At 73.3% G+C, this 229,645-nt stretch carries 193 protein-coding genes, 3 tRNA genes and 3 pseudogenes (1 of these 199 cut by a window edge); 108 read left to right on the forward strand and 91 right to left on the reverse strand.

The features are described 5' to 3' along the window. The first annotated feature begins 207 nt into the window (after positions 1-207). A complete protein-coding gene (locus tag IH54_RS48070; RefSeq protein ID WP_420711722.1) occupies positions 208-327 on the forward strand; it encodes an LPXTG cell wall anchor domain-containing protein in 120 nt (39 codons plus the stop codon). Positions 328-727: 400 nt separating this feature from the next. Beyond that, positions 728-1,270 (forward strand): VanZ family protein, encoded by a 543-nt coding sequence (locus IH54_RS39430; RefSeq protein ID WP_234343396.1) that lies wholly within the window; start codon positions 728-730, stop codon positions 1,268-1,270. A gap of 4 nt (positions 1,271-1,274) precedes the next feature. On the opposite strand, the gene IH54_RS0107365 is transcribed toward IH54_RS39430, so the two are convergent. Next, positions 1,275-3,824, reverse strand: a complete 2,550-nt coding sequence (locus tag IH54_RS0107365; protein WP_031514039.1) for a helicase-associated domain-containing protein — start codon at positions 3,822-3,824, stop codon at positions 1,275-1,277. Between the two features lie 154 nt (positions 3,825-3,978). Between IH54_RS0107365 and IH54_RS0107370 the strand changes: the two genes are divergently transcribed. Next, positions 3,979-4,968: a hypothetical protein gene (locus IH54_RS0107370; RefSeq protein ID WP_031514041.1), complete on the forward strand. Its 990-nt coding sequence runs from the start codon at positions 3,979-3,981 to the stop codon at positions 4,966-4,968. Between the two features lie 12 nt (positions 4,969-4,980). Here IH54_RS0107370 and IH54_RS0107375 read toward each other — a convergent pair whose 3' ends face one another. The 4 genes from IH54_RS0107375 to IH54_RS0107390 form a co-directional block, all read right to left on the reverse strand. Beyond that, on the reverse strand, positions 4,981-5,994 hold the full coding sequence (locus IH54_RS0107375; protein WP_052397174.1) for an ABC transporter substrate-binding protein: 1,014 nt from the start codon (positions 5,992-5,994) through the stop codon (positions 4,981-4,983). Positions 5,995-6,021: 27 nt separating this feature from the next. After that, complete coding sequence (locus IH54_RS0107380; RefSeq protein ID WP_078862006.1) at positions 6,022-6,960, reverse strand: ABC transporter ATP-binding protein; 939 nt, start codon at positions 6,958-6,960, stop codon at positions 6,022-6,024. Continuing rightward, on the reverse strand, positions 6,957-8,003 hold the full coding sequence (locus IH54_RS0107385; RefSeq protein WP_031514047.1) for a FecCD family ABC transporter permease: 1,047 nt from the start codon (positions 8,001-8,003) through the stop codon (positions 6,957-6,959). Before IH54_RS0107385 ends, IH54_RS0107380 begins: the two co-directional genes overlap by 4 nt. 86 nt (positions 8,004-8,089) lie before the next feature. Next, positions 8,090-9,088: a FecCD family ABC transporter permease gene (locus IH54_RS0107390; protein WP_031514049.1), complete on the reverse strand. Its 999-nt coding sequence runs from the start codon at positions 9,086-9,088 to the stop codon at positions 8,090-8,092. A gap of 130 nt (positions 9,089-9,218) precedes the next feature. Here IH54_RS0107390 and IH54_RS0107395 point away from each other — a divergent pair, with 130 nt between their 5' ends. Next, positions 9,219-9,866, forward strand: coding sequence for an HAD family hydrolase (locus IH54_RS0107395; protein ID WP_420711718.1), 648 nt, complete (start codon positions 9,219-9,221; stop codon positions 9,864-9,866). Positions 9,867-9,896: 30 nt separating this feature from the next. Here the strand turns inward: IH54_RS0107395 and IH54_RS0107400 are convergent, their stop codons facing one another. Then, on the reverse strand, positions 9,897-10,136 hold the full coding sequence (locus IH54_RS0107400; RefSeq protein ID WP_031514053.1) for a hypothetical protein: 240 nt from the start codon (positions 10,134-10,136) through the stop codon (positions 9,897-9,899). A gap of 167 nt (positions 10,137-10,303) precedes the next feature. Between IH54_RS0107400 and IH54_RS47885 the strand changes: the two genes are divergently transcribed. Beyond that, on the forward strand, positions 10,304-10,687 hold the full coding sequence (locus tag IH54_RS47885) for a cold-shock protein (RefSeq protein WP_043180173.1): 384 nt from the start codon (positions 10,304-10,306) through the stop codon (positions 10,685-10,687). A gap of 72 nt (positions 10,688-10,759) precedes the next feature. On the opposite strand, the pseudogene IH54_RS0107405 reads toward IH54_RS47885, so the two are convergent. From IH54_RS0107405 to IH54_RS0107420, 4 genes and pseudogenes are all read right to left on the reverse strand, one after another. Continuing rightward, a pseudogene (locus tag IH54_RS0107405) lies at positions 10,760-11,671 on the reverse strand (1,4-dihydroxy-6-naphthoate synthase); the annotation flags it as partial. Next, entirely contained in the window at positions 11,658-12,347 is a 690-nt protein-coding gene (locus tag IH54_RS0107410) for a futalosine hydrolase (protein WP_031514057.1), read from the reverse strand. The pseudogene IH54_RS0107405 and the gene IH54_RS0107410, both read right to left, overlap by 14 nt. A gap of 4 nt (positions 12,348-12,351) precedes the next feature. Next, positions 12,352-12,843 carry a hypothetical protein gene (locus tag IH54_RS0107415; RefSeq protein WP_052397175.1) on the reverse strand — a complete coding sequence of 164 codons (492 nt, stop codon included), beginning with the start codon at positions 12,841-12,843 and terminating at the stop codon, positions 12,352-12,354. Positions 12,844-13,117: 274 nt separating this feature from the next. Further along, positions 13,118-14,494: an MFS transporter gene (locus IH54_RS0107420; protein WP_031514061.1), complete on the reverse strand. Its 1,377-nt coding sequence runs from the start codon at positions 14,492-14,494 to the stop codon at positions 13,118-13,120. 268 nt (positions 14,495-14,762) lie between these two features. On the opposite strand from IH54_RS0107420, the gene IH54_RS0107425 reads away from it, so the two are divergent. Together IH54_RS0107425 and IH54_RS0107435 are read left to right on the forward strand one after the other, a co-directional pair. Next, positions 14,763-15,719, forward strand: a complete 957-nt coding sequence (locus IH54_RS0107425) for a DUF3027 domain-containing protein (protein WP_078862008.1) — start codon at positions 14,763-14,765, stop codon at positions 15,717-15,719. 243 nt (positions 15,720-15,962) lie between these two features. Next, a complete protein-coding gene (locus tag IH54_RS0107435; RefSeq protein WP_043180131.1) occupies positions 15,963-19,190 on the forward strand; it encodes a sacsin N-terminal ATP-binding-like domain-containing protein in 3,228 nt (1,075 codons plus the stop codon). A gap of 76 nt (positions 19,191-19,266) precedes the next feature. Here IH54_RS0107435 and IH54_RS42915 read toward each other — a convergent pair whose 3' ends face one another. Further along, a complete protein-coding gene (locus IH54_RS42915) occupies positions 19,267-21,768 on the reverse strand; it encodes an HAD-IC family P-type ATPase (protein ID WP_052397204.1) in 2,502 nt (833 codons plus the stop codon). Between the two features lie 48 nt (positions 21,769-21,816). Further along, positions 21,817-22,113 (reverse strand): DUF2530 domain-containing protein, encoded by a 297-nt coding sequence (locus tag IH54_RS0107445; protein ID WP_420711719.1) that lies wholly within the window; start codon positions 22,111-22,113, stop codon positions 21,817-21,819. Positions 22,114-22,303: 190 nt separating this feature from the next. Between IH54_RS0107445 and IH54_RS0107450 the strand changes: the two genes are divergently transcribed. Continuing rightward, positions 22,304-23,758, forward strand: a complete 1,455-nt coding sequence (locus tag IH54_RS0107450; RefSeq protein ID WP_031514073.1) for an NCS2 family permease — start codon at positions 22,304-22,306, stop codon at positions 23,756-23,758. On the opposite strand, the gene IH54_RS39445 is transcribed toward IH54_RS0107450, so the two are convergent. Further along, on the reverse strand, positions 23,728-23,961 hold the full coding sequence (locus IH54_RS39445) for a hypothetical protein (protein ID WP_107060126.1): 234 nt from the start codon (positions 23,959-23,961) through the stop codon (positions 23,728-23,730). The genes IH54_RS0107450 and IH54_RS39445 overlap by 31 nt on opposite strands. Positions 23,962-24,235: 274 nt before the next feature. Here IH54_RS39445 and IH54_RS0107460 point away from each other — a divergent pair, with 274 nt between their 5' ends. From IH54_RS0107460 to thpR, 3 genes are all read left to right on the forward strand, one after another. Further along, the gene (locus IH54_RS0107460) at positions 24,236-24,613 is read left to right on the forward strand and encodes a MarR family transcriptional regulator (protein ID WP_078862029.1); all 378 of its coding nucleotides are present in this window, start codon (positions 24,236-24,238) and stop codon (positions 24,611-24,613) included. A 90-nt stretch (positions 24,614-24,703) separates the two neighbouring features. Then, on the forward strand, positions 24,704-26,191 hold the full coding sequence (locus tag IH54_RS0107465; protein WP_234343397.1) for an MFS transporter: 1,488 nt from the start codon (positions 24,704-24,706) through the stop codon (positions 26,189-26,191). Then, on the forward strand, positions 26,188-26,802 hold the full coding sequence (gene thpR / locus IH54_RS0107470; RefSeq protein ID WP_052397176.1) for an RNA 2',3'-cyclic phosphodiesterase: 615 nt from the start codon (positions 26,188-26,190) through the stop codon (positions 26,800-26,802). Before IH54_RS0107465 ends, thpR begins: the two co-directional genes overlap by 4 nt. A gap of 135 nt (positions 26,803-26,937) precedes the next feature. Here the strand turns inward: thpR and IH54_RS0107480 are convergent, their stop codons facing one another. Together IH54_RS0107480 and IH54_RS0107485 are read right to left on the reverse strand one after the other, a co-directional pair. Then, complete coding sequence (locus IH54_RS0107480) at positions 26,938-27,933, reverse strand: aldo/keto reductase (protein WP_031514081.1); 996 nt, start codon at positions 27,931-27,933, stop codon at positions 26,938-26,940. Positions 27,934-28,057: 124 nt separating this feature from the next. Next, entirely contained in the window at positions 28,058-28,738 is a 681-nt protein-coding gene (locus IH54_RS0107485; RefSeq protein ID WP_031514084.1) for a GDSL-type esterase/lipase family protein, read from the reverse strand. Between the two features lie 47 nt (positions 28,739-28,785). Here IH54_RS0107485 and IH54_RS0107490 point away from each other — a divergent pair, with 47 nt between their 5' ends. Further along, positions 28,786-29,841 (forward strand): hypothetical protein, encoded by a 1,056-nt coding sequence (locus IH54_RS0107490; protein ID WP_031514085.1) that lies wholly within the window; start codon positions 28,786-28,788, stop codon positions 29,839-29,841. A gap of 33 nt (positions 29,842-29,874) precedes the next feature. Here IH54_RS0107490 and serC read toward each other — a convergent pair whose 3' ends face one another. Then, complete coding sequence (gene serC / locus IH54_RS0107495; protein ID WP_031514087.1) at positions 29,875-30,993, reverse strand: phosphoserine transaminase; 1,119 nt, start codon at positions 30,991-30,993, stop codon at positions 29,875-29,877. Between the two features lie 143 nt (positions 30,994-31,136). Here serC and IH54_RS0107500 point away from each other — a divergent pair, with 143 nt between their 5' ends. Further along, positions 31,137-34,037, forward strand: coding sequence for an FAD-binding and (Fe-S)-binding domain-containing protein (locus IH54_RS0107500; RefSeq protein ID WP_031514089.1), 2,901 nt, complete (start codon positions 31,137-31,139; stop codon positions 34,035-34,037). A gap of 22 nt (positions 34,038-34,059) precedes the next feature. On the opposite strand, the gene IH54_RS0107505 is transcribed toward IH54_RS0107500, so the two are convergent. Next, a complete protein-coding gene (locus IH54_RS0107505; protein WP_031514091.1) occupies positions 34,060-35,160 on the reverse strand; it encodes a citrate synthase 2 in 1,101 nt (366 codons plus the stop codon). A 246-nt stretch (positions 35,161-35,406) separates the two neighbouring features. Here IH54_RS0107505 and pdxH point away from each other — a divergent pair, with 246 nt between their 5' ends. Together pdxH and IH54_RS0107515 are read left to right on the forward strand one after the other, a co-directional pair. Then, a complete protein-coding gene (gene pdxH / locus IH54_RS0107510; RefSeq protein ID WP_234343413.1) occupies positions 35,407-36,045 on the forward strand; it encodes a pyridoxamine 5'-phosphate oxidase in 639 nt (212 codons plus the stop codon). A 399-nt stretch (positions 36,046-36,444) separates the two neighbouring features. Beyond that, entirely contained in the window at positions 36,445-37,902 is a 1,458-nt protein-coding gene (locus IH54_RS0107515) for a PAS domain-containing protein (RefSeq protein WP_420711720.1), read from the forward strand. Positions 37,903-37,957: 55 nt separating this feature from the next. Here the strand turns inward: IH54_RS0107515 and IH54_RS0107520 are convergent, their stop codons facing one another. After that, entirely contained in the window at positions 37,958-38,719 is a 762-nt protein-coding gene (locus IH54_RS0107520) for an SIS domain-containing protein (RefSeq protein ID WP_031514098.1), read from the reverse strand. A gap of 137 nt (positions 38,720-38,856) precedes the next feature. On the opposite strand from IH54_RS0107520, the gene IH54_RS0107525 reads away from it, so the two are divergent. The 4 genes from IH54_RS0107525 to IH54_RS0107540 all read left to right on the forward strand — a co-directional run bounded on the left by IH54_RS0107525 (position 38,857) and on the right by IH54_RS0107540 (position 42,272). Further along, the gene (locus IH54_RS0107525) at positions 38,857-39,549 is read left to right on the forward strand and encodes a metal-dependent transcriptional regulator (RefSeq protein WP_031514101.1); all 693 of its coding nucleotides are present in this window, start codon (positions 38,857-38,859) and stop codon (positions 39,547-39,549) included. 427 nt (positions 39,550-39,976) lie between these two features. Continuing rightward, positions 39,977-41,041: an alpha/beta fold hydrolase gene (locus tag IH54_RS39450; protein ID WP_063762243.1), complete on the forward strand. Its 1,065-nt coding sequence runs from the start codon at positions 39,977-39,979 to the stop codon at positions 41,039-41,041. 235 nt (positions 41,042-41,276) lie between these two features. Next, a complete protein-coding gene (locus IH54_RS41425) occupies positions 41,277-41,780 on the forward strand; it encodes a hypothetical protein (protein ID WP_052397178.1) in 504 nt (167 codons plus the stop codon). A 225-nt stretch (positions 41,781-42,005) separates the two neighbouring features. After that, the gene (locus IH54_RS0107540) at positions 42,006-42,272 is read left to right on the forward strand and encodes a WXG100 family type VII secretion target (protein WP_031514107.1); all 267 of its coding nucleotides are present in this window, start codon (positions 42,006-42,008) and stop codon (positions 42,270-42,272) included. 108 nt (positions 42,273-42,380) lie between these two features. Here the strand turns inward: IH54_RS0107540 and IH54_RS0107545 are convergent, their stop codons facing one another. Further along, complete coding sequence (locus IH54_RS0107545) at positions 42,381-46,877, reverse strand: FtsK/SpoIIIE domain-containing protein (RefSeq protein WP_031514109.1); 4,497 nt, start codon at positions 46,875-46,877, stop codon at positions 42,381-42,383. A gap of 432 nt (positions 46,878-47,309) precedes the next feature. Here IH54_RS0107545 and IH54_RS0107550 point away from each other — a divergent pair, with 432 nt between their 5' ends. The 10 genes from IH54_RS0107550 (at position 47,310) to IH54_RS0107595 (ending at position 57,098) form a co-directional block, all read left to right on the forward strand. Next, positions 47,310-48,074, forward strand: coding sequence for a hypothetical protein (locus tag IH54_RS0107550; protein ID WP_031514111.1), 765 nt, complete (start codon positions 47,310-47,312; stop codon positions 48,072-48,074). Positions 48,075-48,095: 21 nt separating this feature from the next. Next, positions 48,096-48,896 carry a hypothetical protein gene (locus tag IH54_RS0107555; protein ID WP_031514112.1) on the forward strand — a complete coding sequence of 267 codons (801 nt, stop codon included), beginning with the start codon at positions 48,096-48,098 and terminating at the stop codon, positions 48,894-48,896. After that, complete coding sequence (locus IH54_RS0107560) at positions 48,893-50,200, forward strand: CpaF family protein (RefSeq protein WP_031514114.1); 1,308 nt, start codon at positions 48,893-48,895, stop codon at positions 50,198-50,200. Before IH54_RS0107555 ends, IH54_RS0107560 begins: the two co-directional genes overlap by 4 nt. Further along, positions 50,200-51,105, forward strand: coding sequence for a type II secretion system F family protein (locus IH54_RS0107565; protein WP_052397179.1), 906 nt, complete (start codon positions 50,200-50,202; stop codon positions 51,103-51,105). Before IH54_RS0107560 ends, IH54_RS0107565 begins: the two co-directional genes overlap by 1 nt. A 2-nt stretch (positions 51,106-51,107) precedes the next feature. Next, positions 51,108-52,007: a type II secretion system F family protein gene (locus tag IH54_RS0107570; RefSeq protein WP_031514118.1), complete on the forward strand. Its 900-nt coding sequence runs from the start codon at positions 51,108-51,110 to the stop codon at positions 52,005-52,007. Positions 52,008-52,150: 143 nt separating this feature from the next. Continuing rightward, positions 52,151-52,396 carry a hypothetical protein gene (locus IH54_RS0107575; RefSeq protein ID WP_031514120.1) on the forward strand — a complete coding sequence of 82 codons (246 nt, stop codon included), beginning with the start codon at positions 52,151-52,153 and terminating at the stop codon, positions 52,394-52,396. A 61-nt stretch (positions 52,397-52,457) separates the two neighbouring features. Beyond that, on the forward strand, positions 52,458-52,925 hold the full coding sequence (locus tag IH54_RS0107580; RefSeq protein ID WP_052397180.1) for a TadE/TadG family type IV pilus assembly protein: 468 nt from the start codon (positions 52,458-52,460) through the stop codon (positions 52,923-52,925). 211 nt (positions 52,926-53,136) lie between these two features. Further along, positions 53,137-53,514, forward strand: coding sequence for a TadE/TadG family type IV pilus assembly protein (locus tag IH54_RS0107585; protein WP_420711723.1), 378 nt, complete (start codon positions 53,137-53,139; stop codon positions 53,512-53,514). Further along, positions 53,511-53,984: a pilus assembly protein TadG-related protein gene (locus tag IH54_RS0107590; RefSeq protein ID WP_031514126.1), complete on the forward strand. Its 474-nt coding sequence runs from the start codon at positions 53,511-53,513 to the stop codon at positions 53,982-53,984. Before IH54_RS0107585 ends, IH54_RS0107590 begins: the two co-directional genes overlap by 4 nt. Positions 53,985-54,095: 111 nt before the next feature. Then, positions 54,096-57,098: a BTAD domain-containing putative transcriptional regulator gene (locus IH54_RS0107595; RefSeq protein ID WP_031514128.1), complete on the forward strand. Its 3,003-nt coding sequence runs from the start codon at positions 54,096-54,098 to the stop codon at positions 57,096-57,098. 498 nt (positions 57,099-57,596) lie between these two features. Here the strand turns inward: IH54_RS0107595 and IH54_RS0107600 are convergent, their stop codons facing one another. Continuing rightward, positions 57,597-58,181, reverse strand: coding sequence for a CGNR zinc finger domain-containing protein (locus IH54_RS0107600; protein WP_031514129.1), 585 nt, complete (start codon positions 58,179-58,181; stop codon positions 57,597-57,599). A 90-nt stretch (positions 58,182-58,271) separates the two neighbouring features. Here IH54_RS0107600 and IH54_RS0107605 point away from each other — a divergent pair, with 90 nt between their 5' ends. After that, on the forward strand, positions 58,272-59,507 hold the full coding sequence (locus IH54_RS0107605) for an MFS transporter (RefSeq protein WP_078862013.1): 1,236 nt from the start codon (positions 58,272-58,274) through the stop codon (positions 59,505-59,507). 95 nt (positions 59,508-59,602) lie between these two features. Here the strand turns inward: IH54_RS0107605 and IH54_RS0107610 are convergent, their stop codons facing one another. From IH54_RS0107610 to IH54_RS0107620, 3 genes are all read right to left on the reverse strand, one after another. Continuing rightward, positions 59,603-61,237, reverse strand: a complete 1,635-nt coding sequence (locus tag IH54_RS0107610; RefSeq protein ID WP_031514133.1) for a hypothetical protein — start codon at positions 61,235-61,237, stop codon at positions 59,603-59,605. Next, entirely contained in the window at positions 61,234-62,091 is an 858-nt protein-coding gene (locus IH54_RS0107615) for an ABC transporter ATP-binding protein (RefSeq protein ID WP_078862014.1), read from the reverse strand. Before IH54_RS0107615 ends, IH54_RS0107610 begins: the two co-directional genes overlap by 4 nt. 198 nt (positions 62,092-62,289) lie before the next feature. Further along, positions 62,290-63,024, reverse strand: coding sequence for a bifunctional DNA primase/polymerase (locus tag IH54_RS0107620; protein WP_234343398.1), 735 nt, complete (start codon positions 63,022-63,024; stop codon positions 62,290-62,292). Positions 63,025-63,378: 354 nt separating this feature from the next. Between IH54_RS0107620 and IH54_RS0107625 the strand changes: the two genes are divergently transcribed. Together IH54_RS0107625 and IH54_RS39455 are read left to right on the forward strand one after the other, a co-directional pair. Beyond that, complete coding sequence (locus IH54_RS0107625; RefSeq protein WP_031514139.1) at positions 63,379-64,758, forward strand: hypothetical protein; 1,380 nt, start codon at positions 63,379-63,381, stop codon at positions 64,756-64,758. Positions 64,759-65,042: 284 nt separating this feature from the next. Then, positions 65,043-66,575, forward strand: a complete 1,533-nt coding sequence (locus tag IH54_RS39455) for a hypothetical protein (RefSeq protein ID WP_052397181.1) — start codon at positions 65,043-65,045, stop codon at positions 66,573-66,575. 56 nt (positions 66,576-66,631) lie between these two features. Here IH54_RS39455 and IH54_RS0107635 read toward each other — a convergent pair whose 3' ends face one another. Next, on the reverse strand, positions 66,632-67,891 hold the full coding sequence (locus IH54_RS0107635; RefSeq protein WP_043180138.1) for an ABC transporter substrate-binding protein: 1,260 nt from the start codon (positions 67,889-67,891) through the stop codon (positions 66,632-66,634). A gap of 160 nt (positions 67,892-68,051) precedes the next feature. Between IH54_RS0107635 and IH54_RS0107640 the strand changes: the two genes are divergently transcribed. Next, positions 68,052-68,498 carry an SCO4402 family protein gene (locus IH54_RS0107640; protein WP_031514145.1) on the forward strand — a complete coding sequence of 149 codons (447 nt, stop codon included), beginning with the start codon at positions 68,052-68,054 and terminating at the stop codon, positions 68,496-68,498. A 45-nt stretch (positions 68,499-68,543) separates the two neighbouring features. Further along, positions 68,544-69,419 (forward strand): formyltetrahydrofolate deformylase, encoded by an 876-nt coding sequence (gene purU / locus IH54_RS0107645; RefSeq protein ID WP_031514147.1) that lies wholly within the window; start codon positions 68,544-68,546, stop codon positions 69,417-69,419. A 105-nt stretch (positions 69,420-69,524) separates the two neighbouring features. On the opposite strand, the gene IH54_RS0107650 is transcribed toward purU, so the two are convergent. Together IH54_RS0107650 and IH54_RS0107655 are read right to left on the reverse strand one after the other, a co-directional pair. Then, positions 69,525-70,883: a hypothetical protein gene (locus IH54_RS0107650; protein ID WP_031514149.1), complete on the reverse strand. Its 1,359-nt coding sequence runs from the start codon at positions 70,881-70,883 to the stop codon at positions 69,525-69,527. Beyond that, entirely contained in the window at positions 70,880-71,461 is a 582-nt protein-coding gene (locus IH54_RS0107655) for a sigma-70 family RNA polymerase sigma factor (protein WP_052397182.1), read from the reverse strand. The genes IH54_RS0107650 and IH54_RS0107655 overlap by 4 nt, the downstream gene beginning before the upstream one ends. A gap of 300 nt (positions 71,462-71,761) precedes the next feature. Here IH54_RS0107655 and IH54_RS0107660 point away from each other — a divergent pair, with 300 nt between their 5' ends. Together IH54_RS0107660 and IH54_RS0107665 are read left to right on the forward strand one after the other, a co-directional pair. Further along, a complete protein-coding gene (locus tag IH54_RS0107660) occupies positions 71,762-72,130 on the forward strand; it encodes an STAS domain-containing protein (protein WP_031514152.1) in 369 nt (122 codons plus the stop codon). Between the two features lie 356 nt (positions 72,131-72,486). Next, positions 72,487-72,948: an ATP-binding protein gene (locus tag IH54_RS0107665; RefSeq protein ID WP_078862032.1), complete on the forward strand. Its 462-nt coding sequence runs from the start codon at positions 72,487-72,489 to the stop codon at positions 72,946-72,948. Positions 72,949-73,019: 71 nt separating this feature from the next. Here the strand turns inward: IH54_RS0107665 and IH54_RS0107670 are convergent, their stop codons facing one another. Then, positions 73,020-73,967 (reverse strand): helix-turn-helix domain-containing protein, encoded by a 948-nt coding sequence (locus IH54_RS0107670; protein ID WP_043180203.1) that lies wholly within the window; start codon positions 73,965-73,967, stop codon positions 73,020-73,022. Between the two features lie 178 nt (positions 73,968-74,145). On the opposite strand from IH54_RS0107670, the gene IH54_RS0107675 reads away from it, so the two are divergent. Continuing rightward, positions 74,146-75,474 (forward strand): MFS transporter, encoded by a 1,329-nt coding sequence (locus IH54_RS0107675; protein WP_031514159.1) that lies wholly within the window; start codon positions 74,146-74,148, stop codon positions 75,472-75,474. Positions 75,475-75,552: 78 nt separating this feature from the next. Here IH54_RS0107675 and IH54_RS0107680 read toward each other — a convergent pair whose 3' ends face one another. The 3 genes from IH54_RS0107680 to IH54_RS0107690 form a co-directional block, all read right to left on the reverse strand. After that, positions 75,553-76,734 (reverse strand): flavin-containing monooxygenase, encoded by a 1,182-nt coding sequence (locus IH54_RS0107680; RefSeq protein ID WP_031514161.1) that lies wholly within the window; start codon positions 76,732-76,734, stop codon positions 75,553-75,555. Between the two features lie 111 nt (positions 76,735-76,845). Then, positions 76,846-77,748 (reverse strand): trypsin-like serine peptidase, encoded by a 903-nt coding sequence (locus tag IH54_RS0107685; protein WP_078862016.1) that lies wholly within the window; start codon positions 77,746-77,748, stop codon positions 76,846-76,848. Positions 77,749-77,779: 31 nt separating this feature from the next. Further along, entirely contained in the window at positions 77,780-78,427 is a 648-nt protein-coding gene (locus tag IH54_RS0107690) for a TetR family transcriptional regulator (protein ID WP_031514165.1), read from the reverse strand. A gap of 302 nt (positions 78,428-78,729) precedes the next feature. Here IH54_RS0107690 and IH54_RS0107695 point away from each other — a divergent pair, with 302 nt between their 5' ends. Then, entirely contained in the window at positions 78,730-79,524 is a 795-nt protein-coding gene (locus IH54_RS0107695) for a VOC family protein (protein ID WP_031514175.1), read from the forward strand. Positions 79,525-79,764: 240 nt separating this feature from the next. Next, positions 79,765-82,140: pseudogene (locus IH54_RS39460) on the forward strand (serine/threonine-protein kinase). 53 nt (positions 82,141-82,193) lie between these two features. Here IH54_RS39460 and IH54_RS41430 read toward each other — a convergent pair. The 3 genes from IH54_RS41430 to IH54_RS0107715 form a co-directional block, all read right to left on the reverse strand. After that, positions 82,194-82,901 (reverse strand): hypothetical protein, encoded by a 708-nt coding sequence (locus IH54_RS41430; protein WP_052397184.1) that lies wholly within the window; start codon positions 82,899-82,901, stop codon positions 82,194-82,196. A gap of 407 nt (positions 82,902-83,308) precedes the next feature. Next, a complete protein-coding gene (locus IH54_RS45370) occupies positions 83,309-83,473 on the reverse strand; it encodes a hypothetical protein (protein WP_159011707.1) in 165 nt (54 codons plus the stop codon). A gap of 398 nt (positions 83,474-83,871) precedes the next feature. Next, on the reverse strand, positions 83,872-86,886 hold the full coding sequence (locus IH54_RS0107715; protein WP_063762250.1) for an AfsR/SARP family transcriptional regulator: 3,015 nt from the start codon (positions 86,884-86,886) through the stop codon (positions 83,872-83,874). A gap of 557 nt (positions 86,887-87,443) precedes the next feature. Here IH54_RS0107715 and IH54_RS0107720 point away from each other — a divergent pair. Then, a complete protein-coding gene (locus tag IH54_RS0107720; protein WP_234343400.1) occupies positions 87,444-88,334 on the forward strand; it encodes an AMP-binding protein in 891 nt (296 codons plus the stop codon). Positions 88,335-88,707: 373 nt separating this feature from the next. On the opposite strand, the gene IH54_RS0107725 is transcribed toward IH54_RS0107720, so the two are convergent. Continuing rightward, positions 88,708-89,499, reverse strand: coding sequence for a class I SAM-dependent methyltransferase (locus tag IH54_RS0107725; protein WP_078862017.1), 792 nt, complete (start codon positions 89,497-89,499; stop codon positions 88,708-88,710). Between the two features lie 130 nt (positions 89,500-89,629). Here IH54_RS0107725 and IH54_RS0107730 point away from each other — a divergent pair, with 130 nt between their 5' ends. After that, positions 89,630-90,163, forward strand: coding sequence for a pyridoxamine 5'-phosphate oxidase family protein (locus tag IH54_RS0107730; protein ID WP_031514186.1), 534 nt, complete (start codon positions 89,630-89,632; stop codon positions 90,161-90,163). A gap of 179 nt (positions 90,164-90,342) precedes the next feature. Beyond that, positions 90,343-90,900, forward strand: coding sequence for a GNAT family N-acetyltransferase (locus IH54_RS0107735; RefSeq protein ID WP_031514187.1), 558 nt, complete (start codon positions 90,343-90,345; stop codon positions 90,898-90,900). 119 nt (positions 90,901-91,019) lie between these two features. Here IH54_RS0107735 and IH54_RS0107740 read toward each other — a convergent pair whose 3' ends face one another. Beyond that, complete coding sequence (locus tag IH54_RS0107740; protein WP_031514190.1) at positions 91,020-92,528, reverse strand: CehA/McbA family metallohydrolase; 1,509 nt, start codon at positions 92,526-92,528, stop codon at positions 91,020-91,022. Positions 92,529-92,608: 80 nt separating this feature from the next. Continuing rightward, on the reverse strand, positions 92,609-92,899 hold the full coding sequence (locus IH54_RS46100) for a DUF397 domain-containing protein (protein ID WP_199923351.1): 291 nt from the start codon (positions 92,897-92,899) through the stop codon (positions 92,609-92,611). On the opposite strand from IH54_RS46100, the gene IH54_RS0107745 reads away from it, so the two are divergent. Continuing rightward, positions 92,893-93,327, forward strand: a complete 435-nt coding sequence (locus IH54_RS0107745; RefSeq protein WP_031514192.1) for a VOC family protein — start codon at positions 92,893-92,895, stop codon at positions 93,325-93,327. The two genes, IH54_RS46100 and IH54_RS0107745, sit on opposite strands and share 7 nt — an antisense overlap. Before the next feature lie 103 nt (positions 93,328-93,430). Here the strand turns inward: IH54_RS0107745 and IH54_RS0107750 are convergent, their stop codons facing one another. Further along, on the reverse strand, positions 93,431-94,177 hold the full coding sequence (locus IH54_RS0107750) for a TMEM175 family protein (RefSeq protein WP_234343401.1): 747 nt from the start codon (positions 94,175-94,177) through the stop codon (positions 93,431-93,433). 464 nt (positions 94,178-94,641) lie between these two features. Between IH54_RS0107750 and IH54_RS0107755 the strand changes: the two genes are divergently transcribed. The 3 genes from IH54_RS0107755 to IH54_RS0107770 all read left to right on the forward strand — a co-directional run bounded on the left by IH54_RS0107755 (position 94,642) and on the right by IH54_RS0107770 (position 100,965). After that, complete coding sequence (locus IH54_RS0107755; RefSeq protein ID WP_078862018.1) at positions 94,642-97,257, forward strand: bifunctional FO biosynthesis protein CofGH; 2,616 nt, start codon at positions 94,642-94,644, stop codon at positions 97,255-97,257. An 88-nt stretch (positions 97,258-97,345) separates the two neighbouring features. Next, positions 97,346-99,622 (forward strand): tetratricopeptide repeat protein, encoded by a 2,277-nt coding sequence (locus IH54_RS0107760; protein ID WP_052397185.1) that lies wholly within the window; start codon positions 97,346-97,348, stop codon positions 99,620-99,622. A gap of 239 nt (positions 99,623-99,861) precedes the next feature. Continuing rightward, the gene (locus IH54_RS0107770; protein WP_107060124.1) at positions 99,862-100,965 is read left to right on the forward strand and encodes an ADP-ribosylglycohydrolase family protein; all 1,104 of its coding nucleotides are present in this window, start codon (positions 99,862-99,864) and stop codon (positions 100,963-100,965) included. 31 nt (positions 100,966-100,996) lie between these two features. On the opposite strand, the gene IH54_RS0107775 is transcribed toward IH54_RS0107770, so the two are convergent. From IH54_RS0107775 to IH54_RS0107795, 5 genes are all read right to left on the reverse strand, one after another. After that, positions 100,997-102,577 (reverse strand): sodium:solute symporter family protein, encoded by a 1,581-nt coding sequence (locus tag IH54_RS0107775; protein ID WP_031514199.1) that lies wholly within the window; start codon positions 102,575-102,577, stop codon positions 100,997-100,999. 332 nt (positions 102,578-102,909) lie between these two features. Then, the gene (locus IH54_RS0107780) at positions 102,910-104,106 is read right to left on the reverse strand and encodes a PLP-dependent aminotransferase family protein (RefSeq protein ID WP_031514201.1); all 1,197 of its coding nucleotides are present in this window, start codon (positions 104,104-104,106) and stop codon (positions 102,910-102,912) included. A gap of 156 nt (positions 104,107-104,262) precedes the next feature. Then, positions 104,263-104,472, reverse strand: coding sequence for a DUF397 domain-containing protein (locus IH54_RS0107785; protein WP_031514202.1), 210 nt, complete (start codon positions 104,470-104,472; stop codon positions 104,263-104,265). A gap of 237 nt (positions 104,473-104,709) precedes the next feature. Further along, a complete protein-coding gene (locus IH54_RS0107790; RefSeq protein ID WP_031514204.1) occupies positions 104,710-105,564 on the reverse strand; it encodes a helix-turn-helix domain-containing protein in 855 nt (284 codons plus the stop codon). Between the two features lie 623 nt (positions 105,565-106,187). Continuing rightward, a complete protein-coding gene (locus tag IH54_RS0107795; protein WP_031514206.1) occupies positions 106,188-106,889 on the reverse strand; it encodes a GOLPH3/VPS74 family protein in 702 nt (233 codons plus the stop codon). A 1,014-nt stretch (positions 106,890-107,903) separates the two neighbouring features. Here IH54_RS0107795 and IH54_RS0107800 point away from each other — a divergent pair. Then, positions 107,904-109,583 (forward strand): D-alanyl-D-alanine carboxypeptidase family protein, encoded by a 1,680-nt coding sequence (locus tag IH54_RS0107800; protein WP_052397186.1) that lies wholly within the window; start codon positions 107,904-107,906, stop codon positions 109,581-109,583. A 445-nt stretch (positions 109,584-110,028) separates the two neighbouring features. Here the strand turns inward: IH54_RS0107800 and IH54_RS0107805 are convergent, their stop codons facing one another. The 5 genes from IH54_RS0107805 to IH54_RS45375 form a co-directional block, all read right to left on the reverse strand. Then, positions 110,029-111,108, reverse strand: a complete 1,080-nt coding sequence (locus IH54_RS0107805) for a winged helix DNA-binding domain-containing protein (RefSeq protein WP_031514211.1) — start codon at positions 111,106-111,108, stop codon at positions 110,029-110,031. 124 nt (positions 111,109-111,232) lie between these two features. Beyond that, entirely contained in the window at positions 111,233-113,455 is a 2,223-nt protein-coding gene (locus IH54_RS0107810) for a heavy metal translocating P-type ATPase (protein WP_052397210.1), read from the reverse strand. 105 nt (positions 113,456-113,560) lie between these two features. Next, the gene (locus IH54_RS0107815) at positions 113,561-113,773 is read right to left on the reverse strand and encodes a heavy-metal-associated domain-containing protein (protein WP_031514215.1); all 213 of its coding nucleotides are present in this window, start codon (positions 113,771-113,773) and stop codon (positions 113,561-113,563) included. 119 nt (positions 113,774-113,892) lie between these two features. Continuing rightward, positions 113,893-114,153: a hypothetical protein gene (locus IH54_RS0107820; RefSeq protein WP_031514218.1), complete on the reverse strand. Its 261-nt coding sequence runs from the start codon at positions 114,151-114,153 to the stop codon at positions 113,893-113,895. Beyond that, positions 114,128-114,283, reverse strand: coding sequence for a hypothetical protein (locus IH54_RS45375; protein ID WP_159011709.1), 156 nt, complete (start codon positions 114,281-114,283; stop codon positions 114,128-114,130). The genes IH54_RS0107820 and IH54_RS45375 overlap by 26 nt, the downstream gene beginning before the upstream one ends. A gap of 209 nt (positions 114,284-114,492) precedes the next feature. On the opposite strand from IH54_RS45375, the gene panD reads away from it, so the two are divergent. Further along, positions 114,493-114,927, forward strand: coding sequence for an aspartate 1-decarboxylase (gene panD, locus IH54_RS0107830; protein WP_031514220.1), 435 nt, complete (start codon positions 114,493-114,495; stop codon positions 114,925-114,927). A 68-nt stretch (positions 114,928-114,995) separates the two neighbouring features. Here the strand turns inward: panD and IH54_RS0107835 are convergent, their stop codons facing one another. Further along, positions 114,996-115,199: a hypothetical protein gene (locus tag IH54_RS0107835; protein WP_031514222.1), complete on the reverse strand. Its 204-nt coding sequence runs from the start codon at positions 115,197-115,199 to the stop codon at positions 114,996-114,998. A 270-nt stretch (positions 115,200-115,469) separates the two neighbouring features. Between IH54_RS0107835 and IH54_RS0107840 the strand changes: the two genes are divergently transcribed. Next, positions 115,470-116,273: a VOC family protein gene (locus IH54_RS0107840; protein WP_031514224.1), complete on the forward strand. Its 804-nt coding sequence runs from the start codon at positions 115,470-115,472 to the stop codon at positions 116,271-116,273. Between the two features lie 15 nt (positions 116,274-116,288). Here the strand turns inward: IH54_RS0107840 and IH54_RS0107845 are convergent, their stop codons facing one another. After that, positions 116,289-117,266 carry a pseudouridine synthase gene (locus IH54_RS0107845; RefSeq protein ID WP_031514226.1) on the reverse strand — a complete coding sequence of 326 codons (978 nt, stop codon included), beginning with the start codon at positions 117,264-117,266 and terminating at the stop codon, positions 116,289-116,291. A 95-nt stretch (positions 117,267-117,361) separates the two neighbouring features. Next, the gene (locus IH54_RS0107850) at positions 117,362-117,901 is read right to left on the reverse strand and encodes an RBBP9/YdeN family alpha/beta hydrolase (RefSeq protein ID WP_324607751.1); all 540 of its coding nucleotides are present in this window, start codon (positions 117,899-117,901) and stop codon (positions 117,362-117,364) included. Between the two features lie 119 nt (positions 117,902-118,020). Between IH54_RS0107850 and IH54_RS0107855 the strand changes: the two genes are divergently transcribed. Next, positions 118,021-118,473, forward strand: coding sequence for an Lrp/AsnC family transcriptional regulator (locus IH54_RS0107855; RefSeq protein WP_234343402.1), 453 nt, complete (start codon positions 118,021-118,023; stop codon positions 118,471-118,473). A 653-nt stretch (positions 118,474-119,126) separates the two neighbouring features. Here IH54_RS0107855 and IH54_RS0107860 read toward each other — a convergent pair. The 4 genes from IH54_RS0107860 to IH54_RS0107875 all read right to left on the reverse strand — a co-directional run bounded on the left by IH54_RS0107860 (position 119,127) and on the right by IH54_RS0107875 (position 123,534). Continuing rightward, positions 119,127-120,047 (reverse strand): UTP--glucose-1-phosphate uridylyltransferase, encoded by a 921-nt coding sequence (locus IH54_RS0107860; protein ID WP_078862021.1) that lies wholly within the window; start codon positions 120,045-120,047, stop codon positions 119,127-119,129. Positions 120,048-120,058: 11 nt separating this feature from the next. After that, complete coding sequence (locus IH54_RS41435; RefSeq protein ID WP_031514230.1) at positions 120,059-120,967, reverse strand: hypothetical protein; 909 nt, start codon at positions 120,965-120,967, stop codon at positions 120,059-120,061. 117 nt (positions 120,968-121,084) lie between these two features. After that, positions 121,085-122,122, reverse strand: a complete 1,038-nt coding sequence (locus IH54_RS0107870; RefSeq protein ID WP_052397187.1) for a glycoside hydrolase family 26 protein — start codon at positions 122,120-122,122, stop codon at positions 121,085-121,087. Positions 122,123-122,214: 92 nt separating this feature from the next. Further along, a complete protein-coding gene (locus tag IH54_RS0107875) occupies positions 122,215-123,534 on the reverse strand; it encodes a UDP-glucose dehydrogenase family protein (RefSeq protein ID WP_031514233.1) in 1,320 nt (439 codons plus the stop codon). Between the two features lie 304 nt (positions 123,535-123,838). On the opposite strand from IH54_RS0107875, the gene IH54_RS0107880 reads away from it, so the two are divergent. From IH54_RS0107880 to IH54_RS0107895, 4 genes are read left to right on the forward strand one after another with little or no spacing between them, the layout of a single operon-like run. Beyond that, the gene (locus IH54_RS0107880) at positions 123,839-125,158 is read left to right on the forward strand and encodes a glycosyltransferase family 2 protein (RefSeq protein WP_031514235.1); all 1,320 of its coding nucleotides are present in this window, start codon (positions 123,839-123,841) and stop codon (positions 125,156-125,158) included. After that, on the forward strand, positions 125,151-126,359 hold the full coding sequence (locus IH54_RS41440) for a glycoside hydrolase family 26 protein (RefSeq protein WP_031514237.1): 1,209 nt from the start codon (positions 125,151-125,153) through the stop codon (positions 126,357-126,359). Before IH54_RS0107880 ends, IH54_RS41440 begins: the two co-directional genes overlap by 8 nt. Continuing rightward, entirely contained in the window at positions 126,356-127,987 is a 1,632-nt protein-coding gene (locus tag IH54_RS0107890; RefSeq protein WP_159011711.1) for a glycosyltransferase family 39 protein, read from the forward strand. The genes IH54_RS41440 and IH54_RS0107890 overlap by 4 nt, the downstream gene beginning before the upstream one ends. Continuing rightward, complete coding sequence (locus IH54_RS0107895) at positions 127,980-129,110, forward strand: glycoside hydrolase family 26 protein (RefSeq protein WP_078862023.1); 1,131 nt, start codon at positions 127,980-127,982, stop codon at positions 129,108-129,110. The genes IH54_RS0107890 and IH54_RS0107895 overlap by 8 nt, the downstream gene beginning before the upstream one ends. A 223-nt stretch (positions 129,111-129,333) precedes the next feature. Here the strand turns inward: IH54_RS0107895 and IH54_RS0107900 are convergent. Then, positions 129,334-129,406: transfer RNA gene (locus tag IH54_RS0107900), tRNA-Arg, on the reverse strand. Between the two features lie 344 nt (positions 129,407-129,750). Between IH54_RS0107900 and IH54_RS0107905 the strand changes: the two genes are divergently transcribed. From IH54_RS0107905 to IH54_RS0107915, 3 genes are all read left to right on the forward strand, one after another. After that, on the forward strand, positions 129,751-130,245 hold the full coding sequence (locus tag IH54_RS0107905) for a hypothetical protein (RefSeq protein WP_063762252.1): 495 nt from the start codon (positions 129,751-129,753) through the stop codon (positions 130,243-130,245). A 73-nt stretch (positions 130,246-130,318) separates the two neighbouring features. Then, the gene (locus IH54_RS0107910) at positions 130,319-131,461 is read left to right on the forward strand and encodes an LLM class flavin-dependent oxidoreductase (RefSeq protein ID WP_031514245.1); all 1,143 of its coding nucleotides are present in this window, start codon (positions 130,319-130,321) and stop codon (positions 131,459-131,461) included. Next, entirely contained in the window at positions 131,458-132,120 is a 663-nt protein-coding gene (locus tag IH54_RS0107915) for an FMN reductase (protein WP_031514247.1), read from the forward strand. The genes IH54_RS0107910 and IH54_RS0107915 overlap by 4 nt, the downstream gene beginning before the upstream one ends. Positions 132,121-132,156: 36 nt before the next feature. Here the strand turns inward: IH54_RS0107915 and IH54_RS0107920 are convergent, their stop codons facing one another. Next, positions 132,157-133,476 carry a hypothetical protein gene (locus IH54_RS0107920; RefSeq protein WP_052397191.1) on the reverse strand — a complete coding sequence of 440 codons (1,320 nt, stop codon included), beginning with the start codon at positions 133,474-133,476 and terminating at the stop codon, positions 132,157-132,159. Positions 133,477-133,954: 478 nt separating this feature from the next. Between IH54_RS0107920 and IH54_RS0107930 the strand changes: the two genes are divergently transcribed. Both IH54_RS0107930 and IH54_RS0107935 read left to right on the forward strand, forming a co-directional pair. Next, positions 133,955-135,493 carry an MFS transporter gene (locus IH54_RS0107930; RefSeq protein WP_031514251.1) on the forward strand — a complete coding sequence of 513 codons (1,539 nt, stop codon included), beginning with the start codon at positions 133,955-133,957 and terminating at the stop codon, positions 135,491-135,493. A gap of 78 nt (positions 135,494-135,571) precedes the next feature. Continuing rightward, a complete protein-coding gene (locus IH54_RS0107935; protein ID WP_031514253.1) occupies positions 135,572-136,411 on the forward strand; it encodes an ABC transporter ATP-binding protein in 840 nt (279 codons plus the stop codon). A 43-nt stretch (positions 136,412-136,454) separates the two neighbouring features. Here IH54_RS0107935 and IH54_RS0107940 read toward each other — a convergent pair whose 3' ends face one another. Continuing rightward, the gene (locus IH54_RS0107940; protein WP_031514256.1) at positions 136,455-136,931 is read right to left on the reverse strand and encodes a MarR family winged helix-turn-helix transcriptional regulator; all 477 of its coding nucleotides are present in this window, start codon (positions 136,929-136,931) and stop codon (positions 136,455-136,457) included. A gap of 263 nt (positions 136,932-137,194) precedes the next feature. On the opposite strand from IH54_RS0107940, the gene IH54_RS0107945 reads away from it, so the two are divergent. Together IH54_RS0107945 and IH54_RS0107950 are read left to right on the forward strand one after the other, a co-directional pair. Continuing rightward, positions 137,195-137,839: a TetR/AcrR family transcriptional regulator gene (locus IH54_RS0107945; protein ID WP_031514258.1), complete on the forward strand. Its 645-nt coding sequence runs from the start codon at positions 137,195-137,197 to the stop codon at positions 137,837-137,839. Between the two features lie 229 nt (positions 137,840-138,068). After that, the gene (locus IH54_RS0107950; RefSeq protein WP_031514260.1) at positions 138,069-139,577 is read left to right on the forward strand and encodes an MFS transporter; all 1,509 of its coding nucleotides are present in this window, start codon (positions 138,069-138,071) and stop codon (positions 139,575-139,577) included. Positions 139,578-139,751: 174 nt separating this feature from the next. Here IH54_RS0107950 and IH54_RS0107955 read toward each other — a convergent pair whose 3' ends face one another. The 3 genes from IH54_RS0107955 to IH54_RS0107965 all read right to left on the reverse strand — a co-directional run bounded on the left by IH54_RS0107955 (position 139,752) and on the right by IH54_RS0107965 (position 141,872). Further along, positions 139,752-140,408 (reverse strand): hypothetical protein, encoded by a 657-nt coding sequence (locus IH54_RS0107955; RefSeq protein ID WP_031514262.1) that lies wholly within the window; start codon positions 140,406-140,408, stop codon positions 139,752-139,754. Between the two features lie 17 nt (positions 140,409-140,425). Then, entirely contained in the window at positions 140,426-141,211 is a 786-nt protein-coding gene (locus IH54_RS0107960; protein ID WP_031514264.1) for a dioxygenase, read from the reverse strand. Positions 141,212-141,353: 142 nt separating this feature from the next. Continuing rightward, entirely contained in the window at positions 141,354-141,872 is a 519-nt protein-coding gene (locus tag IH54_RS0107965; RefSeq protein WP_031514266.1) for a GNAT family N-acetyltransferase, read from the reverse strand. A gap of 237 nt (positions 141,873-142,109) precedes the next feature. Here IH54_RS0107965 and IH54_RS0107970 point away from each other — a divergent pair, with 237 nt between their 5' ends. Next, positions 142,110-143,105 carry a sigma-70 family RNA polymerase sigma factor gene (locus tag IH54_RS0107970; protein ID WP_031514268.1) on the forward strand — a complete coding sequence of 332 codons (996 nt, stop codon included), beginning with the start codon at positions 142,110-142,112 and terminating at the stop codon, positions 143,103-143,105. Between the two features lie 173 nt (positions 143,106-143,278). Further along, positions 143,279-144,025 carry a VIT1/CCC1 transporter family protein gene (locus tag IH54_RS0107975; protein WP_031514269.1) on the forward strand — a complete coding sequence of 249 codons (747 nt, stop codon included), beginning with the start codon at positions 143,279-143,281 and terminating at the stop codon, positions 144,023-144,025. A 58-nt stretch (positions 144,026-144,083) separates the two neighbouring features. Here IH54_RS0107975 and IH54_RS0107980 read toward each other — a convergent pair whose 3' ends face one another. Then, the gene (locus IH54_RS0107980; RefSeq protein ID WP_031514271.1) at positions 144,084-145,253 is read right to left on the reverse strand and encodes a PLP-dependent cysteine synthase family protein; all 1,170 of its coding nucleotides are present in this window, start codon (positions 145,251-145,253) and stop codon (positions 144,084-144,086) included. A 113-nt stretch (positions 145,254-145,366) separates the two neighbouring features. On the opposite strand from IH54_RS0107980, the gene IH54_RS0107985 reads away from it, so the two are divergent. Further along, a complete protein-coding gene (locus tag IH54_RS0107985; protein WP_234343403.1) occupies positions 145,367-145,621 on the forward strand; it encodes a hypothetical protein in 255 nt (84 codons plus the stop codon). A 19-nt stretch (positions 145,622-145,640) separates the two neighbouring features. On the opposite strand, the gene IH54_RS0107990 is transcribed toward IH54_RS0107985, so the two are convergent. The 6 genes from IH54_RS0107990 to IH54_RS0108015 form a co-directional block, all read right to left on the reverse strand. Further along, positions 145,641-146,132 (reverse strand): MscL family protein, encoded by a 492-nt coding sequence (locus IH54_RS0107990; RefSeq protein WP_031514274.1) that lies wholly within the window; start codon positions 146,130-146,132, stop codon positions 145,641-145,643. Between the two features lie 102 nt (positions 146,133-146,234). Beyond that, on the reverse strand, positions 146,235-146,531 hold the full coding sequence (locus tag IH54_RS46630) for a hypothetical protein (protein WP_234343404.1): 297 nt from the start codon (positions 146,529-146,531) through the stop codon (positions 146,235-146,237). Between the two features lie 564 nt (positions 146,532-147,095). Continuing rightward, complete coding sequence (locus IH54_RS0108000; protein WP_031514278.1) at positions 147,096-147,953, reverse strand: S-methyl-5'-thioadenosine phosphorylase; 858 nt, start codon at positions 147,951-147,953, stop codon at positions 147,096-147,098. A gap of 98 nt (positions 147,954-148,051) precedes the next feature. Beyond that, positions 148,052-148,366, reverse strand: a complete 315-nt coding sequence (locus IH54_RS42925; RefSeq protein WP_031514281.1) for an FmdB family zinc ribbon protein — start codon at positions 148,364-148,366, stop codon at positions 148,052-148,054. Between the two features lie 66 nt (positions 148,367-148,432). Continuing rightward, positions 148,433-149,608 carry an MFS transporter gene (locus tag IH54_RS0108010; RefSeq protein WP_078862034.1) on the reverse strand — a complete coding sequence of 392 codons (1,176 nt, stop codon included), beginning with the start codon at positions 149,606-149,608 and terminating at the stop codon, positions 148,433-148,435. Positions 149,609-149,918: 310 nt separating this feature from the next. Next, positions 149,919-151,424, reverse strand: coding sequence for a potassium/proton antiporter (locus tag IH54_RS0108015; protein WP_031514285.1), 1,506 nt, complete (start codon positions 151,422-151,424; stop codon positions 149,919-149,921). Between the two features lie 179 nt (positions 151,425-151,603). On the opposite strand from IH54_RS0108015, the gene IH54_RS0108020 reads away from it, so the two are divergent. Then, a complete protein-coding gene (locus IH54_RS0108020) occupies positions 151,604-154,333 on the forward strand; it encodes a penicillin acylase family protein (protein ID WP_031514287.1) in 2,730 nt (909 codons plus the stop codon). Positions 154,334-154,399: 66 nt separating this feature from the next. Here the strand turns inward: IH54_RS0108020 and IH54_RS0108025 are convergent, their stop codons facing one another. After that, the gene (locus tag IH54_RS0108025; RefSeq protein WP_031514288.1) at positions 154,400-154,993 is read right to left on the reverse strand and encodes a 5-formyltetrahydrofolate cyclo-ligase; all 594 of its coding nucleotides are present in this window, start codon (positions 154,991-154,993) and stop codon (positions 154,400-154,402) included. An 81-nt stretch (positions 154,994-155,074) separates the two neighbouring features. Between IH54_RS0108025 and galU the strand changes: the two genes are divergently transcribed. From galU to IH54_RS0108080, 11 genes are all read left to right on the forward strand, one after another. After that, positions 155,075-155,983, forward strand: coding sequence for a UTP--glucose-1-phosphate uridylyltransferase GalU (gene galU / locus IH54_RS0108030; RefSeq protein ID WP_031514290.1), 909 nt, complete (start codon positions 155,075-155,077; stop codon positions 155,981-155,983). After that, on the forward strand, positions 155,980-157,311 hold the full coding sequence (glp, locus tag IH54_RS0108035; protein WP_031514293.1) for a gephyrin-like molybdotransferase Glp: 1,332 nt from the start codon (positions 155,980-155,982) through the stop codon (positions 157,309-157,311). The genes galU and glp overlap by 4 nt, the downstream gene beginning before the upstream one ends. An 87-nt stretch (positions 157,312-157,398) precedes the next feature. Then, entirely contained in the window at positions 157,399-157,881 is a 483-nt protein-coding gene (gene moaC, locus IH54_RS0108040; protein WP_031514295.1) for a cyclic pyranopterin monophosphate synthase MoaC, read from the forward strand. Further along, a complete protein-coding gene (locus IH54_RS0108045; protein WP_031514296.1) occupies positions 157,878-158,411 on the forward strand; it encodes a MogA/MoaB family molybdenum cofactor biosynthesis protein in 534 nt (177 codons plus the stop codon). Before moaC ends, IH54_RS0108045 begins: the two co-directional genes overlap by 4 nt. Beyond that, positions 158,408-159,028 carry a GNAT family N-acetyltransferase gene (locus tag IH54_RS0108050; RefSeq protein ID WP_031514297.1) on the forward strand — a complete coding sequence of 207 codons (621 nt, stop codon included), beginning with the start codon at positions 158,408-158,410 and terminating at the stop codon, positions 159,026-159,028. Before IH54_RS0108045 ends, IH54_RS0108050 begins: the two co-directional genes overlap by 4 nt. Positions 159,029-159,145: 117 nt before the next feature. Continuing rightward, the gene (locus IH54_RS0108055; protein ID WP_031514298.1) at positions 159,146-160,159 is read left to right on the forward strand and encodes a hypothetical protein; all 1,014 of its coding nucleotides are present in this window, start codon (positions 159,146-159,148) and stop codon (positions 160,157-160,159) included. Positions 160,160-160,228: 69 nt separating this feature from the next. Continuing rightward, positions 160,229-160,302 (forward strand) — tRNA-Ala (locus tag IH54_RS0108060). Between the two features lie 171 nt (positions 160,303-160,473). Next, positions 160,474-161,010, forward strand: coding sequence for a DUF4240 domain-containing protein (locus IH54_RS0108065; RefSeq protein WP_031514299.1), 537 nt, complete (start codon positions 160,474-160,476; stop codon positions 161,008-161,010). Positions 161,011-161,250: 240 nt separating this feature from the next. After that, entirely contained in the window at positions 161,251-161,907 is a 657-nt protein-coding gene (locus IH54_RS0108070) for a GTP cyclohydrolase II (RefSeq protein WP_052397195.1), read from the forward strand. A 298-nt stretch (positions 161,908-162,205) separates the two neighbouring features. Next, positions 162,206-162,811 (forward strand): TetR/AcrR family transcriptional regulator, encoded by a 606-nt coding sequence (locus IH54_RS0108075; protein WP_031514301.1) that lies wholly within the window; start codon positions 162,206-162,208, stop codon positions 162,809-162,811. Between the two features lie 199 nt (positions 162,812-163,010). Beyond that, positions 163,011-165,218 (forward strand): MMPL family transporter, encoded by a 2,208-nt coding sequence (locus IH54_RS0108080; RefSeq protein WP_031514306.1) that lies wholly within the window; start codon positions 163,011-163,013, stop codon positions 165,216-165,218. A gap of 127 nt (positions 165,219-165,345) precedes the next feature. On the opposite strand, the gene IH54_RS0108085 is transcribed toward IH54_RS0108080, so the two are convergent. The 5 genes from IH54_RS0108085 to IH54_RS0108105 all read right to left on the reverse strand — a co-directional run bounded on the left by IH54_RS0108085 (position 165,346) and on the right by IH54_RS0108105 (position 169,049). Beyond that, on the reverse strand, positions 165,346-165,882 hold the full coding sequence (locus IH54_RS0108085) for a methylated-DNA--[protein]-cysteine S-methyltransferase (RefSeq protein WP_043180149.1): 537 nt from the start codon (positions 165,880-165,882) through the stop codon (positions 165,346-165,348). Beyond that, positions 165,879-167,378: an AlkA N-terminal domain-containing protein gene (locus tag IH54_RS0108090; RefSeq protein WP_031514308.1), complete on the reverse strand. Its 1,500-nt coding sequence runs from the start codon at positions 167,376-167,378 to the stop codon at positions 165,879-165,881. Before IH54_RS0108090 ends, IH54_RS0108085 begins: the two co-directional genes overlap by 4 nt. 109 nt (positions 167,379-167,487) lie before the next feature. Then, on the reverse strand, positions 167,488-167,820 hold the full coding sequence (locus IH54_RS0108095; RefSeq protein WP_031514309.1) for a GNAT family N-acetyltransferase: 333 nt from the start codon (positions 167,818-167,820) through the stop codon (positions 167,488-167,490). Then, positions 167,817-168,083 carry a DUF2630 family protein gene (locus IH54_RS0108100; protein ID WP_031514313.1) on the reverse strand — a complete coding sequence of 89 codons (267 nt, stop codon included), beginning with the start codon at positions 168,081-168,083 and terminating at the stop codon, positions 167,817-167,819. Before IH54_RS0108100 ends, IH54_RS0108095 begins: the two co-directional genes overlap by 4 nt. 87 nt (positions 168,084-168,170) lie before the next feature. Further along, on the reverse strand, positions 168,171-169,049 hold the full coding sequence (locus IH54_RS0108105) for a MerR family transcriptional regulator (RefSeq protein WP_063762256.1): 879 nt from the start codon (positions 169,047-169,049) through the stop codon (positions 168,171-168,173). A 208-nt stretch (positions 169,050-169,257) separates the two neighbouring features. On the opposite strand from IH54_RS0108105, the gene IH54_RS0108110 reads away from it, so the two are divergent. The 4 genes from IH54_RS0108110 to IH54_RS0108125 all read left to right on the forward strand — a co-directional run bounded on the left by IH54_RS0108110 (position 169,258) and on the right by IH54_RS0108125 (position 172,994). After that, complete coding sequence (locus IH54_RS0108110; protein ID WP_043180152.1) at positions 169,258-170,790, forward strand: flavin-containing monooxygenase; 1,533 nt, start codon at positions 169,258-169,260, stop codon at positions 170,788-170,790. Next, positions 170,787-171,746, forward strand: coding sequence for an alpha/beta fold hydrolase (locus tag IH54_RS0108115; protein WP_063762258.1), 960 nt, complete (start codon positions 170,787-170,789; stop codon positions 171,744-171,746). Before IH54_RS0108110 ends, IH54_RS0108115 begins: the two co-directional genes overlap by 4 nt. Further along, entirely contained in the window at positions 171,743-172,645 is a 903-nt protein-coding gene (locus tag IH54_RS0108120) for an SDR family oxidoreductase (RefSeq protein ID WP_031514318.1), read from the forward strand. Before IH54_RS0108115 ends, IH54_RS0108120 begins: the two co-directional genes overlap by 4 nt. A gap of 118 nt (positions 172,646-172,763) precedes the next feature. After that, positions 172,764-172,994, forward strand: a complete 231-nt coding sequence (locus IH54_RS0108125) for an antitoxin (protein WP_031514320.1) — start codon at positions 172,764-172,766, stop codon at positions 172,992-172,994. A gap of 168 nt (positions 172,995-173,162) precedes the next feature. Here the strand turns inward: IH54_RS0108125 and IH54_RS0108130 are convergent, their stop codons facing one another. Both IH54_RS0108130 and IH54_RS0108135 read right to left on the reverse strand, forming a co-directional pair. Continuing rightward, entirely contained in the window at positions 173,163-173,870 is a 708-nt protein-coding gene (locus tag IH54_RS0108130; protein WP_031514322.1) for an endonuclease V, read from the reverse strand. Between the two features lie 111 nt (positions 173,871-173,981). Next, positions 173,982-177,533 (reverse strand): S41 family peptidase, encoded by a 3,552-nt coding sequence (locus tag IH54_RS0108135; protein WP_078862036.1) that lies wholly within the window; start codon positions 177,531-177,533, stop codon positions 173,982-173,984. 228 nt (positions 177,534-177,761) lie between these two features. Here IH54_RS0108135 and IH54_RS0108140 point away from each other — a divergent pair, with 228 nt between their 5' ends. The 7 genes and pseudogenes from IH54_RS0108140 (at position 177,762) to IH54_RS0108170 (ending at position 186,569) form a co-directional block, all read left to right on the forward strand. Next, the gene (locus IH54_RS0108140) at positions 177,762-178,256 is read left to right on the forward strand and encodes a GNAT family N-acetyltransferase (protein WP_234343407.1); all 495 of its coding nucleotides are present in this window, start codon (positions 177,762-177,764) and stop codon (positions 178,254-178,256) included. 291 nt (positions 178,257-178,547) lie between these two features. Next, the gene (locus tag IH54_RS0108145) at positions 178,548-180,248 is read left to right on the forward strand and encodes an FAD-binding dehydrogenase (protein WP_031514328.1); all 1,701 of its coding nucleotides are present in this window, start codon (positions 178,548-178,550) and stop codon (positions 180,246-180,248) included. A 478-nt stretch (positions 180,249-180,726) separates the two neighbouring features. Beyond that, complete coding sequence (locus IH54_RS0108150) at positions 180,727-182,523, forward strand: glycoside hydrolase family 6 protein (protein ID WP_107060125.1); 1,797 nt, start codon at positions 180,727-180,729, stop codon at positions 182,521-182,523. 238 nt (positions 182,524-182,761) lie between these two features. Then, entirely contained in the window at positions 182,762-183,937 is a 1,176-nt protein-coding gene (locus IH54_RS0108155) for a serine hydrolase domain-containing protein (protein WP_031514332.1), read from the forward strand. 4 nt (positions 183,938-183,941) lie between these two features. Continuing rightward, a pseudogene (locus tag IH54_RS39475) lies at positions 183,942-184,825 on the forward strand (SDR family NAD(P)-dependent oxidoreductase). 49 nt (positions 184,826-184,874) lie between these two features. Then, positions 184,875-185,282: a pyridoxamine 5'-phosphate oxidase family protein gene (locus IH54_RS39480; RefSeq protein ID WP_234343409.1), complete on the forward strand. Its 408-nt coding sequence runs from the start codon at positions 184,875-184,877 to the stop codon at positions 185,280-185,282. Positions 185,283-185,453: 171 nt separating this feature from the next. Next, entirely contained in the window at positions 185,454-186,569 is a 1,116-nt protein-coding gene (locus tag IH54_RS0108170; RefSeq protein ID WP_031514335.1) for an NAD(P)/FAD-dependent oxidoreductase, read from the forward strand. A gap of 71 nt (positions 186,570-186,640) precedes the next feature. Here IH54_RS0108170 and IH54_RS0108175 read toward each other — a convergent pair whose 3' ends face one another. From IH54_RS0108175 to IH54_RS0108185, 3 genes are all read right to left on the reverse strand, one after another. Further along, positions 186,641-187,099 (reverse strand): MarR family winged helix-turn-helix transcriptional regulator, encoded by a 459-nt coding sequence (locus IH54_RS0108175; RefSeq protein WP_043180225.1) that lies wholly within the window; start codon positions 187,097-187,099, stop codon positions 186,641-186,643. A gap of 243 nt (positions 187,100-187,342) precedes the next feature. Further along, positions 187,343-188,971 carry a penicillin-binding transpeptidase domain-containing protein gene (locus IH54_RS0108180; protein WP_052397197.1) on the reverse strand — a complete coding sequence of 543 codons (1,629 nt, stop codon included), beginning with the start codon at positions 188,969-188,971 and terminating at the stop codon, positions 187,343-187,345. Between the two features lie 271 nt (positions 188,972-189,242). Beyond that, positions 189,243-190,964, reverse strand: coding sequence for a dolichyl-phosphate-mannose--protein mannosyltransferase (locus IH54_RS0108185; protein WP_052397198.1), 1,722 nt, complete (start codon positions 190,962-190,964; stop codon positions 189,243-189,245). Positions 190,965-191,189: 225 nt separating this feature from the next. Here IH54_RS0108185 and rsmI point away from each other — a divergent pair, with 225 nt between their 5' ends. The 13 genes from rsmI (at position 191,190) to IH54_RS0108250 (ending at position 206,437) form a co-directional block, all read left to right on the forward strand. Then, complete coding sequence (gene rsmI / locus IH54_RS0108190; protein WP_031514345.1) at positions 191,190-192,053, forward strand: 16S rRNA (cytidine(1402)-2'-O)-methyltransferase; 864 nt, start codon at positions 191,190-191,192, stop codon at positions 192,051-192,053. 344 nt (positions 192,054-192,397) lie between these two features. Further along, positions 192,398-192,739, forward strand: coding sequence for a hypothetical protein (locus tag IH54_RS41450; RefSeq protein WP_052397199.1), 342 nt, complete (start codon positions 192,398-192,400; stop codon positions 192,737-192,739). 48 nt (positions 192,740-192,787) lie between these two features. After that, entirely contained in the window at positions 192,788-193,660 is an 873-nt protein-coding gene (locus IH54_RS0108200; protein WP_031514349.1) for a TatD family hydrolase, read from the forward strand. Positions 193,661-193,771: 111 nt separating this feature from the next. Continuing rightward, a complete protein-coding gene (locus tag IH54_RS0108205; protein ID WP_234343410.1) occupies positions 193,772-194,905 on the forward strand; it encodes a resuscitation-promoting factor in 1,134 nt (377 codons plus the stop codon). A gap of 105 nt (positions 194,906-195,010) precedes the next feature. Then, positions 195,011-195,865 carry a 16S rRNA (adenine(1518)-N(6)/adenine(1519)-N(6))-dimethyltransferase RsmA gene (rsmA, locus tag IH54_RS0108210; RefSeq protein ID WP_031514354.1) on the forward strand — a complete coding sequence of 285 codons (855 nt, stop codon included), beginning with the start codon at positions 195,011-195,013 and terminating at the stop codon, positions 195,863-195,865. A 7-nt stretch (positions 195,866-195,872) separates the two neighbouring features. After that, the gene (locus IH54_RS0108215) at positions 195,873-196,793 is read left to right on the forward strand and encodes a 4-(cytidine 5'-diphospho)-2-C-methyl-D-erythritol kinase (protein WP_031514356.1); all 921 of its coding nucleotides are present in this window, start codon (positions 195,873-195,875) and stop codon (positions 196,791-196,793) included. A gap of 387 nt (positions 196,794-197,180) precedes the next feature. After that, on the forward strand, positions 197,181-198,989 hold the full coding sequence (locus IH54_RS0108220; protein WP_031514358.1) for an ABC-F family ATP-binding cassette domain-containing protein: 1,809 nt from the start codon (positions 197,181-197,183) through the stop codon (positions 198,987-198,989). A 180-nt stretch (positions 198,990-199,169) separates the two neighbouring features. Beyond that, positions 199,170-200,942, forward strand: coding sequence for a PQQ-binding-like beta-propeller repeat protein (locus tag IH54_RS47590; protein ID WP_031514359.1), 1,773 nt, complete (start codon positions 199,170-199,172; stop codon positions 200,940-200,942). A gap of 247 nt (positions 200,943-201,189) precedes the next feature. Then, entirely contained in the window at positions 201,190-201,867 is a 678-nt protein-coding gene (locus IH54_RS0108230; RefSeq protein ID WP_031514360.1) for a helix-turn-helix transcriptional regulator, read from the forward strand. Between the two features lie 228 nt (positions 201,868-202,095). Continuing rightward, on the forward strand, positions 202,096-203,169 hold the full coding sequence (gene galT / locus IH54_RS0108235) for a galactose-1-phosphate uridylyltransferase (protein WP_031514361.1): 1,074 nt from the start codon (positions 202,096-202,098) through the stop codon (positions 203,167-203,169). Continuing rightward, complete coding sequence (gene galE / locus IH54_RS0108240; RefSeq protein WP_031514362.1) at positions 203,166-204,194, forward strand: UDP-glucose 4-epimerase GalE; 1,029 nt, start codon at positions 203,166-203,168, stop codon at positions 204,192-204,194. Before galT ends, galE begins: the two co-directional genes overlap by 4 nt. Then, complete coding sequence (gene galK / locus IH54_RS0108245; protein ID WP_052397200.1) at positions 204,191-205,342, forward strand: galactokinase; 1,152 nt, start codon at positions 204,191-204,193, stop codon at positions 205,340-205,342. The genes galE and galK overlap by 4 nt, the downstream gene beginning before the upstream one ends. Before the next feature lie 297 nt (positions 205,343-205,639). Further along, positions 205,640-206,437: a response regulator transcription factor gene (locus IH54_RS0108250; protein ID WP_031514364.1), complete on the forward strand. Its 798-nt coding sequence runs from the start codon at positions 205,640-205,642 to the stop codon at positions 206,435-206,437. Here the strand turns inward: IH54_RS0108250 and IH54_RS0108255 are convergent. Next, complete coding sequence (locus IH54_RS0108255; RefSeq protein ID WP_031514365.1) at positions 206,396-206,893, reverse strand: MarR family winged helix-turn-helix transcriptional regulator; 498 nt, start codon at positions 206,891-206,893, stop codon at positions 206,396-206,398. The two genes, IH54_RS0108250 and IH54_RS0108255, sit on opposite strands and share 42 nt — an antisense overlap. A gap of 135 nt (positions 206,894-207,028) precedes the next feature. On the opposite strand from IH54_RS0108255, the gene IH54_RS0108260 reads away from it, so the two are divergent. After that, the gene (locus tag IH54_RS0108260) at positions 207,029-207,850 is read left to right on the forward strand and encodes a trans-aconitate 2-methyltransferase (RefSeq protein ID WP_031514366.1); all 822 of its coding nucleotides are present in this window, start codon (positions 207,029-207,031) and stop codon (positions 207,848-207,850) included. 57 nt (positions 207,851-207,907) lie between these two features. On the opposite strand, the gene IH54_RS0108265 is transcribed toward IH54_RS0108260, so the two are convergent. From IH54_RS0108265 to IH54_RS0108290, 6 genes are all read right to left on the reverse strand, one after another. Continuing rightward, entirely contained in the window at positions 207,908-208,402 is a 495-nt protein-coding gene (locus tag IH54_RS0108265) for a hypothetical protein (protein WP_031514367.1), read from the reverse strand. Positions 208,403-208,464: 62 nt separating this feature from the next. Beyond that, positions 208,465-209,058 (reverse strand): aminoacyl-tRNA hydrolase, encoded by a 594-nt coding sequence (pth, locus tag IH54_RS0108270; protein ID WP_031514369.1) that lies wholly within the window; start codon positions 209,056-209,058, stop codon positions 208,465-208,467. Positions 209,059-209,161: 103 nt separating this feature from the next. After that, positions 209,162-209,788 (reverse strand): 50S ribosomal protein L25/general stress protein Ctc, encoded by a 627-nt coding sequence (locus IH54_RS0108275; protein ID WP_031514371.1) that lies wholly within the window; start codon positions 209,786-209,788, stop codon positions 209,162-209,164. A gap of 339 nt (positions 209,789-210,127) precedes the next feature. Beyond that, positions 210,128-211,105: a ribose-phosphate diphosphokinase gene (locus IH54_RS0108280; RefSeq protein WP_031514373.1), complete on the reverse strand. Its 978-nt coding sequence runs from the start codon at positions 211,103-211,105 to the stop codon at positions 210,128-210,130. Positions 211,106-211,350: 245 nt separating this feature from the next. After that, entirely contained in the window at positions 211,351-212,805 is a 1,455-nt protein-coding gene (gene glmU, locus IH54_RS0108285) for a bifunctional UDP-N-acetylglucosamine diphosphorylase/glucosamine-1-phosphate N-acetyltransferase GlmU (protein ID WP_031514375.1), read from the reverse strand. Between the two features lie 111 nt (positions 212,806-212,916). Continuing rightward, positions 212,917-212,987, reverse strand: a tRNA-Gln gene (locus IH54_RS0108290). A gap of 221 nt (positions 212,988-213,208) precedes the next feature. Between IH54_RS0108290 and IH54_RS0108295 the strand changes: the two genes are divergently transcribed. Together IH54_RS0108295 and IH54_RS0108300 are read left to right on the forward strand one after the other, a co-directional pair. Then, a complete protein-coding gene (locus tag IH54_RS0108295) occupies positions 213,209-214,201 on the forward strand; it encodes an acyl-CoA desaturase (protein WP_031514378.1) in 993 nt (330 codons plus the stop codon). Between the two features lie 7 nt (positions 214,202-214,208). Beyond that, positions 214,209-214,934, forward strand: coding sequence for a TetR/AcrR family transcriptional regulator (locus tag IH54_RS0108300; RefSeq protein WP_234343411.1), 726 nt, complete (start codon positions 214,209-214,211; stop codon positions 214,932-214,934). Positions 214,935-215,015: 81 nt separating this feature from the next. Here the strand turns inward: IH54_RS0108300 and ppc are convergent, their stop codons facing one another. Then, on the reverse strand, positions 215,016-217,784 hold the full coding sequence (gene ppc, locus IH54_RS0108305) for a phosphoenolpyruvate carboxylase (protein WP_031514381.1): 2,769 nt from the start codon (positions 217,782-217,784) through the stop codon (positions 215,016-215,018). 305 nt (positions 217,785-218,089) lie between these two features. On the opposite strand from ppc, the gene IH54_RS0108310 reads away from it, so the two are divergent. Beyond that, a complete protein-coding gene (locus IH54_RS0108310) occupies positions 218,090-219,421 on the forward strand; it encodes a sensor histidine kinase (protein WP_031514383.1) in 1,332 nt (443 codons plus the stop codon). A 108-nt stretch (positions 219,422-219,529) separates the two neighbouring features. On the opposite strand, the gene IH54_RS0108315 is transcribed toward IH54_RS0108310, so the two are convergent. The 5 genes from IH54_RS0108315 to IH54_RS0108335 form a co-directional block, all read right to left on the reverse strand. Beyond that, positions 219,530-220,495, reverse strand: a complete 966-nt coding sequence (locus IH54_RS0108315; RefSeq protein WP_052397201.1) for a hypothetical protein — start codon at positions 220,493-220,495, stop codon at positions 219,530-219,532. A gap of 249 nt (positions 220,496-220,744) precedes the next feature. Then, positions 220,745-223,501 (reverse strand): SUKH-4 family immunity protein, encoded by a 2,757-nt coding sequence (locus IH54_RS0108320; RefSeq protein ID WP_031514387.1) that lies wholly within the window; start codon positions 223,499-223,501, stop codon positions 220,745-220,747. Positions 223,502-223,508: 7 nt separating this feature from the next. Next, positions 223,509-224,522, reverse strand: coding sequence for an HNH endonuclease (locus IH54_RS0108325; protein ID WP_031514388.1), 1,014 nt, complete (start codon positions 224,520-224,522; stop codon positions 223,509-223,511). Between the two features lie 152 nt (positions 224,523-224,674). After that, entirely contained in the window at positions 224,675-225,409 is a 735-nt protein-coding gene (locus tag IH54_RS0108330) for a hypothetical protein (protein ID WP_159011713.1), read from the reverse strand. Positions 225,410-225,641: 232 nt separating this feature from the next. Next, a complete protein-coding gene (locus IH54_RS0108335) occupies positions 225,642-226,367 on the reverse strand; it encodes a sensor domain-containing protein (protein WP_031514392.1) in 726 nt (241 codons plus the stop codon). Positions 226,368-226,790: 423 nt separating this feature from the next. On the opposite strand from IH54_RS0108335, the gene IH54_RS0108340 reads away from it, so the two are divergent. The 4 genes from IH54_RS0108340 to IH54_RS0108355 all read left to right on the forward strand — a co-directional run. Then, the gene (locus IH54_RS0108340; RefSeq protein ID WP_031514394.1) at positions 226,791-227,297 is read left to right on the forward strand and encodes a YwqJ-related putative deaminase; all 507 of its coding nucleotides are present in this window, start codon (positions 226,791-226,793) and stop codon (positions 227,295-227,297) included. Then, complete coding sequence (locus tag IH54_RS0108345; protein WP_078862025.1) at positions 227,294-227,878, forward strand: SUKH-3 domain-containing protein; 585 nt, start codon at positions 227,294-227,296, stop codon at positions 227,876-227,878. The genes IH54_RS0108340 and IH54_RS0108345 overlap by 4 nt, the downstream gene beginning before the upstream one ends. A 305-nt stretch (positions 227,879-228,183) precedes the next feature. Beyond that, positions 228,184-228,972 (forward strand): ABC transporter ATP-binding protein, encoded by a 789-nt coding sequence (locus IH54_RS0108350; protein WP_031514398.1) that lies wholly within the window; start codon positions 228,184-228,186, stop codon positions 228,970-228,972. Continuing rightward, positions 228,969-229,645 carry the start of an ABC transporter permease gene (locus IH54_RS0108355; RefSeq protein ID WP_031514400.1) on the forward strand. Its footprint extends 1,894 nt past the window's final position, so 677 of the gene's 2,571 nt are visible here — the first part of the coding sequence; its start codon is at positions 228,969-228,971; the stop codon falls past the right edge of the window. Before IH54_RS0108350 ends, IH54_RS0108355 begins: the two co-directional genes overlap by 4 nt.

Consider the following 229,645-nt stretch of genomic DNA (forward strand, 5'->3'; position numbering starts at 1 on the left):
AAGCAGAAGACGGCATACGAGATTTCTGCCTGTCTCGTGGGCTCGGAGATGTGTATAAGAGACAGCCCCACCACGCCGCCGACGACGCCACCCACGACGCCACCCACGACGCCTCCGACGTGGACGCCTCCGACGCATGAGCACCCGTCCCACCACCCGTCGCATCCGCCGACGCATCCGTCCCAGCCGCCGACCACGTCTCCGGGCCTGCCCCACACGGGCTCCGACGGGGTCGAGTGGATCGCGGCCTCCGCGGTCGCGGTGCTCGGAGCCGGCGGAACGCTGCTGGTGATGACGCGTCGCAGGCGCGGCGGCCAGCACCACTGAGCCCGCCGCACGACCGCGAACGACCGCCGCGCGAGCCACCCGCGGCGGTGAACGCGGACCGGCCGCCCCACGCCCTTCCCGGCGTGGGGCGGCCGGTCGCGGGTAGGCGGCCCGTCAAGAGGCCGCGTCTACCGGGAGGGTTGCCGTCGTGGCGATGCGAGGGGCATTCTTCGACCGCCTGCGCGGCGGGAGGTCCGCACCCCCGGCGGAGGCGGAGCCGGCGCCGCGCCCCAAGCCGAAGGCGAAGCCGAGGCCGACAGCGGCCTCCAAGCCGAAGCCCGGGCCCAAGCCCGCGTCCCAAGCGAAGCCCAAGCCCAAGGCGAAGGCCAGGTCCAGGTCCCCCCGCTCCCGCACGCGGAAGCCGCCGCCTCCCCTGTTGCAGCGGCGCAGCCCCGGCCCGATGCTCGCCCGCGCGGCGGTGCTGGCCGTGGCGGTGGTCTGCATGGTCGCCTTCGCGGTCGCGCTGGCGCGCGTCACCCTCGTCCCGTCGCCCGCGTCGGACTCGCTGACCCACACGAACCTGCGGCCGGGCGCGTCCATCCGCACATATCTCGACCAGCCGGACGTCCACGACACGGTCAAGCAGATCGGCGGCAACGTCGCGCTCGGCGTGCCCTTCGGGATCCTGCTCCCGACGCTCTTCCCGCGCGTCCGCGGTTTCCTGCGCGTGGCGCTGCTGACGGCCCTGACCATGGTCCTGGTGGAGACGGCGCAGGGCGCGATGGTGGAGGGCCGGGCGTTCGACGTCGACGACGTCATCCTCAACACCGTCGGTGCGCTGCTCGGGTATCTGCTGCTCGGCCACCGCCTGGCCGCCGCGCTCCACCCCGACCTGCCCCACTGGTGGCACCGCTATTTCCCCCGGCCCGCGAACCGGAAGCCGAAGCCGCGGCCCCGGCCGAAGCCCGGGTCCGGGCCGGGGTCCGAGCCCGGGAAGCCCTGACCGCTCAGGTGGGGTCGTCGGCGAGTTCGGAGACGCCCGTGATGCGGTGCAGGGCGAAGGTGCGGACCTCGTCCGTCGTGTGGTCGTACGCGGTGACGTGGCCGCCCTCGACGCGGACGGGGGCGATGACGCGCTGCGTGGCCGTGCCCTCCGCGTTGACGTAGCCGATCCACAGCGACTCGCCGGTCAGTACGGCGGCCTGCACCGTCGCGAGGGTCTCGGCGGAGGGGCTGCGGGGCAGGCCCGGCGGGGCGGTGTCGGCCGGGGCGCGGCGGACGGCGGTGGCCGCGCGGTCCCCGGCGCGGATGGCCTTGACGGCGAGCCCCAGCAGGTTGGCGTCCGGGACGGGCGGCCCGTCGGGTACGGGGACGGGGGCGCTGCGCGGCGGGGTGCGGCGGGCGTCGGGGCGGGTGATGAGGACGTCGCCGTCGGCGGACTCCGCCGCCGGGGCAAGGCCCATGTCGCGCAGCCGCTCCAGCAGCGTCGCCGGGTCGGTCTGCGAGGCCAGCACGGTCGGGGCCAGCCGGCGCAGGGCCAGGCCGGAGGCGCGGCGGTCGGCGAGCAGCTCCGTGAGCAGGGCGTCGTCGTCGCAGCGCAGGTACGCGGCGGCGGCGCCGACCCGCAGCGTGCCGTGCCGCCGGGCGACGTCGTCGATGAGGTAGGCCAGCGGCTGCGGCACGGGGGTGCGGGAGTGCTCGCTGAGGAAGGACTGCAGCTCGGCGGCCGTCCGCCCGGCGTCGAGGGCGCGGCGGACGGATTCGGGCGTGAAGCGGTAGACGGTCGCCCCGCCCTTGGACTCGATGTCGGCGAGCACGCCCAGCGTCTCGGCGAGCGGCGCGACCAGCGGGCCCGGCGCGACCGCCGTGAGGTCCGCCTGGAGCAGCACGTGGTCCAGCGGCTCCGGCAGCAGCGGCGCGAGCTTGGCGGCGGCGCGCCCCGCGGCGGCGTCCGGAGAGGCGGGCACGTCTGCCGCGGAGCCCGCGCCCGGCCCCGTCGCCGACGTGTCCCGCGGCGCCGCGTCCAGCAGCGGCCGGGCGTGCGCGGCCAGCGCCCCGCGCCCGGTGACGCCCAGCGTCTCCGCGTCCGCCAGCGTCCAGCCCACCAGCTCCGTGCGCAGCGCGTCCGCCCCCGCCCGCAGCGGCCGCTCCCAGCGCAGCCGGGCCAGCAGCTCGCCGGCCTCCGCCGCCGCCCCCGGCGGGAGGTCCGCCAGCAGCCGCAGCACCGCGACGCGTACGTGCGGGGCGAGCGAGCGGTCCAGGTCCGGGCCGAGGGCGGCGAGCGCGCGGCCCTTGGCGTCGCGTGTGCCGACCAGGCCGGGCGTGCGGGTCGCGGCCAGCCAGGCGGTGGCGAGCACGGCCCACTGCCGTTCGGCAGGCAGCAGCAGCCATTCGTCGGCGGCCGGGGTCGGTGCGTAGGCCTCGTCGACCTCGCCGTCGGCGGCGACGAGTCCGGCCGCGTACGCCAGCTCCAGCCAGAAGGCGGCCTGCGGCTCGGTGAGGTCGAGGGCGGCGGCGGTACGGCGCAGGTCGCGCACGCTCAGGCCGCCCGCGCGCAGCACCGGTGGCCCGCCCGACTGCCACTGCTTGAGCAGGTCGGTCACGGTGCGTACGGCGGTGAAGGCCTGGCCCGCGGCGGTGGCGTCCACCGTCCTCGCGGTCCGGGCCACCGGCGCGACCCGCGGCGGCAGCGGCTGCGGGGTGCGGTGCGCGCGGCCGGCCCGCAGCGCGAGCGCGGCCTCCCGGGGCAGGACGACGTTGTGCTGGCCCACCGGCAGCAGCAGCCCTCGGGCCAGCAGCCACTGCACCGGCGTCGCGGCCTCCTCGGCGCGTATGGCCACGGTCGCGTCCCGCACCTCGCCGTACGGCGGCCCCCACACCAGCCGGTCCAGCACCGCCCGTACGCCCTCGGGGGCCTGTGCGAGCAGCGCCGCGAAGGCGTCGGGGTCGGCGAAGAGGGCCGTCAGCGCGTCCACCGCGCTGGCCGGGTCGTGCGTCGCGCCCAGCCCCGCGTCGGCCAGCAGCTCCTGGAGCCGCGCGGGCGACATCCCGGCCGTCGACTCGGCCACGGTCGGGCCGAGGCCGGTCGAGGACGGCATCGACGCGGACGGCGCGAGCACGTCACGCGCGGTGCGCACCAGCCGCAGCCGGTCGTCGTCGCCCCACACCAGCCCGCAGTCCCGGAGCGCGCCGACCGCCCGCGGCAGCTCGGCCGCGACCGCCGCCGCCTCCGCCTCTTCCAGCGGCTCCCCGAGCCCCGGCCGCGCCTCCCGCGCCTGCAGCCCCGTCATGAGCCCGCTCAGCTCGTCGTACGGGCAGCCGTCCGGGGCGAGGGCGAGCGCCTCCGCGGTCTGCCGTGTGAATGCGTCCAGGTGGTCCAGGGCCCGCGCCACGGACGTACGGGTCGCCGCGCGCGTCGCGAGCTGCGTGACGTCGGTGGGCACCGGCGCGATGAGGTCGGGGCGTGCCCGCAGCAGCCGTACGAGCGCGTCGTCGTCCCGCGCGCGCAGATCCTCCGCAAGGGTGCGCGGCGCGCTGCTCTGGCCACCGATCGTCATCCGTCCCACATTAGGCCCTGCCCACCCCACCCGCTCCCCTCCGCTCCGCACCCGCGCCCGCGCGCGCCGCAACTCCTGCCGCGCCCGCGCGGGTTACGGCGACACGGAGGTGTCCGACCGGTACCGTCGGGCCAGGCGTGTGGAGGGAGCGGCGGTGGGGGTCGAGAGCGACCGGCTGGTGTTCGACTATCTGAGCCGGGTCGGCGACCTGGCGCAGACCGCCATGCCCGCCGCGCAGCGCATGCAGCTCGTCGCGCAGCTGCGCAGCGACATCGAGCGGGAGCGGCGCGGCGCGGAGTCCGACGCGGACGTGCGGCGCATCCTCGGGCGCATCGGCAGCCCCGACGAGGTGGTCGAGGCCGCCGCGGGCAAGCCCGCGGGGGAGCGGCGCACGGAGCCGCCGCCCGCGCAGGAGCCGCAGCCGGGGTCGTACGGGCCCTACACGGCCGGCCCCGGCGTACCGCGCCAGCCGCGGGGTGCGGCGGGCAAGGACAGCGGCGGGGAGGGGCGCGGGCCCCTGTGGTGGCAGGGCGGACCCGGCGGCGCGGGCGGGCGGCCCGGCGAGGAGCTGGACGGTCTGCCGGGCATGACCGGCGGCATCTTCATCCCGGACGACGACGAGGAGCTCGACCGGCTGGGCAGCGGGCGGCCCGCGGCTCCCAAGGAGGGCCCGGACGGCGCGGACGGCGAGGACGGGCCCGCCGAGGGCGAGGCCGCGCCGGCGGGGGCCCCCGCCGCCGAACCCGCCCCTGCCGGGCCCCGCAAGCGCCGCCTGCTCCCCCGGCTGCCCCGCGGCGGCGGCCCCCGCCGCTGGGGCAGCCCCATGCTGCTGATCGCGGCCGCGCTGCTGGTGGGCGGCGCGGTGGCCGGCTCCCTCATCCCGCTCGGCCTCGGCTGGCTGGCGGCCTGGCTGTCGCGCAAGCTCAGCCGCCCGCAGGCCAAGTTCGCGGTGCTGTTCATCCCCGGCGCCTTCGCGGCCGGGACGGTCGTGTGGATCTGGGGCCGCGACGTCGGGAAGTGGGGCAGCCCGATCGCCGAGGGGCAGGTGGGGCAGGCCTTCCAGGACGCCTACCCGCTCACCGTCCGGCTGGCGGCCGTCGGCACCGCGCTCTACCTGCTGTGGCGGAGCCGCCGGTCGGGGTGAGGACGGGCGGCCTCACTTCGCGGTCAGGTCCTGCTGCAGCTCGTCGAGCACCTTGTCCGCCGCCGTGTAGCCGATGCCCTGGTACCACAGCTCGTCGTCCACCCGATGGGCGCGGCCCGCGTCGACCGCCGCGAGCCGCTTCCACAGCGGCCCGGCCGTCACCTCCGTCTCCTTGGCTGCCTCGGGGTCGCCGTAGGTGGCGTAGAAGAGGGCGTCGCCGCCGGCCTTGTCGATCTGCTCGGGGCTGACGTCGACGCTGAGCCGGTCGACGTCCTGCGCCGCCGGCCGGCCGAGGCCGACGTCCTTCAGGACGGTGCCGATGTAGCTGGCGTTGCCGTACAGCCGGATGTCGGCGCCCTCGACGAAGCGCACCATGCTCACCTTGACCGCCGCCGCCTTCGTGCGGCCGCCGAGCGCCGCGGTGACCTGGGCGACGTGCTTGTCGTACGCGCTCACCGCGGCCGCTGCCTGCGCGGTACGGCCGAGGGCCGCGGCGTGCAGCTGGAAGTTGGCCTTCCAGGGCGCGCCGGTGGACTCGGTCAGCACGGTGGGGGCGATCTTCCTCAGGGCGTCGTAGTGCGCGCCGTCGCGCACCTTGCTGCTGAGGATGAGGTCGGGGTGCAGGGCGGCGACGGCCTCCAGGTTGGGGCTCGCGACGGCGCCGACGTTCTTTGTGCCGGCGACCTCGTCCTTCGGCAGGTAGTCGAGGAAGCCGCTGCTGGTGCCCGCGCCGGCCGCGCCGACCGGCTTGACGCCGAGGGTGATCGCCGAGTCCAGCTCGGCGGTGTCGAGCACGACGACACGTTCCGGGTGGTCGGGGACGGTCACCTTGCCCATGGCCGTGTCGACGGTGTGCGTGTTCTTGTCGCCGCCGGAGCCACCGGACGACGAGGGCGAGGACGACGAGCAGGCGGTCGCGGCGAGGGCGGTGCAGCACAGGACGGCGGCGAGGGCGGCGGCGGGCCTGCGTACGGGGCGGGCGGGGCGGGCAGGGCTGGTCGAACGGGCGCTGCTGGTACGGGACATGGCGGTTCTCCGTTCAGGCGTGCCGGGTCAGGGGTGCGGGGGCGCGGTGCCGTCCTTGCTCGTCGCCGAGGTCTCTCCCGGGTGGTGCCAGGGCGCGCCGGGCACCACGAGCGGGTCGCCCGTCACCGGGTCCGGCACGACGACGGACTCCAGCCCGAAGACCTCGCGGACCAGCGCGGCGGTGACCACCTCGGAGGGCGGGCCCTCGGCGACGATCCGGCCGGCCTTCATCGCGACCAGGTGGTCGGCATAGCGGGCGGCCTGGTTGAGGTCGTGCAGGACGGCGACGACCGTGCGGCCGCGCTCCCGGTTGAGCCGCCGCACCAGGTCCAGCACCTCGACCTGGTGGGCGATGTCCAGGAAGGTCGTGGGCTCGTCGAGCAGCAGCAGATCGGTGTCCTGGGCGAGCGCCATCGCGATCCAGGCCCGCTGGCGCTGTCCGCCGGACAGCTCGTCGACCAGCCGGTGGGCGAGGTCGGCGGTCGCGGTGCGCTCCATGGCCTCGGCGACCAGCCGCTCGTCCGACTCCGACCACTGCTGCCACCACTTCTGGTGCGGCTGCCGGCCGCGCGAGACGAGGTCGGCGACGGTGATGCCCTCGGGCGGCACCGGCGACTGCGGCAGCAGGCCCAGGGTGCGGGCGATCTGCCGGGTCGGTACGCGGGCCAGCTCGGCGCCGTCCAGCAGCACCGAGCCGTCGCGCGGCTTGAGCAGCCGGCCGAGCGCCCGCAGCAGCGTGGACTTGCCGCACGCGTTGGGGCCGACGATGACGGTGACCTGCCCGTCGGGGATCTCCAGGTCGAGCCCCTCGACGACGGTCCGCTCCTCGTACGACAGCGTGAGCGCACGGGCGGCGAGCCGGTTGCGCGGCGGCCCCGCCACCGCGGCGGGCGCGGCCGCGACCGCCGGCCGGGCGGCCGGCACGGCGGCGGAAGGAGCGGGGGCGGCGGGCTCAGGGGTCGTCATGACGGATCTCCGGAACGGCTGCGGCTGCGCACGATCAGCCACATCAGATAGGGGGCGCCGACCGCGGCGGTCATCACGCCGACCGGCAGCTCGGTGGGCGAGAAGAGCTTGCGGGCCAGCAGGTCGGCGACCACCACGACCAGCGCGCCGGTCAGCGCGGAGGCCGGCAGCGGGATCTGCGCGGAGCGGGTCAGGCGGCGGGCGATCTGCGGGGCGAGCAGCGCCACGAAGTCGACCGGGCCCGCCGCGCCGGTCGCGACCGAGGCGAGCACTACGCCCAGCGTGACCAGGCCGAGGCGGACCCGGCCCAGCCGCACGCCCAGCGCGGTCGCGGTGTCGTCGTCGAAGGACACGGTGCGCTGCGCCCGCGCCGCCCACAGGGCGCACGGCAGCGCGACGAGCAGGACGAGCGCGAGCGGGCGCGCCTCGTCGTAGCCGCGGCCGTTGAGCGAGCCGGTCAGCCACACCTTGGCCTGCTGGGCGACCAGGTAGTCGCCCTTGGTCATGAACAGCTGGGTGATCGACGACAGCGCGACCGAGAAGCCGATGCCGATCAGCACGAAGCGCGACGCGTGCAGGCCGCGCCGCCACGCGAAGAGGTAGACCAGTGCGGCGGCCCCGAGCCCGCCGGCGACCGACAGGTAGGGCAGCGCGGTGTACGAGGTCACGCCGTACGTCATCGCGGCGACCGTGAGGGCGCCCGCGCCGTGCGTGACGCCGATGACGTCGGGGCTGGCGAGCGGGTTGCGCGCGACGGTCTGGACGAGCGCGCCGGACACGCCGAACGCCGCGCCGACCAGCAGCCCGAGCACCAGCCGCGGCTCGCGCAGCTCGCCGACCACCAGCTCGTCGGGGCTGGGGCGGCCCAGCACGACCTTCAGCACCTCACCGGGCGCCACGAAGGACTCGCCGACGCACAGGTACGTCACGCACGCCGCCGCCAGCAGCAGCGCCAGCACGCCCGTGACGGCGAGCGAGCGCCGGTGCACCAGGAAGGACCCGCGCCCGGCCAGGCGTACGACGGCGTACCCGGCGGGGCGCACACCGGGGCGGCCCGTAGCGCTGCCCGTACCTGTGGCCGTTCCGCTGTCGGCATCGCTGCCCGTACCGCGGCCCGTGCTCGTCGCGCTCACGCCGCCACCACCGCCCGGCGCCGCACCAGCGCCACCAGGAACGGCACCCCGATGAGCGCCGTCATCACCGCCACCGGCACCTCGGACGGCGGGAAGACGATCCGCCCCACCACGTCCGAGACCAGGATCATCACCGGGCCCAGCAGCGCCGCCATGGGCAGCACCCAGCGGTGCGCGGTGCCGACCAGCGCGCGGGCCAGATGCGGAACGGCCAGCCCCACGAAGGCGATCGGTCCGGCGGCCGCGACCGCGGCGCCGGTCAGCACGGTCGCCCCCAGCGCGCCGAGCAGCCGCAGCAGCGCCACGTTCTGCCCCAGGCCCTTGGCGACGTCCTCGCCGAGCGCCAGCGCGTCGAGACCGCGGGCCATCGCCAGCACCAGCAGCAGCCCGGCCACCAGGAAGGGCCAGATCATCGAGATGATGTGGGTGTCCCGCCCGGACAGCGAACCCACCTGCCAGAAGCGGTACGTCTCCAGCGTCTGCGCGTCCGTCGTCAGCACCCCGGACACGATCGAGGTCAGGAACGCGTTCATGGCCGCCCCCGCGAGCGCCAGCTTCACCGGCGACGCCCCGCCCCGGCCGCGCGCGGCGATCGCGTAGACGGCCACGGCGGCGGCTCCGGCGCCCGCGAAGGCGAACCAGACGTACCCGCTGAGCGTGCCCACCCCGGCGTACGCGATGGCGCACACCACGCCGAGCGACGCGCCCTGGCTCACCCCGAGGATGCCGGGCTCGGCGATCGGGTTGCGGGTGACGCCCTGCATGACCACCCCGGCGACCGCGAGGGCCGCCCCGACCATGATCCCGATCACCGTACGCGGCACCCGCAGGCTGCGGACCACCTCGGCGTTCTGGCTCGTGCCGCCGTGCAGCAGCGCGTCCAGCACCTGGTCCGGGGGTATCGCGCGGCTCCCGACGGCCAGACTGAGCAGCACGGCGAGCAGCAGGGCCACCGCCGCCGCGGCCATCCAGCCGGTGCGGCGACGCAAGGGCATGACGAGCGGTCCTCCGGAAAGCGGCGACCGTCGGACGCCGGGCATTGATTAGCTTAGGCTGCGCTAACTATACGCCCAGGTCCCGGCCACCTCTGGGGTGAGGTTGACCCGCCAGGTGACAATGGGTGCCGTGACCACTGACCTCCTCTCCGTGCCTTCGACAACGCCGCCCCTCACGGTCGGCTTCGACCTCGACATGACCTTGATCGACTCCCGGCCCGGGATCAAGGCCGTGTACGACCGGCTCGCGGCGGAGACCGGCGTCTTCATCGACTCCGCCCTCGCCGTCACGCGGCTGGGACCGCCGCTGGACGACGAGCTGGCCAACTGGTTCCCGCCCGAGCGCGTACCGGAGATGGCCGACCGCTACCGCGAGCTGTACCCGCACCACGCCATCACCCCCACACCGGCGATGCCGGGCGCCGTGGAGGCGGTGGCGGCCGTTCGGGCGGCAGGCGGCCGTCCGGTGGTCGTGACCGCGAAGTACGGCCCCAACGCCGAGCTGCACCTCGCGCACGTGGGCATCGAGGCCGAGCTGCGCGGCTGGCTGTGGGCGGAAGCCAAGGCCGAGGCGCTGGTCGAGTGGGGCGCCACCGTCTACGTCGGCGACCACACCGGTGACGTGCGGGGAGCGCGCACGGCGGGTGCGCTCTCCGTGGCCGTGGCCACCGGGCCGTGCAGCGCGGCGGAGCTGCGGGCGGCGGGGGCCGACGTCGTACTCGCCGACCTCAGTGATTTTCCCGGCTGGCTGGCCGCCCACACCTCCGCGGCGGCCTGACCGCCGAATTCACGCCTGTGGGTGACGCCTTCACGCCTGCGGACTGCTCCCGGGCCGCCGCTGGGCCAGTGCCGACCGCAGCAGCCCCAGCAGGGACAGCGCCAGCCCCACCCCCATCAGCATCGAGACGAAGTACGCGGGCGTCGGCAGCCGGTGGGTGCCCAGCAGCAGCGGGGCGACCGTGGCGAGGGTGCCGACCGCCCCGACCATGAAGACGACGGCGCCGGTCCTGACGAGCAGGTCGCCCGCGCCCCTGGTTTGTTTGCTCACCGGACAAGGGTAGGTCCGTTGCGTGGGGCGCGGGGGAACGGCGCCTCGCCGTCTTGTCACACGGCATCTGGCCATTAGCCTTGGTGTCGGCGGGTCTCCGGTGGGCCCGCTGCTGTCTTATCCAGAGCAGTTTCGAGCAATATCGAGCAACGAGGACGAGGTCGGACGTGCCTACCGGCAAGGTCAAGTGGTTCAACAGCGAGAAGGGCTTCGGCTTTCTCTCCCGCGACGACGGCGGCGATGTCTTCGTGCACTCCTCGGTGCTGCCCGACGGGGTCGCCTCGCTCAAGCCCGGCCAGCGCGTGGAATTCGGCGTCGTCGCCGGCCAGCGCGGCGACCAGGCGCTGTCCGTGACGTTGCTGGACCCCACGCCCTCCGTCGCCGCGGCCCAGCGCCGCAAGCCCGACGAGCTCCTGCCCATCGTGCAGGACCTCACCACGCTGCTCGAAGACGTCGCCCGCTCCCTCCAGCGCGGCCGCTATCCCGACAAGGCGCACGGGCACAAGATCGCGTCCGTGCTGCGCGTCGTTGCCGACCAGCTGGACGTATAGCCGAAGGAAAGGCGGCGCCTTACCGGAGGGGCGAACTCCGGTAAGGCGCCGCCGCCGATTTCCGGCTATCCCGGCGAGCGCGTCCGCGCCGATCGCCGGCACGAGCCCTTCGGCGGCCGCGCGCGTCAGCAACCCGCGTACGGCGGCGTAACCGGGCTCGCCCAAATCCGCTGTGAATTCGTTCACATACAGCCCGATGTGCTGGTCCGCGACCGCCGGATCCATCTCCTGCGAATGCGCGAGCACATACTCGCGGGATGCCGCCGGGTCGTCCCACGCCATCCGCACCGACGTCCGGGCGGCCTCGGCGAGCGCGTGCAGCCGCTCCTTGCCCAGCGAGCGGCGCGCGATGATCGCGCCCAGCGGGATCGGCAGCCCGGTGGTGCCCTCCCAGTGCTCGCCCATGTCGGCGAGCTTGTGCAGCCCGTAGTTCCGGTACGTGAAGCGCGCCTCGTGGATCACCAGTCCCGCGTCCACCCGGCCGTCCCGCACCGCCGGCATGATCTCGTGGAAGGGCATCACCACGATCTCCCCGACACCGCCGGGCACCTCGGCCGCCGCCCACAGCCGGAAGAGCAGGTACGCCGTCGACTTCTCGCTCGGCACCGCCACGGTCTTCCCCGACAGGTCGGCGCCCGGCTCCCGGGTGAGCACCAGCGGCCCGCAGCCGCGGCCCAGCGCCCCGCCGCAGGGCAGCAGCGCCCAGTCGTCCAGCACCCACGGCAGCACCGCGTAGGAGACCTTCAGGACGTCCGACTCGCCGCGCTCGGCCATCCCGTTGGTGACGTCGATGTCCGCGAACGTCACGTCCAGCGGCGGCGCGTCCGGCACCAGGCCGTGCGCCCAGGCGTGGAAGACGAAGGTGTCGTTGGGGCACGGGGAGTAGGCGATCCGCAGGGCCCCGGGCGCGGGGTCGCCGCCGGAGCCGGGGGTCTGGCCGGGAAGGGGGGTGCGGTCGGCCGGGCCGCTGCTAGCTGTCGTCATGTCCTGCTTCAACCTCCAGTACGCCGGGGAGCATCCCGAACGCCGCCGTCAGCGCCGCCAGCGCGTCGCCGATCCGCCAGGCCGCGCGGTCCCGCGGGCCCACGGCGTTGGAGATCCCGCGGATCTCCAGCACGGGTATCTCCAGATACGCCGCCGCCTCCGCCACCCCGAAACCCTCCATGCCCTCGGCCACCGCACCCGGGTGACGGCCCGCCAGCTCGGCGGCGCGTTCACCCGTACCGGTGACCGTGGTCACCGTCAGCACCGGCCCGTAGGCGGCACCCAGCGCGGTGGCCACCGCCCGGCTCAGCCGCGCGGGCGGGCGGTGCTCGGAGCGGCCGAAGCCCAGTTCGGCGATCGGGACGAAGCCCTCGGGGGCTTGCGCGCCCAGATCCGCGGCCACGACCGACTCGGCCACCGCCAGCGAGCCGACCGGCGCGGCGGGCGCGAAACCGCCGCCGATGCCCGCGCTGACCACCAGGTCGAGCCGCCGGGAGGCGTCCTCCACCAGCAGGTGGTACATCGCGGCGGCCGCGGCCGCCGCGGGGCCCGCACCCACCGTGGCGACGTCGAAGCCGCGGGCGGCCTTCCCGGCGGTGGCCAGGCCCGCGAGCACGGCCTCCCGCTCGGCGTCGACCGCGGTCAGCACCAGGACGCGGCGGCTGCGCCGCGCCATCGGGCTACTGCCCCCGGATCAGGTTGATCTGGATCACCCGGTAGGAGTCCTCGCCGCTGGTGTCGGCCGACTCCACGATGTTCAGCGTGACCTGCTTGGCGGTGCTGGTGCCGCCGCTCGTCGGGTCCTGCTGGTTGAACAGCTGCTCGCTGTCCACCGACCAGTACGTCTTGTCCTTCAGCGGCTCCGGCGTCACCAGCGTCGTGCCCGACGCGATCAGCCAGCCCTTCTTCGCGATGGAGGGGTCCACGCCGATCCGGACCTTGTCGCCGACCGGCACCGTGATGTGGTGCTTCGGGGTGACCTGGAGGCACGCCAGGAAGACGTTCTGCTCGAGCTTCTTGCCGCCGTCGTAGCACTTGTCGGCGGCCTCCGCCTGCACGGTCTTGCCGCCCACCGTCACGGTCGCCATGGCGGTCGGCTTGTCGCAGGCGGTCAGGACGACGAGCCCGAGGGAGAGGGCACCAAGGGTGGTGGCAGTACGGCGAATGCTCATGGCAGGAGGCTACCGGGCGGTCGCCCCCAGCCCGCGCGGGGGTGCGCGTGTCCCCGGGTGTCCGCCGTACGGGTGCGCGCCCGGCAAGGCGCCGGTCAGACGTGCGGACCGGACCCCGGGCGGGCGCTGCCGAGGGGCCTGCCGGGACCGCTCGGGCCGTCCGGCCGGGGACCGCTCGGGCCACCCCGCCGGGACCGCTCGGGCCACCCGGGCGCGGGCCGTGCCGCCGGGACCGCTCGGGCCACCCGGGCGCGGGCCGTGCCGCCGGGACCGCTCAGGCCACCCGGGCGCGGGCCGTGCCGCCGCGGCGGGCACCGCCCAGCAGACCGCGGGCGGACACGCTGAACGCCAGCAGCACCAGCCCGGCCGCGCACCCCATGCCGAGCGGGCCGATCAGCGGCAGCAGTATGCCGAGCCCGCCGCCGACCACCCAGGACAGCTGGAGGGCGGTCTCGGAGCGGGCGAAGGCGGACGTGCGCACCGTTTCGGGCACGTCGCGCTGGATCAGCGCGTCCAGCGACAGCTTGGCCAGCGCCTGCGAGATGCCCGCCACGGCGGTGAGCGTGGCGACCGTGACCAGGCTGTACCAGCCGGCGGCGACCGTCGCCGCGGTCAGCGCGCACAGCAGCACCGTCGCGATGATCACCTCGGGCCCGCGCGCCTTGAGCCAGGCGCCGAGCGCGGTCCCGAACGCGTTTCCGACGCCCGCCGCCACGCCCACCACGCCCAGCGACATCGCGGGCGTCAGCCCGCCCAGCGGGTGCTCGCGCATCATGAACGCCAGGAACATCGTCAGGAAGCCGGACAGCGACCGCAGCCCCGCGTTGCCCTGCAGCGCGTGCAGCACCGACGAGCCGACGCCCAGCAGGCCGGGCTTGCGCCCGGGGATGCCCGCGGGCTCGGGAGAGGCCTCCTCGTCCGCCGACAGCCGCACCCGCTGCTCGCCGCGCGCCGAGTCGACCTTCGCCGGCAGCGACAGCGACAGGATCGCGCCGCACAGGAAGACCACGAAGGCGCCGTAGAGCGGCCACTGCGGCCCGATCGCGTTCAGCCCCGCGGCGACCGGGGCGGCCACCGCCGTGGCCAGCAGACCCGAGAGGGTGACCCGCGAGTTGGCCTTCACCAGCGTCGTACGGCCCGGCAAGAGCCGTGGCACCACCGCGCTGCGCACCACGCCGTACGCCTTGGACGCCACCAGCACGCCCAGCGCCGCCGGATACAGGCCCAGGCCCGCGGTCGAGATCACCCCGGCCATCGTCCAGGCCAGCACGGCGCGGGCCGTCATCGCCATCGCCATGGCGGCGCGGCGGCCGTGCTGGAGCCGGTCCAGCAGCGGGCCGATCACCGGGGCGAGCAGCGCGAACGGCGCCATCGTCACCAGCAGGTACAGCGCCACCCGGCCGCGCGCCTCGCCGCTGGGCACCGAGAAGAACACCGTGCTGGCGAGCGCGACGGTGATCATCATGTCGCCCGCGGAATTGACCGCGTGCAGCTCGATCAGTTTGGCCAGCCCCGACTCGCCCGCGCCGCCGGAGCGGGTCGCGCGCCGGATGCGACGGCCCAGCGCACCGAACGGTCCGCCCACGGCGCGGCCGAGGGCGCGACCGGTGCTGCGCACCGGCCCTCGGCCGGCGGTGACGGTTCGTGCCATGTCGCAATCCTGCCCCAATCGGAACAGTGCTCACCCCCTCCTTTGCGGGCGTGGTGCGCACAGGTACCGTGCGATCACGCAGAATGGGTGGTAACAGGTGCGCCCGAGGACGTTCGGGCAGGGCCGGATGAGGCAGGGAGACCAGGCGTCGAAGCGGTCCGCAGGTCCGCTCCGCTGCAACTCCCCGCATCTCCGTCAGGCTCCTTTCCGCCCGCGAGCGCACACGTGAGACGGCGTAGAGAGAGAAACGATTTCTGTGAGTGCAGCGATGCGAAGCCGTACCCCTGACCGCCTGTGCGCCGAGGCGGTCGAGCTGGCCAGGGCCGTCACGCTGGAGGCCGCCGGGCCGGAAGCGGTGGGCGAGCACCTGGGTGTCGCCGCGGAGGGCGACCGTGTCGTCACGCACTACTTCGCCTGCACCGAGGCGGCCTACCGCGGCTGGCGGTGGGCCACCACGCTGACCCGGGCCTCCCGCGCCAAGGCCGTCACCATCGACGAAACGGTGCTGCTTCCGGGCACCGACGCCGTCCTCGCGCCGGAGTGGGTGCCGTGGAGCGAGCGGCTGCGGCCCGGCGACATGGGGCCGGGCGACCTGCTGCCGACCGAGGCCGACGACCTGCGCCTGGAGCCGGGCTGGACGGGCGAGGACGAGCCGCGCGGGCCGCTCGCCGAGCAGGAGCAGCCGGAGGCCGAGGAGGACGTCGTCGTGCCGTCCGTGGCCACGATCGCCGCGCTTGCCGGGCAGCTCGGGCTGGGCCGCCCGCGCGTGCTGTCCCGCTACGGGCTGCACACCGCCGCCGACCGCTGGGACGAGCAGTTCGGGCCCAAGACGGCGATGGCCCAGGCCGCGCCCGCCCACTGCGCCAGCTGCGGCTTCCTGGTGCCGATCAGCGGCTCGCTGAGCCAGGCCTTCGGGGTGTGCGCCAACGAGTTCTCGCCGGCCGACGGCCGCCTGGTGTCCCTCGGCTACGGCTGCGGCGGCCACTCCGAGGCCGCGGTCATGCCCAAGCCGCCGCAGCCCGCGCCGATGGTCCTCGACGAATTCCACGACACCGACCCGCTGTCGCTGGGCGTGACGGAAGGGAACGGCGTGGCAGAGGGCGACGGCTCGGCACATGGCCACGGCTCGGCAACGGGCGACGGCTCCGCGGAGGGCGGCACCGGCACGGACGGCACCGCCGACGCGGACGGCGACGGGAGCGACGGGGTCGCGGCGCCCGCCTGAGGGCCTCTGCGGGCTCCCGGGCGGGGCTGACCCGGCCGGGAGGCGCCCGCAGCCCCGGCACCTCTCCCCGGGCCGCCTGCCGGGCCCGTACGGCGGTGCGGCGCCGGGCGGGGGAACGTCCCGCGCGGTCCCGCCGCCGCCCGCGCGGACCGCCGCGGACGCGGGATGAAGGGCACGCCGAATGGCGGTACGGTCACGGTGCACAGCCCCTGACGGGGCGACCCGGCGAGCGAAGGACCGTACGTGACCCGCGCAGGCGTAATCCGCACGCCCCTGGAAGGCCACCCCGACCCCTTCCGCACCGCGGACCTGCGCCGGGCGGTCCTGACCGCCTGGTCCGCCTCCGCCGCCCGCTTCCGCGAGGACGCCAACGCCGAGGAGGACCTCGCGCTCGGCGGCCACCGCGACCGGCTCGTCGTCGAGCTGGCCCAGAACGCCGCCGACGCCGCCACCCGCGCCGGTGTGCCGGGCCGGCTCCGGCTGACCTACCACGAGGCCACCGCCGACGCCCCCGCCGTCCTCGCCGCCGCCAACACCGGGGCCCCGCTGGACGCCGCCGCCGTCGAGTCGCTGTCCACGCTGCGCGCCTCCGCCAAGCGCGACGACGGGCCTGCCGCCGTCGGCCGTTTCGGCGTCGGCTTCGCCGCGGTGCTGGCCGTCAGCGACGAGCCGGCGGTCGTCGGGCGCGGCGGCGGGGTGCGCTGGTCGCTGGGCGAGGCGCGGGAGATGGCCGCCGCCGTCCCCGGCCTGGACGACGAGCTGCGCCGGCGGGAGGGGCACGTGCCGCTGCTGCGGCTGCCGATGCCCGCGGAGGGCAGCGCGCCCGACACGTACGACACCGTCGTGGTGCTGCCGCTGCGCGACGGCGCCGCCGAGGACCTGGCCGGGCGGCTGCTGGCCGCGGTCGACGACGCGCTGCTGCTGGCGCTGCCGGGCCTGGCCGAGGTCGTCGTCGACACCCCGGAGGGAGTGCGCACCCTGACCCGCGCCGCCGCGGACGACGGCGACGTGGTCGTCGAGGACAGCGCCGCGGCCGCGCCCACCCGCTGGCGGGTGGTGAGCGACGGCGGCGCCCTGGCCGCCGAGCTGCTCGCCGACCGCCCCGTCGAGGAGCGGCTGCGCCCGGTGTGGTCGGTGACCTGGGCGGTGCCCGTCGCCGCGGACGGCGCGCCCGCCGCGCCGCGCACCGCGGCCGTCGTGCACGCCCCGACGCCGACCGACGAGCCGCTCGGCCTCCCCGCCCTGCTGCTGGCCTCCCTGCCGCTCGACCCGACCCGGCGGCACGCCGCCCCCGGACCGCTCACCGACTTCCTGGTGGAGCGGGCCGCCGAGGCGTACGTGCGGCTGCTCGCCGCCTGGCGACCGGCCGGCACCGGCGTCGTCGACCTGGTGCCCGGCCCGCTCGGCAAGGGCGCGCTGGACGCCGAGCTGCGCCGCCGCGTCCTGGACCGGCTGCCGCGCACGGCCTTCCTGCCGCGCGCCGCGCCCGTTGCCCCCGACGAGGCCGCGGCGCCCGAGGCCCCCGCGGACGCGGACGGCTGGGACGGCGGCGGTCCGCTCGCCGGGGACGGCCAGGCGCTGCGCCCGGTCGAGGCCGAGGTCGTCGACGGCGCCACCGCCGAGGCGGTCCGGGTGCTGGCCGAGGTGCTGCCGACGCTGGTCCCCGCCGCGCTGGAGCGCCGCCCCGCGCTGCGGCAGCTCGGCGTGGCCCGGCTGTCGCTCGGCGAGGCCGTCGACCGGCTCGCGGGCACCGAGCGCCCCGCGCAGTGGTGGTGGCGGCTCTACGACGCGCTCGCCGGCACCGACGCCGACGTCCTCAGCGGCCTGCCCGTGCCGCTTGCCGACGGCCGGACCGTGGTCGGCCCGCGGCAGGTGCTGCTGCCGGTGCCGGGGGCCGTCGAGGGCCTCGCGGGAGCTGACGGCACCGACGCGCCCGACCCCGCGCTGCTGGCCCGCCTCGGGCTGCGCCTTGCCCACCCGGACGCCGCGCACCCGCTGCTGGAGAAGCTGGGCGCCGCGCCGGCCACCCCGCGGGCGGTCCTCACCTCGCCGCAGGTGCGTGCCGCCGTGGCCGCCTCGCTCGACGAGGACACCGCGTGGGACGTCGAGGAGTCCGGCCTGGACGCCGACGAGCTGGCCGACACGGTGCTGACGCTGGCCCGCGCCGCCGCGCTCGCCCCCGGCGACGAGCCGTGGCTCGCGGCCCTCGCGCTGCCCGACGACGAGGGCGAACTGACGCCGGCCGGCGAGCTGGTGCTGCCCGGCAGTGAGCTGGAGGCCGTGCTGCGCGAGGGCGAGCTGGGCACGCTCGACCCGGACCTGGCCGAGCGCTGGGGCGAGCAGCCGCTCACCGCGGTCGGGGTGCTCGCGACCTTCGCGCTGGTGCGCGCCGCCGACGTCGTCCTCGACCCGGACGACCTGGAGCCGCGCGACAGCGACTGGGCCGAGCCGGACGACGTCGGGCTGCTGGACGCCGTCGACGTGTGGTGCGAGGACGTCCTCGACCAGCTCCCGGAGACCGACGTGCCGCCGGTCGCCACCGAGGTCGTCGGCGTCCGCGACCTGGACCTCGTCGACGACGACGCCTGGCCGCAGGCCCTCGCGCTGCTCTCCCGCCCGCCGCTGCGGGACGCCGTGACCGCGCCCGTGCGGGTGCTGCTCCCGGACGGCACCACGCAGTCCGTCCGCCCCTACGCCGCCTGGTGGCTGCGCGACCACCCGGTCCTGGACGGCCGCACCCCGGTGGGCCTGCGGTCGGCGGGCGGCGACCGGCTGCTCGCCGGGCTCTACGACGAGGCCGAGACCGACTCCGGCGTCGACGAGCAGGTGCTGCGCGCGCTCGGGGTGCGCACCACGGCCGCCGCGCTGCTGGACGAGCCGGGCGGCGCCGCGGAGCTGCTGGCCCGTCTCGCCGACCCCGAGCTGCCCGTCACCCCCGCGCAGCTGCACGGCCTGTACGCGGCCCTCGCGCTCCTCGACCCGGACCAGGTCACGCTGCCGGACGAGCTGCGGGCGGTCGCCGACGGCGAGACGGTCGTGGTGGACGCCGCGGACGCGCTGGTCGCCGACGCCCCCGACCTGCTGCCGCTGGCCGCCGGGCTGCCGCTGCTGCCCGTACCGCCGCGGCTGGCCGCGGAACTGGCCGAGCTCCTCCAGGTCCGCAGGCTCAGCGAGGCCGTGGAGGCCTCCGTCGTCTCGCAGGGCGAGCCGCACGACGTGCTGCCCGCCGTCCACGACCTGCTGCCCGGCGCGCCCACCTCGTACGTCGAGCACGAGGAGCTGCTGCTGAACGGCGACGTCGAGGTGGACTGGCGGTACGCCGACGGCGTCCTGCACGCCGCCACCGTCGAGGGCGTCGCGGCCGGTCTGGCCTGGGCCGCGGGCCGCTGGGAGCGCCGCTTCGAGCTGGCCGCGCTGCTCGAGGACCCGTCGCGCACCGAGGAGCTGGCCCGCGACCGCTGGTTCGACTGACGCCTGCTGCGACGGTTCGGTACATTGCCGCGCCGTCGCAGTACGCCGGGCCGTGGCAGTACGCCGGGCCGCCCGGTCAGCCCTCCGCCTGCTCCCGGTGCCGCACCCACGCCCAGCTGACCTCCAGCAGCACCGCGCCCGCCGCCGCGATCCCGACCGCGGCCCAGGGCACCTCGTCGCCGACGAGCCGCAGCGCGAAGAAGTCCTGCAGCCACGGGACGGCGAGCACGACCGCGAAGCACAGCACCATGGCCAGCACCAGCAGGATCCGCCACCAGGTGTAGGGCCGGGCGATGACGGCCAGCACCCACAGCTCCAGCAGGAAGAGCGTCAGCGTCGCCGCGCTGGTCTCCGCGTCCAGCGCGCCGCTGCCGGTGTAGTGGTGACGGGCCACCAGATAGGCGACGAAGGACGCCACCCCGCAGATGATCCCGGCGGGCGTCGAATACCGCATGACCCGGCGGACGAAGTTCGGCCGGGCCCGCTCCTTGTTGGGTGCGAGAGCCAGGAAGAAGGCCGGCACCCCGATGGTCAGCGTAGCCAGCAGCGTCAGATGCCGCGGCAGGAACGGGTACGGCACCTGCCAGCAGACCACCAGCACCGCGAGCAGCACCGAATAGACCGTCTTGGTGAGGAAGAGCGTCGCGACCCGGGTGATGTTGCCGATCACCCTGCGACCCTCGGCCACCACCGAGGGCAGCGTCGCGAAGCTGTTGTCCAGCAGCACGATCTGCGCGACCGCCCGGGTGGCCTCCGAGCCCGAGCCCATCGACACGCCGATGTCGGCGTCCTTGAGGGCGAGCACGTCGTTGACCCCGTCGCCGGTCATCGCCACGTTGTGCCCGCGGGACTGGAGGGCGGCGACCATGTCCCGCTTCTGCTGCGGGGTGACCCGGCCGAAGACCGTGCCCTCGTCCAGCGCCTCGGCCATCGCGTCCCGCTCGGCCGGCAGCCGTCGCGCGTCGACCGGTGCCTGCGCGCCCGGCAGCCCGAGCTTCCCGGCGACCGCGCCCACGGAGACCGCGTTGTCCCCGGAGATCACCTTCACGTGCACGCCCTGCTCGGCGAAATACCGCAGGGTGTCGCCCGCCTCCGGCCGCAGCCGCTGCTCCAGGACGACGAGCGCGACGGGTGCGACGTCCCGCGCGACCTCCGGGTCGTCCAGCGGGCGCGTGGCGCGGGTCAGCAGCAGCACCCGCAGGCCCTGGTCGTTCAGCCGGTCGACCTCGCCGAGCGCCGGGTGCCCGGCCGGCAGCAGCACGTCGGGCGCGCCGAGCAGCCAGGCGCTGTCCGTGCCGTCCGGCTCGGTGAAGGCGGCGCCGCTGTACTTGCGGGCGGAGCTGAAGGGCAGCACGCCCCGGCCGCGCCAGTCGGCGGCGCCGGCCGGCGGGTAGGCGTCGACGATCGCCCGGAGGCTGGCGTTGGGCCGCGGGTCGGAGCCGCCGAGCGCGGCGAGCGCCCGGGCCGCGTACCCGGCGGCCGCGCTGCTCCCGCCGTCCCCGTGGCCCCCGCTGTTCCCGCCGTCCCTGTGGCTCACGTCGTTCCCGCCGCTCCCGTGGTCTTCGCGGCCGGTGCCGTGCGCGCCGTCCGTACCGCTGCCGCCGTCCAGCGGCCGCAGCTCGGTGACGTCCATGCCGCCCTCGGTGAGGGTGCCCGTCTTGTCCAGGCACACCACGTCGACCCGGGCCAGGCCCTCGATCGCGGGCAGTTCCTGCACCAGGCACTGCCTGCGGCCCAGCCGGACCACGCCGATCGCGAAGGCCACCGAGGTCAGCAGCACCAGGCCCTCGGGCACCATGGGCACGATGCCGCCGACCGTCCTGCGCACCGCCTCGCGCGCGTCACGGCTCTCCACCGTGAACTGGCTGATGACCAGTCCGACCGTGGTCGGCACCATCGCCCAGGTGATGTACTTCAGGATCCGGCTGATGCCGCCGCGCAGCTCGGAGTCGACCAGCGTGAAGCGCGAGGCCTCCTCCGCGAGCTGGGTGGCGTAGGCGTCGCGGCCCACCTTGGTGGCGGTGAAGGCGCCGCCGCCCGCGACGACGAAGCTGCCGGACATCACCGGGTCGCCGGGGTGCTTGAGCACGGGGTCGGCCTCGCCGGTCAGCAGCGACTCGTCGACCTCCAGACCGTCGGCCTCGGCCACCTCGCCGTCCACCACGACCTTGTCGCCCGGGCCCAGCTCGACCAGGTCGCCGAGCACGATCCCGGAGGTGCTGATCTCGACCGTCTCGCCGTTCCTGCGCACCTCCGGGCGGGCCTCGCCGATGACCGCGAGGCTGTCCAGGGTGTGCTTGGCCCGCAGTTCCTGGAAGATGCCGATCGCGGTGTTGGCGACGATGACGAAGCCGAACAGCCCGTCCTGGACCGGCCCGACCACCAGGATGACCAGGAAGAGCCCGCCGATGATCGCGTTGAAGCGGGTCAGGACGTTGGCCCGGACGATCTCCGTCACCGAGCGCGAGGACCGTACGGGGACGTCGTTGACCTGCCCCGCCGCCGTCCGCCGCGCCACCTCGGCGCCGCTCAGCCCCGGCAGCCGCGCCGCCACGCCCGTCAGGTTGCCTTCCGCCATGAGCAGACCGTACGTGCAGCGGGCGGCTTTCACCCGTTTCCGGGCGTTTTACGCGTCCTGCGTGCTCTCCCCGCCGGCTCCGGCAGCGGCGGCGCGGTGGCGGGCGATGGCGTCCCGCCGGGCCCGTACGTACTTCAGGCCCACCAGGCCGAGGCCGGCGCCCGCCGCGCAGGTCCAGATGAACCAGGTGTGCCCGTGGTCGGAGTACCAGCCGTAGAAGGGGAGCTGCACCACGAAGAGCGCGAACCAGACGATCGTCCCGACCGTGACGGTCATGACGTCGTCGGCCTCCAGGGGCTCGGGGGCCTCGCGCAGGGGTCCTGGCTGCTTGCTCATGGCGCCCATCGTATGCGGCCGGGGGCGGCCGGCCGTGGGTGGGCGGTGCGGGGACGGGGTGCGGGACCGTGGGGCATCTACGCGCGGAGATGGCTTTTTGGGTGGTTGTGTATTCATACTGAAACAAGTCAGTGTTGACTGAAATCATTCGTATGATCGCCCATATGAGGGCGAGCCCCCGCCCCCCATGAGGTTTCACATGCCCGCCTCGGCCCCCGCTCCGGTCGACATGGGCCGGTCGCCCGGTCACCCGTCCAGCAATCCGCTGGACCGCTATTTCCGCATCTCAGAGCGCGGTTCCACGATTCCGCGGGAGATCCGCGGCGGTCTCGCGACCTTCTTCGCGATGGCCTACATCATCGTGCTGAACCCGATCATCCTCGGCTCGGCAGTGGACAAGTTCGGCCATCACCTCAACGGTGGCCAGCTCGTCACCGCGACCGTGATCACGGCGGCCTTCACCACGCTGCTGATGGGGGTCATCGGCAACGTGCCGATCGCGCTCGCCGCCGGCCTCGGCGTCAACACCGTCGTCGCCCTGCAGCTCGCGCCGAAGATGAGCTGGCCGGACGCGATGGGCATGGTGGTGCTCGCCGGTATCGCGATCATGCTCATGGTCGCCACCGGCCTGCGCGAGCGCGTCATGACGGCCGTGCCGCTGGGCCTGCGCAAGGGCATCGCGATCGGCATCGGCCTGTTCATCCTGCTGATCGGCCTGGTCGACTCCGGCTTCGTGAGCCGCATCCCGGACGCCGCGCACACCACCGTCCCGCTGCAGCTCGGCGCTGACGGCCACCTCACCGGCTGGCCCGTGCTGATCTTCATCCTGGGTACGCTGCTCACGCTCGGGCTGATCATCCGCAAGGTCGGGGGCGCCATCCTGATCTCCATCGTCACCATGACGGTCCTCGCGGTGATCATCGACGCCGTCGCCGACGTCCCGGCGGCGAAGTGGGGCCTGACCGTTCCCAAGTGGCCCGGCAACCCGGTCGCCACTCCGGACTTCGGCCTGGTCGGCAAGGTCAGCCTCTTCGGCGGCTTCCACGAGGTCGGCATCCTCACCGGCGTGCTGTTCGTCTTCACCGTGCTGCTGTCGTGCTTCTTCGACGCGATGGGCACGATCCTGGGCGTGAGCGACGAGGCCGGGCTCCTGGACAAGAAGGGCGACCTGCCGGGCATCAACAAGGTCCTGATGATCGACGGTGTCGCCACCGCGGTCGGCGGCGCCACCTCGTCCTCGGCGAACACCTGCTTCGTCGAGTCCACCGCCGGTGTCGGCGAGGGCGCGCGGACCGGCCTCGCCAGCGTCGTCACCGGCCTGATGTTCGTGCTCGCGCTGTTCCTCACGCCGCTGGCCACCATGGTGCCGGCGCAGGCGGCCACGCCCGCCCTGATCGCGGTGGGCTTCCTGATCCTGGCCGGGTCGATCCGGGAGATCGACTGGAGCGACTTCACCATCGCCATCCCGGCCTTCCTGACGATGGTGCTGATGCCGTTCACGTACTCGATCACCAACGGCATCGGGATCGGCTTCCTGACCTTCTGCGTGCTGCGGGTCGTCGCCGGGCGCGGCAAGGAGGTCCCGATCGCCCTCTACGCGGTCTCGGCCGTCTTCGCCTTCTACTACCTGATGCCGGCGCTGGGACTGCTGTAGGGCGGTGGCTGCGGCGGGTCCTCCCGGCCGCCGTAGAAGCGGTCGGTTTCCTCGACCGCGGCCTTGAAGCGCTCGTCGAAGTCCTCGCGGACGAGGGTCGCGACGACGTAGTCCTGTGCGGTCATCCCGCGTCGGGCGGCATGATCGCGGATGCGGTCCCACAACTGCGCGTCGATGCGCAGGCTGAACACTCTCGATGCCATACGCCCACGGTCGCGGGCGGGGGCGGCCGCCGTGGCCGCTTTCGCCCGCGACCTCATCCGTTCGGGTGAGATGTGGGCGAGTGGTGCTCAAACGAACCGGGCGGGTCCGGTCGTGCGTGCCGGGTCCTCCGGCGGGTGCGGCACGGGCTCGCCCGTTCGCGTGGTCCATGTGCGTGCAGATTGTACTTAGGTTAACTAATGAGCTAACCTAAACAACGTGACCGAACTGTCCGAGGACGACCGCGCTGCTGTCAACGAACTGCGCGGCGCCGTGATGCGGCTGTCCCGCCGGCTGCGCAACCAGCGCGTCGACGAGACGCTGAGCCCTACCGAGATGTCGGTGCTGGGCACCCTCGCCCGCTGCGGCTCCGCCACACCCGGCGAGCTGGCCCGCAAGGAGCACGTCCAGCCGCCGTCGATGACCCGCATCGTGGCGATGCTGGAGGCCAAGGGGCTGGTGCGCAGGGAGCCGCACCCCGACGACCGCCGCCAGGTCGTGGTCAGCCGCACCGAGCAGGCCGACTCGATGCTGACCGAGAGCCGCAGCAAGCGCAACGCGTGGCTGGCCTCTCTCGCCGAGCGGCTGACCGAGGAGGAGCTGGCGATCATGCGCCAGGCCGCGCCCGTCCTGGAGAAGCTCGCTCACCTGTGACCGAACCGGAAGACCCGAAGAGGGGGAGGCGAGTACCGATTGAGTTCGGCAGCCGGACCACACACCGCAACCGAACCTGACCGTCCCGCGGTGAGGAAGACGGGCACCTTCAGCTCGCTCAGGATCCGCAACTACCGGCTTTTCGCGACCGGCGCCGTGGTGTCCAACACCGGCACCTGGATGTCGCGGATCGCCCAGGACTGGCTGGTGCTCAGCATCACCGGCTCCTCCTTCGCCGTCGGCATCACCACCGCGATGCAGTTCCTGCCGATGCTGCTCTTCGGCCTGTACGGCGGCGTGATCGCCGACCGCTACCCCAAGCGGAAGATCCTGCTGTGCACCCAGGCCGCGCTCGGCATCCTGGGCCTGCTGCTCGCCGGACTCACGCTGGGCGGTGTGGTCCAGGTCTGGCACGTCTACACCATCGCCTTCCTGCTGGGCATGGTGACCGTCGTCGACAACCCCACCCGGCAGACCTTCGTCGTCGAGATGGTCGGCCCCGACGTGGTCCGCAACGCCGTCTCGCTGAACGCCGCCAACTTCCAGGCCGCCCGACTCGTCGGCCCGGCCGTCGCCGGTGTGCTGATCACCGCGGTCGGCAGCGGCTGGGCCTTCCTGATCAACGGCCTGTCCTTCCTCGCCCCGCTCACCGGTCTGCTGCTGATGCGCACCTCCGAGCTGCACAAGATCGAGAAGGCGCCGCGCGGCCGCAAGGGGCAGCTGCGCGAGGGGCTGAGCTACGTCGCCGGGCGGCCCGAGCTGATCTGGCCGATCGTGCTGGTCGGCTTCATCGGCACCTTCGGCTTCAACTTCCCGATCTGGCTGTCGGCCTTCGCCAACAAGGTCTTCGACAGCGGCGCCGGCACCTACGGCATCCTCAACTCGCTGATGGCCGGCGGCTCCCTCATCGGCGCACTGCTCGCCGCCCGCCGCACCGGCACCCGGCTGCGGATGCTGGCGGCCGCCGCCGCGGTCTTCGGCGTGCTGGAGGCCGCGGCCTCGCTGTCCCCGACCTTCTGGGTCTTCGCGGTGCTGCTCGTGCCGATCGGCGCCTTCGGGCTCACGTTCAACACCACCGCCAACGCCAGCGTCCAGCTCGCCACCGACCCCGTCATGCGCGGCCGTGTGATGAGCCTGTACATGATGGTCTTCGTCGGCGGCACCCCCATCGGCGGCCCGGTCATGGGCTGGGTCACCGACACCTACGGCGCCCGCGTCGGCTTCCTGAGCGGCGGCCTGATCTCCGCGCTCGCCGCCGGCGGTGTGGGCCTTGCTCTCGCGCGCGCGGCGGGCCTGCGCCCCCAGATCGACCTGCGGCGCGGCAGCGGCCGCCCGCTGGTGGCCTTCGTGCCCCGCAACCCGGCCGCTGTGCCGCCCGCGCCGGCCGGTCCGGTCGCCCCCGCCGTTCCGTCGGCGAAGGCCGCACAGCCCGTGCCTGCCGTGCCTGGCCCGTCCGCCGCGATGCCCGCTGCGCCGGTCGCCCACGCCGCGCCCGCCGCCTGCGACGACGCGTCCGCGCCCGCGGGTGCGGACGGGCCCGGGCGGCGGACCGGCAACGCGCCGAGCCCGGCGCTGTGAGGCTCTTCGCGGCGCTGCTGCCGCCGCCCGCGGCCATGGCCGAGCTGACCGCGGGCCTCGGCCCGCTGTACCGGCTGCCGGGCGCCCGCGACCTGCGCTGGACGGCGCCGGAGGGCTGGCACTACACCCTGGCCTTCCTCGGCGAGGTGCCCGACACACTGCGCCCGGACCTCGACGAGCGCCTCGCCCGCGCCGCCCGCCGCCACGAGCCCTGCGCCCTGCGCATCTCGGGCGGCGGGCGTTTCGGCGACCGGGCGCTGTGGGCCGGGGCCGAGGGGGATGTGCGGGCCGCGGGCGCGCTCGCGGCCACCGTACGGGCCGCGGCGCGCAGGGCCGGTGCCCCGGTCGACGAGGAGCACGGCTTCCGCGCCCACCTCACGCTCGCCCGCACCTCCCGGGGCGCCCCCGTCGACCTCCGCCCCTTCGCCGCCGCGCTCGGCGGCTTCCGCGGCGCCCGGTGGACGGCGACCGACCTCAGCCTCGTCGCCAGCCTGCTGCCGCGCTCCGGCATCCCCGGCGAGCGCTCGCACTACACCGTCGTCGGCTCCTGGCCGCTCGGCGGGCCGGCCGACGCGGCGCCCGGGCGCGGGGCGGCCGGCGGGGCCGGTTAACCTCGAAGGGTGGACCCCAAGACCCGTACCCGCGTGATGACCGCCGCCCTCTTCCTGATGCTCGTGGTGGTCGCGGTCGCCGCCGCGGTGCGCTGACCGCGGCGGCGACCGGCGTACGGCCGGCGGCGCCGCCCGCTACCAGGCGAAGGCCTCCGGGGAGGGGCCCGGGCCGGGGAAGACCTCGTCCAGCGCCGCGAGGAACTCCGCGGACAGCTCCAGGTCCACCGCCCGCAGTGCCGACTCCAGCTGCTCCGCAGTGCGCGGGCCGACGATCGGCCCGGTGACGCCGGGGCGCGTCAGCAGCCAGGCCAGGCCCACGTCGCCCGGATTCAGGCCGTGCTTGCCGCACAGGTCCTCGTAGGCCTGGATCTGCGCGCGCTGCGCCGGGTCGGCCAGCGAGTCCGCCGCCCGCCCGCCGGTCGAGCGGGACGCGCCGCCCTCGGCCTGCTTGCGGAGCACCCCGCCGAGCAGCCCGCCGTGCAGCGGCGACCACGGGATCACGCCGAGGCCGTAGCCCTGGGCCGCCGGGATTACCTCCATCTCCGCGCGCCGCTCCATCAGGTTGTACAGGCACTGCTCGGAGGTCAGGCCGAGCGAGCCGCGCCGCCGGGCCGCCTCGTTGGCCTGCGCGATGTGCCAGCCGGCGAAGTTGCTCGACCCGGCGTAGAGGATCTTGCCCTGGGTCACCAGGACGTCGACGGCCTGCCAGATCTCGTCCCAGGGCGTGGCCCGGTCGACGTGGTGGAACTGGTAGATGTCGATGTGGTCCGTGCCCAGCCGCTTGAGGCTGGCGTCCACCGCACGGCGGATGTTCAGCGCCGACAGCTTGTCGTGGTTGGGCCAGGCCTCGCCGTCCGCGCCCATGTTGCCGTAGACCTTCGTGGCCAGCACCGTCTTGTCCCGGCGGCTGCCGCCCTTGGCGAACCAGGAGCCGACGATCTCCTCGGTCCTGCCCTTGTTCTCACCCCAGCCGTAGACGTTGGCGGTGTCGAAGAAGTTGACCCCGGCGTCGAGGGCCGCGTCCATGATCGTGTGGCTGTCCGCCTCGGTGGTCTGCGGACCGAAGTTCATGGTGCCGAGAACCAGGCGGCTGACCTTGAGACCGGTGCGTCCGAGCTGTGTGTACTCCATGGCCTCCAGCCAAGCCGTTGGAGTGCGCTCGAATCAAGGGGCCGTCCGGGAGCTGGACCGGACGGCGTAGGGCCAGGTGAGGGCACTGCCGGGCAGGCGGCCCGGCAGCCTGCCCGAGGTGGGTTCAGCCCTCGGCGTAGGGCGCTCCGAGGCCCCACGCCTGGTGCATGGCGTCGGCGAAGGCGGCCGCCAGCTTGTGCTCGCCGGCCGCGTTGGGGTGGGTGCCGTCGTAGGTGTCGAGCAGTATGTCGTAGCCGTCCGGGCGGGAGGCCAGCAGCAGCGGCGATGCGGGCGAGTCGTGCTCGGCGACGGCCTTGGCCAGCAGGGTGTTGAGCTCCGTGCACTGCCCGGCGAAGCCCGGGTCGAGGTCTGCGCGGGTGTTGGGTATCACCGGCAGCAGCACCATGCGGATCCCGGGGGCTGAGGCCCGCGCCTCGGCGATGAAGCGCTCGACGTTGGCGAGGGTCTGCCCGGCGTCGGTGTAGAAGCCGAGGTCGATCAGGCCGAGGGAGACCAGCAGGACGTCCGGCCGGTGCTCGCGGACGACGTCCCCTATCAGCGGCGCCAGGTGCAGCCAGCCCTCGCCCCAGCCCGCCAGGTGCCGCCGGGCGTGCGGCGGGAAGGCCGGGTCGGCGTAGTCGGCCGAGACCGCGGCGTCCGCCGCCCGGTCGTACAGCCCGTCGCGCGGCCCGACCACGGCGAAGGGCTCGCCCTGCGCGACCAGATGGCGCCACATGCGGTAGCGCCACGTGTAGTCGCCGGAGGCGCCGATGGTCATGGAGTCGCCGACGAAGAGGTAACGCATGCCGGGCATCATCCCCGACCTCTCCGCGACCGGGGACACTGGGGTGCATGCGCGCGTACATCCCGACGGCCGCCGCCGGCGCCGCCCTCGCCCTGGGGTGGGCGGTCACGCCCGCCGCGGCCCTCGGCACCGCCCCCACCGTGGCCTTCACGATCTCCGACCCGCGGATCGCGGAGGCCAGCGGCCTGGCGGCCAGCCGTCTGCACCCGGGGATCTACTGGACGCACAACGACAGCGGCGACGGCCCGTACGTCTACGCGGTCGACTCCGCCACCGGCAGGACCGTGGCGCGTGTGGCGATGCGCGGGATCCACCCCCGCGACGTCGAGGCGATATCGATCGGCCCGGACGGCGACGTCTACGTCGGCGACATCGGCGACAACCTCGACGGCGCCTGGAAGGAGGTGTGGATCTACCGCTTCCCCGAGCCGGAGAAGCTGCACGACCAGACCGTGGGCGTCACCCGCTACACCGTCCGCTACGACCAGGGCCCGCGCAACGCCGAGGCCATGATGGTGCAGCCGAGGACCGGCCGGGTGTACATCGCCAGCAAGAAGCAGTCCGGCGGCAGCCTCTACCAGGGCCCCGCCCACCTCACCGCCCATGGTGTGAACACCTTCCGGCGCATCGCCGGCGTGCCGTGGGTGACAGACGGGGCCTTCTCGCCCGACGGCAGCCGACTGGTGCTGCGCGGCTACTTCTCGGCAACGGAGTACCGCTGGACGGGCGGCGCCCCGAGCAGGCTCGCCGACCTCGACGTCCCCATGCAGCCGCAGGGCGAGGGGGTCACCTTCAGCGCCGACGGCCGGGCGCTGATGTACGGCAGCGAGGGGCGCGGCAGCCAGGTGTGGCGGGCGCCGCTGGCGGATTCCGAGCTGCCCGACAGCGTGCCCCCGCTGCCCCCGAGGGCGACGCCCGGAAGCGGGACGGCGGGCAGGGGCGTGACCGCGACCCCCGGGGCGGGCGCGGGCAGCGCCGGAACGGGCGCGGCCGGGCAGGGGTCCGGCAGTGCGGGCGGCAAGGCGGTGGGTCTCGGGGCGCTGGCCGCGGTGGTCGCGCTGGGCCTGGGCCTGCGCCGGGTACTGCGCCGCCGCCGGGGCTGAGCCCCGGCGGCGGGATGCCGTGAGGTCAGCCGGTCAGAGCTTGCCGATGACGTAGTCGATGCAGGCGGTGAGCGCCTCGACGTCGGAGGGCTCGACGGCCGGGAACATCGCGACGCGCAGCTGGTTGCGGCCCAGCTTGCGGTAGGGCTCGGTGTCGACGATGCCGTTGGCCCGGAGCACCTTGGCCACGGCCGCCGCGTCCACGCCGTCGGCGAAGTCGATGGTGCCGACGACCTGCGAGCGCTTCGCCGGGTCCGTGACGAACGGCGTGGCGTAGGAGGACTTCTCGGCCCATCCGTACAGCCGCGACGAGGAGTCGGCGGTGCGCTCGGTGGCCCACTTCAGGCCGCCCTGCCCGTTGATCCACTCCAGCTGCTCCTTGAGCAGGAAGAGCGTGCCGACCGCGGGGGTGTTGTACGTCTGGTTCTTCACCGAGTTGTCGATGGCCGTCGGCAGGTCGAAGAACGCCGGGATGTGCCGGTCGCCCGCGGCGATCGCGGCGGCGCGCTCCAGCGCGGCCGGCGAGAACGCCGCGATCCATAGGCCGCCGTCGGCGGCGAAGGACTTCTGCGGCGCGAAGTAGTAGACGTCCGTCTCGGTGATGTCGACCGGCAGGCCGCCGGCGCCGGAGGTGGCGTCCACCAGGACCAGCGCGCCCTCGTCCGCACCCGCGACGCGGCGGATCGGGGCCGCGACGCCCGTCGAGGTCTCGTTGTGGGTGAACGCGTAGACGTCCACACCGGACTCGGCGACCGGCTCGGGGTGGGTGCCGGGCTCGGACTTGACGATCGTCGGCTCGTCCAGCCACGGCGCCAGCTGCGCCGCCTTGGCGAACTTCGACGAGAACTCGCCGAAGGACAGGTGCTGGGACTTGGCCGTGATCAGGCCGTGCGTGGCGATGTCCCAGAACGCGGTGGACCCGCCGTTGCCGAGGATGACCTCGTAGCCGTCCGGCAGGGAGAAGAGCTGCTTGACGCCGTCGCGCACCTGGCCCACCAGGTTCTTCACCGGAGCCTGCCGGTGAGAGGTGCCGAGCAGGGACGTCCCGGTGGCGGCCAGGGCGTCGAGCGCCTGGGTGCGCACCTTGGAGGGGCCCGACCCGAATCGACCGTCGGCGGGCTTGATGTCAGCGGGAATCTCGATATCGGCCACGGACGCAGGGTAGCCCGTCGTGGGTCCGTTTCAGCGGGTGTCCCATCGGGTGAGACGGCCTTGTGGCGCATCCCCGCGACGCGTGCGCCTCCGCGCGCCCCTTGGATGCGCCGGGCCGCGGGGAGTCGGGCAAGGTGGTGGCCATGACGGGTGGTGACGGGGCGGGTGGGACCGGCGGGCTGGAGCGGGCACTGCGCGCGGCGGTGCGCGGGGACGTGGCCTGGGACGCCGGTGCGCGGGCGCTCGTGACGATGGACGCGTCCAACTACCGGCGGGTGCCGCTGGGGGTGGTGGCCCCTGCGGACGCGGCGGACGTGACGGCGGCGCTCGCGGTGTGCCGGGAGCACGGAGTGCCGGTGACCGCGCGCGGCGGCGGCACCTCGATCGCCGGCCAGGCCACCGGCACCGGCGTCGTCCTGGACTTCACCCGGCACATGAACCGGCTGCTGGAGATCGACCCCGGGACGCGGACCGCGCGCGTACAGCCCGGCCTCGTCCTGGACGACCTGCGGCGGGCCGCTGCCCGGCACGGCCTGACCTTCGGCCCCGATCCCTCCACGCACAGCCGCTGCACCCTCGGCGGCATGATCGGCAACAACGCGTGCGGCTCGCACTCGGTGGCCTGGGGCACTACCGCCGACAACGTCCGGGGACTGGACGCCGTCACCTACCGCGGCGAGGCGGTCCGGCTCGGCGCCGACGGACTGGCGGGCCTTCCCGCCCGGCTGCGCGACGGCATGACCGCGCTCGCCGACGGCAACCTGGCGCTGCTGCGCACCGGCTTCCCGCAACTGCCGCGCCGTATCTCCGGATACGCCCTCGACCGGCTGCTGCCCGAGCACGGCAGGGACGCGGCACGGGCCGTCACCGGCAGTGAGGGGACGCTCGCGGTGCTGACGGAGGCGACCGTGGCCCTGGTGCCCGCGCCGGCCGCGCGGGCGCTCGCGGTGCTCGGCTACGTGGACGAGAGCGCGGCGGCGCAGGCCGCGCACCTGCTGCTGCCGCTGCGGCCGCTGACGGTGGAGGGGATGGCGGCCGACCTGGTGGGGGAGGCCGCGGCGGCGGATCTTCCGCGTGGCGGTGCCTGGCTCTTCGTCGAGACCGGTGGCGACGGCCCCGACGAGGCAGAGGCACGCGCGCGGGAGATCTGCCGGGCGGCCGGCGGCGCGACCGGACACGCCGTCGTCGCCGATCCCGCCGGGCAGCGCGCCCTGTGGCGGATCCGGGAGGACGCGGCCGGAACCGCCACCCGCATGCCCGACGGCACCGAGGCGTGGCCGGGCTGGGAGGACTGCGCGGTGCCTCCCGCCGGGCTGGGCGGCTATCTGCGGGAATTCCGGGCCCTGCTGGCCGCTCACGGGCTGCGCGGTGCGCCCTACGGCCACTTCGGCGACGGATGCGTGCACGTCCGGATCGACTTCGACCTCGTCGACCCGGCCGGCGTCGCGCGCTTCCGCCGCTTCTCCGAGGACGCCGCCGACCTGGTGGTGGCGCACGGCGGCTCGCTGTCCGGCGAGCACGGCGACGGGCAGGCGCGCGCCGAGCTGCTGCCGAAGATGTACGGCCCGGAAATGATGGCACTCTTTTCAGATTTCAAGGATCTCTGGGACCCCGACGGCGGGTTGGGCCCGGGAACGCTTGTGCGACCCGACCCCATTGATAGCAACCTTCGCTTCGCCGCGCTGCCTTCCGGAAATGCAGGTTTGCTCCCGGTGGCCTTCACCTATCCGGGTGACGGCGGTGATTTCGTTGCCGCCGTCCGGCGCTGCGTCGGAGTGGCCAAATGTCGCTCCTCGGCCGCTGTTTCCGGTGGCGGTTCCGATGTCATGTGCCCGTCCTTCCGGGTCACCGGCGAGGAGCGGCATTCCACCCGCGGCCGGGCGCGGCTGCTGCACGAGATGCTCGCGGGCGAGGTCGTCACCGACGGCTGGAGGTCCGCGGAAGTCAAGGAGGCGCTGGATCTGTGCCTTTCCTGCAAGGGCTGCCGGTCGGACTGCCCGGTCGAGGTGGACATGGCGACCTACAAGGCGGAATTCCTGCACCAGCACTACCGCGGGCGGCTGCGGCCGCGCGCCCACTACGCGATGGGCTGGCTTCCGCTGTGGCTGAAAATCGCTCGCAGGTTCGCCCGGCTGCTCAATTTCCTCGGCAGGACGCGGTCAACCGCATGGCTGGCCAAACGATTCGCCGGGATCGCAAGAGAACGCGAACTGCCCGAACTGGCGACCGAGACATTCACCCGTTGGGCGCAGCGCGACACCCCGGACGGCGTAGCTCCGACTGAGCCGTCCGAGTGGTCTTCCCCCAGGCCGCGCACGGTCGTGCTGTGGCCCGACACCTTCACCGACCACCTCGCGCCCGCGGCCGGCCGCGCCGCCGTGCGGGTGCTGCGGGCTGCGGGACTGCGCGTCGTCCTGCCGCCGGCGGCCGTCTGCTGCGGGCTGACCTGGGTGTCCATCGGGCAGCTCGACCGGGCCCGGGCCGTGATGCGGCGCACCCTCGACCGGCTGGAGCCCGTCCTCGACGCCGGGCTGCCGCTGGTCGTGCTCGAACCGAGCTGCGCCGCCGCGCTGCGCGCCGACCTGCCGGAGCTGGTCGGCCCCGGCGAACCGCGGGCCGCCCGGCTGGCCGCAGCCGTACGGACCTTCGCCGAGGCGCTGGAGGACTTCGCGCCCGGCTGGCAGCCGCCGCGCCTGGACCGTACGGCCGTCGGCCAGACGCACTGCCACCAGCACGCCGTGCTCGGCGACGCCGCCGACCGTCGGCTGCGCGCCCGCGCGGGACTGGCCGGCGAACTGACCGGCGGCTGCTGCGGCCTGGCCGGCAACTTCGGCTTCGAGGACGGCCACTACGAGGTGTCCGCCGCCTGCGCCGAGGAGGCGCTGCTGCCCGCGCTGCGGGCGGCGGACGGCGACGCGGTCGTGCTGGCCGACGGCTTCTCCTGCCGTACCCAGATCGCCCAGCTCGCGCCCGGCACCACCGCCCGCCACCTCGCCGAGGTCCTGGCCGAGGCGCTGGAGCCGGGCGGCGCCGGCCCCGGCTGACCGGGCGGGAGCGGGCCGCGGCTCAGGACGTCGTCGTCGGGTCGCCCTCGATGGTGTGCAGGCTGCGGGCGCCCGGACCGGTGTAGCGCGCGGAGGGGCGGACCAGCCGACCGGTGCGCTTCTGCTCCAGGATGTGCGCCGACCACCCGGCGGTGCGCGCGCACGTGAACATCGACGTGAACATGTGCGCCGGGACCTCCGCAAAGTCCAGCACGATCGCGGCCCAGAACTCCACGTTGGTGGCCAGGACGCGGTCCGGGCGCCGCTCCTGCAGCTCGGCGAGCGCCGCCTTCTCCAGCGCCTCGGCCACCTCGTAGCGCGGTGCGCCCAGCTCGCGGGCGGTGCGCCGCAGGACGCGGGCCCGCGGGTCCTCGGCGCGGTAGACGCGGTGCCCGAAGCCCATGAGCCGCTCGCCCCTGTCGAGCGCGCCCCTCACGAAACCCGTCGCGTCGCCCGTGCGCTCGATCTCCTCGATCATGCCGAGGACGCGGGACGGGGCGCCGCCGTGCAGCGGCCCGGACATGGCGCCGACCGCACCGGACAGCGCGGCGGCCACGTCGGCGCCGGTCGAGGCGATGACGCGGGCGGTGAAGGTGGAGGCGTTCATGCCGTGCTCGGCCGCCGACGTCCAGTACGCGTCCACCGCCGCGACATGCCGCGGGTCCGGCTCGCCGCGCCAGCGGATCATGAACCGCTCGGTGATGGACCGCGCCTTGTCGATCTCATGCTGCGGCACCATCGGCTGGTGCCGGCCGCGCGCGGACTGGGCGACGTACGACAGCGCCATCACCGCGGCGCGGGCCAGGTCGTCGCGGGCCTGGCCGGCGTCGATGTCCAGCAGCGGGCGCAGCCCCCACACGGGCGCGAGCATGGCCAGCGCGGACTGGACGTCGACCCGTACGTCACCGGAGTGCACCGGGATCGGGAAGGGCTCGGCCGGCGGCAGCCCGGGGTCGAACCGCCCGTCGACCAGCAGGCCCCACACGTTGCCGAAGCCCACGTGCCCGACCAGCTCCTCGATGTCGACCCCGCGGTAGCGCAGCGACCCGCCCTCCCGGTCGGGCTCGGCGATCTCCGTCTCGAACGCGACGACTCCTTCGAGTCCGGGTACGAAGTCGGACATGCGGCGACTCCTTCGATGCTGTCGGCGGTCGGGCGGCGGTACGGCTCTCCGGTCATGCCCCGTCATGGGGGAGCCCATCCTGCTCCATTCGGACCAGCCATTCTTCCGGCATGTGGACATGTCAGAGCCCGTGAGATGCCGCACACCGTCCGATACCGGCCGCGGCGCGCGGGCGCCGGCCCCTGGGAGGATGTGCGGGTGCGAGAACCCCACGACCTCCTGCGGGACGGGCCCGACCCCGCCGCAATGCGCAAGCGCTACCGCTCCGTCGGCCTCACCGAGGACGAGCTGGCGCCCGAGCCGTACACGCAGTTCGCCCGCTGGTTCACCGACGCCGTGGCCGCGGCCGAGGACGGCCTGATCGTCGAACCCAACGCCATGGTGCTGTCCACCGCGGACGCCGAAGGCCTGCCCACCTCCCGCACGGTCCTGCTCAAGGGCTACGACCTGGGCGGCTTCGTCTTCTACAGCAACTACCGGTCGCGCAAGGCGCGGGCGCTCGCCGCCAACCCGCGCGCGTCGCTGCTCTTCCCGTGGCATCCGATCACCCGCCAGGTCATCGTCTCCGGCGCGGTCGCGCGGGTGGCGCCGGAGGAGACCGCCGCCTACTTCCACAGCCGCCCGCACGGCTCGCAGGTCGGCGCGTGGGCGAGCGAGCAGTCCAGCGTCGTCGCCTCGCGGGAGGTGCTGGAGAAGCGCTACGCCGAGCTGGCCGCGCGCTGGCCGGAGGGCACCGAGGTGCCCGTGCCGTCCTTCTGGGGCGGATTCCGCGTCGAGCCGGTGAGCGTCGAATTCTGGCAGGGCCGCGAGGACCGGCTGCACGACCGGCTGCGGTACGTCCGGGACGAGGCCGGCGGCTGGTCGGTGGAGCGGCTGGCGCCCTGACGCCCCGCCGGGCCCCCGGGAAGCAGCGGAAGGGCCGGAAGCCGGGAAGCGCCCGGCGTGGCCGAAAACCGACCGACAATATGCGCGCAGAAGCGCGGCAATATGCGGCGGGGAAAAGGAACGACCCGCGGGCTGCCCTCCGGAGCCTGGCGGCTCCGGACACCGGCCGGACAAGTCCGGCGAGCCCGCGGGTCGGGTGACTGCGTGGGATTGGCGCGCAACGCGCACGCCCAGTGCGCGGAGCTAGCCCGCAGCCACCTCACGTGTCCGACTGCAAACCATGCTTCAGACCACCTCCCTTCGTGTGTGCCGCCACATTAGGAAACCGCCCGGCGACCGCACAACTGATTTATGGAAAGTGCGTGTGACCCGCCCCACACGAGGGTTGAATGTGGTGACGTGCAGCCTTTCGACGCGCAACCGAAACCGCTGGGCAACGGCAGCGGCGATGACGACACCGGCGGTCCCGCGGGGACGGCGGATCCGGGCGGGGGCGGAGCGGACGCCACGGCCGGCGGCGAGGCGCACGGTGGCGGCGAGCGGCTGCTGGCCGCGCTGCTCGACGGCATGGAGGCGGGTTTCGCCGCCTTCGACGACGAGGGCGTGGTCACCCACTGGAACGCCGAGGCGACCCGGATCCTCGGCTGGACGGCCGACGACGCGATCGGGCGCCACGGCTTCTCCGGATGGGCGGCGCGCGCGGCCGACGCCGTGGAGACCGAGGAGCGGCTGCGCCGGGTGATGGGCTCGCCCGGCCGCCATGTGCACGAGTTCGCGCTGCTGACCAAGGACGGCCACCGGGTGCTGGTCCGCACCCAGTCCGTGGCCGTGCCCGGCCCGGACGGGCGGCCCGCGGGCGTCTACTGCGCCTTCTCCGAGGTGCACGCGCAGATCGAGCTGGAGCGCTCCATCGCGCTCAGCGAGGCGCTCTTCGCGGGCGCGTCCTGGGGTGTGGTGCTGATCGACGCCGACCTGCGGCCCGCGGTCGCCAACCCGACGGCCGCGCGCATGCTCAGGACCGGCCGTGACGAGGTGCTGGGGCGCCCGCTGGGGAATCTGCTCACCCAGGGCGTCGAAGAGCTGGAGAACGCGCTCCAGCACGTCCTGGCCGAGGGGGCGCCGCCGGCCACGACCGACCTGTGGGTGGCGCTGCGCGCCGACCCCGAGGGCAGGCGGCGCTGCTGGCGCTGCGGCTTCGTACGGCTCGGCTCACCGCTCGGCGAGGAGCCGGCGCCGCTGGGCGTGGGCTGGCTCTTCATCGACATCACCCGGCAGAAGACCGCGGAGACCGAGGGCGCGCAGGTCCGCTTCCGCTACCAGCAACTGCACCGCGCCGACCGGGCCGCGGCCGAGTGCGGCGGCGCCCTGGAAGCCGCGGCGCTGCACCTGGACTTCGCCCTTGCCGGTTTCGCCGACCACGCGCTGCTCGACCTCGCCGACGACGCCGAGCGGCTGATACGGATCGCCGCCACGCCCGCGGGCGAGCCCGGTCCCTGCCGGCTGCTGCCCGACTCGGCCGAGAGCGGCATCCCCGTCGGCTACCCCGCCGCCCACCCCGCCCTCCAGGCCCTGGAGCGGATCGGCACCGTACGCACCAGCTACGGGCCGGAGGGCCCAGAGGACCGGGCTGCCGGAGCCGGGCCGGACGCGTGGGCGGCGGCGCGGCGCTGGCCGTCCGGGACGGCGCACGGGCTGGTCACCGTCCTGCGCAGCCGGGGCCGTACGGTCGGGGCACTGACCTTCCTGCGCGGGCCCGGGCGCCGCCTCTTCGACCGCGCGGACGCCGCCTACGCCGAGGACGTGGCCGCGCGCGTGGCCATGGCCCTGGACCTGGCGGGGCTCGCCGGGGAGCGGTAGGACGGGCGCCGGTGCAGGAAAGCGGTAGGTCGGGCGCCGGTGCCGGAACCGGGCCTCAGTGCCGGAAGAAGATCCGGTCCCGGTACTGCTCGAAGATCTGCGCGTTCCAGTCGTGCCCGCCGTCCACGTTGCCCGAGCGGAGCATCGGCGGGACGACGCCGCGCGCGGCCAGGTCGGTTGCCGCGGTCGCGACGACGGCCTGCATCAGGGCACTGGTCACGACGGTCGAGGCCGGGGCGAACGGCGCGGGGATGGCGTCGTCGGACAGCTCGGCGTCGCCCACCGCGATCTTGGAGTCCAGGACGATGTCGCAGTGGTCCCGGAGGAAGGTGCCGGACACGTGCCGGGACGCGGTCTGCTCGGCGTAGGCGACCGAGGTGACGCCGACCACCGTCAGGCCGAGCGCCCGGGCGTTCCGGGCCATTTCCACCGGCAGGGCGTTGCGGCCGGACAGCGAGATCACGAACAGGACGTCGCCGCGCCGGACCGGGCTGGTGTCCAGGACCACCCCGGCGAGCCCGTCGACCTGCTCCAGCGCGCTGCCCAGCGTCGCCGGCCGCACGTCCACGCCCACGACGCCCGGCACCACCAGCAGGTTGATCAGGGCGAGGCCGCCCGCGCGGTAGACGACGTCCTGAGCGGGCAGCGAGGAATGGCCGGCGCCGAAGACGAAGACCCGGCCGCCTGCCTCGACGGCGTCGGCGACCGCGGCCGCCGCGGCCCTGATCGCCGGGCCCTCCTCGTCGCGCGCCCGGCGCAGCAGGCCGATGGCGGCGTCGAAATACCGGTCCGACAGGTCCTCGGCTGGCTCGCTCATGCGGATCACCGTGCTGCCCGGCGCCGCCGGTGTCAAGGAGAGCCGGTCGGGGCCGGCACTCCCACTTGGGGGCCGGTTGTCGGCGGCATGCGTCAGAATTGGTCCAGGGCCACGCACGATTCACCTGAGGGGCGCGCATGTCCGGACTCATCGACACGACGGAGATGTATCTCCGCACCATCCTGGAGCTGGAGGAGGAGGGCGTGGTCCCGATGCGCGCCCGAATCGCCGAGCGCCTCGACCAGAGCGGACCGACGGTCTCCCAGACGGTCGCACGCATGGAGCGGGACGGCCTGCTGCATGTCGCGGGCGACCGCCATCTGGAGCTGACCGCCGAGGGCCGCCGCACCGCGACCCGGGTGATGCGCAAGCACCGCATCGCCGAATGCCTGCTGGTCGACGTGATCGGCCTGGAGTGGGAGCAGGTGCACGCCGAGGCGTGCCGCTGGGAGCACGTGATGAGCGAAGCGGTGGAGCGGCGGGTGCTGGAGCTGCTGCGGCATCCCACCGAATCCCCGTACGGCAACCCGATCCCGGGCCTGGAGGAGCTGGGCGAGGAGCGGGAGACCGACCCCTTCCTGGAGGAGGGCATGGTCAGCCTGAACGACCTGCGGCCGGGCGACTCCGCGGCCAGCGTCGTCGTGCGGCGGATCGGCGAGCCGATCCAGACCGACTCCCAGGTGATGCACACGCTGCGGCGGGCCGGCGTCCAGCCCGGCGCCGTGGTCAGCGTGACCAGCTCCGCCGGGGGCGTCATGGTCGGCAGCGGCGGCGAGGCCGCGGAGCTGGACGCGGAGGTTGCCTCGCACGTCTTCGTCGCCAAGAGCTGACGGGGCGAAAAGGCAGGCCACTCGAGAACGCAGGGCCGCCCCGGCGTCGTGACGACGCCGGGGCGGCCTTTTCCCTCCCGGCCCCCACCCGCGCCCCTCCCTGCCCTCCCCGTCCCCCGCCCCTCCTGCTCCCGCTTCCCGCGCGGCTGCGCGCCGCACCCTCCCCGCGGGATCGAGCGGGACCCGCGGAGGCGCCGGGACCCCGAGCTTCCCGGTACCTCCCCGCGACCCGCTTCCCCTTCGCGCCGCGCCCCGCTCAGAGATCTCCCCTCGGCCCGTGCGGCCAATCCTTGAGCGTTGTCACTCGAAAGAGCGGTGTTGGGTGCGCGCGCTCTGTGTTCGAATAAAAGTTCGATAGCGTGGCCGGAGACGGATCCAGCGACAGCGCCGGGACGGACGACGACCGGGGAGGAGGGTGGTGAGGCGCATGGAGCAGCAGACGGAGCAGTACCGGCCGCGCCGCTACGAGGTCACGGGAGCGGACGGCGTCCGCCTCATGGCCTGGGATTACGCGGCGGCCGCCGCCATCGCGGCACCGCGCCGGACGCGGGAGTCCGGCCCCGCAACCGGGACCGCAACCGGCCCCGCAACCGGCCCCGCAACCGGCCCCGCAACCGGCCCCGCAACCGGCCCCGCAACCGGGGCCGTCCCAGGGGACGCGTACCCCGGGGACACACGGCCCGCGGTCCTGCTGCTGCACGGGCTGCTCGGCCGGGCCTCGCACTGGGCGGAGACCGCGCGCCGGCTCGCGCCGCGCTACCGCACCATCGCGCTCGACCAGCGCGGCCACGGCCACAGCGGCCGCCCGCAGGACCCCTCCGCGCCCGAGGCCTACGCCGCGGACGCCGCTGCGGTCGTCGAGCAGCTCGGCCTCGGGCCGGTGAGCGTCGTCGGCCACGGCACCGGCGCGCTGACGGCGTGGCAGCTCGCGGCGCACCGCCCGGACCTGGTCGCCGCCGTCGTCATCTGCGAGATGCGGGCGGCCGCGCCGGGGGAGGCGCTGCGGCGCGTCGCGGAGGAGTGGGCGCAGTCGTGGCCGGTGCCCTTCGCGACGCTCGCCGACGCCCGCCGCTGGTTCGCCGAGCAGGATCCGTTCGCCGATGTGCCGAGCCCGGCGCGCGGCGAGTTCTTCGCCGAGGTGATGGCGGAGGAGGACGACGGCTGGCGGCCGCGGTTCGCCGCGCGACTGCCGGGGCCGGGGCATCCGTGGATACGCGACGCGCACTGGGACGAGCTGGCCGGCGTGGGCTGCCCCGCCCTGGTGGTGCGCGGGCTCGACGGGCAGCTCGGGCGGGCCGAGGCGCACGAGATGGTCCGGGTGCTGCCGCAGGGCAGGTACGCCGAGGTCCCGGACGCCGGGCATCTGGTGCCGTGGGACCAGCCCGAGGCCTGGTGCGCCGTGGTCGAGGAATTCCTGCGCGAGGTGGCGCCGCGGCGTCCGGTGACCGGCCGCGGGTGCGGGACGTGCAACGCGGAGGTGAGAGTGGTGTGAGAGGTCGGTGATAAACCGCGGGCCCGCCGGGGTCGCCCGGGGCCGTGGCGGGCGGCCCCGCGGGGCAGGGCGGTCCGGCGGCGCGGCCGCGGGCTGCGGGGCGGTTCGGCGGTGGGTGCGCGGGCGGGTCGCGGGGGCCGTGATGCGAGCGCACACATCCTCATAACGCCTGCTGGTAGCTTGCGGTCGCCGGATTCGTATCGCGTCATGGGGGAGCAGAGTGCGTCATAGAGTGATGAGAGCGGGAATCGCCGCGGCGGCGGTCGCCGCCGCGCTGGCACTGGGCGGCTGCGGCAGCGGCGGCGGCAAGGACGACGCGACGGCCACCGCCACCGGGCAGCCGGACTCGCCCTCGGCGAGCCCGTCCGCGAGCGCCTCCGTCCAGCCGGCCACCTCGACGGCGCCCGCGCCCACCGCCTCCCCGACGAACTCCGCGCAGACGGCCGGTGCGGACGGCGGCGCCACGGACACCGTCGAGGGCGTATGGCTCGCGGCGGAGGGCGCGACGAAGGTCCAGCTCGTCCTCGGCGCCGGCAAGGCGGGCCTGACCAGCGCCCACCTCTGCGGCGGCGGCTACACCGGCAAGGAGGCCATCGCCCTCACGCTCACGTGCATGGACGGCGACACCGAACGCACCACGGGCCGTGGGCAGTTGGCGGCCGACGGCAAGACGCTCACCGTCACATGGACGAACGGGCCCACCGACGTCTTCGCCCGCACGGGTCTGCCCAGCGACTGACCGCACGTCAGAGGCCCTGTCCGGTCCCGAACGGGGCGAACGGGGCCCCTCAGGACCGCTCCGGCTCCCGTCCCCAGGTCGCGATCGTGTCTTCCCTTCGCAACAACTGTGTAGTTGGTGTCAGAGGATGGGGGTGATCTACTGCAATCGGGTGGCTGGTGCGCTAGCGTCCCGAGGGCGGGCGAGGGGCCCGTGAACGTCCTTGAGGTAACGGGGAGGCTAGATATGTCCATCCATGGTGCTGATATCCAGCAGTTGCGCGACCTGTCCGGCAAGTTCAGCACCGAGGCGGGCAACCTCGGCACGCTGATCGGTCACCTGCAGAGTGCCACCTCCAGCAGCGAGAGCTACTGGAAGGGCCCGGCGGCCGAGCGCTTCCGCAGCGAGTGGGCGCAGCTCAAGCCCACCTTCGACAAGTTCGTCGCCACGCTGCACGACGCCCAGAAGTCGGCCAGCACGAACGCGGACAACATCGAGGCCGCGACGCGCTGAGTGCGCGAGCGCCTGACCGCGTGACCACCCCCGGGGGGGAGCGCGACGCAGCGAGGGGCCGGACCGGGGTCACACCCCGGGACCGGCCCCTCTGCCGTGTCCGGCCCGCTACCCCAGGGCCACCCCCTGGACCTGCACCATCTCGCCGCCCCTGATGAGCAGCCCGCGCCCGACCGGCCCGCCGCCCACGTCCCGCGGCAGCCGCACGTTGAACAGATCGCCCTCGCTCGCCCCCTGCGGCGACAGCAGCAGCCCGCTGCGCGAGCGCCGCGCCTCGACGAGGAAGCCGCGGTACTGCGAGCCCATCTGGTCCGCCGACCCGGCGGCGATCAGCCCGTGCTCGCCGTCGAGACCTGACTTGACGACCGTCTCCAGCGCCGAGTCCAGCGGCGTGTCGTAGATCAGCTCGCCGTCGTCCACGACCACGACGTACGCCGCCCCGGCCCCCGCCAGATCCGTCAGCTCCCTGAGGTCCTCGCCCGTCGCCTCGCCCGTCAGCAGCCCCAGCACCCCCGGCTCCCCGGCCAGTTCGCGCAAGGGCGAGCGGCGCGGGCTCACCAGGACCACCGGCACCCCGGCCGCGGTCAGCGAGCGGGCCGCGGCGATGAGCGCGGTGGAGCGCCCCGACTTCGGCGGCCCGGCGATGACGAAGCCCGGCCCCGACTCGCGCAGGTCGATGCCCACCGGCTGCAGCTCGTCGCCGCCCACGCCGAGCAGCGCCCACAGCGGCGACGGCGGCGCGAACTCCGGGTCCAGCGCCAGGGCCTCGCTGACGGTGATGCGCGGCGGCAGCGCGTCCACCCGCATGGGCCGGTTGAAGCGCGGCGCCCCGCGGTGGCGTTCGGCGGCCTCCCGCCCGATCCGCTGCAGCGCCTCCACCTGGGCCTGCCCCGACGGCTCCTCGGCGAGCAGCGCGACCTGGCTCTCCTGCACGCCGTGGTCGGTGGGCCGCAGGGCCCGGCCGGACGGCATGGACTTGGGGACCTCGCGCACCGCGAGCCCGCCGGTGGTGTAGTCGTTGGGGTCGGCCATCCGCAGGATCAGCTTGTCGGCGAAGACCGACGAGATCTGCCCGGAGAAGCCGCTGCGGTCGGAGGTCATCACGATCTTGAGGCCGGCCGCGGCGCCCTCGCGGAAGAGCCGGTTGGCGGCCTCGACGAGCTTGCCGTAGTTGTACGACTCGAACGTCGAGACGTAGCCCTCCCAGCTGTCCAGCAGCAGCACCATCCACGGCAGCCGCTCCTCGGGCGTGGCGGCCATCGCGCGCTGCTCGGCGGCGCTGGAGGCGCCGCGCAGGGCGAGCAACTGCTGCCGCCTGGAGACCTCGGCGGCGAGCCGGTCCAGCAGCCGCTGGAGGCGTTCGGGCTGGTCACGGGTGACGATCGCGCCGCAGTGCGGCAGGCCCACGAGCGGCAGCAGCGCGTTGGCGCCACAGTCGATGCCGTAGAGGTGCACGTCCTGCGGCGAGGCCGTCTGCGCCAGCGAACCTGCGAAGGTGCGCAGCGCGGTGGAGCGGCCGGAGCGCGGGCCGCCGACGATGAGCACGTGCTCGCCGTGCACGATGTCGACGGCCAGCGGCGCCCGCGCCTGCTGCGCGGGCAGGTCGGTGAGGCCGTACGGGATCGGCGGCACGTCCTGCCAGCCGCCCGCCGCGGCGGGCCCGGCGCCGTGCCCGCCGCCGACCGCCGAGGCGGCCAGCTGCGCCACCGTCACGGACTCGGGCAGCGGGTCCAGCCAGGGCTTGCGCGGGGCGGGCAGCCCCATCAGGTCGGACGCCGCGGCGATGGCGTCGACCAGCACCGCGAGGTCGGTGACCATGGTGCCGTCGTCCTCGTCGCCGCCCGCGCCGCGCGGCAGCGGCCGGCCGAGCGCCGTCCAGCCCAGCGGCTGGACGCCCGCTTTGGCGCGCGTCCCGCCGACCGCCGGGCGGCGGCCGCCGATACGCGCGGACTGCACGCCGACCAGCGACTGGGCGCCGGAGCGCACGTACGCGCGGCCCGGCGTGGACTTGGCGATCGCGCCCGCGTCGGGGGCGTCGATGACGTCCCGCGACTCGTCGGCGTCGGTGACGCGCAGCGCGATGCGCAGGTTGGTGTTGGCGCGGATGTCGGCGCTGACCACACCGGCGGGCCGCTGCGTGGCGAGCACCAGGTGCACGCCGAGGGAGCGGCCGCGGCGGGCGATGTCGACGAGGCCGGCGACGAAGTCCGGGAGTTCGGCGACCAGCGACGCGAACTCGTCGATGATCAGCACCAGCCGGGGCATCGGCTCCAGCTCGGGCCGCAGCCGCCGCGCGTCGCCGTAGTCCTCGATGTCCTTGGTCGCGGCGTTGAAGAGGATCGTCTCGCGGTGGTGCAGCTCGGCGGCGAGCGAGGCCAGCGCCCGCTCGGTGAGGTGCGCGTCGAGGTCGGAGACCATGCCGACGGTGTGCGGCAGCCGGGAGCAGTCCAGGAAGGCGCTGCCGCCCTTGTAGTCGATGAGCACGAAGTTGAGCGCGTCGGGCCGGTTGACGACGGCGAGCGAGGTGATCACCGTCTGCAGCAGCTCCGACTTGCCCGCGCCGGTGGTGCCGGCGACCAGGGCGTGCGGGCCGTCGCGCCGGATGTCGAGCACGAAGGTGCCGTCCGCGCCGATGCCGATGGGCGCCGCGGTGCTGGAGCCGCCGCGCTGCCAGATCCCGGCGACGTCCTTGCCCGAGGGGTCGGGCATGCCCAGCAGGTCCAGCAGCCGGGCCGAGGTGGGCAGTGCGCTGTCGGCGTCGTCCCGGCTGACGTCCCGGACGGGCGCGAGCGAGCGGGCGACCAGTTGGCACCAGTCGCCGCCGACCTGGTCGGCCAGCACGTCGCCGAGCGCCTCCAGGCCGGCGCCGCGCAGGTGGACGCGGGCGTCGTCCTGCGGCGACCAGCACACCGCCGCCCGCACCTCCTCGGGCAGCAGCCGCTCGTCGGCGTCCAGGCACAGCGCGAGGATGCCGAACCGCGGGCCTTCCTGGAGCAGTTGCGGCACGCCCGGGGTGCGCCGCAGCAGCCGGGCGCCGTCGAGGACGACCAGCACGAACGGGTCGGGCCGCAGGCCGCCGCCACCGCCGGAGGAGAGCGCTTCCGCCTTGCGGCGCTCCAGCTCCTGGAGCAGCTCGTTGATCCGGCGGCCGGTCGTCTCGCCGTCGGTGCCGATGAGCGACACGCAGTCCTGGCCCTGCTGCGGCGCCAGGTGCGGCAGCCAGTGCGCCCAGCCCCACGCCTGCCCGGCGTCGGGCTCGGACGACAGCAGCACCATCGACAGGTCGCGCGGGCTGTGCAGCACGGCCGCCTGCGCCACGAGCCAGCGTGCGGTGGCCAGCGTCCGCTGCCGCAGCCCGGCGACGCCGACGACGCCCAGTTCGGGCAGCGGCAGCGGCACCGGCACGTCGTTGACCCTCGGCGGCACCGGCTGCGGCGCACCGTCCGGCAGATGGCCGCCCTTGGGCAGCAGTTCGATGTCGGCGAGCAGGTCGGCGACGCCGATGCGCAGCCGCAGCACGTCGGGGTCGGTGAGGCGGCGCTCCCACAGCCGCATCCGCGGGCCCGTGGCCCACAGCAGGATCTGCGCGGCGTCCGGGTACGCCGCCCGCCGCTCGGCGCGGTCGGTGAGCCGGGCGCTCTCCAGGGTCATCTCGTGCTGGGCCAGTTCGGCCTTGAACTGCTTGGCGGTGTTGCGGTCCTTGCGCTTGCCCTCGCGGGACTCGCTGAGCCACTGGCCGGCCAGCATCATGGGGCTCATCAGGCAGAAGAGCAGCATGTAGACCTGGTGCACCATGAAGAACATCGCGAGGCCGAAGACGAGCGGGACCAGCGCCGCGATCATCTGGAAGCGGGCGCCCTCGCCCTTCTGCGGCGGCTGCGGCACGTACAGCCGGGGGCGCGGCGGGAGCGACTTCAGCCGCGGCGGGCGGTTGTAGGCCAGGCCGCCCTCGCCCATCGGCGACAGGTGCGCGTCGGGCTCGCTCGGCACGTCCAGCACGACGACGGTGTCACCGGCGCGGATCTGCGCGCCCAGCGGCCATTCGCGCTCCCCGGTGACGGGCTCGCCCTCCAGGGTCAGCTCCGTGCCGGGCTCCACGGCCAGCGTGACCGTGCCGTCCGCGGCGACGGACACCCGGGCAGCGAGCTGCGGGAGCAGGGCGTCCGGCACCGAGACCGTGCAGTGCTGCCCCGAGCCGAGGGTGGCCTTGCCCAGGCCGAGCCGGGCGACCCGGCCCGCGCCGGGGCCGCCGCACACCCGCAGTTCGACGCGGCCGGAGGGCTCGCCGGTGCGCATGAAGGGGCCGATGGAGTCGTCGGTGGTGACGCGCATGCCGTCCCGCAGCACCGCGCCCGCCGGCGCCTGCGGGTCGCACAGCAGGCCGTCCGCCCACAGCTGCGCCGCCCCGGGGGGCGCGGCGCGCGTCCCGGGGAAGGCCAGCACCGTGCCGCCGCCGGCCGGCGCCGCGTTCATCTGCGGGACGCCGCCCGCCACGACCTGGGCCAGCGCCGCGGCCACGTCGCCGGCCGAGGCCCCGTCGTCCGCCGCGACGACGACGTCGCGCGCTTCCTCGCCTTGCTGTACGACCGTCACGGTCACCCGCATGGGATGTTCCCTCCCCCGCCGCGGCCGGCCGGCCCGAACCTCACGCTCCGGCCCCGGCCCGGGCGCACGTACCTGTCCCAGGAGGCTATCCGCCTCCGGAAACCTCACGTAACCCCCTCCCGGCCGGGCCGGTTGTGAGCAAACCGTGAACATCCCGCCGCCCGCCCCGGTACGGGCCCCGGTCCGCGGCGGCCAACGGTGCCCGTACGGTGGTGCGTTGTCAGGGCGTACACGCCGCGACCGGGGGTGACGCGGTGCGGAACTGTTGCACGCCTGTGGTCCGTCTGTCGCCCAACGTCCTTGAGGGGCTCTGACGGGCGCTGGTAGCGTCCCGGTGACTTGACATTGGAAAGCGGTTCGGCAGCCAGGCACTCCGGTGCCGGCCCGTCCGCGAACGACCGTAAGTCGCGTATGAGCGACGGGGGCAGTCACGTGAGGACCAGGGATCGTTCCAGCGGCGGCGGTGGCGGACACCGCCAGGCCGGCATGCCCGCACCGGCGATGGGTGTGCCGGGCGGCGAGCGGCTGCCGACGGCGCCGCGCGAGCGCAAACCGGCGCTCGCCGCACTCGCCGTCCTGCTCATCCTGCTCGGCGCGTTCGGCGCCGTGCTGACGGTGGTGCGGGCCGGCCACAAGGAGTCGTACGTCGAGATCACCCAGGCGGTCGCGGCGGGTGACCCGATACCCGAGTCCGCGATCCGCTCGGTCGACCTGTCCGACGACTCCGGGCTGGGCCTGATCCGCTGGGAGCAGCGCGACGACCTGCTGAAAAACTTCCGGGCCGCCGTCACGCTCGTGCCGGACTCGATCCTGTCCGACAAGATGATCACCAAGAAGGACAACGTGCTGACGCAGGGCAAGTCCCTGGTCGGGCTGTCCCTCCAGGACGGGCAGTTCCCCCGGAACTCGCTCAGCGTCGGCGACACGGTGGCCGCGTACTTCGTCGGCAACGACGCCGGCAAGAACAGCGACAGCAGCGACTCGTCCGACAGCAGCAGCAGCGGCAGCAGCCCGCAGAGCACCCTGATCAGCAACAAGCTGATCGTGAAGTCCATCGACGTGGACACCTCGGGCTCCGGCAGCGGCAATACGTACGTCACCGTCCTCGCCGACACCGCGGACGCCGGCCCGCTGACGATCGCGGCCTCGGCCAACGACGTCTCCCTGGTCCGCGTCCCGGCCGCCGGCGGGAACTGAGCGAGCGGCGGCACTCTACCCATGGCACTGATCGCCCTCGCGGCGGACAAGGGCTCGCCCGGCGTCACCACGACCGCGCTCGCGCTGGCCGCGGTGTGGCCGCGGCGCGCCCTGCTCGCCGAAACCGACCCGGCCGGCGGCGACCTCGTCTACCGCTCGCGCGCCGCCCACGGCGGCATGCTCGACCCCAACGTCGGCGTGCTCTCGCTCGCCGCGGCCGCCCGCCGCGGCCTGGCCGCCGAGCAGCTCTGGGAGCACGCCCAGCCGCTCGCCGGCGGCCTGGACGTCCTCGTCGGCCTCGGCGGCTCGGAGCAGGCCGCGGGCCTGACCGGGCTGTGGCCCGTCCTCGGCGAGGTCTTCTCGATGCTCGGGCAGGCGCCGAACGGCGCGGCCGACGTCATCGCCGACTGCGGCCGGATCAGCGGCGACTCGCCCTCCCTCGGCCTCTTCCAGCACGCCGCTCTGGTGCTGCTGGTGGCCAGGACCGAGGCCGAGCACCTGGCCCGGGTACGGGACCGGGCCGGCGCGCTGTCGGCCAAGCTGCACGGCTCGCAGCGCGGCGCCGGCGCCCTCGGCTACCCGCCGATCGGCGTGCTGCTGGTCGCCGACCCCGGGCAGAGCGCCCGGATCGCCGCGCAGGCCAACGAGATGCTGGTCGCCTCGCAGATATCCGCGCGGGTCGTCGGCACCGTCGCGCACGACCCGGCGGGCGCCGACATGCTCACCGGGCGGCGCCGCGGCCGGCTCGACAAGTCCCTGCTGATCCGCTCCGCGCGGCAGATCGCCGCCGACGTACCGAACCGGTACGGGGTCTTCCGATGAGCGAGATCGACCACCAGCTGGTCAAGCGCTTCCGGGAGGAGGCCGGCGACCGGATAGCCGAGCAGCGGCGGCTCGACCAGGTCGCCGGCGCGCTGGCGATGAGCGCGGAGGACGAGCGGCAGTTCGCCCGCGCGATCATCGCCCAGATCCTGGAGGACTACGCCCGCCGGGAGATCAACGCCGGCCGCACCCCGCTGGACGCGGTCGCCGAGGAGGCGTACGCGGCCGCCGTGCACGCGGCCCTCTTCGGCGTCGGGCGGCTCCAGCCGCTGCTGGACGACCCCGACGTCGAGAACATCGACATCAACGGCTGCGACCAGGTCTTCGTCGGCTACTCCGACGGCCGCGAACTCCAGGGCGACCCCGTCGCCGAGAGCGACGAGGAGCTGATCGAGCTCATACAGGTGCTGGGCGCCTACTCCGGCCTGTCCTCACGCCCCTTCGACTCCGCCAACCCGCAGCTCGACCTGCGGCTGCCGGACGGCTCCCGGCTCTCGGCCGTGATGGACGTGACGCGGCGGCCGGCGCTCTCCATCCGCCGCGCGCGGCTCGGCAAGGTCTTCCTCGCCGACCTGGTCGGCAACCGCACGATCACCCCGGAGCTGGCCAGCTTCCTGCACGCGGCCGTCATGGCCCGCAAGAACGTGATGATCGCCGGCGCCACCAACGCCGGCAAGACCACCCTGCTGCGGGCGCTGGCCAACGTCATCCCGGCGCACGAGCGGCTCATCACCGTCGAGCGCGCCCTCGAACTCGGCCTCGACCAGTTCCCCGAACTCCACCCCAACGTGGTGGCGTTCGAGGAGCGGCTGCCCAACTCCGAAGGCCTCGGCGCCATCTCGATGGCCGAACTGGTCCGCCGCTCGCTGCGCATGAACCCCTCACGGGTCATCGTCGGCGAGGTCCTCGGCGACGAGATCGTCACCATGCTCAACGCGATGTCGCAGGGCAACGACGGCTCGCTGTCGACGATCCACGCCAACAGCTCGGCCGAGGTCTTCAACCGCATCTCCACCTACGCGCTGCAGGCCGCCGAGCGGCTGCCGATCGAGGCCTCGCAGATGCTCGTCGCGGGCGCCATCGACTTCGTGGTCTTCATCCAGCGCCGCAACGACTTCCAGCAGGGCGGCACCCTGCGCCGTATGGTGACCTCGGTCCGCGAGGTCAACGGCGTGGACGGCAGGGTCCTTTCCAGCGAGGTCTTCGCCGAGGGCAGGACCGGCGCGGCGATGCCGCACGCGCCGATCTCCTGTCTCGACGAACTCCTCGCCAACGGCTACCAGCCCACGGGGGTGTGGCGGTAATGACCGGTGTCTTCTCGTTGACCGTGATGTACGGGCTACTGGCCGGCGCGGTCGTGGGCGGCGGTATCGCGCTGCTCGTGGTCGCGATCCGCGGCTGGGCGCCCAAACCCGTCGCCCCCGGCGAGGCGCCCGCCGACAAGGCGGCGGAGATGATGCGCTTCCTGTCGCAGCGCGGCTCGATCGCCGCCGTCGCCGGGATCGCCGTCATCGGGCTCACCCGCTGGGCGGTGCTCGGCATCGCCACCGCGCTGCTCGTCTTCACCTGGGACAAGCTCTTCGGCGGCGCCTCGGACGAGCGCGCCGCGATGAAGCGGGTGGAGGCGCTGGCCGGCTGGACGGAGTCGCTGCGCGACACCATCGCCGGTGCGGTCGGCCTGGAGCAGGCCATCCCCGCCTCGGCCCGCGCCGCCGCGCCCGCGCTGCGCACCCACCTGGAGGCGCTCGTCGACCGGCTGCGCGCCCGCACGCCGCTGCCGGACGCGCTCCAGCACCTCGCCGACGAGATCAACGACGCGTCCGCCGACATCATCATCGCCGCGCTGATCCTCAACTCCCGGCTGCGCGGCCCGGGTCTGCGCGAGGTCCTGGGCGCGCTGGCCAAGTCGGCGCGCGAGGAGGTCGACATGCGGCAGCGGGTGATGGCGCAGCGCGCCAGTACCCGGCGCAGCGTGCAGATCGTGGTCATCGTCTCGGTCGTCGTGGTGCTCGCGCTGGCCATCTTCAACCGCGGCTTCGTCAAGCCGTACGGAACGCTGCTGGGGCAGATGGTGCTGCTGGTGGTCTGCGCGCTGTTCGGCGCCGGCTTCTGGTGGCTGCGCAGCCTGTCGAAGGTCGAGACCCCGGCCCGCTTCCTCGTCCACTCGCCCGAACTCCACGCCCAACGGCAGGAGGTGCTGCACCGGTGAACATGCTCGCACTGGCAGGACTGCTCGGCGCCATCACCGGTATCGGCATCTACGCCCTCATCAGGGCGCTCGCCCCGAGCCGGCACAGCGCCGCGGCCACCGTCGCCCAGATCGACGCCCTGCGCGCCCAGGGCCCCGCCGCCGGACCCGCCCCGCGCGCGACCGACCTGCGGGGCCGGATCGGGCAGCGGGTCTCCGCCTTCTACCTCGAACAGGGCTGGGAGCTGCGCTCGATGCGCGCCGACCTGGCCGTGCTGGACCGCAGCTGGGAGGGCTTCCTCGCGACCAAGCTGCTGCTCGGTGCGACCGGTCTGGTCTTCGGGCCGTTCCTCTACGCCCTGGTCTGGCAGTTCGGCTTCGGCGTCAGCCCGATCATCCCGGTGTGGCTGGCGCTGGTCTGCGCGGGTCTGTTCTTCATGCTCCCGGACCTCGAGGTGCGCCGGGACGCCACCGAGAAGCGCAAGGACCTGCGCCGGGTGATCGGCGCGTACCTGGACCTGGTGTCGATGAACCTCGCCGGCGGGCGCGGCCTGCCGGAGGCGCTGATGGCCGCCGCGGACGTCAGCGACGGCTGGGCCCTGGTCCGTATCCGCAGCTGCCTCAACGACGCCCGGATCACCGGCGTCAGCCAGTGGGTCGCGCTCGGCCGGCTCGGCGCGGAGCTGGGCGTCGAGGAGCTGCAGGACCTGTCCGTCGCGCTCGGCCTGGTGGCCGACGACGGCGCCAAGATCCGTGAGTCCCTGGCCTCCCGCGCGGAAACCATGCGGCACCGCGAGCTCGCCGAGATCGAGGGTTCCGCCGGCGAGAACTCACAGTCCATGCTGGTGGCGCAGCTCATGCTCGCCGCAGGCTTCCTGGTCTTCCTGATGTTCCCGGCCGCGATGCGCGTCTTCCAGGCGTGAACCGGCACCACACCGAACGCGTTCCACCGACCGGGCGGCAACGGCGCCGCGAGCTCGACGCACGACGGACACCGCACGACGTACGGCACATGACATCGCGACACCTGAGACATGGGAGTCGTCACCCAGAAAGGACTCGGACCATGAACCGACCCAACCCCCTCGCCAAGGCGACCACCGCCGTCGTCGGCCTCGTCCGCCGCCGCATCGCCTGGGCCCGCAGCGAGGGCCGCACCATCGGTGCCTCCGCCGTGGAATGGGTGATCATCTCGGCCATCGTGGCCGCGCTGGTCGCCGGTATCGGCTTCACCATCAGCAAGGCGCTGAACGACAAGACCGACAGCGTCAAGAACTGCATCGACAAGGCGAGCAGCACCAGCCAGTGCTGATGCCGGTCGGCCGGGCCGGCCGGCGGCGGACAGCGGGGCAGCGGAAAGGACGGGGGAGACGATGAAGGCGGTGGGCCGCGCGCTGCGCGACCGGTTCGCGGCAGCGCGCGGCGACAGCGGCGTGGGCCGGCGCAGGGCGGACGACCGCGGGATGACCGCGATCGAGTTCGTCTTCCTGACGCCGGTCGTCTTCGGGGTCATCATCGTCACCGTGCAGTTCGCGATGTACTACTTCGCCACGCACGTCGCGATCGCCGCGGCCCGGGCAGGCGCCCGCGAGGCCCGTACGCAGGCGGCCGTGTCCGGCAGCGACTGGCAGGGCAAGGCGCAGAAGAAGGCCAACGGCTACATCGACGGGCTCGGCGGCAGCCTGCTGACCAGCCCGAAGGTGACCGCCCAGCGGGTCCCGGGGCACGGCGACCGGGTCAGCGTCCGGGTGAAGGGGCACGTGCCGTCGATCCTCGGGATCGGCATCACGGTGGACCGCACGTCCGAGGGCCCGATCGAGCAGTTCATGCCGAACGGGTGAGGGAGCGGCCCGACATGACGGCAGCGGGGACGACGGGGATCACGGGGGCGACTGTGACGGGGACAGTGAGGACGGCGGGGCGGTGACGTACACGACTGCGACTGCGACTGCAACTGCGACCGCGGCTGCGCGGGCCGCGGCCTCGGGGCTGCGGCGGCGGGCCGCGGCAGGGGAGCGCGCCGGGGGCCCACGGGGCTCGGGGGACGCCGGGATCTCGACGATCGAGGTCGTGATCATCGCACCGGTGCTGATCCTCTTCATCCTGGTGCTGGTCGCCTTCGGCCAACTGGCCGACGCCCGCGGCGAGCTGGACGGCGCCGCGCGCGACGCGGCACGCGCCGGTTCCCTGCACGGCAACCAGGGCAAGGCCAACAACGCCGCCCGGCAGACGGCCAGGGCGGACCTCCAGCACATCTGCTCCGGCCCGATCACCATCACCCACACCAACACCCGGTGGGCCCCCGGCGGGGTCTACACCGTCCAGGTCTCCTGCCGGGTCCGCGGCCTGGCGGATCTGGGCCTGCCCATCACCACGACCCTGAGCAGCGAGTTCGCCTCGCCCCTCGACCCCTACCGGAGGTTCGAGTGAAGCGCCTGCTGCGCGCCCGACTGCGGGCGGTGCGGGACGCGTACGGCCGCGGCGCGGACCGCGGTTCGGGGGCCATCGCGCTCCTGATCTTCGCGCTGCTCTTCGTCACGCTCGCCGCCTTCGTGGTCGACGGCGGCCGGGTCCTGGCGACCCGCGAGCGCGCCGCCGACCTCGCCGAGCAGGCCGCCCGCGCCGCCGCCCAGGACATCGACGTGGATGCCCTGCGCTCCGGTGCCGACCTGGGCAAGACCGCGCCGATCCGGTACGGCAACTGCCGGAGCGACATCACGAAGTTCCTGACCGCGGCGGGCCTCAGCGACGACGACGTCAGCCACTCGACCTGCAGCGGGAACCGCCGGCGGATCACCGTCACGGTCCGGATCACCTTCCAGCCGATGGTGACCAGCCTCTTCGCGGTCAAGGGCCACGCCGTGAAGGGGACGGCCACCGCCGAGGCGCTCACGCAGTAGCCGCGCCGTGCACCCGCAAGGCACCGCGGACACGTATCGCGCCACCGGGCGCGTCGCATAACGTCAGGACCGAACAGCACGCAACGGAGCAGAGGAAGCAGGGCAGCAGCGATGGCACGCTCCACCGCCACGGGACGCCACCAGCCGCAGGCGCGGCCGGGACCGGGGCAGAACCCGGGCCGGCCCCCGCGCAGGCAGCGTACGTTCGGCGACGTCCTCCGCGCGATCGGCGCCTTCGTGGTGCTCGCGGCGCTCGTGGTCGGCGTGCCCGGAGCGCTGCTGCACTACATCGGCTCGCCCTTCCCGCACCACTTCGACTCCGACGTGCTGCGCCAGCCCATCACCACCAAGACCTTCGTCAACTCCCTCGCGGTGCTGGTGTGGATCGCCTGGGCGCAGTTCACCGCGTGCGTGCTGGTCGAGGGCAAGGCGGCGTTCTCCGGCGTGGGCATGCCGCGGCACATCCCGGGGTCCGGCGGGAGCCAGCTGCTGGCCCGCCAGCTCGTCGCCGCGCTGCTGCTGCTCGGCGTCGGCGCGGCCACCCTGTCGCCCGTGCTGGGGCAGCAGGGCACGCACCACCAGGCCGAGCACCAGGCCCGTCCGGGAGCCGTCGCCTCGGCGCAGCAGACCCCGGGCGTCCCGCACCAGGGCGCCTCGAACGCCGTCACCTCGCCGGAGGGCGGCGCGGGCCACGCCGGGACGGTCCGCAGCGTCGAACACACGCAGCAGGACACGAAGTTCTACCGGATCCAGCCGCCCGAGGGCCGCCACCACGACTCCCTGTGGGACATAGCCCAGCGCCACCTCGGCGACGGGCGCCGCTACAAGGAGATCTACGCCCTCAACAAGGACCGTGTGCAGCCCGACGGTTCGAAGCTGTCGCAGGCCAGCCTCATCCGGCCCGGCTGGATCATGGAGATGCCCGGCGACGCGACCGGCGGCGAGATCGTCGACATGCCGGCCGCCGCGGTGCAGCAGGTCCAGCACGTCGCCCACGACATCCAGCACTACGCGGAGCACGGCGGCGCCAAGGACACCGCGGCCGAGGGCGCGGGCGGTGGGGCGCACCAGGCCCCGCACCAGACCCCGGCGCAGACCCCCGCGCCCGAGCAGCACCGGTCGCCCGCCACGCCCGCGCCCGCCCCGGCCCCCGAGCAGGCCGGCGCGCACGGCGCCGGGCACGTCCCCACCGTCCACGCCGCCGCGCACCACGGCGGGCTCTCCCAGCTGCCCGAGGCGCTCATCGCCGCCCCTCTGCTGGCCGCCGGCCTGCTCGCCGCGCTCGGCCGGCGCCGCCGCACCGAGCTGTGGCAGTCCGTCGCCGAGGGCATCCTGCGCATCCCGCGCACCCCGCAGGGTCCGGCGGCCGACGCCGACGACGCGCTGCGGATCGGCGCCGACCCCGAGACCGTCGCCTTCCTCGACCGGGGCCTGCGCGCGCTGTCCGCCCAGCTCGACGCCGAGGGGCGGCCGCTGCCGACCGTCTACGCCGCGTGGCTCACCACCGACGAGCTGCACCTCCAGCTCGCCTGGGCCGAGGGGGCCCCGCCCGCGCCCTGGGTGCTGGGCCAGGACGAGACCTTCTGGCGGCTCGCCCGCACCTCGCTGCCCGCGGACGCCGGCACCGCGGCCGCCGCGCCCTACCCGGGCCTGGTCACGCTCGGCACCCTCGACGAGGCGCGGCTGCTGCTCAACCTCGAAGCGGTGCCCGGCGTCGTGTCGCTCGCCGGCGCCAAGGCCGACCGCGACGCCGTCCTCGCCTCCGTCGCCGCCGAACTCGCCACCAACGGCTGGTCGGACCGTATGACCGTGACCCTCGTCGGCTTCGCCGAGGACCTCACCGCCCTCGCCCCGGCCCGGGTCCGGCACCTCGCCGACGTCTCCGAGGCCATCGAGGCCATGGCCGCCGAGACGGCCCAGCGCCGCGCCGCGCTCCAGGCCGCCGGCCAGGACAGCGTCCTGACCGGCCGCGCCGGGCGCGCGCAGCACAGCCAGTGGGCACCGCACCTGGTGATCGTCGCCGACCGGCCCGGCGACGAGCAGATCCAGCGGATCGCCGAACTCGCCGCCGACGCCGGGCGGCTCGGCCTCGGCTACCTCCTCGCCACCGACACCGCCGCCGTGCCGGGCGCCGCCTGGGAGCTGGAGATCAGCTCCACGGGCCGGCTCACCGCGCCGCTGCTCGGACTCGACCTCGCCGCGCAGCGGCTGCCCGCCGCGCAGTACGCCGCGGTGCTGCAGCTCTTCGCGCAGGTCGCGGCCGGCGGCAGCGACGACGGGCGCGACCCCGACCCCGGCGCCCCCGCCTTCCTCGTCGACCTCAGCGACCGCGGCCGCCCCGGCGTCTACGCCCGGCTCCTCGGCGCCTTCGAGGTCAACGGCGTCGATGCCCCCGAGGCCGACCGAGGCCCGCTGCTCCACGAGGCCCTCGCGCTGCTCCTGCTGCACCGCGAAGGCGTCCACCCGCGCGTCCTGGCCTCCGCGCTGTGGCCGCGCGGCGTCACCGAGGACGTCCGCGACGGGCTCGTCGACCGGCTCCGCGACTGGCTGGGCACCGACCCGGACGGCACGCCCCGGCTCTCCTACGACGAGACCGGCCGCATCGTGCTCGCCACCTCGATCGTCTCCGACTGGGACGTCCTCCAGACCCTCCACCACCAGGCCGAGCAGGGCGTCGGGGCGCACGACCCCGTGGCCCGCCGCCGGCTGCTCACCGACGCCCTCTCACTCGCCCGCGGCCGCCTCCTCGACGACCGCGCCGCCGGCCGCTACGGGTGGCTCTCGCACGAGATCGTCGAGGCCCAGCACCCGGTGCTGGTCGCCGAGATCGCCCTCGCGCTCGCCACGCTGCACCTCGACGCGGGCAAGCCGAAGGCGGCGGTCGCCGCGGTGGAGACGGGCATGGGGGTCGCCCCCCAGGACGAGCGCCTCTGGCTCGCCCTGCTGCGCGCGGCCCACGCCACCGGCGACCCGGCCCGCCTCGAATTCGCCGCCGCCTCGCTCCTGAGCAGGTCCGCTGCCGCTGGGCCTTCGCGGGGCCTGCCCCCGCGCGTCGAGGCCCTCCTCGACGACCTCCACCCCACCTGGCGGCAATCCCTCGCCGAACTGGCGTAAGCGGTCCCTGCCGCGCAGGGGGGGGCGAGCGTTTTGCGCTGCCGCGCGGGGAGGATGCGCTCTCCGCGCGGGGCGGGCGTTTTCGGGCTGCGTCTGCGTGGCCGGGTGCTCCGGGGGCGGGGAGGGTGCGCTTGCCGCGTGGGGTGGGCGTTTTCAGGGGCGCGTGGGGGTACCTCCCAGGCGAAGCTCTGGGGGAGAACTGCGCGAGCAACCCTCCCTCACAGCTTCGCCTGGGGGTACCCCCATCTCGCTTCGCTCGCGGCCGGTGGTCCGGTAGGAAACCGAACCGCCCCTTCGGGTCGGTGACGACCCGCGCCCCGGTGGGGGCTGGGGGTCCCCCCGCGCCCCTGGTGGTTGCCCGGCGGCGCAGTCGCAGCCCGGAAAACACCACCCACAGCCCAGCCGCAGGCTGAAAACGGGTGCCCCGCGGCGCAGCCGCAGCCTCGGAACGCGCCCCCGCGGAGGGGGGACCGGGGGCAGGCCCAGGAGATGCGCGGGTCAGTTACGCGCGCGATAAGCGGACTTCTTCGCGCGGTTGCCGCACACATCCATGGAGCACCAGCGGCGGGTCCCGGGACGGGAAGCGTCCAGGAAGACCGCCCCGCAGTCCGCGGCAGCGCATTCGTGGAGGCGCGCCAGGAGCGCGGGCGCGGCCGCGAGTTCGAGGGCGTCCCGCGCGACGAGGGCGAGGACAGCGGTGACGGGCTCGTCCGCCCGCCACCGCAGCTCACCCTCGGCGGTGAGCCGCGGTACGGGTACGGGCTGCGCGGCGGCGCGGTTGAGGCGGCCGCGGACGGCGGGCGCGGCGGCGGCCCCGTCCCCCGTGCGGGCGGCGGCGACGAGCGCGTACACCGCCTCCCGCAGGGCGCGGGCCTCGCGCACGACCGCGCCGGTGGGCTCCACCGGGGCGCGGGGCGCGTCGAGCGCGGGGCCGCACTGCCGAACCCACTCCGCGAGCGCGGCGCCGTCCGCCAACTCCTCCTGCGCGCGGGGCGTCCCGCGGTACCGCAGGGTGCGCACGTAGTCCAGGCACAGCCGCCCGGCCCCCTGCCGGAAGCGCGGCGGCGCGGTGATCTCCGTCATGCCGGCCAGCGTACCCCTGGAACCGGTATGACTGGTACCGTCGTCGCACCGGTTTGACCGGTGCCCTGAATTCCGCGCAGTGAGGTGACGATGTCCCAGCCGAACGGCCCCGCAGACCTCGCGAAGCCCGTCCGGGGGAGCGGGCTCCCGGCCCCCGCGGGAGCGCCGCAGGAAGGGCCGCCGCGCCGCCTCGTCGTGCTGCTCGCCGTCGCGTGCGGCCTGACCGTCGCGAACCTCTACTACGCCCAGCCTCTGCTCAGCGAGCTGCGCCGGTCCTTCCACATCGGCACGGTCACCGCGGGCAGCCTGGTGACGGCCGGCCAGCTCGGCTACGCGCTCGGGCTGCTCCTGGTCGTGCCGCTCGGCGACGTGCTGGAGAAGCGGCGGCTGGCCACGCTGCTGCTCACCCTCACCGTCGCCGCGCTCGCCCTGGCGGGCCTCGCGCCGGACTTCGGGGTGCTCCTCGCCGCGTCCCTCGTCCTGGGCTGCACGCTGACCGTCGCCCAGATCCTCGTGCCGTACGCCGCGGACCTCGCGCCCGACGCGAGCCGCGGGCGGGTCGTCGGGCAGGTGATGAGCGGGCTGCTCACCGGCATCCTGCTGTCCCGGACGGTGGGCAGCCTGATCGCCGACGCCACGAGCTGGCGCGTGGTCTACCTCGGCTCGGCGACGCTGATGACCGTCCTGACGCTGGTGCTGCGCTCCACACTGCCGCCGCGGCAGCCCGCGGCCGCGCTGCCGTACGGGGCGCTGCTGCGTTCGACGGTGCGGCTGCTGCGGGTCCACCCGGCACTGCGCCGCCGGGCGCTCTACCAGGCGGCGATGTTCGGGGCGTTCAGCGTCTTCTGGACGACGATCTCCTTCGTCCTCACCGCCGCGCCCTTCCGCTACAGCCAGTGGCAGGTCGGCCTGTTCGCCCTCGCGGGCGCCGGCGGCGCGCTCGTCGCCCCGCTGGCCGGGCGGTGGGCCGACCGCGGCCTCGTCCGCCCGATGACCGCCGCGGCCTTCGCCGCCGCCGCGGCCGCGTTCGGCCTCGCGGCGGCCGGGCGGCACAGCGTACTGGCGCTGGGCGCGGCGGCTGTGCTGCTGGACATGGCCGTCCAGACCACGCTCGTCCTGGGCCAGCACGTCGTCTACGCCCTCGACGGCGGCGCCCGGGCTCGCCTCAACAGCGCGTACATGGCGACGTTCTTCGTCGGCGGAGCGGTGGGCTCCCAGGCGGGTTCCGCCGCCTACCACCTCGGCGGCTGGCCGCTGACGACGGCCCTGGGCGCCGTCCTCCCCCTCCTGGCCCTGACGTCCACGGTGCGGCTGCGCCGCGGCTGAGCGGTTCTCTGCGGCGCCGGGCACGCCAGGTGCCCCCACGCGCCCCTGGAAACGCTCACCGCCCCGCGCGGCGGATCGCCCTCCCGGTCACAGCACTAGAGGCGGACCGCCGCGAGGATTTCGGGGAGGCGTCCGAGGAACCGGGGAGCGGCGAGGCGGAGGGCGAGGGCGGCGAGGGCGGCGCCGTAGGGGACGCCGACCGGGAGGGCGAGCCAGAGCAGGCCGTGGTGGCCGGTCGCGTGGAGGACGATGACGGGCACGAAGACGGGAAGGCACAGCACCGCCGCGGTGAGCATCCCGCCGAGCAGGTTGAGCGCCGCGAGGCTGCTCTGGCCGGGCGCGGCGGTGCCGAAGGGATTGTCGTGCGGGAGCGCGTACGGGTAGCGCACACTCGCCACGCACCCGGTGGCGACGAGCGCGCCCAGGAACGCGTACGACACCCCCAGCGTCTCGGCCAGCGAACCGGCCTGGCCGAGGACCACCGCCGCGCCGACGGTCACCACGGTGACGTAGGGCACGGCTATTGCGGCGACCGCGAGCGCCCGCCCGCGCAGCTCCAGCTCCGCGTCGCGGCGGTCGGCGACGGCGGCCGCGACCGTCCAGAAGGCGGATCCGTCCGTCCCGAACAGGTTGAACATCTGCACGCCGAGCAGCCCCGCGGCCCACAGGCACTGGTAGACGCTGCCGTGCTGGAAGACGGCGACGGCCGGCAGCAGCAGGCCGACCGCGAGACCGGTCACCAGCGACGCCTTGGCGCGCGGCTCGCGCCACATGTAGCGGAACTGCCGCTGCGCGACCGTGCCCGTCCGCCCCTCGGGCAGCCGCGGCCAGGGCAGCCGCCGGGTGCGTCCGGCGCCGTCCGCGCGGCTCCCGGACTCCTCCGGGGCCGCGGCGATCGTGGACGCGTCCGGGGAGACCATGAGCCGCACCAGGCTGCGGTGCCACCAGCGCAGCGCCGCCGCCACCGCCACGGCGGTCAGGGCGAGTTGCAGGACCGCCAGGGCATATGCGCCGCGGTCGGCGGAGCGGACGGCGTCGACCGCGGTGCCCGGCGGTATCCAGCGGACCACGGACAGCGCGGAGTCGGCGTGGTCCAGGCCGTCGCCGCCGGACAGCGAATCCGCGCCTATCCGGATCAGCTGCGCGCCTATGGCCACGAAGACGCCGCTGAGCACCGCGAGATCGCGGCCCTTGCGGCTGGTCAGCAGCCGGGTGTTGGCCGCGGCCACCGCCCGGGAGAGCGACACGCACAGGGCGAGGACCAGCAGCGCGGCCGGAACGGCGACGACGGCGGCCGCAGCCCCGTACGTGAGGGAGACGACCGCGCCGGTGACCAGCAGCGTGGTGAGCAGCGGGCCGACGCCGACCAGCGAGGAGACGAGCAGCGCGGTCAGCAGCGGCCGCGGCCGCAGCGGCAGCATCGTCAGCCGGGTGGGGTCCAGCGTCTCGTCGCCGCCGAAGAAGAAGAGCGGCACGACGGCCCATCCCACGGCGAGCACCACGGCGGCGGTGACGGCGACGGCCGGCGCGTGCTCGTTGTGCCGCATCGACAGCAGGGCCGCGGTGTTGGCGAGCGTGAAGATCAGGGCCACGCCGACACCGACGCACCAGCCGAACGTGCGCCCCGTGGACCGGCGCAGCCCGTTGCGCATCAGCGACAGCTTGAGCCGGACGAAGACGGCGGTCACCGACGCGGGGGCCGCGGGCGGGGGAGCGGTGGTGGCGGTCATCGCGCGCCGCCGCCCAGCCACTCCAGGCCCTCGCCGCCGGAGCGGTCGGCGCCGACCAGCGACAGGAAGGCGTCCTGCAGGCTGCCGGCCCCGCCGCGCACCTCGGCGAGGGTGCCGCGCGCCACGATCCGGCCCGCGGCCATGACCGCGACCCAGTCGCACAGGCTCTCCACGAGCTCCATCACGTGCGAGGAGAAGACCACCGTGCCGCCCCCGGCGGTGAAGCGCTCCAGCACCCCGCGGATGACCTGCGCGGACACCGGGTCGACGCCCTCGAACGGCTCGTCGAGGAAGAGGACGTCGGGGTTGTGCAGCAGGGCAGCGGCCAGGCCGATCTTCTTGCGCATGCCGGTCGAGTAGTCCACCACCAGCTTGTGCTGGGCGCCGGTCAGGTCCAGCACGTCCAGCAGTTGGGCGGCGCGCCGGTCGGTCTCCGCGCCGGGCAGGCCGCGCAGCCGGCCGGTGTACGCGAGCAGTTCGCGCCCGGACAGCCGCTCGAAGAGCCGAAGGCCCTCGGGGAGCACGCCGATCCTGGCCTTCACCGCGACCGGGTCCGTCCACACGTCGTGGCCGTGGATCTGCACCAGGCCGTCGTCCGGCCGCAGCAGTCCGGTGATCATGGACAGCGTCGTCGTCTTCCCCGCCCCGTTCGGCCCCACCAGGCCGACGAACAGGCCCGCGGGCAGGTCGAGATCGACGCCGGCCACGGCGGCCTGCGTGCCGAACTGCTTCCACAGCCCGCGCACCCGCACCGCCGGGACGGGCCCGTCCTCCTGCCCGCCGGCTCCCTCGGCGCGATTCCCGTAGTACGGCAGCGGCGCGCCCCGCTGTGCTTCCTGCTCCGACTCGGCCATAGCCCGCCGCCTCCCCCTGCCCCGTGCCCTGCTCCGCGGCTCCCCACGGACGGTCACACCCTAGTGCTGTGACCGGGAGGGTTCACCGGCTTGCGACGCCCGGCACGGCACCTCGCTGCGTTGCCGCATCGACCGAGCAGGCCCACTACGAGGCCGAGCGGCCGCGCCCGATGGCTCAGCGCCCCCGCGTCCGGCGGCTCAGCGCCCCCGCACCGGCGCCGCGGCGCGGCCGCGCCCGGCGCCCGCACGGGCCGCGGCCGGCCGCGCGGGGCGGGCGCCGGCGTCCAGTGCCTCCATCGCCTCGCGGGCGCACGCGTAGGCCAGGGCGCCGAGTGCCTCCGTCGCGTCCGGCAGCCAGCGGTTGGCGGGAGTGGGCCGCCGGGCCCACATGACCATCCCTGCAGGAACGGTTCTTGTGGGCGGAGCGACGACCCAGCCGCCGCGTCCCAGCACCGAGAGGTCCAGCGACGCGGGCCGGCAGCCGAAGCTGCGCAGCGTGTCGGGCACCTTGTCCCCGCTGCCCGGCAGGACGAAGAACATTATCCGGCGGCCGGGGGCGCCGAGCACCGGTCCGAGCGGCAGGTTTATCCGCTCGCTGCGGGCCAGCGCCAGGCAGCCGGCGTTCTCGGAGACCTCGAGGACGTCGAAGGAGCGCCCGGTGGGCAGCAGGACGGACGCGCGCGGCTGCTTCTGCCACATGTGCTGCACGGTCGGTACCGCGCCGCTCGCCTGCGTCACCCAGTCGGGGCGCGTGGGGTGCGCGCCGGGCGCCGGGCAGTCGGCCGCGCTGCAGGAGCAGCAGGGCGCACCGTCGGGGTCGGTCTCCAGCCAGGTGCCGGGCAGGACGTCCCACTGGCGTTCCTCGGCGTAGCGGACAGCCGCCTCGGCCGGATCACCGGCGAGCTGCGGCGGGGATGAGGTGCTTTTGTCCACGCGGAGCACAACAGCCCCTCGCCGCCCGGGGTTACGGGCGGGGGCCGGGCCGGGTCATAGCAGGCGCACGGATGCACTAACGGGGGCGCGTGCGGGCAGCGGGGCCCGGTGACGGGTAGTCAGTGGGAGGAGACATCGGCGCTTGCCGGTGAAATCCCGCAAAGCGGGGCATTTCCTGGTCAAGGACTGGGAAAGTATCGCCCAGCGGAGCCGCACAGTCATGCGGGACCGGGCCACCGGGCGATGCGAACGCCCGCCGGGCCCACCGCAGTCGGGCCGCGGCGCCGTCGCGCCGCGGAGCCGTACACGGACGTCGGTCACCGGGACGGGTCGACGAGGACGAGGGGGACAACCATGGCCGCACGACCACTTGTGGCGCGCCAGCCCAACGAGCGGCTCCAGTCGCTCATCCAGGAGGCCGGCTGCTCCAACGCCGGGCTCGCCCGCAGGGTCAACATGTGCGGGGCCGAGCACGGCCTCGATCTGCGCTACGACAAGACGTCGGTGGCGCGCTGGCTGCGCGGGCAGCAGCCGCGCGGCAGGGCGCCGGGCATCGTCGCCGAGGCGCTCGGCCGCAAGCTCGGCCGTGCCGTGTCGATCGAGGAGATCGGCATGGCGGACGGCAAGAACCTGGCGACGGGCATCGGCCTGCACTTCTCGCCCACCGTGCTCGGAGCGATCGAGCAGGTCTGCGAGCTGTGGCGCAGCGACGTCGGCCGCCGGGAGTTCCTGACCGGCTCCACGGTCGCCGCCTCCGCGCTGGTGGAGCCCAGCAGGGACTGGCTGATCACCCGCCCCGACCAGGGCGTGGCCCGCAACGGCGGGGCAAAGGTGGGCGCTTCGGACGTCGAGGCGGTCCGCGCGACCACCCAGGCGCTCACCGATCTGGACCACCGCTTCGGCAGCGGCCACGTCCGGCCGGTCGTCGTGCACTACCTCAACAGCGTGGTGTCCGGCCTGCTGGCGGGCAGTTACCGGGAGTCGGTCGGCCGCGAGCTGTTCTCCGCGGTGGCCCGGCTGACCGAACTGGCCGGGTACATGGCGGTGGACACCGGCCAACCCGGCCTGGCGCAGCGCTACTACATCCAGGCGCTGCGGCTCGCGCAGGCCGCCGGCGACCGCGGGTACGGCGGCTACATCCTGGCCGCCAGCATGAGCCACCTCGCAGCGGCCCTCGGCAATCCCCGGGAGATCGCCCAACTCGCCCGCGCCGCCCAGGAAGGCGCCAGGGGCCAGGTCGGGCACACCGCGGAGGCGATGTTCTACGCGGCCGAGGCGCGCGGCCACGCGCTGCTCGGCGACGCGCGGACCTTCGCGACGGTCGCCGGTCTCGCGGTCGGTGCCATGGAGCGCTCGCAGCCGGACCAGGACCCGGCGTGGATCGCGCACTTCGACCACGCCTACCTCGCGGACGAACTGGCCCACTGCCACCGCGACCTGGGCCAGGCAGCGCCCGCCGCCCGGCGCGCGGAGGAGGCGCTGGCCGCGCATCCGGTCAGCCGCACCAGGCGCCGCGCCATCGACATGCTGCTGCTGGCCGACGCGCAGGTGCAGCAGCGCGAGATCGAGCAGGCCTGCCACACCGGCACCCAGGCGGTGGCCCTGCTGTCCGGGCTGCGCTCGGACCGCGGCGCGGAGTACCTGGAGGATTTCCGCCGCCGTCTCGACCCCTTCTCCGCGGAGCCGTCGGTACGGGAGTTCGGCGCCCGGCTGGAGGCGCAGGAGGCCGCGTGAGAGCGGCGGCGGACGGTGCCGCGCGGGCCGTCGGCCCGTCGCGGAAAAGCCGCGTGAAACGGTGAACGGACAAGAGCACACCGAATCGTTACCGTACCGACACCGTTTTCACCGGCGCGCCCAAAGCGCTGGAAATCCCGGCGCCGCGGCCCTCCGCGGCGCCCCGGACCACCGGCCCGCCCCGCCCCCGGGCGCTCACGCGTTCGGGTCCATGGCCCCCTTCCGCGTTCACCGGGTAGCGTGTGCGCTCGTCCGACACTTGGTGAAGGCGGGAGTCAACGGCGATGCACAGCAGCGGACGCGGCGAGGAAACGCCCGAACCGTACTCAGGCGCCGTCCAGCCCACCGGGCAGCAGCAGGCCTACGGAGGGCACGCGCAGCCCGCTCCGGGCACTCCGTGGGGCGACCCGGCCGCTGCCCCGGGCATGCCGCCGCAGCTCCCGCAGCAGCCCGTGGAGGCCGCTGACGCCACCCAGATGCTGCCGCCCTACCCGGCCGCGGGTCCTGCCGCCGCACCGCCGCCCATACCCGCGGCCCCGCCGCAGGCCCCCGCCCAGCCCCCCGCGCCCTTCCCGGGCCAGGTCCCGCAGCCGCCCGCGCCGGGCCTCTTCCCCGGCCAGGCGCCGCAGCCGCCCGTACAGCCCGTGCCGCCCGCGGAGGCCACGCAGATGCTGCCGCCCTATCCGGCGGGCGGCCCCGGCGAGCCCGCGCCGCCCGCGGAGGCCACGCAGATGCTGCCGCCCTATCCGGCGGGCGGCCCCGGCGAGCCCGCGCCGGCCGAGGCCACCCAGCCGCTGGCGGTCTTCCGGGAGCAGCAGGGCTACGACGAGTACGGCAGCCCCGCAGCCGCCCCGCAGCAGTTCCCGGACCAGGCCCAGTACCCCGGCCAGGCGCTCTATCCGGACCAGCAGTCGTACGGCGGGCAGCAGCAGTACACCGACCCGGCCGCCTTCGAGCAGCCCGTGCAGCCGGACAGCGACTACGACCACCTCTTCCGCAGCGACGTCCCCGGCCCCGAGCCGATGCGCCCGCGCATCCTGCAGCCGCACGACAGCCGCTCGCAGCAGGGCGGCCACCCGGGCCGGCAGTGGCAGCAGGGCCAAGGCGACGGCGGCCACCAGGGCTACGACGGCTACGCGGACGACGGCGAGGACGACGGCGGCCGCCGGATCTCGCCCAAGGTGCTCATCGGCATCGTCGTGGCGGGCTGCGTGGTGGCCGGCCTCGTCGTCGGGGGCATGATGAGCGGCGGCGGGGGCAAGGCGAACGCCGACGCCGACCGGCCGTCCGCGACCGCCGCGAGCACCCCGAGCGGCACGGCCGGCGGCGACGGCAAGAAGGCCGGCGCGGGCGCCGACACGGCCGAGGCGCAGGCCCAGGCACTCGACGCGCTGCTGGCCTCCAGCGGTGCGAGCCGCAGTTCGGTGGTCAGCGCGGTCGAATCGATCAGGGGCTGCAAGAACCTCCCCGGCTCCGCCGCCGACCTGCGCGCCGCCGCGACCCAGCGCGACGGCCTGGTCACCCGGCTCGGCGCCCTCTCCGTCGACAAGCTCCCCAAGCACGACGAGCTGACCACGGCGCTGACCAAGGCCTGGAAGGCGTCCGCGTCCGCCGACAGCCACTACGCGGCATGGGCCGACCAGGCGGCGGGCAACGCCGATGTCTGCAAGGGCGGCCACGCTCGCAACACCGGGGAGTCGCAGGCAGGCGCCAAGGAAAGCGGCACGGCCACCACCCAGAAGAAGGCCGCCGTGAAGCTGTGGAATTCCATCGCCGACACGTACGGCCTCACCAAGCGCCAGTACAGCCAGCTCTGACCCCCGCAGGGGCCGGGCCGCCCCCGCGGTCCGGCCCGGTCCTGCCCGCCCGGCTGTCAGCCGATGCCGGTCGCCGTCCGCAGCGTCGGGGCGACGTCCACGAATCCGGCCTTCTGCGGCACCAGCCGGCCCCTGGTGATCACCTGGTAGGTCACCTTCGCGTTGCTCAGCCGGATGTGGTCGGGCAGGTTGAGCAGATCGTTCTCGGTCCAGCCGAGATCGGGGGTGAGCCCGCCGGTGGAGAGCCCCGTGGTGCCGTCGAAGGCCCGCTGGACGCTCCTTGAGGTCACCGCCGTGTCCTTGTCCATCGCCCTGATCACCTCGGTGAAGGCGGTGTAGGCGATCCAGGTGGTCTGCACGCCGGGGTCGGCGACGTCGATCCGGTCGTCGGAGAAGGCGTACTTGTCGACGACCGACTTCATCTCCGCCCACTTCGGGTCGGACGCCGGCGGGTACCAGTCGGTGACGAGCGCGCCCTCCAGCGGGCTGTTCGCGCCGCCGGTGGCGTTCACCAGGGACTGCTGCACGCTGCCGATGACCGACGAGAGCTGCACCTTGGGCTTCTCGTCGCCGAGCCGGCGCAGCGAGTCGAAGAAGGTGCTGGTGTGGTCGCCGAGCACCGCCGAGACGCAGCCGCTCGCCTTGTCGTCGTCCACCGCCTGCGCGGCGACGCCCGAGTATTCGGTGGCGTCGTCCTTGGCGAGCAGGTCGCGCGCGGGCGCGTGCCCGCCGGACTTCAGGCCCTGGTCGAGGAAGATCGGGAACTGGTCGCCGGTGATCGAGTCGGGGCGCACCAGCGCCACCTTCCTGCACTTCTCGGCGAGCTGCTCCCCGCTGCCCGCGAGCAGCGCCGGCAGCCCGCCGTTGACCGGGTACGACAGCGGGCTGAGGTACTCGTCCTGCGTGATGCCGTAGCCGCCGATGTACGGGATGTCGTTCGACGCGAGTGCGGAGGTGAAGGCCCGGCCCTGCTCGCTGTAGGAGCCGACGACGGCGACCGCGTGCGCGTCCGCGGCCTGCTGCACGCAGTTCGACACGGCGACGGCGTCGTTGCGCGCGTTGCACGTGAGCACCTTGAGCTTGCGGCCGTTCAGCCCGCCGTTGTCGTTGACGTACTTCTCGAACGCCTGGGCCATGGCCACCATGCCCGGCATGTTCGTGGCCCTCGTCCCCTGCGGTGCCCACGTCATCACCACGACGGGCCCCTGGGAGCCCCCCGAGCCGCCGGGAAGCACGCCGCACCCACTGAGCAGCGCACTTGTGGCCAGCAGCGGGACGACGGCGTGGCGAACCCTGCGTATGCGCCTTTCGGTCATGGTTACGGAAGATGGTGGTCCGCGCCCAACGTCAGGGTTATCGCGCGCGAACGGGCGGTCACTTTCAGGTGAATTACAGGTGGCGCAGTTCGACTGCGTACGATTGCCCGCCGTGCAAGGTTCCGAGAAGTCTTCCCGCCGCGGCCGTGTCTCCTCCACGATGGGAGGCATGCCTGTCAACGACATGCCGTGGTGGCGCTGGCGCAGCAATGTGCGCTCGGCGCTGCACATGATCAGCGATCCGGTCTTCCAGCGCGAGGTGTGGCAGGCCGGTCTGCCGGGCTACGGGGACGTCACCGACGCCGTCTACCGGTTGGTCGAGGACACCTGGCTCGACAACTGGTCGGCGGACAAGTACGTCGGCACCATATTCCGCGACGCCCAGGAGGCGGCGCTCGTCGACGTCGCGGTGCTGCGGGTGCTGAAGATCCTGCACCAGGTGGGTGCGGACGCGCCCGCGTCGGCGTATCTGGAACACGACGGCTGGCCCGACGCGGTCCGTGCCGCACGGGACGCCCATGCGCTCATGGCGCGGGCGGACGGGGAGGACCCGGACATCGCGCCGCGCTCGCTGGAAGTGCTCGCCATCTACACCAGGTCCGCGTGACGGACATGGCGGCGCGCCGGTGGCCGGGTGTGCGAGGCTGACCAAGTGACCGAACAGTCGCGGCAGCCCGCCGACCCGCAGTACGTCCTGACGCTGTCCTGCCCGGACAAACAGGGCATCGTGCACGCAGTGTCCAGCTACCTGTTCATGACCGGCTGCAACATCGTGGACAGCCAGCAGTTCGGCGACCGCGGCACCGGCCTGTTCTTCATGCGCGTGAGCTTCTCCGCCGAGCCGCCCGTCGACCTGGAGAAGCTGCGCGCCAGCTTCGCGGCGATCGCCGGCGCCTACCACATGGACTGGCAGATCCACCCGGCAGCGGAGCGCATGCGCGTCGTGCTCATGGTCAGCAAGTTCGGGCACTGCCTCAACGACCTGCTGTTCCGCGCGAGCATCGGCGCCCTGCCGGTGGAGATCGCCGCGGTGGTCTCCAACCACACCGACTTCCGTGAGCTCTCGGGCTCCTACGGGGTGCCCTTCCACCACATCCCGGTCACCCGTGAGACCAAGGCGGAGGCCGAGGCACGGGTGCTGGAGCTGGTGCGCGCGGAGGGCGTGGAGCTGGTCGTGCTCGCCCGCTACATGCAGGTGCTGTCCGACGGTTTGTGCCGGGAGCTGTCGGGGAAGATCATCAACATCCACCACTCGTTCCTGCCGAGCTTCAAGGGCGCCAAGCCGTACCACCAGGCGCACGACCGCGGTGTGAAGCTGATCGGTGCGACCGCGCACTACGTGACGGCCGACCTCGACGAGGGCCCGATCATCGAGCAGGAGGTCGAGCGGGTGGGCCACGCGGTCACCCCCGAGCAGCTGGTCGCCCTGGGGCGGGACGTGGAGTGCCAGGCGCTGGCCCGCGCGGTGAAATGGCACAGCGAGCGCCGGGTGCTGCTCAACGGAAGCCGCACGGTCGTCTTCGCCTGATGCGCCTCGCCTGAGGCCCGTCGCCCTGGAACCCGTTGCCCTGAGGCGCCTCGTGCGAGGTCCTTCGCCCGAGGGCTGCTCGCCCGAGGCCGGGGTGCCGCGCCCTCAGAGCCGGGAGAGCGACGCCGCTGCGTACAGCACGTCCCGTACGACATCGCGGTCGCCGTGCAGCCCGATCGCGATCCGCTCCGGGTCCAGATGGCCCGCCGCGAGCTGGCAGAACTCGACGCCGTCCATGGCCACCTCGGCGACGGCGTGGTCCTGCGAGGCGACCGCGCCCGGGGAGTCCAGCGGCAGGCACCACCGGCCGCCGCCCGCGCCGTCGATCTGCAGCAACAGCGAGCGCCCCGGCGCGCCCGCGTCGGCCAGCCGGGCCTGGGAGGCCGCGAGCCCCTGCCGCCGTCTGGAGGCCAGCGCGCCCGGCAGCATCCGCGCGGCCAGGTCGATGATCCGGTTCAGGTTGCGCGGCGCCGGAGGGTCGTACGGATACGCCACCGCCTCGGCGATGTCCGCGGCGTGGATCCAGCACTCGAAGGCCCGGTCCACGAAGGCGTCCTGGAGGGGCATCGAGACGGACCCGAAGTCGACGGCTATCCCCGCGGCCCCGGCGCCCGCGAAGGACACCGTGCGCAGCAGGGCGTGGCTCTGCCCGCGCCAGGTGTCGCGCAGCTCGGCGGAGCGCGCGGCGTGAGCGCCCGGGCTCTCGGCGGCCGCGGCCCGCTGCGCCGCCCACAGCGCCTCGGTCCGCCCGACCGCGTCGAGCGGCAACTCCGCGCTCTCGGCGTCCTCCTCGGCCCCGGTGCCGCCGGTGCCGCCCGTGCCGTCGGGCAGGCGCGCGTCGGACAGGTCGAGGGCGACGGCGACGAGGCCGTCCACCGACGTCAGATGGGCGATGACCTCGCCGACGGTGGCATTCCTGGTCACCGGGCCGTTGTCGTACCAGCGCAAGCTCACCGGCTCCTGCCAGGACGTCTCGCCCAGGTCGCGCAGCAGCGCGTCCAGCCGGGCCGCCTCGGCGTCGTAGGGGCCGGCCCACTCGGGCACCGGGATACGGGCCGGGCGGCGGCCCAGGCAGCCCTCCAGCACCCGGGCCCGCAGCAGCGGGTCGAGGTCGAGGGGCTCCTCGTGGTGCAGCAGGCCGACCGCGTCCCGCAGCCGGAGGGCCTCCTCCGCGCAGGCGGCGCAGTCGGTGAGGTGCACCTCGACCGCGAGGGCCTCGTCGCGCGAGCACGCGGTCAGCGCCCAGGCGCCGAGCAGCGACTTGAGGGTGCCGTGGTCGTAGAGCGGCAGCCGGGCCTCCGGCTCGGGCGCCGGCGCGGGGCCGTACGCGTCGTGGTCGTAGGGGCCGGGCGGCAACGGGCACGGGGCGCCCGGCTGGTCCCGCTGCTGCGGCACGCGGGGCAGGTCCTCGTCGCCGTCGCCGCCGTGCGGGCCGCCTCCGTTGCTGTAGGCCGCGCCGCTCACGGCTGCCCCCGGTGGTCCGGCGCGGCGGCCGGGAGCCGGGCCTGCCGGACCTCGCCGGGCTCCATGGCCGTGGACAGCAGTTGCAGGCCCAGCCGCAGCCGGCGGCGCGACTCGTCGGCGCTCACCCCCAGACCGGCGGCGGCGTCGCGGTAGTCGAGCCGCTCGCGGTAGGCGAGTTCGAGCGCGTCGCGCAGCGGGGCGGGCATGGAGGTCACGATGAAGTCGGCGCGGGCGGCGGTGTTGGCCTCGCGGACCCGCGCCTCGACCTCGTCGGAGGTGGAGTGGCCGCGGCTGGCGTACTGCCGCAGCCGGTGCACGGACTGGCGCTGGGTCAGGGCGGCGAGCCAGGAGCGCAGCGAGCTGTGCTTGGGGTCGTAGTCGTCGGGATTCTCCCAGACGTAGCCGAAGACCTCGCGGGTGATCTGGTCGGCCGCCTCGTCGTCGTCGAGCACCCGGTAGGCGAGGTTGTGCACCATCGAGGCGTAGCGGTCGTAGAGTTCGCCCAGCGCCGCTTCCTCGCCGCGCGCCAGCCGCTGCTGCATCTTGCGGTCCCAGCGCGGCGGTGCGGGTGTCGTCATCTGCCGCCCCCTTCGCCTCGCCCTTGCATCACAGCCACCGTGCCGGCCGGGTGGCCGTTCCTCCCGACCGTACCCGCCGGGTACCGCGGCATGCGTCCCTTTGCACCAACCTGGCCCCTCATGTGATCGCTTCTGTCGGTCTGTTATGCGGGTGTGACCGGAAGATTGCAGGGTTACGGCTGTGAACGGGCATAGGGTCCTTGTGATGACGAAGCTGATACCGACGCCGGCACCGGCGGTGAGGCCGGCAGCGAGGCCGGCGGTGGCGCCGACCGCGAGGCGAGGTGCGCTCTTGTGCTGGTGACCCGGGCCGAACGAGACGGCTGGGTGGTGGTGACGGTCACGGGCGAGATGGACCTGGTCTCGTCCCCCGCGGTACGCCAGCAGGTGCACGACGCGGTCGCGGACGGGCGGCGCAGCGTGGTGCTCGACCTGACCGAGGTGCGCTTCTGCGACTCCAGCGGGGTGGGCGTGCTGATCGGCGCCCGGCGGCTGATGCGGTCGTGCGCCGGACGGCTGCGCATCGTGCTGCCCGCCGGGGGCCCGGCGGCGGACGAGGGCGCGCACGTCAACCGGGTTCTCGCGGCCCTCGGCGTGCGCCGCCTGTTCGAGGTCTACCCCGATCTGGCCGCCGCGACCGACGATTCCGCCCAGCCGCTGAGCGCCTGACCGCCCCGCCGACTGCCCGTGACGTCCGATTACGGAGCGTCCGCTCGGAGTTGTGTCCGATGCGTGACTTGTTACACCGTGGAGTCGGCTCCTGCCTCGGGTACGCTCCATCGGGTGCGCGTACGTCCCTGGTCCCGGACTGCCGCCCGGTGCCGCCGGGTGGCGGTGAGCCCTGGTCGGCCGACCGGCGCGACGCGGGGCACAGTATGCATCACGCGTGCTCCGTTGCGCTGGAATATGACGGAAGCGCTTGTTGGGGTGACGGACGGTCGATCATGCTGTGGGGACCCGGAATCACGCACGGTGATTCCGTGGAGGCATGAAGTCCGGTGTCCGCCGGTTCGGATGGTGTGAACGTGCAGATGCTGCAGGTGCAACTGGAGGTGGGCGTCGACCCCGCGGAAGTGGGGCGGGCGCGCCGCTGGGCGAGGTCGCGGCTGGTCAGGTCGGGGATAGGCGCCGACGAGCCGGTGGCCGAGACGCTGATCCTGCTCATCTCGGAACTGGTCACCAACGCCGTTGTGCACACCGGCTGCCCCGCTGTGCTGCGGATGCTCTTCTCCTCCGCGCCCGCGGCCCCGGTACGCGTCGAGGTCGCGGACTCCAGCGACACCCCGCCCGCCCCGCGGCACGCCCGCAAGGACGACACCGGCGGCCGCGGTCTGGAACTCGTCGACGGGCTCGCCGACCGGTGGGGGTGGCAGCCGGAGGGCGCGGGCAAGCGGATCTGGTGCGAGGTCGACCGCGGCGCCGGTGCCGGCTGCACCGCGCAGGCCGGCCTCGGCGACCGGGCCCTGCGCGCGGCCGCCCTGACCTGACGCCGCCACCTCGGCCCCGGATGCCCGGCCCACGCGCCGGGGCCCCGTCCGAGGCTTTCGCCCCGGCCCGGTCAGCGCGGCGGCCCGGCCGGCTGGAAGGTGCGGCGGTACGCGGTCGGCGACACGCCCAGCGACAGCTGGAGGTGCTGCCGCATCGAGGCGGCGGTGCCGAAGCCGGCCTTCCCGGCGATCCGGTCCACGCTCAGGTCGGTCGACTCCAGCAGCTGCCGGGCCAGTTCGACCCGCTGCTGGGTCAGCCAGCGGCCCGCGCTCATGCCCACCTCCTCCCGGAAGCGCCGGGTGAAGGTGCGCACGCTCATCGACTCCCGCTCGGCCAACTGCCGCAGCGTGAGCGGCTGGTCGAGCCGGTCCAGGGCCCACGCCCGGGCCCGCTCGGTGCTCGCGAGCTGCGGCTCGGGCAGCGGCCTGCGGATGAACTGCGCCTGCCCGCCCTCGCGGTGCGGCGGCACCACGGTGCGGCGCGCGACGCTGTTCGCCACCGCCGTGCCCCAGTCGCGGCGCACGATGTGCAGGCACAGGTCGATGCCCGAGGCCACGCCCGCCGACGTGAGCACGTCCCCGTCGTCCACGTAGAGCACGTCGGGATCCACCGTGACCCGCGGGTAGAGCCGCTGGAAGTGGTCGGCGTGCATCCAGTGGGTCGTCGCCCGCCGCCCGTCCAGCAGTCCCGCGGCCGCCAGCAGGTAGGAGCCGGTGCAGATCGACACCACGCGTGCCCCCGGCCGTATCGCCGCGACGGCCCCGGCCAGCGGGGCGCTCAGCACCCCGCCCTCGTAGGCCGGGCCCACCTCGTGCGACGCGGGCACCACCACCGTGTCGGCCTGCGCCAGCGCCTCCGGGCCGTGCGCCACCACGATGGGGAAGTCGGCGTCCGTCCGCACCGGCCCCGGCGCGAGGCCGCACGTCACCGTCTCGTAGTACGGCACGCCCTCCGCGCTGCGGGCCGCGCCGAAGATCCGGTGCGGGATGCCCAGTTCGAACGGGATCACGCCGTCCATGGCGAACACCGCGACCCGGTGGCGTCCGGGCCGGCGGAAGACGCCGGTGCCGCTGCTCGTGCCGCTCGGGTCATTCGTGCTGCCGGCTCGGTCCTCGGTTCGGCTCATGGCCCGATCCTTGCACATCATGGCCATCGGGCCACTCGCTGCCCGGCGTGCGCCACCGGAGACTGGCCCGGTGACGCAGACAACCCCCGCAACCGCACCCGCGCCCGCCGTCGGCGGCGCGGCCGCTCCCGGCCGTCGACCGCGCCCGCACCGCGCCTGGGCGGTCGCCGCCGTCACCTTCCTCACCCTCATCGGCGCTGCCGCATTCGCCTCCCTCCCGGGCCTGCTGATCGACCCGCTCCATTCCGAATTCGGCTGGTCGCGCGGGATGATCGGGCTGGCCGTCTCGGTCAACCTCGCGCTCTACGGACTGACCGCCCCCTTCGCCGCCGCGCTCATGGACCGCTTCGGCATCCGCAAGGTGGTCGTCTGCGCCCTGCTGACCATCGCGCTCGGCGCGGCGCTGACGGTCTCCATGACGCAGGTGTGGCAACTCGTCCTGTGCTGGGGCGTCCTGGTCGGCCTCGGCAGCGGCTCGATGGCGCTGGCCTTCGCCGCCACCGTGACCAACCGGTGGTTCGTCGCCCGCCGCGGCCTGGTCACCGGCGTCCTCACCGCTGCGGGGGCGGCGGGGCAGCTGGTCTTCCTGCCGCTGCTGTCCTGGATCACCGAGAACCACGGCTGGCGGCCGGCCGCCGCGGCGGTCGCGTGCTCCGCGGTCGCCGTGGTCCCCTTCGTCTGGCTGCTGCTGCGCGACCACCCCGCCGACGTCGGCCTCGCCCCGTACGGTGCCGCGGACTTCGTCCCCAAGCCGCCGCCGGTCACCGGCGCCGCCGGCCGTGCGCTGCGCGCACTGCGCCAGGCCTCGGGCACCGGAACCTTCTGGCTGCTCGCGGGAGCGTTCGCGATCTGCGGGGCGTCCACCAACGGGCTGGTCAAGACGCACTTCGTACCGGCCGCGCACGACCACGGCATGCCCGTGACCGCTGCGGCGTCACTGCTCGCCGTGATCGGCGCCTTCGACATCGTCGGCACGGTGGCCTCCGGATGGTTCACCGACCGCCTGTCGCCGCGCCGCCTGCTGGCCGTCTACTACGGCCTGCGCGGGATCTCCCTCATGTTCCTCCCCATGCTGCTCGCCGACAGCGTCCATCCGCCGATGGTGCTGTTCATCGTCTTCTACGGTCTGGACTGGGTGGCCACCGTCCCGCCGACGATCACCCTGTGCCGCGAGCACTTCGGCGAGGACAGCGCGATCGTCTTCGGATGGGTGCTGGCAGCCCATCAGGTCGGCGCCGCGTTGGTCGCCTATCTCGGCGGTGTGGCCCGCGATGTCTTCGGTACGTACGATCCCGTCTGGTACACCTCCGGTGCGCTGTGCGCGCTGGCCGCGCTGATGTCGCTGGTGGTCCGCCGCGCTCCGGTCGCCGCTCCGGTCGCGGTGGCTGTCGGTGTGTGAACGGACCGCGGTGCGCCGCCCGTTCCCGATGCGCCGACGACCACTCGAACGGGCGAACGAATTCTGCGGGGTTGCAGGTCAGCCGGGCAGTGACACCAGCAGCCGGGCCGCCGCGCGGGCGATCTTGCGGGCGTCGATCGCCATCTCCCGGAACATCCCGCTGACGGGGTTGGTGAAGCCCGTGAAGAACAGGCCCGGCGCGCCCTCCGGCTGCCGCGCCCCGCGCACCAGCGGCCGCCCCCGCCCGTCCAGCACACCGAGGTGCCCGACCAGCGGTTCCAGCCCTCGCCGGTAGCCGGTCGCCGCGACGACCGCGTCGGGCGCGACGCGCGAACCGTCCGCGAGAAGCACCTCGCCGTCCTCGAACCGGTCGACGGCGGCCACGATCTCGACGCGTCCCGCCCGCAGCGCGTCGATCAGCCCGACGTCCTGGACCGGGATCGCGCCGTCCAGCACCCGCGCGTACAGCCCCTCCGCCGGGCGCGGCAGCCCGTACCGCGACAGGTCGGGCACGCTCATCCGCTCCACGTGCGGGGCCACCTTGTCCACCAGCCGCGGCGGAAGCCGCCGTACCAGGATCCCGCTCGCCTGGGCCGGCCAGCCCGCGGTCGAGCGGCGCATGATGTGCGGCGGGGTGCGCACCGCGAGCCGCACCCGGGCGGCGCCGCCCTCGACGAGGTCGACGGCGATCTCGGCGCCGGTGTTGCCGATCCCGACGACCAGCACGTCGCGGCCTGCGTACGGCCCGGCGTTGCGGTAGCGGGAGGCGTGCACCAACTCGCCGGGAAAGGCGTCGCGGCCGGGCCACTCGGGCACGTACGGCGTGTGGTTGTGGCCTGTGGCCACCACGACCACCGGCGAGGCCAGCACCCGGCCGCCGGTGGCCGGCAGGTCCCAGCCCTTCGCGCCCCGCTCGACGCGGTCCACGGCGATGCCGGTGGCGATGTCGAGCGCGTGGTGCTCGGCGTACCGCTCCAGGTAGCGCACGACGTCGTCGCGGCCCACCCAGCGGCCGTACGCCCGGGGTATCGCCATTCCCGGCAGGGCGGAGAGTCTTCGGGTGGTGTGCAGGTGCAGGCGGTCGTAATGGCCGCGCCAGGAGGCACCCAGTCGTTCGGAGCGCTCCAGGACCAGCGGGCGGACGCCCCGCTGGCGGAGCGCCGCGGCAGCGGCCAGGCCGCCGGGGCCCGCCCCGATCACGATCGCGTCCGGCGTCGCGGCCTGGCCCGCTGCCGTGGGGGGTGGAGTGGATGCGGACATGCGGAACTCCTGTGCTGCTGCGGCCTACTGGGTGCGACGTGAGCGTAACGGGTGCCGCCGCGCCGGCCGTCGTCTCCTTGCGCCTGCCGGCGCGGGGCGGTATCGGCCGCGTCAGGAGCGGGTGGCGGCGCGGTAGAGGGAGAGGACGGCGTCGCCGAAGAAAGGGCTGTAGGAGATACGGTCGTTGGGGCCGCCGCCGTCCAGCCCGCCGATCAGGCCGACCACGCTGCCCGTCCCGGTGCGGGGGTCGTAGCCGAGCAGCCACGGGCCGCCGGAGGTGCCGCCCGCGAAGCCGTCGCACTCGATGCGCAGTTGCCGCCGCCGGTCGAGGCGCTCGGTGCGGGTCGTGCAGATAACCGGCAGGTCGTGCGGGTCGCCGGCGCGGCTCGGATAGCCGACGACGGTGACGCGGGTGCGGTAGCCGGGGGTGCGGGCCAGCCGGTCGGCGCCGGTGACCTCCTCGATGCGCTGCCCTCGCGGTCCGGGCAGCACGCGGGCGAAGGCGACGTCGAGGTCGGAGGCCGCGTCGTCGTCCGGTTTCCAGCGCGGGTCGGTGAAGACCTCGTCCACCGCCCAGATCCCGTACGGCTGCCGGGCCGCGCCCGCACGGTAGTCGGGGACGAAGCCGATGTCCGCACCCGGCCTGCAGTGCGCGGCGGTGAGGACGAGGTCGCGGCCGGGGCTGTGCACGACGCTCGCCGTGCAGCGGTGCGCCGTCAGGTCGTGGCCGACCGAGAAGAGGACGCCCACGGTGGGCAGCCCCGCGAAGTAGACGGCGGCGTCCACGGCTTCGGCCGCCGCGGGACCCGCGGCGGCGCGCACGGCGGGCGGCAGCCGGTCCCGGCCGGCCGCCGGCATCGCGTCGGCCATCCGCTCGGGCGTCCAGAAGCGCACGGCGGCCTGCGCCGTCCACGGCCGGCCCGGCGGGGCGGCGGGGTGGTGCGCCGGCCACAGCAGGGCCGTCACGCACAGCAGCGCGGCGGACGCGATCGCCGGCAGCGTGCGGTGCGGCATGGGTGCCGGGACCCGCCGGGATCCGCCCGGCCTACTTGGGCGGCTTCTTGCCGGTCACCCCGAGGTGCACCAGCAGCGCCAGGTTCGGCTTGAGGTCGGCCTGTTTGACGCCGGTGCCCGTGAAGCCCTTCTGGTGGGCGGCGACCCCGGCGAGCATGGTGACCAGCGAGCCGGCGATGGCGGGTGCGCTGACCTCCTTGTCGACGCGGCCCTTGCCCTGGAGTTCCTTGATGGAGTCGGTGAGCGAGCCCGTCACCGAGTTCAGGACCTTGGTGCGGATTTTGGAGAAACGTTTATCCCCTTCCGCCGCCCCGAGATCGATGACCCTGAGAATCGCGTCGTTCTTCCGCCAGAAGGCCAGGAAGCCGTCGACCAGCTCGTCGGCCGCCTGTGCGCCCGACTTGCCCACCCACGAGCGGCCCGCGACCAGGTCGGTCAGGCCCGCGCCTTCCTTCGCCATCTCGTCGGCGAGCTCCAGGACGGCGCCCTCGACGTCGGGGAAGTACTGGTAGAAGGTGGCCGGTGACGTTCCGGCCATCCGTGCGACGTCGATCACCTTGACGTCCCGGTACGGCGACGTGCTGAGCATCTCGCTCAGGCAGTCGAGCAGCTTCTGCCGCGTCGCCTGCCCTCGGCGACCCGCGACACGTCCGTCGACGGTGCGAACTTGTCCTGTCATGCCGTCAGTTTACCGGCGGGCGGTCCGCGCGCGATCTGGCGGCGTGCAAATGGGGAGGGGGGGTCTGGTGGTACGGAAGACGCAGGTCAGTGCGGGTTTCTGAGGGCTAAGCGGAACGCGCCCGGGGTCGCCGGAGGCGCTTCCCGTGCACCTTTTTGCCCTGGTTTGCGGCGACTGGGTCGGCGGCCCGGGAAGAATTGACCATATGTTCGAATTGTGCCGCGTTCGTGTGGGCAAGATCACTGATGTCGGGTGAGGATGCCGACGGGACGCCAGGAACGGAAGAGAAGGGGGAGAGGACGATGCCCGCATTCGACGAGGGCGCGCCCTGCTGGGCCGATGTCGCGCTGCCGGATCTCGCGGCCGGGAAGCGCTTCTACGGGGAGCTGTTCGGCTGGGATTTCGAGGACCAGGGGGAGGATTTCGGCCACTACACGCTCGCCCTGCGGGACGGGAAGGCCGCGGCGGGGCTGATGCCCGCGCCCGATCCGGCCGCGGCCACCGGGTGGACGGTGTATCTCGCCTCGCCGGACGCGAAGGCGGCGGCCGCCCGCGTCGCGGAGGCCGGCGGGCGCCTCCTGTTCGGGCCGGACGGTGCGGGGGAGTCGGGGGTGATGGCCGGCGCCGCGGATCCGACGGGCGCCCTCTTCGGGGTGTGGCAGGCCGGCGGCCTCCAGGGCTTCGGTGTCACGGAGGTGCCCGGCTCCTTCTGCTGGGCGGAGACGTGGACGCGCGAGCCCGCGGAGGTCGACCGCTTCTACGGGGCGGTCTTCGGCTACCGGGCCGAGCAGGTCGGCGACGGGCAGCACTTCGACTACACGGTGTGGTCGCTGCCGTCCGACCCTGCGCGGAAGTTCGGCGGCCGGCTGGCCCTCGGCGCGGACACCCCCGGCGAGGTGCCCGAGGGCTTCCGGGTCTACTTCGCGGTGGCGGACTGCGACGCGGCGGTGGCGGCCGTGCGCCGGCTCGGGGGAAAGGTGCCGCGGGAGCCGCAGGACTCGCCCCAGGGCCGGGTCGCCTTCGTCACGGACGACCGGGGGACGCCCTTCACGATCATCGACCGGGAGCGCAAGGTCGGCTCCATGGAGGGGAGTTGACGGACTCCGGGCGGGCCGCGGTGTGTTGCGGTGCGCGCGGTGCCGCAGGAGGCGGATGATAACGAGTTCGCCCCGGGGGCGTGTCGTGGCGGCCCCGGGTTCGCAACGGACGCCCTTCCCAGGAAGAATCAGCTCCGTACCCTGGCGTGGGCGCGGGGGAACGGGCCGCGGAGGGCGAGGGCGTACGAACGCGGAGCGCGGCCGCAACAACGCGGGTACGGGGAGGTGGCAAGGGCAGTGATGGAGCAGCTGACGCAGCACGACCCGAGACGGATCGGCCCTTTCGAGGTGCTCGGACGGCTCGGCGCCGGCGGCATGGGGCTGGTCTATCTCGCCCGCTCGGCCTCCGGCCGCCGGGTGGCGATCAAGACCGTACGCGCCGAGCTGGCCGAGGACCAGCTCTTCCGGGTCCGCTTCACGCGTGAGGTCGAGGCAGCCCGGGCCGTCTCCGGCTTCTACACCGCGGCCGTGGTCGACGCCGACCCGCGCGCGGCCGTGCCGTGGCTCGCCACCGCGTACGTGCCCGCGCCGTCGCTGGAGGAGATCGTCAACGAGGCGGGGCCGATGCCCGCCCAGGCGGTGCGCTGGCTCGCCGCCGGGATCGCCGAGGCGCTGCAGTCGATCCACGCCGCCGGCCTGGTGCACCGCGACATGAAGCCGTCCAACGTGCTGGTGGTCGAGGACGGCCCGCGGGTCATCGACTTCGGCATCGCCTCCGGGGTGTCCAACACCCGGCTGACGATGACCAACGTCGCGGTCGGCACCCCCGCCTACATGTCGCCGGAGCAGGCCCGCGACTCCCGCAGCGTGCGCGGCGCCAGCGACATCTTCTCGCTCGGCTCCACGCTCGTCTTCGCCGCCACCGGGCACGCCCCCTTCCACGGCGCCAACCCGGTCGAGACCGTCTTCATGCTGCTGCGCGAGGGGCCCGACCTGACCGGGCTGCCGGACGAGCTGCGGCCGCTCATCGAGTCCTGCATGCGGATGGAGGCCGAGGCGCGGCCCACGCCGGCCGACCTCCAGGCGCAGCTGGCCCCGCATCTGTTCTCGACCGGCAACGACGACAACACGGGCACGGCCTCCGCCTGGCTGCCGGCGGGCGCGGTCGCGCTGATAGAACAGCGCCGGCTCGGCGGGCACCCCGTGAACGGCGGGCGGCCGCAGCAGCCCCCGCGCCCCGCCCCGGTCTCCGGGCCGCAGGTGCCGATCGACCACGGGCCGCCGCCGCGCCCGCCGCAGCCGCCGGTGCCCGCGCAGGCCGAGGAGCACCACGGGCGGCACAGCCGGGACCGCCCCGCCGAGCCCGTGCAGCTCGCCGGGTCGGCGCCGATCGGGCCCGGCCTGCGCGTCGCGGACGCCGCCGAGCGCAAGGCGGCGACCGGGGCCGCGCCCGGTACGGAGTGGGTGCGTCGCAGGGGTGGCACGCACCGCGTGGGCGATCCGGCCGTGCCGGCCCCGCAGGGGCAGACCGCGGCGGCGGCCCCCGCGGAGTGGCGCCCGTGGCGGTTCCGCATGTCGAACGACGTGTGGGGCACCCCGGTGGTGTCCGACGGGCTGCTGTACGTCACGTCGTTCGAGGTGCACGCGCTGGACGTGGCCACGGGGCGGCGCGAGTTCAAGACCAGGGACGTCGCCTGGACGATGGCCGTGGAAGGCGGGCGGATCCACGCCTCGGACGGGCCGAGTCTCTTCGCGCTGGACGCGAAGGACGGCTCCGACCGGTGGCGTACGCCCGTCGACGGCTGGGTCTACACGGTGCACGCCGACGCCGGGACGCTGGTGACGGGCACGCGCGGCGGCGGGGTCCAGGCGTGGGACGCCGCCCGCGGCATCCTGCGGTGGGAGCGCGGCGGGGCGCAGACGGAGTCCGAGACGCCCGAATCGGGCCCGGCGGTCGCCGGCCGGGCGGTCCTCTACCGCGGCGGCGGTCAGCTGCACGCGGTGGACGCGCTGACCGGCGCCGGGATGTGGTCCTGCCCCGTGGAGCGGCCGGGCCAGGGCGGCGCGGTGCCGACCCGTCCGGTGGTCGCGGACGGGACCGTCTTCCTGACCGCGGGCACCCGGGTGCTGGCCCTGGACGCCCGCAGCGGCGCCGAGCGCTGGCATTTCGACGCACCGGCCGTGATACTCGCGCCGCCCGCGCACGTACCGGGCCCCGCGGCGTCGGGCGGAGGTGTCTACGTCGTCGACCACCTGGGCACGGTGTACGCACTCGACCCGGCCGACGGGCGGCAGCGCTGGCGGGTGGCCACCGAGCCGCGGCAGTCGGTGGAGCCGGTCGTGGTGGCCGCGGGCGCGGTGCACCTGGGCGCGGGCAGCGCCCTCTACACGCTGGAGGCGGCCGGGGGCACCCCGCGGTGGCGGTTCGCCGCATAGGGCGACATCGTCGGCTCGCCCGCGGTGGCGGACGGCCGGGTGCACTTCGGCTCCACCGACCACTGCCTCTACACGGTGGACGCGCAGGGCGGCCAGCTGCGCTGGCGGCTGGAGACCGGCGGCGAGATCACCGGCTCCCCGGTGAGCGCGGACGGTGTCGTCTACGCCAGCTCGCGCGACCGCTGCGTCTACGCGCTGGACGCGGCGAAGGGTACGGGGGCGGCGGCCCGCCGCTCCTGACGGCCCTGTCCCTGAGCCTCCGTCCCTGAGGCTCTGCCCCGTGGACGGAAGGGCTATGGCTTCTCCGGCTCGGTTCCCGGTCCCAGCGGCAGACCCGGCGGCGGCAGCGTGAGGGTGTCGCCGTCCACCGGCGGCCCCGGCTCCACCGGCGGCCCGGCTGGTACGGGCGGCACCACCTCCGGCATCCCCACCCCCGGCGCGTACGCCGGCGGAGGCGGCCAGGCAGCGGTCGCGGCGTCACCGGCGAAGGCGTCACCGGCGAACGTATCCCCGGCGAAGACGCCCCCGGCGAACGTATCCCCGGCGACGGTGTCCCCCGCGAGGGAGCCACCGCCCCTCCGGGCGCGGGCCCGGCGGCGGGGGAAGGCCGCGGCGGCGAGCAGCAGGAGTGCCCCGGCGGAGACGGCCGCGGCCACGCCCACGTCCATGCCGTCACCCCCGGCGGTGAGCGATCCGGCGGTCTGGCCCTGCCGGACCATCCACAGCACCGTCACCCCCAGCACCAGCACCCCCGCCGCCCCCACCGTGAGCCGGGAGCGCGCGAGCACCCCCAGCAGGGCGAGCAGGGCGGCGAAGGACATCGGGAGGAAGAGGGAGCCGAGCAGAGCCGCGTCATCCGGTGTGACACCGGCCCCGGTGAAGAGGCCGTCCACCCGGATCCGGGACCCGAGGCGCCCGCCGTACCAGATACGGAAGGGGCTCCAGACGGCGAGCACCGCTCCGATGAGCGCGAGGAGCGAGCCGGAGATGTTGCGGAGCATCCGACGGCACCGCCTCTTGTGCGTACTCAGCCCCCTCGGGGCCGAGGCTACGCCGCACACCGCGCAGACGCCACGTGAGCCGCAGCCGTCCCACGAACACCATCCACCTCACGCGTCCTGCCCCGTGCGCAGAGACGGGCCGCGTCCCGCCCCGCACGCAGAAACGGGCAGACCGGCCGCAGCGTCCCCTCCGCGCTGTGGCCGGTCTGCCCCCTACGCCCGGGGCGAGCATCCTCGGTCCCCTGAACCGTGGACGCTTCCCCCTCCCGGGCGTTCCCCCCGTGGCTCTCCCCGTGGTCCTGCTGTTCCCCCTGATGTCCCTCGGGCCCCCAGCCCTCGGGCTCCCCCCTGGGAGATCCCCCGATCTCCCGTCCCCTCCGGGCACCGCCGTGCCCGGACGGCAGGTCTCAGGCCTTGGTGCCCTCGGCGTGGGCGTTGTTCGGCGTGACCGTGCCCGCGCCGTCGCTGACGGTCGGAGCGGTGGACTTCTCCGGCGTGCCCTCGGTGTAGAAGTTGTCGGGCTCGGCGGTGACGTCGTCGGTCACCGGGGTCTTCGGCTGCTCTGCGCTCATGGTGCTCTCCTGTGTGTGTCCTGCTTGGGGACTACTGACGTGACGCCCGCCCGGCAGCGACCCCCGTACACCGCCGGACGGGCAGCTCGTGCAGTGATGGAATCCTGGCAGCCGCCGATAATCAACTGATAAACGCCGCCAGTTGGGTGATACGGGCGCCCACCGGGCAGCCGAAGGCGCACGTCGGACGCGGCGGCGCGCGGGCCGTGCCCCCTGCGCCGCGAGCCGGTCGCCACCGCGGCACAGCCTTCGCTGAACGCCCGGGACCCCGGCCCGTACCGCGCGCCCGTACCGCCGCGCCCTCAGCCCGCTGCGCGCCCGTACCGCCGCGCCCTCAGCCCGGCGCGCGCCCGTACCGCCGCGCCCTCAGCCCGCCGCGCGTACGGCCCGCCGCGCCCTCAGCCCGCCGCGGCAGACCCCGCTGCCGCTCCCGTGCCCTCCGCGCCGCCGGCCCCCGGCCCGGAACCGGCCGCGGGCCCCACGCCTTTCCCCGCCCCCGCCTCCCCGTCCAGCAGCCGCCGCACCTGCGCCGCCTCCGGCGAGCCGAGCGCGGTGTACGTGGCGAGGGCGTCGTGCCAGCAGGCGTGCGCGCGGACCGGCTGGCCCATACCCGTGAGCGCCTGCCCCAGCACGGTGAGGGAGTTGGCCGTACGCCACTCGCCGCCGATCTCGCGCATGACGACCAGCGCCTGCTCGACGTGCGAGGCAGACAGCCGGTAGCTCCCGGCGGCCAGGTGGAGCCGGCCCAGCCGGTAGAGGGCCAGCCCCTCCCACAGCCGCTGGCGGACCGTCCGGAAGATCTCCAGCGCCTCCGTCAGGCAGGCGAGCGCCCGGTCGTAGGAGCCGGTCGCGGTGAGCGTGACGCCCATCGCGTAGAGCCCGTTGCCGAGCCGGAAGCCGGCGCCCATGTCCCGGTAGATCGCCACCACGCGCTCCGCGGCGGCCAGCGCCGAATCGGCCTCGCCCAGCTCCCCCTGCGCCCGCGCCAGGTTGCTGAGCGCGGCCGCCTCGCCGTGCCGGTTGCCGTCCGCCCGGAAGGCTTCGAGCGCGTTCTTCAGGTAGTCCTTGCTCTCGGCGAAACGCAGCCCGCGCAGTGCGAGGATGCCGCGCAGGTTCGCCGCGTAACCGCACGCCACCGGGTCCTCCGCGGACAGCCCGAGGATGAGGGAGCGCTTGGTCTCCTCCTCCGCCTCCTCGAAGCGCCCCGTGCAGCGCATCAGCATGCCCAGCCAGTAGTGCGCGCGCCCTTCCGCCAGCGCCTCACCGCAGTCCTGGGCCGCGCCGATCAGTGCCCGCGCGGCCTGCTCGTACTGCCGCACGTAGAAGCCGGACTCCACCAGTTCCTGGGCGGCCAGCAGCAGGTCGGCCGCGCGCCGCAGGAAGCCGCCGCAGCCGCCCTCCGCGGCCTGCTGGACGGCGGCCATCACCCCTTGCGCCTCGGTGAAGAGCCAGTTCAGCGACTCCTCCCGGGCGGTGAAGACGAGCCCGGGGTGGCTGGTCGGCGCCAGGTGGTCCAGGACGCGGTCGCCCGGATTCTCCAGCGCGTACGCGGAGGCCGTCGAGCCGAGGTAGAAGTCGAGCAGCCGGGAGAGCGCCGCGCAGCGCTCCTCCTGGCTCTCGTCGGCCTCGGCGCGCTCGCGCGCGTAGAGGCGCAGCAGGTCGTGGAAGCGGTAGCGGGCGGGCGCGGCGGACTCGATGAGGCTGATGTCGACGAGCGCTTCGAGGAGTTCCTCGGCCCCGTAGCGGTCCAGGTCGAGGACGGCGGCCGCGGCGTCCAGCGAGATGTCGGGGCCCTCGGGCAGCGACAGCAGCCGGAAGGCGCGGGCCTGCGCGGCGGAGAGGTGGTCGTAGCCGAGGTCGAAGGTGGCCTTGACGGCGAGGTCGCCGGCCCGCAGCTCGTCCAGCCGCCGCCGGTGGTCGGCGAGCTTGGCGGCGAGCACCGACACCGTCCAGGTGCGGCGGGCGGCGAGCCGGGCGGCGGCGATGCGGATCGCCAGCGGCAGGAAGCCGCACGCGGCGACGACGTCGAGGCTGGCCTGCCGCTCGCTGCGGGCCCGCTCCTCGCCGACGATGCGGGTGAACAGCAGCAGCGACTCCTCGGGCGACATCACGTCGAGGTCGACCAGGTGCGCGCCCTCCAGGTCCACCATCCGCACCCGGCTGGTGACGAGCGCGGCGCAGCCCGGGGTGCCGGGCAGCAGCTGCCGGATCTGGGCGGCGTCGTAGGCGTTGTCGAGCAGCGCCAGGACGCGGCGGCCGGACAGCGTGGAGCGGTAGAGGGCTGCGCGGTCGGCGAGCGAGTCGGGGATCGCCGCGTCGGGCAGGCCCAGCGAGCGCAGGAACGAGCCGAGCACCGCCTCGGGTTCCGACGGCACCGCGCTGGTGCCCTGGAGGTCGACGTAGAGCTGGCCGTCGGGGAAGTTCTCCCGGGCCTCGTGCGCGACCTGGACGGCCAGCGTCGTCTTGCCGACGCCGCCGATGCCCGCGACGGCCGAGACCGCCATCACGCCGCCGCTCCCCGACGCGCCGGCCAGCTGCTCGCCCAGCTCCCGCACGAAGGCGGTGCGGCCGGTGAAGTCCGGCACGGTGGCGGGCAGTTGCGCGGGCCGCAGGATCTCCGGGGCGCCGGGGGCGGACGCGCCCTGCGGCGGGGCGAGGCCGGCGTCGGCCTCCAGGATGCGCTGGTGCAGGTCGGTCAGCTCGGGCGACGGATCGATGCCCAGCTCGTCGGCGAGCAGCCGGCGGGTGTCCGCGTAGACGCCGAGGGCTTCGGCCTGCCGCCCGCTGCGGTAGAGGGCGAGCATGAGCAGGGCGCGCAGCCGCTCGCGCAGCGGGTGCTCGACGGTGACGGCGGTCAGCTCGGAGACGGCTTCGGCGTGGGCGCCCAGCTCCAGGTCGAGTTCGAGACGCACCTCGATGAGGCCGAGGTGCCACTCGGCGAGCCGCGACCGCTGGGTCTCGGCGTACGGTCCGGGCAGCCCGGCCAGCGGTTCGCCGCTCCACATGCCCAGGGCGCTGACGAGGAGTTCGCGGGCCTGGGCGGGGTCGGCCTGGCGTATCTTCTCCGCCTCGCCCACCAGTTGCTCGACCATGGTGGAGTCGAGCGCCTCGACGGGGATCCGGATGGCGTAGCCGCCGGAGTCGGTGACCAGCGTCTGCGAGCCGAGCGCCTTGCGTAGCCGGAAGGCGTACGAACGCAGGGCGGCGAGCGCGGTGTTGGGCGGCGAGTCGCCCCACAGGGCGTCGAGCAGCTCGGCCGCGGTGGCGGTGCGCCCGCCGCGCAGCAGCAGCACCGCCAGCAGCGCGCGCTGCTGGGGCGCGCCGGTGTTGATCTGCTCGCCGCCGCGCCAGGCGCGCACCGGCCCGAGGACCGTGAACCGCAGGCCGTCGCCCGGTTCGGACCCGCTTCCCATCCATGGCCCCCAAAGCCGCCGCGAGCCGCTCGGCGGGGCGGATGCCCCGGACCGGGTGGCTCTCCCACGCGTATATCAATCATTCATCGCCGGACGGAACAGTTGTCCGTGCCGCTCTCCTGGCGGAGCCGGTGGTTCGGCACCGTCCGTGCCAGTTTGCCGTGTCGGAAGCTCCGGGGTCACCCCATGCGGGTTCCCAACCGGCCGGGCGGCGCAAGTTCTGCCGAATATGGGATTCCGTCTGTGCGAATGCGGAGGCTGTGGTGTGTGGGGATGGTTCGTACCGTGGGGCTTTCCGCGCCGAGACGGGTAGTTGAGCCGCAATGTGTGCGAAATGTGCGGAGCGTGCGAGAGGTTCGTACGGGGCGGAGCCGGACACCGGAGGTGCCGGCGTCCTCCGCTTCCCCGGTCCCGGAGCCGGCGCGTACGAGCCCGGCGCGTACGAGCCCGGGGCGTCCGGCCGGCACGCGTCCGCGGGGTCCGTTCGCGGTGAGTACGGAGCCGGAGGCCGCGCGCCCGGTGGGTACGCGGCGGGGCGCCGGGTCCGCGACGAGTACGTGCCCGGCGCCGCCGTGCCCGGCGGTCACGCCACGGAGGGCGGCGCGCCGGACACCTACGGGCACCCGGCCTTCGCGGCGGCGCGGGAGAGCACGGCGGTGAGCGGCGGCAGGCACAGCAGACCGCGCCGGACGCGCCAGGGCGGCGGAGGCGGCGGTACGCGCCGCGCCGCGGCCGGGCTCCCCGGCCCGATGCTGCGGCTGCGCGCGGAACGGCACCCCACGCTCGTTCCCGCCCTGCCCTTCGCACCCCCGCCCGGTGACCGCCCCGGCGGCCCCGCGGCGGTCGCCTCGGGCACCGCCGGGATCAGCTTCGCCGAACTCGACCGCCGGGCCCGCTCCGTCGCCGCCCGACTGGGCGCGACGCTCAGCCCCGGCAGCAAGGTGCTGCTGGTCTACCCCGAGGGCCCGGACCTGGCCGGTGCGTTCTTCGGCTGCCTCTACGCGGGCATGGCCGCGATACCGCTCGTCCTGCCGGCCCCGGGCGCGACCCACGCCGTGCCCCGCGCCGTCGAGCGCTGCGCCCCCGACCTCGTCCTGACCGGCACCGACGGCTGGCACGCGCTCTCCGTCGACCGCGCCCGCACCCAGGTCGTCGAGGCCGACGGGGTGCGCGTCGCGGGCGAACCGGTGTGGCGGCTGGCCCAGCAGTGGCGGCCGGTGGGCGTCCTGCGCGGCGCGGCCGCGTACCACCGCTACCACGACGACGGCGCCGCGGGCGGCCGCCTGGAGGCGGCCATGGACCACGGCGACCTCGCCGAGGTCCTCACCGAACTCGCCCAGGCCGTACGGCTCGGCACGGACGAGGAGAACATCGGCTGGATCGCCGCCGTGCACGGCCTGGAGGAGGCCGTCTGGCGCATCCTCCTCCCGGTCCGCGTCACCACCTGATCCGCCCTCGGGGCACCACTTCGGGGAGGGTGCTCCGGGGGCGCCCGCCGCTCACCGCGTGGGCCGCGGCGGCCTGCGCGGACGGCGGCCGCCGGGGTCGCAGGGGCGACCTTGCTTCCGGCGCCGCGCGGGACCCGCACGGGCGCGGCCGACCGGCATGGTCGGGGGACAGCCGGAGGAGCTCTGCCCGCGCGGGGCCCGGGGTCTGCCCGTCCGTCGCGGACGGCGGGCGTCGGGGCCCCGCGCCGGGGCCGCAGGGGCGACCTTGTCTCCGGCGCCGCGCGGGCGCGGGGGCGTGCTCGGCCGACGCGCACTGCGGATTCGCGTACGGGAGCCGGGCGGTGCGGGCGTCGTGGCCGGGGTGTGGCACGGCTCAGGGGCGCAGGGCCACGAAGACGAACTCCTTGCCGGGCCGGTCCGGCGCGTCCCGCACCTCCTGCACGGTGAAGCCGTGGGCGGTCAGGTCCGCCGCCACCTCGTCGCGGCCGCGGAAACGCAGGGTCGAGTCCGACGTCAGTACCGCGCCGTCCGCGGCGAAGACGTACGTGCTGCGGAAGGTCACCAGGTCCGCGCGGACGGCGACCGGCTCCTGCCACGTCTCGACCGGGCCCGCCCCCGGGACGCGCACCACCCTGCGGGTCAGCTCCGGCGTCCACTCCTCCCACGCCCGCCGCGCCGGGTCGCGCGTCTCGAGGACCAGCCGCCCGCCGGGCCGCAGCGCCGCGTGCGCGCCGCGCAGCGTCCGCGTCCAGGCGTCCGGCGTGACGATGCCCTGGGCGACGTTGCCGGTCATCGTCGCGAGGCCGAAAACGCCCTCCGGCGGGACGTCCGCCGCGTCGCCGTGCAGCCACCGCACCCGCTCCGCGTCCGGCTTGGCCCTTGCCACGTCCAGCGACGCCCCGGCCGGGTCGACCCCGGTGACGTCGATGCCGCGGGCGGCCAGCAGCAGCGCGAACACGCCCGTCCCGCAGCCGATGTCCAGCACCCGGCGGGCGCCGAACTCCTCGGCCATGCGCAGGTAGGCGGTGAGGTCGCCGCGGTCGGCGTCGAGCGCGTCGTAGACGGCGGCGAGGCGCGGATGCGCGTAGCAGGGGTCGCCGGGGTTGCCGGGGTTGCCGGGGTTGCCGGAGTAGCGGGGGTCGCGGGGGTCGCGGGGGTCGCCCATCCGCGCGACGTTACGAGCCGGGCCGCGGCGGCCGCGAGCGGTTTTCCGCGGTGAGCGATGAGTTCCGGCCGCCGCAGGTGTCTGCACTCCCGACGGACGCGGATTCTGCGAGAGGTGAGGGTGAGGCGCGATGGCGGACGTGCAGCCGTACGAGACGGTCAGCCTGGACCGGGTCGGCTACGGGACGGAGGCGTTCGCCTGGGAGCGGGCACGCAGCCGGCTCGCGAAGCGGCCGGACCGCGTCGCGGGGGTGTCGTACTTCCTGGGCACGGTGGGCCCCGGCGGCATCCCGCACGTGGCGGGCGTCGGGGCGCTGTGGGACGACGGCGACTTCTACTTCACCAGCGGGCCCGGCACCCGCAAGTCCCGCAATCTCGCGGCGAATCCCGCGTGCACGCTCGCGGTGCGGCTGGCGGACCTGGACGTGACGCTGAGCGGGACGGCCCGCCGGGTGACGGATCCGGCGGTGCTGGAGCGGATCGCCGCCGCGTACGGCGAGCTGGGCTGGCCGGCGGAGGTCGCGGACGACGCGATCACCGCGCCGTTCAGCGCGCCGAGCGCGGGCCCGGGGCCGTGGCACCTCTACCGCTTCGTCTTCCACACGGCGGTGGGCCTGGGCATCGAGGCTCCCGAGGGCGCGACGCGCTGGCGCTTCGACCGCTGAGGCGCGGCGAGCGGGGGGCGGGGGCGAGGAGCGGGGGAGGCCGGCGAGCTGACGACCCGACGAGCCGATGGTCCGATCAGCCCGGGCCGCGCCCCCGGTCGCAAACGACTGGCCGCCCCGCGCGCCCGTGCGGTTGACTGCGCGGCGGCTCATGGACACGGCACGCACAAGGGGGCGGCATGGCACCGCAGTTCCGTTACGCAGGACCCGGCGACGCGGAGGCGGTGGCGCGGCTGCACGCCGACAGCTGGCGGCGCCACTACCGCGGGGCGTACTCCGACGCGTATCTGGACGGCGACGTGCTGGGCGACCGGCTCGCCGTCTGGTCAAGCCGCCTCGCCGCGCCCGAGGGGACGCGCACGGTGCTGGCCGAGGACGGCGCGAGCGGCGATTTCCTCGGCTTCGTCCACGTCGTCCTCGACGACGACCCCAAGTGGGGCAGCCTCGTCGACAACCTGCACGTCACGGCCGCCCGGCAGCGTACGGGAGTGGGCCGCGCGCTGCTGGCCCGCGCCGCGGCCGAGGCGGTCGCGCACGCGTCCTCCCCGGCCCTCCACCTCTGGGTGCTGGAGCAGAACGCGCCCGCGCAGGCCTTCTACGCGGCGATGGGCGCCGACCACGTCGAGACCCTGCTCGTCGGCCCGCCCGGCGGCGACCCGACGCGGCTGAACGGCACCCCCGCGAAGTACCGGATGGCGTGGCCGGAGGCGGCGGCCTGCGCGGCGCAGGCGCGGTAGCACGCCGGGCGGACGCGGGCCCCGCGCGGCAGCGGGCGAGCCCCGTCGCCCCCTCGTACGGGCGGGCCGCAGCACCGTGCCGTACCCCCGTGGCGGCGGGGGCAGGACAGCGCTACCGGCTACTTCTTCCCGAGCCAGATCGGGTTGGTGATCGCCGCGGCCGGGCCGGGGAGCCCCACCGGGGTGCCGGCCGGCGCCGGGTGGCGGACCTCGGCGCGTACGTACGCGGCCAGCGACGCGGTGGTCTGCCACGTCACTGTGCCGGACGCGGGCAGGGGCGCCGCGAAGACCTGGCCCTCGTCGGAGACCAGCCGCAGCAGCGCGTCCGCGGGCACGCCCGAGACGGTCAGGCTGACCGTCACCGCGTCCTGCGGCCCGACCGCGAGCCGCTCGCCGATTCCCGCGTGCTGGCCGCGCGGCCCGGAGGCGGTGAGGCCGAGCTGCACCTCGGCGTTCTCGGCGATCCAGGAGCGGCCGGCGCGGATGCCGTCCTGCAGCGCCTTGCGGCTCAGGCTCTCGGCGTGCACGACGGTCTGCGGCAGGCCGACGACGTCGGGGTCGCGGTGCGCGTCGGAGTTGCCCATCGCCGGGATCCACTGGCCGTCACCGCGGCGGGCGGCGCCGGTCAGCAGGTTGTCCCAGGTCAGCAGCGAGGCCTCGTCGTCCGTCGTCCAGGGGCCGTTCCAGACCTCGATGGCGTCGACGTTGTCGTAGCCGAACTTCCACTGGCTGGCCAGGCTCGTGCCGTAGGGGTGCGCGGGCACCACGATGCCGCCCGCGCGGCGGATCTGCCGGGCGAAGCCGTCGAAGGCCTCGTCGCGCGCGCGGTAGCGCCAGTCGACGAACGTGCCGCCGTCCAGGCCGATGGCCAGGTAGTGGCCGTTGCGCGTGGTGACCTCTTCGCCGGTGAGGATGAGCAGGTCGTCACCGGCGAGCGGGCCGAGGTGCGGGTGAGCCGAGGTGGTGTTGTGGTCGCTGGAGTTGATGAAGTCCAGCTTCGCGGCGCGGGCGAGCGCGGCGAGGTCCTCCAGGGTGCGCTTGCCGTCGGAGTGGACGGTGTGCAGGTGGCAGTCCCCGCGGTACCAGCCGCGCCCGCGTCCGCCGACCTGCTCCGGCGGGTAGTCCGGCTTCGGGGTGCGCCCCTGCTCGCCGGGCGTGAGCGTCACCGTGACCTCGTAGTTCAGCCCCTGCGGCGCGACCGTGTACGGCCCGAGGACGACGTACCACGTCCCCGCCTCGACGGGCCCGGCCAGATATCCGGGCGTCGCGTCCTCCGCGCTGATCGCGAACTCCGTGCGCGCCCCGCCCGACCATCCGCGGAAGCCCCGCCCGCCGAGCGCGGTGCCGTGCTGGTCGAAGATGCCGATGTCGCACGCGTTCCCGAGCGTCCCGGCGGGCACGGCCGGCCGGTCGTACGTGTAGCTGACCGCGATCTGCCGCACGCCGCGCGGCACCTCGACGGGCAGGTACACGAAGTCGGCGACCCCGGTGGGCAGATGCCCGGTGACGGTCCTCGTCAGTTCCCCGTCCCCGGGGCCGGCGGCAGCGGCGAAGTCCACGGGCGCCAGCGTAATCACACCGGCCGCACCTGCCACGGCAGAAAGCTTCAGTACATCGCGTCGGTCCATCCCCCGACCCTCCCCACCCCGGATGACGCCCGGGTGACGAATCTCTTGTCCCCGGTGGTCCGTCCCCCGAACCCCACCACTCACACGGGTGAGCCGAACTCCCCTGCTTTGACGGCCCGGACGAAGGCCTCCCACGCGGGGGGCTGAAGAACCGCGTTCCCCCGCCCGGGGTCCTTGTTGCCCCCCGTGGCTCGTCCGCCGTCTGCCGTCCCCGCGACCTCGATGCATCCGTTCGCCGAGCCGGAGCCGGAGCCGGAGCCGGAGCCGGAGCCGGAGCCGGAGCCGGAGCCGGAGCCGGACGGGGGGCCGGGCCGCGCGGAAAATGGGGCGGTGCGCCCCGAAGTCGCGCTGCTAAGGTGCGCCGATGTCAACGATCAGGAAAGTCCAGGTCACCTTCGACTGCGCCGACCCCGAGCGCGTGGCGCGTTTCTGGTGCGAGGTGCTGGGCTACGAGGTGCCGCCCGCGCCCGAGGGGTTCGACAGCTGGGCGGAGTACGAGCGGACGCTCCCGGCCGAGCGGCAGGGCGCCGGGTTCGTGTGCCAGGACCCCACCGGGGTGGGACCGCGGCTCTACTTCCAGCGGGTGCCCGAGGGCAAGGTCGTCAAGAACCGGGTGCACCTCGACGTGCGCGTGGCGACCGGCCTGGTGGGCGAGGAGCGGCTCGCCGCGCTGGAGGCGGAGACCGCCCGGCTGGTCGCGCTCGGCGCCACCCGGCTGGAGCTGCTGGTCGCCGACGAGTACAACGAGTCGTGCCAGGTGATGCAGGACATCGAGGGGAACGAGTTCTGCCTCGACTGACGTCCGGGAGGACGGGGAGGCGCGCAGGGCCTGCGCACGGGCCCTGCCGGGGCTGACGGCCGGGCACCTCCTGTAACCGCCGCTCACCGCCGCTCACCGCCGGTCAGACGGAGTGCGCCTCGGCGGCCGCGCGCGGCATGCCCTCGCTCGTCGCGAAGTAGAAGGCGGGCAGCAGGGCGAAGCCGGCCAGGGCGATCAGCGGGGTCAGCAGCCAGCCCAGCGCCCCGGCCAGGCAGTAGACGAGGGCACCGAGGACGGAGCGGACGATGCCCTGGCGGACGTAGCCGGGCTCGACGCCCGCCTCCAGGAGGCCCGGGCAGCGGTAGAGCCGGTGGTAGAGGGCGACCCAGCTCAGGCACAGGGCCGCGGCGATCCCGGCGTAGAGGGCGACGGCGGCCTTCGCGTCCGCGCCGGACACATCGGCCTGGACGGCGTCGGCCAGCACGTCGGTGGGGAAGGCGAGCGAGGCCGTGGTGAACAGGACGAGCAGATTCGCCGCGTGCAGGCCGCGGTTCATCGTCCGGACGCGGACGAAGGCCTGGTGGTGGTTGAGCCAGATCACCGCGATGTAGCTGAAGGACGCCACGTAGCCGACATACGCGGGCCATTGCCGGCCCAGCGCGTGCGCCAGACCGCCGGTGCGGTGCGGTGGGGCGACAAGGCCGATCACCAGGATCGTGGCGGCGATGGCGAAGACGCCGTCGCTGAAGGCCTCGGCCCGCGCCGTCTCGGACCGCTGGAAGCGGGACGGGGACGCGGGGGACATGGCGGACGCGCCCGCGGGCGCGGGCGGGCCGGGCCGCCCTGAGGGGCCGTCGCCCGGCCCGGACGCGGAGTGGGGCGTGGACACGGCAGCTGCTCCCGCCTTCCCGTTCTTCCCGTGCGCCACGGCCGTCCCGTCCGGCGCACCAGGACGATCTTCGCGGACCGGGCACGTACCTCCGCGCAAGGCGCGTGCCGATTCGTCCCGGCAATTGCGGGGCTGTTCGCCACGCTCGGCATATTGCGGGGTCGTTCGCCACGCCCGGCCTGTTGCGCCGCCGCCTCCTCCGCACCTGGCGCGTAGTGCGGGGTCGTTCGCCGCGCTCGGCGTATTGCGCCGCCGCCCCGCACCCGGCGCATACCGCGAAGCCGCGCGCCGCGTCCGGTGTCACGCGGCGCCCCGCAGCGGGCCGGGACACCGCGCGCCGCCTTCCGGCTGCACCGCCCCCCGCGGCTATTCCCGTCGCGGGGGCCCGCGCCGGGTGAGAATGCCGACAGCACCACGGCGTGACGCGTCCGCCCGTTGTCGGTGGGGCGACCTATGCTCGGGGGATGAGTTCGACGCCGCCCGGCCCCAGCGCGACGCCGCCCACCCCCAGCGCGCCGCCCACCGCGAGCGCCATGCGCCGCGCCCTGCACCGCGCGGAGCAGGGGGTCGCCCTCGACGCGGGGGAGGCCGCCGTGCTGCTCCAGGCGCGCGGCGCGGACCTGGAGCGGCTGTCGGCGACGGCCGCCCGCATCCGGGACGCCGGCCTTGAGGAGGCGGGCCGGCCCGGCGTCGTCACGTACTCCCGCAAGGTCTTCATACCGCTCACACGGCTGTGCCGGGACACCTGCCACTACTGCACCTTCGTCACCGTGCCCGGCAAACTGCGGCGCGAGGGCCACGGTATGTACCTCTCGCCGGACGAGGTCCTGGACATCGCCCGCCGCGGCGCCGAAATGGGCTGCAAGGAAGCGCTGTTCACGCTCGGCGACCGCCCCGAGGACCGCTGGCCCGAGGCCCGCGAGTGGCTGGACGCGCACGGCTACGACGACACGCTCGCGTACGTCCGTGCCATGGCGATCCGGGTACTGGAGGAAACCGGCCTGCTGCCGCACCTCAACCCCGGGGTGCTGAGCTGGACCGACCTGCAGCGGCTCAAGCCCGTCGCGCCCTCCATGGGCATGATGCTGGAGACGACCGCGACCCGGCTGTGGTCCGAGCGCGGCGGCCCGCACTTCGGCTCGCCCGACAAGGAGCCGGCCGTGCGGCTGCGCGTCCTGGAGGACGCCGGGCGCTCCAACGTGCCCTTCACCACCGGCATCCTCATCGGCATCGGCGAGACGTACGAGGAGCGCGCCGACTCGCTGTTCGCGATCCGCCGCACCGCCCGCCGCTACCACGGCGTGCAGGAGGTCATCGTCCAGAACTTCCGCGCCAAGCCGGACACGGCGATGCGCGGCATGCCGGACGCCGAGCTGGAGGAGCTGGCCGCGGCCATCGCGGTGGCCCGCGTCGTGCTGGGCCCCGCCGCCCGCATCCAGGCGCCGCCGAACCTGGTCGACGGCGAGTACGCCCGCTTCATCGCTGCCGGCATCGACGACTGGGGCGGCGTCTCCCCGCTGACCCCCGACCACGTCAACCCCGAGCGCCCCTGGCCGCACATCGACGACCTCGCCGCCCGCACCCGGGAGGCGGGCTTCGAGCTGCGCGAACGCCTCACCATCTACCCGGAGTTCGTCCGCCGCGGCGAACCCTGGCTCGACCCGCGGCTGCTCCCGCACGTCACCGCGCTCGCCGACCCGCGGACGGGCCTGGCCCGCGAGGACGCCCCCGTCGAGGGCCGCCCCTGGCAGGAGCCGGACGACGCCTTCCCCGCCGCCGGCGGCCGTACCGACCTGCACCGCACGATCGACACCGAGGGCCGCACGAGCGACCGCCGCGACGACTTCGACGAGGTCTACGGCGACTGGGCCGAGGTGCGCGAGCAGGCCGCCCCCGGCCTCGTCCCCGACCGTGTCGACGCCGACGTGCGCGCCGCGCTGTCCACCGCCGCCGACGACCCGACGCGGCTCACCGACGCCCAGGCACTCGCCCTGCTGCACGCCGAGGGCCCGGCCCTGGACGCGCTGTGCCGCATCGCCGACGACCTGCGCCGCGACACCGTCGGCGACGACGTCACGTACGTCGTCACGCGCAACATCAACTTCACCAACGTCTGCTACACCGGCTGCCGCTTCTGCGCCTTCGCGCAGCGCCGCACCGACGCCGACGCGTACACCCTGTCCCTGGACCAGGTCGCCGACCGGGTCGAGCAGGCGTGGCAGGTCGGCGCGACCGAGGTGTGCATGCAGGGCGGCATCCACCCGGATCTGCCCGGCACCGCCTACTTCGACATCGCGCGCGCCGTGAAGGCCCGCGTGCCCGGCATCCATCTGCACGCCTTCTCGCCGATGGAGGTCGTCAACGGCGCGACGCGCACGGGCATGCCGATCCGCGAGTGGCTGGCCGCCGCGAAGGAGGCGGGCCTGGACTCCATCCCCGGCACCGCCGCCGAGATCCTCGACGACGAGGTCCGCTGGGTCCTCACCAAGGGCAAGCTGCCGACCGCGACCTGGGTCGAGGTCGTCAGCACCGCCCACGAGCTGGGCATCCGCTCCTCCTCCACAATGATGTACGGGCACGTGGACCAGCCCCACCACTGGCTCGGCCATCTGCGGCTGCTCGCCGAGATCCAGCAGCGCACGGGCGGCTTCACCGAGTTCGTGACGCTGCCCTTCATCCACACCAACGCGCCCGTCTACCTGGCAGGCATCGCCCGCCCCGGGCCCACCGCCCGCGACAACCGGGCCGTCACCGCGACGGCCCGGCTGCTGCTGCACCCGCACATCACCAACATCCAGACCAGCTGGGTCAAGCTCGGGGCGGACGGCGCGGCCGAGATGCTCCGTTCGGGCGCCAACGATCTCGGCGGCACGCTCATGGAGGAGACCATCTCCCGCATGGCGGGCTCCGGTTACGGCTCCTACCGCTCCATCCGCGACCTGACCGCCATCGCCGCGGCGGCCGGGCGCCCCGCCCGGCAGCGCGGCACGCTGTACGGTGAAGTGCCCGCCGAGCGCATCGCGGCCGGAATCGCCTCCGACGGCCACCTGCCCGAACTGCTGCCCGTGCTGGGCGACTGACGGCGGCGCGGCCCACCGGGCGCCGCCGACCGCGGACGACGCAGCCGCTTCCCGTGCCCGCGGGCACGGGCGCGGGAAGGAGCCGGGCATGGCGGGCGCGGGCGAGGGCGAGCCGCTGTCGCTGCACGAACAGCTGGCGCGCCGCCGCCGCGGCGCCTTCGTCGGCCGGCATGCCGAGATGGCCGCCTTCACCGGCAACCTCGGCACCGACCCCGCCGACCCCGCGCACACCTTCCTCTTCCACGTCCACGGCCCCGGCGGCGTCGGCAAGACCACGCTCCTGGACCGGTGGGAGCGCGCCGCCCGCGAGCGCGGGGCGCTGACCGCGACGGTCGACGAGGCGGCCATGACCGTGCCCGCCGCCATGGACGCCGTCTGCGCCCGGCTCGCCGCGCAGGGCCGCCCGCTCAAGGCCACCGGCAAACTGCTGGCCCTGCACCGGCAGTTGCGCCAGGAGGCCGAATCGGTGGCCGCGGGCGACGCGGGCCCCTCCGTCGCGGGCACCCTCGCGGCGCACGCCGGTCTCGCCGGGCTCGGCCTGCTGCCCGGCATGGGGGCCCTTGCCGGGGCGATGGACCCGGCCCAGGTCGCGCAGGGCGTCGACCGGTTGCGCGGCCTGCTCGGCGCCCGCTTCCGCGACGAGCGCGAGCTGCGGCTCGTCCTCGACCCGGTCGCCGTCCTGAGCCCGGTCTTCACCGCCGACCTCGCCGCCGCCGCGGCCCACGCGCCCTGGCTCACCCTCTTCTTCGACACCTACGAGCGGACCGGGCCGGTCCTGGACCGCTGGGTGCGCGACCTGTTCGTCGAGGGGCGGCACGGCGCGCTGCCCGCGACCGTCGTCGTCACGCTCGCCGGGCAGCGCGCTCCCGACCCGGCCGTGTGGGCCGACCACCTCGACCTCGTCGCCGAACTGCCGCTCGCGCCCTTCACGGAGGACGAGTCGCGGCAGCTGCTCGCCGCCCGGGGCGTCACGGACGAGGCCGTCGTCGCGGCCGTGCTGCGGCTCACCGACGGGCTGCCGGTGCTGGTCGGAGCCCTCGCCGCGAGCCGCCCCGGCCACCCGGACGCCGTCGGCGACCCCGCCGACACCGCCGTCGAGCGCTTCCTGGCCTGGGAGCCCGACCCGGACGGCCGCGCCGCGGTGCTGGCCGCCGCACTGCCGCTGGAGCTGGACGAGGACGTCTTCCGCACGGCCGTCGCCGCCGACGCGCCGCAGGCCGCCGGCCGCTACGACTGGCTGCGCGGGCTGCCGTTCGTCACCGAGCACGGCGGCCGCGCCCGCTACCACGACGTCGTGCGCGCCCAGATGCTCCGGCTGCGCCGCACCCGCTCCCCGCAGCGCTGGCGCGAGCAGCACGAGCGGCTCGCCGCGGCCTACGGCGCCTGGCGCGCCCGCGAGGAGCGCGGCCGCGGCGTCGGCGAGCTGTGGGCCGACGAGGCCTGGCGCACCCAGCGGCTGCACGAGACCTACCACTGCCTGTGCGCCGACCCGCGTGCCGCGCTCCCCGACGCCCTCCTCGACCTCGCCCGTGCCTGCACCGCGGGCCCCGAGACCGCCCGCCGCTGGATCCGCGTGCTCACCGACGCCGCCGAGGACACCGCGGCCCCGGCCCTCGCCCGCTGGGCGGCCGCGCTCGGCGAGGTCTACGCGGAGGCGTACGGGCCCGGACCGGCGGGCGGCACGGACGCGGCAGCCGCCGGCGCGGGGCTCGCGGCGCGGGCGCTGACGGTGATCCTGGAGCGCGGCGGGCTGGACCGCGAGCGGCGCGCCGCCGTGCACGCCGTACGGGCCTGGGCCCGGCGGCAGGCGGGCCGGCCGCACGAGGCGCTCGCCGACTACGACCGCGCCGAGGAGCTGGGCATGCGCGGGTTCCTGCTGCACGCCGGGCGCGGCGACACCCGCTGGACGGTGGGCGACCCGGCCGGGGCCGTCCCCGACTACGCCGCCGCCCTGGCCGCCGAGCCGGGCCACCCGCGCGCCCCCTACGTCCGCACCCAGCTCGGTGGCGCGCTCATGCGCACCGGCCGGGCGGCGGAGGCGCTCGCCGAGCTGGACGCGGCGGTCGAGGCCGACCCCGCCGGCACCCTCGCCCGCGAGTACCGGGCCACGGTCCTGCTGAACCTGCACCGCCCCGCGGACGCCCTCGCCGACGCCGAGGCGTGCCTGGCCGACGCGGCGGCGCCCGACATCGGCCACGTCATCCTGCGCGCGGTCGCGAACCTGGAGTTGGGCCACCGCGAGCTCGCCGCCGCCGACCTGGACGCCCTGCTCGCCGACCCCGCCGCAGTCCGCCAGTGGGCCGACGAGCTGGGCCCCTACGTCCCCGTCCCGCGCACGGTCGATCCGGCCCCGCGCGAGCACTAGGGGGTGTCAGGCGCCGCCAGGCGGACGCGATTCGTCAGACACGGCCCAGCCGCCCCGCGGCAGCCCGTACGCCCGCGTGCGCCGGAGCGTGCGCCCGGGAGATTTCCCGCCATCCCGCCGGAGCCACCCCTTCCAGGACAACCCTCACCTACCCCTCGCGCCCCTTCCGCTCCTGGGTACGTCGGCTATCGTGCAGGGCCAGAACGGCAAGGATCGGGGGCAGACCGAAGGGGACCGCCTTGAACGCAGTCTGGGGACGCGCTCAGCAGCAGGACTTCCGCAGCCGCGTCCGCGGGTGCCTGCTCGGCGGGGCCATCGGCGACGCCCTGGGCGCGGGTATCGAGTTCGAGTCCCTGGAGGCGATCCAGGCCGCGCACGGCCCGGACGGCGTCGTGGACTACGTGCCCGCCTACGGGCGGCGCGGCGCGGTCACCGACGACACCCAGATGACGCTCTTCACCGTCGAGGGCCTGATACGCGCTCAGGTGCGCCGCGACACCGGCGCCTGGCACCCGCCCACCGACGTCCACCGCGCCTACCGCCGCTGGGCGGCCACGCAGAGCGAGTGGGGCCCCGACGAGCGCCGCAAGGACGCGGGCTGGCTCGCCCGCGAGGAGTGGCTCTACGCGCGCAGGGCGCCCGGCAACGCGTGCCTGAGCGGCCTGTCCGACGAGGTGATGGGCAGTCTGGAGGCCCCCAAGAACCCCGGCTCCAAGGGCTGCGGCACGGTCATGCGCTCGGCGCCCTTCGGTCTGCTCGTCGGGTGGGAGCCGCAGCTCGTCTTCCAGCTCGCGGTGGAATGCGCCGCGCAGACCCACGGCCACCCCACCGGACAGCTCGCCGCGGGCGCGTTCGCCGTCATCGTCCACGGCCTCGCACGCGGCGAGGCGCTCGACGGCTCCGTCCAGCACGCCCTGGCGCTGCTCGGCGCCCGCCCCGGCCACCAGGAGACCACCGACGCCCTGCAGAGCGCGCTGGGCGCCGTGCGGCAGGGGATGCCCTCCCCGCAGCGCGTCGAGGCCCTCGGCGAGGGCTGGACGGCTGAGGAGGCGCTCGCGATCGGCGTCTACTGCGCGCTGGTCGCCGAGGACGTCCGGCACGGGCTGCTGCTCGCCGTCAACCACTCCGGCGACAGCGACTCCACGGGATCGGTCTGCGGCAATCTGCTCGGCGTCCAGCACGGCGAGACCGCGCTGCCGCCCGCGTGGATCGCCGAGCTGGAGGGCCGCGCGACGATCCTCCAGCTCGCGGACGACTTCGCGATGGAGATGACCCAGGCCCCCGCCCTCCACGGCCCCTCCGGCGCCAGCCCCGCATGGCTCGACCGCTACCCCGCGGCCTGACCCGCCCGGTGGGCGTCCCGCCCGCGGCGTCCTACTCCGCGGGAGCCGGCCGCAACGGGCCTTCCTCCGGGCCGGAACCGGAGCCGGCGGGCGGCGCGCCCTCCTCCACCCCGTCCAGGTCGGGGGAGTTGATCGTGGCGATCAGGGCGTTGCGCTCGTCCGTCTCCTCGGGCCTGATCCATCCCACGACGATGTACAGCACCAGCGACACCACGAGGGGCAGCGCGATCTGGTACTCCAGGTTCACGCCCCCGGAGACCGCGTCGTTGATCGGGTAGTTGACGAGGTAGAAGGCCAGCAGACCGAGCGCCCAGCTGCTGAGCGCTGCCGTCGGGCCGGACTTCCGGAAGCGCGGCAGCAGCCCCAGCATGAACGGGATCGCGATCGGCCCCATGAGCCCGGCGACCCACTTGATCACGACCGTGATGATGTCCTTGAACGTCGGCGAGTTGACCTGCGTGGCGACGGCCATGCTGAGCCCGAGGAAGGCCAGGGTGGTGATGCGCGCCGCGATGAGCCCGATCCGCGCGGTCCACTCGCGGGCCCGCTGCGAGAAGGCGGGCGCGATGTCCCGGGTGACGACCGCGGCGATGGCGTTCGCGTCGGACGAGCACATGGCCATGGTGTGCGAGAAGAAGCCGACGACGATGAGCCCGAGCAGCCCGTGCGGCAGCAGGTCCTGCGCCAGCAGCCCGTAGGAGTCGGAGCCGTCCGGCTTCTTGGCGTGCACCAGCAGCGGCGAGATCCACATCGGGAAGAACAGCACGACCGGCCACACGAACCACAGCGCCGCCGAGAGCGCGGCCCCGCGGGTGGCCTCGCGCGGCGACGACGTGGCCATGTACCGCTGCGCCTGGTTCCACATGCCGCCGTTGTACTCGAACGTCTTGATGAAGAGGTAGGAGATCAGGAAGACGGTGGTGTAGGGCCCGGCGGTGGGGTGGTTGTGGTGGTGCAGCGCAGGCTCGTCCCAGACGTTCCAGACGCTGCTGATCCCGCCCAGCCTGTGCAGCGCGGCGACGAGCATCGCGAGCCCTGCGACGAGCTGGATGACGAACTGGCCCAGCTCGGTGAGCGCGTCCGCCCACAGCCCGCCCACCGTGCAGTAGACCGCGGTGATGGCGCCGGTGATGACGATGCCCTGGGTGATGGTCACACCGGTGAAGACGGACAGCAGGGTCGCGATGGCGGCCCACTTGGCGCCGACGTCCACGATCTTGAGCAGTACGCCGGACCAGGCGAGCGCCTGCTGCGTCGTCAGGTTGTAGCGGTTCTTGAGGTATTCCAGCGGCGAGGAGACGTGCAGCCTGGCCCGTACCCGGTTCAGCCGGGGAGCGAACGTCCTCGCGCCTATTGCCACGCCGATGGCAATGGGCAGCGCCCAGGTGACGTAGGAGGTGATGCCGTACTGGTAGGAGATGCCCGCGTACCCGGTGAACATCACGGCGCTGTAGCCCGACATGTGGTGCGAGATGCCGGACAGCCACCACGGCATCCTGCCGCCGGCCGTGAAGTAGTCGCTGACGTCGCCGACGCGCTTGTGCGACCACACGCCGATCGCGACCATCACGCCGAAGTAGGCGATGAGCACGGTCCAGTCGAGACTGTTCATAAGTCCCCTCCAGGGGGTCCGCCTTGTGAACGGTGGCGCACTTCGCTGGGACGCTCACCTGGGCGGGTCGCCCCCGCGCGGGAGTGGGGACTTCCGGGATTGAACCCTTGCTCCGGAGGGGTGGTCAAGGGATCTGACGTTCATGAGTCTGAATCCAGGTCAGCAAGTCGAACGATTTTACGTCCTCTTTACCTCCGAGGGCATTGTGATGCCCATGACCACCAACCCACCATGAGCGGGCACTTCGCTGGACGCGGGCAGGACCGAGCCGCCGTACGGGAGCGGGTCCCGTACGGCGCGGGAAGGGGGCCGGGCGCGCCTGACGGGGAAGGTCAGCCGAAGGCGGGCGCCAGCCGGCGCAGCCCCTCGGCGATCTCCCCGGGTGTGTGCGTGGTGAAGGACATCCGCAGCGTCGCCGGGTCGGGCGCGGCGGCGAAGAAGGGCGCGCCCGGCACATAGGCCACGTCGTACGTGATCGCCGTGCGCAGCCGCTCGGTCGCGTCGAAGCCCTCCGGCAGCCGCACCCACACGAACATGCCGCCCTCGGGGCGGTTCCACTCGCTGCCCTCGGGCAGCGCCGTGGGGAGTCCGGCCAGCAGCGCGTCGCGCCGCTCCCGGTAGGCGCCGCGCACCCGGGCCAGATGCGCGTCCAGGTCGCGGTCGGCCAGGTAGCGGGCGGCGGCCGCCTGGTCGACGCCCGACGTGTGCAGGTCGGCCGCCTGCTTGGCGATGACGCAGGCGCGCCGCAGCGCCTCCGGGGCCCGCATCCAGCCCAGCCGCATGCCGGGCGCCATGACCTTGGAGAAGCTGCCCAGCAGTACCGTGCGGTCCGCCGCGGCCTCGTGCGCGGCGATCCACCGCCCGCGCTCGCCCTCGTAGCGCAGCTCGCCGTACGGGTCGTCCTCGGCGATCCACAGCCCGTGCCGTTCGGCGGTCTCCGCGACCGCGAGGCGGCGCCCGGCAGGCATGGTCCGTCCCGTCGGATTCTGGAAGTCCGGTATCAGGTAGAGCAGTTTCGGCCGCTCGCGCAGCACCAACTCCTCCAGCGCATCCGGCAGCACACCGTCCTCGTCGGTCGGCACCGGCACCACCCGGGCGCCCGCGAAGCCGAAGCACTGCAGGGCCGCGAGATACGTCGGGTTCTCCACCAGGACGACGTCGCCCGGCTCCAGCAGTGTCGTCGCCAGCAGCGCGAGCCCCTGCTGCGAGCCGGCGGTCACCAGCAGGTCGTCGGGCCCGGTCGGCAGGCCGCGTGCCGCCAGCCGCCCCGCAACGGCCGCCCGCAGGGCCGGATCGCCCTCCGTCGTGGCATATTGCAGGGCCGTACGCGGCCGCTCGGCCATCACCGCGTCGAAGGCCGAGCGCAGTCCCTCGGTGTCGAAGAGCTCGGGGGCGGGCAGGCCGCCGGCGAAGGAGATGACCTCGGGGCGGGCGGTGAGCGCCAGGATCTCGCGCACCGGCGAGGCGCCGACATCCCGTGCGCGCGCGGCCAGTGGGGGCAGGGGAGCGGGAGCGGCGGTCGTCGTCATGGGCGGCAGCCTACAAACAGTCGGTGTAGTGCGCAGGTATTTTCCCGGATTCGCACGTCCGGTCCCGGAAACAGCAGCGAGCCCCCTCGGCCAGGACGGCGGCCGGTCGAGAGGGCTCTGTCGGTGGTGCTGTGGATCAGTGGTGCCGTGGAGGGCTCAGCGCAGGTCGAAAGCGCCGTGGTCCACGTCGGTGACGAATTCGGACCACGCCTCGGGGGAGAAGGTGAGGACGGGGCCCTGCGGGTCCTTGGAGTCGCGGACCACGACGGCCGCGACCGCCGGGGACTTGACCTCCACGCAGGCACCGTTGCCGGTGGACCGCGAGGACTTCCGCCACTCGGGAGTGCTGCCCAGCTTGATTGCCATCTCTGCTCCGGTCTGTGCTGGTGACGGCGGCGGGGTGTGTTCCGCTCCACGGCGGGGCCGGGGAACGGAGGCGTACACCACTGCCTGACTGCGCTCGACGCTACTCGTCAACATCACCAGCCCCGAGGGGCCTTCACTCGACCAGGTGGTAAATGGCCTACAACCCTTGCCGGTTGTACGGCTTCATCTGTAAAGTGCGCGCTTTTACATCTCGCCCCGCCGTGTCAAGCCGCACCCTCAGGCGTACCGCTGCGCCGCGTCGCGGATGAACTGCCGGGTGGCCTCAGCACTCAGCGCCTGCGCCCGCAGGTGCTCGTACATGACGCTGTACGCCTGCACGTCGGTGTCCTTCTCCAGGTACAGGTCGCTGTTGACGCCCTCCAGGTACACCACGGTGGCGTCCGTCGCGTCGGTGAACTCCAGCACCGCGAACTGCCCGCTCAGGCCCGGGTGCGCGCCCACCTCGAACGGCAGAACCTGCACGGTCACGTGCGGCAGGTGGCTCAGCTCCACCAGGTGCTCCAACTGCTGGTGCATGGTCTGCGCGTCGCCGACCTTCCGCCACAGCGCCGCCTCGTCCACCACCGCCCACATGCGCAGCGGCCCGTCCGCGTCGGTGATCCGCTCCTGCCGCCGCATCCGGACGCTGACCCGCTTCTCGACCTGCTCCGGGCTGGCCTCCGGCAGGTTGCCGGAGATGACCGCCGTCGCGTACTCCTTGGTCTGCAGCAGCCCCGGCACCACCTGGGGTTCGAAGACCCGCAGGCTCGCCGCCTCCGTCTCCAGGCCGATGTACACGCTGTACGGGATGTCCCCGAAGGCGTGCCACCAGCCCTGCTGGCGCGACTCCTTGGCCATCTGCATGAGCGAATCGACGATCCGCATGTCGTCCACGCCGTAGACCCCGCACAGATCCCGGACGTCGCGCTGGCTGATGCTGCGGCGGCCGTTCTCCAAGCGGCTGATCTTGGACTGGGAGACCAGGAGCCGGGCCGCGACCTCCTCGGCCGTCATCCCCTTCTCCTCGCGGAGCTTGCGCAGCTCCGACCCCAGCCGGCGGCGCCTGACGGTGGGGTTGACGTTGGCGACCACAGGAACTGCACCTCCACGCTGATCCGTACTGATGGTCAGCAGCCTGCCACTAGCGGTCATCACCGCGCTGGCGAATGGTCGTAACAAGCTTGCCCGGCCCTTGCGCCGGGGCGCGCGAATCGTCCGCGCACGCCCCGCAAAGGGCGTAAAACATGCCGCGCGGGGCACCGGGACCGGACAACTGTCCGGCTCCCGACACCCCGCGCGGCACTGCGGCTCCCGGTGGGGATCTCACCGCGGGCGGCTCCCGGCGCCACTGCTCCCACCGGCCTTCCGGTGGCTGCCGGGAATCCGTGGTGCCCGGTCCCTGCCTCGGGCACCACGGCCTGCCCTGCGTCGTTACGTGTTGCGTGGGCCTTGCGTGCGGTCCTGCCGCCTTGCTGGTGGTTCCGGTGCTGCCGTGGTGGGTGGGGTCCTGGTGCGTGGAACGGAGGTGCCCGGTGGACCCGGTGGAACGGACGTACTCGGCGGAGCGGAGATGCCCGGCGGTGCGCGGTGCGTCCCGCCGTTCGTGCGTCCGGACGTACTGCGCGTACCGGACGTACTGCATGCACTGCATATGTCGCATGTACCGCATGTACTGCCGTGTGCCGGCCGTGCGCGGTGCCGCTGGGCGCTGTGCGTCAGCGGGCTCCGGCCCTGGCCATCGAGCCGTGTCCGACCGCCCGCCGTTCCTGCGCGGCCGGCCTCTTGGGCTGCGCGGCCACACCGTTCTGCACGTCCATCACGGCGTGCGCCACGAGGCCGCCCATCGGGTCGTATCTGATCAGGTCCCGCAGGCGCGATCGCGACGACCGCCCCTCGTTGCCCGGATACAGGTGCTTGCCGAGCCCCACCGAGTGGGCGAGCGCGGCGAGCGCCGCGGTCCGCGGGTCCGGCGGCACGCCGGTGCGGATCGCACTGTCCAGCCGGGCTCTGATGTCCCGGCTGACGGCGCTGTCGGTCGCCTGGTAGCGAGTCGTCGGCAGCACCCCGCACATCTGACCCGGCACGGCGTGCACCATGCCGCACCGCTCCAGGTGCGCGAGATACGTCTGGCGCAGCCCCAGCCGGGGCCCGCCGATCCAGTGGACCGCCCGCACCGGGCTGCCGCGACGGCGCAGCAGTTCCAGCGCGGAGTCCAGAGTCGGATCTCCAGTCGGCCGTGGGTGCACCACGGCGATACGATCCCCGTCAGGGGCTATCCGTCCGGCCAGAGCCAGCTCGACGAGCTGTGCTCCGGCGAGGCCGAGGTCGAGTGATTGCGGCTGCGCCGTGGTCCCGGTCGTCGGGTCCAGGGCGAGCAGCAACAGCTCTTCCGGAATTGTTCTGCGGCTCTTGCCCATCCATGCCTCCCCGCGTGGATGAATGACAGGGTGACGCCTCTCACACCGGCCTGTCGAGAGCGCCTTTTCCATATCTGCGGGAACCGGCTGGTATGTCGTTCTCGTCTACGGGGGCGGCGGTGGTGTCGCAGACGGGTCGTGGGCCGGTCGCGGGGACCATGGCATGAGTGGGTCGTGAAGGGCCGGGGCGCCGCGGGGCGCCCGGGATGATGCGTCGAGGAGGTCTGCGTGGCGGGCGAGTCCCCCGGCAGGGAGAAGCAGCACGAAATGTCGGGGGAGGCGGCTGCGTCGCAGGCCGTGGATCCGAGGCTGGCGGTGTTCGGGACGCCTGCTGGGGTGCGTGAGGCTGCTGTGGCGGGCCCGGCGCCCGCCCGGCCGGACGCCGGGCCCGCCGAGGGCGGCTCCGCGTCCGGCGCCGATTCGCCCCAACTGCCCGCCTCCGACGCCGGGCCGCGCGCCGCCGCCGCGTCCACCGAGGACTCCGGCGCGGATACGCCGGGTGAGGTAGCCGTCCTGGACGCCGCTGACGCCGCCCTTACTCCCGAGGTCCCTTCCGTCCCTTCTGCGGGGGCCGAAGAGCCGTCGAAAACGGAACCAAATCGTGATCCTGCGCCTGGGGCCGATGGGGCGGAGGAGGCCGCTGATGCGGCTGATGTGAGTGAACGTTCAACTCAGGAGGCGGAGTCCGCGACTCCGCCGGTCGAGCCCGAAGCCCCGCACGATGCCCCGCCGGCCACCCCGCCGAGCACGCCGGAGCGCACTCCGGTGGAGGAAGCGGGCGCTCGTCCGGCCGCCGCCCGAGCGGGTGAGCTTGCGGGGGCAGCGGGGGAGGGGGCCCCGGTTGCCGGTGAGCCGGCGGGGGAGGGTGCTCCGGCCGCGGACGACGCCGGGGAGCCGGGCGCGGCTGCGGACGAGGTGCCCGAGAGTGCGGGCGGGCCTTCGGGCGAGGCGCCTGAGGGTGCGGGCGGGCCTTCGGGCGAGGTGCCCGAGGGTGCGGGCGGGCCTTCGGGCGAGGTGCCCGAGAGTGCGGAGGGGCCGCAGGACGCCGCGTCGGAGCCCGAGGACGCTGCTGGGGGCGCTGCCGGGGCCGAGGACGTACGGCCCGATGCCGCGCCCGCCGACGCGCCGGCTGACGCCTCCCAGCCCGAGGACACCGGCGTGCACCGCGCGGAAGTGCGCAGGTCGCTGCTCCGGCCCCTGGTGTCGGACCTGCCTGCCGAGCGCCCGGCCGCCCCGCCCGCCGCCCCGGCCACACCGGCTGCGGCACCCGCGCCCGGGTCCGCACCGCTGCCGCCCGCCGCGTCGCCGGACGGTGCCGACCCCGACGCCGAGGAGCCGCTGGGCCCCGACGGCACCAGGCTCATGCAGGCGCCCCAGCTCCTGCCGCCCGGGTCCGGCCACACCGGCTCCACGCCGCTGAAGCTGCTCGCCGCGCTGACCAACACCCCGCCGCCCGAGCCCACGCTGATGCGCAGCATCCGCCGCCGGTTCAAGATCTGGACCCCGGTCGTGGTGCTGCTCGCGGTGGTCTTCGTGATCGTCCAGGCGGTACGCCCGCTGCCGGCGCCCAGCCTCAGGACGGCCACCGCCTCCTCGTACGCCTTCCCGGGCACCGCCCTGCCGACGACGATGCCGTGGCCGGCGGAGGGCCAGTCCGTCGCCGAGGTCGAGGGCGTCGGCTCGCTCGGCGTGCACGGCGCGCAGACCCCCGTACCGATCGCCAGCCTCACCAAGGTGATGACGGCTTACATCGTGCTGCGCGACCACCCGATCAAGGGCGCCTCGCAGAACGGCCCGATGATTCCCGTCGACAAGCAGGCCGCCGAGGAGTCCGGCTCCGCGGACGAGTCGACCGCACACGTCACGGAGGGCCAGCAGTTCACCGAGCGGCAGATGCTGCAGCTGCTCCTCGTGCCGTCCGGCAACAACATCGCCCGCCTGCTGGCACGCTGGGACGCCGGAACGCAGGAGGCCTTCGTCGCGAAGATGACCGCGACGGCGAAGCAGCTCGGCATGAACCACACCACGTACACCGGTGCGAGCGGCTTCGAGGAGACCACCGTCAGCACCGCCGTGGACCAGCTCGCGCTGGCGCGCGAGGTCATGAAGAACGAGGCCTTCCGGTCGGTCGTCGCCCTCGCCAACGTCACGATCCCCGGCGTCGGCACGATCTACAACAACAACAACGACCTGGTGAAGCCCGGTGTCGTCGGCATCAAGACCGGCTCCAGCACTCCCGCGGGCGGCGCGCTGATGTGGGCGGCGCACAAGACCGTCGGCGGCAAGCAGCAGCTGATCCTGGGCGTCGTGCTCCAGCAGCACGGCGGCGTCACCGTCAACGACAGCCTCAACACGGCGCTGGCGCGCAGCCAGCAGCTCATCGAGTCCGTGCAGGGCGGGTTGACGTCGGCGACCGTCGTGAAGAAGGGCGAGGTCGTGGGCAGCGTCGACGACGGCCTGGGCGGTTCCACGCCGGTCGTCGCCGGGGCCGACCTCACCGCGCCGGGCTGGCCCGGCCTCCGCACCCCCGTGACCCTCACCCCCCTCCCGGGGGGCCTCCCGCACAGCGCGAAGGCGGGCACGGCCGTGGGCACCCTCACGATCGGCTCCGGCCCCGACGCGACGAAGGTCCCGGCCCTCCTGCAGTCCGACCTGGCGTCGCCGTCCTTCACGTCGAAGCTCACGCATTTCTGAGGGGGTGCGCTCGGGGGTGGGTGGTGCGGTTTGCTGCGCGACCTTGCCGTGGGTGGGGGGTTGCTCGCGCAGTTCCCCGCGCCCCTGGTGTACCCGGCGGGGCATCGGCGCACTCCGTGTGGGGGTTGGGTCGGGTGCCACTCCGGGGGTACCTCCTCGGAATGCGCGTTCGCCCTCTTCCGTAGCCGTTGAGGGACTGGGAAGCGCATTCCTGCGGGGGCACCCCCGGATCGTCCCCCTCCCGGGGTCTCGTGGGCGGCTGCCCGCCGGTGGGGGTGATGTCCAGGGACTGCGGTTCGCCCCCGGCGGCGGGTCACCCCCACAGGTGGACAGAAAGCCGACGTCCGAGTCGCACGGGTGGTGGGGGTGGGAAACACCCGCGCCGGCAGGCGCGGGAAACCCCCGCGGCGGGAGAGCCGCCCACCCGGCGGGGCAGGCGCACCCGCTATGCGGAGAGGGCGCGTTCGAGCGGGGTGCGGAAGCGGGGGGTCACCCGGGCGGAGCCGAGGGCGGGGGTGAGGCGGGCGGCGGCGCGCTCGACCTCTTCTGCGACCTCGACCCCGCGGTCGCAAAGGAGCCGCCAGGCAATGGAGCCGTCCGGGCGCTGGGCCCAGCCGCCGACGACCTCGCCGCCCCACCAGACCGTGGGCCCGATGTTCCCGGAGCGGTCGAAGAGCTGCTCGTGACCGTCGGGCAGGAACCATGCGCGGTCCCGCCAGGCCATGGCGAGCGGGTCGAGCGCGGGCAGGAGGACGGCGCCGTCCTGGTCCGCGGGGTCCGGGCCCGCGTCCGGGAGGACGTATCCGGTGGCGCCGTCGTCGAAGGCGACCGCCTCCGCCCCGACGGCGGCGAGCGCCTTGCGGGTCTCCCCGAGTCCCCAGCCCGTCCACCACTTGAGGTCGGCCTCGGTGCCGGGCCCGTACGCGGCGAGCCAGGCGCGGGCGAGGGCGGCCCGCGCGGGCTCCTCGGGGACGTCGGGCAGCGGCTCGGCGTTGGCCCAGCGGAACTGTCCGCTGATCCACGACCCCGCGGGCCGCCGCCGCTCGATGCGCCCCTCGGCGGCCATCATGCGGATGACGCGGCTGGCGATGTTCTGCGTCGCCTCGTACGGCTTGCCGCGGGCGACGACGACCTGCTCGCGCAACCGCGGTACGAGCCGGGAGAGTTCGGCCCCGCTGGTGTCGGGATGTGCGGCGAGGGTGGCGACGACCTCGGCCTCCAGGTCCGCGAGCCACGCGGCGTCCCAGCCGCCGCCCTCGGCGAGGAAGGCGAGCAGGTCCTTGCGCATCTTGACGGTGACCCGGCGCCCGGCGGCCGCGTACACCTGCGGGGCGAAGTCCCGGTCGACGACGAACATGGTGCGCCGCATCGCGAGCATCCGGGTGAGGGCGGGCGGCTCGCCGTACAGCGCGGCGTCCAGCCCGGCGAATGCGGTGCCGGGGTCGGCCATCCGCGCGGCGACGCTCAGATATACGGTGGCCGGATCCGTCGCGTGCAGGGCCACGACACCCCGCACCACGTCCATGACGTCATGAGCTCCCGCCCCTACCCGCGCCCGCCGCACATGTCCCATCTCCCCATCTTCCCCGAACGGCCGTGCGACGGCCCGGTACATTGCCACGCCTTGGCACATTGCGGCGCCCGGAGGGTCAGCGCGGGGTGAACGCCCGCAGCCGCAGGCTGTTCGCCACCACGAAGACCGACGAGAAGGCCATCGCGGCCCCGGCGATCATCGGGTTGAGCAGTCCCGCCGCGGCCAGCGGCAGGGCGGCCACGTTGTAGGCGAAGGCCCAGAAGAGGTTCGAGCGGATCGTCCGCAGCGTCCGCCGGGCGAGGCGGATCGCGTCGGCGGCGACCCTGAGGTCGCCCCGTACGAGGGTGAGGTCGCCCGCCTCGATCGCCGCGTCCGTGCCCGTGCCCATCGCGAGGCCGAGGTCCGCCTGCGCGAGTGCCGCCGCGTCGTTGACGCCGTCGCCGACCATCGCGACCGTACGGCCCTCGGCCTGGAGGGCGCGGACGACGGCGACCTTGTCCTCGGGGAGCACCTCCGCGTGGACGTCCTGCGCCGCGATGCCGACCTGCGCGGCGACGGCGGCCGCGACGGCGGCGTTGTCGCCGGTGAGCAGGACCGGACGCAGCCCGAGGCCGCGCAGCCGCCTCACGGCCTCCGCGCTGCCGTCCTTGACGGCGTCGGCGACGACGAGGACGGCCCGCGCGCGGCCGTCCCACGCGACGGCGACGGCCGTCCCGCCGTCCGCCTCCGCCGCGGCCTTGGCGCGCGCCAGCTCCTCCGGCAGCGGCATGTCCCGCTCGGCGAGCAGCCGTTCGCGCCCGGCGAGGACGGTGCGGCCGTCGACGGTGCCCTCCACGCCGAGGCCGGGCAGGTTGCGGAAGCCGTCGACGGCGGGCAGTACGCCGGTCCGTGCCGTCGCACCCGCGGCGACCGCCCGGGCGATGGGGTGCTCGGAGGCGTGCTCCAGCGCACCGGCGTACCGCAGCGCGTCCCGCTCCTCGACGCCCTCGGCGACCAGTACCGACCGCAGGGTCATCGAACCCGTCGTGACCGTGCCGGTCTTGTCGAGCACCACCGTGTCCACCGCTCGCGTGGACTCCAGCACCTCGGGCCCCTTGATGAGGATGCCGAGCTGCGCGCCGCGCCCGGTGCCGACCAGCAGCGCGGTGGGCGTCGCCAGGCCGAGCGCGCAGGGGCACGCGATGATCAGCACGGCGACCGCCGCGGTGAAGGCCGCCTGCGGCCCCTCGCCGAGCGCGAGCCACACCCCGAGGGTGCCGAGCGCGAGCAGGATCACGGCGGGCACGAAGACCGCGGAGATGCGGTCGGCGAGCCGCTGCGCCGCCGCCTTGCCGTTCTGCGCGTCCTCGACCAGGCGGGCCATCCGGGCGAGCTGGGTGTCGGCGCCGACCCGGGTCGCCTCGACGACCAGCCGGCCGCCTGCGTTGACGGTCGCGCCCGCGACCCGGTCGCCGGGCCCGACCTCGACGGGGACCGACTCGCCGGTGAGCATCGACGCGTCCACGGCCGACGTGCCCTCGCTCACCAGCCCGTCCGTGGCGATCTTCTCGCCGGGGCGTACGACGAAGTGGTCGCCGACGGCCAGCTCGCCGATCGGCACCCGCACCTCGGAGCCGTCGCGCAGCACCGCGACGTCCTTGGCGCCGAGTTCGAGCAGCGCGCGGAGCGCGGCTCCGGCGCGCCGCTTCGCGCGGGCCTCGAAGTAGCGGCCGGCGAGGATGAAGGCGGTGACGCCTGAGGCCGCCTCCAGGTAGATCTGGCTGCCGCCTGCCTGCCGGGAGACGGTGAGGCGGAAGGAGTCGGTCATTCCGGCCATCCCGGCGTCGCCGAAGAAGAGCGCCCACAGCGACCAGCCGAAGGCGGCGAGCGTGCCGACCGACACCAGGGTGTCCATGGTCGCGGCGCCGTGGCGCAGGTTCGTCCAGGCCGCGCGGTGGAAGGGCCAGCCGGCGTAGACGACGACGGGCGCGGCGAGTGTGAGCGACAGCCACTGCCAGTTGTCGAACTGCGCCGCGGGCACCATCGCCATCACGATCACCGGGACCGCGAGTACGACGGCGGTGAGCAGGCGCTGGCGCAGCGCCGTCAGCTCGCCGCCCTGCGCCTTCCCGTCCGCGACCTCGTGCCGGTCCTGCGGGTCGGCCGCCGGGGGAGCGGGGGGCGGGGGGAGCGCGGCGGTGTAGCCGGTGGCCTCGACGGTCGCGATCAGGTCCGCGACGGCGACGGGGCCCTCAAAGCCGACCTTCGCCTTCTCGGTCGCGTAGTTGACGGTCGCCGTCACGCCGTCCATCCGGTTGAGCTTCTTCTCGACCCTGGCCGCGCAGGACGCGCACGTCATGCCACCGATCTCCAGCTCGACCCAGTTGCCGGCCGCGTGCTCCCGTACGCCGCTGCCGTTCGTCGTCGTCACCGCTTCGCTCCCCTCACTCCCCCTCGGTTGCGGTCAGGCCCGGCCGACCAGCTCGTAGCCCGCCTCGTCCACGGCGGCGCGCACGGCCGCGTCGTCGACCGGCTGGTCGGAGTCGATCGTCACCAGTCCGGTCGAGGCGACCGCCTTGACGGACGTGACGCCGGGGATCGTGGTGACCTCGCGGGTGACCGCGGATTCGCAGTGGCCGCAGGTCATGCCGGACACCGTGTAGACCGCCTGGCTCATGCTGTGCTCCTCGTCGCGTGCGTGCGGGACGGCTCGTTCCGTCTCCACTCCTCCGAGGATATACCCCCTAGGGGTATTTGGCCAACACCCCCGGGGGGTATTCGCCGGAGTGCTCTCCGTCACCCGTCGCCTTCCCCGGTCCCGCCCTTGCCCTTGCCCTCACCTTCGTCCTCTTCCGCGTCCTCGTCCGCGGCCGGCCGGTCCGGCAGCGTGGCGGCGAGCCGCAGCACCTCGCGCTCGGTGGCGTTCGGCTCGGCATCGACACGTGCGCGCAGCCAGGCGTCCATGTGGTTGACGTCGCGCGCCGTCGCCGCGAAACCGCGCTCGGTCAGCGCCACGACCTGGCTGCGCCCGTCACCCGCCGCCCGGTTGCGGCTCACCGTCCCGTCCCGCGCCGTCCCGCGCGAGCGCGGCGAGCGTGCGGGTGAGCGACTGCGGCTGCACGTGCAGCGCCGCGGCCACCGCGCCGGGCGTCGAGGGCCTCGCGCGGCAGCGGAGCTGCGCGGGCACGCCGAGCCGCCAGCTGGGCAGCGCGTCCGGCGGGCGCCCGGCCCGCGTAACCTCCCGGCCGCACCGCCCGCCGGCGCCGCCCCGCCCGCCCTGAGATCTTGCGCACTCCCGCCACCACCCCCACCGGACCCAGGACGGGGGCTCTACCCTGGTCGGGTCGGCGCGTACCCCCGGAGGGACGCGACCTACTCACCTCAGGAGGCGGCACCGTGCTGCGCACCATGTTCAAGTCCAAGATCCACCGCGCGACCGTGACCCAGGCCGACCTGCACTACGTGGGCTCCGTGACGGTCGACGCCGATCTGATGGACGCCGCGGACCTGCTGCCCGGCGAACTCGTGCACATCGTCGACATCACCAACGGCGCCCGCCTGGAGACGTACGTCATCGAGGGTGAGCGCGGCTCCGGTGTCATCGGTATCAACGGCGCGGCGGCCCACCTCGTCCACCCCGGCGACCTGGTGATCCTCATCAGCTACGCCCAGGTCGACAACGCCGAGGCCCGTACGCTGCGGCCCGCGGTCGTGCATGTCGACGCCGGCAACCGGATCGTCGCCCTCGGCACGGACACCGCGGAACCCGCGCCCGGAAGCGACTCCGTGCGCCCCCCGCACGCCGTCGCGCCGGTGCACGCCACCGCCTGACGCCCCGCCAGGCCGGTGCCTCGGCCCCACCGGGCCGGGGCACCCCGGGACGGGGGCAGCCGCCGGTCCTACGCCGCGGTCATCACCGCGGCGCCCATGACCTGCCCGGACACCGTGCGTATCTCGACCCGCGCGCCGCGCGCGGCAGCGGTCCAGCGGGCACGCAACCGCGCGAGCTCCGCGAGCTCCTCGGCCGTCCACGGCCGGTCGCCGTGCTCCTGGACATAGGCCCGGAGCGCTGCGTTCGCCTGATCGAGACTTCCCCCGTACATGCGATCCACCCTAGACGGACCCACTGACAATCCCGAACCGGAAAAGCCACCGCGCGTGGCGGCCCCCGCACGCCCGGACGGGGCGGGGACGCCCCCTCCGGGCCGCGCTGACCAGCGGCGAATGCCGTTCGCCCGGTGCGGGATGACGGATTGTCAGTGCCGGCTGCCATGCTGAGTGTGAGAGAGGACACAGCGTCCAAATCCGGCAGATCGCCCCTCAGGCAGCCGGCCCGCGGCGGCCGCGGGGCCCAGCGCACACGGAGGTCCAGCATGCTCACCAACGACTACGTCCCCGGCGCACCCAACTGGGTCGACCTGGGAAGCCGCGACGTCCCGGCGGCCGCCTCCTTCTACGGCGAGCTGCTCGGCTGGCAGTTCGGCCCGGCGGGGCCGGAAGCGGGGGGATACGGCATGTTCACGTTCGACGGCGAGACGGTCGCCGCCCTCGGCCCGCTCCAGGACCCGGGCGCCCGCCCGGCGTGGACGGTGTATTTCCACACGGCCGACGCCGACGCGACGACGAAGGCCGTCGAGCAGGCCGGCGGCAGCGTCCGCTTTCCGCCCGTGCCCGTCGCCGAGCAGGGGCGGCTCGCGGGGTACACCGACCCGAGCGGCGCCGAGTTCGCCGTGTGGGAGCCCGGCGCGACCACCGGCCTGGACCGGGTAGGCGCACACGCCCTGTGCTGGACGGAGCTGTACACGACGGACGCGGCAAGGGCGAAGGCGTTCTACGGATCGGTCCTGGCATGGGACCACGAGGAGGTGCCGCTGCCCGGCGGCGCGGGCTCGTACGTGATCGCGTCCAGGAGCGGCGGCGGCCAGGAGGGGTCGCACAGCGGCATCATGCAGCTCGGTGCGGACCTGCTCCCGGAGGGCACGAGCTACTGGCAGCCGTACTTCTCGGTGGACGACGTCGACGCGACGGTGGCGAAGGCCGCCGAGCGCCACGCCGCGGTCCTGATGCCCGGCACGGACATGCCGGGCGTGGGCCGGCTCGCCCTGCTCAGGGACTCGGAGGGGGCGTTCTTCGCGCTGCTCCACCCGACGTCCCCGGCCCCGAACCCGGGGGCCTGACGCCCTCACGGCCGGTCAGACCCCGGCGCCGCCCGCGGTCTCCGTGCCGTCCGGCCAGGCGGCGAGCCTCCGCACGCTCTCGAAGCGCACCTCCCGCCCCGTCAGGGGGTCGGTGAATTCCAGCGCCCGGGCCAGCAGCTGCAGCGGCTTCGACCAGTCGTCAGCGGCGGCTTCCGGCAGCAGCCGCGGATAGAGCGGGTCGCCCAGCAGCGGCAGCCCCAGGCTGCTCATGTGCAGCCGCAATTGGTGGGTGCGGCCCGTCGCGGGCAGCAGCCGGTAGCGGGCCAGGGAGCCGCGCCGGTCGAGCAGTTCGACGCGGGTCTCGGCGTTCGGCGGGCCGTCCGCGCGCTCCTCGGCGGCCATCCGCCCGCGCTCCTTGACGATCCGGCTGCGCAGAACGCACGGCAGCCGCACCGCCGGGTCGTAGCCGGCCACGGCCTCGTATTCCTTGCGCACCCGCCGGTCGCGGAAGAGCGTCTGGTAGGCGCCGCGGTCCTCGGGCCGCACGACGAAGAGGACCAGGCCCGCCGTGAGCCGGTCGAGCCGGTGCGCGGGCGTGAGGTGGGGCAGGCCCAGGTCCCGCCGCAGCCGGGTCAGTGCCGTCTGGGCGACATGCCGGCCGCGCGGCGTGGTCGCCAGGAAGTGCGGCTTGTCGGCGACGACGGTGTGCTCGTCGCGGTGGACGACCCCGACCGGGTACGGCACCTCCGGCTCGGCCGGCTGCTCGCGGTGGAACCACACCCAGCCGCCCGGCACGTACGGGGTCGACGCCAGCACCGGCCCGTCGGCGGTGACGAAATCCCCCGCGGCGAGCATCGCCTCGACCCGCTCGGCACCCAGCGCGGGCCCGTACCGCCCGAGCAGATGCTCGCGTACGGTCGCCCAGCCGGCCGCACCCGCCCCGTCCCCCGGCAGCCGCAGCCGTACGGGGTCCACGCCGGCCCGCTGCGGCAGCGGCGACGGCGGCGGCCTGCGCCCTGCCCTGCGCGCCACGCCCAGCACCTCGCCCCGCTGCTCACCCGTACCGTCCGGTCATTCCCAGGCTACGCGGCACCCGCCCGGCGGCCCCTCGCCGCCGTAACCCGCCGCTACCCGGCGTCCGCCACGAGCGTGGCCAGCAACGCGCGCCCCGCGGGCCACTCGCCCAAGCCGCTCGCGGAGTTGAGGTGACCGTGCGTGCCCCCGGACTCCCACCGCGCGCCCCACTCCCGCGCGAAACCGGCCGACACCCCGGCGTCGCAGTACGGGTCGTCCTCGCCGGCCACCACCAGCGCCGGGCAGGGCAGCGCCCGCGCGGCACGCGCCGCGAAGGACGGCGCCGCCGCCCGCGGGAAGGCCGGCCCCCGCGGATCGGGCGGCGCGACGAGAAAGGCCGCCACACCGGCCGGCCGCACCGCCTCCAGCCAGCACGCCGCCGCCCAGCACCCCAGGCTGTGCGCCACCAGCACCACCGGTTCCCCCGCCACGCCCACCGCCTCGTAAGCGGCCTGGACGGCCGCCACCCAGTCCGCCAGCTCCGGCGCGGCCCACGACCCCGGCGCGATGCGCACGGCCGCGCCGCCCCACTCCTGCTGCCACCGGCTCTGCCAGTGGGCCTCGTCGGAACCGTCGATTCCTGGGATCACCACATATGCGACCATCGCCTATCGCCCCCTCTTCTGCCCTGCCCTGCACGCGCACTGCGGCCGATTATCGATGGGCGAAGCCGCCCCCGGGGGCACTGCAAGCGATCGATAGGACAGTGGACGTGACAACGAGGGAATCGCTTGACGATATCGATCGCGCGATCATCAGCCTGCTCCAGTCCGACGGCCGCCTCACCGGCGCCGAGGTCGGGCGCCGCGTCGGCCTCTCCCAGCCGGCCGCCGCCGCGCGCATCCAGCGGCTGGAGCGGAGCGGCGTCGTCACCGGTTACCGCGCCGTCGTCGCCCCCGCCGCGCTGGGCCTGGCCATCCACGCCGTCGTGCGCCTGCGCACCACCCACGCCCGCCTCGCCCAGGCCCTCGACCTGGCCGACGCCACCCCCGAGGTGGTCTCCACCCTCCGCCTGACCGGCGAGGACTGCCTCCTGTTCGACGTCCACTGCACCCACGCCGAACGCCTGGCAGAGATCGTCGACGCCCTCGCCCGCCACGGCGCGGTGACGACCTCCCTCGTCCTGCGCAGCTACCCGCCCAAACCCCTCCCGGCGCAGCCGTAGCCGGGCCCCGGACGCAGAACGGCCGGGCGCGGGGCAGATGCCCGGCCCGGCCGTGTGTCCGCGACGCGCGTGGACGGCGACCGTGCCCCAGGAGAGGTTCGCCCCCCATCCGCACCACCGCACTCACCCGCCGCACTGGTCATCTCCGCCACGGTCGAGCGGTGTCGCCCGCGGCGAACGTGGTGGCGGCGCCGCGCCTGGCCTGGCAGCCGGTCCTGGTGGCGGGGTGGCCGCCGGTGGCGCTGCTGCTCGCGGTGGAGCTTCTCGCGACGGGCCCGGCCGCAGCGAGAACGCCGGGACGGCGGGTGCGCCGGTGGCAACCGAGTCACCGAGTCACCGAGTCACCGAGTCACCGAGGCCCGAGACAGGGACCCCGGAGCGAGAGAGCCCCCTCGGTCTCGGGCGTTCCCGGGCCTCCCGAGAGAAGCGTGCCGCCGGCGTCCCGACCTGTCGGCCCGGGACGGTGTCCGCCGGATGACCGCAGGCGTCTGCAGGGGATCTTGTTCGTGCTGCCCAGCGGGATTCAGCGTGGGTCCATCGACGCGGTGGGGGCCGAGCCGGCCGCCGGCGCGGACGGCTCCGCGGTGGCCGGCTCGGCGGCCACCGCGGCAGAAGCTCCCAGGCCCGCCGCCGCAGCCGCGGCGGGGACCGGTTCAGCCGAGCTCGGCGCTGAACTCCTTCAGCCAGGCCCGGAAACCAGGTCCGATGTCCGCACGCTCGCAGGCCAACTGGACCGTCGCGCGCAGGTACGCGTCGCGGTCGCCGGTGTCGTAGCGCCGTCCGGTGAAGACAACGCCGTGCACGGGCCCGCCGTCGTCGTGGCGCTGGGCGAGCTCGCACAGCGCGTCCGTGAGCTGGATCTCGCCGCGCGGGTCGGCCCGGGTCCTGGCGAGCGCCGGGAAGATCGCGGGGCTGAGTACGTAGCGGCCGATGACAGCGAACGTGGAGGGTGCCTGGCCCGGCGGGGGCTTCTCGACCAGGCCCGTGACCTGGACCACGTCGTCGCCCTCGCCGGCGACCGGCTTGACGGCCGCGCACCCGTACAGGTGGATCTGTTCCGGGTCGACCTCCATGAGGGCGACGACGCTGCCGCCGTAACGTTTCTGTACATCCATCATGCGCGGTAGCAGCGGGTCGCGCGGGTCGATGAGGTCGTCGCCCAGCAGGACGGCGAAAGGCTGGTCGCCGACGTGCGGTTCGGCGCACAGCACCGCATGGCCCAGTCCCTTGGGATCTCCCTGGCGTACGTAGTGCACCATGGCCAGTTGGCTGGACGCACGCACCTTCTCCAGCCGTTCGAGGTCGCCGCGCCGGGAGAGGAGCTCCTCGAGCTCGTAGTTGCGGTCGAAGTGGTCCTCGAGTGCTCTCTTGTTGCGGCCGGTCACCAGGAGGACGTCCGTGAGGTCAGCGGCGACGGCTTCTTCGACCACGTATTGGATCGCCGGTTTGTCGACGACCGGGAGCATCTCCTTCGGCGTCGCCTTGGACGCCGGCAGGAACCGTGTCCCCAGACCTGCGGCGGGAATGACCGCCTTGGTGACGCGCCGCTCCCGCGGGGTACTTGTGTGTGCCATGTGGATTGTTCTCAGTGTATTTCCAGGAGTCGGGAAAGTGCGTAGCCCGAGAGTCCCTGTCCGGCAGCGATCGAATCGGCGTCCTTGTCCCCCTCCGCGCCGGAGTTGGGCCCGGCGATCGTGGTGTAGACGTAGCGGCCGTGCACGGCGTGGGTGACTGCGCAGGCAACCTTGTTGCAGAAGTCCGGGATGCCGTGCGTGCCGGCGAGCGGGGTCAGCCCGCCTTTGAAGTCGGTTGCCACCGCTTCGGCTTCGGCCGCTGTCGGGAGGACGATCACGCCCACGGTCACCGAGCTCTTGTCCGAGACGTAGGTGGCGAGAACGATCTGCGAACAGTGGTTGCGGTCCAGGATCGGGCCGAGGCCGCCCTGGGTCCCCTTCCAGCACGGTGTTTCGTGCGAGGTGGTCTTCCGGGTGAAAGTACGGCCGTTGATCGGAAGTTCCGTCGCCTTGAACAGGTCGCTGCCCTGCAGTGTGGGCGTCGCGGTGCCGCTCGGCTTGGGGGTGCTGCTCGTCGGGGCACTGGACGGTGGAGACGTCGTGTGCTGCTGCTTTTCGGTGGCCGTGGTGTGCTTGTCCTTCGAGCCGCCCATGGTCAGCGCGACCACGGTGCCGGCTGCGCCGAGGGCGATGACGACCACGCCGATGACGATGGTGAGCACCAGCCGCTTCTTGCGCTTTCGCTCCGCCTCCTGCCGGTCCGCCACCGCCGACCAGTCGGGTTGGTGCGGATTGGGCACGTAGGGGAAGGGCTGCTGGAAGCCCTGCCGTACGTCGTGCGGGTAACCGGGTTGGACCGGCGGCGGATACTGGCCCTGGGGGTAGCCGTAACCCGGTTGCGGCTGCTGCGGTTCGACCGGAGGCGTGGCGCCGCTCTGGTACGGGACACGGGGGTCCTGGGGGCCCTGCGGTGTGCTCATGGCCTGGGGAGTTCACCTTTCCGGTAACCCACTTGGGGGAATCCTCATCTTAAGGACGGACCGAGGGCAGATCCCTCGATTGCGCTGCAACTGTCGCGCTCGGCACACCTCGGCCCCCTACTGGGGCGCCTGCCGGGTGACGGGCCAGGGGCTCAGGGCCAGGGATTCCAGCCCTTGCCGGAACGCCGCCCTGGTGCGCGGGTCGATGTCGAACCGGTAGTCGTACTGGCCACCCTCGTCCTGGCTGTGCTGGAACCACACGAAGCCGATCACATTCGGCGTGCTCTTGATCCAGCGGAAGAGGTCGGCGGTCCATCCTGCCTGCTGCGGGCCGGGCGCGCTGCCGGTCTCGGTGAGCAGGATCGGCTTGCGGGAGAAGCGCCGGACGGTATCGACCGTCGGTTGCAGCACCTCGCCGGCCGTCTTCTCTCCGAAGCCGTACCCGTCGATGCCGATCCAGTCCACGTACTGGTCGCCCGGGTAGAGCGGCTCGAGAGCCACGTTCTTGGTACCGCGCAGCACGTTGGGGCTCCAGACCCAGATCACCTGGGTCGAGCCGACGGCCTGGAAGAGGTCGTGGACGTGGCGCCATGCCCTGACGTAGTCGCCGGGGGAGTTGCCGCTGTGCTGTTCGGACCAGGGATACCAGTCCCCGTTCATCTCGTGGGCGAAGCGGAGCACCACCGGCTGACCGGTGGCCTTGACCTGCCGGGCGAACGTGATGATGTAGGCGTCGAAGGCACCGGACGCGATCTTCTTCAGCGAGTACTGCGGCTGGTCGGCGGCCCGGGACCGGCCCTGCGGCTCCCATGTGACCAGAGGCAACGCGCCCTGTTCGTAGCTGAGTTCGGCGTCCTCGGCGGAGAACGGCTCGTCCCAGCCCTGGTAGTACTCCAGAATGCGTGGATGCCGGCCCGCCGCTGCCGCCGCCGCGTCCGTGGTCGCCCGGGCCGGGGCGTGGAACGTGGCGACGCCGAAGTAGCTCCCGTGCGGGAGCAGATAGGCGGCTTTGCTCAGCGTCGCGGTGCGGCCCGACGGCGAGGGCTTCGCCGTCGGGCCGGAAGCGGAGGCGGAGCCGTGGCCGGTGATGTCGTGGGCGTCCCCGGCCCCCGACGAGCAGGCGGCCAGCGTCAGCACCAGTCCGAGCGCCAGCACGTCTGCGAGGACGCGTCTGCGCCATGTCGGTGGTGTGGACGCGTACGTCCCTGGCCGAACTCTCCGTAGGGTCAGCATGTGGGGGCGACGACCTACTGCCGGCCGAGCGACCGGAAGGTCCAACCCGCGGCACGCCAGCCGTCCCGGTCCAGGATGTTCCGGCCGTCGATGATCTGCCGCCTGGAGACGACCGCGGCCACGGCGTCCGGGGCGAGTGCGCGGAACTCGGGCCATTCGGTCAGGTGCAGGATCAGGTCCGCGCCCTGTGCTGCTTCCAGCGCCCCGGTGGCGTAGTCCAGTTCGGGGTGCAGCTTGCGGGCGTTGTCCATGGCCTTGGGGTCGTAGACGCTGACCGACGCCCCCGCACGGTGGAGCCGGGCGGCCAGGTCGAGTGCCGGTGCGTCGCGGATGTCGTCCGAGTCGGGCTTGAACGCCGCTCCCCACACGGCTATGCGGCGCCCTGCCAGTCCGTCGGGACACAGTTCGCCGGCGAGGTCCAGAACGCGTTGCCTGCGGCGCAGGTTGATCGCGTCCACTTCGCGCAGGAACGACAGCGCCTGACCGACGCCGAGTTCCTCCGCCCGAGCTCCGAAGGCGCGGATGTCCTTGGGCAGGCAGCCTCCGCCGAAGCCGACGCCGGCGTGCAGGAAGCGCCCGCCGATGCGGGTGTCGTAAGCCAGCGAAGCCGACAGGTGCGCCACGTCCGCTCCGGCTGCCTCGCAGACCTCCGCCATGGCGTTGATGAAGGAGATCTTGGTGGCCAGGAAGGCATTGGCCGCCGTCTTGACCAGCTCGGCGGTCGGGAAGTCGGTCACCACCACGGGCACATCGGCCGCCGGCAGCGGGCGGTAGACCTCCCGCAGCACCTGCTCGGACTCGGCGTCGTCCCGGTCGATTCCGAAGACCAGCCGATCGGGCCGCAGGGTGTCCTCGACCGCGAAGCCCTCGCGCAGGAACTCGGGATTCCAGGCGAGCCGGGCGTGCTGGCCCGCCGGGGCAAGTGCCGCGAGCCGTGCCGCCAGCCGTGCCGCCGTGCCGACCGGCACCGTGGACTTGCCGACGACCAGGGCGGGCCGGTCCAGGTGCGGCGCCAGCGACTCGATGACGGCGTCGACGAACCGCAGGTCCGCGCTCTGGCCGCCGGCCTGTTGCGGCGTGCCGACACAGGAGAAGTGCACATCGCCGAATTCGGCTGCCTCGCGGTAGGAGGTGGTGAACCGCAGCAGCCCCGATGCCACGTGCTTCGCGAGCAGTTCGGCCAACCCCGGCTCGTAGAAGGGGACTCGGCCGGCCTGGAGGGCTGCGATCCGGTCCGGGTTCACGTCGACCCCGAGCACTTCGTGGCCGAGCTCTGCCATGCAGGCGGCATGGGTGGCGCCGAGGTATCCCGTGCCGATGACGGTGAGCCGCATGTTCCGATGCCCTTTCGGGTACGTGGGGGGCCGACTGCGAATTGGGTGAGAGTAGCCCCCACCACACAGGGTCCACACCACCGCTCTCCGGCCCGGTCCCAGGTCGCGGCACGGCGCAACGGGTGATGCGGCCGGCTGTTCGAACTCCTGGCGCGGGGGAGGAGAACGCACAGTGATGCTATGGCATGCGGAGGTCCAGTGAGGACCCAGTGCAGACAATATGGTAAACAGGCCGTTCGACATAGCATCTCTGCGGCACACCGCGTGTCAGCGGCCCGGGGGAAATCAGTGCGATGGGGAAGGCATGCTGGCGTTCTTGCTGGAGATCCGTGAGACCCGGATCTCGGGGGTGGTGTACCCATTCGCGGCTTTTATGGCCCTGATCTGGCTGCTGTGGCTGATCAAGGTCGTGCTCGCCCGCCGCTACAAGCCGTGGAAGCGACCATTCCAGGCCACGACCTCCGTCATCATCCCGGTGGTCGACGAGCCCGAGGACCTCTTCCGCGAGGTCGTCGGCCGCATCATCGAGCAGCAGCCGACCGAGATCATCGTAGTGATCAACGGCCGCCGCAACGAGGCGCTGGAGGGCATCTGCGACGACCTCGGCGTGCTCTGGTACTGGACCGAGATCCCCGGCAAGCGCAACGCGCTGAAGGTCGGGCTGGAAGCGTCCACCGGCGAGATCGCCGTGCTGGTCGACTCCGACACCATCTGGACCACCAACACCCTCAGTGAGCTCATCAAGCCGTTTCGCGATCCTCGGATCGGCGGCGTGACCACCCGCCAGCGCATCCTCCAGCCGAGCCGTACCGTGCTCACCCGCTGGGCCGACTGGCTGGAGAGCGTGCGCTGCCAGTACTCCATGCCGGCCATGAGCGTGCTCGGCACCGTAGGCTGCCTTCCCGGTCGCACCATCGCCTTCCGCAGCAAGATCCTCTTCGACTGCATGGACGACTTCCTCGGCGAGAAGTTCCTCGGGGTCTTCCTCGAGGTGAGCGACGACCGGACCCTGACCAACTACACCCTGAAGGCCGGGTACCGCACGGTCTACCAGTCGACGTCGCTGGTCTACACGGATGCTCCCCTGCAACTGAAGAAGCTCGCCAAGCAGCAGTACCGCTGGGCCCGCGGCTCGCAGTACAACACGCTCCGGATGATGCCGTGGATGCTGCGCAACGCCAAGATGCTGGCGCTGTTCTATTTCGCGGACGTCGCCGTGCCCTTCGTGCTCCTGGGTACCTTCGCCTCCTGGGCGGTGGCCGCCTTCCACAAGGGCCGCCCGGGCATCTACACCGATCTTCCGCTGCCCGCCGACCCCACCAAGTCCATGGTGCTGCTGGTGACTCTGGCCGCGGTGATGTCGCTGTTCTCGCTGATGGTCCGTTTCGGACGACACTTCGCGTACCGGCCGCAGGACCTGCTGTTCCTGCCGACGTTCATGGTCATCAACACCCTGCTGCTTCTTCCGGTACGGCTGCTCGGCTTCTTCCGGTGTGCGCACAACGCGAGTTGGGGAACGCGCGCGGACAGTTTCGCCGGTGAGAAGACGCGCAGCCCGCTCGTACTCGTGCCCTACCTGATCGGGGGGCTCATGCTGGGGGGCTCGGTGATGATGAGTGTCTGAGAGGACCAGCAGGCGGCGGCGCAAACCACTGCACTGGTGGAGCCGGGGCTCCGGCATCCGGCTCCGCATCTGGATGGCCGTCAACGCCGTGCTGCTCGCGTCGCTGTCCTACGGCGTCTACATGGCAGTGGTGTCCAACGCGCAGGGCACGGGGTACTCCGGTCTGGGCGACGACCCGAGGAATCCGGGCGTACTCGACCGGCTGAAGGGCAAGACGCAGTCGTCCGTTCCGAGCAAGGAGCAGTTCCTGCACCCCGACGGGATCTACTTCGGAGCGACCACCGTCAACGCGCCCTACGACGCCAAGGAACTCGACGGGCTGGCCACCGATGCCGGAGGCATCCGGCCGACCATCGCCTCGTACTTCCTGGCATGGGGCCAGAAGTTCAACCCGTACTCGATCACCGCGGCGTACTCGCACGGGACCCTGCCGTCGCTGACCTGGGAGCCGTGGCAGGGCGGTACCCAGAACCCGAAGCCCGACGTCATCCTCAAGTCCAACATCGACCAGCCCGATTACCGGCTCGCCAACATCATCGGCGGCCGCTACGACGCCTACATCACCCAGACGGCCAAGGCGATCGCCGCTGCCAAGTGGCCCCTGCTGCTGCGCTTCGCGCACGAGATGAACGGCGTCTGGTACCCGTGGTCGGAGGGGGTGAACGGCAACCACCCCGGCGAGTACGTCAAGGCGTGGCGGCACGTGCACGACCTGTTCGACGAGGCCGGGGCCACGAACGTGATCTGGACCTGGTCACCGAACATCATCCGCCCCGAGCCCGGTATCAAACTCAAGCCGCTCTATCCGGGTGACAGTTACGTCGACCTTGTCGGCATGACCGGCTACGGCGTGCACGAGAAGTCGCCGTCGATCACCTTCGGCGCGACGATGAAGCAGATCCAGGGAATCACCGGCAAGCCCATTATGATCATGGAAACCGGCGCGCAGATCGACGACCAGCAGCTGCAGTGGGTCAACAACTTCTTCCCCTGGCTGAAACGCCATCCCGAGGTCATCGGATTCATCTGGATGCAGAAGGACCGCGACACGGGCGCCCGGGCCAACTGGCGGTTCACCTCGAGTCCGGCGGAGAAACAGGCGTTCCAGGCCGGGCTGGCCACCCTGCACCTCACCACCGGGCGGACCGGCACCACGACGAGTGCCACCGCGAGCGCCTCCGCCTCGGGGAGTACACCGTGAGCGAGAGGGAACTTCTCGACGCGCCCGACACCATCCCGATCGAGATCATCCCGCAGCCGCGGAGTGAGCGGTCCGAACAGAGCGAGGGGCCAGGACCACGGTCCAGACGGCGGGAGGAGCGCGAGCGCCGGAGCGGCCTCAGCCGGGGGGCAACCATGCTGCCGCCCGCCCTGGTCACCCTCGCGCTGGGCGCCTACCAACTGGGAGGGCCACAGGTCCGGGAGGACGAGTCGGCCACCTGGTGGGCCTCGCATCTGTCGTGGAGCGATCTGGGGCGGCTGCTGGACAACACGGACGTCGTCCTCGCCCCCTACTACGTGCTGATGCACCTGTGGGTCTCCGTCGCCGGCGCCTCGCCGGCGATGCTGCGGCTCCCGTCGCTGCTGGCGATGTCCGCGACGGCAGCGGCGCTGGCACTGCTGGGCCGGCGGATGTTCGACGCACCGACGGGTCTGATCGGCGGGCTCGTCTTCGCCGTCCTCCCGGTCACCGTGCGCTACGCCCAGGACGCGCGCCCGTTCGCCATGGCTGCACTGGCCGTCGTGGTGGGCGCACTCCTGCTGTACCGGGCTCTCGACCACGAGGGCGCCGACCGGTGGGGCGCCTACGCCCTGGGCATGCTGTGCACCGGGCTGTTCCATCCGCTCGCCGCGACCGTCGTGGTCGCCTATCTGCTGATCGTTCTCGCCACGGAACGGCAGCGGGCCGGCGCCTGGTTCTCGGTGACCCTGGTGCCGGTCGTGCCCCTGTTCGCGGTGCTCATGCTGGCCCGGGGCCAGAACCACCAGCACCCCGACGGTGGCACCGGGGCCGACGCGCTGCTGCATCTGCCGCAGGACCTGCTGGGCTCCCCCCGCGTCGCACTGGCCGTCGGCATTCTGGCGGTGCTGGGCGTGGTGCTGGGCCGGAGGAACGGCGTCCCGCTCCTGGTGTGGGCGGTGCTGCCGCCGGTCGCCGTGTTCTGCCTGCGGTCGTACGGGAACCTCTTCACTCCTTCGTACTTCGTCTTCACCGTGCCCGCACTGGCACTGCTCGCGGGGGCGGGCGTGTGTGCTCTGGGCCGGGAACTGCCCGGCCGGGCCCAGGCAGCCGTGCCCCGGCAGATCGCGGCCGGACTGGTCGCCGCGTCCGCCGTAGCGGCCTTGTCGGTGATGGCCTTCCCGACGCTGCGCACCGATCCACGGCCGGGCGAGCCCGACTTCCGTGCGGCAGCGACGTACCTGGTGAGCCAGCAGAAGGCGGACGACGGCATCGTCTACAGCGGCGAACTGGACGTGGCGATGCGTGCCATGGCCTACCAGCTGCGCGACGTCCCGGACCAGCCGTCCGACGTGTACGTGATGGAGTCGCCGCAGGAGGACGGTACGTACACCGGACGGCCCTGCGCCGCACCGGTGGTGTGCACCAAGGGCGTCGACCGGATTTGGCTCGTGTCCACCGCGAGTGCCGCCGCGCCTTTCAGCGGCATGACCGAGGACGAGCGGACCTTCCTGCAGTCCGACTACAAGGCCGTGACCGCACGGGAGTTCGCCGGCGGACTGCGGGTCACACTCTTCAACCGGATACCGGAGAAGGCACCCGTGCAGCCGAAGGCCGCCGACAAGAAGAAGCAGGCCGACCATGACTGACGAGAGGGACGTCGAGAGGGACGACGAGAGGGACGTACGGGAACGTGCGGGCGGCGCGCGACGCATGAAGTTCGCTGCCCTCGCGGTCGTCGCCGCTCTTGCGGTGGGCGTGGGCGCCTTCACGTTGGGGGGCGGCAATGCCGCGAAGAGCCCCGGGAAGGACGACGCCGGCCGCAGTGTCGCGGTGCCCTCCTCGACCCCGACGGAAGCCGTCCCGGACAAGGCCCGATTCCTCGCGCCTGCCAACGGGGCCACGTACTTCGGGATCGCGGCGCCCGATGCCCCGTGGAAGTCGGCCGTTCTTGCCAAGGCCGGCAAGGACGCGGGGGGCACCGTCCCGAACATGGTCGAGTACTTCGTCAACTGGACCAAGGGCTTCGACCCCGGGGCCGTACGGTCCGCATACTCCCAGCACGCCTTGCCGGTGATCACCTGGGAGCCGTGGGCGGGCGCGGCCAAGGGAACCAAGCAGCCGTCGTACGCGCTGTCCACGATCATCGACGGTACTCACGACGCCTACATCACCTCGTTCGCCAAGGCCGTCAAGGCGAACGGGTGGCCCGTGGCCCTCCGCTTCGGCCACGAGATGAACGGTCACTGGTATCCCTGGGCCGAACGGAACGGCATCAACAAGCCGGGACAGTTCGCGGCTGCCTGGAAGCACGTGCACAAGATCTTCGACCAGGTCGGTGCGGACAACGTGATCTGGATCTGGGCCCCGAACGTACTGCGCGGCGCCGACCGGGTCAGTCTGAAGTCGCTGTACCCGGGCGACGCCTACGTCGACTGGATCGGCATGTCCGCGTACGACGTCTCCGAGCACACGGCGAGCCGGCTGCTGGACCCGACTCTGCACACCATCCGGGACTTCACCGCCCGCCCGCTGCTGATCACCGAGACCGGCTCGCAGCCGGGCAGCCAGAAAGCGCCCTGGATCGGCACCTTCTTCCCGTGGCTGAAGAAGCACCCTGACGTGATCGGCTTCGTCTGGTTCCAGTACACCCACGCCGACGGCGGTGGAGCGAACTGGACCTTCACCTCCAGCCCGGCCGCCGAGCAGGCGTTCCGCAAGGGCGCAGGCACCCTCAGGCTCGCCCCCGTACCTGCCCCCGCCGGATCCTGACACAGCTCCCCAGGAGCTTTTTCGGCGGCTCTTCGTCGCCACGCGGCTCAGCGTCCGCATGCACCCGGACCGGGAGGAGGCGTCGCCGGACGTCACGCTCCCGGCCGGGGAGATTTGGGAGATCACCCTCACGCCGGGAAGGACCGCCGACGCCGTGCCCCGCCATGTGCAGAGTCCCCGTGGCCACCGAAGTGGTCACGGGGACTGCTGTGGTGGTGGAACGTGCCCCAGGCAGGATTCGAACCTGCGACACCGGCTTTAGGAGAGCCGTGCTCTATCCCCTGAGCTACTGGGGCGGGGCGTCCGAAACCGAGCACGGAAGCCGATGATCGGACCGTGCCCAGGTCTCTCGGTCGTCAGGGTACCGGATCGGGGCCCGGCCCGAGCAGGCCGCCGTGCCCGGGGCGGGCACGGCGGGGCTCGTGCCGGCTGGTGCGCGGCGGCGGCCCGTTCGACCGCTCCGCCCGGGCGGTACGAACGGGGAGACGTCGAATTCGGATTTCCTGCGCACGGGCCGGAGGGCGGCCGCGGGTCCGTTCCGGCCGGTGCGCGGTAGCGCGGGACGCGGCCGGGGCCCCGGCCCTACCGTGGACGGGGACGCGGGCGGCAGGGGCCGTCCGGGTGACGTGAAGGGGGCGGCGTGGAGGCGGAGTTGGCGGGGCTCGCGGCGTCGGGCGCGACGACGGTGGTGGGGCTGATGGCCTCGGACGCCTGGGCGCAGGTCAGGGCGCGGCTGGCGCGGTTCCTCGCGCGGGGCGGGGCGGAGGGCGCGGAGGAGGCGGCGAGCGCCGACCTGGAGCGCTCCCGTGGCGAGCTGGTCGAGGCGCGGCAGGCCCGGGACGCGGGCACGGAGGACGACGTGCTGGCCGAGTGGCGGCTGCGGCTGCGGCGGACGCTCCAGGCGGATCCGGCTGCCGCGGAGGAGCTGCGGCGCATGCTGGCCGAGCTTGCCCCCGAGTCGCGGGCGGCGGGCGGCACCACGTACTACACGGCGAACACGACCCACGGCGGGGTGTACCACGAAGCCGTGATCCAGGCGGGCTCGATCACTTACCACGGCGTGCAGCCGCCCGGTCACGATACGCATTCCGGCGCCGCCGCGGCGGCCGACGCGGACCCGCCCGCGGGGTGCTGAGCAGGGCGGGAATAGTCGGGGAAGGTCATCCGTTCCTGTAGTTGAACAATCAACCAATGGGACGGTGGGCGAGATGCAGTTCGGGATCTTCACGGTCGGCGACGTCACCACGGACCCGACGAACGGTCGGACGCCGAGTGAGCACGACCGGATCAAGGCGATGGTGGCCATCGCGCAGAAGGCCGAAGAGGTCGGGCTCGACGTCTTCGCGACCGGCGAGCACCACAACCCGCCGTTCGTGCCGTCGTCGCCGACCACGATGCTCGGCTACATCGCCGCGCGGACCGATCGTCTGATCCTTTCCACGTCGACGACGCTCATCACCACGAACGACCCGGTCAAGATCGCCGAGGACTTCGCCATGCTCCAGCACCTCGCCGACGGCCGCGTCGACCTGATGCTGGGCCGCGGCAACACCGGCCCTGTCTACCCGTGGTTCGGCAAGGACATCCGCCAGGGCATACCGCTGGCCGTCGAGAACTACGCGCTGCTGCACAAGCTGTGGCGCGAGGACACCGTCGACTGGGCCGGCAAGTTCCGCACCCCGCTGCAGTCCTTCACCTCCACCCCGCGCCCGCTGGACGGCGTCCCGCCGTTCGTGTGGCACGGCTCCATCCGCAGCCCGGAGATCGCCGAGCAGGCCGCCTACTACGGCGACGGCTTCTTCGCCAACAACATCTTCTGGCCCAAGGAGCACTTCAAGCGCCTCATCGGCCTCTACCGAGAGCGCTGGGCGCACTACGGCCACGGAACCCCGGAGCAGGCGATCGTCGGACTGGGCGGTCAGGTGTTCATGCGGAAGAACTCCCAGGACGCGGTACGCGAGTTCCGCCCCTACTTCGACAACGCCCCGGTGTACGGGCACGGGCCGTCGCTGGAGGAGTTCACCGACCAGACGCCGCTGACCGTCGGGTCGCCTCAGGAGGTCATCGACAAGACGCTCACCTTCCGGGAATCGTTCGGCGATTATCAGCGGCAGCTGTTCCTGATGGACCACGCGGGTCTCCCGCTGAAGACCGTGCTGGAGCAGCTCGACATCCTCGGCGAGGAGGTCGTGCCCGTGCTGCGGCGTGAGTTCGCCGCGGGCCGCCCGGCCGGCGTGCCGGACGGGCCCACCCACCAGGCGCTCGTCGCCCGCGGCAACGGCGACATTATCGATAGCCGCGAGGACACCAGCCGCCATGACAGCCACGACAACGCGGAGGCGAACGCATGACCAGGCACCTCGTCGTGATCACCGCGGGCCTCGGCCGGCCGTCCTCCACCCGGCTGCTCGCCGACCGGCTGGCGGCCGCGACCCGGCAGCACGTCGCCGAGAACGCGGGCACCGGCCCGGGGCCCGAGCTGGACGTGCAGGTCGTCGAGCTGCGCGACCTGGCGAACGAGATCGCCCAGAACATGGTCACCGGCTTTCCCGGACCGCGGCTGCGCGCCGCCGTGGAGGCCGTGACGTCCGCCGACGGGCTGATCGCCGTGACACCGGTCTTCACCGGCTCCTACAGCGGCCTGTTCAAGTCTTTCTTCGATGTGATCGACAAGGACGCGCTCGCCGGCACCCCGGTGCTCATCGCGGCGACCGGCGGTACCGCGCGCCACTCCCTGGTCCTGGAACACGCCCTGCGGCCGCTGTTCTCGTACCTGCGGGCGGTCGTCATGCCCACCGCGGTGTACGCGGCGACGGAGGACTGGGGTGCGACGGGCACAGCGGGAGCGGCGGGCGCCGCGGGCGACGACCCCCTCGCCCTCCGCGTCGCCCGTGCCGCCGCCGAGCTCTCCCGGTACCTGGCGGGCGCCCCGTCCCCGCGCCCGCCGTCCCCCGACGAGACGTTCACCCCGTTCGCCCAGCAACTCGCGGCGCTGACCCCGAACGACTGACACCGGGCCCGCTAGGGTGAGCCCGCGCGTACGCGGCTACGCCGGACCCACCCTCGCGGCCCCGTCCCGACCCCCGTCGCCCCGACTCCCTTCGTCGAGGAATTCGACGACGGCCAGCACGCCCACCGCGACCAGCGCGATCCAGAAGACGACCAGGCCCGTCGGGTAGGACCACAGCAGCACCGCCAGCCCCGCCCCCACGACGACCGCCCACCGCAGCGCGTGCCGGTAGCGGTGCACCCACGGCCCCACCGGCCCGGTCCTCGACGGCCCCACCGCCTGCCGTACCGCGCCGATCCCGGTCTCCCACGCGCTCCTCACCCGCGTCGCCCACCGCCCCGCGCCGCTCAGCCACGCCCCGACGGCGACCAGCACCCCCAGGACGATCACCATACGCACGGTCATCCGCAGAAATCGGGTCATCTGGTCGTAGACCGCGCCGGCCGCCGCCTGGTTCGCGTCGGCAGGCAGATGATCCAGATAGACGATCCGGAAGACCGACAACCCGATCCCGAGCACCGCCACGCCCGCGGCCACCCCCAGCGCGGCCGCCACCAGGGCACGCCGCCGGTGCGCGGCGAGCAGCACCCCGGCGGCCGCCAGCACGACCGTGACCACCGGCAGCCAGTTCCCCGCGACCTGCAGCACCCGGAAACCCGTCTGCGCCCGCTGCACGTCCTTCGACCTCACCAGCGTGTAGTCGGTCCGTACCTCGGGAATCACCGACGCGACACTCAGCCCGCGGTCCAGCAGCCGCTGCTTCACCTGCGCCACCACCGGCTCCAGATTCAGCACCACCGCGTCCCCCTGCACCCGCACGGCCGTGTCGCCGCTTCCGGTCAGCGCACCGGTGAAGGCAGCGTGCGCCTGCCGGTTCAGCTGCTCCCAGATGCGGGCGAAGGCGTCGCTCGCGACGAAGCTCGCCACCGTCTGCCGGACGAAGTCCCGGATCCCGCTGGTGATGGGCCCCCGTAGACCGCCGAGCGCCTGCTCGAGCCGCGGGCGGTCGCTCGGGGCCGCGCGCGACAGCAGCGAATCGAAATCGATTCTCGCCATTGCCGCGTCCGTGACCCTGGCGGTCACCGCGGCCTGGACGTCCGGATGCCGGGCGAGCGGCGCGACGGTCGCCACGTAGCGGTCGGTGTCGGCCATCTCGTCGGCGATCCACACCGCCACGCCGGCGAGCGGAGCGAGCACTGCTGCCAGCGTGATCAGCAACGCGGACAGGGTCGTGCGCCACCACGGCCGCCCGGGCGCGCGCCTGCGGAGCTCCGCCAGCTCCGCGCGCTCGTCTGCGCCGAGCGGGCTGTCACCCGGTCCGACGACCCCGCCGGGTCCGTTCGCGCTCGTCGCCATGTGCGCACTCCCTCGCGGGTCCCGCGGGCGGCCCGCCACTTCCGGCCCGCCACTCCCGGCCCGTGCGATTCCTTCCCGCCAGCCAACGACTCCGCCGCCCCGCCCGCGCGCGCAACTGCTGCGTACGGGTGGCGGGGGCCGACCCCCGCGCCCGATCACCCCGCACGGATGACCCGCCGCCGTCGCCCACGGTCGCGCCTGGACCGATCGGGTCACGCCGAACGGGTGAGTGCGCGTTACCCGCCCCGTCGCGGCGGTTAGTCATCGTCGTGCAGCTGCCGCAACCCCACTTGCGTGGCCGTCATCACCACCAGGGACGGTCGTCCGATGGCGGTCGCGGTGGATTCCCGGGCCCACACGCCCGGGACCGCCGCCCACGCCCGCACGGGGCGGCACGCCCCGCATGGCGGGGTCGCTGAGCTGCGCCTAGCGTGGAAATTCCGGGGGGACGCGCGCAAGCGCAAAGGAGATCCACGCCATGGCACGAAGCTCCTCCGAGACGCCTGCGGCCCAGGACCGGGAGGGCGCCCCCGGATCGCCGCACGGGCAAGGCGTCCCCGACGGGCAGTCCGCCCGCCGCTGGTGGGTGCTCGTCGTCATCGGCATCGCTCAGCTGATGGTCATCCTGGACGCCACGATCGTGACCATCGCGCTGCCGTCCGCCCAGAAGGACCTCGGGTTCAGCGACGGCGACCGCCAGTGGGTCATCACCGCCTACGCCCTCGCCTTCGGCTCGCTGCTGCTGTTCGGCGGCCGGCTCGCCGACCTCATCGGGCGCAAGCGGATCTTCCTGATCGGCCTGGTCGGCTTCGCCGGCGCGTCGGCGATGGGCGGCGCGGCGGGAAGCTTCGAGATCCTCGTGGCGGCGCGCGCCCTCCAGGGCGCCTTCGCGGCCGTGCTCGCGCCCGCCGCACTGTCGCTGCTGACGACGACGTTCACCGACGCCAGGGAACGTGCCAAGGCCTTCGGCATCTACGGCGCCATCGCGGGCGCGGGAGCCGCCGTCGGGCTGCTCCTCGGCGGCCTGCTCACCGAGTACCTGGACTGGCGCTGGTGCCTGTACGTCAACCTGATCTTCGCCGTCATCGCCTTCGCCGGCGGCGCGCGCCTGCTCGCCCCCGGCACCCTGCCCGACCGCCCGTCCCTCGACATCCCGGGGACGCTCCTCGTCTCCAGCGGCCTGTTCTGCGTCGTGTACGGCTTCTCCGACGCCGAGCGGCACTCCTGGAGCGCCGTCAGCACCTGGGGCTTCCTGCTGGCCGGCGCGGTCCTCCTGGCGGCCTTCGTGTGGTGGCAGCGGCGTGCGAGGCATCCCCTGCTGCCGACGCGCGTCGTCGCCGACCGCGACCGCGGTGCGTCGTTCGTGGCGATGTTCCTGTCCGGCGCGGGAATGTTCGGCGTCTTCCTCTTCCTGACGTACTACATGCAGCGCACGCTGCTGTACTCGCCGGTGAAGACGGGCGTGGCCTTCCTGCCGATGGTTGCGGTGCTGGTGATCGCGTCCGTGACGACGACCAACGTGCTGGTGCCGAGGTTCGGCGCCAGGCCGATCGTGCCGACCGGCATGCTGCTGGCCGGTGGCGCCATGGCCTGGATGACGGCACTGGACGGCAGCAGCACCTATGCCGCCCATGTCATGCCGCCGCTGCTCCTGCTGGGCCTGGGCCTCGGGCTGATCTTCGCCACCGCGATGAACCTGGCGACCGCCGGTGTCCAGGCGCACGACGCGGGCGTCGCCTCGGCAATGGTCAACACCAGCCAGCAGGTCGGCGGCTCGGTCGGCACCTCGCTGCTGAACACCCTGGCCACGAGCGCGGCCACCAGCTACCTCTCCGGCCGCCGCCCGAGCCCGGCCGTGGTTGCCCAGGCGCAGCTGCACAGCTACACCGTCGCCTACTGGTGGTCCGCGGGCTTCTTCGCCTTCGGCTTCGTCATCACCTTCCTGCTGTTCCGACCGGGGCCGCCGCGTATTGCCGAGGCGACGGCCGAGGAGAGCCCGTCCCCGGCCGCGGCCTGACCCTGCGGCAGTATGCGCGGGGATCCACATCGCGGAAACCCACCCCGTAAAGCTGGCGCATACAGCTACCGTTTCGTCATGACAGCCAACGCGACAGCCAACGCGAAAGGCCCCGCGCCGGACGCGGTCGCCGTACTCGACGCGGTCAGCGTGCGCCGCTACACGACCGGCCAGGTCATCCTCGACGACATCAACTGGACCGTTTGCGCGGGCCAGCACTGGGCGTTGCTCGGCGCGAACGGCGCCGGCAAGACCACGATCCTGCGGCTGATCGGTGCGCTGATGCACCCGACCACCGGAACCGTCGACGTACTCGGCCACCGCCTGGGCCACGTCGACATGCGCGAACTGCGCGCCCGCATCGGCCTGGTCTCCTCGGCCCAGAAGGTGCCGCTCGACCTCACCGCGCACACGGTCGTGCTGACCGGCCACACCGGCACCGTGCAGCCGCTGTGGCGCAAGTACGACGACGAGGTGCGCGAGCGTGCGGGCGCGCTGCTGGCCGAGCTGGAGATCAAGGAACTCGCGGAGCGCGCCTACGGTGTCTGCTCGGGCGGCCAGCGCGCCCGCATCCTGGTGGCGCGGGCGCTGATGGCCGACCCGTCGCTGCTGCTGCTGGACGAGCCGTTCAACGCCCTCGACCTGCCGTCGCGCGAGGACCTGATCGACGCCCTGCACCGGCTCGCCGTCACCAGGCCGGTGCTGACCACGATCACCGTCACGCATCACCTGGAAGAGCTGTCACCGTCCATCGACAATGTCCTGCTGCTGAAGGAGGGCCGCGTGCTGACGTCGGGCCCCGCAGAGCAGGTGCTCACCGCCGAGGAGATGACGCGCTGCTTCGGGCGGCCGATCGAGGTCAGCCGTCACGAGGGCCGCTGGCTCGCCCGCTCGGGCCGCGTCACGCCGCACCCGTGACAGGAGCCGGCACGCAGCCGCGTCCGCGGCGTGGGCGGAGTCGTCAGCGAAGCCAGGGCACGTCCGCGCCGTCGCTGCTGTGCAACCCCTCGGCGATGACCCGCGAGATCTCCCCGAGCTGCCGGGTCTGCTCGGGTGTGAGCCGGTCGAAGACGGCGCCGCGTACGGCGGCGACATGGCCGGGCGCGGTGCGCACCAGCTCCGCGTAACCTGCGTCCGTCAGCACGCACACCTGGCCGCGCCGGTCGGTGGGGCAGTCCTCCCGGCGCACCCAGCCGTGCCCCTCCAGCCGGCTCACGGCGTGCGAGAGCCGCGACCGGGTGATCTTGGCTCGCTCGGCCAGCTCGGTCATCCGCATGCTGCGGCCGGGAGTCTCCGACAAGGTGCTGAGCAGGGCGTAGTACATGTGCGGGATGCCCGCGTCGCGCTGCAGCTGACGGTCGAGGTGGTCGTCCAGCAGCGTCGTGGCCTGCAGGAAAGCCCGCCAGGTCGCCTGCTGTTCTTCTGTCAGCCATGTCATGGGCCCATGGTAGTGCGCTTCTTGAAGGTTCAATGAAAAGTGCGGTCGCAGGACGGCTGCACCCGCCCCGGGGGCTCGCATCGATCATTGATGAGCGCTTGTGGTGCAGGTCACGCGGCATGCGTGAAATATCCGGGGACAGGATCCCCGTTTGACCTGCTGGCCACCGAACGGAAGTGGCCCCTCCGCCGCCGGGCGCCCCGGCGGTCGGTACGACCAGCGCAGTCCCGCGAGACCGGAAGGAGCACGCCGTGCCGCTCGACATGGACGCCGCTCCCGGGCCCCGCCCTGTGCGGCTGCGCGCGGACGCCACCCGCAACCGCGAGCGCATCGTCGCCGCGGCTCGCGAAGCGATAGTCGAACTCGGCCCGGATGTCCCCCTCGACGAGGTGGCCCGCCGGGCGGGTGTGGGCAACGCCACGCTGTACCGGCACTTCGCCGACCGCGCCGACCTGGTCCGTCAGGTCACGCTGTCAGTGGTGGCCCGTACAGTGAAACGCGCCGAGGACGCGCTGGCCGAAGAGCCGGACGCGTTCGCCGCGCTGTGTCGTTTCGTCCTGGAGGCGACGCAGGAGCGGATCGGCGCGCTGTGCCCTCTGCTCACCGATGTTTTCGACCGCCAGGACCCCGCGGTCGTCAGCCAGGTCGAACGGATGGAACGGTCGATCGGCGCAATCCTGGAACGCGCCCAGAGCGCGGGCCTGCTGCGCGCCGACATCGCCGTCGGTGACGTGATGGTCGCCGTGACGCAGCTCACCCGGCCGCTGCCGGGCGTCTGCTGCGTGGGCTTCGACCGCTTCGTCCACCGTCACCTGCAGCTGTTCCTCGACGGCCTGCGTGCCCCGGCGCGCTCGGTCCTGGCGGGGAACGCCGCGACCCTGGAGGAATTGAAAGCTGGCATGTCGTAAATCATTCGCAATACCCATCAACCGGGCTATAGCGTGGCCGGGTTCGCTGTGCCGTCGGCCCGTGCAGCCCGAGCCGCCGTCCGCTCATCTCCCGCGCGCAGCGCCGCACCCGGCATCAGCAGACCGGCAGGGATCCCTGACCCCGATCCCCGCACGGCCCCGACCCGGCGCCACCGCTGACACACGTCCCCACGTTCTGTCACTCCGCACCAAGTAATGAGACCAAGCCATGCCTGAAACACCCCAGCCGGATCCGAGGCGCTGGACAGCGCTCATATTCATCGCCATAGCCCAGCTGATGGTCGTCCTGGACTCGACCGTCGTGAACATCGCGCTTCCGTCCGCGCAGCAGGACCTCGGCATCTCCGACGGCAACAAGCAGTGGGTCATCACCGCATACACCTTGGCCTTCGGCGGCCTGCTGCTCTTCGGCGGCCGGGTGTCCGACCTGTGGGGACGCAAGAACACCTTCATCGTCGGCCTGCTCGGCTTCGCCGTCGCCTCGGCAATAGGCGGAGCCGCGGTCAACACGGCGATGCTGCTGGGCGCGCGCACCCTCCAGGGCGTCTTCGGCGCGCTCTTGGCCCCTGCCGCGCTCTCGCTGCTCGCGGTCACCTTCACCGACGCCAAGGAACGCGCGAAGGCCTTCGGTATCTACGGCGCCATCGCGGGCGCCGGAGCCGCGGTCGGCCTGATCCTCGGCGGCGTGCTGACACAGTTCCTCAACTGGCGCTGGGCGCTGTTCGTGAACATCCTCTTCGCCATCGCCGCCGTCATCGGCGCGGTCCTCGTCATCCGCGAGCCCGCGCAGGGCCGCAACCGCAACCGCGTGGACATCCCCGGCGTGATCCTCGCCAGCGCCGGCCTCGTCGCCCTCGTGTACGGCTTCAGCCGCGCCGAGAGCGACGGCTGGACGTCCGGGATGACACTGGGCCTCTTCGCGGGCTCAGTGGTCCTCCTGGGGGCCTTCGCACTCGTCGAGAGCCGCGTCTCGGCCCCGCTGCTGCCGCTGCGCGTGGTGACCGAGCGAAATCGCGGCGGTGTGTACCTGTCGCTGGGCCTCGCCGTCATCGGCATGTTCGGCCTGTTCCTCTTCCTGACCTACTACCTGCAGCAGGTCATGGGCTACTCCGCCCTCAAGTCGGGCTTCGCGTTCCTGCCCATGGTCGGCGGCATGGTGGTCGGCTCCACGCAGATCGGCACCCGGCTCATGCTGCGCGTCCGCCCCCGGCTGCTGATGGCGCCCGGCTTCCTGGTCGCCGCCCTCGGCATGCTCGTCCTGGCACAGATCAAGATCGACTCCTCCTATGCGGCGGTGCTGCTTCCGGGCCTGGTCCTCATGGGCCTCGGTATGGGCACCGCGTTCATGCCCGCGATGAGCCTGGCCACGCACGGGGTCCGTCCGGAGGACGCCGGTGTGGCGTCCGCCATGGTCAACACCTCGCAGCAGGTCGGCGGCTCCATCGGCACCGCGCTGCTGAACACGCTGGCCACCAGCGCCACGGCGACCTGGGTCTCCTCGCACATCACGTCGAAGGCGGATCTGAAGAACAAGCTGTTCATCGACCAGTCCGCGGTGCACGGCTACTCCGTCGCCATCTACTGGGCGACGGGCATTCTCGCGCTCTCCGCGCTGCTGGCCTTCGTGCTGATCGACGCCGGTGTCCAAGGTGGCCACGAGCAGATCGACGGCGAGAAGTCCCCGGAGGACATCGCCATCCCGGTCATCGCCCACTGACCCGGTGCCGGGCGGCACCGACCGCCCGGCGACCGTACACACGGCAGGCCCCCGCTGTTCCGTTCACCCGGAACAGCGGGGGCCTGCCGTGTGTCACATCGACAATCGACGGACGAAAGTACGACCGCGCGCCGGTATCACGTTCGCACGGAGCGGCGGCACCACCGCACCGTCCTACAAACCCTCCGACCACTCGTACTCCGACGGCACCTGCACCTTCTCGGCGGGCGTGCCGTAGACGACGGCGATCTCGTCGTGGGCGCCCAGCTTCACCGAAGCAGGGTCGCCCGTCTGCTCGGTGCCGTTGACGTACACGTGCAGTTCCTTGCCGTCGCCGGCCTTGAACGTGCCGAGGGTGTCCGTGCCGAAGGGCACGTTCCACTCGGTCATGAACTGCCCGAGGGTGAAGTTCGCCTGCACCGGCGACTCGATGTGCACGACGCCCGACGTGTCGTGCGTGTGCAGCGGGCTGATCTGCTGCTTGACGAGATCGATGCCGATGTCGGCCGGCACGGTCACCGCCTTGCCGTCGACGAACACGTCCAGGTGGCTGTGGATGTGCAGCACCTGCCCCTCGGCGCCCAGCATCGGCAGTCCAGCCGCCTTCACGCGGGCCGTGGCGTCGGCCGGTGCGGGCCAGTTCACGGACGAGGCCGGCGCCTTGCCGTCGGTGCCGGCCGAACTGCTCGCGCCGCTGGTGCCGGCCGCGGCCGTGCTGCTCGCGGCGCTGGACGGCGCCTTCCCGTCGCCCTTGTCGTCGGAGCCGCAGGCGGCCAGGGTGACTGCGCCGGCCAGAACGGCCACGCCGATCGCGATGCGTCGTTTCTGCATGGGAAAGGTCCTTCTGGTCAGCCGAACTGGACGGAGCGTTTTGCCAGCCCCATCCAGAATCCGTCGATGATGCTGCGCTGGTTGCCGAGTTCGGACTCGGCGGCGCCGAGCGTAACGAACAGCGGCGCGAAGTGCTCGGTGCGCGGGTGCGCCAGGCGCCCGGCGGGTGACGTGCGCTCGAAGTCCAGCAGCGCGTCGACGTCCTGCGCATCCAGTGCCCGGTGGCCCCAGTCGTCGAACTCCGCCGACCATGCGGGCGGCTGCGACCCCGCATGGCGCAGGGCGGCGAGATTGTGGGTGAAGAAACCGCTGCCGACGATGAGCACACCCTCGTCCCGCAGCGGCGCGAGACGCCGGCCGATCTCCAGCAAGCCCACCGGGTCCAGCGTCGGCATGGACACCTGCAGGACGGGGACGTCCGCGTCCGGGAACATCTCCACCAGCGGCACATAGGCGCCGTGATCCAGGCCGCGGTCGGGCACGTCCTGCACGGGACTGCCGACCCGGCGCAGCAGCTTGCGCACGTCCTCGGCCAGCTCGGGCGCGCCGGGTGCGGGGTACGTGACCTGGTAGTAGTGCTCGGGGAAGCCCCAGAAGTCGTAGACGAGCGGCACGGTCGTCGTCGCGCCGATCGCCAGCGGGGCGTCCTCCCAGTGCGCGGAGACGACGAGCACGGCCCTGGGACGCGGCAGGTCCGCCGCCCAGCCGGCCAGCTGGCCGGGCCACAGGGGGTCGTCCGCGAGTGGCGGGGCACCGTGCGAAAGGTAGAGCGCGGGCATGCGCTCGGGGGCTGCTGCGGTCATGGCGCACCCTCCTTGAATGTTCAAGCGTATGGGACGACGGTAACGCTGTCTGCTTGAAGATTCAATTACCTCGCCACATCGCCGCGCCGCTCCTCCGCCCTCCCGGTGTCCGGGCCTGCCGGATCCGGTCGCGGCCCGGCGGTCAGTGCAGCCGCTTCTCCAGCCAGGCCACGTCGTGGTAAGCGTCGAACTTCCGCCCGACCTCATGGAAAACCCCGACCTGGCGGAAGCCGAAGCGCTCGTGGATGCGTATCGACGCCTCGTTCGGCAGCGCCACGCCCGCGTACGCACGGTGCACGTCCTCGCCCGCGAGTGCCTCGAACAGTGCCGCGTAGAGCAGCGAGCCGATGCCGCGCCCGCCCGCGCCGGGTGCGAGGTAGATGCTCGTCTCCACCGACGTGGCGTAGGCCGCCTTCGGACGGTACGGGCTGCTCGTCGCGTAACCGACGACCTGCCCGCCTTCCGTGGACCGGGCAACCAGGAGGCGGTGTGGGCCGTCTTCCGGGTGGGAGAGCAACCAGGGACGGCGGTCGTCGGGGGTGATGGGGTCGATGTCGAAAGTGACCGGCGTCTCGCGGACGTAGTGGTTGTAAATGTCCGTGAGTGCCGCGAGGTCGCCTTCTGTACCCGCGCTGACCTGGACATCCGTACGTTGCAGCATGGGACGGCCTCTCACTGTGGCGGAACAGGGTACTGCATGATCATAAAAAACAGGTGACGACATGGGAATTGTGTCCGGATTCCAGTCGTTATCCCGATCGGATGGGGCAAGCGCACAGCAAGGCCGGAGAACAGCGGCAGCCACACACCCGGGCTGAGCCGCCGGTTCCACGGCGTCGGCTGTGACCGCATGTCCGGTCCGACCGAGACCGACCGCACCTTCGTAAAGGGAGCACGCATGGCAACCCGTGCCGTCGCCCGTCGTCACGCAGGCGGGACCAGCAGCGTTCGCGCCGCGGGCGGGGAAGTGGCCGACCGCGACCTCGTCGGCATGTACCTGGACGAGATCGCGCGCACGCCGCTCCTCGACGCCGCGCGCGAGGTCGAGCTGTCCCGCGACATCGAAGCAGGAGTCTACGCCGAACGCATCCTGGCCTCCGACCCGGATCTTCCGGCAGGCGCCGGCGGCGAGGTCACGCGCGAGGAACTGGAGGCCCTGGTGGCCGCCGGGGAGCGCGCCAAGGACATCTTCATCCGTTCCAACCTCCGGCTCGTCGTCGCGGTGGCCCGCCGCTACCCGCGCAGCGGCCTGCCCCTGCTCGACCTGATCCAGGAGGGCAACGCGGGCCTCGTACGCGCCGTCGAGAAGTTCGACTACGCCAAGGGCTTCAAGTTCTCCACGTATGCGACCTGGTGGATCCGGCAGGCCATCACACGGTCCATCGCCGACCAGTCGCGCACCATCCGGCTGCCCGTTCACCTCGTGGAGGAACTCGGACGGATCCGCCGGGTGCAGCGCGAGTTCAACCGTGAGCACGGCCGCGATGCCGAGCCCGCCGAGATCGCCGCCGAGCTGTCCTCCACTCCGGAGCGCGTCGCCGACGTCCTGGACTGGGCCCGCGACCCGGTGTCGTTGAACATGTCCGTGGACGCCGAGGGCGAGACAGAGTTCGGCGACCTGGTCGAGGACGGCGCCGCACCCTCTCCGGAGGACTCCGTCCTGGTCATGCTGCGCCGCGAGGAACTGGACGGCCTGATCGACCGCCTCGACGACCGCACCGCGTCCATCATCCGCGCGCGCTACGGCATCGTGGACGGCCGCGAGCGCACGCTCACCGAGGTTGGCAAGGAGCACGGCCTCACCCGCGAGCGCATCCGGCAGATCGAGAAGCACGCCCTGGCCGATCTCAAGAGGATGGCCCGCGCCACCGGGCTGGACTACGAAGCAGCCTGACAACCCCGCCGGTCCGCCCGCTCTGCGGACCGACCCACAGACCCGGACCCCGGTGCCACCCCCCCCGCGCCGGGGTTCGGCCCTGCCGTGCCGGCGCCCGAGCCGACCGCAAGCTCCCACCACGTGGGTGCCGCTGTGCCCGCCGACGGAGCAGGGGTGAGAACCTTCGTGGCATGAGCGATCACAGCGGTGACAGCCCACGGCCGGACCACCCGGGGCCGCATCCCGGCGAGCCTCACCACGAAGGGTTGAGTACCCGGCTGAACTGGCTGCGGGCCGCTGTCCTCGGCGCGAACGACGGCATCGTCTCCACTGCCGGCTTGGTGGTCGGCGTCGCCGGCGCGACCGACTCCCGGTCGGCGCTCCTGACGGCCGGCCTCGCCGGCCTGATGGCGGGCTCGCTGTCCATGGCGGCAGGCGAGTACGTGTCCGTGAGCACCCAGCGCGACTCCGAGCAGGCCGCTCTCGCCCTCGAACGGGAAGAACTCGCTGCCACTCCACAAGCCGAGTTGGAGGAGCTCACCGGGCTGCTGGAGGACCGAGGTATCTCCCGCGACCTCGCCCGGGAAGTCGCCGAACAGCTCACCGCCCGCGACGCCCTCGGCGCCCACGCCCGCGTCGAACTCGGCATCGACCCCGACGAACTCGCCAATCCCTGGCACGCCGCCTGGGCCAGCTTCATCTCCTTCACCGTCGGCTCGCTGCTGCCCCTGCTGGCCATCGTCCTGCCGCCGCAGGAGTGGCGGCTGGCGGTCACGGTGGTCTCGGTGCTCCTCGCCCTGGTCTGCTGCGGCTGGATCAGCGCGTGGCTCGGCAGCGCTCCGGCACGACCGGCGGTGGTCCGCAACGCGGCCGGCGGCGCCATCGCCATGGCGGTGACCTACGCCGTGGGCGCCCTGCTCGGCGCGGCAGGGGTGTGACGGCAGGGCGAGAGCCCGGGCATCGGAAGCCCACCCGGAACCCGCGCGCACCCGCAGGTCAGACACCCCCCGCCGGGCGTACCCGACCCAGAGATCCGCCGGTCAGAAAATGCTCGATGCGTTCCACGTACGGAGCGATGTCGATGCCCTGCGAGGCGAGCCAGGCGTCCGCGTAGTACTTCTCCAGGTAGCGTTCGCCGGGGTCGCACAGCAACCCGACCACGCTGCCGTGCTCGTTACGCGCCCGCATCTCCGCGATGATGCGGAAAGCGGCCCACAATCCCGTCCCGGTCGATGCACCGGCCCGGCGGCCGAGCAGTCTCTCAAGGACGCGTACGCTCGCGATCGACGCCGCGTCCGGGACCCGCATCATCCGGTCGACGGCCCCGGGGACGAAACTGGGTTCCACCCGCTGCCGCCCGATCCCCTCGATGCGCGAGCCGGTGTCGGTGGTCGCCGCCGGATTGTGGTCGCGCCACCCGGGGAAGAACGCCGAGTTCTCCGGATCCGCCACGCAGACTCCGGTGGTCGCCCGGACATAGCGGACATAGCGCGCCAGTGTGGCGGACGTCCCGCCCGTCCCCGCCGTGGCCACGATCCAGGTCGGCACCGGATGGCGTTCCGACGCCAGCTGCCGGAAGATCGACTCGGCGATGTTGTTGTTGCCCCGCCAGTCCGTCGCCCGCTCCGCGTAGGTGAACTGGTCCATGTAGTGGCCGCCGGTCTCCCGGGCCAGGCGGGTCGCCGCGCCGTACACCTCGCCCGGATCGTCCACCAGGTGGCATCGCCCCCCGTGGAACTCGATCAGGTCGATCTTTGCCCGCACCGTCCCGCGGGCCATCACGGCCACAAAGGGGACACCGATCAGCCGGGCGAAGTAGGCCTCCGAGACCGCTGTCGAACCGCTGGACGCCTCGATCACCGGTCGCTCCGGGCGGATCCAGCCGTTGCACAGCGCGTACAGGAACAGCGAACGGGCCAGCCGGTGCTTCAGCGAACCGGTCGGGTGCGTCGACTCGTCCTTGAGGTAGAGATCGATCCCCCAGGCGGCCGGTAGCGGCACTGACAGCAAATGGGTATCTGCGGACCGGTTGGCGTCCGCCTGGACTTTCCCCACGGCCTCGCTCAACCAGCGGCGGTACGCGAGGTCGCTTCGGTCGACATCCACCTCCTCCGCCGGAGTGGTGGCGGCGCGGTCTGCCGGCGGTCTCGGTTCTGGTGCGTGCATGGGCCCAGGTATATCCGTCCGGCGGCATCAAACCGGCACTTGGGGTATCTCCCCCCACCCGCTTGGGTGGCGGCGCAGGCCGACCGAGGTCCCCGGCGCCGTACCCTGGAAACATGAGTGCAGCGGCAGATCCCGACCCCACCTCCGCGTCCGACGGTGCGGGCCTTCCCGCCGTCGAGGTGCCGGTGACGGGGAGCGGCGAGGCTTCCTCCCGTCCGGCGGTCGCGCCTTCCGGGCTGATCTTCGACGACCCGTTCGACCGGCCCTCGCCCGACGACGCCGACCGGGGCTGGGGTGAGCTGCCGACGGGCTCTGCCGACGACGATTTCGCTCGCTTCCTCAGCCAGAAGCCCCCGCACCACCTCTGAATCAGCCCGGCGCCCGGGGTCAGCCCGCGCCGCCGGAGCGGGGCGCCACCAGCGCGTCCCGGATATCCCTCAGCAGCGCGATCTCGTCCGCCTCCACGTTCGCCTCGTTCTTCGCCGCCACCGGCTCGGTCCTCTGCGGCGGCTCCTGCTTCGTGGCCCGCCGTGCCAGGTACCGGGCCATCGGAAGGACCATCAGGAAGTACACGACCGCCGCTGTGATCAGGAACGTGAGCGTCGCGCTCAGCGCGGAACCCCACAGGATGTGGATCCCGCTGACCGTCTCGCCCTTGCTGTCCTCCACGCACGGGCCTTTGAGACATGACGAGTACCCAGCGAGGTCCTTCGTACCGAAGGCACCGACCAGCGGATTGATGATCCCGTTGACGGCCGGGTTCACGATGCTGCTGAACGCCGCTCCCACGACGACCGCGACCGCGAGGTCGATCACGTTCCCCCGCGTGATGAACTCCTTGAAACCTGCCAGCAGGCTCGGCTGTTCCGCCTGGCTCATAGATGTGCCCCTTCCCGGACGCCGGTCTGGCGGAATGAAAGATTCCGACATGGAAGGCAATCCGGGGGCGCGCTGTCCAATCGCCCTTCACGAAAGGGTGATTCAGCACAGTGTCACCGCCAGCGGGTTCGACAGAGCTGCTCCCGACAGGGCAGCGGCGACGCCGCGCGGCACGGACAGTACGACAAGCGCGCCACCCGTCCCATCCGTGTTCGCGGTGGTGGGCGGCACTTCACCCTCGGTGGTGTCCGGGGGCGTGGTGTTCTCCAGTGGCCCGCCGGCCTGGTCCGGAATCGCGACTACGGTGACGCCCGAGGCCACCACCCGCGCCGCGGCGAGGACGTCCACCCGGTCGCCCGGCTGCAGCAGGCGCACCGCCTCGGCGTCCGCGATCCGCACCGGCGCCCTCACGAGCCGGTCCGCCGTGACAGCGCCAGCGGGTCCCGTGGCCGGACCGGGCGCGGGGTGTCGTGCGACCGACCGCCGGTCGTGGGGCGGTGGGGGGTCGTAGGCGGCCGACACGGCGAGCACGGTTGCCGCCACCACCATCCCGGCTGCGAGCGGACGGCGCCTGAACCGTGGAACGGGAAGCAGGCGCCGTACACCGCCGCGTCCCGCCCGGATCGGTGGAAAGTCCGGCACGGCCCGGCCCGGCGGGGTGTAGGGGGCGGGGACGCCCGCACCTCCGGACGCCGCCGCGTCGGACGTCATGCCGACGGGCAGGGAGGGACTGGGGAACGGGGCAGATGGAGCGGCAAGCGGGGCTGACAGGGACGTACGCACTGGGATCACCACCGGACGTGAAGGGGCCGACGACCGGACATTCGGTCGATGCCTTCACGATCGCGTACGTGGGCACGTCCGCAATCGGAGCCTGTGGATAACTTTCAGCCCTGTGGAAAACCCAGCCCCCCGCCGGACTGTGTCCCTCCGGCCTGTGAACCGGAGGGATGCAGTCCCTGCCTACGGCAGCGGCATCCCGGGCTCCTGACCGCCGAGCGCGTCGACGCACAGGCACGTGCGCCCCGAGTTTGCGGGCAGTGCGGCGATGACGTCGAAGAGGACGTCCCGCATCCGCCCGACGTTGGCCGCGAACACTTCGAGGACCTCCTCGTGCGAGACGCCGTCACCGGTGTCGGCCCCCGCGTCCAGGTCGGTCACGAGATTGAGGGACGTGTAGCACAAGCCGAGCTCCCGGGCGAGCACTGCCTCGGGGTGTCCGGTCATGCCGACGACCGACCATCCCTGAGCGGCGTGCCAGAGCGATTCCGCGCGGGTGGAAAAACGCGGTCCTTCCACCACCACGAGCGTCCCGCCGTCCACGGCCTCCCAGCCGCTCGACCGGGCGGTCTCGACCGCGGCCGTCCGTCCGACCGGGCAGTAGGGGTCCGCGAAGGTCACATGGACGACGTTGGGCACCAGGCCGTCTGCCCGTGCCTCCCCGTCGAAGTAGGACTGCGCGCGCGACTTCGTGCGGTCGACGAGCTGGTCGGGTACGAGGAGCGTCCCGGGACCGTACTCGGCTTGCAACCCGCCCACGGCGCAGGGACCGAGGACCTGGCGCACGCCGGTCGCCCGCAGCGCCCACAGATTGGCTCGATAATTGATCTTGTGTGGTGGAAGGTGGTGCGACCGGCCGTGTCGCGGCAGGAATGCCACGCGCCGCCCCGCCACGTCACCGACGAACAGCGAGTCGCTGGCCGCCCCGTAGGGAGTATCGACGGTGACCTCGGTCACATCGTCGAGGAAGGAGTAGAAGCCGGATCCGCCGATCACGCCGATCTCGGCCTGCATGTCTGTCGCACCGCCGTTCTGCACCATGTCCGTCACCCTAAGCGGGGTGCGGGGATGCGACGAACCCCCGCCGTGTCGACGGCGGAGGTCCGAGGGCGTATGGGCGGGTCGCCCGCCTTGCGCGGTCAGGCGGCGGAAGTGCTGCTCGACGAGGAGGAAGATCCGGAGGACGCCGTGGACGACGACGAGCCGGACGACGAACTGCCGGTCGTCTTGCTGTCCGAGCCGCTGCTCTTCGCGGCCGGGGCGCTGCTGGACGAAGAGCCGCGGCTGTCGGTCCGGTAGAAGCCGGATCCCTTGAAGACCACACCCACCGCAGAGAACACCTTGCGCAGCCGACCGCCGCAGTTGGGGCACTCGGTCAGTGCGTCGTCGCTGAACTTCTGCACCGCCTCGAGGCCCTCGCCGCACTCGGTGCACTGGTACTGATACGTCGGCACTAGCTCCTCCTGGCACTCTCACTCATTGAGTGCTAACGACGCTCAATAGTGCAGCATTTCCGTGCCTCAGTCCACCGTGACCGCCGGACGGTGACCGATCACACCTGCGGCCGGCACGGGCGACAGCTGCGGCACCAGATGCTCGCGCAACATTGTGATCATCGCGAAAGCGACAGCAGTGCCGGTCAGCGGCACGCAGAAGGCCGCGTTGGCACCGACGCCGTCGGCGAGCAGCCCTGCCGCGGTGACCGCTGCGGCCTGGCCGAGCGCGACCGCTCCCGTCAGCCATGTGAACGCCTCCGTCCGTGCGGCCCCGGGCACCAGTGCCTCGACCAGCGTGTAGCCGGTGATGAGGGCGGGCGCGATGCACAACCCCACCACGAGGACCAGCCCGCTCACCAGAGGCAGGCTCTGCGCGGCCCACAGCGGGACGCACGCGAGGGTCAGGGCGCCGTATGCCGTCAGCAGCCGCCTGCGGGGGCTGCGACGCCAGGACAGGGCGCCGTAGGCCACGCCCGCCAGCATGTTGCCTGCGGCGAAGGTGCCGTAGACCAGCCCGTTGAGCCCGGGGTGGCCTGCTTCCTGGGAAATGGCGGTGACCGACACCTGCATGCCGCCGAACACGGCGCCTATGCCGACGAAGGCGGCCACAAGAGCCCGCACGCCCGGTATCGACAGCGCCGACGCCCGGTGACGGCCGCCCCCGGCCGTCCTGCTGTGCGGGGCCGGAGCCGTCCTGCGCTGCGCCGCGAACAACCATCCACCCGCAAGAGTGAGCAACGCCTCGGCAATGAGTCCCGCGGCAGGGTGGATCCCCGTGCACATCGCTGTGGCCAGGATCGGCCCGACGACGAATGTGCACTCATCGGTCACCGATTCGAACGCGGCCGCTGTCTGCAGGAGCGGAGAAGCACCACCGGCCGGATCGCTGAGCGCCACCGCCCATCGTGACCGAACCATGGGGCCGATCTGCGGCACCGTCGCCCCCGCCGGCACCGCCGCTGTGAGCAGCGCCCACGTCGGGGCGTGTGCCAGAGCCAGGGGTACCAGCGTGCACACCGATACCGCGTGCAAGGCGACACCGGGTACGAGAACGGCACTCTGACCGTGGCGGTCGGCGAGCCGGCCGGCCCTTGGCGCGCAGAGTGCCATGGCGACTCCCGTCACCGCCGCAGCCGCACCTGCCTTGCCGTAGGAGCCGGTCGTGTGTTCCACGAGCAGCACAAGGCTGATCGTGAGCATCGCGAAAGGCTGCCTCGCCGCGAAACCGGGTAGCACGAAGGCGCGCGCTCCGGGAGTACTGAGCAGTTGCCGGTACCCCGGCTTGCGGGCAGTCTTCTGCGTCGGCGACGGGGTCGTGCGCACGGTGGATGCCACTGGGTGGTCTTTTCTGCTGTCTGGTAGCGCGTGCACGGTTCGGACCGTGGTGTCGCGCCGAGGGCCGTCCGCTCAGCGCGGTCACCGCGCCGGCCCTGCATCAGACAGAGGTCGTACTGGACAAATACCGCACCATCATACGTAACCATGCGCTGATCGCGCCCGGCTGACCGCCTCAGCTCTGGCGGGCCTTACCGCGTTCCTCCAGCCAGCCGGCGAGCTTGCCGCCGCGTCCCACGGCCCGCAGGCGGTCCTCCGCCGCATCCCGTACGGGGTCGGTGGTGACGACGAGCAGTTCGTCGCCGCGTCGGAGGGTGGTGGAGGGTGAAGGCACGAAGCTGGCCCCGTCGCGTACGACGAGTGTCACGGCAGCGCCGGTCGGCAACCGGAGCTCGTTGACCTCGACTCCGTGCATCCGCGAACCCTCGGGAATGGCGACGGAGAGTAGATGCCCGCGCAGCCGCTCCAGCGGCGCCGACTCGATGCCCAGGTCTGCCGGGCCGCTGCTCTCGCCGAGGCGCAGGCGCCGCGCCAGCCATGGAAGCGTCGGACCCTGGACGAGGGTGTAGAAGATCACCAATACGAAGACGATATTGAAGATCTTCCGGCTTTCGGACACTCCGGCGACCATGGGAATCGTGGCCAGGACGATCGGTACGGCGCCGCGCAGCCCTGCCCACGACATCAGCGCCTGCTCGCGCCAGGGGACCCGAAACGGCAGCAGGCTGATCACGACCTCGGCGGGGCGGGCGAGCAGGGTCAGGAACAAGCCGATGATCAGTGCGGGGATGATGTCGTCGCCCAGTTCGTGCGGGGTCACCAGTAGCCCGAGGAGTACGAACAAGCCGATCTGCGCGATCCAGCCGAGCCCCTCTGCGAATCCGCGCGTTGCGGGGCGGTGCGGCAGCTTCGAATTCCCGAGGATGAGCGAGGCGGTGTAGACCGCGAGGAAGCCCGAGCCGTGTGCCATGGCACCGGCGGCATATGCGGCGACCGCGATGGCCATGACGGCGATCGGGTACAGCCCCGAGGCCGGCAGCGCCACGTGCTTGAGTCCGTAGGCGCCGATCCAACCCACAGCGGCCCCGATCGCGCCGCCGATGGCCAGTTCCAGGAGGGTCTCGCCCAGCAGGTGGTACCAGGAATCTATGTGCCCGTTCGCGGAGAAGGCGATCACCATGATCACCACTGGTGCGTCGTTGAAACCCGACTCGGCTTCGAGCACGCCGGTTATGCGCTTGGGTAGTGGGACATTGCGCAGTACGGAGAAGACCGCCGCGGCATCCGTGGACGACACCACCGCACCGATGATCAGCGACTGGCGCCAGTCGAGATCCACTGCGTAGTGCGCCGCGGCCGCAGTGATGATCACACTCACCACGACGCCGACAGTCGATAGCACGGCGGCGATGGGCATGACCGGTTTGATCTCGTGCCACTTCGTGCCGAGCCCACCTTCGGCAAGAATCACCACAAGTGCCGCATAGCCGAGCACTTGGGTCAGTTCGACGTTGTCAAAGGTAAAACCGAAGGGGCCGTCCTGCCCTATGGCGACGCCGATGCCGAGGTAGATGAGCAGGGTAGGTAGGCCGCTGCGGGACGCCAGTCGGACGGCTACGACGGCGACGAGCAGTACGGCCGCGCCGACCAGCAGAATCTCGTTGAGGTGGTGGACAGTCAGGGCACCGGTCCTTTCAACTTTGTTGTCTAGGCTAATATTTTACCCTCTCTTGACGTTGTATGGTCCACGTCACGGCAGGTCCGACTCCGCGTCCCTGCCGCACAAGGCGTGCGCCTATGGTTGCCCTTGCACAAGGAGCACCTTGATCATCTGATCCGCACTGCCCTCGAAGGACAGCGATGCCCGCACGGAAGAAGTCCCGCCGCGTACGCTTCATCGTGATCGCGCTCGTGCTGCTGCTGATGGCAGGTGTCGGCTTCGCGTCGTACTGGAGCGTGAGCACGGTGCGGGCCTCGTTCCCGCAGACGACCGGCTCGCTCAAGCTCGCGGGGCTGTCCGCGCCTGTCGACGTCGAGCGCGACGCTTACGGCATCCCGCAGATTTACGCCGACACGCCTGAGGACCTCTTCCGGGCGCAGGGGTACGTGCAGGCGCAGGACCGCTTCTACGAGATGGACGTGCGTCGGCACCTCACGTCCGGGCGGCTGTCCGAGATGTTCGGCAAGGGGCAGGTCGAGACGGATGCGTTCCTGCGCACGCTCGACTGGCACGGCGTGGCGCAGAAGGAATACGACACCCAGCTCGACGCCGCCACGAAGGCATACCTGCGTGCCTACAGCGACGGTGTCAACGCCTACCTGAAGGATCACAGTGGTGCGGCTCTGTCCGTCGAGTACGCGGCGCTGAAGTTCAGCAATGGCTACAAGCCGCAGCCGTGGACCCCTGTCGACTCGGTGGCCTGGCTCAAGGCGATGGCGTGGGATCTTCGCGGCAACATGCAGGACGAGATCGACCGTGCGCTCATGACGAGCCGGCTCAGCCAGGCGCAGATCAAGCAGCTCTACCCCGCGTACCCGTACGACCGCAATCAGCCCATCGTCGACGCCGGGTCGGTCGATTCCAAGACGAAGGTGTACACCCCGGCCGGGGCGTCGTCCGGCCCGCAGTCGCTCAACAACACCGTTGACGGCCAGCTCGCCGGCATCTCGCAGATAATCGATCAGATGCCCGCACTGCTCGGTCCGAACGGCAGCGGCATCGGCTCCAACTCGTGGGTAGTGTCCGGGGCCTTCACGACGACAGGCAAGCCGATGCTGGCCAACGACCCGCACCTGGCGCCGCAGTTGCCGTCGCTCTGGTACCAGATGGGCCTGCACTGCCGCACGGCGAGCAGCGCCTGCCCGTACGACGTGGCGGGCTACACGTTCTCCGGCATGCCCGGCGTGATAATCGGGCACAATCAGGACATTGCATGGGGAATGACCAACCTGGGCGCGGACGTCACAGACCTCTACTTGGAGAAGGTGACCGCAACCACCTACCTGCGGGACGGCAAGCAGGTGCCGTTCACCATGCGCCATGAGGAGATCAAGGTCGCCGGCGGCAAGAGTCGCGAGATCACGGTGCGGGAGACGATGAACGGACCGCTGATCTCCGACCGTAGCGACGAGATCCGTGAGGTCGGGCAGACCGCGCCGGTCGACAACCCACCGGGCGGAGTGAACTCCGGGTACGCGGTCGCCCTCAACTGGACGGCACTCAAGCCCTCGAAAACGATGGACGCGGTCTTCGAACTCGACCGTGCGACCGACTTCGATCACTTCCGCACCGCGGCCAAGGACTTCGCGGTGCCGTCGCAGAACCTGATCTACGCGGACAGCAAGGGCAAGTACGGCCACATCGGTTACCAGGCGCCCGGCCAGGTGCCGATCCGCGCCGACGGCGACGACGGCACCTACCCGGTGCCCGGCTGGGACTCGCACTACGACTGGAACGGAACCATCCCCTTCCAGGCGATGCCGTACGAGTACGACCCGAAGCGCGGGTACATCGTGACGGCCAATCAAGCGGTTATCGATCAGAGCAAGTACCCGTACATGCTCACCCAGGACTGGGGGTACGGCACACGCAGCCAGCGCATCAACGACCTCATCGCCTCCAAGGTCAAGGACGGCGGAAAGATCTCCATGGACGACATGCAGTCCATGCAGGGCGACAACAGCAGTGAGATCGCCAAGCAACTGGTGCCGTACCTTCTCAAGGTCGATATAACGGGCGACAAGAACAGCTATGTGCGTAATGCGCAGAAACTGCTCGAAGGATGGGACTACAACCAGGACGCCGACTCCGCTGCGGCGGCGTACTTCAACGCGGTGTGGCGCAACGTCCTCAAGCTCGCGTTCGGCAACAAGCTGCCGAAGGAGCTGCGCCCCGAGGGACAGTGCCTGAGGGTTCCCCCCGTCGGTGAGACCGGGCCGGTCGACAATCTCGACGGCAAGGGCATCCCCACGGTCCAGGAGTGCGGCGAACGCGACCCTTCCGAGGCGCAGCCGGACGGCAGTGACCGCTGGTCCGAAGTGGTTCTCGACATCCTCCCCGACGCGACGAATCAGTGGTGGACCATGTCCACCACCGCCTTCTACGGCATCGACACCGACAAGGCGCACCACAGCACCCGCGACCAGCTCCTCGCGCAGGCCATGAAGGACGCCCGCTACGAACTCACCGCCAAGCTGGGCAAGGACATAGACACCTGGAGCTGGGGCCGGCTGCACAAGCTGGAGCTGAAGAACCAGACCCTCGGCACCGACGGTCCCGGCGTGATCAAGTGGCTGCTCAACCGCGGGCCCTGGCAGCTCAGCGGCGGCGAGGCGGCGGTGGACGCGACAGGGTGGAACGCAGCAGGCGGCTACGACGTCATCTGGGTGCCGTCGATGCGGATGATCGTCAACCTCCAGGATCTCGACAAGTCCCGGTGGATCAACCTGACGGGCGCCTCAGGACACGCCTACAACCAGCATTACACCGACCAGACCGACAAGTGGGCGGCCAACGAGCTCCTGCCGTGGTATTTCTCCGACGAAACGGTGAAGAAAGCGACCAAGGCAACGCTGGCGCTGACTCCCTGATCCGCGGCAATATGCCGCGCCGTCGACGCGCCCGGAGCCACGGCGTCCCCGCTCCGGGCAGGGACGTCAGGTGCGGAAGCGGCGGACACCCGCGGGAGTGAGCGCGGCGTCCACGGCTCCGTCGTGTGCTTCGGCCGGGACCGCGTCGATGACCTCATGGGGGTAGAGCACCACGACCAGGGCGGGCCGGGTGCCTGCCTGCTCGATGCGACTCAGCGCGCGGTCGTACGAACCGCCGCCGCGGCCGAGGCGGACCCCGCGCGAGTCCACTGCCAGTCCGGGCAACAGGACCGCCTGGACGGCGGTGACGGCTTGCGGGCCCAGTCGCGGGCCGGTCGGCTCGAAAAGGCCCCGCGCGGTGCGTTCCAGGGCCTCCTGGCCGCCGTACTCGGCCCAGTCCAGATCGTTGTCGGGCAGCAGGACGGGCAGCAGCACCCGTACCCCGGCACCCAGAAGGGTTTCGAGGAGGGGGCCGGTCCCGGGTTCGGAGCCTATGGAGGCGTAGGCAGCAACGGCTTTGCTGTGAACGCACTCAGGCAGCCCGCGTACCGTCGCTGCGAGGGCCCGGGCCGCGGCCTCGCGCTCATGTGCTGACATACCGCGTCGTGCGCGCAGAAGCTGTGCGCGAAGCTGCGCCTTTTCGGCCCTGACCGCATCAATGTTCTCCACAACCGCTGTATATCAGCCGCTATGAACCGTTTCTTCATCTTCGGCACATTCACGAACGCTATGGTGCACCGCATGACTCACTCACGCGCCCGGATCGGCAAAGCCATCATTCCTGCGGCGGGCCTCGGCACACGCTTCCTGCCGGCGACCAAGGCGACGCCCAAGGAGATGCTCCCTGTGGTGGACAAACCGGCCATCCAATACGTGGTCGAGGAAGCCGTCGCGGCGGATCTGTCCGATGTGCTGATGATCACCGGTCGCAACAAGCGTCCTCTTGAGGACCACTTCGACCGGAACTACGAACTGGAGGAGGCGCTCACCCGCAAGGGTGACGACGGGCGGCTCGCCCGGGTTCGCGAATCCAGTGATCTTGCGACCATGCACTACGTGCGGCAGGGTGATCCGAAGGGACTCGGGCATGCCGTACTGTGCGCGGAACCGCACGTGGGAAACGAGCCGTTCGCCGTCCTTCTCGGCGACGACCTGATCGATCCGCGCGACCCGTTGCTCTCCCGCATGATCGACGTACAGGGACGGTTCGGCGGAAGCGTGATCGCGCTCATGGAAGTGGCGCCCGAGCAGATCCACCTCTACGGTGCCGCGGCCATAAAGCCCACGGACGAGGTCGATGTCGTGCGCGTCACCGATCTCGTGGAGAAGCCCGACGCCGGCCAGGCGCCGTCGAATTTCGCGGTCATCGGCCGCTACGTCCTGGACCCCGCTGTCTTCGACGCCATCAGGAAGACCGAACCCGGCCGCAACGGTGAGATCCAGCTGACCGACGCGCTGCGCGAGCTCTCCCACCGGGACGCCGACGGCGGGCCCGTGCACGGCGTCGTGTTCACCGGCCGCCGCTACGACACCGGCGACCGCGGCGATTATCTGCGGGCGATTGTCCGACTGGCATGCGAACGTGATGACCTGGGACCTGAGTTCCGGAACTGGCTGCGTACGTACGTCACCGAGGAGATGCAAGAGTGAGTCACGGCGCCGAGCGCGTATGGTCCGTCACCGAGCACCTGGACAGCATCCTGGGGCAGTTGGCTCCGCTGGAGGCCATCGAGCTGCAACTGCTCGATGCCCAGGGGTGCGTCCTGGTCGAGGACGTCACCGTGCCCGTGGCGCTGCCGCCCTTCGACAACAGCTCCATGGACGGCTATGCGGTGCGTGTGGCCGACACCCGGGCTGTGTCGCCCGAACACCCCGCCGTCCTCGAGGTCGTCGGGGACATTGCCGCCGGAAGCGGCGAGCCGCCCACGGTCGGCCCCGGCCAGGCGGCCCGCATCATGACCGGCGCACCGCTGCCGCCGGGCGCCGAAGCAGTCGTCCCGGTCGAGTGGACGGACGGCGGCACCGGGGGCGGGCCTGCCACCACCATGACCGCGCACAGCCTCGACCCGGCGCCGGCGGGCGGCGAGGTGCGGGTGCACCGGGGACCGTCCCTCGGCCAGTACATCCGCACCCGTGGCAGCGACGTCGCCGCGGGGGAACTGGCGCTGGCCGCGGGCACCGTCCTCGGGCCGCCGCAGATCGCCCTGCTGGCCGCCGTCGGCCGTGCCAGCGTCACCGTCCGGCCTCGGCCGCGCGTCGTCGTGGTGTCCACCGGCAGTGAACTGGTTCAGCCGGGAGACACGCTCGGCCCCGGCCGTATCCACGACTCCAACAGTTTCGCCCTCACTGCAGCAGCCCGGGCCGCGGGCGCCATCGCCTATCGCGTCGGTGCGGTCGTCGACGAGGTCGAGACGCTGCGGGCCACCATCGAGGACCAGCTCGTCCGCGCCGACATCATCGTCACCACCGGCGGGGTGAGCGTCGGCGCATACGACGTCGTGAAAGAGGCGCTGTCCTCGCTCGGCGGCGCAATGTACGGCGCCGACGGCCAGGTCGGTGGAGACAACGGGCACGTCGAGTTCCGCAAGCTCGCCATGCAGCCGGGCAAGCCGCAGGGCTTCGGCCGGATCGGACCTGCGCGTATCCCGCTGTTGGCCCTTCCCGGCAATCCGGTCAGTGCTTACGTGTCCTTCGAGCTGTTCGTCCGCCCCGCCATCCGCACCCTGATGGGCGTCGGTCCGGTGCATCGCGACGTCGTACGGGCAGCGTGCGTAGCGGCTATCGATAGTTCACCAGAGGGGCGGCGGCAGTTCCTGAGGGGGCGTTACGACCCTGCCTCCCGCAGCGTGACCCCGGTCGGAGGAGCTGGTTCCCACCTGGTTGCGGCGCTCGCGAACGCCGACGCGTTGATCGTCGTCCCCGAGGAAGTCACGTCGCTGGAGGCCGGTGCCGACGTCGACGTCATCGTGCTGGACTAGCGAGCGGGTCGGCGCACCCAGGGCCCCCGGGCGTGGGGGGACGGCTGCCGGTACGGTGTCTGCCCTGGAAACCGCATCGGGAGAACGATGAGCAGCGCTCGGCACCATCTCACCCACCTCGACGAGGCAGGATCGGCCCGTATGGTCGACGTCTCGGCCAAGGACGTGACGTCCCGCACCGCCCGCGCCACCGGCCGCGTCCTGGTCGGCCCCGAGGTCGTGCGGCTGCTGCGCGGCGCCGGAGTGCCGAAGGGCGACGCCATTGCCACGGCGCGCATCGCGGGCATCATGGGCGCCAAGCGGACGCCCGACCTGATCCCACTGTGCCACCCCCTGGCGGTGTCGGGCGTCACCGTGGACCTGGTGGTCGCCGACGACGCGGTGGAGATCACCGCGGCGGTGAAGACCACCGACCGGACAGGGGTGGAGATGGAAGCACTGACCGCAGTCAGCGTGGCGGCACTCACCGTCGTGGACATGGTGAAGGCCGTGGACAAGTCCGCGGTCATCACCGACGTACGGGTCGAAGAGAAGACCGGCGGCAAGTCCGGCGACTGGCACCGGTCATGAGCGGCGACGCGGCCCCGATGCGCGCGCTCACCATCACCGCGTCAAACCGGGCGGCTTCCGGCGTGTACGAGGACCGCAGCGGGCCGCTGGCCACCGCGGCACTGCGGGAGGCCGGATTCGCCGTCGACGGCCCGCAGGTCGTCCCGGACGGTGAACCGGTCGCGCAGGCGCTGCGGTCGGCCGTCGACGCCGGTTACGACGTGGTGGTCACCACGGGCGGAACCGGCATCTCGCCGTCGGACCGCACGCCGGAGGCGACCCGGCAGGTGCTCGATTACGAGATTCCGGGCATTGCCGAGGCGATTCGTGCCGCGGGCCGGGAGAAAGTGCCCACGGCGGTGCTCTCGCGCGGTGTCGCCGGTGTCGCGGGGCGCACACTGGTGGTGAACCTCCCCGGATCGACAGGCGGCGTCAAGGACGGGTTCACCGTGCTCGCCCCGCTTCTGGCGCACGCAGTTGATCAGATCCGGGGCGGCGATCATCCGACTTCCGCACCATCGGAAACCTCAGCCCCTGGGAGACCGAGCTGAACGGGGTCTGGCCGACAGAACTGGCGGACGGTGACATCACCCTCCGCCCGATCAGGATGCGCGACCAGCGCGCATGGCGTGAGGTCAACCGGCGCAACCGGGACTGGCTGCGGCCGTGGGAGGCCACTGTGCCGCCGGCGCCGCCCGGCCACGTCGCACAACGGCCCACCTATCGACAGATGGTGCGTCATCTGCGCGGCGAGGCCGGCGCCGGGCGCATGCTGCCGTTCGTCATCGATTATCAAGGGCGTCTCGCCGGACAACTCACCGTCGCGGGCATCACCTGGGGCTCCATGTGCTCGGCGCACATCGGTTACTGGGTGGACGAAGCCGTCGCCGGTCGGGGCGTGATGCCGACTTCGGTCGCGCTGGCGGTGGACCACTGCTTCCGCCGGGTCGGACTGCACCGCGTGGAGGTGTGCATTCGTCCCGAGAACGGGCCCAGCCGCCGCGTCGCGGAAAAGCTCGGCTTCCGCGAGGAAGGGCTGCGCCCGCGCTATCTGCACATCGACGGCGGCTGGCGTGACCACCTCGTCTACGCGCTGACCGCGGAGGAGGTACCCGAAGGGCTGCTCAACCGCTGGCACCGGGCGAGGCCTGGGGCATCCCAAAAATAATACAAGTGTTCGAATGTGAAGCTCGACGCAAAAAATTCTCGGCTTATCAGCCAGATCGTGCGACACACCGGGCCAAATTCCGTATGGCGTGTCTCGATTCCCCCTACCGTGTAACGCGTGAGCAGTAGCGGCCTCATCTACGCAGTCATCGTCGGGGCCTGGGCTGCCTACCTGGTGCCGATGTGGCTCCGTAGGCAGGACGAGCTCAACGAAGCGCGCCCGACGGAACGCTTCAGCACCGCCATCCGGCTGCTGTCCGGGCGAGCGGCGATGGAGCGGCGCGTCGCCAAGGCGCGAGGCGAGCGTGTCGAGCCCGGTGCCGACGACGTCGAGGGCGACCTCGACCCCGCGGACGTCGTCGACGTCCGCGGCCTTGCCGTACCCGCGACCGAGGTGCGCCCCGTCGCCGGGCCTGCCCGGCCGGCCGGAACCGCCACCGCGCGACCTGACGCCCGGGCCAAGGTCCTGGCGCGCCGCCGCCGTACGACCACGCTGCTCTTCATCGCCTTCACCGCCGGGGCCGTCGCCGCGGCGGTTGGCGGCATCACGCTGCTCTGGGCGCCGGCCGTCCCAGCCGTTCTGCTCACCGTGTACATCGGCCAGATGCGTCGCCAGGAGCGCCGTCGCTACGAGGTGCGGCTCGACCAGCGCCAAGCCGCCGAGGCCGCGCGCAGGCTGCGTGCCCGGCCCGACCGCGCCCGCCCGGAGCGGCCGCGCGCGGAACTGCCGGCCGCGCCCGTCAAGGACGCTGCGCCGTCGTCGCCCGCACCCGTCCCCGCACCCTCGCCGCGTACCGCCGACCGCCGCGCCCTCGTCGAGCAGACCGACCACGCCGAGTGGGTCGACCAGCAGCGCGCCCAGCAGGCGGCCGACGACGGCTGGGAGCCCGTACCCGTGCCGCTGCCGACCTACGTCACCGCCCCGGTCGCCCCGCGCACCACCGGGGGTGTCGACCTCGGCGCGCCCGACACCTGGAGCTCGGCCCGTTCCGGTACGACGCCGCCGTCGACGTCCGGCGACCCCGCCGCGCCCCCGGCTGCCGCCCCCGGCCGCCCGCGCCCGCGTACCGCCCGCACCCCGCTCTTCGACCAGTACGCCGACCCGGACCGCCCGCGCGCGGCGAACGAGTAGGCCTTCCCGCCAGCCCGTATTGCGTTAACGAGCACCCTCGCGGAGATGCTAGAGTTTTCCTCGTTGCAAGGGCCTGTGGCGCAGTCCGGTAGCGCACCTCGTTCGCATCGAGGGGGTCAGGGGTTCGAATCCCCTCAGGTCCACAACACCACTGTTCCTGAGTTCTCTCAGGAATGGTTGGTAAGGTCCCGCTGATCATGACGATCGGGCGGGACCTTTGTCGTTTTCGGGTGGGGCGGTCGGGCCGTACCGGAGCGCGCGCAGCGCTGGTCGTGGAGGGCTCGTTGTCGGAGTCGCCTGCCATCCTTTGCGGCATGGACACCGACCGCTTCTGGCAGCTCGTCGAACTGGCCCGCCGTCAGGTCGCCGCCCCTGCAGACGCCGATGGGGCAGCCGCGGAGGCCACTGCGCTCCTTGCCGCGCGGAGCCCGCAGGAGATCCTCAGGGCCCAGCAGATCCTGTGGGACCTGATGGCCGACTCCTACCGGGCGCCGCTGTGGGCCGCCGCCTATCTGATCAACGGCGGCTGCTCGGATGACGGCTTCGACTACTTCCGCGGCTGGCTCGTGGCGCAGGGGCGCGATGCCTTCGAGCGGGCCGTCGCCGACCCTGACACGCCGGTCGACCACCCCACGGTCCGCGCTGCCGCCGAAGGCGGCAACGAGCTGGAGGCCGAGGACTTTCTCGCCTTCCCCTGCAACGCCTATCGGCAGGCAACCGGTCGCGAGTTGCCCCGGGATTCGTTCACCATCAACTACCCCGACCTCGATCCTGCCTGGAACTTCAGCTTCGACGACCACGTGAAGGTCGCCCCGCGGCTGCCTCGCCTCGACGCGCTGTACACCGCCTGAGGGGCGCTCACGGGCGTCCCTCGGCAGCCGTCCACTCGTGTGAGTGACCGCGTCCTGTGCGCCCGATCGGATGCCCGGTCCTTGCGTTCGCCGCCGGCCGTCGCTGACGTACGGTCAACCGCCCGCGGAACCGGGACGGTGTGCAGTGACTCGAACGTGTGACGTGCGTTACGCGGCGGCGCGGAAATTTTCCGGCTCCCGTAAGAGCTTGAGTTTTCAAGATCTTACGAGGGAGTCGATATGTCGGCAGACGCACGACCGGTTGCCGCTGCGGTGTCCGCTCAGTTGCCGCTCGCGGCGGTCCGTACGAAGGTGCGCGTTCCGTTGCGGTTCCCCGACGGGTGGGAGACGACGGCGGACGTCTTCACCTTCACCGGTCTGGCGGACGGCAAAGAGCACCTGGCGCTGGGGATCGGCGACTACGCGCACGTGCCCGTGCCGCTGGTGCGCCCGCACTCGGAATGCCTCACGGGCGACGTCTTCGGCTCGCGGCGCTGCGACTGCGGCCCGCAGCTGCGCGAGGCGGTGGAGCGGATCGGCGAGCACGGCGGCTACCTGCTCTACCTGCGGCAGGAAGGCCGCGGCATCGGTCTGTACGCCAAGCTCGACGCCTATGCGCTGCAGGACGGCGGGCTCGACACGTACGAGGCGAACCTCGCGCTGGGGCGGGGCGAGGACGAGCGGGACTACACCGCCGCGGCGCAGATCCTGACCGCGCTCGGGGTCAGCCGCATCCGCCTGCTGAGCAACAACCCCGACAAGGCGCGGCAGCTGGCGGCGCTCGGCACGCAGGTGGTCGAGCAGGTGCCGACCGGCGTGCACATGTCCGACGCCAACGTCCGCTACCTCCGGGCCAAGGTCGAGCACACCGGCCACACACTGGCGCTTCCGGCCTGAGCCTTCCCGTGCGGTGCCCACCCGCGCCGTGCCGTACGGCTGCGCAATATGCGCGCACGGTCCTGCGGCTGTGCGATATGTGCCGGAAAGGCGTCCGTCGTGGTGGCGCCAGGTTCCCGTTCTGCGAGTGATACGACCCACGATCGAAACGGTGGCGTTTCGATCGTGGGTCGTCTACGCTCTAGGTGTACGACATCGTTTCGATGAGGTTCGACGAGGGATGGCCGAAGGTGTCCACGCCCTACGGGACGAGGCCGTACGCTATGGCCGCCCAACCACTGCATTCGGAGGAGAGGACATGACGGCTCAGGCGTCTGCCGGGCGTCGTACGCGCCTGACCCCCGAACGCGAGCGGGAGCTGTTCGAGGCGGTCGTCGAGCTGTTGCGCGAGGTCGGATACGAGGCGCTCACCATGGACGCCGTCGCCACCCGCACGCGGTCGAGCAAGGCCACCCTCTACCGCCAGTGGAAGGGCAAGCCGGAACTGGTCGCCACCGCGCTGAGGATCATCAAGCCGGTGTCACCCTCGGACATCGACACCGGATCGATGGCTGGTGACCTGCACGAACTCGTGCGGTGCCACGACGTGGACGACTCCAAGCGCGACCAGGAACTCATGCGTGGCCTGGCGCACGCGGCGTTCCGCAATGAGGACCTCTTCACGGCCCTGCGTGAGCAACTCATCGAGCCGGAGCTGGACAGCTTCCGCGCCCTGGTCCAGCGCGCCGTCGACCGCGGCGAGCTGTCGGCCGACAACCCGGCGCGCGACTTCATCCCGCACATGCTGTTCGGCAGTGCGCTGGCCCGTCCCATCCTCGAGGGAATCGACGCCGATCCCGAGTTCAGCCACAGATACATCGACGCCGTGGTCATCCCCGCCCTCGGATTGTCACAAGACTCCTGACCCCATAGCCGTACCGAGTGAACCGACCTCGTAGGAGCAGGTCACCGTTTCGGTGACGCATGCCCTGGCGGCGCCGATCACCCGCCCGGGTTGCTTGCTCGTCCTTCCGTTCCTCCGCCCACCTGACACGCCGCTCTCGTCGTCGGGCTGGTTCCACACGCCCAATATCCGCCCCTCCTGACGGGAGCCCTCCTTCTCCATGGCCACCTACCTGTACAAACTGGGCCGGTTCGCCTTCCGGCGACGGCGATACGTCGTGCTCGTCTGGGTCGCGCTGCTGGCGCTGGCCGGGGTCGGGGCCGCGACGGCGCCGTCCGCGCCGTCCGACAACTTCACCGTTCCGGGCACGGAGGCGCAGAAGGCCTTCGACCTGCTGCACGAACGATTTCCCGGCACCAATGCCGACGGCGCGAGCGCTCGCATGGTGTTCCAGGCGCCGGGCGGGCAGAAGGTCACCGCCGGGCCGGCCAAGGAGGCCGTGGAGAAGGCGGTCACCGAGCTCCGGCACATGCCGCAGCAGGCGACCGTCGGTGACCCGTACGCCGCCGACGCCGTGAGCAAGGACGGGACGACGGCTTATGCGACCGTCACCTTCCAAGCCAAGTCGATGGAGATCACCGACGCGACGCACACCGCGATCGACGCTGTCGCGCAGCACGGCCGCGACGCCGGGCTGACGGTGGAGACCGGCGGCACCGCGGTGCAGGCTTCGCCGTCGACCGGCAACAGCGAGGCGATAGGCATCGGCATCGCCGCGGTCGTCCTTCTGCTCACTTTCGGGTCGCTGGTCGCGGCGGGGCTGCCGCTGCTCACCGCGATCATGGGTGTCGGCGTCGGTATCGCATCGATTACCGCACTCGCGAGCACGCTCGGACTTTCGAGCACGTCGTCGACGCTGGCATCGATGATCGGTCTTGCCGTCGGTATCGATTACGCACTGTTCATCGTCTCGCGTCATCGCCACGAGCTGATGGAGGGCCGCGACGGCGAGGAAGCGGCGGGGCGCGCGGTCGGCACGGCCGGATCCGCGGTGGTCTTCGCCGGGCTCACGGTGCTGATCGCACTCGCGGGGCTGTCGGTCGTCAACATCCCGATGCTCACCAAGATGGGTCTGGCGGCAGCCGCCACCGTCGCGCTGGCCGTGCTGATCGCGCTCACGCTCATTCCTGCCCTGCTGGGCTTCGCCGGACCCAAGGTGCTCACGCGCAAGGTCCGCAAGGGCCGGGCGGCACCGTCCGGCAAGCCCAACATGGGCACCAGGTGGGCGCGGCTGGTCGTGCGGCGGCGCGTGCCCTTCCTGCTCGCCGGGGTGGTGGCGCTCGGGCTGGCGGCCGTGCCGATGACCAGCATGCAGTTGGGCCTGCCGGACGACGGTTCGCAGCCGGTGAGCACCACCCAGCGGCGGGCCTACGACATGCTCTCCGACGGTTTCGGGCCCGGCTTCAACGGTCCCCTCATGGTCGTCGTCGACGGCGCGCACACCGGCGACCCCAAGGCGGCAGCCCAGGACATCAAGCGGACGATTTCCGGCTTCGCGGACGTCAAGACGGTGACCGAGCCGTCGTTCAACCCCAAGGGTGACGCCGCGACGCTGACCGTGGTGCCCGTCTCCAAGCCGAGCAGTGCCCGGACCGAGGATCTGGTGCACGTCATCCGCAGCCATTCGGGTGAGTTCGAGAAGACCACCGGCGCCGAGGTGCTGGTGACCGGCACCACCGCCATGAACATCGACGTCTCACAGCGCCTGAACGACGCGCTGCTGCCTTATCTGGCACTGGTGGTGGGGCTCGCCTTCCTGCTCCTGATGGTCGTCTTCCGGTCGGTGCTCGTGCCGCTGAAGGCCGCACTGGGCTTCCTGCTGTCGGTGCTCGCGGCGCTCGGCGCCGTCGTGGCGGTCTTCCAGTGGGGCTGGCTGGCCGGCCTGCTGGGGGTGGAGCAGACCGGTCCGATCATGAGCATGATGCCGATCTTCATGGTCGGTGTGGTGTTCGGTCTCGCCATGGACTACGAGGTCTTCCTGGTCACCCGGATGCGCGAGGCCTACGTGCACGGCGAGACACCGGGGCAGGCGGTCGTCACCGGCTTCACGCACGGCGCGCGGGTGGTCTCCGCGGCCGCAGTCATCATGATCAGTGTCTTCGCCGGATTCATCGGATCGTCCGAATCGATGATCAAGATGATGGGCTTCGGGCTCGCGATCGCCGTGGCGTTCGATGCGTTCATCGTTCGTATGACCATCGTGCCCGCGGTGCTCGCCCTGCTCGGGCGCGCCGCGTGGTGGCTGCCTCGCAGGCTGGACCGCGTGCTGCCGAACGTCGACGTGGAGGGCGAGCAGCTGCGCAAGGCGCTCGTGGAGCCGCCGCAGGCCGCCGACGGCCAGGAGGAGCGGGAGCCCGCCGTCATCTGAACGGCGCCCGTCGCCCGGCTGTCGTACTTCGCGTCAACCGGCCGGCTCGTCCCTGCCCGCCGCGAGGGTGATGTGCGGGGCGCCGGGTTGATGCCCTGGTGCCCCGCGCGCCGGTGGTGAGCGGGCGTCAGCCCAGGACCGGCTGCCGGGTGCCGTTCTCGAAGCCCAGCAGCCAGCGCTTGCGGTCGATGCCGCCGCCGTAGCCCGTCATGCTGCCGTTCGCACCGACCACGCGGTGGCAGGGCACGATGATGCTCACCGGGTTCCGGCCGTTGGCCAGTCCGACCGCGCGGGAGGCGGTGGGCTGCCCCAGGGCGGCGGCGAGTTCGCCGTAGGAGACGGTCTCGCCGTACGGGATGTCGCGCAGCGCCGCCCATACCCGCTGCTGGAACGCAGTGCCCGACACCGACAGGTCGATGTCGAAGTCGCGGACGTCGCCCGCGAAGTAGCCCGCCAGCTGTTCCGCCGTGCGCGCAAGCACCGGGTGGTCGGTGACTGCCACGCGCGGTCCGAACGTCTCCGGTGCCGGAAGGTGCCGCTGCTCGGTCATGTAGACACCCGCGAGGCCGCCCCTGCGGACGACGAGCGTCAGCGGGCCGACGGGACTGTCGGTGATCGTATGGACGGATGTGTCCGTGTCCGTGGGGGCAGTAGTGGTGGTCATCGTGCGGCGCCTTCCGGGAGAGGGTGGTCGGTGGGCAGGACGTTGATCGGATGATCGCCCGTCGCCCACAGGTACTGCGTCGCATAGGCCCGCCACGGCTGCCAGGCGGCGGCATGGCGTGTCAGGGCGGCGGGGGCCGTCGGCAGGCCGAGGTCGCGCGCGGCGTAGCGGATGCCGAGGTCGGTCGGCAGGAAGGCGTCGGGGTCGCCGAGGGCCCGCATGGCGATGGTCTCGACGGTCCAGGGCCCGAAGCCCGGCAGGGCCGCCAGCTGCGCGCGTGCGCGTTGCCAGTCGCTCCCGACGTCGAGGTCCAGCCCGCCGCCCTCCAGGGCCCGCAGCAGCGCCGCCAGGGTGTTCCTGCGGCTCTGCGGCATCGCGAGTTCGGCGGGGTCGTGGTCGGCCAGCGCGGTGGGGGAGGGGAAGAGGTGGGTGAGGCCGCCCGCGGGGTCGTCCACGGTGTCTCCGTAGGCCGCGACCAGCCGCCCGGCGTGGGTCCGCGCCGCGGCGGTGGAGATCTGCTGCCCCAGTACCGCGCGGACGGCGAACTCGGGCCCGTCCGCGACCCGGGGCACCCGCCGTCCGGGCGCCTTGGCGACCAGCGGTGCGAGCACCGGGTCGGCCGAGAGGAGTGTGTCGACCGCCTGCGGGTCGGCGTCCAGGTCGAGCAGTCGGCGGCAGCGGCTGATGGCCTGCGCGAGGTCGCGCCAGTCGGTGAGCCACAACCGGCAGCCGATGTGGTCGGGCAGTGGCCGCAGCTCGGCGACGGCCGTGCCGTGCGGCAGCCGCAGGGTGCGGCGGAAAGCGCCCGCCCGCCATTCCTCGACGCCGGGCACCGCGGTCGCCGCCAGGTGCCCGAAGAGGTTGTCAGGAGTGAGGGGCTTGCGGAAGGGCAGCCGCAGCGACAGGGAGCCGGGACTGGCGGCGGGACGGCCTTTGGCGACCCGGGCGCGCAGCTCACCCGGTGCAAGGGCGAAGACCTCGCGAACGGTGTCGTTGAACGTGCGGATGCTGGCAAAACCTGCGGCGAAGGCGATCTCGCCCATCGGCATGGCCGTGGTCTCGATGAGTAGCCGCGCGGTCTGGGCGCGCTGGGCGCGCGCCAGGGCGAGCGGGCCGGCGCCCAGTTCCGCGAGCAGCTGGCGCTCGACCTGGCGGGCGCTGTAGCCGAGCCGTGCCGCCAGCCCGGGCACGCCCTCTCGGTCCACCACGCCGTCGGCGATCAGACGCATGGCGCGGGCCACCAGGTCGGCGCGCTCGTTCCACTGCGGCGAGCCCGGGCTGGCGTCGGGCCGGCATCTCTTGCAGGCCCGGAACCCCGCCTGCTGCGCGGCCGCCGCGCTCGGGTAGAAGGTCATGTTCGCGGCCTTCGGGGGCGTGGCCGGGCAGCTGGGCCGGCAATAGATGCGGGTGGTCAGCACCGCCGTGAAGAACCACCCGTCGAAACGGGCGTCCTTCGACTGGACGGCGTGGACGCAGGCGTCGAAGTCCGTATGCACCCTTCAAGCATCGCTCCTCGTCACGATGCCGGTCTGGCGGGAAAACGACATCGACGTGGCGGTCGGCGCGGGACATGGCGCCGAACGGCGCCGACGGGGTGCGACACGGTCAGTCGGAGACGCTGCTCTCCGGTACGTACCGCAGGTCGTCGTATTCCGGGTGCCGGTCGAGCCATCCGGCGATGAACGGGCAGATGGCCAGGACGCGCAGCCCCTGCGCGCGGGCACCGTCCATTGCCGTGCGGGCGAGCGCTGAGCCGACCCCCCGGCCCTCGTAGGCGTCGCCGACCTCGGTGTGGATGAAGGCGATCACCTCAGGTGTGCGCATGTACGCGGCCGTGCCGGCCAGGTCGTCGCCGATCCTGGCCTCGTACCGGTCGGCCTGCGGTGAGTCGGTGACCGTGACGGGCGTCGCGCCGCCCGTTGCTGCGGATTCCGTCACGACCTGTAGCCTTCCACGGTCGAGGAGGGGCGGACCCGTGCGCCGCCGGGGTCCTCGCCGGCCTCGGACAGGGCGCGACGCTGGCGTAGCAGATCCCAGCACTGGTCGAGTTCGTGTTCCAGCGCGGTGAGTCGGTCGCGCTCGTCCGCGCCGTCGGAGTCGGATCCGGCGAGCAGTTCGCGCAGGGCCTTCTCGTCGGCCACCATCCTGCTGATCCGGCCGAGGATCGCCTGCTCCGCGCCGGCGTCGTGGGGCTCTTGCACGGGTGACACCTCCCAAACGGGGTCGCTGTACTCCACTCTTGCAGGTCGCCGCGCCCGGCGCTCGGGGCGGACCGGCCCCCGGCGGCGCTACGCGGGCCGCTCGCGCGGCGCCGCGCGGTCCCCGGTCTCCTGGTGCGGGTCGCTGCCGGCGGCGCCCGTGGCGGCCTCCTGGCGGCGCAGCCACGCCTCGATCTCGGTGCGCACCCGGCGTTCCATGGCCAGCGACATCTCGGCGTCGACGATGTCCTTGGCGAGCGGGCGCAGCCGCTGCATCGTGTCGGAGACGCGCTGGACGTGCTCGGGCGGCAGGTCGTCCAGCGGACCCAGGACGTGCGTCTTGACGACCTGGGTGAAGAGCTCGGCGATGGCGTCGACGTGGCCGCGCACCTCGCGGCCGGCGGCGAGCACCGCGGCCAGGGGGACGCCCTCGCGTACGAGCGCGGCCGACACGTCGAGCAGGCGGCGGCTGGTGTGCAAAGCGTTCTCGCCCTCGACGGCGATGTACCCGATCTCCAGTGCGGTGGTCAGGTTCTCCGGACTGACGTCGTCGCCGAAGTGGTCCGCCAGCTCCTGCGGGGTCAGGACGACCGGGGTCTCGTCCGACCAGGGCGCGGCGAGTGTCTCGTCGAGGCCGAGGAGTTCGGCGACGCCGCCCAGGGTGCGTCCCTTCTCCCACGCGGTGATCAGCTCGGCGATGCCGCCGAGGGTGTGGCCGCGTTCGAGCAGTGCGGCAATGGTGCGCAGCCGGGCGAGATGGCTCTCCGAATACCAGGCGATACGTCCGTCGCGTCGCGGCGGTGGCAGGAGCCGTCGCTCGCGGTAGAAGCGCAGGGTCCGTACCGGTATGCCGGCGGCTTCCGCCAACTCCTCCACGCGGTACTCGCGTGCGCCCGGGTGTTCGGCGGCGGCATGTGCGCCGGCAGCACCCGGGTCCGCCGTGCCTGTCTGGTCCACGCGGTCGTTCACCCGGCCAGCCTATGTGCTGGGTAAGGGGCTTCGTCCCGGATGCGGCGGTCCTTACCGCGAGTCTGCGGAAGAGTTTTCGGTCCGCCCCCTACCGGAGGTAACACCTGTGTTCTACAGTCCTGACAATGCCAGTGATTGATGGCATGGTGTGTCGGGGCCGGTCGGAGCCCCGGGCGCGGACGAGCGGCCGGTAGGAAGGGGCGGTGCCATGGACGACGACAACCGCGAGCACGTGCGGGTGGCGGTGATCGGATCCGGGTTCGGCGGGCTGGGAGCCGCTGTACGGCTGCGACGCGAGGGGATCACCGACTTCGTGATCCTGGAACGCGCCGACGCAGTCGGCGGCACGTGGCGCGACAACAGTTACCCGGGCTGCGCGTGCGACGTGCCCTCGCACCTCTACTCGTTCTCCTTCGCACCCAACCCGGACTGGCCGCGCGCCTTTTCCGGGCAGCAGCACATCAGGGACTACCTGGAGCGTGTCACCGACACCTTCGGCCTGCGGCCGCACCTGCGGTTCGGCGCGGAGGTGCAGCGGGCGCGCTGGGACGTCGCGCGGCGCCGCTGGGAGCTGACCACGGCAGCCGGCGAGCTGACGGCGGACGTCGTCGTCTCGGCGACCGGCCCGCTGTCCGACCCGAAGATCCCCGACATCCCCGGCATCGAAGGATTCCCGGGAAGGGTCTTTCACTCGGCCCGCTGGGACCACGGCTTCGACCTCCGGGGCAAGCGCGTCGCCATGGTCGGCACGGGCGCGTCGGCGATCCAGATCGTGCCGTCCATCCAGCCGGAGGTCGGCAGGCTGACCGTCGTCCAGCGCACTCCGCCCTGGGTACTGCCACGGGTCGACCGGCCCGTCAGCGCGGCCGAACGGTGGCTGCACGGGAAGGTGCCGAGCACGGCGAAGGCGCGGCGCGGAGTCCTGTGGCTGATCAGGGAATTCCAGGTGGGGGCATTCGTCAGGCACCCGCGGTTGTTGAAGGCGGCGGAACGCATGGCCCGCGGCCATCTGCGCCGCTCCGTCAAGGACCCGGCGCTGCGCGCGCGGCTCACCCCGGACTACACGATCGGCTGCAAGCGGATCCTGCTGTCCAACACCTATTACCCGGCACTCGCCCAGCCGAACACCGAAGTGGTGACCGCGGCTCTGACCGAGGTGCGCGGTTCGTCCGTGGTCACCGCCGACGGGACCGAGCGCGAGGTCGACGCGATCGTCTTCGGCACCGGTTTCCACGTCACCGAGATGCCTATAGGCGACCGCGTCGTCGGCGCCGACGGGCGCACGCTCAGTGAGCACTGGAAGGGCGGGATGGCGGCGCTGCGCGGCTGCACGGTCGACGGCTTCCCCAACCTGCTGTTCGTCATCGGCCCCAACACCGGCCTGGGGAACAGCTCGATGATCCTGATGATCGAATCATCGCTCAACTACGTCATCGATTATCTGCGCACACTGTCGCGTACCGGCGCCGCAGCCCTGGACGCCCGGCCCGCCGCGGTCACGGCGTGGAATGCCGAGGTGCAGCGCCGTGCCGAGCGCACGGTATGGAACACCGGCGGCTGCAAGAGCTGGTACCTGGACGCCAACGGGCGCAACACGACGGCGTGGCCGGGGACCACGGCGGAGTTCCGGCGGGCGACCAGGCAACTCGTGCTCTCGGAATACGATCTGATCGCGCCCGTCGAGGGTGACATCTCGCCGGTGGGCGACGATCGTACGGTCGGGGCGGAGGCCGCGTCATGACGCTCCCCTACGAGGCGGTGGCCCCGAGGCGGGCGTTCGAGGTGGCGTCCGCGGACGGAACCCGCATCCATGTCGAGGAGTTCGGCCGCACCGACGGGGCGACCGTGGTCCTCTCGCACGGCTGGACCTGCTCGATACTCTTCTGGGCCCCGGTCGTACGGCTGCTGGCACCGGACTTCCGGGTCGTCGCCTACGACCAGCGCGGTCATGGACGCAGCGCGCCGCCGGCCACCCGCAAGGGGTACGGCACCGGCGCGCTGGCCGACGATCTGCAAGGCGTACTGGAAGCGGCCGTACCGGACGGGGAACGGGCCGTGCTCGCAGGCCACTCCATGGGCGGTATGACGATCATGGCGGCCTCCGGCCGGGAGCAGGTCACCCGGCGTACCGCGGCGGTGCTGCTGGCCAGTACCGGCAGCGCGCGGCTGCTCGGCTCGACCGAGGTGCTGCCGCAGCGGCTGTCGGCGCGGTGGCTGCGCCGCGCCCTGCACCGCCAGCTGCTGGTCTCCCCGCTGCCGCTGGGCCCCGTCACCCCCCTGACGCGCGCAGCCTTCGCCTACGGCGTCCTGGGCGCCTCGCCGACCCGCGAGCAGGCGGTGTTCACCGCACAGATCGTGCACGCCTGCAAGCCGCGCCGGAGGGCCGCGTGGGGCCGAGTGCTCTCCGTCCTCGACCTGGACGCCGAACTCGCGGGGCTGACCGCGCCCACGGCCGTCCTGGCCGGCACGCACGACAAGCTCACGCCTCGCGTGCACGCGCGCGGCATGGCGCGGGCGCTGCCGCACTGCGTGGGGCTGACCGAACTGCCCGGTCTAGGGCACATGACGCCGATCGAGGACCCGGCCGCCGTCGCGGGGGTCATACGGTCACTGGCCGCCGACCACGCGGGGCCGTCGGTGGCCGGCGGGGCGGATTCCCGGAAGAGCGACGCTGTCGCGGAGGAGAAGAGCGCATGAGCCGACAAGGGGTGCAGGGCAAGGTGGTGGTGGTGACCGGCGCCGCCCGCGGGGTGGGCGAGCTGCTGGCGCGCAAGCTCGCGGCGCGCGGGGCCAGGCTGGCGCTCGTCGGTCTCGAGCCCGACGAACTCGAGCGGGTCGCGGCCTCGTTGGAGGGCGACGCCGAGTGCTGGACGGCGGACGTCACCGACCGGCAGACGATGGCGCGTGTCGCCGGCGAGGTGCTCGCGCGCTTCGGACGGATCGACGTCGTGGTGGCCAACGCAGGGGTGGCGACCGGGGGCCCGTTCCTCGACGCCGATCCGGACGCGTTCGACCGCGTGATCCACGTCAACCTGCTGGGCAGCATCGCCACCGCGCGGGCTTTCCTGCCTGCGCTCGTCGCGTCCCGCGGCTACCTGCTGCAGATCGCGTCGCTCGCCGCGATGACGCCGGCGCCGATGATGGCGGCATATTGCGCCAGCAAGTCGGGAGTGGAGGCCTTTGCCCACAGCCTGCGCGCCGAAGTCGGTCACCAGGGCGTGGCGGTGGGAGTCGGGTATCTCTCCTGGACCGACACCGACATGGTGCGCGGAGCCGACGAGGACGACGTCCTGCGGGAATTGCGGGCGCGGCTGCCGTGGCCGACGAACCGTACCTACCCGCTGGAACCGGCCGTGGAACGTATCGCCGCGGGTATCGAGCGGCGTTCGTCCCACGTCTACGCCCAGTGGTGGCTGCGCGGCATGCAGTCGGTGCGCGGGTACCTGCCGGCGTTCATCGGGGGACCGCTCGGGCGGCGGGAGATGCGGCGCGCCGCCCCTGCCCTTGCCCGCGGCGCCACCGTGCGGCGGGGTCTGGTCGGGAAGGGCGGGGCCGCGGACGAGTCGGCCCGCGCGGCCGAGCATCACGTTCCGTGACCGTAAAACCCCTCTGACCTGGGTCGATTGGCAGATGATCGCCCCGGGATGCGTGGCTTGTCCGCCCGTGTAAGCCTGATCGAGGCCACTTCCCCACACACTCCAGGAGGAGTTCACCATGGGCGGTACGGACGACATCAGGAACAAGGCGAGCGAGTACGGCGAGAAGGCCAAGGGGGCCCGCCGCCAGGGCTCCGACCGGGCCCAGGAGGGCGCGCAGCGCGCCGGCCAGGAAGCCTCGGAGCGCACCGGTGGCCGCTTCGACGAGCAGGCCCAGCGGGGCGAGGAGCAGGCTCGCCGTCGCATGGGCCAGGACTCGAACGACGAGCCCCAGGACGACTGGAGCTGACGTCGCGCCGTGAGACGATCGCGCTGATGCCGTGATCCGGGGAAAGGGGTGTCCTGACGGGCGCCCCTTTTTCCGTTGCCCTACCGGCCTGCCTGCCGCGTACCGCGTTGCGTTCCGCACCCGGTGGCTGCGCGATCCCGGGGAAGGGGCAGCGGGCGGGGGCGCCGGTCAGGCGGACGGTGCGGCGGCGCGCAGGCGTTCGCGGCTGACGCGGTCGGCCCAACGCGTCGTCTCCGGAAGGCGGAACCGCGGTGTCAGCCGCAGCGTATGAGCGCAGGCGTTGTCCAGCCCGATGCCATGGCCCACGGAGACGAACACCGGTTTGACGCCCGGCCGGGTGCGCAGCGCGCGGCCGACCACCTCACCCTCCTCCGACGTCAACGGCGCGCCCGCACCGCGCTCGTGACCGACCTCGCCATGGCTGAAGACGAACGGCGTCTTGGCCACGCCGAAGCAGGCCAGTCCCGTCAGCACCCCCAGATGCACCGCGAGCCCGGCACGGCGCGGATGCGCGACACCGTAGCCGTCGCACACCAGCAGCTGCGGCGTGTGCGTCAGCTTCTCCAACGCCGCCAGCACCGAGGGCAGTTCGCGGAAAGCCAGCAATCCCGGCACGTACGGGAAGGTGACGCTTCCCTCCACCACGGCGATCTCGACCGGCTCCAGGCTCGCCGCGTCCAGCACCACGGCGGCCGCCACCAGGGCGTCGCTGTCGGTGGCATAGGACACGTCCACGCCGGCGACCAGGCGTACGTCCTCCGGCGCCGGTCCGGCGGACGCGAGATCGGCCAGGGCGCGCAGGCGCCCCTGCTCGGCGAGTGCCTCTTCCTCCGTCCGCGGCCAGGACGCGGGTCTTGCGTTGTTGTGGGTGTCCATGACGCCAGGCTGCCACGGTCCGGGCACGCGGCGCTCCTGACGGATGTCAGGGCGCGGCTGCGCTCGCCCGGCGCGGACTGCGCCGTGCCCGCCGCCGCGACCGCCGTACGGTCAGCTGCGCGGAGGCAGCGGGGGGCGGGAGCGGTCGGGGCGGTCGGAGAGGTCCGGCGGGCAGGCGGCGGGGTGCTGGGAGAGCAGGGTCAGCGCGGTGCGGACGGCGACGTCGAGCTGGCCGTGCCGCCCTTCCGCCCAGTCCAACGGGGTGCGCAGGCTCTCGATGTCGGGGGCCACCCCCTGGTTCTCGATCGACCATCCGTAGGCGTCGAACCACGCGGCGTTCATCGGGACGGTGATGACTGTCCCGTCGCCGAGCCGGTGTCGGCCGGTCATGCCGACGACGCCGCCCCAGGTGCGCAGGCCCACGACCGGGCCGAGGCCCAGCAGTTTGAACGCGGCGGTGATCATGTCGCCGTCGGAGGACGTCGCCTCGTCCGCGACGGCGACGATCGGTCCGCGGGGGGCGTTGCCGGTGTACGAGACGGGCTGGGCGTTGCGGGTGATGTCCCAGCCCAGGACGGTGCGGGTCAGCTTCTCGATGACCAGTTCGCTGATGTTTCCGCCGGCGTTGCCGCGGACGTCGACGATCAGCGCGTCATAGGCGACTTCCTTGCGTAGGTCGCGATTGAACTGCGCCCAACCGGAGCCGCCCAGGTCGGGGATGTGCAGGTAGCCGCACCGGCCGCCGCTGAGGTGCCGTACGACCTTGCGGCGCCTTGCGACCCAGTGCTGGTAGCGCAGAGGTCGATCATCGATTAGCGGAACGATGGCGACGCGGCGCGGCGGGCCGCCGCCGGGCGGGCGGAAGGTCAGCTCCACCGTGGTGCCGCCCGCACCGGCCAGCAGCGGGAAAGGACCCGATTGCGGGTCCACCGGGCGGCCGTCGACGTGGGTGAGGACGGCCCCCTCGCGGATGCCGGTGCCCGCGAGCGGGGAACGTGCCTTGGAGTCCGAGGATTCGCCCGGCAGGATGCGGACGACCGTCCATGTGCCGTCCTTGTTGTGCTGGAAGTCGGCGCCGAGCAGACCGATGGGGCGCTGGTAGTGCGGCGGGCCCTCGTTGCGGCGGGCGGCGGCGACGTACGCGTGGGACGTGCCCAGCTCGCCGAGGACCTCGCGCAGGAGGTCGGCGAACTCGTCGGGCGTGGCGACGCGGTCCACCAGCGGCCGGTACTGGTCGAGGACGGCGGGCCAGTCCACGCCGCACATGTCAGGCGCCCAGAAGTAGTCGCGGATCAGGCGGCCCGCCTCGGCGTAGGACTGCCGCCATTCCGCGCCGGGTTCGACCTCGTGCAGGATGCGGCGCATGTCGACGTAGACGGTCGTTTCGTCGTCGCCGCGCTCGTTGGCGGGCAGGACCGCCAGCTCGCCCTCGTCGTAGACGGCCAGGCGGCGGCCGTCTCCGCTGACGGCGTACCAGTCCATGTGCCGGACCAGTTCGGTCTTCTTGGACTTCCCGAGACTGTAGAACTCCAGGGTGGGGCGCGCCGACGGGTCCGTCGGGTTGACGAAGGTCTCGCCCAGGGCGCCGGAGATGGGCCAGCGCAGCCAGACCAGGCCGCCCTGCACCGGTTCGAGCGAGGAGTACTTCGAGGCCGGCACGGGGAAGGGCGTCACCCTGTCCGACAGGCCCTCGGCCTCCACGACGACGGGGCCGTCGCTGTCGCCGCCGCTCTCGCCGGGGTCAAGGCCGCCGCCGACCGGTTCGCCGTCGATGGGGAGCGCGAAGGGCGACGGTGTCGCCGAGTTGAGCGGGACGAGATACGGGCGGCAGCCGAGAGGGAACGACAGGTCGCCGGTGTGGACGTCGTACACCGGGTCGAAGCCGCGCCAGGAGAGAAACGCGAGGTAACGGCCGTCGCGGGTGAAGACCGGCTGCTCGTCCTCGAATCGGCCGTTGGTGACGTCGATGATCGTGCTGTCGGACAGTCGGGCGATCTTGACGGAACGCAGCGAGCGGCCGACACCGGGATGCGACCAGGTCAGCCAGGCCGAGTCGGGGGAGAAGGCGAGGTCGCGCACCGGGCCGTTGGTGGAGCGGATGAGCTCGGTCACCGTTCCGGCGGGCGGCCGGGGCTCTTCGGCGACGTCGCCGATGTCGTCGTAGTCGGACGGACCCTCGCCGGCGCCGGTGGCCACCAGCAGCAGGCGGCCGTCGTGCGAGGCGACGGCGAGCGTGCCGCCGTCCGGGGCCGACACCAACTCGAGGACGCGGCCGAGGCGGCCCACGGCCATGCGAGTCGTGGCCGTGCCCGGCTCGTCCACGGGCGGCAGGGCGCCGTCGTGGCCGCCGCCGGTGGCGGGCACGAGGACGCCGTCGACGTAGGCCACCCGGGTGGAGCCCCTTCTGACCGTATGGCTATCGATTGGCGATGTGTGGTCATCGTCTGTGGTCGTTCGATCGTCGTCTCCCGCCGTGCGCGACGGTGCGCCGGCCACCGGGACGGTGTCCGGCGCCGTGCCGACGGGTTCGGGCGCGGTGAGCGCGGCGGCCACGTCGGCTGCCGATTCGGGGCCGCGGCTGAGCGCGCGGGAGGCGCGGCCGGGGAGCGGGGCCAGCTCGATGCCGTCCTCTCCCTCGGCGTCCGTGACGTAGCCGACCAGACCGGTGTCGCCCAGCATCTCCGGCAGCCGGACGCGTGCGCCGGCGGTGTCGGCCACGGTGCGGGCAGGGCCGTCGCGGTGGGTGAGCCAGTACAGGCTGCCGCGGACGCACACCGCACTGGCGCGGCCCGGGCCGTCGACGGCAAGACCGTTGATGTTCGACGCCGCGGGCACCTGGTACGGGCGGCGGCCGCTGCGGGCGCCGCCGAGGCGGATGTCCAGGCGGCGCGGTTCGGCTCCCTCGCCGAGGTCGTCCACCAGCCACAGGGCGCCGGCGCACTGGTAGACGACGCGTTGGCCGTCGGTGGCGGCGTTGCGGGCGTAGAAGTCGGCGTGGTCGGTGTGGCGGCGCAGGCCGGTGCCGTCGGGCAGGCAGGAGTAGAGGTTGCCGATGCCTTCGTGGTCGGAGAGGAAGGCGATGCGGCCGCCGACGAACATCGGGGAGGCGAGGTGCCCGTCGATGTCCGGCACCAGGCGCTCGCCGTGCAGCCACAGCCGCCCCGTCGCCCCGCCGCGGTAGCGCTTCCAGGCGTGCGGCTCGTGCGGCGGCGTGCCGGTGAGCAGCAGGGTACGGCGTTCCGTGCCGTCGCCCTCCGCGGCGGGCCCGTCGTGGACGGCGATGTCCGAGACCGGTCCCCAGGGCAGCGGGCCGCCCGGGCCGCCGTCCACCGGCACGCTGTGTGCCCAGGTGAAGTAGGAGAAGGCCTGGCCGTGCGACGACACCGCGAGGACGTGGCCGTCCGGGGTCCAGGAGCACACGCGCGTGTCGGTGCTGCCCCAGTAGGTGAGCCGACGTGAGGTGCCGCCGTCGGACGGCACCAGATGCACCTCGGGGTCCAGACTGCGCCAGGTGGTGAAGGCGATAATCGATCCGTCGGGGGACAGCCGGGGCGGGCCGACGCGGGTGCGGTCGGCGGTCACCCGCCAGGCGCGGCCGGGGGGACCGCCCGGCGGGCCGAGCGGGGCGACCCAGATGTCGTCCTCCGCGGCGAAGCAGAGCATGTCGCCGTGCAGATGCGGAAACCGTAGGTACGCGCCGTCGCTCACCTCATCTATGGTTCGGGGCGGCTCCGCGGGCAGCAACTTTTCACCTCGGTGCGCCCCCGGAGTGCGTCATCGCGCCGGGCGACCGCCGGGGTACGGTCCGATGGGCATGCGCTGGGTGGCCCGATGGTCCGGTGGTCGGACGATCGTTCCGTTCGGTGGTCGGCGAGACGCGAGGAGGTGTGTGTGGAGGCCGGAACCATCGCTACGCCGCGGCTGACGCTGCTGCCGCTGGCACCGCATCACGCGGAGGAGATGGCCGAGGTGCTGGCGGACCGGCGGCTGCACGAATTCATCGGGGGAGTACCGCTGAGCGCTGATCGATTGCGGGTGCGGTACGAGCGGCTGGCGGCCGGGTCGGGGGACGCGGAGGTCGTCTGGTGCAACTGGGTGGTGCGGCTGGAGTCGGCGGGCCGCCTGACCGGAACGGTGCAGGCGACGATCACCGGCGAGCGGGCCGAGGTCGCCTGGGTGGTGGGAACGGCCTGGCAGGGGCAGGGCATCGCGAAGGAGGCGGCGCACGGTCTGGTGGAATGGCTGCGCGGGAAGGGGGTGACGACGGTGGTGGCGCATGTTCACCCGGAGCACGCGGCGTCCGCGGCGGTGGCGGCAGCGGTCGGGCTCGTCGCCACCGGTGAGCGGCAGGACGGTGAGGTCAGATGGCAGTCGGACATCCGATGAACGGACCGGGTGCCGTGGCCGGTCGACGGCGTTCCCGCGGCGGTCGGAATGCGGGCGTGACGTTGCGGTGTCGCCGGTCGGGTGCCGCTGGTCGGGTGCCGCTGGTCGGCGGTGGCGCGTCCTGAGGGAATCGACAGTCGGTGGGCGTCGGTCGACTATCGAGAGCAGGGGGAACATCGGATGAACCGTGCGGTTGCGCAGGGGTGCTGACCGGGCGGGCGGGGCTCGCGTAACGTGCATTACCGCCGAGTAGGTCGGTGGCAGCGGGCGTGTGGAGCAGGAGGCGGGCGGATGGCGCTGGACGCGGACGTCGTAGTGGTGGGCGCGGGTCTGGCGGGGCTGGTGGCCACCGCCGAGCTGGCCGACGCGGGGCGGAAGGTGATCCTGGTCGACCAGGAACCGGAGGCGTCGCTCGGGGGACAGGCGTTCTGGTCGTTCGGTGGACTGTTCTTCGTGGATTCGCCCGAGCAGCGCCGTATGCGCATCAGGGACAGCAGGGACCTGGCGCTCCAGGACTGGCTCGGCACCGCCGGTTTCGACCGCCCCGAGGACCACTGGCCGCGGCAGTGGGCCGAGGCGTACGTGGATTTCGCGGCCGGCGAGAAGCGGGCGTGGCTGCACGGGCAGGGGCTGCGCATCTTCCCCGTCGTCGGGTGGGCCGAGCGGGGTGGTTTCCTGGCCACCGGTCCGGGGAATTCGGTGCCGCGTTTCCACATCACGTGGGGTACGGGCCCCGGCGTCGTGGAGCCGTTCGAGCGGCGGGTGCGCGAGGCCGTCGCGCGTGGCCGGGTGGAGCTGCGTTTCCGGCACCGGGTGACGGGGCTGACGACGACGGACGGCGCCGTCGACGGGGTGACCGGTGAGGTGCTGGTGCCGAGCGATGCGGAGCGCGGCACGGCGAGTTCGCGTGAGGTCGCGGGTGATTTCGCGTTCAGGGCGCAAGCCGTGGTCGTCACCAGCGGAGGCATCGGCGGCAACCACGAGCTGGTGCGCACGGCCTGGCCGGAGCGGCTCGGCACGCCGCCGAAGAAGCTGCTGTCGGGGGTGCCCGCGCATGTGGACGGCCTGATGCTGGGCATTGCGGGCTCCGCGGGCGGGTCGCTGATCAACGGCGACCGCATGTGGCATTACACCGAGGGGATCGAGAACTGGAACCCGATCTGGGCCCGGCACGGCATCCGCATCCTGCCGGGACCCTCGTCGCTCTGGCTGGACGCGACCGGCCAGCGGCTTCCCGTGCCGTATTTCCCCGGGTTCGACACGCTCGGGACGCTTGAGCACATCATGAGGACCGGTCATGAATACACATGGTTCGTCCTCACGCAGAAGATTATCGAGAAGGAATTCGCGCTGTCGGGCTCGGAGCAGAACCCGGACCTCACGGGGCGCAGCGTGCGCGACGTGCTGAAGCGGGTGCTGCCCGGCGCGCCCGGGCCAGTGGAGGCCTTCAAGCGCAACGGCGTGGACTTCGTGGTCGAGCGCGAACTCGGCGCCCTGGTGCGCGGCATGAACGCGCTCACCGGCGAGGACCTGGTGCAGGAGGACGCGCTGCGCCGGGAGATCGAGGCCCGGGACCGGGAAATCGCCAACACCTACACCAAAGACTTGCAGGTCACGGCCATTCGCGGGGCGCGCAACTACATCGGCGACAAGCTGATCCGCACCGCCTCGCCGCACCGGCTGCTGGATCCGAAGGCGGGACCGCTGATCGCCGTGCGGCTGAACATCCTCACCAGGAAATCGCTCGGCGGGCTGGAGACGGACCTCGACGGGCGCGTTCTCGCCCCGCCGGCCGATTCCGGGCCCGGCGGGGGTACGGGTGGCGCAGGCGGGCGCGGCGAGCCGCTGCGTGGGCTGTACGCGGCAGGCGAGGCGGCCGGGTTCGGCGGCGGCGGGGTGCACGGCTACCGGTCGCTGGAGGGGACGTTCCTGGGCGGATGTATGTTCTCCGGTCGCGCGGCGGGCAGGGCGGCGGCCGCGGCAACCGCGTAACGACGCCTCCCGTACGCCGCACGTACTCCCCGCGCGTCCCCGCCGTGCTCGCGGGCGTACCCGTCCACGTACCCCCGTCGCGCCGTCCGACACCGCGGTTCGGCGCCGGCGTTCCGGCGCGGCAATGTGCCGCGCCGGAGGGCTGCCCGGCACATTGCCGCGCCCCTCTTGTCACCTGACGGTCCTTCGGGCCGCGAACGCGCCGGGACGCACGGTGGGCGGAAGGGCGCGTGCGGCGTCTCGTGCGGCGTGGCGCTGACCCGCGTGACCTGCGTGGACAGGGGGTCCGAGGGGCAACGGCGCCCGGACGTGCGCGCCTTGTCGTGCTTCAAGCATTGACAGGAGCAGGAGGGCTCCGCACTATGGGAGCGCTCCCACGTTAAGAGCGTGTAACCGAAACAAGAATCACAGCACCACCTCCCATGGCCTCTCGAAGCCCTTTCGAAAGGCCCATCCCCCCTATGGAGGTTGTTCGCACATGGCAGTCCCGATTGTCCGACGCAGAACTGCGGCCCTTGCCGCGGGTCTGATGGTCATTGCCTCCGGCGGTATCGCCGCCGCGCTGAACTCCCCGTCCGCGGCGGCCGCCACAGCCGGCTGCTCGGTCGACTACAGCCTCAACGACTGGGGCAGCGGGTTCACCGCGTCCGTGACCGTCACCAACACCGGCCCCGCGGTCACCAGCTGGAACCTCGGCTGGACCTTCGCCGGCAACCAGAAGGTCTCCTCGGGCTGGAACGCCACCATCACCCAGTCGGGTGCGGCCGTCAACGCCGCGAGCCTGTCGTACAACGGGGCGATCGCGACCGGCGGGACGACGAACTTCGGCTTCCAGGGTACGTACACCGGTACGAACGCCAAGCCGACGTCGTTCACGCTGAACGGCGTCACCTGCGGTGGCACCGGTGCCACCACCGGCGGTTCGACGGGCGGCACCACGCCTCCCACCACGCCGCCGACGACCCCGCCGACCACGCCTCCGACCACTCCGCCCACCACCCCGCCGACCTCGCAGCCGCCCGGTCAGAAGGTGGACAACCCCTACGTCGGGGCCAAGGGCTACGTCAACTCCGAGTGGTCCGCCCAGGCCGCTGCGGACGGCGGCCAGGCCATCGCCAAGCAGTCGACCGCCGTGTGGCTCGACCGGATCGCCGCGATCAACGGCGTGAACGGCGGGATGGGCCTGAAGGCGCACCTGGACGCGGCCGTCCAGCAGGCCGCGGGACAGCCGCTGACGATCGAGCTCGTGATCTACGACCTGCCGGGCCGCGACTGCTCCGCGCTGGCCTCCAACGGTGAACTCGGCCCGACGGACATCGCCAAGTACGAGACCGACTACATCGACCCGATCACCGCGCTCGAGGGCAGCTCCGCATACTCCAACCTGCGCATCGTCAACATCATCGAGCCCGACTCGCTGCCCAACCTGGTCACCAACGCGGGCGGCACCGCCGGTTCGACGGACGCTTGCGCGACGATGAAGGCGAACGGCAACTACGAGAAGGGCGTCAGCTACGCCCTCTCGAAGCTGGGTGCCCTCGGCAACACCTACAACTACATCGACGCCGGCCACCACGCCTGGCTGGGCTGGGACAGCAACCTCGGCCCGTCCGCCCAGGAGTTCTACAAGGTCGCGACGTCCAACGGCGCCAGCCTGTCCGACGTCCAGGGCTTCATCGTCAACACGGCGAACTACAGCGCCACCGTTGAGCCCAACTTCAAGGTGACGGACAACGTCAACGGCACCACCGTGCGCCAGTCGAAGTGGGTCGACTGGAACAACTACGTGGACGAGCAGTCGTACGCGGTCGGCCTGCGCAACCAGCTGATCTCCGACGGCTTCCCGTCCAGCATCGGCATGCTGATCGACACCGGCCGCAACGGCTGGGGCGGCAGTGCCCGTCCCACCGGCCCGGGCGCGACGACCAGCGTGGACACCTACGTCGACGGCGGCCGCATCGACCGGCGCATCCACGCCGGCAACTGGTGCAACCAGTCCGGTTCGGGCATCGGAGCGCGGCCGACGGCCGCTCCCGCGACCAACATCGACGCCTACGTGTGGATCAAGCCGCCGGGTGAGTCCGACGGTGCGAGCCAGGCCGTCAGCAACGACGAGGGCAAGGGCTTCGACCAGATGTGCGACCCGACCTACGGCGGCAACGCGCGCAACGGCAACAACCCGACGGGTGCGCTGCCCAACGCTCCTCTGGCGGGCCACTGGTTCTCGGCCGAGTTCCACCAGCTGATCGCCAACGCATACCCGCCGCTCTCGTAAGCGACAGCAGCCGATAGCGGATCCCCCCACCGGGCCCGTAACGGGGCCGCATCCGGGTCACCAGACCCGGACCGCGGTCCCGGTACGGGCCCGCCGCCGTTCCCCGGCCCCGGCCTCCGCGTTCCGTCCCCCCGCGGCCGGCTGTCGTACCCCTCGTGCACCATGGAGGGACGCGACAGCAGCAGCGGACACAGCCGCCCCACCGGGCGGCGGCGGCCCGGCGGAGAGGAGGCGGCCGATGGACGGCATCGAGGTGCACGGGGTGGTGGAGCCCGGTTACGAGCAGGTACGCGCCGCCTTCGCGGGGAATTTCGACCGGCGCGGCGACCGCGGCGCGGCGGTTGCGGTCTACCGGCAGGGGCGCCGCGTCGTCGACCTGTGGGCCGGTACGGCAACCCCCGGCGGCGGCGGGCCGTGGCGCGAGGAGACGGCCCAGACGGTGCGGTCGGCCACCAAGGGCGTGGCCGCGGCCTGTCTGCTGCTGCTCCACCAGCGCGGCCAGCTCGACCTGGACGCGCCCGTGGGTGCGTACTGGCCGGCTTTCAAGGCCCGCGGCAAGGAGCGGGTGACGGTACGCGACGTGCTGGCGCACCGGGCGGGAGTCCCCGCGCTGGACGAGCCGCTGACCCCGCAGCAGGCGCTCGACGGGGCGTCGGGGCCGCGCGCGGTGGCCGCCCAGCAGCCGCTCTTCACGCCCGGCCGGGAGCACGGCTACCACGCGCAGACCTTCAGCTGGCTCACCGGCGAGCTGGTGCTGCGTGCCTCGGGGCGGACGATCGGTCGCTTCACGGCGGAGGAGATAGCCCGGCCGCTGGGCCTGGACCTGTGGATAGGCCTGCCGGACGAACGGGCGGGGCAGGTCGGCGCGATCGCCGACGTCGCGGCCCCCGAACCGGCCGTGTCCGGGGTGCTGCGCAGCCGGCCCAAGCGCTCCGTGCACGATGCGTACGCCGACCCGGCCTCGCTCACCCGGCGCGCCTTCGCCGCGATCACGCCGCTGCCCGACGAGAACGACCCGGCATATCGCGCCGGCGAGCTGGCGGCCTCCGGCGGCATCGCCACCGCCCGGTCGCTCGCGCGCTTCTACGCGGCGCTGGTGGGCGAGGTGGACGGCGGGCCCCGGCTGTTCGCGCCCGCGACGGTGACGGCGGCCAGGACGCCGGAGTCGGACGGGCCCGACCGGGTGCTGGTCGTCAACACCCTCTTCGGTCTCGGCTACATGCTGCACGGCCCGGCCGCCCCCATGCTCGGCCCCGGTTCCTTCGGCCACCCGGGCCGCGGCGGCAGCCTGGCCTTCGCGGACCCGGACACCGGCACCGGCTTCGGCTACGTCACCAACGGCATGCAGCGCAACGTCACCGCCGACCCCCGCGCACAGGCTCTGGTCAGGGCGCTCAGGGAGTGCATACGCTGACCGCATGGGCGGACGCTTCGAGTCGTACGGTGTGATCGTCACGGGCGGCGCGCGCGGCATCGGGGAGGCGACGGCGCGCCGGGGTTCGCCGCCGAGGGCGCCGGGGTGCTGATCGCCGACATCGACGCGGAGGCCGCGGAGGCGACCGCGGCCGCCATCCGCGCCGCGGGCGGCAGGGCCGAGGGGCGCGGCTGCGACGTTGCCGACCGCAAGGCCGTGGACGCGGCGGTGACCCGCGCGGTGGACGCCTTCGGGACGCTGGACGTGCTCGTCAACAACGCCTACCGGTGCGCCGAGCACCGCGGAGCCTTCGAGGACGAGGACGACGAGGACTGGCGGCTCGACCTCGACGTCACGCTGGTCGGCGCGATGCGCTGCACCCGCGCGGCGCTGCCGCACCTGGCCGCCGCGCCCGGCCGGCGCGGGGCGGTGGTCAACGTCGGCTCGGTCAACGGCCTCGCCTACTTCGGCAACCACTCCTACAGCGCCGCAAAGGCCGGGCTGATGTCGCTGACCCGCACCCTTGCGGTGCAGTCGGCGCCGCGCGGGGTGCGCGTCAACCTCGTCGCTCCCGGCACCGTCCGGACCCCGGCCTGGGCGGGCCGCGAGTCGGTGGTCGACGCCGCGGCGCCGCTCTACCCGCTCGGCAGGGTCGGCGAACCCGCGGACGTCGCGGGCGCGGTCACCTTCCTCGCATCGTCCGACGCGGCCTGGATCACCGGGGTGACGCTGCCGGTGGACGGCGGCATCCTGATCAGCAACCCCGGCTTCGCGGCGGCCGTCGAGGCCGCCGAGGCGGTGGACGCGGTCCAGCCGCTCGGGCCGCGGCGCGCCTCGGGCCGAGGGACGGCCGGCACCGGGACACGGGGCGTAGGGACACCGCCGTAGGGCGAAGGTCCGGGTGGCGGGGCGGCGCCGGACCGCCGAGGATGCGGGGATGACGACCCCGCCGTTCGACGTCGGCGCCTTCCTCGGCCGGCCGCTGACCGCCCGGGCGGCGACAGACAGGCCGACGGTGCGGCCGGTGCGGTTCCTGTGGGAGGAAAGCGCCTTCCGGGTGCTCACCCGGCCGTCGACCCTGCTCCACCGGCGCGTCGCGCCGGATCCGCGGATCGCGCTGGTGGAGGTGTGCGACATCGCGACCGGCGTCGTCCGCCGGGCCGCAGCCCGGGGGCGGGCCGAGCCGGCGCCTTTCGACGTGCCGCGCGGGCGCCGCGAGTCGTCCGCTACCTGGCGCGTACAGGTCGCGTGGGCACGCGCGCTTCGTCCACTGCCTGCGCGGCGACCCGGCCCAGCACGGCACGGTGTGGCCGCGCACGACGCCGTCGTCGCTGACCGCGCGTGAACTGAGCCACGTGTCCGCCGGTGGAGATGCCTGACCAGCGGGGAGGCCCAGCTGCCTGGCTGTCCGTCCGGACGCGGCGGCCGGGAAGCTCATGAGGTTGTCATTCGTAGCACGAACTATTATGGTTCGTATTACGAATGATGATCTCCTATCGATTATGGGGTACTGATCATGAGCAGCACCGTGGTGGTCGTCGGCGGCGGGTACGGCGGGTCGAGTGTCGCCAAGGCGCTGGACGCGGAGGGCGGCGTGGATGTCGTCCTCGTGGAGCCGAAGGATGCGTTCGTGCACGCGGCCGGGTCGCTCCGGGCACTGGTGAAGCCGGAGTGGGCGGGGAACATTTTCTTTCCGTACGACGGGCTGATGGCGCGCGGGCGGGTGGTGCGCGATCGGGTAGCGGCTGTCGACGGCGACGGGCGCGGGGTCACGCTCGCGGGTGGCGGGCGGATCGATGCGGACTACGTCGTGCTGGCCAGCGGGTCGGACTACCCGTTTCCGGCGAAGAGTGACAGCGACGCCGCCGTGGAGGCGCTCGACCGGTTGCGGCTGGCGCACAAGGAACTGTCGGCGGCCGGGCGCGTGCTGATCACCGGCGCGGGGCCGGTCGGGCTGGAGCTGGCGGGGGAGATCGCCGCCGTGTGGCCCGGCAAGCGGATCACCCTGCTCGACCCGGCGGACGAGGTCATGCCGTCCTTCGCGCCCGAGCTGCGGGCCGAGCTGCGCCGCCAGCTCACCGCCCTGGGCGTGGAGTTGCGGCTCGGCGCCGCGCTCGCCGCGCAGCCGGCGACGCCCGCCGGGCAGGTAGGCGCGTTCGCCGTGGCCACCACGGCGGGGGACACGATCGAGGCGGACATCTGGTTCCGCTGCCACGGGGTGCGGGTGAACGGCGGCTACCTCACCGGCAGCCTGGACGCCGGCGCGTTGACCGAGCGCGGGCAGGTGCGGGTGACCGCGACCCTCCAGGTGCGCGGCCACGAGCGGCTGTACGCGCTCGGCGACCTCACCGACCTCGCCGAGGCCAAGATGGCGGGCTACGCGATGAAGCACGCCGCGGTCGTGGCCGCCAACGTCGCCGCCCAGGTGCGCGGCGAGCGGCCCGCCGCGACGTACACGCCCTCGCCGGTGCCCTCGGTGCTGCTGCCGCTCGGGCCGAACGGCGGTGTCGGCCAGGTGCCCGCCGAGGAGCCCGACAGCCCGCCCACGCTGCTGCCCGCCTCCGCCGTCGCCGAGTACAAGGGCGCGGACCTCTTCACCGGCCGCTTCGCCGAGCTGTTCGGCACCGCCTGAGTCCGTGCGGGTCGCAGAGCGGCCGGAGCCCCGTCCCGTACCCCCGTCCCGTACCCCCGCCGCGGCTGCCGTCAGCGGCGCGGGGTGCGGGGCGGGGCCTCGTCGTGGTCCAGGAAGACCTCCGGTACCAGGTTGTCCGTCACGACGCGGCCCAGCAGCGCGGCCATGGCCTCGCGGTCGGCCGGCGGCAGCCCCTGGGGGAGGAGTTCGACGCGCCGGCACGTCTCGGCGTAGAAGGCGTCGACCAGCGTCGAGCCCTCGCCGGTGAGGGCGACGCGTACCGCTCGCCCGTCCTCCGGGTCGGGCTCGCGGCGCACCAGGCCGCGCTGGGCGGTGCGGTCGACCAGCCCGGTCAGGCTCGACTTGGCGAGGCCCAGCGTCTCGCCCAGGTCAGCCATCCCGCGCGGCCGCGGCATCAGCACGCACATCAGCTGGCCCTGCTGGCTGGTGATGCCGTATTCGCGGGCCGTCTCGGCGTAGACGGCGTTGACGAGGAAGGCGGCGCGCACCAGCGCGGTCGCGATGCTCATGCGCTCGCCCTCGTCCTTGCCCATGGCGTTCAGGGTACTGGGGCCGCGGCTGCGGCGGCGGGGCGTTGTCAGACCCTCCGCCTACTGTTGTCGCAGACGACGGGGGGTCCGGACGGGCGGCGTGCGTACGCGTGCGCCTGCCCGTTCTTCGCCGCGGCCGGCGGGCCCCGCCCCGGGAGGGGGACGGCGGGTCCCGCCGGACCGCACGCGGTCCGGCGGGAGGGCCGGAGGTGCCGGGAGCCGTCAGGCAGCGGCCTTGAGCACGGCCGCGACGATCGGTCCGGCCGAGGCGTTGCCGTGGCCGCCGCCCACGACCACGCCCGCGGCGGCGACATGGCCGGCGTAGGCGGTGAACCAGCCGTCGGCCTGGCCCTGGTTCTCCTCCGCGGAGCCGGTCTTGGCGCCGTACGGACGGGCGACACCGTTGAGGAGCCCGGCCGCGGTGCCGTGGTCGGCGGTCTGCTTCATCATCTGCTTCAGCCCCTGCTGCACGTAGCCGGGCAGCCGGGTGGTGGGGATGGTGGTGCGGTTCTCGATCAGGCTCTTGTCCTGGAGGATCGTCGGCTGCAGGAACTTCCCGTTGACCACGGTGGCGGAGACCGACGCCATGTTCAGGGTGTTCATCAGCACCTGCCCCTGGCCGATCATCTCCGAGGTGAACTCGTCACCCGTGCCGCCCGGGATGCTGCCGTCCTCGGTGCCGGTGCCGACGTACCACGGCTCTGCTTTGCCGCCGATGCCGAAGTACTTCCTGCCGACGTCGGACAGGCCGTTCGGCTGCTCGAGGTTCGGGGAGAGCCGGATGAAGCCGGTGTTGCAGGACTGGGCGAAGTCCCAGGCCAGGTCGGCGTCGAGGTTGTCCCGGGTGACGTTGTGGTACTGCTTGCCGCCCACCACGTTGTAGCCGTCCACGCACCGGGCGGCCGAGCTCGGCCCGATGCCGTTCGGGTACGCCTTCGAGTGCGGGGCCAGCATCAGCGCCGTGGCCGACACGATCTTGAAGGTCGAGCCGGGGGCCTTGAGGGCCAGCGCGTAGTTCTCGCCGCCGGGCGGGTTGGTGGCCATCGCCAGGATCTCGCCGGTCCGGGTGTCGAGGGCGGTGACGCCCGCGTTGGTCGCGGAGGCGACCGCCTTGTCCGCCGCCGCCTGGAGCGTGGCGTCCAGCGTGGTCTTCAGCCGGGCGTTCTTGCCGGGCTTGACCACCAGCAGCGTCTTGACGGTGTCCTGGTGGGCGTCGGCGATGTACGTCTCGATGCCCGGTGTGCCGCCCGTGCCCTTGTAGCGCTTGCGCAGGTCGGTGAAGACGTCGGTCAGACCCGGGTACTTGTCGACCGTCATGACCTTGTCGTTACGGTCGACCAGGTCCAGCTGAGGAGAGGTCGCCTGGCCGGTGACTATCGATTGGTTTTCCTGGACCCCGGGCACCAGGACGCCGGGCGTCCACTTCACGACAGGCTCGCCGCTCAGGTTGCGGTCGACGGTCAGCTGGGAGCTGTAGTCCCATTCCTTCGGCGGCAGGCTCTCGTACGAGACGGTGGCCTTCACGGTGAAGGGCACGGTGGTCCCGTTGAGCGGCTGCGGAGTCGCGGTGACCTTGCTGACCTTGGCATCCTTGGTCAGCGACGTCATCGCCGCCGTCGCCGTCCGCATCGAGTCGGTCAGCACTGCGGCCTTCTGCACGTCACCCGACGACCAGGCGGCGAGGAACGCAGCGGCCGTCTTGGTGATGTCCTCCGCCGCGACCGGCTTGGCCGTGTCCGCGATAGTGCGGTCCTTGCTCCCGCCGCCCCCGCCGTCGTCGTTCAGGCCGCTGTAGATGTTGTACGCGCCGTATCCCGCGACGCTCAGCATGACGACCAGGACCGTTCCCACGATCCCGATCTTCGCTCCAGGCGCCAGTGGCATCCCGAGTCCCCCTGTCCCCACCCCTGAACGCGTTCAAATGATCGCGTTCTCAGCGCACTTTACGGGACGGGTGTGACGGGACAGGTCTCGAATGCGACACGGCTTCGTCCCCGATCTGTTCCGGCGGGCGTACTGCCGGAACCGTGCGCGGCCGTCTCCGCGGCCGTCCCCGCAGCCGTCTTCGCGGGCCGTACGACCGTCGGGTCGTCCGCGGGGCCACACCCGGGTCCTCCGCCGGTCACACCCAGGAGTCGAACCACATCCTGGCCTGCCAGCCCGAATACGGGATCGTCATACCTGTGTAGATCGGGAAGAAGTAGATGAAGTTCCAGATGATGAGCAGCACCAGCGTGCCCGCGCCGACCGCGCCCCACATCCGGCGGCCCTCCGACGAGCCGGGCGGGCCGAGGAAGGCGCCCACCATCATCGCGACCGCCAGGCACAGGTACGGCACGAAGGAGACCGCGTAGAAGTAGAAGATCGTACGGTCCTGGTAGTGCAGCCACGGCAGCAGGCCCGCGCCCGCCGCGCACAGGATCGCGCCCGCCCGCCAGTCGCGGCGCATCACCCAGCGGTAGAGCAGGTAGAGCAGCGCGAAGCACGCCGACCACCACAGCAGCGGGGTGCCCAGCGCCAGAATCTCCTTCGAGCAGCCGCCCGTCGCGTGGCAGCCCTGCTCGCCGTACTTCGGCGACTCGAAGTAGTACGACACCGGCCGCCCCAGCACCAGCCAGCTCCACGGGTTGGACTGGTACGGGTGCGGCGTGTGCAGCGTGACGTTGAACTGGTAGACCTCGTACTCGTAGTGCCACAGGCTGCGCAGCGGCGCCGGGATCCACGACCACGTACCGCCGCGGTGGTCGGCCCAGTGCCGGTTGTAGGCGTTGTCGGACATGAACCAGCCGGTCCAGGTCGCCACGTACGTCAGCACCGCGACCGGGAACATCGTCAGCACCGACCAGCCGAAGTCCTTGCGCAGCACCGCCAGCCACGGGTTGCGGGCGCCCGCCAGGCGGCGCGAGCCGATGTCCCACGCGAGGGTGAGCAGCGCGAAGAAGGCCAGGAAGTACAGGCCGTTCCACTTGCTCGCCGCCGCCAGGCCCAGGCACACCGCCGCGGCGATACGCCACGGCCGCCAGCCCATGCCCTTGCGCCCGCCGACCTGTCGGTCCGGGCCCGCCCAGCCCTCCTCGTCGACCGGCAGCGCGCGTGCCAGCCGGGCCCGCGACCAGTCGCGGTCGACCAGAAGGCAGCCGAAGGCCGCGAGCGCGAAGAACATGATCACCAGGTCGAGCAGTGCGATCCGGCTCATCACGAACTGCAGCCCGTCCACCGCCATCAGCAGCCCGGCCAGGCAGCCCAGCGCGGTGGAGCGGAAGAGGCGGCGCCCGATGCGGCACAGCATCAGCACCGACAGGGTGCCGAGCAGCGCCATCATGAAGCGCCAGCCGAAGGGGTTCATGCCGAACATCCACTCGCCGAGCGCGATCACCCACTTGCCGGCCGGCGGGTGGACGACGTAGCCGGGCGAGTCGCTCAGCGGGATCGTCTGCGGATGGCCCAGGATGTCGGGGTTGGCGATCTTGGCGTCCGGCCAGGTGCCCTCGTAGCCGAGCTTGAGCAGCGACCAGGAGTCCTTGGCGTAGTACGTCTCGTCGAAGACGACCTCGCGCGGGGTGCCCAGATGCCAGAACCGCAGGCCGCCCGCGAGCACCGCCACCAGGATCGGCCCGAGCCAGCCGTTGGCCCTGGCCACCAGCCGGGCCCGCGCCGGGCCCAGGCCCAGCGACTGCCAGAACCGCGTCCCCGGCTCCGGGAAGGGCGGCACCAGGCGCTCCCTGGTGTCAGTACGCGGCCGCTCCGCATACCCGAACCTGCGCAGCCGCTGGGCCCAGGGGCTCGGCTGCGCCTCGGCCGGAACATCCTCGGCGGCCCGGTCCTGCGTCGCGGTCTCACTCATCACCGGCCCATCGTAGGGAAAGCCTCTGAAAATGTGATGAGGGTCGGCGCCGGGCGCCCCTGTTTGTCCGTAAACCCGCTCCGTCCGCGCGGCGGGACGGGCGCGGGACGGGCGCGGGACGAGGCGCGGGACGGGCGGCAGGGCGCCGCGGGACGCGCGGTGCCGGCGGGCGGTGCGGCCGCCGGACGCGCCGGGGGCAGGCGCGGGCGGTGCGAGACTGGGACGGTGACCACGCAAGCCGCAGGCGTCCTCGTACTTGCCGGAACTCCCATCGGCGACCCCGCCGACGCGCCGCCCCGGCTCGGCACGGAACTCGCCGGGGCCGACGTGATCGCCGCCGAGGACACCCGGCGGCTGCGCCGGCTCACCGCCGCGCTCGGGATCGAGCCCGCCGGGCGGGTCGTCTCCTACTTCGAGGGCAACGAGGCCGGGCGCACCCCGGAGCTGGTGGAGGCGCTGGCCGGCGGGGCGCGGGTGGTGCTCGTCACGGACGCGGGGATGCCGTCCGTCTCCGACCCCGGCTACCGGCTGGTCGCCGCGTGCGTCGAGCGCGGCATCACCGTCACCGCCGTGCCGGGGCCGTCCGCCGTCCTCACCGCGCTCGCCGTCTCCGGGCTGCCCGTCGACCGCTTCTGCTTCGAGGGCTTCCTGCCCCGCAAGGCCGGCGAGCGCCTCGCCCGGCTGCGCGAGGTGGCCGCGGACCGCCGCACGCTCGTCTACTTCGAGGCGACGCACCGGATCGACGACTCGCTCGCCGCGATGGCCGAGGTCTTCGGCGGGGAGCGGCGCGCGGCGGTGTGCCGCGAGCTCACCAAGACGTACGAGGAGGTGCGGCGCGGACCGCTCGCCGAGCTGGCCCGCTGGGCCGCGGAGGACGGGGTGCGCGGGGAGATCACGGTCGTGGTCGAGGGGGCGCCGGCCGCGGCTCCCGCGGACCTCGGCCCGGAGGAGCTGGCGCGGCTCGTCGCCGCCCGGGAGGCCGCGGGGGAGGGCCGCAAGGCCGCTATCGCGGCGGTGGCCGCGCAGGTGGGGGTCCCGAAGCGGGACGTCTTCGACGCGGTGGTGGCCGCGAAGCACGCCGCTTCCTGAGCGCTCCGCGCTCCCGCGCGAGGTGGGCGTTTCTTTGTGCCGTGCGGGGCGACCACCGCAGGCGCGGGGGAACTGCGCGGGCAACCCTCCACCGGCTGGTGCGGAGCGATCCGGAGCCCCCCTGTCGGGCGGTGGCGGAGCGCCGTGCCGTCCGTGCGGTTCCCCCGCGTCCGTGGCGTGCCGTCCGTGCGGTTCCCCCGCGTCCGTGGCGTACCCGGCGGCCCAGCCGCCGGCCCTCCCCGGCAAGGGGCCCGCTTGCTCCCCGGCGAGGGGCGAGGTTCGCTGGAAGGGGAGTCCTGATCCGGGCACTGCGCCCGGCGGGCGGCGGAGCGGAGGAGCGGGTGATGAGCGGCACAGCCGGGAGCGGCGCGGAGCCGCGGGTGCGGGAGGCGTACTCCTTCGCGTGCCTGAACTGCGGGTACGGCTGGGAGCAGGCCTACGAGATCGAGCACGAGGTGGACGCCTTCGGGCGCGGCCGCGTGACGTACTTTGCGGACGGCGTGGCGGTGCCCTCGCCGCTCACCCGCCCCTCGTGCGGGAATTGCGGCGGGGAACGCGTACGGATCATGCGCTCGGGACGGGTCGCCGGCGTGGAGGCCGTCGAGCCGTGGCATCTGCCCCATGAGCACCGCCCGCACCACTGGTCCGCCCTGCACTTCCTGCACCGCCACCGCGAGACGGCCTGACGGCCCGCCCGGCTCCGGCTGTCAGTGGTCGTCCCTAGGATCGTCGGTATGGCAGACAGGAGCAGCAGGGCCGGCAAGGACCGGGACCGCACACCCCCGCCGGCGCCCGCGCCGCTGCGGGTCGCGGTGGCCGATTCGCACACCCACCTCGACATGCAGTCCGGCACGGTCGCCGACGCGGTCGCGCAGGCCGCGGCGGTGGGCGTGGACACGCTCGTCCAGGTGGGCTGCGACCTGCCGGGGTCGCGCTGGGCGGCCGAGACGGCGGCTGCCTGGGAGCGCATCTGGGCGTCGGTGGCGCTGCATCCGAACGAGGCGCCGCGGGTCGTGGGGCGGCCGGAGGGCGGCGGGCGGGCCGGGCTGGACGCGGAGATCGACGCGATCGACGCGCTGGCCGCGCTGCCGCAGGTCCTGGGGGTGGGCGAGACGGGCCTCGACTACTTCCGCACGGGTCCGGACGGCGTCGCCGACCAGCAGCACTCCTTCCGCCGGCACATCGAGATCGCCAAACGCCGCGGCAAGGCGCTGGTCATCCACGACCGGGACGCGCACGCCGACGTGCTGCGCATCCTGGCGGAGGAGGGTGCACCCGAGCGGGTGGTCTTCCACTGCTACTCCGGCGACGCGGAGATGGCGAAGGTGTGCGCCGAGCACGGCTACTACATGTCCTTCGCCGGCACGGTCAGCTACAAGTCCGCGCAGAACCTGCGGGACGCGGCGGCCGTGGCGCCGCGCGAGCTGCTGCTGGTCGAGACCGACGCGCCCTTCCTGCCGCCGGTGCCGCACCGCGGGCAGCCCAACGCGCCCTACCTCATACCGCTGACGCTGCGCGCGATGGCCGCCGCCCGAGGCGACGACGAGGACGTGCTCGCGGCCGCGGTCGCCGCCAACACCGCGCGGGCGTTCGGCTACGACGGCTGACACGGCGCCTGGTACGACGGCTGAGCCGACCGGGCGTACGCAACACGCGGCCCGCCCGGTATGCGGGTGAATGCGGTGTCATGTCGCTTTTAGGCTTTAAGGTCCGGCGTCGTGAGCATTCACCTTGCCGGAAACGTGCGCAGGCTCGTACCGCAGGCACTCGTCGTGGCGATGCTCGCCGGCGGCACGGGAGCCGGCGTGGCCGGCGCCGCGACCGTACGGCTGAGCGTCGACGGGTCCGCGCGGACCGTGCGGACGTCCGCGTCCGACGTCGCCGGGGTGCTGCGCGAGCAGGGCATCGCCGTCGGCGTGCACGACCTGGTCGCGCCCGCCGCAGGTCACCCGCTGCACGACGGCGACGCGGTGGCCGTACGGTACGGGCGTCCGCTGACCCTCACGCTCGACGGCCGCCGGCGCCGGGTGTGGACCACCGCCACGACCGTCTCGGCCGCCCTGCGGCAGCTGGGCGTGCGGGCCGACAGCGCGCTGCTGGACGCCTCGCGCGGCGCCGCGATCGGTCGGCGCGGGCTCGCGCTGGACGTGCGGACGCTGCGCCGGGTGACCGTCGTGGCCGACGGCCGGGCGCACCTGGTGCGCACGCACGCCGTGACCGCGCGCGGGGCCGTCGCCGACGCGGGGGTGCTGCTGGCCGCCGGGGACGTGCTGGCGCCCGCGCCGGACGCCTTCCCGGACGACGGAGGCACCCTCACGGTGCGCCGGATCCGCGACAGCGGCACGGTGCGCCGCGAGCCGTTGCCGTACCGCACCGTGCGGCGCGCGGACGCGGGGCTGCCGCGCGGGACGAGCCGGGTGGCACGGCGCGGGCGCGCCGGGGTGCGCGAGCTGTCGTACGCCGTGCGCACCGTCGACGGCGTGGCCGGGGCGCCGCGCCTGCTGGGCAGCCGGATCATCCGGCAGCCGGTCACCGAGGTGGTGCGGGTCGGTACCGGGCCGGTACCGGCCCGCGGGGCGAGCGGGGCCGGCGGGAAGGGCGGCGGGCCGGGCGGCGGGCTGGACTGGGCCGCGCTCGCCGCGTGCGAGTCCGGCGGGCGCCCGCACGCCGTGGACCCGTCCGGGCGCTACGGCGGCCTCTACCAGTTCGACGTGCGCACCTGGCGCAGCATGGGCGGGCGGGGCCGCCCGCAGGACGCCCCCGCCGCCGAGCAGACGCTGCGCGCCCGGCGGCTGTACGCCGCCCGCGGCACCGCGCCCTGGCCCGTCTGCGGCAGGCGGCTGCGCCGCTGAGCCCGCGCTGAGCCCGCGCTGAGCCCCGCGCTGAGCCCGCGCTGAGCCCGTGCTGAGCCCCGCGCCGGGCCGGGGCCGCCCGCCGGGGGCATTAGCCTAGGGCGGGTGACGAGTGAGGACGACGGTCTGCTGGGGCCCGCGGACGTACGGGAACTGGCCGCGGCGCTGGGCGTGAGGCCCACCAAGCAGCGCGGGCAGAACTTCGTCATCGACGCGAACACCGTGCGGCGGATCGTGCGCACCGCCGAGGTGAAACCGGACGACACCGTCGTCGAGGTCGGCCCCGGGCTCGGCTCGCTCACCCTCGCGCTGCTGGAGGCCGCGGACCGGGTGACCGCGATCGAGATCGACGACGTCCTCGCCGCCGCGCTGCCCGCGACCGTGGCCGCGCGGATGCCCGCGCGGGCGGACCGCTTCGCCCTCGTGCACGCCGACGCCATGACCGTCACCGAGTTGCCCGGGCCGCCGCCCACCGCGCTCGTCGCCAACCTGCCGTACAACGTCGCCGTGCCCGTGCTGCTGCACATGCTCGCGACCTTCCCCACGATCGAGCGCACGCTCGTCATGGTGCAGTCCGAGGTCGCCGACCGGCTCGCGGCGGGCCCCGGCAGCAAGGTGTACGGGGTGCCGTCGGTCAAGGCCCGCTGGTACGCCGACGTCAAGCGGGCCGGCGCGATCGGCCGCACCGTCTTCTGGCCCGCTCCCAACGTCGACTCAGGGCTCGTCTCGCTCGTACGGCGCGAGCCGCCGCGGACCACCGCGAGCCGCAAGGACGTCTTCGCCGCGGTCGACGCGGCCTTCGCGCAGCGCCGCAAGACGCTGCGCGCCGCGCTCGCCGGGTGGGCCGGTTCCGCGGCCGCCGCGGAGGCCGCGCTGGTGGCCGCCGGGGTGTCGCCGCAGGCCCGCGGCGAGTCGCTCACCGTCGAGGAGTTCGCCGCCATCGCCGAGCACAAGCCGTAACGCCACCATGAGGAGCGATCCGCCCGTGACCGCCGTCACCGTCCGCGTGCCCGCCAAGGTCAACGTCCAGCTCACCGTCGGCGGCCGGCGCCCCGACGGCTTCCACGACCTGGCCAACGTCTTCCTCGCGGTGGGGCTGTACGACCATGTCACCGCCGCGCCCGCGGAGGGGCTGCGGCTCACCGCCGAGGGGCGGGACGTCGCCCGCGTACCGCTCGACGGGACGAACCTCGCCGCACGCGCGGCGGTCGCGCTCGCCAAGCGCTACGGCATCGAGCCGGACGTCCACCTGCACATCGACAAGGCCGTCCCGGTCGCCGGCGGCATGGCGGGCGGCTCCGCGGACGCGGCGGGCGCGCTCGTCGCGTGCGACGCGCTGTGGGGGACCGGGGCGTCGCGCGAGGAGCTGCTCGACCTGTGCGCGGAGCTGGGCAGCGACGTGCCGTTCAGCCTCGTCGGCGGGGCCGCGCTCGGCCTCGGCCGCGGGGAGCGGCTCACGCCGCTGGAGGTCGGGGGCGGCTTCCACTGGGTCTTCGCCGTCGCCGAGGGCGGGCTCTCCACGCCCGAGGTGTACCGCGAGTGCGATCGCCTGCGGCGGGCCGGGGGAGGCGGGGACCTCGCGGCGGACCTTCCCGCGCCGGCCGCGGACCCCGAGCTGGTCGCCGCGCTCGCGGCGGGTGACCCCTCGCGGCTCGCCGCGGTGCTCACGAACGACCTCCAGGCCGCGGCGGTCGGCCTGCGGCCGGAGCTCGCGGCGACGCTCGCCGCCGGGCTCGACGGGGGCGCCCTCGCCGCGCTCGTCTCCGGCTCCGGCCCGACCTGCGCCTTCCTCGCCCCCTCCGCCGCCGCGGCGGACTCCCTCGCCGCCACCCTCCCCGGCCGCGCCTACGCCGCGCCCGCGCCCGCCCCGGGGGCGACGATCCTCTGACCGGGGCCGCGCACCCGGCCGCCCCTTGCGGTCCGTGGGGGGTGTCGCGCGGTCCGCCGCGCCCCCTGGCACAGGAGGGCTCGCCCTCTTGCCGCAGGGAAAAGCCCGCCCGCCGGCGGAAAGTCCACCCGCCAGGGGCAGGCGCTCGCCGCCCGGGGTGACAGACCGGGGGCGCGGGGAATTGCGCGCGCAACCACAACGGACCGGCACAGTGCGACGCCACCGCAAGTGGCAATCACCCAGGGGCACCGCGCCCTCAGCCCCACCCCCACCGTGAGGTCGCGGAGCCCGCCGCAAGCGGCCGCCCGGAGCGAACCGGGGCGAGGGGCCCCGCGGGGTCACCTAGGGTGGAGGGGAGTGGTTCGTACTGCGCTGGGAGAGCGAGAAGTGGCCGTCAACCTGGTCAACGTGGAAGCCGTCGGCAAGACATACGGCACGCGTACCCTGCTGGACAGCGTCTCGCTGGGGGTGTCGGAGGGCGACCGCATCGGGGTCGTCGGGCGGAACGGGGACGGGAAGACGACCCTCGTGCGGATGCTCGCCCGGCTGGAGGAGCCCGACACGGGCCGGGTGACGCACCAGGGCGGGCTGCGGCTCGGCGTCCTCACGCAGCACGACAGCCTGGATCCGGCGGCGACCGTGCGGCACGAGGTCGTGGGGGACCGGGCGGACCACGAGTGGGCGGGCGACGCCCGGATCCGCGACGTGCTCACGGGGCTGTTCGGCGGGCTGGACCTGCCGGGCTTCCCGGCGGGGCTGGACACCGTGATCGGCCCGCTGTCGGGCGGCGAGCGGCGCCGTATCGCGCTCGCGAAGCTGCTCATCGACGAGCAGGACCTGATCGTGCTGGACGAGCCGACCAACCACCTGGACGTCGAGGGCATCTCGTGGCTCGCGGGCCATCTGCGGGCCCGCCGCTCCGCGCTGGTGGTCGTGACGCACGACCGCTGGTTCCTGGACCAGGTGTGCGGCCGGATGTGGGACGTGCAGCGCGGCACCGTCTACGAGTACGAGGGCGGCTACAGCGACTACGTCTTCGCGCGCGCCGAGCGCGAGCGCATCGCGGCGACGGAGGAGACCAAGCGGCAGAACCTGGTCCGCAAGGAGCTGGCCTGGCTGCGGCGGGGCGCCCCGGCGCGCACGTCGAAGCCGCGCTTCCGGGTGGAGGCGGCGAACGCCCTGATCGAGGACGTGCCGCCGCCCCGCGACTCCGCGGAGCTGATGCGCTTCGCCAACTCCCGGCTCGGCAAGACGGTCTTCGAGCTGGAGGACGTGACGGTCACCGCGGGCCCCAAGCAGTTGCTGCGCCATGTGACGTGGCAGCTCGGCCCGGGCGACCGCATCGGCCTGGTGGGCGTGAACGGCGCGGGCAAGACGTCGCTGCTGCGGGCGCTCGCCGACGCGAAGACCAGTGACGGCGAGCAGCAGCCGGCCGCGGGCAAGGTGGTGGTCGGCAGGACGGTGCGGCTGGCGTACCTGTCGCAGGAGGTCGCCGAGCTGGACCCGGAATGGCGCGTGCTGCAGGCGGTGGAGGCGGTACGCGGCCGGGTCGACCTCGGCAAGGGCCGGGAGATGACCGCGGGACAGCTGTGCGAGCGGTTCGGCTTCACGAAGGAGAAGCAGTGGACGCCGGTCGGCGACCTGTCCGGCGGCGAGCGGCGCCGGCTGCAGCTGCTGCGGCTGCTCATGGACGAGCCGAACGTCCTCTTCCTCGACGAGCCGACGAACGACCTGGACATCGAGACGCTGACGCAGCTGGAGGACCTGCTCGACGGCTGGCCCGGCTCGATGGTCGTGATCAGCCACGACCGCTACTTCCTGGAGCGCACCACCGACCGGGTGTTCGCGCTGCTGGGCGACCAGAGCCTGCGGATGCTGCCGCGCGGGGTGGACGAGTACCTGGAGCGGCGCCGCGCGATGGAGGAGGCCGCGGTCCCGGCCGCCCCCGTCCAGCACAAGCAGCAGAAGGACCGGCCGACCGGCGACACGCGGGCGGCGAAGAAGGAACTCCAGCGCATCGAGCGGCAGTTGGACAAGGCCGCGGAGAAGGAGAAGACGCTGCACGCGCGGATCGCCGAGCACGCCACGGACTTCGCGAAGGTCGCGGAGATCGACGCGGAGCTGCGGGCGCTCCGTGAGGAGCGCGAGGACCTGGAGATGCGCTGGCTGGAACTGGCCGACGAGGCAGGGCAGTAGGCGCCGGGCGGCAGGCGCGCACCCTCCGGCAGGGCCCTGCGGGGAAGCGGTGCGGGTGGGCTCGCGGAGAACGTGTAGCGGGCCGGTAACGGAACTGCCGGGGCCCGCGGGGGTGTCGGTGCCGGGTGATAGAAAGAATTTCCGCCCGACACTGATGTGAGTTGCGAAGAGGTCCCGCCGATGTCCCAGCCGCCCCCGCCGCCCGGCACCCCGCCCGAGTTCGGGAAGCCCGACGCGGCGGTGCCGCCACCGCCGGGGCCTCCGCAGACCCCGCCCCCGCCGCCGGGCGGTTACGGCTACCCGGCCCCGGGCACCCCGCAGACCCCGCCGCCGCCCGCTCCGGGCGGCGGTTACGGCTACCCGGCCCCCGGCTCGCCGCAGACCCCGCCGCCCGGGGGGCCGAATCCGTACGCGCAGCCCGTCCCGCCGGGGCAGAACCCGTACGCCCAGGCCCCGACGCAGGCGGCCTTCCAGGTCCCGCAGCAGACCCCGCCGCCCTACCCGGGCGCCCAGCAGCCCTACCCGGGCCAGCCGCAGTACGGCCAGACGCCCCCGCCGGGCCCGTACGGCTACCAGACGCCGGCGCCGTACCCGGGTGCCCCGGGCGGTCCCGGCGGCGCGCGGAACAACAACAAGCTCGTCGCGATCATCGCGGCGGTCGTGGCGGTGGCGCTGATCGCCGTGGTCGCGGTGTATTTCGCGACCAAGAGCGACGGCGACGACCCGAAGCCCCATCCGACCGCCAGCGGGCAGAAGGGCCCGACCGAGTCGCCGCACTCCAGCGAGATCCAGTTCGCGTGGGACAAGCCGGCCGACACGGTCGCCAAGAAGGACAACCTCAAGCGGATACCCGGCATCTGGTTCACCGACAAGCTCGTGGTGAAGCAGGAGATCAACAAGGTCGTCGGGTACGACATCGCGACCGGCAACCAGGAGTGGACCCTCGCCGCACCCGCGGGCGACGACTGCTCGTCGGCCAAGGACACCTACCAGGACCTTGCGGCGATCCAGTACGGCCCGACGTGCAACCAGATCATGGTCTTCAACCTGGTGACGGGCGCCGCGAAGTGGTCCGCGACGCTGCCCGGCGGCGGCAGCAGCGACACCGACTTCGACTACTCGCAGATGGCCATCAGCGGCGACACGGTCGGTGTCGACTGGATGGACGGCTCGATCGCTTACCGGATCAGCACCCAGAAGGTGCTGTGGCAGGGCGGCAACGGCAACTGCGAGGACGACGGCTACGCGGGCGGCGCGCAGTTCGTGGTCGTCGTCAACTGCGACTTCAAGACCTACAAGGTGCAGGTCGTCGACCCGGAGAACGCCGGCAAGGCCAAGTGGTCGTGGCAGGCGCCGAGCGGCTTCGAGGTCAAGGCGGTCGTCTCGACCGACCCGGTCGTGGCGGTGCTCGACACGCAGAACGGCGACGCGCTGGCCACCGACGTGGTCACCCTCGCCGACGGCAAGATGCTCTCCCGGATCTCGCTCGGCACCGACAAGTACGACATCTCGCTCGGTGACAACGGCGTCGAGGACGTGCACAACATCCTGGTCGGCAAGGACACCGTCTACCTGACGCTGCGCAGCCAGGGCGACAGCAAGGGCCAGGTGCTCAGCGGCATCGTCGCCTTCAACACCGCCGACGGCAAGCAGAAGTGGATCGCCAAGCCGCCGTCCAAGCAGGCGGTCGTGGGCCTGGACTTCCTGCCCGACGGCAAGATCCTCGCCGCCGAGCCGCCGGACTACGACGTGAACGGCCAGCTGGACGCGATCGACCCGGCGACGGGCGCGATACAGAAGTACGCGTCCTTCGCGGACGGCACGGAGGACAAGGTCGGCGACATGTCCGACCTGGAGGGCTACATGTACTGGCACAACGGCCACTTCTTCTACTCCTGCCACACCGTCTACGAGAGCAACAGCGACCAGAAGTACCTCGTCGACCTCCACTGACGGCCGGTCACCGCGGCTCCGGCCGCGGCGTGTTCAGCCGCCCGCGCGCCCCCGGCGTGCACGGGTGTCCGGAATTCCCGGGCTCTCGTGCCGCGTCGGGGGCGCGCTGTCATGGGGCAAGCGTGTACCTTCGCCTGCCTGGGCTCGTACCGCCCGGACGCGCGGTTGGGAGGGGCCGTCGCGCGGTATGCGTAGGGCAATGGAGGGCGGCGGGGACCGGGCCGCCCCCGTGGAGGGGGTGTCCTGGATGGGGGTACGGCTCGTCGTCGTCGACGACCACCGGCTGCTCGCGGAGGCGCTGGCGTCGGCGCTGAAACTGCGCGGGCACCGGGTGCTGGCCGCGTCGGCGCCGTCCGCCGGGGCGGCGGAGCTGGTGCTGGGCCGGTCGCCGGAGGTGTGCCTGTTCGGCACGGCGGCCCCGGCCGCGCCCGGCGCGTTCGAACCGGTGGCCCGGATCCGCCGGGAGCGCCCGGCTGTCGCGGTGGTGGTGCTGGGCCCGGTGCCCGACCCGCGCGGCATCGCGGCGGCTTTTGCGGCCGGGGCGTCCGGCTACGTACGGCACGACGAGCGCATCGAGGGCGTGGAGCGGGCCATGGCCAAGGCGCGGGCGGGCGAGGTCGCCATCGCCCAGCCGCTGCTGCAGGGCGCCTTCGCCGAACTGCTCGACCCCGCGCAGCAGCCGGACGACGAGGGGGTGCGGCTGCTGGAGATGCTGACCCCGCGGGAGATCGAGGTGCTGGTGCGGGTCGCGGAGGGCGAGGACACCCGGCTGATCGCGGCGGGGATGCGGATAGCGCCGAGCACCGCGCGCACCCATGTCCAGCGGGTGCTGATGAAGCTCGGCGTGGGATCCCGGCTGGAGGCGGCGGCGCTCGCCGCGCGCACCGGCCTGCTGGACCGGGCGGCGGCCCCCGGGCCCCGCTGAGGACCGCCGGGGAGACCGCCGGGGAGCCCCCGGCGGAATCTGCGGCGCATCAGCGGGGGACCGCTCACGCATCTGTTCGTCTTTGTTTGGTTGTGCCCGAAACGGATCCGCAGCCCCGTACTGATCAACACGTCAACTTCACCCATGCCCGCGCATTGACTGCACTGTTGTGTCATGATTCATTGTGTGCGGTTCTGTTGGGTGATTGTGGTGTGAGGGGTCAGCAGGGTGAAGAAGACGACGACCCGGCTCGCGGACGGCCGTGAACTCATCTATTACGACGGGGACGTGCGCCCCGGTGGCGCGGCCGCGCCCGTCCGCGAGGCCGTCGACCGCCGCCCCCTGGAGCCCGTTTCCACCCACTCCGAACTCCGCGAGGACCGGCTGCTCGGCGACACCGTGGCCATCGCCTCGCACCGCCAGGGCCGCACCTACCACCCGCCCGCAGACGAGTGCCCGCTGTGCCCGTCGCGCGAGGGGCGGCTCAGCGAGATCCCCGACAGCGATTACGAGGTCGTCGTCTTCGAGAACCGCTTCCCCTCGTTCGCCGGGGGGGCGGGGCGCTGCGAGGTGGTGTGCTTCACCTCCGACCACGACGCCTCCTTCGCCGACCTCACCGAGGACCGCGCCCGGCTGGTCCTCGACACCTGGACCGACCGCACCCTGGACCTCTCCCGGCTGCCCGGCGTCGTGCAGGTCTTCGCCTTCGAGAACCGCGGCAAGGAGATCGGCGTCACCCTCGGCCACCCGCACGGCCAGATCTACGGCTACCCGTTCGTCACCCCGCGCACCTCGCTCATGCTGGGCACCCTGGCCGCGCACCGCGAGCGCACCGGCCGCAACCTCTTCGACGACGTCCTCGCCGACGAGACGGCGAAGGGAGCGGTGGACGGCAGCCGGGTCGTGCTGGCCGCCGAGCACTGGGTGGCGTTCGTCCCGCACGCCGCCCACTGGCCGTACGAGGTGCACCTCTTCCCGCGCCGCCGGGTGCCGGACCTGATCGCGCTCGACGAGGACGCGCGGGCCGAATTCCCGCGCGTCTACCTGGAACTGCTGCGCCGCTTCGACCGGATCTTCGGCCCGGACCAGCCGCCCACCCCGTACATCTCCGGATGGCACCAGGCGCCCTTCGGCATCCCCGAACGGCGCGATTTCGCCCTGCATCTGGAGCTTTTCACGATTCGCCGTACATCGGGCAAGCTGAAGTACCTTGCGGGGTCCGAGTCCGGTATGGGCGCCTTCATCAACGACGTCCCGCCGGAAGCCGCCGCACAGCGACTGCGAGAGGTAGCGAGCACGTGACCGAGAATCCCAGGAAGCTGCTGGTCACCGGAGGCGCCGGATACATCGGCGGGGTGGTGGCCGCCCGGCTGCTGAACGCCGGGCACCGGGTGACGGTGCTGGACGACCTGTCCACCGGCTTCCGCGCCGGGGTGCCGGAGGGCGCCGACTTCGTCGAGGGGCGCATCCAGGACGCCGCCAAGGTGCTGGACCCCAGCTACGACGCGGTGCTGCACTTCGCCGCCTTCTCGCAGGTCGGCGAGTCCGTCGCGGACCCGGGCAAGTACTGGCGCAACAACGTCGGCGGCACCATGGACCTGCTGGACGCCATGCGCGACGCCGGGGTGCGGACCCTCGTCTTCTCCTCCACCGCCGCCACCTACGGCGAGCCGGCGGCCGTCCCCGTCACCGAGGACGCACCCACCGCCCCCACCAGCCCGTACGGCGCCAGCAAGCTCGCCGTCGACCACATGATCGGGGCCGAGTGCACCGCCCACGGCCTGGCCGCGGTGTCGCTGCGCTACTTCAACGTCGCGGGCGCGTACGGCGGCCAGGGCGAGCGGCACGACCCCGAGTCGCACCTCATCCCGCTGGTGCTCCAGGTCGCCCAGGGCCGCCGCGAGGCCGTCGCCGTCTTCGGCGACGACTACCCGACGCCCGACGGCACCTGCGTGCGCGACTACATCCACGTCGCCGACCTCGCCGACGCCCACCTGCTGGCCCTCACACATGCCCACCCGTCGCCCACCACCACCCTTGCCGGAGACGCTGCGCGTCGCCCTGTTCAAGCCGGCGAGCACCTGGTGTGCAACCTGGGCAACGGCAGCGGCTTCTCCGTCCGCGAGGTCATCGACACCGCCCGCCAGGTGACCGGGCACCCCATCCCCGAGACCGCGCAGCCGCGCCGCGCCGGCGACCCCGCCGTGCTCGTCGCCTCCGCGCAACGCGCCCGCGACCGGCTCGGCTGGCAGCCCGTGCGCACCGATCTGGCCGGCATCGTCCGCGACGCGTGGACCTTCGCCCAATCCCTGCAGGAGGACGCATGACCGACGGCCCCGGCACGCCCGACGACCTCGGCATAGCCTTCAAGGAAGCCTTCGGACGCGACCCCGAGGGCTGCTGGTCGGCACCCGGACGGGTGAACCTGATCGGCGAGCACACCGACTACAACGACGGCTTCGTGCTGCCCTTCGCCCTCGACCGGACCACCCGCGCGGCCGTCGCCCGGCGTGACGACGGCCTGCTGCGGCTGGCTTCCGCCGACATGGCCGGCGGGGTCGTCGAACTGCGCCTGGACGACCTCGCCCCCGGCAACGACGCGGGCTGGGCCACCTACCCCGCCGCCGTGCTGTGGACGCTGCGCGAGGCCGGCCACCCGGTCGGCGGCGCCGACATCCACTACGCCAGCACCGTGCCGGTCGGCGGCGGTCTGTCCTCCTCCGCGGCCCTCCAGGTCGTCACCGCGCTCGCCCTCGCCGACCTGCACGGCGTCGACCTCCCGCGGCAGGAGCTGGCGCTGCTGTGCCAGCGCTCGGAGAACGTGTACGTCGGCGCGCCGGTCGGCGTCATGGACCAGACCGCCTCGGCGTGCTGCACGGACGGCCACGCCCTGCACCTCGACGTGCGCGGCCTGGTGCAGCGCCAGGTCCCGCTGGACCTCGCGGCGGCCGGTCTGACGCTGCTCGTCGCCGACACCCGCGTCAAGCACGCGCACGCGGACGGGGCGTACGCCCGGCTGCGGTCCGGGTGCGAGGCCGCGGCGGCCGAACTCGGCCTCGCGGCGCTGCGGGACGTGCCCTACGAGGGCCTCGACGCCGCGCTCGCCGCCCTGTCCGGCGAGCGGCTGCGCCGGCTGACCCGGCACGTCGTGACCGAGAACCGGCGCGTCGAGGAGGTCGTCGCCCTCCTCGACGCAGGGCGCGTCGCCGACGTCGGGCCCGTCCTGACGGCCGGTCACGCCTCGCTGCGGGACGACTTCCAGGTCTCCTGCCCGGAGATGGACCTCGTGGTCGAGGCCGCGGTCGCCGGCGGGGCGCTCGGCGCGCGGATGACCGGCGGGGGCTTCGGCGGCTCCGCTGTCGTCCTGACCCCGACCCCTGCGGTCCCCGCCGTGACCTCCGCGATCCTCGCCGCCCTCCCGGGCGCCCGCGTCTTCGAGGCCGCCCCCTCGCCGGGGGCGCACCGGCTGAGCTGAGGACGCCCCGCCGGGGGCGCGTTTCCCCGCGCTCCCGGCGGACATTCACCCGGCGTGGCCGGAGAAACCGCTTACCAGGCGGGACATGCCCGTCCTGAAGGGCAACTTGCGCCAAGACGGCGCCATTCCGTCGGGGAACCCCTACGCTTTTCCCACAACGCCGGTGGGGGCCGGCGTTCATCAGGGGGCGAGACGCAGGGATCCGGCCCCGTCCGCGGGCGGCGGCCCGCGGTACGGGACCGGGTCCCACGCGAGGCCCCGCCACTGGGGGAGTGCCGTACACCGGGAGTGGTGTCCGTGGGACGAATCCGCGTTCTCGTCGTCGATGACCACCGCATCTTCGCCGAGTCGCTCGCCGCCGCGCTCGCGGCGGAGTCAGACGTCGACGTGTCGGCGGCCGGCAGCGGCCCCGCCGCACAGCGCTGCCTCGACCGGGCAGCGGTCGACGGCCGCCGTTACGACGTGCTGCTGGTCGACGCCGACCTGGGCACCGCGCCGCGGGGCCGGCCGGCACTGGCGTCCGTACCGCCGCCGTCGGCGCTGCGCGCGGCCGAGCCGCGCGATCCGGTGCTGGACGGGCTCGCGCTGGTCGAACGGGTGCAGGCCGAGCACCCGGGGACGCGCACCGTCGTGCTGGCCGAGCGCGACGACCCGCGCCGCGCCGCGTCCGCGCTGCAGGCGGGGGCGTCCGGGTGGGTCGCCAAGGACTGCTCGCTGTCGCGGCTGCTGGCCGTGGTGCGCGGGGTGCTGCGGGACGAGACGCATCTGCCGCCCGCGCTGCTGACCGGGGTGCTGCGGGAGCTGACCGCGGCCCGGCGGCACCGCACCGAGAGCGAGCAGCTCGTGGAGTCGCTGACGCCGCGCGAGCAGGAGGTGCTGCGCTGCATGGTCGCGGGACTGGGCCGCAAGGCGGTCGCCGAGCGGCTGTTCCTGTCCCCGCACACGGTGCGGACCCATATGCAGAACGTGCTGGGCAAGCTGGGCGTGCACTCCACGCTGGCGGCCGTGGCGCTGGCCCGGCGGGCCGGGGTGGGCCCGGTGGAGCTGGCCGCCTCAGGTGGGGACGTTGTCGAACGGCGCGGTCAGCTGTCGTAGCAGACCCGCCAGTTCCGCCCGCTGGGCCTGGGTGAGTTCGCCCAGGATGGCGCGTTCCTGGGCGAGCAGTCCCGCCAGGGCCCGGTCGGCGCGGTCCTGGCCGGCGGGGGTGAGCCGAACGAGCACCCCGCGCCGGTCGGAGGGGTCGGGGAGCCGTTCGACGAGGCGCTTCTCGGCGAGCCGGTCGATCCGGTTGGTCATCGTGCCGGACGTGACGAGGGTCTGCGTGAGCAGTTGCCCCGGCGAGAGCTGGTACGGCGTCCCGGCCCGCCGCAGCGCGGTGAGGACGTCGAACTCCCAGGACTCCAGCCCGATCTCCGCGAACGCCAGCCGCCGGGCGCGGTCCAGGTGCCGTGCGAGCCGGCTGACCCGGCTGAGCACTTCGAGCGGTTCGACGTCGAGGTCGGGGCGCTCTCGGCGCCATGCAGCGACCAGCCGGTCGACCTCGTCCTCCATGGAGATCAGTGTAGTAGGTCTGTCGATATGAAGTCTCTTGACATCAAGATATCCCCGGGTGGAGCCTGGAGCCGGAGAGATGAACCTCGCGCTCCGTTTCGGCAGCGGTTCCGTACCACCCAGGGAGTACGAACGATGCACGCCAGCCCGACGTGGGATCCCCACCAGTATCTCCACCACTCCACCCACCGCACCCGCCCGTTCCTCGACCTCCTCCACCGCATTCCGGAACTGCCCGGCGGCGGCTCCCCGCGGATCGCCGACATCGGCTGCGGGCCCGGCAACGTCACGGTGCTGCTCACCGACCGCTGGCCCGGCGCCCGCGTCACCGGCTTCGACAACTCGCCCGAGATGCTGTCCGCCGCGCAGCAGTACGCCGGGCCCACCGCCGGCGGTGGCACCCTGGACTTCCGCAGGGCCGACGCCGCCGACTGGACGCCCGACGAGCGCTACGACCTGATCGTCTCCAACGCGGCACTCCAGTGGGTGCCCGGCCACGCCGACCGCTTCGCCGACTGGCTCGACCGCCTCGCCCCCGGCGGCACCCTCGCCTTCCAGGTGCCGGGCAACTTCACCGCGCCCAGCCACGCGCTGCTCGCCGAGCTGTGCGAATCCCCGCGCTGGCGCGACCGGCTGGACGGCCACGGGCGCCGGTACGTCCACATTCTCGGCCCCGCCGGCTACCTGGAGCGCCTGACGGAGCTGGGCTGCGCGGAGGTGGACGTCTGGGAGTCGACGTACGTGCAGCTCCTCCAGGGCGAGGACCCGGTGCTCGACTGGACCAAGGGCACCGCCCTGCGCCCCGTCCTGACCGCGCTGGGCGGCGATCCGGACGCCGCCCGCGAGTTCGTCGGGCAGTACCGCGACCTGCTGCGCAAGGCCTACCCGCCGGGCCCGCACGGCACGGTCTTCCCCTTCCGCCGCATCTTCGCCGTCGCCCGCACGCACGCCCGTTGACGGGCGGGGCGGGCCCCGGGACCCCGCGCAGGGGGTACGGGGCCCGCCCCGGCGGCGTCACAGCGTCAGGAAGGCCCCGGCCAGCAGGGCCGCGCCGAGCCCGCCGAGCGCCCAGGCGGTGCGGTACGCGCGCAGCCCGCCGGCCAGCACGAACGCGGCGAGCAGCAGTCCGCCGCCCAGCGGCACCCACGCCCACAGCACCCCGCCCCAGCCGGCCCGCACGACGGTGTCGGTGCCCGGTTCCACCGCGACCGGGATCCTCGCGCCCGTGGTGTGTCGGATCGGCAGGCTGATGGTGACCTTCGGCCGCGCGACCGCGCTGCCCTTCGGCGCGAAGGGGCCGGTACAGGTGGAGTCGCCGCAGTTGGCCAGGGTCATCGTGCCGTGCTCGCGGCCCTTGGTGAGCATCACGTGCTGCGCGGTCCGCCAGGAGTCCCAGGCGCCCGACACCACCAGCAGCGCCGCGGCGAGTGCCACGGCCACCACCCGGGCCAGCAGCACCAGCCCCCGGGCGCCCTCCGCCGCACGGCGGGACCGGCTCCGTTCGACCATGCGGGTGATCCTTGGCCATGGCGTGCCGCCGGGTCAACCTCAGGTGCCGGCTCCGCCGCCCGTCAGCCGTTGTACGTGCTCTGCGCCCGCTCCAGGCCTTCGGTGACGAGCGCCTCGACGGCGTCGGCGGCGCGGTCGACGAACCACTCCAGCTCCTTGCGCTCGGTCGAGGAGAAGTCCTTGAGGACGAACGCGGCCACGTCCATCCGCCCCGGCGGGCGGCCGATCCCGGCCCGCACCCGCAGGTAGTCGGGCCCCATCGCCTTGGTGAGCGACTTCAGCCCGTTGTGCCCGTTGTCGCCGCCGCCGAGCTTGAGCCGCAGCGTGGCGTACGGGATGTCCAGCTCGTCGTGGACGGCGATGATCTGCTCGGTCGGCACCTTGTAGAAGTCCCGCAGCGCGGTGACCGGACCGCCGGAGACGTTCATGTAGGACATCGGCTTGACCAGCACCACCCGGCGGCCCGTCGGCCCGGGCGGGCCGATGCGGCCCTCGAGGACCTGGGCCTGCGCCTTGCCGGAGCGCTTGAAGCTGCCGCCCATCCGGGAGGCCAGCAGGTCGGCGACCATGAAGCCGATGTTGTGCCGGTTGCCGGCGTACTCGGGGCCCGGGTTGCCCAGCCCGGCCACCAGCCAGGGCGCTGTGCTGTCGCTCATCGACTCTCCAGGGGTGCGGGGGTCCACCCGGTCCGGGCCGGGGGTGAGACACGGCCGCCGCCGTACCCCGGGACAGGGTACGGCGGCGGCCGCAGCGGCAGACTCAGGCCTCGTCGGCGGGGGCCTCGTCGGCGGGGGCTTCCTCGGCGGCGCCCTCGGCCTCCTCCTCGCCCTCCTCGGGGGCCTCCTCGGCCTGCGCGGCCACGACCTGGATCACCACGGCGTCCCCGTCGACGGCCAGCGTGGTGCCCTTGGGCAGCGCGATGTCCTTGGCCAGGACGGAGGCGCCGGCCTCCAGGCCCTCGACGCTGACGGTGACGCCCTCGGGGATGTGGGTCGCCTCGGCCTCGACGGGCAGCGCGGCCAGCACGTGCTCCAGCAGGTTGCCGCCGGGGGCCAGCTCGCCCTCCGCGGTCACCGGGATCTCGACGTTGACCTTCTCGCCGCGCTTGACCGACAGCAGGTCGACGTGCTCGAGGAAGCCCTTGATCGGGTCGCGCTGCACGGCCTTGGGGATGACCAGCTCGGACTTGCCGTCGATCTCCAGCGAGATCAGGACGTTCGCGGTGCGCAGCGCGAGCAGCAGCTCGTGGCCGGGGACGGAGACGTGCTTGGGCTCGGCGCCGTGGCCGTAGATGACGGCGGGGACCTGGTCGGCGCGGCGGATGCGGCGCGCGGCGCCCTTGCCGAACTCGGTGCGCAGCGCGGCAGGGATCTTGACCTCGGACATGAGGTTCACTCCTCGTGGTGGCAGACGGTACGGTCGCCCGGCCCCGACGGGCCGATCCACGGTTCACGAGGAGCGCGTCGATAACGGAGCCGGATTCCGGACCGTGAAACGCGTCCGGGGCCTCCCTCGCCGAGCAACGCGGACAGCGTAACCGGCGGGAAGGCCCCGGGCGAAATCGATCAGCGGCGGCAGTCGGTCGAGGAACGGGAATCGATCAGCGGCGGCAGCCGATCGAGGACGGGAATCGATCATCGTCCATCGATGGGAAGCGGACGAGAATCGATCAGCGACAGGCGCGCAGCGGTGCGGGCGTACCGATTCTGCGGATGCCCGCGCGGATCAGTGCGATTCCTCGAAGAGGCTGGTCACCGAGCCGTCCTCGAACACCTCGCGCACCGCGTTGGCGATGGTCGGCGCCATCGACAGCACCGTGATCTTGTCGATGGCGAGCTCGGCCGGGGTCGGCAGGGTGTCGGTCAGGATGAACTCGCTGACCTTCGAGTTCTTCAGCCGGTCGGCGGCCGGCCCGGACAGCACGCCGTGCGTGGCCGTCACGATGACGTCCTCGGCGCCGTTGGCGAAGAGCGCGTCCGCGGCCGCGCAGATGGTGCCCGCAGTGTCGATCATGTCGTCGACCAGCACGCACACCCGGCCCTTGACGTCGCCGACGACCTCGTGGACGGTCACCTGGTTGGCCACGTCCGGGTCGCGGCGCTTGTGCACGATGGCCAGCGGCGCGCCCAGCCGGTCGCACCAGCGGTCGGCGACCCGTACCCGCCCGGCGTCCGGCGAGACGACGGTCAGCTTGTCGCGGTCCACCTTGGCGCCCACGTAGTCGGCCAGCACCGGCAGCGCGAACAGGTGGTCCACCGGGCCGTCGAAGAAGCCCTGGATCTGGTCGGTGTGCAGGTCGACGGTGAGGATCCGGTCGGCGCCCGCGGTCTTGAACAGGTCGGCGATCAGCCGCGCGGAGATCGGCTCGCGTCCGCGGTGCTTCTTGTCCTGCCGCGCGTAGCCGTAGAAGGGGACGATCACGGTGATGCTGCGTGCCGACGCCCGCTTCAGGGCGTCCAGCATGATCAGCTGTTCCATGATCCACTGGTTGATGGGCCGGGTGTGGCTCTGGATCAGGAAGCAGTCGGCGCCGCGCGCGGACTCCTGGAACCGGACGTAGATCTCGCCGTTGGCGAAGTCGAAAGCCTTGGTCGGCACCAGCTCGACGCCGAGTTCCCGTGCCACCGCCTCCGCCAGATCGGGGTGTGCGCGGCCGGAGAAGAGCATCAGTTTCTTCTCACCGGTCGTCTTGATCCCGGTCACTGCACCGTCTCCTTGGTGTTCGACTGGTGTTCGACACAGCGACACCCGGAAGCGGGCGTGCTGGCGGAATTGTGTGCACCCCACACGGTACGCCCCCTCCGGCGCATGTGTGCACCTCGGAGGGGCCGATGAGACAGCCCTCACTCACCCGCCGCCCGAGGTCGCGGCAGCGGGTGTCTGCGCTGCGGAAAGCCGCAGGTGGGTGGGGGAGTGAAGGGGGAGAAGGGAGAAGGGAGGGGTGCGGCTCAGTCGTCCGGCTGGGTCTCCCGGGCCCGCTCCGCGGCCTGCGCGGCGGCGCTGCCGGGGCGCTTGCGGGCGACCCAGCCCTCGATGTTGCGCTGCTGCCCGCGGGCCACCGCGAGCGAGCCCGCCGGCACGTCCTTGGTGATCACCGAGCCGGCCGCGGTGTAGGCGCCGTCGCCGACCACCACGGGCGCCACGAACATGTTGTCCGAGCCGGTCTTGCAGTAGCTGCCGATGGTGGTGTGGTGCTTGGCCTCGCCGTCGTAGTTGACGAAGACGCTGGCCGCGCCGATGTTGGTGTACTCGCCGATCGTCGCGTCACCCACGTAGCTCAGGTGCGGCACCTTGGTGCCCTCGCCGATCGAGGCGTTCTTCATCTCGACGTACGTGCCCGCCTTGGCGCCCTTGCCGAGCCGCGCGCCGGGGCGCAGGTACGCGTACGGGCCGACGTTCGCCTCCGGGCCGATCTCGGCCTCCTGGGCGACGGTGTTGGACACCCGCGCGCCCTCGCCGACGGTCGTGTCGGTCAGGGTGCAGTTCGGGCCGACCTCCGCGCCCGCCGCCACCCGGGTGGCGCCGAGCAGCTGGGTGTTGGGGTGGATCACCGCGTCGGGCTCCAGCACCACGCCCGCGTCCAGCCAGGTCGAGGCCGGGTCGACGACCGTCGCGCCGCCCAGCATCGCCTGGTGCAGCAGCCGGTCGTTGAACACCCGGCGGGCCTCGGCGAGCTGCACCCGGTTGTTGACCCCGGCGATCTCCCGGTGGTCGGCCGCGGTCCAGGCGCCGACCCGGTGGCCGGCCCCGCGCAGGATCGCGAGGGTGTCGGTCAGGTACTCCTCGGCCTGCGAGTTGTCGGTGGTGACCTTGGTGAGGGCCTCGGCGAGCAGCGCGGCGTCGTACGCGTAGACGCCGGAGTTGATCTCGGTGATCGCCTGCTGGTCGGGGGAGGCGTCCTTCTGCTCCACGATCGCGGTGACCTGGCCGTCCGTCACGTCCCGCACGATGCGGCCGTAACCGGTCGGGTCGGGCACGTGCGCGGTGAGCACGGTGACCGCGTTGCCGTCGGCCTGGTGCGCGGACACCAGTGTGGCCAGCGTGTGGGCGGTCAGCAGCGGGGTGTCGCCGTAGGTCACCACCAAGGTGCCCTCGGGGGTGGCGCCGCGCCGGGCGAGCTCCTCCAGGCCGATGCGGACCGCGTGCCCGGTGCCGTTCTGCTCCTCCTGCACCGCCGTCAGCGCGTCCGGGTCCACCGCCGCGAGGTGCTCGGCGACCTGCTCGCGCCCGTGGCCCACGACCACCAGCAGATGCTCGGGGTCCAGCTCGCGCGCGGCGGCGACCACATGGCCGAGCAGGGAGCGGCCGCAGATCGGGTGCAGCACCTTCGGGGTGGCCGACTTCATGCGCGTCCCCTCACCCGCGGCGAGGACGACGACGGCAGCCGGACGTGTGGGGCTCACAGGGAGAACTCCTGGGCTTCGGGAGCGGGACCCCCGCAGAATACCCAGGCCCCCCGGGCCGGGCCATCCGCGCTCCACACACTCGCCCGGCCTACCCGCACCGGACACCTGCTCCGCCGCCAGGACTCGAACCCGGACTTAAGGCACCAAAAGCCCCAGTGCTGCCATTACACCACGGCGGATCAACTCGGCCTCCCCGTCGACCAGGTCGGGGCGACGAGGCGGTCGCTCCCATCATGCCGCACCGGACATGGTGCACGCGACGGAGATCAGGGTAAGCATCGATCGGCGCCCGCCCGACACGGTCCTGTCGTGCGCGGCATGCCGCTGCAATACTTACGGCAGCGTAGGTTACGCGTAACCGCTGATTGCAGCCCCCCTCCTCCATCCGACAGGGACAGACATGACCACACAGACAGACGTGAGGCCCGAGTCCCGGGAACCGGATCCCGGGACGACACAACAGGAGTCGCCGAGCGCCACCCGCGGTGGTGAGAGCAAGCGCTCGATCGAGCAGATCGCGCTGCTGCTGTTCATCTGCATCCCCTTCGTGGCGCTGGCCGCCGCGGTGCCGCTGGCCTGGGGACGCGGGATGAGCTGGCTCGACCTGGGCCTCATGGTGGGCATGTACTTCCTGGGCTGTCACGGCATCACCATCGGCTTCCACCGGCACTTCACGCACAGCTCGTTCAAGGCCAACCGCCCGCTGAAGATCGCGCTGGCCATCGCCGGCTCGATGGCCGTCGAGGGCCCGATCGTGCGCTGGGTCGCCGACCACCGCAGGCACCACAAGTTCAGCGACGCCGAGGGCGACCCGCACAGCCCCTGGCGCTACGGCGAGTCGCTCCCGGCCCTGCTCAAAGGCCTGTGGTGGGCGCACATGGGCTGGCTCTTCGACGAGGAGCAGACCCCGCAGCAGAAGTACGCCCCCGACCTGATCAAGGACCCGGCGATCCGCCGCATCTCCCGCGACTTCTGGCTCTGGACGGCGCTGTCGCTGCTCATCCCGCCGGTCGTCGGCGGCCTGGTCACCATGTCGTGGTACGGCGCCTTCACCGCGTTCTTCTGGGGTTCGCTCGTTCGGGTGGCGTTGCTGCACCACGTGACCTGGTCGATCAACTCCATCTGCCACGCCGTCGGCAAGCGCCCGTTCAAGTCCCGCGACCGCTCCGGCAACGTGTGGTGGCTGGCGGTCCTGTCCTGCGGCGAGTCCTGGCACAACCTGCACCACGCCGACCCCACCAGCGCCCGGCACGGCGTGCTGCGCGGCCAGATCGACTCCAGCGCGCGCCTCATCCGCTGGTTCGAGATGGCCGGCTGGGCGACCGACGTGCGCTGGCCCACCGCCGACCGGATCGCCTCCCGGCGTAAAGAAGACGTAAGCGAAGCGGCATGATGGGGGCGTGAGCGACGGGAGACAGCCCAGGGCGACGACGACCGGCAGGGCGACGGCGGCCCGCGGACCCGCCGAGGCCGCCGCCCCGCCCCCCTCGGGACCGACCGCACGCCGTACCCGGCGGGTCCGCATGACCGGCAAGGAACGCCGCGAGCAGCTCCTGGACGTGGGCCGCACGCTGTTCGCCGAGCGGGGCTACGAGGCCACCTCGGTCGAGGAGATCGCGCACAAGGCCGGGGTGTCCAAGCCCGTGGTCTACGAGCACTTCGGCGGCAAGGAAGGCCTCTACGCCGTGGTGGTCGACCGCGAGATGCGCCGGCTGCTCGACATGGTCACCGGCGCCCTCACCGGCGGCCACCCTCGCGAGCTTCTGGAGCAGGCGGCCTTCGCGCTGCTGGACTACATCGAGCGCTTCACCGACGGCTTCCGCATCCTGGTGCGCGACTCGCCCGTCGCACAGTCCACCGGCACCTTCGCCTCGCTCATCAGCGACATCGCGACCCAGGTCGAGGACATCCTCGGCCACGAGTTCAAGCAGCGCGGCTTCGACCCCAAGCTCGCCCCGATGTACGCCCAGGCGCTCGTCGGCATGGTCGCGCTGACCGGCCAGTGGTGGGTCGAGGTGCAGCGCCCGAAGAAGTCCGAGGTCGTCGCCCACCTGGTCAGCCTGTCCTGGAACGGGCTGTCGGGCCTGGAGCCCAAGCCCCGGCTGGTCGGTCACCGCAAGAGCTGAGCGCCGCGCCCCGCACGGCGAGGAGCCGCCCCCCGGTGCGTACCGGGGAGCGGCTCCTCGCCGTGTCCGTGCGCGCCGGCGTCAGCCGGTGTTGCGCAGGCCCGCCGCGACGCCGTTGACGGTCAGCAGCAGGGCGCGGGACAGCAGCGGGTCCGGCTCCTCGCCGCGCGCGGCGGCCTCCCGCTGCCGGGCCAGCAGCGTGACCTGGAGGTACGAGATCGGGTCCAGGTACTGGTCGCGGATCCGGAAGGTCTGCGCCAGCACCGGGCTCGCCGCCAGCAGCTCCGACTCACCGGTCAGGCGCAGCACCTCGCGCACCGTCAGCTCGTGCTCGGTCTCGATCGCCTCGAAGACGTGCTTGAGGTCGTCGGGGACGAGCGAGTCGACGTAGTGGCGGGCGATCCGCAGGTCGGTCTTGGCCAGCGTCATCTCGACGTTGGACAGGAAGTTGCGGAAGAAGTGCCACTGCCCGAAGGCCTCGTCCAGCACCCCGTCCAGGCCCGCCTCGCGCGCCGCCTTCAGGCCCGAGCCGACGCCGTACCAGCCGGGGACGATCTGCCGGGACTGCGTCCAGCCGAAGACCCAGGGGATCGCCCGCAGGCCGTCCAGGCCGGCGCCGGAGTCCGGGCGGCGGGACGGGCGCGAGCCCAGGTGCAGCTCGCCGAGCTGGTCGACCGGGGTGGAGGCGAAGAAGTACTTCGGCAGGTCGGGGTCGTCGACGAGCTTGCGGTAGGCGCCGTTCGCCGCCTCGGAGACGATGTCCATCGCCGCGTCCCAGCGCGCCAGCGCCTCGTCGGACTGCCGCGGAGCGGTGTGCAGCGCGGACGCCTGGAGCGTCGCGGCGACGGTCAGTTCCAGGTTCTCCCGGGCCAGCGACGGGATCAGGTACTTGTCGGAGATGACCTCGCCCTGCTCGGTCACCTTGATCTCGCCCTCCAGGGTGCCCCACGGCTGCGCGAGGATCGCGGTGTGCGAGGGGCCGCCGCCGCGGCCGACCGTGCCGCCGCGGCCGTGGAAGAGCCGCAGCCGCACGCCGTGCCGGTGCGCCACGTCGCGCAGCCGGCGCTGCGCCCGGTGGATCTCCCACTGCGAGGTCGTGATGCCGCCGAACTTCGAGGAGTCGGAGTAGCCGAGCATGACCTCCTGCACGTCGCCGCGCAGCGACACCAGCCGCCGGTAGGACGGGTCGGACAGCATCTCGTCCAGCAGCTTGTCGGCGATCTTCAGCTCGACGGTGGTCTCCAGCAGCGGCACGATGCCGATCTTGGCGACACCCGCGTGCAGGTCGATCAGGCCCGCCTCGCGCGCCAGCACCGCGGCGGCGAAGACGTCGTCGGAGCCGAAGCACATCGAGATGATGTAGGACTCCATCACCTCGGGGCCGAAGCGCTCGAAGGCCTCGCGCATGGTGTGGAAGACGCCGAGGGTCTTGGCGCCGGCGGCGTCCAGCGGCGCCGGGGTCGGGGCCAGCGGGCGGCGCGAGCGCAGCTCCTTGGCGAGCAGCTTGCGGCGGTAGTCGCGCGGCATGTCGGCGTAGCGCCAGGACTCCTCGCCGAGCCGGTCGAAGAGCTGGCCCAGCGCGTGGTGGTGGGCGTCGGCGTGCTCGCGCACGTCCATCGTGGCGAGCTGCAGGCCGAACGCGGACAGGGTGCGGACGGTGCGGTCCACCCGTCCCTCCGCGATCAGCCCGCCGCGGTGGGCGCGCAGCGACTCCTGGACGAGCTGGAGGTCGGTGAGCAGCGCGGCCGTGCCGAGGTAGTCCCGGCCGGGGACGTGCGGGGTGCCGGTGGCGAGCCGCTCGCGGGTGTTGATCAGCTTCTGCCGGATGCAGGTCGCCTTGAGGCGGTAGGGCTCCTCGGCGTTCAGCCGCTTGTAGCGCGGGCTGATCTCGGGCAGTGCGACCAGGTCGGTGGCCAGCGAGTCCAACAGCTCGTCGCTCGCGCCGGAGTTGCGGATCGAGTTCGACAGCGCGCCGCGCAGGTCGTCGACCAGCTCCAGGGCGTCGGTGATGCCGTGCTCGTGCTGCAGGATCAGCACGTCCCAGGTGACCTCGGGGGTGACGTTGGGGTTGCCGTCCCGGTCGCCGCCGATCCAGGTGCCGAACGTCAGCGGCCGGGTCTCCGGCGGCAGCGGCACCCCGACCCGCTCCAGCTCCGCCGCCAGGTCCTCCAGCACGTCGCCGACCGCGCCGGCGTGCAGCTCGTCGAGGTAGTAGATCGCGTTGCGCGCCTCGTCGGCCGGCTCCGGGCGCACCACCCGCAGCTCGTCGGTCTGCCACAGCAGGTCGATGTTCTCGGCCAGCCGCAGGTCGGCGCGCCGCCGGTCGCCCGTGCTGCCCTCGCCGTTGCCGTGCCCGTCCTCCAGCAGCTCGGCGATGCGGCGCAGCTTGTTCAGCACCGAGCGGCGGGCGGCCTCGGTGGGGTGCGCGGTGAAGACGGGGCGGACGTTGAGGTTGCGGACCGTCTCGCGTACGTGCTCGGGGTCGCCGTCCTTGAGCAGGTCGGCGGTCTGGGCGAGCAGGCCGCCCTCGGCCGCGCGCCGGGAGCGCAGCTCGCGCCCGCGGTGGACCTGCTCGGTGACGTTGGCGAGGTGGAAGTAGGTGGAGAAGGCGCGGACCAGCTTCGCCGCGGTCTCCAGATCGGTCTCGCCGAGCAGTGCGGCGGCGGCCTCCCCGTCGCTGCGGGTCAGCGCGCGGACCTTCTCGACGAGGTCGAGGAGCTCCTGCCCTTCCTGGCGCACCAGGGTGCCGCCCAGCAGGTCTCCCAGGCGGCGGATGTCGGCACGGAGGGCGGAACTGGTCGCGGTACTGCTGGCGGTACTGCTGTCCGGGGCGGTGTCGGCGCTGCTCACAGGTGCGGCTCCTTGTGCAGTGGTGTGTGGACGGCGTACTCGCGGACCGCGCTGTCCGGCCGTTCCAGGATAGGTCGCGGCCCGCCCGCCGAGACGCCCAGCCCACGTGCCGGACACCTGGGGTCCCGCCCGACCCGGTGCGCACGGCTGCCGGGGCCCTCGCCGGACCGCTGCCGCGACCGCTGCCGGGGGTGCCCGTGGAGGCGGCTGCCGGGTAGCCGTGGGGTGCCGGAGGGGCCCCGGGGCGCGGGCGCGGCTGGTACGTGCCCCTTACGTCCGGGCGTCCACCGCATACGCTGGACGCCATGAGTACGACGGGGGCGCACGTACCGGACGACGGCGCCGGAGGAGGCGCGGCAGGCAGCACAGCGGCACAGGTGCTGCTCCCCGCCGGATGGTGGTGGTGGCAGCGGCGGCGCAGCTTCCTGCTCGACGCGACCCTCGCCGCAATCTCCGCGATCGAGTGCGCCTTCGAGGGCGGCACCTTCGCCGACCGGGTCGGCGTCCCCGCCTTCCTCGGTGCGCTGATCGGCGTCCTGGTCGGCGGCGTCCTGCTGCTGCGGCGCCGGTGGCCGGTCGCGGTGGTGCTGGTCGGCATAGCGATGACGCCCGCGCAGATGGGCTTTCTGCTCTCCCTCGTCGGCCTCTACACCCTCGCCGCCTCCGAGGTGCCGCGCCGCATCACCGCCGCCCTGGCCGGGATGAACGGATTCGGCACGATGCTGGTCGCCGTCATCCAGTTCCAGGACAACCTGGACGGCTCCGACGACGGCAGCGCGCTGCGGATGCCCGTCACGCTCTTCGTCTCCATCCTCATGGCGCTCGGCCTCACCGGCCCGCCGGTGCTCCTCGGCCTCTACGTACGCGCCCGGCGCCGCCTCGTGGAGAGCCTGCGCGAGCGGGCCGACGGCCTGGAGCGCGAGCTCGAACTGCTCGCCGAGAAGGCGGCGGAGCGCGCCGAGCGGGCGCGGGCGGAGGAGCGCACCCGGATCGCGCGCGACATGCACGACGTCGTCGCGCACCGGGTGAGCCTGATGGTCGTGCACGCCGCCGCGCTCAAGGCCGTCGCCCTCAAGGACCCGCGGAAGGCGTCCGCCGGCGCGGAGCTCATCGGCGACATGGGACGGCAGGCGCTCACCGAGCTGCGCCAGATGCTGGGGGTGCTGCGCACCTCGGAGGCCGCCTCCCCGGCCGCCTCCCCCGCACCCGTCCCGGACCGGCCCGTCTCCCGGGAGGAGGAAGAGGGCCCGACGCTGGCCCGGCTCGCGGCTCTGGTGGAGGAGTCCCAGGCGGCGGGCATGGGGGTCGAGCTGACCGTCGAGGGCGCGAAGCGGCCGTGCGGTGCGCGCATCGAGGCAACCGTCTACCGCGTGGTCCAGGAGGCCCTCACCAACGTCCGCAAGCACGCGGCGGGCGCGAGCGCGGTCGTCCGCCTCGCCTACCGCGAGGCCGAGGTCGCCGTCCTCATCACCAACGGCCCCTCCGACGGCACCCCCCAGACCGCCCTCCCCGGCGGCGGCCACGGCCTGACCGGCATGCGCGAACGCGTCACCTCCCACGGCGGCGGCTTCGCCGCCGGCCCCACCCCCGACGGCGGCTTCCGCGTCTCCGCGATGGTCCCCCTCCAGAACGCCTGACCCGCCCGCCGCCGTGCGCGGGGAACTGCGCGCCCGGCCCCCACGGAGCGGGGATCCGCGACGAGCGGCGGGCGCAGCCCGCAGGGCAGAGCCCCGAGGGCGCGGCCCTCAGGACGAGAGGCCCGGGGGGCGCGGGTCGCGCCCGGTGAGCGTGGCCAGCGCGGTGCGGATGTGCGCGAGATGAGCCCTGATCTCATCGCGTCGCACCTCGTGCTCCCGCAGAACCCGCTCGCTCTCCCTCCGCACCCTCTCCTCGTGCGTCCGCGCCTGCGCGAGTACCGCCGCGGCCCGCCGCTCCGCCTCCGCCTCCCGCGCGCGCAGCGCCTCCTCCGCGGCGGTGCGCTCGCGGTGCGCCGCGTCGAGCCGCCGCTCGGCGTCGGCGAGCAGATCGCCGAGCCTGCTGTCGGCCCCGGCCTCGCGCTCGGCGAGCTCCCGCTCCAGCGCCTCCAGCCGGGTGCGCCGGTCCTGCTCGCCCTCCGCCGCCAGGCGCTCCGCGTCGTGCCGTACGGCCTCCAGCGTGCGGCCGGCCTCGCCGCGTACCGCTTCCGCCTCGGCGCGCGCCTGGCCGAGGATGTCGGCGGCCCGCGCGCACGCCGCGTCGAGCATCCGCTCGGTCTCGTCCTCGGCGGCTGCGAGCCGCGCGGAGGCGGCGGCGCGGGATTCCTCCTGGAGGGTGCGCCGCGCGGTCTCCGCGGCGTCCCGTGCGTACTGCGCCTCCGTCTCGGCCCGTTCGCGTACGGCCGCGGCCTCCTCCTCGACGAGCCGCACCAGCTCCTGCGCGCCGGGGCCGAGGGCGTCGAAGGCCGAGGACGGGAGCGCGTCGAACTGCCGGCGCAGCGCCGCGTGCTCGGCCTCCATCTCGTTCGCGAGTTCGCTGAGCCGGGTGGCCCGCTCCCACGCGGCGTCGCGGTCCTCGGACAGCTCCTCGAGGAAGCGGTCGACCTGCTCCGGCCGGTAGCCGATGCCGCGCCCGCGCACCCGCCGGACGGGCCCGGCGCCCCCTGCGTCCCCGGCCTCGTGGACGCCCGCCCCCGCCGTGGACGTCCCCGCCGATGCGGTCGTGTCGCTGCTCATGCGTCTGCCCCTTCGCCGCCGGCGTTCCGCGTCCCGCTGCCGCGCCCATCTCCTCTTTATGGCTTATGACCGAATTGTAGGATTCGGGGTGCCCCGACCGCCCGCCTCGTACGGGCATCCGTGCACCGGACCTCCGGCAGAGTCCTACCCGGCACCTACCCGGAAAACGGCCGGGGCCGGGGGGAAGGGCCGAAAGCCCTCCCGCCCGGCCCCTGACGGCGGACCGCCGCCGTGCCGTGCCGCCCGCCGCTACAGCAGCCCGTCCCACATCTGCTCGATGAGCACCGACCACCAGTTGTCGGGCGAGGCGATGGCCGCCGGGTCCTGCGCGGCCAGCTGCGCCTGGAAGTCCACCGTCCAGTGCCCGGCCTGCTCGGGCGTGAGCCCGATCCGCAGCCGCCACATGCGCCCGAGCAGCGCCATGCAGCGGGCGAACTCCGGCAGGCTCGAATTCACGAACTGCGGTGCCGCGGGCGGCGACCCGGGCGGGCCCGCCTCCAGCGGCAGCGCCACGATCTGCGCGGTGCCGTACTGCACGCACAGCTGGCGCCCGAAGTCGTTGCCCATCACCAGGTACGAGCCCGCGTCCGCGACCGGCTGCACGCCGCGCCCCGCGGCCAGCTCGGCGAGCGTCGGCACCGGCTGGCCCGGCTGCGCCTGCGCCCAGAAGAACGGCCCGAAGTCGATCGGCAGCCCGGCCCACATCAGGGTCTGGGCCACGATGTCGGGCACGCCCTGCCGCGAGACGGCGCGCTGGTCGAAGCGGAAGACGCCCTGCGGGCCGAACGCGCCCGCCAGCTCCTGCCCGATCACGTCGAGCCCGACCGGCGGCACCCGCAGCACCGTGTGCGCGTCGGGCATCGGCACCCGCTGCGGCTGCGGGCGGGCGGGCGCGCCGGCCACCTGGTGCAACTCGCCCTGGTGCGTCAGCAGGTGCTGGACGCCCTGGCGGCGGCTCGCGTGGTCCCGGCCGTAGGGGGCGGTGTGGCTGATCCGCACCTGGGGCCAGGTCTCCCGGATCATCCGTGTGCAGTAGCCGCCGGGCAGGTCGCAGGACTCCAGCTCGGTGTGCAGTTCGAGCACCTGCTCGGGCCGCACGCCCGCCGACCGCAGCTCGTGCAGGATCTGCCACTCCGGATGCGGGGTGCCCGGCGCCGAGCGCCGGATCATCTGCTGCTCGCTGCCGTCGGCGCCGCGGTAGCGCAGCACCGCCATGTAGCCGGGGCCCACCGTCGGCACCGCGGCGTTCGGCTGCGGATAGCCGTACGCGGGGGCGGGCGGCGGCGCGCCGGTGCCACCCGCGACGTACGGGGCCGGGGGCGGCGGCGGGGTGCCGCCTCCGGCGGCGGGTCCGGCGAGCATGGTCGCGGCGTAGTGCGGGTCGTTGCTCGCGGGCGGCGGCGGGGGAGTGGCTGCCGCGCCGCCCCCCGCGTACGGCGGAGGCGGCGGCGGTGCGGACGGCCCCGCGGCGAAGGGCGCGGGCGTGCCCGCACCGGGTCCGGCGAGCATGGTCGCGGCGTAGTGCGGGTCGTTCGAGGCGGGCGGGGGCGTGCCGGTGCCGCCCGCGTACGGCGCGGGCGGGGGCGGCGGGGCGCCCTGGCCCAGCGGGGGAGGCGGCGGAGGCGCAGCCGAACCCCCTGCGTACGGCGCCGGGGGCGGCGGCGGGGTGCCCCCTCCGGCGGCGGGTCCGGCGAGCATCGTCGCGGCGTAGTGCGGGTCGTTCGAGGCGGGCGGCGGCGTGCCGGTGCCGCCCGCGTACGGTGACGGCGGGGGTGGCGTGCCCTGGCCCGCGTATTGCGGCGGGGGCGGCGTGCCCTGCCCGGCATAGGGCGCCGGGGGCGGTGTGCCCTGCGGCACGGACGGTGCGGACGGTGCGGACGGCCCGGGGGGAGCCGGAGGGGTGTGCCGGATCGGTGTGGCCTTGGCCGTTTCCATGCCCGCGATGTCCGCGGCGCCCTGCCCGCCGCCCCGCGCCGTCGGCGGGGGCAGCGGCACCGCGGGGCCGTCCGGCGCGGGGTAGGCGGAACCGCCCACGGTGTGCGGCACCCCGCCCTGGGCGGGCGGCGGTACCGGCGGCCCGGACTGCGCCGGGGGCGGCAGCGCCGGTCCGGACTGCGCCGGGGGCGGCAGCGTCGGCGGCAGCCCGCTGCCGGCGGGCAGCAGCTTTGTCCTGGCCTCGGAGGTCTCGGGAGCGGGCGGCGCGTCGGGGAGGTCCGCCCCGCTGATCGGCGGCGCGAAGACGGTCGCAGGCACGGGCACGGACTGGCCTTCGCCGGCGTCGCTGACCGTCTTGCCCGCCCAGCTCCCGCCGTCCTGCGGCTCCTGCGCTCCCTGCGGCTCGGGCGCCGGGTGCGCGGCCTGCGGCTGCTCCTGTGCGGGCACACCGGGCCGACGCACGTAGTCCACGCCGCCTGACGGCTCCTCCGCCCCAGCGGCGGGGACCGCATCGGCGACGGGCCGCCGTGTGTAGTCGACGCCCCCGGAGGACGCCCCGGCAGGTTGCGCGGCAGCCCCTCCGCCGGATTCCCCCGCGGAGCCGGAGCCGGAGCTGGAGCCGGAGCCGGAGCCGGAGCCCGCACCAGCACCCGTACCCGTACTTGTACTCGACCCTCCGGCGGAGCCGGACCTGCGGTCGGGGATGCCCATCCGGTCGGCGGCCTCCTGGAGCCACTCCGGCGGACTCAGCAGGAAGGACGTCGCCTCCAGGTCGATGCGCTGCGGCGGCTCGGGCGCCGTGTCCTGCGGCATGGCGCCGTACTCCTCCTCGTAGCGGCGGATCAGCTCGCCGACCGGAAGCGGTGGCCAGAGCGTGGCCTCACCGCTGTCCCGGGCGATGACCACCCGCAGCTGCGAGCCGTCGTCCGCCGGGCCGTCCTCGCGTGGCTCCGCCCACACGACGAAGCCGAGGTCGAACTCCCTGACCCGGATCTCGCGGTGCTCGTACGGCGGCACATCGCCGTTGATCCACCGCTCGGCGCGCTCCTGCGCCTGCGCGAAAGTCACCATGGCCGGCTCACTCCTCCACCTGGACGGCGGTGGCGAAGCCGCCGTCCACCATCAGATTCGCCACCGTCGCCAGCTCCGGCGGATTGCCCGCGAGGCGCAGCAGGAACGCGTCGATCGACTCGCCGCAGGGCAGCAGCAGCTCGGCGACCCGGTCGGCAGGGGAGTCCCAGCCGTCTCCGTCCCGCGCGTCGTCGTAGGCGCAGAACCACATCGTGCCGGTGTCCCGGCCCTTCACCTTCACCGCGAGCAGCCCGCCCTGGACGTAGCCGACGGCCAGGTAGTCCTTGGTCAGGTGGTCGCGCAGGCACTTGTTGACGTACACCAGGTCGTTGACCGCCGCGGCGTCGCGCACGGTGAAGAACGGCTGGTCGATCAGCAGCCCGAGGTCCGGGTCGAGGGCCACCCCGCGCGGCGCGCAGCCGCCCGCAGCCTTCAGGAAGGCCCGGTAGGAGCCCGGCAGCCGGTAGCCCAGCTCCTCCTCGACGTCCCGCACCTGCGCCTCGGTGACCGCGACGGCGTCGATGGGCAGTTCGAAGTGCACCGGCCGGGTCTCCTGCAGCGGGCGGGTGCCGCGTTTGGTGTGGTCGGCGACGGACCTCGCGAGCCCGCCGTGGTGCCGCAGGAGCGCCTTGACCTCGGCGGGGACCAGCTCCAGGCGCCGGGTGCCCGCCACGTGGTGCCACGTCCAGCCGTGCGGGGTGGCCACCGGGGGCAGGCTGGCCCACAGCTCGTGGCCCGCGGCGTGCAGCGCGGCGTTCGCCGACACGTAGTCCGTCAGCCGCAGCTCGTCGATGCCGAAGCCTTCGGGCGGCTCGGCTATCTCGGCCGCGGCACGGGCGAACGGCGAGAAGTCCGGGTGCCCTTCGGTGTCCACCCACACGCCCTGCGGGTAGCGCGCCGCGCGCACCGGGTCGGGGAAGTGCACGGCCTGGCCCGCGTAGGCCACATTGGGCGGCGCGGTCCGGGACTCCGCGCCGGAGCCGGGGGGCGCCGCCCCCAGCCCTTGCCGACCTGTCGTCATGACTGCTGCCCCCTGGTGCGTACGGCTGATGACCACAGCCTAGGGCCTGCGGCATGCCCGTTGACCGGCCAGTCGCCCGGTTGTGGACAACTCGTGAACCGCCCCGGCCACCGTGCCGACCGCCGCGCGCCGCCGCCGGCTCCGCGCCGGCCTCAGCTGCCCTTCGCGGCGTCGCGCAGCTTGGCCGCCTGCTTGACCGGAATCGATGTGCGCAGCTGGGCGGGCTTGTGGTCGGCCCGCACCGTCTCGTACGCCTCCGTGGTGTCCCCCACCCGCACGACCGTCACCAGCACCTCGCTCGTCGCGCCCTTGGTGGTCTCACCGATCACGTACGCGACGCGCTGGTCGCCCAGCCCCGCGTCGGCCGCCGCGGGGCGCACGGTGAAGTGGGAGGTGACGCCGCCGCGCACCACGGAGTAGGAGTGGCAGGCGGTGACGGCCGTTGTCAGGTCGTCCAGCACCTTGGCCGCGTCGCCCTTCTTGTAGGACGCGATGACGCTCAGCGAGATCGCCTTGGCGCCCTTGTCCTTGCCGGCGTCCGTGGTGTCGGTGACCATCGCGCCGGTGTACACCTGCCGCCGGTACTTGGGCTGGCTGGTCCACTGGTCCACGATCGGCTGGCAGGCGGCGGTGTCGGCCTTCTGCGCGTCCCCGAGCAGCTGCTGCTTGGTGCCCGCGGGCAGCACCTGCACGTGCGGGACGTCCGTCGAGGTGAGCAGCGCCGCGGTGAGGTTCGTCGTGCTCACCACGCCCTTCGCCACGTTCGGGGCGTCCTTGCCGTCGTCGCCGCTCCCGCAGCCCGCCACGAGCACGAGGACGGGCAGCAGCGCGGCCGCGGCCACGGCGCGGCTACCGGCCGGTAGGCGATGGTCTGCACGGATCGGCATCGATGCGTTCCCCTGGTGTCGTTTCGGCAGGGCCCGCGCGGCACATCTCCCCGTCCCGGGGGCGGCCTCCCGCGGGCGTCGGCCCGTTGCCGCGCGACTCTACGGCAACGGGCCCGGCACCTCCCCTGTGGGGCTGCTCACACCGCACCGCACGGCGGACGGTCCGCAGCCCCGCGACGGTCGTACCGCTGCCCGTACCGCAGCCCCGGCACGGTCGTCGTGCGCACCCCGGTCACTTGCGGGCCGCGAGCGCCTTCTTCAGCTTCTCGGCCTGCTTGCGCTCCGCGTCGACGGGCAGCGGGCCCGCGCCGCCCGCCGACTTCACCGACACGTACATCGTCACCGTGTCGCCGGTCTGCACCACGGACAGCAGTGCGGCGCCGGCCTTCTTGTCGGCCGTGTCGTTCATGATCCAGGACACCGCCTTGTCGCCGACCGGCACGGCCGGGCCCTTGGCGACCGTGAAGGGCGTCCTGGCCCCGGAGCTGTCGGTCGCGGTGAAGGCGGTGCAGCCCGCCAGCGCGGTCTTCAGCTCCGCCATGACCTTGTCGGCGTCACCGGGCGCGTGGCTGGCCACCAGCATCTGGTTGATGATCTCGGGAGTCGTGCCGGTCTTCGCCGTGGTCTTGGCGAAGGCCGCGCCGACGAAGGCCATCCGGTGGATCTTGGGATTGCTGCTCGTGACGTCGGCGAGCGGCTGGCAGACCGGCTTGTCGGCGGTGAGCGTCGAGGTGTCGGACGTGTCAGCGGTCTGCGAGGGCTGAACGGTCCAGCCGGGCAGGTCGGTATCGGTGATGAGCGCCTTGCTGAGCTGGTCCGTGGTCAGCGGCGCCTTGCCGCTGAGGACGTTCGGCGACTTGGAGTCGGGCTTGGGGGAGTCGTCGCCCGAGGAGCAGGCGGCGGCGAGCAGCAGCGCGGGCAGCGCGGCCGCGACGAGGCGGAGCCGGGTGGTGTGCATGGGGGTCACATTCCTGGTTCGGCGGCGGTGTGGGGGGACCCGCTGAGACGGGCCGACTGCTGATCCTCCCCGCCCTTCCTGTGCCGCGTCCATGCCGCGTCGGTCCGGGGCCCCTCCCGCGGCCGCCGAACGCCCCCGCCGTGCGCGGACCGTAACCGTCCGTGCCCCGCGCGCGGCCGCGTGACACCTGCGACGCGCCGGCCGTTCGGGCGGTGCGCCGTCCTCCAGTTGTGACGTTCGTATGTTCGCCGTGTACGCACTGTGCCTGCTGTGCCGGAATTCGGACACCGGACGGTGACATGCCCCACACACAATGAGCGCGCCGACGTGTTCGCTTCCCCATCCCGCGACCCGTTTGGCAGTCTGATCGGCATACGGGGGAACGCCTGCTCGCGCGGGCGGACGGAGGGACGCACGCAGAACATGACAACTCATTTCCTGGCGACGGGAGCTGCGGACCCCAGGCTGAACTGGGGCGCGCCGCGGCTCCCGGACGGCCCGCCGCGGCTGCGGCACCGAAGGGACGGCATCCTGCCCGCGATCGCGGCCGCGCTGTCCATCCGCGACGAGGTACTCACGTGCACCGGCGCCAAGGGCGACCAGCCGCCCGTCCTGCATCCGATCGTGCAGGAGTTCCTGGACGCGCTGCCCGCGACGCAGCGTGAGCGCTTCACCGGGCGCTGCGCGGAACCGGTGCTGATCTCCCGCCACCTCGCGGCCGTCGAGGCGCAGCGCGGCAAGCGTGCCGCGCGCCGCCCGCTGACGCAGGGTGAGGCGCGCAAGGCGCTGCGCGGCGCGAAACTGACGGCCCGCCGGATACGCGAGGACGGCGACCCGGCGCACGGCACGTACGCACCGCCCTGCCGCTCCTGCACCCCGCTGCTCGCGCACTTCGGCGTGCAGGCCGTCGACCCGGCAGAGGGGGCATGACGCCCCCGATGGCAGCGAGCGCACGCTTCCCCGCCGCCGTCGATGCCGCGCTGCGGGCCGGCGGCTGGCAGCCCGGGCGGTGGGACATCAAGCAGGCCGAGGAGTGGGCGGACCTGCTGCGCGGCCATGTGTCGCCCGGCGGCCACCGGCACTGCGTCTTCCCCGCCGCCGTCGAGGCCTGGGCGGAGTTCGGCGGGCTGGCCTTCCCCGCGGCCGCGGGTCCCGGGCAGCACACCGCGCCCACCGCGGTGACCGTGGACCCGATGCGCGGCCTGCACATGGCCCGTACCTTCGGCGACCTGGGCCGCGCGCTGGAGACCGAGGTCAGCCCGCTCGGCGAGGAGCCCGGCACCGGAGCCCTGCTGGCCATCGACGCCGAGGGCCGGGTCTACGGCATCGACCACGCCGGGGACTGGTACGCCGGCCCCGACATCGACCTCGCGCTGGCCGTCCTGATCGGCGGCGGCCGCACCGTGCGCCTGACGCTCGCGGCGTCGGGCGCGTCCGGCGCGTCCGCTGCGGGCAGCCCGGGTGGTACGGACGCCGGCCCGTACGACGCCGCGGAGCCCGGGCGCCCCTGAGGCCGTCCGGGCGTACCCCGGAGCCGCTGCTCTGCACTTCGGCGCGACCGCCCCCGACCGCGGGATGACCCGGAGCGGTGGGACCCCTAGGGGGCGGTACCTACTTTTGGCATGGACCGGTTCCTTCCGCCGGATGACGTCTGCGTCCCGGCGGTTCCCTACGGTCGTAGGGCGGGGTGGGGATAGCCCCACCAGCAAGACGGAGACCTCCCCCAATGTGCGGCGGAACGGCCTCCGGCAGGCTGATGGACATCACGACATCACGACATCACGACAGCCCGACACACGACGACGCAGGAGTAACAGTGACAACGGCAGTGACGATTCCCAGGTCCGGGGGCAACGGAGAACGTTCGGCTGTTGCCGCTGCGGGTCGTTCGGTGACGAAGGCGTACGGCGCGGGCGAGACCCGGGTCGTGGCCCTGGACACGGTCGACGTGGACATCGCCCGCGGCAAGTTCACCGCGATCATGGGCCCCTCGGGCTCCGGCAAGTCCACCCTCATGCACTGCCTCGCGGGCCTCGACACGGTCACCTCCGGGCGGATCTGGGTCGGCGACAGCGAGATCACCGGCATGAAGGACAAGAAGCTCACCCAGCTGCGGCGGGACAAGATCGGCTTCATCTTCCAGTCCTTCAACCTGCTGCCGACCCTCAACGCGGCGGAGAACATCACGCTGCCGATGGACATCGCCGGCCGCAAGGTCGACCGCGAGTGGTTCGACCGGGTCGTGGAGACGGTGGGCCTGGCCGGCCGGCTCAAGCACCGCCCGACCCAGCTGTCCGGCGGCCAGCAGCAGCGCGTGGCCGTCGCCCGCGCGCTGGCCGCCCGCCCCGAGATCATCTTCGGCGACGAGCCGACCGGAAACCTCGACTCGCGGGCCGGGGCCGAGGTCCTCGGCTTCCTGCGCCGCTCGGTCGACGACCTCGGCCAGACCATCGTGATGGTCACCCACGACCCGGTCGCCGCCTCCTACGCCGACCGCGTCCTCTACCTCGCCGACGGCCGCATCGTCGACGAGATGGCCAACCCGACCGCCGACTCCGTGCTGGAGCGCATGAAGTCCTTCGACGGCCGCGGGAGGACGTCGTGACCGTCCTGAAGACATCGGCGCGGAATTTCTTCGCGCACAAGGGCAGAATGGCCCTCTCGGCGATAGCCGTCCTGCTGTCGGTCGCCTTCGTCTGCGGCACCCTGGTGTTCACCGACACCATGACCGCCACCTTCGACAAGCTCTTCGGCTCCACCGCCTCCGACGTCACGGTCAGCGCCAAGAAGATCGACGACGAGCAGGCCACCGGCATCCCGGACACCGTGCCCGCCACGCTCCAGCAGCAGCTGGCGAAGGTGCCCGGCGTCGCCAAGTCCGACCCCGACGTCACCAGCGACCAGGTCACCGTCGCCGACGCGAAGAACGAGAAGATCGGCTCCTCGTCCGGCGCCCCGACCATCGTCAGCAACTGGGACCCGACCGAGACCAAGGCCGTCGAGCTGTCCTCGGGCCACCTCCCGCAGAGCGCCACCGACGCGGTGATCGACGCCGACACGGCGAGCAAGAAGCACGTCGCGGTCGGCGACACGCTGCGCGTCATCGCCGCGCCCGGCGACTTCGACGTCACCGTCAGCGGCATCGTCACCTTCAAGACCACCAACCCCGGTGCGACCGTCCTCTACATCGACACCGCCACCGCGCAGACCAAGCTGCTCGGCCGCGCCGACGCGTACACCGGCTTCGGCCTCACCGCGGCCAAGGGCGTCACGGACGA

The sequence above is a fragment of the Streptomyces sp. NRRL F-5123 genome, from assembly GCF_000721495.1.
Classification (GTDB): Bacteria; Actinomycetota; Actinomycetes; order Streptomycetales; family Streptomycetaceae; genus Actinacidiphila.

What these genes read in the sequence shown, in the direction of transcription:
- IH54_RS0107500 (WP_031514089.1), top strand. Translation starts at nt 31,137, where the DNA reads ATGACGGGTGGTGACGGGGCGGGTGGGACCGGCGGGCTGGAGCGGGCA.
- IH54_RS39450 (WP_063762243.1), top strand. Translation starts at nt 39,977, where the DNA reads ATGGAGCAGCAGACGGAGCAGTACCGGCCGCGCCGCTACGAGGTCACG.
- IH54_RS0107780 (WP_031514201.1), bottom strand. Translation starts at nt 104,106, where the DNA reads ATGACGACGACCGCCGCTCCCGCTCCCCTGCCCCCACTGGCCGCGCGC.
- IH54_RS0107980 (WP_031514271.1), bottom strand. Translation starts at nt 145,253, where the DNA reads ATGCACGCACCAGAACCGAGACCGCCGGCAGACCGCGCCGCCACCACT.
- IH54_RS0107910 (WP_031514245.1), top strand. Translation starts at nt 130,319, where the DNA reads ATGCAGTTCGGGATCTTCACGGTCGGCGACGTCACCACGGACCCGACG.
- IH54_RS0108185 (WP_052397198.1), bottom strand. Translation starts at nt 190,964, where the DNA reads ATGAGTGAGACCGCGACGCAGGACCGGGCCGCCGAGGATGTTCCGGCC.
- IH54_RS0107975 (WP_031514269.1), top strand. Translation starts at nt 143,279, where the DNA reads ATGAGCGATCACAGCGGTGACAGCCCACGGCCGGACCACCCGGGGCCG.
- IH54_RS0107725 (WP_078862017.1), bottom strand. Translation starts at nt 89,499, where the DNA reads ATGGGCGACCCCCGCGACCCCCGCGACCCCCGCTACTCCGGCAACCCC.
- IH54_RS0107860 (WP_078862021.1), bottom strand. Translation starts at nt 120,047, where the DNA reads ATGGCACACACAAGTACCCCGCGGGAGCGGCGCGTCACCAAGGCGGTC.
- IH54_RS0108170 (WP_031514335.1), top strand. Translation starts at nt 185,454, where the DNA reads ATGAGCAGCACCGTGGTGGTCGTCGGCGGCGGGTACGGCGGGTCGAGT.
- IH54_RS0107520 (WP_031514098.1), bottom strand. Translation starts at nt 38,719, where the DNA reads ATGAGCGAGCCAGCCGAGGACCTGTCGGACCGGTATTTCGACGCCGCC.
- IH54_RS0107945 (WP_031514258.1), top strand. Translation starts at nt 137,195, where the DNA reads ATGGACGCCGCTCCCGGGCCCCGCCCTGTGCGGCTGCGCGCGGACGCC.
- IH54_RS0107795 (WP_031514206.1), bottom strand. Translation starts at nt 106,889, where the DNA reads ATGGGCAAGAGCCGCAGAACAATTCCGGAAGAGCTGTTGCTGCTCGCC.
- IH54_RS0108265 (WP_031514367.1), bottom strand. Translation starts at nt 208,402, where the DNA reads ATGGTCGAACGGAGCCGGTCCCGCCGTGCGGCGGAGGGCGCCCGGGGG.
- IH54_RS0107990 (WP_031514274.1), bottom strand. Translation starts at nt 146,132, where the DNA reads ATGAGCCAGGCGGAACAGCCGAGCCTGCTGGCAGGTTTCAAGGAGTTC.
- IH54_RS0108200 (WP_031514349.1), top strand. Translation starts at nt 192,788, where the DNA reads ATGGCAGACAGGAGCAGCAGGGCCGGCAAGGACCGGGACCGCACACCC.
- IH54_RS0107485 (WP_031514084.1), bottom strand. Translation starts at nt 28,738, where the DNA reads ATGCGTTACCTCTTCGTCGGCGACTCCATGACCATCGGCGCCTCCGGC.
- IH54_RS0107460 (WP_078862029.1), top strand. Translation starts at nt 24,236, where the DNA reads ATGCGGCTGTCCCGCCGGCTGCGCAACCAGCGCGTCGACGAGACGCTG.
- IH54_RS0107965 (WP_031514266.1), bottom strand. Translation starts at nt 141,872, where the DNA reads ATGCTGCAACGTACGGATGTCCAGGTCAGCGCGGGTACAGAAGGCGAC.
- IH54_RS0107840 (WP_031514224.1), top strand. Translation starts at nt 115,470, where the DNA reads ATGCTCACCAACGACTACGTCCCCGGCGCACCCAACTGGGTCGACCTG.
- IH54_RS45370 (WP_159011707.1), bottom strand. Translation starts at nt 83,473, where the DNA reads ATGAGCGCAGAGCAGCCGAAGACCCCGGTGACCGACGACGTCACCGCC.
- IH54_RS0108230 (WP_031514360.1), top strand. Translation starts at nt 201,190, where the DNA reads ATGGGGGTACGGCTCGTCGTCGTCGACGACCACCGGCTGCTCGCGGAG.
- IH54_RS0108135 (WP_078862036.1), bottom strand. Translation starts at nt 177,533, where the DNA reads ATGCTCTGCTTCGCCGCGGAGGACGACATCTGGGTCGCCCCGCTCGGC.
- IH54_RS0107540 (WP_031514107.1), top strand. Translation starts at nt 42,006, where the DNA reads ATGTCCATCCATGGTGCTGATATCCAGCAGTTGCGCGACCTGTCCGGC.
- IH54_RS0107670 (WP_043180203.1), bottom strand. Translation starts at nt 73,967, where the DNA reads ATGGACGGCGTGATCCCGTTCGAACTGGGCATCCCGCACCGGATCTTC.
- IH54_RS0107575 (WP_031514120.1), top strand. Translation starts at nt 52,151, where the DNA reads ATGAACCGACCCAACCCCCTCGCCAAGGCGACCACCGCCGTCGTCGGC.
- IH54_RS0107940 (WP_031514256.1), bottom strand. Translation starts at nt 136,931, where the DNA reads ATGACATGGCTGACAGAAGAACAGCAGGCGACCTGGCGGGCTTTCCTG.
- IH54_RS0107930 (WP_031514251.1), top strand. Translation starts at nt 133,955, where the DNA reads ATGGCACGAAGCTCCTCCGAGACGCCTGCGGCCCAGGACCGGGAGGGC.
- IH54_RS0107685 (WP_078862016.1), bottom strand. Translation starts at nt 77,748, where the DNA reads ATGCCGCACCGCACGCTGCCGGCGATCGCGTCCGCCGCGCTGCTGTGC.
- IH54_RS0107835 (WP_031514222.1), bottom strand. Translation starts at nt 115,199, where the DNA reads ATGTACGGGGGAAGTCTCGATCAGGCGAACGCAGCGCTCCGGGCCTAT.
- IH54_RS0108325 (WP_031514388.1), bottom strand. Translation starts at nt 224,522, where the DNA reads ATGACGACAGGTCGGCAAGGGCTGGGGGCGGCGCCCCCCGGCTCCGGC.
- IH54_RS0107635 (WP_043180138.1), bottom strand. Translation starts at nt 67,891, where the DNA reads ATGACCGAAAGGCGCATACGCAGGGTTCGCCACGCCGTCGTCCCGCTG.
- IH54_RS0108330 (WP_159011713.1), bottom strand. Translation starts at nt 225,409, where the DNA reads ATGCCGATCCGTGCAGACCATCGCCTACCGGCCGGTAGCCGCGCCGTG.
- IH54_RS0107375 (WP_052397174.1), bottom strand. Translation starts at nt 5,994, where the DNA reads ATGTCCCGTACCAGCAGCGCCCGTTCGACCAGCCCTGCCCGCCCCGCC.
- IH54_RS0107805 (WP_031514211.1), bottom strand. Translation starts at nt 111,108, where the DNA reads ATGGACGTGGTGCGGGGTGTCGTGGCCCTGCACGCGACGGATCCGGCC.
- IH54_RS0107545 (WP_031514109.1), bottom strand. Translation starts at nt 46,877, where the DNA reads ATGCGGGTGACCGTGACGGTCGTACAGCAAGGCGAGGAAGCGCGCGAC.
- IH54_RS0107955 (WP_031514262.1), bottom strand. Translation starts at nt 140,408, where the DNA reads ATGCAGAAACGACGCATCGCGATCGGCGTGGCCGTTCTGGCCGGCGCA.
- IH54_RS0107810 (WP_052397210.1), bottom strand. Translation starts at nt 113,455, where the DNA reads ATGACGTGCGCGTCCTGCGCGGCCAGGGTCGAGAAGAAGCTCAACCGG.
- IH54_RS0107415 (WP_052397175.1), bottom strand. Translation starts at nt 12,843, where the DNA reads ATGAGCATTCGCCGTACTGCCACCACCCTTGGTGCCCTCTCCCTCGGG.
- IH54_RS39480 (WP_234343409.1), top strand. Translation starts at nt 184,875, where the DNA reads ATGACGACCCCGCCGTTCGACGTCGGCGCCTTCCTCGGCCGGCCGCTG.
- IH54_RS42915 (WP_052397204.1), bottom strand. Translation starts at nt 21,768, where the DNA reads ATGGCGGAAGGCAACCTGACGGGCGTGGCGGCGCGGCTGCCGGGGCTG.
- IH54_RS0108125 (WP_031514320.1), top strand. Translation starts at nt 172,764, where the DNA reads ATGGGCGGTACGGACGACATCAGGAACAAGGCGAGCGAGTACGGCGAG.
- IH54_RS0108145 (WP_031514328.1), top strand. Translation starts at nt 178,548, where the DNA reads ATGGCGCTGGACGCGGACGTCGTAGTGGTGGGCGCGGGTCTGGCGGGG.
- IH54_RS0107745 (WP_031514192.1), top strand. Translation starts at nt 92,893, where the DNA reads ATGTCAACGATCAGGAAAGTCCAGGTCACCTTCGACTGCGCCGACCCC.
- IH54_RS0108295 (WP_031514378.1), top strand. Translation starts at nt 213,209, where the DNA reads ATGACCACACAGACAGACGTGAGGCCCGAGTCCCGGGAACCGGATCCC.
- IH54_RS41450 (WP_052397199.1), top strand. Translation starts at nt 192,398, where the DNA reads ATGAGCGGCACAGCCGGGAGCGGCGCGGAGCCGCGGGTGCGGGAGGCG.
- IH54_RS0107625 (WP_031514139.1), top strand. Translation starts at nt 63,379, where the DNA reads ATGGCCGCACGACCACTTGTGGCGCGCCAGCCCAACGAGCGGCTCCAG.
- galK (WP_052397200.1), top strand. Translation starts at nt 204,191, where the DNA reads ATGACCGACGGCCCCGGCACGCCCGACGACCTCGGCATAGCCTTCAAG.
- IH54_RS0107655 (WP_052397182.1), bottom strand. Translation starts at nt 71,461, where the DNA reads ATGACGACACCCGCACCGCCGCGCTGGGACCGCAAGATGCAGCAGCGG.
- IH54_RS0107680 (WP_031514161.1), bottom strand. Translation starts at nt 76,734, where the DNA reads ATGTCCGCATCCACTCCACCCCCCACGGCAGCGGGCCAGGCCGCGACG.
- IH54_RS0107580 (WP_052397180.1), top strand. Translation starts at nt 52,458, where the DNA reads ATGAAGGCGGTGGGCCGCGCGCTGCGCGACCGGTTCGCGGCAGCGCGC.
- IH54_RS0107695 (WP_031514175.1), top strand. Translation starts at nt 78,730, where the DNA reads ATGCCCGCATTCGACGAGGGCGCGCCCTGCTGGGCCGATGTCGCGCTG.
- IH54_RS0108130 (WP_031514322.1), bottom strand. Translation starts at nt 173,870, where the DNA reads ATGGACACCCACAACAACGCAAGACCCGCGTCCTGGCCGCGGACGGAG.
- IH54_RS0108340 (WP_031514394.1), top strand. Translation starts at nt 226,791, where the DNA reads ATGACAACTCATTTCCTGGCGACGGGAGCTGCGGACCCCAGGCTGAAC.
- IH54_RS0107815 (WP_031514215.1), bottom strand. Translation starts at nt 113,773, where the DNA reads ATGAGCCAGGCGGTCTACACGGTGTCCGGCATGACCTGCGGCCACTGC.
- IH54_RS0107970 (WP_031514268.1), top strand. Translation starts at nt 142,110, where the DNA reads ATGGCAACCCGTGCCGTCGCCCGTCGTCACGCAGGCGGGACCAGCAGC.
- IH54_RS41430 (WP_052397184.1), bottom strand. Translation starts at nt 82,901, where the DNA reads ATGCTCCGCAACATCTCCGGCTCGCTCCTCGCGCTCATCGGAGCGGTG.
- IH54_RS0107785 (WP_031514202.1), bottom strand. Translation starts at nt 104,472, where the DNA reads ATGGCAATCAAGCTGGGCAGCACTCCCGAGTGGCGGAAGTCCTCGCGG.
- IH54_RS0107420 (WP_031514061.1), bottom strand. Translation starts at nt 14,494, where the DNA reads ATGGCACGAACCGTCACCGCCGGCCGAGGGCCGGTGCGCAGCACCGGT.
- IH54_RS39445 (WP_107060126.1), bottom strand. Translation starts at nt 23,961, where the DNA reads ATGGCATCGAGAGTGTTCAGCCTGCGCATCGACGCGCAGTTGTGGGAC.
- IH54_RS0108275 (WP_031514371.1), bottom strand. Translation starts at nt 209,788, where the DNA reads ATGTCCGAGGTCAAGATCCCTGCCGCGCTGCGCACCGAGTTCGGCAAG.
- IH54_RS0107480 (WP_031514081.1), bottom strand. Translation starts at nt 27,933, where the DNA reads ATGGAGTACACACAGCTCGGACGCACCGGTCTCAAGGTCAGCCGCCTG.
- IH54_RS0107730 (WP_031514186.1), top strand. Translation starts at nt 89,630, where the DNA reads ATGGCGGACGTGCAGCCGTACGAGACGGTCAGCCTGGACCGGGTCGGC.
- IH54_RS0107950 (WP_031514260.1), top strand. Translation starts at nt 138,069, where the DNA reads ATGCCTGAAACACCCCAGCCGGATCCGAGGCGCTGGACAGCGCTCATA.
- IH54_RS0108020 (WP_031514287.1), top strand. Translation starts at nt 151,604, where the DNA reads ATGCCCGCACGGAAGAAGTCCCGCCGCGTACGCTTCATCGTGATCGCG.
- IH54_RS0108315 (WP_052397201.1), bottom strand. Translation starts at nt 220,495, where the DNA reads ATGAGCAGCGACACGACCGCATCGGCGGGGACGTCCACGGCGGGGGCG.
- IH54_RS0108080 (WP_031514306.1), top strand. Translation starts at nt 163,011, where the DNA reads ATGGCCACCTACCTGTACAAACTGGGCCGGTTCGCCTTCCGGCGACGG.
- IH54_RS0107640 (WP_031514145.1), top strand. Translation starts at nt 68,052, where the DNA reads ATGGGAGGCATGCCTGTCAACGACATGCCGTGGTGGCGCTGGCGCAGC.
- IH54_RS0108115 (WP_063762258.1), top strand. Translation starts at nt 170,787, where the DNA reads ATGACGCTCCCCTACGAGGCGGTGGCCCCGAGGCGGGCGTTCGAGGTG.
- IH54_RS0107985 (WP_234343403.1), top strand. Translation starts at nt 145,367, where the DNA reads ATGAGTGCAGCGGCAGATCCCGACCCCACCTCCGCGTCCGACGGTGCG.
- IH54_RS0107875 (WP_031514233.1), bottom strand. Translation starts at nt 123,534, where the DNA reads ATGCGGCTCACCGTCATCGGCACGGGATACCTCGGCGCCACCCATGCC.
- IH54_RS0107615 (WP_078862014.1), bottom strand. Translation starts at nt 62,091, where the DNA reads ATGGCCGAGTCGGAGCAGGAAGCACAGCGGGGCGCGCCGCTGCCGTAC.
- IH54_RS0108255 (WP_031514365.1), bottom strand. Translation starts at nt 206,893, where the DNA reads ATGGAGGACGAGGTCGACCGGCTGGTCGCTGCATGGCGCCGAGAGCGC.
- IH54_RS0108045 (WP_031514296.1), top strand. Translation starts at nt 157,878, where the DNA reads ATGAGCGGCGACGCGGCCCCGATGCGCGCGCTCACCATCACCGCGTCA.
- IH54_RS0108000 (WP_031514278.1), bottom strand. Translation starts at nt 147,953, where the DNA reads ATGGTGCAGAACGGCGGTGCGACAGACATGCAGGCCGAGATCGGCGTG.
- IH54_RS0107565 (WP_052397179.1), top strand. Translation starts at nt 50,200, where the DNA reads ATGACCGGTGTCTTCTCGTTGACCGTGATGTACGGGCTACTGGCCGGC.
- IH54_RS39430 (WP_234343396.1), top strand. Translation starts at nt 728, where the DNA reads ATGCTCGCCCGCGCGGCGGTGCTGGCCGTGGCGGTGGTCTGCATGGTC.
- IH54_RS39455 (WP_052397181.1), top strand. Translation starts at nt 65,043, where the DNA reads ATGCACAGCAGCGGACGCGGCGAGGAAACGCCCGAACCGTACTCAGGC.
- IH54_RS0108110 (WP_043180152.1), top strand. Translation starts at nt 169,258, where the DNA reads ATGGACGACGACAACCGCGAGCACGTGCGGGTGGCGGTGATCGGATCC.
- IH54_RS0108345 (WP_078862025.1), top strand. Translation starts at nt 227,294, where the DNA reads ATGACGCCCCCGATGGCAGCGAGCGCACGCTTCCCCGCCGCCGTCGAT.
- galU (WP_031514290.1), top strand. Translation starts at nt 155,075, where the DNA reads ATGACTCACTCACGCGCCCGGATCGGCAAAGCCATCATTCCTGCGGCG.
- IH54_RS0107600 (WP_031514129.1), bottom strand. Translation starts at nt 58,181, where the DNA reads ATGACGGAGATCACCGCGCCGCCGCGCTTCCGGCAGGGGGCCGGGCGG.
- IH54_RS0107760 (WP_052397185.1), top strand. Translation starts at nt 97,346, where the DNA reads ATGGCGGGCGCGGGCGAGGGCGAGCCGCTGTCGCTGCACGAACAGCTG.
- IH54_RS0108085 (WP_043180149.1), bottom strand. Translation starts at nt 165,882, where the DNA reads ATGACCACCACTACTGCCCCCACGGACACGGACACATCCGTCCATACG.
- IH54_RS0107560 (WP_031514114.1), top strand. Translation starts at nt 48,893, where the DNA reads ATGAGCGAGATCGACCACCAGCTGGTCAAGCGCTTCCGGGAGGAGGCC.
- pth (WP_031514369.1), bottom strand. Translation starts at nt 209,058, where the DNA reads ATGAGCGACAGCACAGCGCCCTGGCTGGTGGCCGGGCTGGGCAACCCG.
- IH54_RS0108065 (WP_031514299.1), top strand. Translation starts at nt 160,474, where the DNA reads ATGGACACCGACCGCTTCTGGCAGCTCGTCGAACTGGCCCGCCGTCAG.
- IH54_RS0107525 (WP_031514101.1), top strand. Translation starts at nt 38,857, where the DNA reads ATGTCCGGACTCATCGACACGACGGAGATGTATCTCCGCACCATCCTG.
- IH54_RS0107935 (WP_031514253.1), top strand. Translation starts at nt 135,572, where the DNA reads ATGACAGCCAACGCGACAGCCAACGCGAAAGGCCCCGCGCCGGACGCG.
- IH54_RS0108310 (WP_031514383.1), top strand. Translation starts at nt 218,090, where the DNA reads ATGAGTACGACGGGGGCGCACGTACCGGACGACGGCGCCGGAGGAGGC.
- IH54_RS0107425 (WP_078862008.1), top strand. Translation starts at nt 14,763, where the DNA reads ATGCGAAGCCGTACCCCTGACCGCCTGTGCGCCGAGGCGGTCGAGCTG.
- IH54_RS0107595 (WP_031514128.1), top strand. Translation starts at nt 54,096, where the DNA reads ATGGCACGCTCCACCGCCACGGGACGCCACCAGCCGCAGGCGCGGCCG.
- IH54_RS0107365 (WP_031514039.1), bottom strand. Translation starts at nt 3,824, where the DNA reads ATGACGATCGGTGGCCAGAGCAGCGCGCCGCGCACCCTTGCGGAGGAT.
- IH54_RS0107445 (WP_420711719.1), bottom strand. Translation starts at nt 22,113, where the DNA reads ATGGGCGCCATGAGCAAGCAGCCAGGACCCCTGCGCGAGGCCCCCGAG.
- IH54_RS0108260 (WP_031514366.1), top strand. Translation starts at nt 207,029, where the DNA reads ATGCACGCCAGCCCGACGTGGGATCCCCACCAGTATCTCCACCACTCC.
- IH54_RS0108075 (WP_031514301.1), top strand. Translation starts at nt 162,206, where the DNA reads ATGACGGCTCAGGCGTCTGCCGGGCGTCGTACGCGCCTGACCCCCGAA.
- moaC (WP_031514295.1), top strand. Translation starts at nt 157,399, where the DNA reads ATGAGCAGCGCTCGGCACCATCTCACCCACCTCGACGAGGCAGGATCG.
- IH54_RS0107895 (WP_078862023.1), top strand. Translation starts at nt 127,980, where the DNA reads ATGACTGACGAGAGGGACGTCGAGAGGGACGACGAGAGGGACGTACGG.
- IH54_RS0107610 (WP_031514133.1), bottom strand. Translation starts at nt 61,237, where the DNA reads ATGACCGCCACCACCGCTCCCCCGCCCGCGGCCCCCGCGTCGGTGACC.
- IH54_RS41435 (WP_031514230.1), bottom strand. Translation starts at nt 120,967, where the DNA reads ATGAGCACACCGCAGGGCCCCCAGGACCCCCGTGTCCCGTACCAGAGC.
- IH54_RS0107735 (WP_031514187.1), top strand. Translation starts at nt 90,343, where the DNA reads ATGGCACCGCAGTTCCGTTACGCAGGACCCGGCGACGCGGAGGCGGTG.
- IH54_RS0107390 (WP_031514049.1), bottom strand. Translation starts at nt 9,088, where the DNA reads ATGCCCTTGCGTCGCCGCACCGGCTGGATGGCCGCGGCGGCGGTGGCC.
- IH54_RS0108150 (WP_107060125.1), top strand. Translation starts at nt 180,727, where the DNA reads ATGGCAGTCCCGATTGTCCGACGCAGAACTGCGGCCCTTGCCGCGGGT.
- IH54_RS0108320 (WP_031514387.1), bottom strand. Translation starts at nt 223,501, where the DNA reads ATGGTGACTTTCGCGCAGGCGCAGGAGCGCGCCGAGCGGTGGATCAAC.
- IH54_RS0107775 (WP_031514199.1), bottom strand. Translation starts at nt 102,577, where the DNA reads ATGAACAGTCTCGACTGGACCGTGCTCATCGCCTACTTCGGCGTGATG.
- IH54_RS0107740 (WP_031514190.1), bottom strand. Translation starts at nt 92,528, where the DNA reads ATGGACCGACGCGATGTACTGAAGCTTTCTGCCGTGGCAGGTGCGGCC.
- IH54_RS0107715 (WP_063762250.1), bottom strand. Translation starts at nt 86,886, where the DNA reads ATGGGAAGCGGGTCCGAACCGGGCGACGGCCTGCGGTTCACGGTCCTC.
- IH54_RS0107450 (WP_031514073.1), top strand. Translation starts at nt 22,304, where the DNA reads ATGCCCGCCTCGGCCCCCGCTCCGGTCGACATGGGCCGGTCGCCCGGT.
- IH54_RS0107410 (WP_031514057.1), bottom strand. Translation starts at nt 12,347, where the DNA reads ATGGCGCGGCGCAGCCGCCGCGTCCTGGTGCTGACCGCGGTCGACGCC.
- IH54_RS0108155 (WP_031514332.1), top strand. Translation starts at nt 182,762, where the DNA reads ATGGACGGCATCGAGGTGCACGGGGTGGTGGAGCCCGGTTACGAGCAG.
- IH54_RS0108070 (WP_052397195.1), top strand. Translation starts at nt 161,251, where the DNA reads ATGTCGGCAGACGCACGACCGGTTGCCGCTGCGGTGTCCGCTCAGTTG.
- IH54_RS47590 (WP_031514359.1), top strand. Translation starts at nt 199,170, where the DNA reads ATGTCCCAGCCGCCCCCGCCGCCCGGCACCCCGCCCGAGTTCGGGAAG.
- pdxH (WP_234343413.1), top strand. Translation starts at nt 35,407, where the DNA reads ATGCGCAAGCGCTACCGCTCCGTCGGCCTCACCGAGGACGAGCTGGCG.
- IH54_RS0107960 (WP_031514264.1), bottom strand. Translation starts at nt 141,211, where the DNA reads ATGACCGCAGCAGCCCCCGAGCGCATGCCCGCGCTCTACCTTTCGCAC.
- IH54_RS0107755 (WP_078862018.1), top strand. Translation starts at nt 94,642, where the DNA reads ATGAGTTCGACGCCGCCCGGCCCCAGCGCGACGCCGCCCACCCCCAGC.
- IH54_RS0107555 (WP_031514112.1), top strand. Translation starts at nt 48,096, where the DNA reads ATGGCACTGATCGCCCTCGCGGCGGACAAGGGCTCGCCCGGCGTCACC.
- IH54_RS0108120 (WP_031514318.1), top strand. Translation starts at nt 171,743, where the DNA reads ATGAGCCGACAAGGGGTGCAGGGCAAGGTGGTGGTGGTGACCGGCGCC.
- IH54_RS0107915 (WP_031514247.1), top strand. Translation starts at nt 131,458, where the DNA reads ATGACCAGGCACCTCGTCGTGATCACCGCGGGCCTCGGCCGGCCGTCC.
- IH54_RS0107690 (WP_031514165.1), bottom strand. Translation starts at nt 78,427, where the DNA reads ATGACAGGACAAGTTCGCACCGTCGACGGACGTGTCGCGGGTCGCCGA.
- IH54_RS0108175 (WP_043180225.1), bottom strand. Translation starts at nt 187,099, where the DNA reads ATGAGCATCGCGACCGCGCTGGTGCGCGCCGCCTTCCTCGTCAACGCC.
- IH54_RS0107490 (WP_031514085.1), top strand. Translation starts at nt 28,786, where the DNA reads ATGCGCGCGTACATCCCGACGGCCGCCGCCGGCGCCGCCCTCGCCCTG.
- IH54_RS0107920 (WP_052397191.1), bottom strand. Translation starts at nt 133,476, where the DNA reads ATGGCGACGAGCGCGAACGGACCCGGCGGGGTCGTCGGACCGGGTGAC.
- IH54_RS0107605 (WP_078862013.1), top strand. Translation starts at nt 58,272, where the DNA reads ATGTCCCAGCCGAACGGCCCCGCAGACCTCGCGAAGCCCGTCCGGGGG.
- IH54_RS0107570 (WP_031514118.1), top strand. Translation starts at nt 51,108, where the DNA reads ATGCTCGCACTGGCAGGACTGCTCGGCGCCATCACCGGTATCGGCATC.
- IH54_RS0108335 (WP_031514392.1), bottom strand. Translation starts at nt 226,367, where the DNA reads ATGCACACCACCCGGCTCCGCCTCGTCGCGGCCGCGCTGCCCGCGCTG.
- IH54_RS41425 (WP_052397178.1), top strand. Translation starts at nt 41,277, where the DNA reads ATGAGAGCGGGAATCGCCGCGGCGGCGGTCGCCGCCGCGCTGGCACTG.
- IH54_RS0107380 (WP_078862006.1), bottom strand. Translation starts at nt 6,960, where the DNA reads ATGACGACCCCTGAGCCCGCCGCCCCCGCTCCTTCCGCCGCCGTGCCG.
- IH54_RS0107880 (WP_031514235.1), top strand. Translation starts at nt 123,839, where the DNA reads ATGCTGGCGTTCTTGCTGGAGATCCGTGAGACCCGGATCTCGGGGGTG.
- IH54_RS0108010 (WP_078862034.1), bottom strand. Translation starts at nt 149,608, where the DNA reads ATGCTCACGATCAGCCTTGTGCTGCTCGTGGAACACACGACCGGCTCC.
- IH54_RS0107505 (WP_031514091.1), bottom strand. Translation starts at nt 35,160, where the DNA reads ATGTCCGACTTCGTACCCGGACTCGAAGGAGTCGTCGCGTTCGAGACG.
- IH54_RS0108215 (WP_031514356.1), top strand. Translation starts at nt 195,873, where the DNA reads ATGAGGAGCGATCCGCCCGTGACCGCCGTCACCGTCCGCGTGCCCGCC.